Annotated in this window: 197 protein-coding genes, 2 tRNA genes, 1 other RNA gene, 1 pseudogene and 2 riboswitches (2 of these 203 running past the window's edge); of the genes and pseudogenes, 76 read left to right on the top strand and 125 right to left on the bottom strand. The window is 61.3% G+C overall.

Going from position 1 to position 230,686, the window contains the following annotated elements; all coding sequences use genetic code 11:
• From LNV09_RS17590 to LNV09_RS17570, 5 genes are all read right to left on the bottom strand, one after another.
• Positions 1-25: the 5' portion of an Hcp family type VI secretion system effector gene (locus LNV09_RS17590; RefSeq protein WP_263558367.1), read on the bottom strand. 470 nt of this gene lie to the left of the window's left edge; 25 of the gene's 495 nt are visible here — the first part of the coding sequence; it begins with the start codon at positions 23-25; its stop codon lies off the left edge, out of view.
• Between the two features lie 115 nt (positions 26-140).
• Complete coding sequence (gene tssC, locus LNV09_RS17585) at positions 141-1,637, bottom strand: type VI secretion system contractile sheath large subunit (protein ID WP_263558366.1); 1,497 nt, start codon at positions 1,635-1,637, stop codon at positions 141-143.
• Between the two features lie 56 nt (positions 1,638-1,693).
• Positions 1,694-2,191, bottom strand: coding sequence for a type VI secretion system contractile sheath small subunit (gene tssB, locus LNV09_RS17580; RefSeq protein WP_263558365.1), 498 nt, complete (start codon positions 2,189-2,191; stop codon positions 1,694-1,696).
• A 73-nt stretch (positions 2,192-2,264) separates the two neighbouring features.
• Positions 2,265-3,326, bottom strand: a complete 1,062-nt coding sequence (gene tssA / locus LNV09_RS17575; RefSeq protein WP_263558364.1) for a type VI secretion system protein TssA — start codon at positions 3,324-3,326, stop codon at positions 2,265-2,267.
• A gap of 317 nt (positions 3,327-3,643) precedes the next feature.
• Positions 3,644-5,380, bottom strand: a complete 1,737-nt coding sequence (locus tag LNV09_RS17570; RefSeq protein ID WP_263558363.1) for a serine/threonine-protein kinase — start codon at positions 5,378-5,380, stop codon at positions 3,644-3,646.
• A 661-nt stretch (positions 5,381-6,041) separates the two neighbouring features.
• Between LNV09_RS17570 and LNV09_RS17565 the strand changes: the two genes are divergently transcribed.
• On the top strand, positions 6,042-7,271 hold the full coding sequence (locus LNV09_RS17565; RefSeq protein WP_263558362.1) for a hypothetical protein: 1,230 nt from the start codon (positions 6,042-6,044) through the stop codon (positions 7,269-7,271).
• Between the two features lie 19 nt (positions 7,272-7,290).
• On the opposite strand, the gene tagF is transcribed toward LNV09_RS17565, so the two are convergent.
• The 10 genes from tagF to LNV09_RS17515 form a co-directional block, all read right to left on the bottom strand.
• Positions 7,291-7,992, bottom strand: coding sequence for a type VI secretion system-associated protein TagF (gene tagF / locus LNV09_RS17560; protein WP_263558361.1), 702 nt, complete (start codon positions 7,990-7,992; stop codon positions 7,291-7,293).
• Between the two features lie 5 nt (positions 7,993-7,997).
• Positions 7,998-11,528, bottom strand: a complete 3,531-nt coding sequence (gene tssM / locus LNV09_RS17555; protein ID WP_263558360.1) for a type VI secretion system membrane subunit TssM — start codon at positions 11,526-11,528, stop codon at positions 7,998-8,000.
• A gap of 81 nt (positions 11,529-11,609) precedes the next feature.
• Positions 11,610-12,959 carry a DotU family type VI secretion system protein gene (locus LNV09_RS17550; RefSeq protein WP_263558359.1) on the bottom strand — a complete coding sequence of 450 codons (1,350 nt, stop codon included), beginning with the start codon at positions 12,957-12,959 and terminating at the stop codon, positions 11,610-11,612.
• A 9-nt stretch (positions 12,960-12,968) separates the two neighbouring features.
• Complete coding sequence (tssK, locus tag LNV09_RS17545; RefSeq protein ID WP_263558358.1) at positions 12,969-14,306, bottom strand: type VI secretion system baseplate subunit TssK; 1,338 nt, start codon at positions 14,304-14,306, stop codon at positions 12,969-12,971.
• A 45-nt stretch (positions 14,307-14,351) separates the two neighbouring features.
• Positions 14,352-14,738 carry a DUF4280 domain-containing protein gene (locus tag LNV09_RS17540; RefSeq protein WP_263558357.1) on the bottom strand — a complete coding sequence of 129 codons (387 nt, stop codon included), beginning with the start codon at positions 14,736-14,738 and terminating at the stop codon, positions 14,352-14,354.
• A gap of 39 nt (positions 14,739-14,777) precedes the next feature.
• Positions 14,778-15,551 carry a PP2C family protein-serine/threonine phosphatase gene (locus LNV09_RS17535; protein ID WP_263558356.1) on the bottom strand — a complete coding sequence of 258 codons (774 nt, stop codon included), beginning with the start codon at positions 15,549-15,551 and terminating at the stop codon, positions 14,778-14,780.
• Positions 15,548-17,248 (bottom strand): type VI secretion system-associated FHA domain protein TagH, encoded by a 1,701-nt coding sequence (tagH, locus tag LNV09_RS17530; RefSeq protein ID WP_263558355.1) that lies wholly within the window; start codon positions 17,246-17,248, stop codon positions 15,548-15,550. Before tagH ends, LNV09_RS17535 begins: the two co-directional genes overlap by 4 nt.
• A 72-nt stretch (positions 17,249-17,320) precedes the next feature.
• Positions 17,321-18,142, bottom strand: coding sequence for a hypothetical protein (locus LNV09_RS17525; protein WP_263558354.1), 822 nt, complete (start codon positions 18,140-18,142; stop codon positions 17,321-17,323).
• Positions 18,142-19,911 (bottom strand): hypothetical protein, encoded by a 1,770-nt coding sequence (locus LNV09_RS17520; protein ID WP_263558353.1) that lies wholly within the window; start codon positions 19,909-19,911, stop codon positions 18,142-18,144. The genes LNV09_RS17525 and LNV09_RS17520 overlap by 1 nt, the downstream gene beginning before the upstream one ends.
• Before the next feature lie 7 nt (positions 19,912-19,918).
• On the bottom strand, positions 19,919-21,973 hold the full coding sequence (locus LNV09_RS17515; protein ID WP_263558352.1) for a type VI secretion system Vgr family protein: 2,055 nt from the start codon (positions 21,971-21,973) through the stop codon (positions 19,919-19,921).
• 229 nt (positions 21,974-22,202) lie between these two features.
• On the opposite strand from LNV09_RS17515, the gene LNV09_RS17510 reads away from it, so the two are divergent.
• The 4 genes from LNV09_RS17510 to LNV09_RS17495 all read left to right on the top strand — a co-directional run bounded on the left by LNV09_RS17510 (position 22,203) and on the right by LNV09_RS17495 (position 26,746).
• Positions 22,203-23,639, top strand: coding sequence for a type VI secretion system contractile sheath domain-containing protein (locus tag LNV09_RS17510; RefSeq protein WP_263558351.1), 1,437 nt, complete (start codon positions 22,203-22,205; stop codon positions 23,637-23,639).
• Positions 23,633-23,965 (top strand): hypothetical protein, encoded by a 333-nt coding sequence (locus LNV09_RS17505; RefSeq protein WP_263558350.1) that lies wholly within the window; start codon positions 23,633-23,635, stop codon positions 23,963-23,965. Before LNV09_RS17510 ends, LNV09_RS17505 begins: the two co-directional genes overlap by 7 nt.
• Before the next feature lie 4 nt (positions 23,966-23,969).
• Positions 23,970-25,784 (top strand): hypothetical protein, encoded by a 1,815-nt coding sequence (locus LNV09_RS17500; protein WP_263558349.1) that lies wholly within the window; start codon positions 23,970-23,972, stop codon positions 25,782-25,784.
• Positions 25,785-25,933: 149 nt separating this feature from the next.
• Complete coding sequence (locus tag LNV09_RS17495) at positions 25,934-26,746, top strand: hypothetical protein (protein WP_263558348.1); 813 nt, start codon at positions 25,934-25,936, stop codon at positions 26,744-26,746.
• 7 nt (positions 26,747-26,753) lie between these two features.
• Here LNV09_RS17495 and LNV09_RS17490 read toward each other — a convergent pair whose 3' ends face one another.
• The 7 genes from LNV09_RS17490 to LNV09_RS17460 all read right to left on the bottom strand — a co-directional run bounded on the left by LNV09_RS17490 (position 26,754) and on the right by LNV09_RS17460 (position 34,659).
• Positions 26,754-27,323, bottom strand: a complete 570-nt coding sequence (locus tag LNV09_RS17490) for a DUF4123 domain-containing protein (RefSeq protein ID WP_263558347.1) — start codon at positions 27,321-27,323, stop codon at positions 26,754-26,756.
• Positions 27,320-27,832 (bottom strand): hypothetical protein, encoded by a 513-nt coding sequence (locus LNV09_RS17485; protein ID WP_263558346.1) that lies wholly within the window; start codon positions 27,830-27,832, stop codon positions 27,320-27,322. The genes LNV09_RS17490 and LNV09_RS17485 overlap by 4 nt, the downstream gene beginning before the upstream one ends.
• 135 nt (positions 27,833-27,967) lie before the next feature.
• Positions 27,968-28,918 (bottom strand): adenylate/guanylate cyclase domain-containing protein, encoded by a 951-nt coding sequence (locus LNV09_RS17480; RefSeq protein WP_263558345.1) that lies wholly within the window; start codon positions 28,916-28,918, stop codon positions 27,968-27,970.
• A 197-nt stretch (positions 28,919-29,115) separates the two neighbouring features.
• Positions 29,116-30,630, bottom strand: a complete 1,515-nt coding sequence (locus LNV09_RS17475; protein WP_263558344.1) for a serine/threonine-protein kinase — start codon at positions 30,628-30,630, stop codon at positions 29,116-29,118.
• A 10-nt stretch (positions 30,631-30,640) separates the two neighbouring features.
• Entirely contained in the window at positions 30,641-31,510 is an 870-nt protein-coding gene (locus tag LNV09_RS17470) for a Tll0287-like domain-containing protein (RefSeq protein WP_263558343.1), read from the bottom strand.
• Positions 31,511-31,523: 13 nt separating this feature from the next.
• Entirely contained in the window at positions 31,524-32,465 is a 942-nt protein-coding gene (locus LNV09_RS17465; protein WP_263558342.1) for a FecR family protein, read from the bottom strand.
• Positions 32,466-32,562: 97 nt separating this feature from the next.
• Entirely contained in the window at positions 32,563-34,659 is a 2,097-nt protein-coding gene (locus LNV09_RS17460; RefSeq protein ID WP_263558341.1) for a glycosyltransferase family protein, read from the bottom strand.
• 204 nt (positions 34,660-34,863) lie between these two features.
• Positions 34,864-34,967: riboswitch (glycine riboswitch) on the top strand.
• Between the two features lie 16 nt (positions 34,968-34,983).
• A riboswitch (glycine riboswitch) is annotated at positions 34,984-35,093 on the top strand.
• A gap of 55 nt (positions 35,094-35,148) precedes the next feature.
• On the opposite strand from LNV09_RS17460, the gene gcvT reads away from it, so the two are divergent.
• The 4 genes from gcvT (at position 35,149) to LNV09_RS17440 (ending at position 41,174) form a co-directional block, all read left to right on the top strand.
• A complete protein-coding gene (gene gcvT / locus LNV09_RS17455) occupies positions 35,149-36,282 on the top strand; it encodes a glycine cleavage system aminomethyltransferase GcvT (RefSeq protein ID WP_263558340.1) in 1,134 nt (377 codons plus the stop codon).
• A 33-nt stretch (positions 36,283-36,315) separates the two neighbouring features.
• Positions 36,316-36,693, top strand: a complete 378-nt coding sequence (gcvH, locus tag LNV09_RS17450; protein WP_263558339.1) for a glycine cleavage system protein GcvH — start codon at positions 36,316-36,318, stop codon at positions 36,691-36,693.
• A 108-nt stretch (positions 36,694-36,801) separates the two neighbouring features.
• Entirely contained in the window at positions 36,802-39,699 is a 2,898-nt protein-coding gene (gene gcvP, locus LNV09_RS17445) for an aminomethyl-transferring glycine dehydrogenase (protein WP_263558338.1), read from the top strand.
• 86 nt (positions 39,700-39,785) lie between these two features.
• Complete coding sequence (locus LNV09_RS17440; RefSeq protein ID WP_263558337.1) at positions 39,786-41,174, top strand: L-serine ammonia-lyase; 1,389 nt, start codon at positions 39,786-39,788, stop codon at positions 41,172-41,174.
• A gap of 17 nt (positions 41,175-41,191) precedes the next feature.
• On the opposite strand, the gene LNV09_RS17435 is transcribed toward LNV09_RS17440, so the two are convergent.
• From LNV09_RS17435 to LNV09_RS17410, 6 genes are all read right to left on the bottom strand, one after another.
• Entirely contained in the window at positions 41,192-41,938 is a 747-nt protein-coding gene (locus tag LNV09_RS17435) for a substrate-binding periplasmic protein (protein ID WP_263558336.1), read from the bottom strand.
• 125 nt (positions 41,939-42,063) lie between these two features.
• Positions 42,064-45,294 (bottom strand): efflux RND transporter permease subunit, encoded by a 3,231-nt coding sequence (locus LNV09_RS17430; protein ID WP_263558335.1) that lies wholly within the window; start codon positions 45,292-45,294, stop codon positions 42,064-42,066.
• A gap of 10 nt (positions 45,295-45,304) precedes the next feature.
• Complete coding sequence (locus LNV09_RS17425; protein WP_263558334.1) at positions 45,305-46,474, bottom strand: efflux RND transporter periplasmic adaptor subunit; 1,170 nt, start codon at positions 46,472-46,474, stop codon at positions 45,305-45,307.
• 131 nt (positions 46,475-46,605) lie between these two features.
• Positions 46,606-47,802 (bottom strand): MFS transporter, encoded by a 1,197-nt coding sequence (locus LNV09_RS17420; RefSeq protein ID WP_263558333.1) that lies wholly within the window; start codon positions 47,800-47,802, stop codon positions 46,606-46,608.
• A gap of 12 nt (positions 47,803-47,814) precedes the next feature.
• Positions 47,815-48,921, bottom strand: coding sequence for a chorismate synthase (gene aroC / locus LNV09_RS17415; protein WP_263558332.1), 1,107 nt, complete (start codon positions 48,919-48,921; stop codon positions 47,815-47,817).
• A gap of 90 nt (positions 48,922-49,011) precedes the next feature.
• Positions 49,012-49,482, bottom strand: a complete 471-nt coding sequence (locus LNV09_RS17410; protein ID WP_263558331.1) for a CBS domain-containing protein — start codon at positions 49,480-49,482, stop codon at positions 49,012-49,014.
• Positions 49,483-49,587: 105 nt separating this feature from the next.
• Here LNV09_RS17410 and LNV09_RS17405 point away from each other — a divergent pair, with 105 nt between their 5' ends.
• Together LNV09_RS17405 and LNV09_RS17400 are read left to right on the top strand one after the other, a co-directional pair.
• Positions 49,588-50,895, top strand: a complete 1,308-nt coding sequence (locus LNV09_RS17405; RefSeq protein ID WP_263558330.1) for an O-acetylhomoserine aminocarboxypropyltransferase — start codon at positions 49,588-49,590, stop codon at positions 50,893-50,895.
• A gap of 12 nt (positions 50,896-50,907) precedes the next feature.
• On the top strand, positions 50,908-51,762 hold the full coding sequence (locus LNV09_RS17400; protein ID WP_263558329.1) for an alpha/beta fold hydrolase: 855 nt from the start codon (positions 50,908-50,910) through the stop codon (positions 51,760-51,762).
• Here LNV09_RS17400 and LNV09_RS17395 read toward each other — a convergent pair.
• Together LNV09_RS17395 and kbl are read right to left on the bottom strand one after the other, a co-directional pair.
• Entirely contained in the window at positions 51,728-52,681 is a 954-nt protein-coding gene (locus LNV09_RS17395) for an NAD-dependent epimerase/dehydratase family protein (protein WP_263558328.1), read from the bottom strand. The two genes, LNV09_RS17400 and LNV09_RS17395, sit on opposite strands and share 35 nt — an antisense overlap.
• Positions 52,682-52,694: 13 nt before the next feature.
• A complete protein-coding gene (gene kbl, locus LNV09_RS17390; RefSeq protein WP_263558327.1) occupies positions 52,695-53,903 on the bottom strand; it encodes a glycine C-acetyltransferase in 1,209 nt (402 codons plus the stop codon).
• 94 nt (positions 53,904-53,997) lie between these two features.
• Between kbl and LNV09_RS17385 the strand changes: the two genes are divergently transcribed.
• On the top strand, positions 53,998-54,579 hold the full coding sequence (locus LNV09_RS17385) for a helix-turn-helix domain-containing protein (protein ID WP_263535130.1): 582 nt from the start codon (positions 53,998-54,000) through the stop codon (positions 54,577-54,579).
• On the opposite strand, the gene LNV09_RS17380 is transcribed toward LNV09_RS17385, so the two are convergent.
• Positions 54,568-55,803, bottom strand: coding sequence for a YihY family inner membrane protein (locus LNV09_RS17380; RefSeq protein ID WP_263535131.1), 1,236 nt, complete (start codon positions 55,801-55,803; stop codon positions 54,568-54,570). The genes LNV09_RS17385 and LNV09_RS17380 overlap by 12 nt on opposite strands.
• 18 nt (positions 55,804-55,821) lie before the next feature.
• Between LNV09_RS17380 and LNV09_RS17375 the strand changes: the two genes are divergently transcribed.
• Complete coding sequence (locus LNV09_RS17375; RefSeq protein WP_263558326.1) at positions 55,822-56,259, top strand: DUF2069 domain-containing protein; 438 nt, start codon at positions 55,822-55,824, stop codon at positions 56,257-56,259.
• On the top strand, positions 56,243-57,655 hold the full coding sequence (locus LNV09_RS17370) for an FAD-binding oxidoreductase (protein WP_263558325.1): 1,413 nt from the start codon (positions 56,243-56,245) through the stop codon (positions 57,653-57,655). Before LNV09_RS17375 ends, LNV09_RS17370 begins: the two co-directional genes overlap by 17 nt.
• A 75-nt stretch (positions 57,656-57,730) precedes the next feature.
• Here the strand turns inward: LNV09_RS17370 and LNV09_RS17365 are convergent, their stop codons facing one another.
• The 25 genes from LNV09_RS17365 to rpsO all read right to left on the bottom strand — a co-directional run bounded on the left by LNV09_RS17365 (position 57,731) and on the right by rpsO (position 83,669).
• On the bottom strand, positions 57,731-60,952 hold the full coding sequence (locus tag LNV09_RS17365; protein ID WP_263558324.1) for an efflux RND transporter permease subunit: 3,222 nt from the start codon (positions 60,950-60,952) through the stop codon (positions 57,731-57,733).
• Positions 60,953-60,955: 3 nt separating this feature from the next.
• Positions 60,956-62,143 carry an efflux RND transporter periplasmic adaptor subunit gene (locus tag LNV09_RS17360; RefSeq protein WP_263558323.1) on the bottom strand — a complete coding sequence of 396 codons (1,188 nt, stop codon included), beginning with the start codon at positions 62,141-62,143 and terminating at the stop codon, positions 60,956-60,958.
• Between the two features lie 120 nt (positions 62,144-62,263).
• Positions 62,264-62,725 (bottom strand): DUF1178 family protein, encoded by a 462-nt coding sequence (locus LNV09_RS17355; RefSeq protein ID WP_263558322.1) that lies wholly within the window; start codon positions 62,723-62,725, stop codon positions 62,264-62,266.
• 6 nt (positions 62,726-62,731) lie between these two features.
• Positions 62,732-63,337: an NUDIX domain-containing protein gene (locus LNV09_RS17350; protein ID WP_263558321.1), complete on the bottom strand. Its 606-nt coding sequence runs from the start codon at positions 63,335-63,337 to the stop codon at positions 62,732-62,734.
• A complete protein-coding gene (locus LNV09_RS17345) occupies positions 63,327-63,635 on the bottom strand; it encodes a DUF2818 family protein (protein WP_263558320.1) in 309 nt (102 codons plus the stop codon). Before LNV09_RS17345 ends, LNV09_RS17350 begins: the two co-directional genes overlap by 11 nt.
• Positions 63,636-63,655: 20 nt before the next feature.
• The gene (nuoN, locus tag LNV09_RS17340) at positions 63,656-65,137 is read right to left on the bottom strand and encodes an NADH-quinone oxidoreductase subunit NuoN (protein ID WP_263558319.1); all 1,482 of its coding nucleotides are present in this window, start codon (positions 65,135-65,137) and stop codon (positions 63,656-63,658) included.
• A gap of 19 nt (positions 65,138-65,156) precedes the next feature.
• Entirely contained in the window at positions 65,157-66,635 is a 1,479-nt protein-coding gene (locus tag LNV09_RS17335; protein ID WP_263558318.1) for an NADH-quinone oxidoreductase subunit M, read from the bottom strand.
• A 17-nt stretch (positions 66,636-66,652) separates the two neighbouring features.
• Positions 66,653-68,704, bottom strand: a complete 2,052-nt coding sequence (gene nuoL / locus LNV09_RS17330; RefSeq protein WP_263558317.1) for an NADH-quinone oxidoreductase subunit L — start codon at positions 68,702-68,704, stop codon at positions 66,653-66,655.
• Positions 68,705-68,711: 7 nt separating this feature from the next.
• Positions 68,712-69,020 (bottom strand): NADH-quinone oxidoreductase subunit NuoK, encoded by a 309-nt coding sequence (nuoK, locus tag LNV09_RS17325; RefSeq protein ID WP_263558385.1) that lies wholly within the window; start codon positions 69,018-69,020, stop codon positions 68,712-68,714.
• Entirely contained in the window at positions 69,020-69,667 is a 648-nt protein-coding gene (locus LNV09_RS17320; RefSeq protein ID WP_263558316.1) for an NADH-quinone oxidoreductase subunit J, read from the bottom strand. Before LNV09_RS17320 ends, nuoK begins: the two co-directional genes overlap by 1 nt.
• A gap of 60 nt (positions 69,668-69,727) precedes the next feature.
• Complete coding sequence (gene nuoI / locus LNV09_RS17315) at positions 69,728-70,213, bottom strand: NADH-quinone oxidoreductase subunit NuoI (protein ID WP_263535144.1); 486 nt, start codon at positions 70,211-70,213, stop codon at positions 69,728-69,730.
• 12 nt (positions 70,214-70,225) lie between these two features.
• Entirely contained in the window at positions 70,226-71,296 is a 1,071-nt protein-coding gene (nuoH, locus tag LNV09_RS17310; protein ID WP_263558315.1) for an NADH-quinone oxidoreductase subunit NuoH, read from the bottom strand.
• A gap of 13 nt (positions 71,297-71,309) precedes the next feature.
• Positions 71,310-73,634 (bottom strand): NADH-quinone oxidoreductase subunit NuoG, encoded by a 2,325-nt coding sequence (gene nuoG, locus LNV09_RS17305; RefSeq protein WP_263558314.1) that lies wholly within the window; start codon positions 73,632-73,634, stop codon positions 71,310-71,312.
• Between the two features lie 18 nt (positions 73,635-73,652).
• On the bottom strand, positions 73,653-75,005 hold the full coding sequence (gene nuoF, locus LNV09_RS17300) for an NADH-quinone oxidoreductase subunit NuoF (RefSeq protein WP_263558313.1): 1,353 nt from the start codon (positions 75,003-75,005) through the stop codon (positions 73,653-73,655).
• A 16-nt stretch (positions 75,006-75,021) separates the two neighbouring features.
• The gene (locus LNV09_RS17295; protein ID WP_263558312.1) at positions 75,022-75,546 is read right to left on the bottom strand and encodes an NADH-quinone oxidoreductase subunit NuoE family protein; all 525 of its coding nucleotides are present in this window, start codon (positions 75,544-75,546) and stop codon (positions 75,022-75,024) included.
• An 8-nt stretch (positions 75,547-75,554) separates the two neighbouring features.
• Positions 75,555-76,808: an NADH-quinone oxidoreductase subunit D gene (locus LNV09_RS17290; RefSeq protein ID WP_263558311.1), complete on the bottom strand. Its 1,254-nt coding sequence runs from the start codon at positions 76,806-76,808 to the stop codon at positions 75,555-75,557.
• Between the two features lie 2 nt (positions 76,809-76,810).
• Positions 76,811-77,404: an NADH-quinone oxidoreductase subunit C gene (locus LNV09_RS17285; RefSeq protein WP_263558310.1), complete on the bottom strand. Its 594-nt coding sequence runs from the start codon at positions 77,402-77,404 to the stop codon at positions 76,811-76,813.
• A gap of 17 nt (positions 77,405-77,421) precedes the next feature.
• On the bottom strand, positions 77,422-77,898 hold the full coding sequence (locus LNV09_RS17280; RefSeq protein WP_046113908.1) for a NuoB/complex I 20 kDa subunit family protein: 477 nt from the start codon (positions 77,896-77,898) through the stop codon (positions 77,422-77,424).
• A gap of 70 nt (positions 77,899-77,968) precedes the next feature.
• Positions 77,969-78,328 carry an NADH-quinone oxidoreductase subunit A gene (locus tag LNV09_RS17275; RefSeq protein ID WP_263535151.1) on the bottom strand — a complete coding sequence of 120 codons (360 nt, stop codon included), beginning with the start codon at positions 78,326-78,328 and terminating at the stop codon, positions 77,969-77,971.
• Positions 78,329-78,551: 223 nt separating this feature from the next.
• Positions 78,552-78,636: transfer RNA gene (locus tag LNV09_RS17270), tRNA-Leu, on the bottom strand.
• A 136-nt stretch (positions 78,637-78,772) separates the two neighbouring features.
• Positions 78,773-79,147, bottom strand: coding sequence for a preprotein translocase subunit SecG (gene secG / locus LNV09_RS17265; RefSeq protein WP_263558309.1), 375 nt, complete (start codon positions 79,145-79,147; stop codon positions 78,773-78,775).
• 62 nt (positions 79,148-79,209) lie between these two features.
• Positions 79,210-79,950 carry a triose-phosphate isomerase gene (gene tpiA / locus LNV09_RS17260; protein ID WP_263558308.1) on the bottom strand — a complete coding sequence of 247 codons (741 nt, stop codon included), beginning with the start codon at positions 79,948-79,950 and terminating at the stop codon, positions 79,210-79,212.
• Between the two features lie 14 nt (positions 79,951-79,964).
• Positions 79,965-80,954, bottom strand: a complete 990-nt coding sequence (locus LNV09_RS17255) for an NAD(P)H-quinone oxidoreductase (protein ID WP_263558307.1) — start codon at positions 80,952-80,954, stop codon at positions 79,965-79,967.
• A gap of 28 nt (positions 80,955-80,982) precedes the next feature.
• Positions 80,983-83,112, bottom strand: coding sequence for a polyribonucleotide nucleotidyltransferase (gene pnp / locus LNV09_RS17250; RefSeq protein WP_263558306.1), 2,130 nt, complete (start codon positions 83,110-83,112; stop codon positions 80,983-80,985).
• Between the two features lie 287 nt (positions 83,113-83,399).
• Positions 83,400-83,669, bottom strand: coding sequence for a 30S ribosomal protein S15 (rpsO, locus tag LNV09_RS17245; RefSeq protein WP_263558305.1), 270 nt, complete (start codon positions 83,667-83,669; stop codon positions 83,400-83,402).
• Positions 83,670-84,069: 400 nt separating this feature from the next.
• On the opposite strand from rpsO, the gene LNV09_RS17240 reads away from it, so the two are divergent.
• Positions 84,070-84,498 carry an Hsp20/alpha crystallin family protein gene (locus tag LNV09_RS17240; protein WP_263558304.1) on the top strand — a complete coding sequence of 143 codons (429 nt, stop codon included), beginning with the start codon at positions 84,070-84,072 and terminating at the stop codon, positions 84,496-84,498.
• A 17-nt stretch (positions 84,499-84,515) separates the two neighbouring features.
• Here the strand turns inward: LNV09_RS17240 and tsaD are convergent, their stop codons facing one another.
• From tsaD to uvrB, 9 genes are all read right to left on the bottom strand, one after another.
• Positions 84,516-85,556, bottom strand: coding sequence for a tRNA (adenosine(37)-N6)-threonylcarbamoyltransferase complex transferase subunit TsaD (tsaD, locus tag LNV09_RS17235; protein ID WP_263558303.1), 1,041 nt, complete (start codon positions 85,554-85,556; stop codon positions 84,516-84,518).
• Between the two features lie 5 nt (positions 85,557-85,561).
• Entirely contained in the window at positions 85,562-85,900 is a 339-nt protein-coding gene (gene fdx, locus LNV09_RS17230; protein WP_263558302.1) for an ISC system 2Fe-2S type ferredoxin, read from the bottom strand.
• 21 nt (positions 85,901-85,921) lie between these two features.
• Entirely contained in the window at positions 85,922-87,778 is a 1,857-nt protein-coding gene (gene hscA / locus LNV09_RS17225) for a Fe-S protein assembly chaperone HscA (protein ID WP_263558301.1), read from the bottom strand.
• A gap of 2 nt (positions 87,779-87,780) precedes the next feature.
• Positions 87,781-88,299 (bottom strand): Fe-S protein assembly co-chaperone HscB, encoded by a 519-nt coding sequence (hscB, locus tag LNV09_RS17220; RefSeq protein WP_263558300.1) that lies wholly within the window; start codon positions 88,297-88,299, stop codon positions 87,781-87,783.
• A 96-nt stretch (positions 88,300-88,395) separates the two neighbouring features.
• On the bottom strand, positions 88,396-88,719 hold the full coding sequence (iscA, locus tag LNV09_RS17215; protein WP_263535162.1) for an iron-sulfur cluster assembly protein IscA: 324 nt from the start codon (positions 88,717-88,719) through the stop codon (positions 88,396-88,398).
• 15 nt (positions 88,720-88,734) lie between these two features.
• Positions 88,735-89,142, bottom strand: a complete 408-nt coding sequence (gene iscU / locus LNV09_RS17210) for a Fe-S cluster assembly scaffold IscU (protein ID WP_263558299.1) — start codon at positions 89,140-89,142, stop codon at positions 88,735-88,737.
• 52 nt (positions 89,143-89,194) lie between these two features.
• Positions 89,195-90,415 (bottom strand): IscS subfamily cysteine desulfurase, encoded by a 1,221-nt coding sequence (locus LNV09_RS17205; protein ID WP_263558298.1) that lies wholly within the window; start codon positions 90,413-90,415, stop codon positions 89,195-89,197.
• 26 nt (positions 90,416-90,441) lie between these two features.
• Positions 90,442-90,975: a Fe-S cluster assembly transcription factor gene (locus tag LNV09_RS17200; protein ID WP_263535165.1), complete on the bottom strand. Its 534-nt coding sequence runs from the start codon at positions 90,973-90,975 to the stop codon at positions 90,442-90,444.
• A 160-nt stretch (positions 90,976-91,135) separates the two neighbouring features.
• Positions 91,136-93,238 (bottom strand): excinuclease ABC subunit UvrB, encoded by a 2,103-nt coding sequence (uvrB, locus tag LNV09_RS17195; protein ID WP_263558297.1) that lies wholly within the window; start codon positions 93,236-93,238, stop codon positions 91,136-91,138.
• Positions 93,239-93,586: 348 nt separating this feature from the next.
• Here uvrB and LNV09_RS17190 point away from each other — a divergent pair, with 348 nt between their 5' ends.
• Together LNV09_RS17190 and rsxB are read left to right on the top strand one after the other, a co-directional pair.
• Positions 93,587-95,017, top strand: a complete 1,431-nt coding sequence (locus tag LNV09_RS17190) for a polyhydroxyalkanoate depolymerase (RefSeq protein ID WP_263558296.1) — start codon at positions 93,587-93,589, stop codon at positions 95,015-95,017.
• A gap of 26 nt (positions 95,018-95,043) precedes the next feature.
• Entirely contained in the window at positions 95,044-95,697 is a 654-nt protein-coding gene (rsxB, locus tag LNV09_RS17185) for an electron transport complex subunit RsxB (protein ID WP_411969311.1), read from the top strand.
• A gap of 10 nt (positions 95,698-95,707) precedes the next feature.
• On the opposite strand, the gene LNV09_RS17180 is transcribed toward rsxB, so the two are convergent.
• The 7 genes from LNV09_RS17180 to mltG all read right to left on the bottom strand — a co-directional run bounded on the left by LNV09_RS17180 (position 95,708) and on the right by mltG (position 100,660).
• Entirely contained in the window at positions 95,708-95,941 is a 234-nt protein-coding gene (locus LNV09_RS17180; RefSeq protein ID WP_263558294.1) for a hypothetical protein, read from the bottom strand.
• A 141-nt stretch (positions 95,942-96,082) separates the two neighbouring features.
• Complete coding sequence (locus tag LNV09_RS17175) at positions 96,083-96,730, bottom strand: ankyrin repeat domain-containing protein (RefSeq protein ID WP_263558293.1); 648 nt, start codon at positions 96,728-96,730, stop codon at positions 96,083-96,085.
• Between the two features lie 12 nt (positions 96,731-96,742).
• Positions 96,743-97,522, bottom strand: a complete 780-nt coding sequence (locus LNV09_RS17170; RefSeq protein ID WP_263558292.1) for a TatD family hydrolase — start codon at positions 97,520-97,522, stop codon at positions 96,743-96,745.
• 6 nt (positions 97,523-97,528) lie between these two features.
• A complete protein-coding gene (locus LNV09_RS17165; RefSeq protein WP_263558384.1) occupies positions 97,529-97,891 on the bottom strand; it encodes a PilZ domain-containing protein in 363 nt (120 codons plus the stop codon).
• Between the two features lie 112 nt (positions 97,892-98,003).
• Positions 98,004-99,047, bottom strand: coding sequence for a DNA polymerase III delta subunit-related protein (locus LNV09_RS17160; protein ID WP_263558291.1), 1,044 nt, complete (start codon positions 99,045-99,047; stop codon positions 98,004-98,006).
• Positions 99,041-99,652, bottom strand: coding sequence for a dTMP kinase (tmk, locus tag LNV09_RS17155; protein ID WP_263558290.1), 612 nt, complete (start codon positions 99,650-99,652; stop codon positions 99,041-99,043). Before tmk ends, LNV09_RS17160 begins: the two co-directional genes overlap by 7 nt.
• Before the next feature lie 15 nt (positions 99,653-99,667).
• A complete protein-coding gene (mltG, locus tag LNV09_RS17150; protein WP_263558289.1) occupies positions 99,668-100,660 on the bottom strand; it encodes an endolytic transglycosylase MltG in 993 nt (330 codons plus the stop codon).
• Between the two features lie 53 nt (positions 100,661-100,713).
• Here mltG and ygfZ point away from each other — a divergent pair, with 53 nt between their 5' ends.
• Positions 100,714-101,655 carry a CAF17-like 4Fe-4S cluster assembly/insertion protein YgfZ gene (gene ygfZ, locus LNV09_RS17145; protein WP_263558288.1) on the top strand — a complete coding sequence of 314 codons (942 nt, stop codon included), beginning with the start codon at positions 100,714-100,716 and terminating at the stop codon, positions 101,653-101,655.
• Complete coding sequence (locus tag LNV09_RS17140) at positions 101,652-101,927, top strand: DUF4936 family protein (RefSeq protein WP_263558287.1); 276 nt, start codon at positions 101,652-101,654, stop codon at positions 101,925-101,927. Before ygfZ ends, LNV09_RS17140 begins: the two co-directional genes overlap by 4 nt.
• A gap of 23 nt (positions 101,928-101,950) precedes the next feature.
• Here LNV09_RS17140 and LNV09_RS17135 read toward each other — a convergent pair whose 3' ends face one another.
• Positions 101,951-102,439, bottom strand: a complete 489-nt coding sequence (locus LNV09_RS17135; RefSeq protein ID WP_318023303.1) for a GNAT family N-acetyltransferase — start codon at positions 102,437-102,439, stop codon at positions 101,951-101,953.
• Positions 102,436-103,344, bottom strand: a complete 909-nt coding sequence (locus LNV09_RS17130; RefSeq protein WP_263558383.1) for an alpha/beta hydrolase — start codon at positions 103,342-103,344, stop codon at positions 102,436-102,438. Before LNV09_RS17130 ends, LNV09_RS17135 begins: the two co-directional genes overlap by 4 nt.
• 98 nt (positions 103,345-103,442) lie before the next feature.
• Between LNV09_RS17130 and gbd the strand changes: the two genes are divergently transcribed.
• The gene (gene gbd, locus LNV09_RS17125) at positions 103,443-104,591 is read left to right on the top strand and encodes a 4-hydroxybutyrate dehydrogenase (protein ID WP_263558286.1); all 1,149 of its coding nucleotides are present in this window, start codon (positions 103,443-103,445) and stop codon (positions 104,589-104,591) included.
• 170 nt (positions 104,592-104,761) lie between these two features.
• Entirely contained in the window at positions 104,762-105,319 is a 558-nt protein-coding gene (locus LNV09_RS17120) for an FxDxF family PEP-CTERM protein (RefSeq protein WP_263558285.1), read from the top strand.
• Positions 105,320-105,389: 70 nt separating this feature from the next.
• Here LNV09_RS17120 and aceA read toward each other — a convergent pair whose 3' ends face one another.
• Together aceA and LNV09_RS17110 are read right to left on the bottom strand one after the other, a co-directional pair.
• The gene (aceA, locus tag LNV09_RS17115) at positions 105,390-106,688 is read right to left on the bottom strand and encodes an isocitrate lyase (protein WP_411969308.1); all 1,299 of its coding nucleotides are present in this window, start codon (positions 106,686-106,688) and stop codon (positions 105,390-105,392) included.
• Positions 106,689-106,954: 266 nt separating this feature from the next.
• Positions 106,955-107,557, bottom strand: a complete 603-nt coding sequence (locus LNV09_RS17110; RefSeq protein ID WP_263558284.1) for a MarC family protein — start codon at positions 107,555-107,557, stop codon at positions 106,955-106,957.
• Between the two features lie 85 nt (positions 107,558-107,642).
• Between LNV09_RS17110 and LNV09_RS17105 the strand changes: the two genes are divergently transcribed.
• Positions 107,643-108,131, top strand: a complete 489-nt coding sequence (locus LNV09_RS17105) for an Lrp/AsnC family transcriptional regulator (RefSeq protein WP_263558283.1) — start codon at positions 107,643-107,645, stop codon at positions 108,129-108,131.
• Here the strand turns inward: LNV09_RS17105 and xerD are convergent.
• The 3 genes from xerD to queG form a co-directional block, all read right to left on the bottom strand.
• Entirely contained in the window at positions 108,128-109,057 is a 930-nt protein-coding gene (xerD, locus tag LNV09_RS17100; RefSeq protein WP_263558282.1) for a site-specific tyrosine recombinase XerD, read from the bottom strand. The genes LNV09_RS17105 and xerD overlap by 4 nt on opposite strands.
• Positions 109,057-110,034 (bottom strand): tripartite tricarboxylate transporter substrate binding protein BugE, encoded by a 978-nt coding sequence (locus LNV09_RS17095; protein WP_263558281.1) that lies wholly within the window; start codon positions 110,032-110,034, stop codon positions 109,057-109,059. Before LNV09_RS17095 ends, xerD begins: the two co-directional genes overlap by 1 nt.
• Before the next feature lie 70 nt (positions 110,035-110,104).
• Complete coding sequence (gene queG / locus LNV09_RS17090; RefSeq protein WP_263558280.1) at positions 110,105-111,175, bottom strand: tRNA epoxyqueuosine(34) reductase QueG; 1,071 nt, start codon at positions 111,173-111,175, stop codon at positions 110,105-110,107.
• Between the two features lie 57 nt (positions 111,176-111,232).
• Between queG and tsaE the strand changes: the two genes are divergently transcribed.
• Together tsaE and LNV09_RS17080 are read left to right on the top strand one after the other, a co-directional pair.
• On the top strand, positions 111,233-111,718 hold the full coding sequence (gene tsaE / locus LNV09_RS17085) for a tRNA (adenosine(37)-N6)-threonylcarbamoyltransferase complex ATPase subunit type 1 TsaE (RefSeq protein ID WP_263558279.1): 486 nt from the start codon (positions 111,233-111,235) through the stop codon (positions 111,716-111,718).
• Between the two features lie 26 nt (positions 111,719-111,744).
• Positions 111,745-113,103 carry an N-acetylmuramoyl-L-alanine amidase gene (locus LNV09_RS17080; RefSeq protein ID WP_263558381.1) on the top strand — a complete coding sequence of 453 codons (1,359 nt, stop codon included), beginning with the start codon at positions 111,745-111,747 and terminating at the stop codon, positions 113,101-113,103.
• A 12-nt stretch (positions 113,104-113,115) separates the two neighbouring features.
• Here the strand turns inward: LNV09_RS17080 and LNV09_RS17075 are convergent, their stop codons facing one another.
• The gene (locus LNV09_RS17075; RefSeq protein ID WP_263558278.1) at positions 113,116-113,760 is read right to left on the bottom strand and encodes a DedA family protein; all 645 of its coding nucleotides are present in this window, start codon (positions 113,758-113,760) and stop codon (positions 113,116-113,118) included.
• A gap of 45 nt (positions 113,761-113,805) precedes the next feature.
• On the bottom strand, positions 113,806-118,059 hold the full coding sequence (locus tag LNV09_RS17070) for a response regulator (protein WP_263558277.1): 4,254 nt from the start codon (positions 118,057-118,059) through the stop codon (positions 113,806-113,808).
• Between the two features lie 343 nt (positions 118,060-118,402).
• On the opposite strand from LNV09_RS17070, the gene mutL reads away from it, so the two are divergent.
• Genes mutL through LNV09_RS17040 form a run of 6 tightly spaced genes read left to right on the top strand, consistent with a single transcriptional unit; the run spans position 118,403 to position 127,647 of the window.
• On the top strand, positions 118,403-120,361 hold the full coding sequence (gene mutL, locus LNV09_RS17065; protein ID WP_263558276.1) for a DNA mismatch repair endonuclease MutL: 1,959 nt from the start codon (positions 118,403-118,405) through the stop codon (positions 120,359-120,361).
• Positions 120,362-120,417: 56 nt separating this feature from the next.
• Entirely contained in the window at positions 120,418-122,244 is a 1,827-nt protein-coding gene (locus tag LNV09_RS17060) for a pseudouridine synthase (RefSeq protein ID WP_263558275.1), read from the top strand.
• Positions 122,245-122,287: 43 nt separating this feature from the next.
• A complete protein-coding gene (miaA, locus tag LNV09_RS17055; protein WP_263558274.1) occupies positions 122,288-123,235 on the top strand; it encodes a tRNA (adenosine(37)-N6)-dimethylallyltransferase MiaA in 948 nt (315 codons plus the stop codon).
• Positions 123,222-123,932: an ABC transporter ATP-binding protein gene (locus LNV09_RS17050; RefSeq protein ID WP_263558273.1), complete on the top strand. Its 711-nt coding sequence runs from the start codon at positions 123,222-123,224 to the stop codon at positions 123,930-123,932. The genes miaA and LNV09_RS17050 overlap by 14 nt, the downstream gene beginning before the upstream one ends.
• Complete coding sequence (locus tag LNV09_RS17045; RefSeq protein WP_263558272.1) at positions 123,929-126,529, top strand: FtsX-like permease family protein; 2,601 nt, start codon at positions 123,929-123,931, stop codon at positions 126,527-126,529. Before LNV09_RS17050 ends, LNV09_RS17045 begins: the two co-directional genes overlap by 4 nt.
• Complete coding sequence (locus LNV09_RS17040) at positions 126,529-127,647, top strand: lipocalin-like domain-containing protein (RefSeq protein WP_263558271.1); 1,119 nt, start codon at positions 126,529-126,531, stop codon at positions 127,645-127,647. The genes LNV09_RS17045 and LNV09_RS17040 overlap by 1 nt, the downstream gene beginning before the upstream one ends.
• Before the next feature lie 8 nt (positions 127,648-127,655).
• Here LNV09_RS17040 and LNV09_RS17035 read toward each other — a convergent pair whose 3' ends face one another.
• On the bottom strand, positions 127,656-128,462 hold the full coding sequence (locus tag LNV09_RS17035) for a GGDEF domain-containing protein (protein WP_263558270.1): 807 nt from the start codon (positions 128,460-128,462) through the stop codon (positions 127,656-127,658).
• Positions 128,463-128,670: 208 nt separating this feature from the next.
• On the opposite strand from LNV09_RS17035, the gene LNV09_RS17030 reads away from it, so the two are divergent.
• Both LNV09_RS17030 and LNV09_RS17025 read left to right on the top strand, forming a co-directional pair.
• Positions 128,671-130,818: an acetyl-CoA hydrolase/transferase C-terminal domain-containing protein gene (locus LNV09_RS17030; protein WP_263558269.1), complete on the top strand. Its 2,148-nt coding sequence runs from the start codon at positions 128,671-128,673 to the stop codon at positions 130,816-130,818.
• Between the two features lie 34 nt (positions 130,819-130,852).
• Complete coding sequence (locus LNV09_RS17025; RefSeq protein ID WP_263558268.1) at positions 130,853-132,670, top strand: ABC transporter transmembrane domain-containing protein; 1,818 nt, start codon at positions 130,853-130,855, stop codon at positions 132,668-132,670.
• On the opposite strand, the gene LNV09_RS17020 is transcribed toward LNV09_RS17025, so the two are convergent.
• Complete coding sequence (locus LNV09_RS17020) at positions 132,667-133,278, bottom strand: DUF4136 domain-containing protein (protein ID WP_263558267.1); 612 nt, start codon at positions 133,276-133,278, stop codon at positions 132,667-132,669. The two genes, LNV09_RS17025 and LNV09_RS17020, sit on opposite strands and share 4 nt — an antisense overlap.
• Before the next feature lie 51 nt (positions 133,279-133,329).
• Entirely contained in the window at positions 133,330-134,208 is an 879-nt protein-coding gene (locus tag LNV09_RS17015) for a YbaY family lipoprotein (protein ID WP_263558266.1), read from the bottom strand.
• A 162-nt stretch (positions 134,209-134,370) separates the two neighbouring features.
• On the opposite strand from LNV09_RS17015, the gene LNV09_RS17010 reads away from it, so the two are divergent.
• From LNV09_RS17010 to LNV09_RS16995, 4 genes are read left to right on the top strand one after another with little or no spacing between them, the layout of a single operon-like run.
• Positions 134,371-135,615, top strand: coding sequence for an efflux RND transporter periplasmic adaptor subunit (locus tag LNV09_RS17010; protein WP_263558265.1), 1,245 nt, complete (start codon positions 134,371-134,373; stop codon positions 135,613-135,615).
• A 15-nt stretch (positions 135,616-135,630) separates the two neighbouring features.
• Positions 135,631-138,771, top strand: coding sequence for a multidrug efflux RND transporter permease subunit (locus LNV09_RS17005; protein ID WP_263558264.1), 3,141 nt, complete (start codon positions 135,631-135,633; stop codon positions 138,769-138,771).
• On the top strand, positions 138,768-140,177 hold the full coding sequence (locus LNV09_RS17000; RefSeq protein ID WP_263558263.1) for an efflux transporter outer membrane subunit: 1,410 nt from the start codon (positions 138,768-138,770) through the stop codon (positions 140,175-140,177). The genes LNV09_RS17005 and LNV09_RS17000 overlap by 4 nt, the downstream gene beginning before the upstream one ends.
• 45 nt (positions 140,178-140,222) lie before the next feature.
• Entirely contained in the window at positions 140,223-142,274 is a 2,052-nt protein-coding gene (locus LNV09_RS16995) for an AsmA family protein (protein WP_263558262.1), read from the top strand.
• Between the two features lie 5 nt (positions 142,275-142,279).
• On the opposite strand, the gene LNV09_RS16990 is transcribed toward LNV09_RS16995, so the two are convergent.
• Positions 142,280-142,570: an RT0821/Lpp0805 family surface protein gene (locus tag LNV09_RS16990; RefSeq protein ID WP_263558261.1), complete on the bottom strand. Its 291-nt coding sequence runs from the start codon at positions 142,568-142,570 to the stop codon at positions 142,280-142,282.
• 143 nt (positions 142,571-142,713) lie between these two features.
• Between LNV09_RS16990 and LNV09_RS16985 the strand changes: the two genes are divergently transcribed.
• The 7 genes from LNV09_RS16985 to LNV09_RS16955 all read left to right on the top strand — a co-directional run bounded on the left by LNV09_RS16985 (position 142,714) and on the right by LNV09_RS16955 (position 152,504).
• Positions 142,714-143,547 (top strand): thymidylate synthase, encoded by an 834-nt coding sequence (locus LNV09_RS16985; protein ID WP_263558260.1) that lies wholly within the window; start codon positions 142,714-142,716, stop codon positions 143,545-143,547.
• Positions 143,544-144,044 (top strand): dihydrofolate reductase, encoded by a 501-nt coding sequence (locus LNV09_RS16980; RefSeq protein ID WP_263558259.1) that lies wholly within the window; start codon positions 143,544-143,546, stop codon positions 144,042-144,044. The genes LNV09_RS16985 and LNV09_RS16980 overlap by 4 nt, the downstream gene beginning before the upstream one ends.
• A gap of 25 nt (positions 144,045-144,069) precedes the next feature.
• The gene (locus LNV09_RS16975; protein ID WP_263558258.1) at positions 144,070-144,645 is read left to right on the top strand and encodes a DUF4337 domain-containing protein; all 576 of its coding nucleotides are present in this window, start codon (positions 144,070-144,072) and stop codon (positions 144,643-144,645) included.
• Positions 144,646-144,800: 155 nt separating this feature from the next.
• Positions 144,801-148,076 (top strand): CheR family methyltransferase, encoded by a 3,276-nt coding sequence (locus tag LNV09_RS16970; protein ID WP_263558257.1) that lies wholly within the window; start codon positions 144,801-144,803, stop codon positions 148,074-148,076.
• 16 nt (positions 148,077-148,092) lie between these two features.
• Positions 148,093-150,453, top strand: a complete 2,361-nt coding sequence (locus LNV09_RS16965; protein ID WP_263558256.1) for a putative bifunctional diguanylate cyclase/phosphodiesterase — start codon at positions 148,093-148,095, stop codon at positions 150,451-150,453.
• On the top strand, positions 150,450-152,105 hold the full coding sequence (locus tag LNV09_RS16960; RefSeq protein ID WP_263558255.1) for a sensor histidine kinase: 1,656 nt from the start codon (positions 150,450-150,452) through the stop codon (positions 152,103-152,105). The genes LNV09_RS16965 and LNV09_RS16960 overlap by 4 nt, the downstream gene beginning before the upstream one ends.
• Positions 152,106-152,123: 18 nt before the next feature.
• A complete protein-coding gene (locus tag LNV09_RS16955) occupies positions 152,124-152,504 on the top strand; it encodes a response regulator (RefSeq protein WP_263558254.1) in 381 nt (126 codons plus the stop codon).
• On the opposite strand, the gene LNV09_RS16950 is transcribed toward LNV09_RS16955, so the two are convergent.
• The 8 genes from LNV09_RS16950 to LNV09_RS16915 all read right to left on the bottom strand — a co-directional run bounded on the left by LNV09_RS16950 (position 152,501) and on the right by LNV09_RS16915 (position 164,599).
• The gene (locus LNV09_RS16950) at positions 152,501-154,624 is read right to left on the bottom strand and encodes a putative bifunctional diguanylate cyclase/phosphodiesterase (RefSeq protein ID WP_263558253.1); all 2,124 of its coding nucleotides are present in this window, start codon (positions 154,622-154,624) and stop codon (positions 152,501-152,503) included. The two genes, LNV09_RS16955 and LNV09_RS16950, sit on opposite strands and share 4 nt — an antisense overlap.
• An 18-nt stretch (positions 154,625-154,642) precedes the next feature.
• On the bottom strand, positions 154,643-155,017 hold the full coding sequence (locus LNV09_RS16945) for a response regulator (protein WP_263558252.1): 375 nt from the start codon (positions 155,015-155,017) through the stop codon (positions 154,643-154,645).
• 145 nt (positions 155,018-155,162) lie between these two features.
• Entirely contained in the window at positions 155,163-155,813 is a 651-nt protein-coding gene (locus tag LNV09_RS16940; protein ID WP_263558251.1) for a response regulator, read from the bottom strand.
• Positions 155,810-156,886, bottom strand: coding sequence for a response regulator (locus LNV09_RS16935; protein ID WP_263558250.1), 1,077 nt, complete (start codon positions 156,884-156,886; stop codon positions 155,810-155,812). The genes LNV09_RS16940 and LNV09_RS16935 overlap by 4 nt, the downstream gene beginning before the upstream one ends.
• Before the next feature lie 67 nt (positions 156,887-156,953).
• Positions 156,954-160,076, bottom strand: coding sequence for a response regulator (locus LNV09_RS16930; protein ID WP_263558249.1), 3,123 nt, complete (start codon positions 160,074-160,076; stop codon positions 156,954-156,956).
• A gap of 223 nt (positions 160,077-160,299) precedes the next feature.
• Complete coding sequence (locus LNV09_RS16925) at positions 160,300-162,474, bottom strand: sensor histidine kinase (protein ID WP_263558248.1); 2,175 nt, start codon at positions 162,472-162,474, stop codon at positions 160,300-160,302.
• A gap of 170 nt (positions 162,475-162,644) precedes the next feature.
• Positions 162,645-163,694: a cache domain-containing protein gene (locus LNV09_RS16920; RefSeq protein WP_263558247.1), complete on the bottom strand. Its 1,050-nt coding sequence runs from the start codon at positions 163,692-163,694 to the stop codon at positions 162,645-162,647.
• Between the two features lie 194 nt (positions 163,695-163,888).
• Positions 163,889-164,599 carry a GAP family protein gene (locus tag LNV09_RS16915; protein WP_263558246.1) on the bottom strand — a complete coding sequence of 237 codons (711 nt, stop codon included), beginning with the start codon at positions 164,597-164,599 and terminating at the stop codon, positions 163,889-163,891.
• 253 nt (positions 164,600-164,852) lie between these two features.
• On the opposite strand from LNV09_RS16915, the gene LNV09_RS16910 reads away from it, so the two are divergent.
• Positions 164,853-165,635, top strand: a complete 783-nt coding sequence (locus tag LNV09_RS16910; protein ID WP_263558245.1) for a 3-hydroxybutyrate dehydrogenase — start codon at positions 164,853-164,855, stop codon at positions 165,633-165,635.
• Between the two features lie 21 nt (positions 165,636-165,656).
• Here LNV09_RS16910 and LNV09_RS16905 read toward each other — a convergent pair whose 3' ends face one another.
• Positions 165,657-166,178: a cupredoxin domain-containing protein gene (locus LNV09_RS16905; RefSeq protein WP_263558244.1), complete on the bottom strand. Its 522-nt coding sequence runs from the start codon at positions 166,176-166,178 to the stop codon at positions 165,657-165,659.
• A gap of 133 nt (positions 166,179-166,311) precedes the next feature.
• On the opposite strand from LNV09_RS16905, the gene xth reads away from it, so the two are divergent.
• On the top strand, positions 166,312-167,076 hold the full coding sequence (xth, locus tag LNV09_RS16900; protein ID WP_263558243.1) for an exodeoxyribonuclease III: 765 nt from the start codon (positions 166,312-166,314) through the stop codon (positions 167,074-167,076).
• Positions 167,077-167,079: 3 nt separating this feature from the next.
• Here the strand turns inward: xth and sorU are convergent, their stop codons facing one another.
• On the bottom strand, positions 167,080-167,457 hold the full coding sequence (gene sorU / locus LNV09_RS16895; protein ID WP_263558242.1) for a SorU family sulfite dehydrogenase c-type cytochrome subunit: 378 nt from the start codon (positions 167,455-167,457) through the stop codon (positions 167,080-167,082).
• Positions 167,457-168,713 carry a SorT family sulfite dehydrogenase catalytic subunit gene (gene sorT, locus LNV09_RS16890; protein WP_263558241.1) on the bottom strand — a complete coding sequence of 419 codons (1,257 nt, stop codon included), beginning with the start codon at positions 168,711-168,713 and terminating at the stop codon, positions 167,457-167,459. Before sorT ends, sorU begins: the two co-directional genes overlap by 1 nt.
• 300 nt (positions 168,714-169,013) lie before the next feature.
• On the opposite strand from sorT, the gene LNV09_RS16880 reads away from it, so the two are divergent.
• From LNV09_RS16880 to LNV09_RS16860, 5 genes are read left to right on the top strand one after another with little or no spacing between them, the layout of a single operon-like run.
• A complete protein-coding gene (locus LNV09_RS16880) occupies positions 169,014-169,472 on the top strand; it encodes a type IV pilin protein (protein ID WP_318023302.1) in 459 nt (152 codons plus the stop codon).
• Positions 169,466-169,927: a type II secretion system protein gene (locus LNV09_RS16875; protein ID WP_263558240.1), complete on the top strand. Its 462-nt coding sequence runs from the start codon at positions 169,466-169,468 to the stop codon at positions 169,925-169,927. The genes LNV09_RS16880 and LNV09_RS16875 overlap by 7 nt, the downstream gene beginning before the upstream one ends.
• On the top strand, positions 169,911-170,339 hold the full coding sequence (locus LNV09_RS16870) for a type II secretion system protein (RefSeq protein WP_263558239.1): 429 nt from the start codon (positions 169,911-169,913) through the stop codon (positions 170,337-170,339). Before LNV09_RS16875 ends, LNV09_RS16870 begins: the two co-directional genes overlap by 17 nt.
• 2 nt (positions 170,340-170,341) lie before the next feature.
• Positions 170,342-171,064 (top strand): PilW family protein, encoded by a 723-nt coding sequence (locus tag LNV09_RS16865; protein ID WP_263558238.1) that lies wholly within the window; start codon positions 170,342-170,344, stop codon positions 171,062-171,064.
• 2 nt (positions 171,065-171,066) lie between these two features.
• The gene (locus tag LNV09_RS16860; protein ID WP_263558237.1) at positions 171,067-172,923 is read left to right on the top strand and encodes a hypothetical protein; all 1,857 of its coding nucleotides are present in this window, start codon (positions 171,067-171,069) and stop codon (positions 172,921-172,923) included.
• On the opposite strand, the gene LNV09_RS16855 is transcribed toward LNV09_RS16860, so the two are convergent.
• The 12 genes from LNV09_RS16855 to rimP form a co-directional block, all read right to left on the bottom strand.
• Positions 172,909-174,180 (bottom strand): DEAD/DEAH box helicase, encoded by a 1,272-nt coding sequence (locus LNV09_RS16855; protein ID WP_263558236.1) that lies wholly within the window; start codon positions 174,178-174,180, stop codon positions 172,909-172,911. The two genes, LNV09_RS16860 and LNV09_RS16855, sit on opposite strands and share 15 nt — an antisense overlap.
• Positions 174,181-174,256: 76 nt before the next feature.
• Positions 174,257-174,811 (bottom strand): methylated-DNA--[protein]-cysteine S-methyltransferase, encoded by a 555-nt coding sequence (locus LNV09_RS16850; RefSeq protein WP_263558235.1) that lies wholly within the window; start codon positions 174,809-174,811, stop codon positions 174,257-174,259.
• 1 nt (position 174,812) lies between these two features.
• A complete protein-coding gene (gene dusA / locus LNV09_RS16845) occupies positions 174,813-175,814 on the bottom strand; it encodes a tRNA dihydrouridine(20/20a) synthase DusA (RefSeq protein WP_411969307.1) in 1,002 nt (333 codons plus the stop codon).
• A 146-nt stretch (positions 175,815-175,960) separates the two neighbouring features.
• The gene (locus LNV09_RS16840) at positions 175,961-177,637 is read right to left on the bottom strand and encodes a formate--tetrahydrofolate ligase (RefSeq protein WP_263558233.1); all 1,677 of its coding nucleotides are present in this window, start codon (positions 177,635-177,637) and stop codon (positions 175,961-175,963) included.
• A gap of 90 nt (positions 177,638-177,727) precedes the next feature.
• Complete coding sequence (locus LNV09_RS16835) at positions 177,728-178,849, bottom strand: enoyl-CoA hydratase/isomerase family protein (RefSeq protein ID WP_263558232.1); 1,122 nt, start codon at positions 178,847-178,849, stop codon at positions 177,728-177,730.
• Positions 178,846-179,859, bottom strand: coding sequence for a DMT family transporter (locus tag LNV09_RS16830; protein ID WP_263558231.1), 1,014 nt, complete (start codon positions 179,857-179,859; stop codon positions 178,846-178,848). Before LNV09_RS16830 ends, LNV09_RS16835 begins: the two co-directional genes overlap by 4 nt.
• Positions 179,860-179,903: 44 nt before the next feature.
• The gene (gene typA / locus LNV09_RS16825) at positions 179,904-181,724 is read right to left on the bottom strand and encodes a translational GTPase TypA (RefSeq protein ID WP_263558230.1); all 1,821 of its coding nucleotides are present in this window, start codon (positions 181,722-181,724) and stop codon (positions 179,904-179,906) included.
• Positions 181,721-182,713: a tRNA pseudouridine(55) synthase TruB gene (truB, locus tag LNV09_RS16820; RefSeq protein ID WP_263558229.1), complete on the bottom strand. Its 993-nt coding sequence runs from the start codon at positions 182,711-182,713 to the stop codon at positions 181,721-181,723. The genes typA and truB overlap by 4 nt, the downstream gene beginning before the upstream one ends.
• 11 nt (positions 182,714-182,724) lie before the next feature.
• A complete protein-coding gene (gene rbfA / locus LNV09_RS16815) occupies positions 182,725-183,159 on the bottom strand; it encodes a 30S ribosome-binding factor RbfA (RefSeq protein ID WP_263558228.1) in 435 nt (144 codons plus the stop codon).
• A 107-nt stretch (positions 183,160-183,266) separates the two neighbouring features.
• Positions 183,267-186,350: a translation initiation factor IF-2 gene (gene infB / locus LNV09_RS16810; protein ID WP_263558227.1), complete on the bottom strand. Its 3,084-nt coding sequence runs from the start codon at positions 186,348-186,350 to the stop codon at positions 183,267-183,269.
• 66 nt (positions 186,351-186,416) lie between these two features.
• Positions 186,417-187,895, bottom strand: coding sequence for a transcription termination factor NusA (gene nusA / locus LNV09_RS16805; protein ID WP_263558226.1), 1,479 nt, complete (start codon positions 187,893-187,895; stop codon positions 186,417-186,419).
• On the bottom strand, positions 187,892-188,503 hold the full coding sequence (gene rimP / locus LNV09_RS16800) for a ribosome maturation factor RimP (protein ID WP_263558225.1): 612 nt from the start codon (positions 188,501-188,503) through the stop codon (positions 187,892-187,894). Before rimP ends, nusA begins: the two co-directional genes overlap by 4 nt.
• Positions 188,504-188,831: 328 nt before the next feature.
• On the opposite strand from rimP, the gene fabI reads away from it, so the two are divergent.
• Positions 188,832-189,614 carry an enoyl-ACP reductase FabI gene (gene fabI, locus LNV09_RS16795; RefSeq protein WP_263558224.1) on the top strand — a complete coding sequence of 261 codons (783 nt, stop codon included), beginning with the start codon at positions 188,832-188,834 and terminating at the stop codon, positions 189,612-189,614.
• Between the two features lie 57 nt (positions 189,615-189,671).
• Here the strand turns inward: fabI and LNV09_RS16790 are convergent, their stop codons facing one another.
• Entirely contained in the window at positions 189,672-191,936 is a 2,265-nt protein-coding gene (locus LNV09_RS16790; protein WP_263558223.1) for an arginine/lysine/ornithine decarboxylase, read from the bottom strand.
• A gap of 170 nt (positions 191,937-192,106) precedes the next feature.
• Between LNV09_RS16790 and LNV09_RS16785 the strand changes: the two genes are divergently transcribed.
• The 4 genes from LNV09_RS16785 (at position 192,107) to LNV09_RS16770 (ending at position 196,131) form a co-directional block, all read left to right on the top strand.
• Positions 192,107-192,529, top strand: a complete 423-nt coding sequence (locus LNV09_RS16785) for an NfeD family protein (RefSeq protein ID WP_263558222.1) — start codon at positions 192,107-192,109, stop codon at positions 192,527-192,529.
• 43 nt (positions 192,530-192,572) lie between these two features.
• A complete protein-coding gene (locus LNV09_RS16780) occupies positions 192,573-193,487 on the top strand; it encodes an SPFH domain-containing protein (RefSeq protein ID WP_263558221.1) in 915 nt (304 codons plus the stop codon).
• 100 nt (positions 193,488-193,587) lie between these two features.
• Positions 193,588-193,677, top strand: a tRNA-Ser gene (locus LNV09_RS16775).
• Positions 193,678-193,872: 195 nt separating this feature from the next.
• Complete coding sequence (locus LNV09_RS16770) at positions 193,873-196,131, top strand: penicillin-binding protein 1A (RefSeq protein ID WP_263558220.1); 2,259 nt, start codon at positions 193,873-193,875, stop codon at positions 196,129-196,131.
• A gap of 18 nt (positions 196,132-196,149) precedes the next feature.
• Here the strand turns inward: LNV09_RS16770 and LNV09_RS16765 are convergent, their stop codons facing one another.
• Together LNV09_RS16765 and LNV09_RS16760 are read right to left on the bottom strand one after the other, a co-directional pair.
• A complete protein-coding gene (locus LNV09_RS16765; RefSeq protein WP_263558219.1) occupies positions 196,150-197,280 on the bottom strand; it encodes a beta-ketoacyl-ACP synthase III in 1,131 nt (376 codons plus the stop codon).
• A 128-nt stretch (positions 197,281-197,408) separates the two neighbouring features.
• Entirely contained in the window at positions 197,409-197,861 is a 453-nt protein-coding gene (locus tag LNV09_RS16760; RefSeq protein WP_263558218.1) for a hypothetical protein, read from the bottom strand.
• Between the two features lie 256 nt (positions 197,862-198,117).
• Here LNV09_RS16760 and LNV09_RS16755 point away from each other — a divergent pair, with 256 nt between their 5' ends.
• The 4 genes from LNV09_RS16755 (at position 198,118) to LNV09_RS16740 (ending at position 201,448) form a co-directional block, all read left to right on the top strand.
• Positions 198,118-198,738, top strand: a complete 621-nt coding sequence (locus tag LNV09_RS16755; RefSeq protein ID WP_263558217.1) for a hypothetical protein — start codon at positions 198,118-198,120, stop codon at positions 198,736-198,738.
• A 136-nt stretch (positions 198,739-198,874) separates the two neighbouring features.
• Positions 198,875-199,618 (top strand): metallophosphoesterase family protein, encoded by a 744-nt coding sequence (locus tag LNV09_RS16750; protein WP_263558216.1) that lies wholly within the window; start codon positions 198,875-198,877, stop codon positions 199,616-199,618.
• Between the two features lie 3 nt (positions 199,619-199,621).
• A complete protein-coding gene (locus LNV09_RS16745; RefSeq protein ID WP_263558215.1) occupies positions 199,622-201,100 on the top strand; it encodes a bifunctional serine/threonine-protein kinase/universal stress protein in 1,479 nt (492 codons plus the stop codon).
• Positions 201,101-201,121: 21 nt separating this feature from the next.
• A complete protein-coding gene (locus LNV09_RS16740) occupies positions 201,122-201,448 on the top strand; it encodes a YkgJ family cysteine cluster protein (protein WP_263558214.1) in 327 nt (108 codons plus the stop codon).
• Positions 201,449-201,455: 7 nt separating this feature from the next.
• On the opposite strand, the gene LNV09_RS16735 is transcribed toward LNV09_RS16740, so the two are convergent.
• Complete coding sequence (locus LNV09_RS16735) at positions 201,456-202,634, bottom strand: tetratricopeptide repeat protein (RefSeq protein WP_263558213.1); 1,179 nt, start codon at positions 202,632-202,634, stop codon at positions 201,456-201,458.
• Positions 202,635-202,831: 197 nt separating this feature from the next.
• On the opposite strand from LNV09_RS16735, the gene LNV09_RS16730 reads away from it, so the two are divergent.
• The 4 genes from LNV09_RS16730 (at position 202,832) to LNV09_RS16715 (ending at position 207,933) form a co-directional block, all read left to right on the top strand.
• Positions 202,832-203,728, top strand: coding sequence for an ion transporter (locus tag LNV09_RS16730; protein ID WP_263558212.1), 897 nt, complete (start codon positions 202,832-202,834; stop codon positions 203,726-203,728).
• Positions 203,729-203,741: 13 nt separating this feature from the next.
• Positions 203,742-205,118 carry a TAXI family TRAP transporter solute-binding subunit gene (locus LNV09_RS16725; protein ID WP_263558211.1) on the top strand — a complete coding sequence of 459 codons (1,377 nt, stop codon included), beginning with the start codon at positions 203,742-203,744 and terminating at the stop codon, positions 205,116-205,118.
• A 174-nt stretch (positions 205,119-205,292) separates the two neighbouring features.
• On the top strand, positions 205,293-206,276 hold the full coding sequence (locus LNV09_RS16720; protein ID WP_263558210.1) for an ABC transporter substrate-binding protein: 984 nt from the start codon (positions 205,293-205,295) through the stop codon (positions 206,274-206,276).
• A 4-nt stretch (positions 206,277-206,280) separates the two neighbouring features.
• Complete coding sequence (locus tag LNV09_RS16715) at positions 206,281-207,933, top strand: diguanylate cyclase domain-containing protein (RefSeq protein WP_263558209.1); 1,653 nt, start codon at positions 206,281-206,283, stop codon at positions 207,931-207,933.
• Between the two features lie 9 nt (positions 207,934-207,942).
• Here the strand turns inward: LNV09_RS16715 and LNV09_RS16710 are convergent, their stop codons facing one another.
• A complete protein-coding gene (locus tag LNV09_RS16710; protein WP_263558208.1) occupies positions 207,943-208,200 on the bottom strand; it encodes a MerR family transcriptional regulator in 258 nt (85 codons plus the stop codon).
• Between the two features lie 83 nt (positions 208,201-208,283).
• A complete protein-coding gene (locus LNV09_RS16705) occupies positions 208,284-209,276 on the bottom strand; it encodes an RDD family protein (protein ID WP_263558207.1) in 993 nt (330 codons plus the stop codon).
• A 164-nt stretch (positions 209,277-209,440) separates the two neighbouring features.
• On the opposite strand from LNV09_RS16705, the gene LNV09_RS16700 reads away from it, so the two are divergent.
• The gene (locus tag LNV09_RS16700) at positions 209,441-210,508 is read left to right on the top strand and encodes a patatin-like phospholipase family protein (RefSeq protein ID WP_263558206.1); all 1,068 of its coding nucleotides are present in this window, start codon (positions 209,441-209,443) and stop codon (positions 210,506-210,508) included.
• Positions 210,509-210,557: 49 nt separating this feature from the next.
• Here the strand turns inward: LNV09_RS16700 and LNV09_RS16695 are convergent, their stop codons facing one another.
• Entirely contained in the window at positions 210,558-210,974 is a 417-nt protein-coding gene (locus tag LNV09_RS16695) for a PaaI family thioesterase (RefSeq protein WP_263558205.1), read from the bottom strand.
• Positions 210,975-211,204: 230 nt separating this feature from the next.
• Here LNV09_RS16695 and LNV09_RS16690 point away from each other — a divergent pair, with 230 nt between their 5' ends.
• Positions 211,205-212,005, top strand: coding sequence for a substrate-binding periplasmic protein (locus tag LNV09_RS16690; protein ID WP_263558204.1), 801 nt, complete (start codon positions 211,205-211,207; stop codon positions 212,003-212,005).
• A 6-nt stretch (positions 212,006-212,011) separates the two neighbouring features.
• On the opposite strand, the gene LNV09_RS16685 is transcribed toward LNV09_RS16690, so the two are convergent.
• From LNV09_RS16685 to scpA, 7 genes and pseudogenes are all read right to left on the bottom strand, one after another.
• A complete protein-coding gene (locus tag LNV09_RS16685) occupies positions 212,012-212,482 on the bottom strand; it encodes a VOC family protein (protein ID WP_263558203.1) in 471 nt (156 codons plus the stop codon).
• Positions 212,479-214,528 (bottom strand): annotated as a pseudogene (locus LNV09_RS16680) (acetyl-CoA carboxylase biotin carboxylase subunit). Before LNV09_RS16680 ends, LNV09_RS16685 begins: the two are co-directional and overlap by 4 nt.
• Before the next feature lie 15 nt (positions 214,529-214,543).
• On the bottom strand, positions 214,544-215,044 hold the full coding sequence (locus tag LNV09_RS16675) for a hypothetical protein (RefSeq protein ID WP_263558202.1): 501 nt from the start codon (positions 215,042-215,044) through the stop codon (positions 214,544-214,546).
• Positions 215,014-216,546 carry an acyl-CoA carboxylase subunit beta gene (locus LNV09_RS16670; RefSeq protein WP_263558201.1) on the bottom strand — a complete coding sequence of 511 codons (1,533 nt, stop codon included), beginning with the start codon at positions 216,544-216,546 and terminating at the stop codon, positions 215,014-215,016. Before LNV09_RS16670 ends, LNV09_RS16675 begins: the two co-directional genes overlap by 31 nt.
• Positions 216,539-217,528, bottom strand: coding sequence for a methylmalonyl Co-A mutase-associated GTPase MeaB (meaB, locus tag LNV09_RS16665; RefSeq protein ID WP_263558200.1), 990 nt, complete (start codon positions 217,526-217,528; stop codon positions 216,539-216,541). Before meaB ends, LNV09_RS16670 begins: the two co-directional genes overlap by 8 nt.
• Positions 217,525-217,974: a GNAT family N-acetyltransferase gene (locus LNV09_RS16660; RefSeq protein ID WP_263558199.1), complete on the bottom strand. Its 450-nt coding sequence runs from the start codon at positions 217,972-217,974 to the stop codon at positions 217,525-217,527. Before LNV09_RS16660 ends, meaB begins: the two co-directional genes overlap by 4 nt.
• Before the next feature lies 1 nt (position 217,975).
• Complete coding sequence (scpA, locus tag LNV09_RS16655) at positions 217,976-220,156, bottom strand: methylmalonyl-CoA mutase (protein WP_263558198.1); 2,181 nt, start codon at positions 220,154-220,156, stop codon at positions 217,976-217,978.
• A 98-nt stretch (positions 220,157-220,254) separates the two neighbouring features.
• On the opposite strand from scpA, the gene LNV09_RS16650 reads away from it, so the two are divergent.
• The 6 genes from LNV09_RS16650 to LNV09_RS16630 all read left to right on the top strand — a co-directional run bounded on the left by LNV09_RS16650 (position 220,255) and on the right by LNV09_RS16630 (position 222,905).
• Positions 220,255-220,917, top strand: a complete 663-nt coding sequence (locus LNV09_RS16650; RefSeq protein ID WP_263558197.1) for a GntR family transcriptional regulator — start codon at positions 220,255-220,257, stop codon at positions 220,915-220,917.
• Positions 220,918-220,972: 55 nt separating this feature from the next.
• Positions 220,973-221,617 (top strand): endonuclease III, encoded by a 645-nt coding sequence (nth, locus tag LNV09_RS16645; protein ID WP_263558196.1) that lies wholly within the window; start codon positions 220,973-220,975, stop codon positions 221,615-221,617.
• A gap of 15 nt (positions 221,618-221,632) precedes the next feature.
• Positions 221,633-221,848, top strand: a complete 216-nt coding sequence (locus LNV09_RS16640; protein WP_263558195.1) for a cell division protein ZapB — start codon at positions 221,633-221,635, stop codon at positions 221,846-221,848.
• A complete protein-coding gene (locus tag LNV09_RS16635) occupies positions 221,845-222,162 on the top strand; it encodes a cell division protein ZapA (protein ID WP_263558194.1) in 318 nt (105 codons plus the stop codon). Before LNV09_RS16640 ends, LNV09_RS16635 begins: the two co-directional genes overlap by 4 nt.
• 40 nt (positions 222,163-222,202) lie before the next feature.
• Positions 222,203-222,378, top strand: a non-coding RNA gene (gene ssrS, locus LNV09_RS24870) — 6S RNA.
• Positions 222,379-222,428: 50 nt separating this feature from the next.
• Positions 222,429-222,905 (top strand): EVE domain-containing protein, encoded by a 477-nt coding sequence (locus LNV09_RS16630; RefSeq protein WP_411969305.1) that lies wholly within the window; start codon positions 222,429-222,431, stop codon positions 222,903-222,905.
• Between the two features lie 9 nt (positions 222,906-222,914).
• On the opposite strand, the gene LNV09_RS16625 is transcribed toward LNV09_RS16630, so the two are convergent.
• On the bottom strand, positions 222,915-223,937 hold the full coding sequence (locus LNV09_RS16625; RefSeq protein WP_263558192.1) for a GGDEF domain-containing protein: 1,023 nt from the start codon (positions 223,935-223,937) through the stop codon (positions 222,915-222,917).
• Between the two features lie 354 nt (positions 223,938-224,291).
• On the opposite strand from LNV09_RS16625, the gene LNV09_RS16620 reads away from it, so the two are divergent.
• From LNV09_RS16620 to LNV09_RS16600, 5 genes are all read left to right on the top strand, one after another.
• Complete coding sequence (locus tag LNV09_RS16620) at positions 224,292-225,512, top strand: BaiN/RdsA family NAD(P)/FAD-dependent oxidoreductase (RefSeq protein WP_263558191.1); 1,221 nt, start codon at positions 224,292-224,294, stop codon at positions 225,510-225,512.
• A gap of 174 nt (positions 225,513-225,686) precedes the next feature.
• Positions 225,687-225,899 (top strand): 30S ribosomal protein S21, encoded by a 213-nt coding sequence (gene rpsU / locus LNV09_RS16615; RefSeq protein WP_105262375.1) that lies wholly within the window; start codon positions 225,687-225,689, stop codon positions 225,897-225,899.
• A 213-nt stretch (positions 225,900-226,112) separates the two neighbouring features.
• Positions 226,113-226,559 carry a GatB/YqeY domain-containing protein gene (locus tag LNV09_RS16610; protein WP_263558190.1) on the top strand — a complete coding sequence of 149 codons (447 nt, stop codon included), beginning with the start codon at positions 226,113-226,115 and terminating at the stop codon, positions 226,557-226,559.
• Between the two features lie 179 nt (positions 226,560-226,738).
• On the top strand, positions 226,739-227,332 hold the full coding sequence (locus LNV09_RS16605) for a TRAP transporter small permease subunit (protein ID WP_263558189.1): 594 nt from the start codon (positions 226,739-226,741) through the stop codon (positions 227,330-227,332).
• A gap of 12 nt (positions 227,333-227,344) precedes the next feature.
• On the top strand, positions 227,345-229,078 hold the full coding sequence (locus LNV09_RS16600) for a TRAP transporter large permease (protein ID WP_263558188.1): 1,734 nt from the start codon (positions 227,345-227,347) through the stop codon (positions 229,076-229,078).
• Positions 229,079-229,211: 133 nt separating this feature from the next.
• On the opposite strand, the gene LNV09_RS16595 is transcribed toward LNV09_RS16600, so the two are convergent.
• Positions 229,212-230,294 carry a TRAP transporter substrate-binding protein gene (locus LNV09_RS16595; protein WP_263558187.1) on the bottom strand — a complete coding sequence of 361 codons (1,083 nt, stop codon included), beginning with the start codon at positions 230,292-230,294 and terminating at the stop codon, positions 229,212-229,214.
• A gap of 156 nt (positions 230,295-230,450) precedes the next feature.
• Positions 230,451-230,686, bottom strand: the 3' portion of a protein-coding gene (gene pmbA / locus LNV09_RS16590; RefSeq protein WP_263558186.1) for a metalloprotease PmbA. Its footprint extends 1,180 nt past the window's final position; the window shows 236 of its 1,416 coding nt (coding positions 1,181-1,416); its start codon lies off the right edge, out of view; it ends in the stop codon at positions 230,451-230,453.

Raw genomic sequence — 230,686 nt, 5'->3', positions numbered from 1 at the left:
AATTGATGAACATGTCTAATGCCATGATGCTCTCCTGAAATGCTACCCAAATTGGGCGTTAGATACTGCAAGAAACGCCCTGTCGGAGAGCGCCCCCAGCCATGCAGCCGACCGGGGAAGGTTGAAATCAAGGTCGGTGTCTATCCTTTGACCGACGGCAGCTTGGAGACCAAGCGCAGCGAGACGGTCAGGCCTTCCAATTGGTAATGGGGCCGCAGGAAGAACTTCGAGCTGTAATAGCCTGGATTGGCCGGGTCCTCCTCGACCACCACTTCGGCCGCAGCGAGCGGCTTCTTCGCCTTGGTCTGCTCGGAGGAGTTGGCGGGATCGCCGTCGACGTATTGCATGACCCACTTCGTCAACCAGCGCTCGACTTCGGCACGCTCCTTGAACGAGCCAATCTTGTCGCGCACGATGCACTTCAGGTAATGCGCAAAACGGCAGGTGGCGAACAGATAAGGCAAACGGGCGGCCAAGTTGGCGTTGGCGGTCGCGTCCGGATCGTCATACTCGGCCGGCTTGTGCAGTGACTGCGCGCCAATAAAGGCAGCGAAATCGCTGTTCTTGCGGTGCACCAAGGGCATGAAACCATTCTTGGCCAGCTCCGCCTCGCGCCGGTCTTCGATCGCGATTTCGGTCGGGCATTTCATGTCCACGCCGCCGTCATCGGTCGGGAAGCTGTGGGTGGGCAAGTTCTGCACTGCGCCACCTGACTCGATACCGCGAATTCGGGTGCACCAGCCGTTTTCCTTGAAGGAGCGGTTGATATTGGTGGCCATCGCGTAGGCGGCATTCGCCCAGGTGTACTTGCCGTGGTCAGCCGAGCCGGTGTCCTCTTCGAAATTGAAGGCCTCGACCGGATTCGTCTTTGCACCGTAAGGCATGCGCGACAGGAACCTTGGCATTGCCAGGCCCACATACTTAGAGTCCTCCGACTCACGCAGCGAACGCCAAGCCGCATATTCAGGCGTCGTGAAGATCTTGGTCAGATCGCGTGGATTGGCCAGCTCTTGCCATGAGTCCATCTGCATCAAGGTCGGCGAGCCTCCGGTGATGAAGGGAGCATGGGCTGCAGCGGCAATCTTGGCCATCTCGGACAGCAACTCGACATCGGGCGCGCTTTGGTCGAAGTGATAGTCACCGACCAGGCAGCCGAAAGGCTCGCCGCCGAATTGGCTGAATTCCTCGGAGTAGATCTTCTTGAAGATCGGGCTTTGATCCCAGCTGGTGCCCTTGTAGCGCTTGAGCGTCTTGCCCAGCTCGGCCTTGGAGACGTTCATCACCCGGATCTTCAGCGACTCATCGGTCTCGGTGTTGTTCACCATGTAATGCAGACCGCGCCAAGCGCCTTCGAGCTTTTGGAAGTCTTGGTGGTGCAAGATCAAATTGATCTGCTCCGAGAGCTTCTTGTCGATCGCTGCAATCATCGCCTCGATGGAAGCGACGGTGTCGCTGCCGATCAGCGCGGTTTGGCTCAGCGCCTGCTGGGCCAAAGTTTGTACCGCTTGTTCGACCGCGCTTTTAGCTTCATCGGACTTGGGCTTGAATTCTTTTTGCAGCAGCGAAGCGAGGTCGCTGCCTTCCATCGCAACGCTGGCCAGCGCTGCCGAGGACTGAGAGGCTTGGGAGTCTGCCATCTATTTCTCCAGTATTTCTTGAGTGGGTTGTTCGGTGCGAGATCGGCAAGCCAGACTTAAGCGTCCGGCGGCTTGGCCGACGAAGCCAGCGCACCCAACAAGGCCGGGTCATTGATCAGCTTGCCGATCAACTCTTCGGCCCCACCTTTGCCGTCCATATAGGTGACCAGGTTTTGCAACTGCTGGCGCGCATCAAGCAGCTTGCTCAGCGAATCAACCTTCCGCGCCACGGCGTCGGGCGTGAAGTCATCCATGCTGTCGAAGGTGATGTCGACGCTCAGATTACCTTCGCCGGTCAGCGAGTTCGGCACTTGCATGGCCACGCGGGGCTTCATCGCCTTCATGCGGGCGTCGAAGTTATCGACATCGACTTCCAAAAACTTGCGGTCCGCCACAGGCGCCAAGGGATCGGCCGGATTGCCGGACAGATCGGCCATCACGCCCATCACAAAAGGCAGTTGAACTTTCTTCTCGGCGCCGTAGACCTCGACGTCATATTCGATCTGGACCCGAGGCGCGCGATTGCGCGCGATGAATTTTTGGCTGCTACTCATTCCAAGCTCCTGTGCGACGGTGAAGAATTACAAAAATGTAAAAAGGAAATGCCCATTCAAACAGCGCGAATCATCACTGTTCAGGGCTTTCAATGCTGTAAGGGTCGACCCCTACCAAACCAGCGACGCCGGACAGCGCATCGGGCGCCAACATCTTCATCAACTGCAAGAAATTCTGGTTGATCAACTGGCTGCCTCGGCGCAAAAACAGCTGGGCAGGATTGGCGGGTTCGGCCCGCTCAAGATATTCGCAGACCATGGCGATGGCTCGGATCGCGTCTTCACGCGAATTCACAGTGCCGGTCAGGCCTTTCTTGCTGGCCACAGCCCCGCCACCGCCTTTTGCAGATTCGCCGCCTTCGCCTGCGCTTTCGGATTCCTCGTCGCTAGCTTCAATTTCCGCCTCAGCAGGCAGACAGCCAAGCACGCCATTGGCCAAACCGTAGAGCGGCCGCAAATCCGGAGCCAACTCACTGCCCAGCGCCTCGTTGAGCAACGACATCAATTGCCGAACTTGCGTGACAGCCTCCAGACAGTCCTTGCGCAAATCGGCATCCTTGGCCAGCGCCGCTGCCAACATCTGACTGACCTGCCCCTGGCTCATCGCTTCTTCGTCGCTGCGCGCCGGCGCGAGCCCAAGTGCGACCTCGACCGCGCGCACAGTCATCATGCCTATGCTGCGATCTTCAATCAGCATCGCGGCGCGCAAATCGCCCAGCAGGCCTTCGTTCTCGCGCAACAAGGTCAAGGCGTTGACCCGCGCATAAGGATCCCCATCGTCAGGATCGGGCATCGGGTGCACATGCGCCCATTGATCGCTGATCAAACCATGCAGCAATTTCAAGCCTCGGGGCAGTGCGCCATAACCCTGCGTATGCATGCACCCGCGCAGCCACACAATAGCGACTCGAAGATCCCGTGAGCGATCCAGCAGCGCCTCGGCCATGCTGACCACATTGCGCCAGACGGGCAATTCGGCCGGACCGAATTGAGACTCGGGTTTACCTGCGGCAGCCTGCGTCAGCGCCAGGAAGTCGTTGTCGTACTCAAGGTCGGGGCCGCAGGGCGCGGACTCGTCAGCCAAAGGCTGCAGCCATTCGGCCACCTTGTTTTCAATCGCTTCGAAATCACTCATTTAAGAGGCTCTCACTAGGTTCGGTAGGCGATGCTTTGCGCTGGATCAATAAAGCTGCACGTCTTAGAGCAGTGTGCACTTTAAGGCAAGAACAAGAGGCCAGATCTGAAGTTTTTCTAAAAATATTCACACAGTCTCAAGCACTCATTCCGGGGGAGAAAGGCAAAACGCCGTGGACGTTAACAGCCGCTGGTGACAGCCCAATTAAACGCATCAAAACGACATATGCAGGCAGCTCCAATGCTGCCATCCCGGATGAATCAGACGCAACTCAGCCCGCGACTCTTGCCTGCCAAGCCAGAAGCTAGCAGCGCAACTCAGCGGACCACATCGACACTGAACTGCGCCGCCCCGAACTCGTCGCAATTGTTTGCCGTGCAGTTGTTGCCGGTGCCAAGCAAAATTGAAGTTGAGAATTGGTTCTTGGATTGCAAACTTGTGGCCAGTTCCGCAGCTTTTTCGCCAGTCGGCAGCTTGAGGAACATGAATTCACGTTCTTTGCTCAGTGCGCTGTAGTCACGCGGCTGGCTACTGACGATTACCAAAAAATGCTGCGGACCGGGTGGTTCAAAGGTTCCCATGGGCCAACTGCTCTGCGGCAAGGACATGACTTGGCCGGCCTTGATGCGATTATTGGAGGCCTTGCTATTGGGAAAGAGCAGTATCAATGAGCCGTCTTGACCCAGCACCAACACGTTCACAAAACCATCGCGCACGGATTTGACATTGAAGCCAAGAAAATCCTTGTCAATCTGAAACTGCGGTTTTGTGCTCGACGCCTCGACGGTGAATCCGCTGGTTTGACTCTGAATGATCTTGCTGAATTCTTCGCGCGCATCCCAGCTTGCCGACGCTGCGTCGGTCCGGGCAAGCACTGGAGCAACCCGGGTTGCAGGCGCTGTTACGGCGGCTACATCAACTGCGGCTTCCTTCGTGCTCGGCTGAGTGGCGCTCGGTTTGCTTGGGCTTGTCAATAAATAACCACCCCCTCCTGCCGCCACGAGCAGCAAGGTAGCCAAGCCGAACCAAACCCCCTTGCCGCCGCTCTTGCCCGCTACGGATTGAGCGGACTGAGCTGCCTGGGCGACTTCGGTTTGACCTTGCGCACGGGGAGCGGGGCTACCACTGCGGGTCGAAACCGACGCCGGCGCCACAAACATGCTTTGCGGTGGTGAACCGTCAACGCTTGCTGCACCAGCAAGCCCCAAATCAGCGCGCAAATCCGCGATCGAGGCGGTGCGGTCTTCAGGTCGGACACGCAGAGCGCGGTCGATCGCTCGCAAGAACTGTGGGCTGTAGCGGCCGGCCGCCGCCTGCTCGAGCGGCAAATAGCTGTCGCTCATCAAACGGCCCACCGAGGTCGGCGGTGTGCGCCCCATGATGGCGAAATGCACCGATGCGGCCAAGGCGTAAACGTCGGTCCAACCGCCCTGCTTCATATTCGGCGCTTCGGCGTATTGCTCCACCGGCGCATAGCCGGGTTTGAGAATAACGGTCAAAGCCTGCGTCATGTCGCCGATCACGCGGCGGGCGGCGCCAAAGTCCAGCAACAGAGGCTTTTGGTTTGCACCCAACAAAATGACATTGTCCGGCGCAATGTCGCGGTGAAAACAGCTCGCAGCGTGAATGACTGCCAGCGCCTCGGTCAGCGGCGCCAGCAAGTTCATCAGCCACTGCTCGTCGGGCGGCTCGCCCATTTCACGCAATTTGTCTTTCAGGGTGATGCCTTCGTAGAAGGGCATGACCATATAGGCAGTGCCATTGGCCTCCCAGAAGCGGTAGACCTTGACCAAGGAGGGGTGGTCAAACGAAGCCAGCAACTTGGCCTCGTTCACGAAACTCTTGAGGCCGGCCTCGAAGGTATCCCGGTGGCGAGCCGACTTGACCTGCACCTGCGTGCTGCCAACGCGAGCGGACAGCGCTGAGGGCATGTATTCCTTCAACGCGACCTTGCGCTCCAGCGAATGATCCCAGGCCAAATAGACAATGCCGAACCCGCCTTCGCCCAACACGCTGGTCAACTCGAACTCACCCACATACGTGCCAACAGGCAAGGCATTGCCACTCTCCCCCGCGCTCGAGGCTGCGCTATGGCTATTTGAAGCCGATGCAGCGGCCGCGGCGATGGAACTGGCCGAGGGCATGACGGTCGCTTGAGCAGGCGGCAGCATTGCAGCCCTCTGCGGCACTGCTATCGTTTGCTCGCTATTCGCGGGCGGTCGTATGACGGTGCGATCGTCGTCAGGAGTCTGGCTGCTCATGGCGTGCTGGGAGGTCCGTGTGTCCGTATGTGATGACGTCCGCCGATGAAAGTAGTGGCGGGTATTGAATTGCAAGTCGGCGGCTATTGTCGCGCTCAAAGCTCGCCGCCTGGCGACTCAGTTTCCTCGAATTTGCGGGAACCACTCAACTCAGACCCGGCTCGCAAATATTTTCAACCGAATCGAGACGCAGCGCTGCGTTCTCCAGTGACTCGGTTCAAAATGCGCCTCAAACTTGTCGGCCTGAGCCAACCTATAACTAACGCACTGATAGAGCGGCATCGTAGGCCTTTGAAAGCTTCAATTTTTCAAGGGTTTGCACCAGGTGAAAGCGAATATCCATACTTGCGCCAAGGAAGCAGAGGCACGGTATTGATACGCCAATCCTGTTTGCTGTTTTTTGACGCGCGGGACGTATCCTTGGCATTGCCGTTGCCGTTGCCATTCCCTACCCATGCCTACCGAACCCAACTCCCTCGGACGTAGCGCCAAGACTGAGCCTCGCGCCAAGAACCGTTCCCGGCGCCCGCTGCGCCGCCGGCGCAGCGCCGATGCCTCCGATGCAAGCGCTGTCGCAGCGGGTGGGAGCGCGAACGCGGTGTCCAGCACCCCCTCAAGGCGCCATCTGATCTGGATGTTGGTAGCAACAGCGGCCTTGCTTTTCAGCCTCTTGCTCTGGTGGGGCATGTTGCGACCCGGCACAGGCAAGCCAGCTGAGTTGGCTGCAACTCCAGCGAGCGCGCCAGTTCAAGTGCTAGCTCCGCAAACCAAAACAGCGCTATTGCAACAAGGGCCGGCGCAGGCACAGGCACAGGCTCAAGCTCAAGCTCAGGCTCAGGCCATGATCCCGGTCGCGGTGATGTCGGCCACGCCCAAAGCCGACATTGAAACCGCTTCGCTTGAGCAGTTGCTTGCAGGCAGCGACAAGCCTGGCGTCTGGCGCATTGCCCGCCTGCAGAGTAATGCAGCGGTGTTGGTGATTGAATTCCCCAACCTGCTGGAGCAAGGTCTGGCCTTCAACCGGGCCGCCGCCTACATCGAAAAAAAGAGCAGCACAAGGGACCGGGTTCTGAGCGACGATGAGTTAGCCGCCTTGGTGAAGCGGTCGGGCGATACCTCCGAAACCTTCTACTTTGGGCACGACTACACCGGTGCGCAGATGAGGCAGTTCTTTGCTCAATCCAAAGCGCAAGATATCAAATTGAACGCACAGGAGATGCGCCTGCGCGCCACCTTGCTGGATGCAAGCTTGCTGAAGGAAGGCACATCACCAACTGAGAAAGAGCCGGCCAGCTTGCAAGCGCCGGGCCAGCAGGCGGTCATCAGCTTCAGTGCGCAACAAGTCGACGATCCCGCCACCAAAGCGGACGAAGGCGTCGATGCCTTGCGGCGTGAGTCCACGCTACGACATGAGTTGAGCCATGGCGAATTTTTCACACGACCGGCCTATCAAAAACAAAGCTGGAAGTTTTGGCAAAAGAGCTTGAGCAAGACCGAGCGAGCGATGTTCCGGCGCATGTTGGCCGGCATGGACTACGACCCTGATAACGAACTCTTGATGGTCAATGAAACGCAGGCCGTCTTGATGCACACGCCTGACTCGCGGGCCTTTGATGCAAGCAATTTGGGCGTTACACCGGCGCAGTTGCAAGACTTGAGGATGCGTTTCGAGCGCAGTCGTTAAAAGTCCTATTCGGCCTTTTTCACAGAGCTTGATTAGCCTTGGCCTCGCACAGCAGGCTAGAGGACGAACGCGGCAAGCCCGAGCACAGGCGCAAATTGCCCGGTGATGGCGCGGCAGCGGCGTACCAATAAGACCTGCCGCGCGCTTGCGGGCCCCACAACTGCAAGGCTTCTGCAACGATCTGACCCGCAGCATCTAAGCCGCTGCTCGACGCGGACAGCTCGCCAGCCAGCAGCGGCAAGTCTGACTCGGCAAGCGCGCGTGCATTTTCGACAGAGCTTGGAGGCTTCAAGCTGGCAAGCTCGCTCTCCATACGCTCCGCACTCCAATCATCTTGCAAGGCATCGGCGGCCAAATCGTCCAGCTGTCCCAATTCTTGCCAAAGCGCTTGCAAACCCTGCAAAGAACCAGGCGGCTGAGCCAGCCGACGTACGATCGTGAAAGGGAAATAGCGGCCGACCTTGTCCACCGAGGGCATCAGTACACCCGCCCAGGCCTGCTCACCAAGTGCCCCGGGCAGACAAGCTGGCATCAATAGAAAACGCCAGGTCGGGCTGACCAGGTAAGCATCCAGCCAAGCAATGGGATCCCGCTCGCGCAGGGCCAGCATGCCTTCGGCTAACCAGTTATCCCAAAACTCGAGGAAATCGGGCTCGATCCGGCGCGAGGCGAAGTCACCCAGCCCGGGCAACTTGCCATACCAAGCGGGCAAGGTGCTCATCACGGTCACAAGGCCGCCGGGCAACGGAACTGCTTCACTTCCTTCAGTTGGAAGGGATTGAACACGCTAGCCGCGATGACGTCTACCCTCGCCTTCTTGCCGTCCAGGACGATGGGAATGCTGAACTTCTCCGGCACGGCCGAAGGCTCGACGCCAAAACGGTCGAACAGGCGGAACAAGGCCCAGGGTCCTTCGAAGAGGACCGGCGCGGCGGCCCCCGCCGCACCACTGCTGAGCTTGATTTGTGCAGCCACCCGCTGGCTGGGCCAAGTGACGCTGATCGATTGACCGCCGGCCACCAGCTTTTGCACCTGGCCGTCCACATCCAGCAGCAATTCCTTCAGCGCGGGGTCCATCTCGGCCACGCGCAGCTCGATCTTCAAGCCAGGCTGCTTACCGCCGCTGCGGAAAAACACTTCGCGGATGCGCGCCGCCCGCTGGAACTCGGCCAGCGATCCGGCCGCCACCGGTTTGCTGCCGTCGGCCAGCGGCTTGTAGCTCCAATTGGCGGCTGAGGTGTCGACCAGATTGACGAGCCTGCGCTGGAAGAAGTCATCCATCAAGCCGCCCCCCCCAAACAACTGACCGAAGTCTTCCGGCAGCACATCGGCGCGTGCGCCGCTGGCAAAGGGGTAGCGGCCATTGATGGCGCGCATGCAGAACTCCGAGATGGGTTTAAGTTCGCCTGCCAATCCTTGAATTTCGGCGCCCCGGCTTTGATTGGCACCGGCGTCGGCCAATTGTTCCAACATGGCGCGGATCGGCTCTGGCTGTTGACCAGCCGCCGCTTTGACCTTCTCTGCCGCACCGCCGGGCGGCGGCGGCGACTTGCTCTTTTGCGCTGCATCCACGGCGCTGAGCTGGGTGTAGAGCTCGTTGAACATTTTCAGCGTGTCGTCAATGGGCGCGGGCTGCCCCGTCACTTGTCGATGAATATTGGCGAAATGATCATCCACCATGCGTTCCAGCGGCCCACCCGCGCCGGCTGCGTCGGCTGCCGTGTTATCGGATACAGCACCGGCCAAATTGGCAGCCTCGCTCTTGGCCTGTGCCGCCAATTTATCCAAGGCACCCGCCGCACCAGCCGGAGGGACCAAACGCGTTTCTGCTGTGACACCGCGCATATAGGCCGCCAACGGTGAGTCCACTGCCGACAGGATGCGTGCCGCCGCAATGCTGCGCTCAAGTCCGGCCAACTTGACCAAGCGCACGTCGGCCAGGAATTTGTCCCAGGTCTTGATGAAGTCCTCGAAATAGAGCCTGCGTACCTTGTCAGTTAGCTGCGTGCCCACGGCCAGATCCTTCAGCCGCGCCGCATCCGGCTTCAGCCCCAGCACCCAGGGTTCTTCTTGTGCCAGCTTCAAGGTGGTTTTTTGCACCGCAGGCTTGATCAATTTTTCATAGCCCTGCTTGGTATACAGGCCCGAGACACCTTTGGTAAGCGGCTCTCCACTCGCGCGCGTGAAAACCTGCGCGGCGTTCGGGCCGCCTGCCGCAGCAGCACTGAACTCTGGGATCTCGCCCGGCCGGTACTGACGTTTGATGCGGCTGTAGACCCGGTATTCCAGCGGATAGGCGACCAGCATATCGCGCACATTCGCCACCAAGGCTTCGTCTTTGGCAATGGCGGGTCGCAAGGGACCCAAGGCCAGCAAGGCATCCAAATGCGCGTCTAGCGCCTGGCGCTGCTCGGGCGCCATGCGGGCGTAGTTTTGATCCCAGTCGACCGTGATCCAAGCGCGCAAGGTCGGCGCGTCGAAATGCTCCGGCAGATGCAGCATTTGATAGGTCTTGAGCGCCTCGTAGGCATTTTCAAGATTGTCTTTGGAGGCGGCGCGCAAGCGTTCCTCGAGCCGGCGGGCAACGCGCGGCATCAGCGTTTTTTCAAGCAGTCGGGCGTAGGCAAGCTGCGCCGCCGCGTCGAGCTTGTCGCCTTGGTAGAGCCCAAGGCCGTTCAGCATAGGCGGGTCGGCGAGCTCGAAGCTGTCACTGCGGGCCACGTTTCGGACCTGCATCAAGACATCGGGCAAGGGACTGACGTCGGCATTGTTCGCGGGCGGCAGCGCATCAAGCGAGGCCTTCAGCGCTGGCAAACGCTCGACCACTTGCGCCGCATAGTCCAAGTTGCGGGAGCGACTGATCATCCAGCCGCCCAGCAGCGCCAAAGAAGCCAAGCCAATCACGCCAAAGCCGACGGCTCGACTGAGACGGCGCCGCCGCACCGCCGCTTGCGAGACCACGCCCAGGCCGCGCTCGGCAAACACAACTTCGCGCAAAAGGCGATGCAAGAAGAAGCTCTTGCCCCGGCCACCAGCGGCCGCCGCGCGCGCATCAATGCCGAAGGAGCGCCCCAGCGCACCCATGACCCGATCAATCGGCGAGCCTTCTTGGGTACCGCTGGTGAAGTAGACACCGCGCAGCAGCGGCGCACTTTCCAGCTTGCCGCCACCCGAAACCACCAGCCGCAAAAAATCGGCCAATACGGCTTGCAAGGCGGCAAATTCTTGCGGGAATGCAAACATCGCATTGCGCCTCAGCACATCTCGTTCGCCCTCAAGTCGGTCGACCAATTGATCAACCAGGCGTTGCTGCAGCTGCTGGTAGAGCGGCGCAAAGTCGCGCAGCGGATCATCCTGCGCCGCGTTTGCATGCTCGAACGTGAAGCCCCAGACCTGGTCGCGCTCATCCTTGTTCAGTGCCTCGAAACTCTCGTTGAAGCCGCCTATCAAGTCGGCCTTGGTCACCAAGACATAGACCGGCGCGCGCACGCCGAGTTTGGTCTGCAGCTCTTGCAGCCGCGCGCGGAGCTTGGCCGCATGTTCCTGGCGCTCGGTCGGGCCTTGCTGCAGCAGGTCCTGGATATTGACGGTCAGCAAGACACCATTGATGGGTTGACGCGGGCGGGTTTTCTTCAGCAGAGCCAAGAAGCTATCCCAGGCGCTGGCGTCAACATCGCGGTCGCTTTCCTGTGTCGCATAGCGCCCTGCCGTGTCGATCAAAACGGCGTCCTGGGTGAACCACCAATCGCAGTTGCGGGTGCCGCCGACGCCCTTGACCGAAGCAAGATTTGCCCCCTTGGTCGTGTCAGCAAGCAAAAATTGCAAGCCGGCGTTCATCAAGGCGGTGGTCTTGCCAGAGCCGGGCGCGCCGACAAACATATACCAGGGCAATTCGTACAAATATTGCTCGCTGCCCCACCAGGAGCGACCGGCCGTGGCCTTCAGGCGTTGGCCGGCTTCGGCAAAACGTTGCGCCAAGACCTGCGCTTCCTTGTCGCTGGCCGAGGGGCCGCCGCCCATACCCGCCAATAGAGCGGCATTGGTCTTGCGGCGTTGCCAAGCAAGCCAAACCAAACGGCCAAGCCAAACTGACCAGATCAGCAACAGCACGATCACCCGCACCCAGATCCCACTGAGCGGCGCAGTTTGACCAAAAGAGATCATCGGACCCAGCCACCAGATCATGGCGGACAAGGCCAGCAGGGCCAGCGTGCCCAGCACGGCAGGGCTCAGCAGCCATTGGAAAAAGCGTTTCATAGATGGATTCCTTGCCTTGAACCAGCGGCTTGCGGGCAAATGGTGAAAGTCATTGGACGTGTTCGTTAGGCAATGCAGCGATCAATCCGCCGCAGCCGGCGTCAGGGCGATCTCCACCCGGCGATTGCGTGCGCGGCCTTCGGCACTGGCGTTATCGGCCACCGGCTCACTGTCAGCACGGCCCTCGGCCGTCAAACGCTCAGGCGCCACTGTGGCGGCCAAGAGGCTGCGCGCACTTTGGGCTCGCGCCATTGAGAGATGCCAATTCGATTGATAGCGCAAGGAGCGGATCGGCTGGTTGTCGGAATGTCCACTGATCAAGACCCGACCCGGCACCTGGTTGAGCGCCGCCGCTATGCGCCCGAACAAGGGCGTGGCTCGGGCCGCCACATCCGCGCTGCCGGAATCGAACATGGTGTCGCCCAGCACGGTGACGACGGATCGGTCGGCGAGGTCTTTCACCTGCACCGCCCCTGCATCAATATCGGCCTGCAGTAACTGCGCCAAACGCGGCGGCGCCGGGGCCTGCACAATCGGCGCGGGCGCCGCCGCAGCCACGGCCTTGACATCCAGCCCATGCAGCGCGCTGAAGGCCTGATCGGTCTGTGCACTCAGGCTCAAGCGCAGCGCAATGAAGACGATCAACAAGAGCAAGGCAGCCGCAACGGCCACCACCCAGGGTGCGATGCCGTCGCGCAGGCGCTTCGGCGCTTCTTGGACGCCTTGCCATTGCGTAGACAGCGTCTTCTCGGCCGGCCCGGCCAGTTGGCGCAGCATCTGCGCCAAGCGCTCGCGCACGCTGTCCAGTTGAGCGCGGCCATTGTCCAAAACCTTGTAGCGCCCCTCGAAGCCCAAAGACAGCGCCATATACACCAGCTCCAGCAAATTGCGGTGCTGAGCTGGATTTTCGGCCAAGCGCGTCAGCAACTGGAAGACCTTCTCGCCGCCCCAACTCTCATTGTGGAACTGCACCAACAAGCTCTGCGCGCCCCAGGCGCCGGCGCCGCCCCAAGGCGTGCTGGAGGCCGACTCGTCCAGCAAGGTACACAAGATATAGCGTGCGGCAACGATTTGCTCATTGGGCAGGTTCTGCGCCCGCGCCGCCGCCTCGAAACGACTGATGGCCTCGGCCAAGGAGGCCCGCAAGGCTTGCGGATTCGGGTGCCTGGCCATCGCACGCAGGCGCGGTGCGGCGGCCAACAAAGGTGCGGCGGCTTGCACCAGCGGGTTCAAGCTGGCGTGGGCCGGCAGTTCGCCAAAGCCGGCTGGCCCGGCCGGGCCGGGGTCAGAATTTAGGCCGTGCTGCGCGGGGTTTGCCGGCGCTGGTGCAGCGCCGGCTGGTGCGCGGGAGCGGTTGCCGCTGGGCTTGATGATGGTGCGATCGGATTCGAAGGCAGAAAACGGATCGGGATTGTTGTCAGCTTGACTCATCAGTTTTCCTTAGCCTCGAATGGCCCAAAACTCCAAGGCCAAGCCCGGGAATTCGCCGGCGATATGCATGGCCAAACCGCCCGAGGTTTCGAGTTGCTTCCACAACTCGTTGCCACGCGTTTCCAACTCGAAATAGGTGAAACCGGCGGTGTAGGGAATCTGCCTCGGTGCGACCGGCATAGGCCGCAGCATGACACCGGGGAGTTGCAAATTGACTAAATCGCGAATCCGTTCGGCCGGGCCGATTTTGACCTGGGTGGGGAAACGGGCACGCAAGACTTCCCCCGGCATTTGCGCGTTGACGGCCAACACAAAGCTGGCCGTGCGCTGCAACTCCACATCTGGAATCAACGCGACGCGGATACCAAATTTGCGGTCCTGCAACTCGATCGGAATGGCGGTTTGCTCCAGCACCATGGACAGCGACTGGCGCAGATCGGCCATCACCGCGCGAAAACAAGTCGCCAAATCATCATGTCGGTATTCGGGATAAGCCGCAGGTCGGCGCTGCTCTCTGAAAGTCGACAAGTCACCGGCCAACTCCAGGCACTGCTGATACAGGCGCTCCGGGTGCAAGACGGGCAAACGCTGCAAATGAGCAAACAAGGGCTGCTGGCGATTGACCGTTTGCAGCAGCAAGAAGTCGGCAATCTCGCCAACGCCGGCCCGGCCCGGTTGCACCAATCTGGCGGCCAAAGCCTCGCCGCGCTGATGCAGCATGCCGTGTACCTCGCGCAAATAACTGTCAAGCACCAGATGCGCCGGCGCGTGCAACATGGGCGGCACATAGTTGCTGTCTAGAACGACGCGGCCATCGGCGCGCCGCTCGATGATGCGGGCCACGCCCAGCGTCGCGTAGCCCTCTCCCGCATCGCGGGCCAACATCAGACGCAGATTCAGGCGCCCAATTTGCAAGGGCGCTTCACGCAAGCTGGCCGCATGGCTGTCGGCTGCCTCGATATCGATGGCCCGAAAGCGCGGCGGCATGGCGGCCTCGCTGACCTCGACATCGCTCTCGGCCACGCCGGGGCGTGCAAAAGGCAGGGCGAGCACGACGATTTGGTCGCGCGCATCGGCCGGCACCTCAAAGGCCAGCGGCGCCGGATCATCCGCGGGGACCGAAAACACCAGCCCGTCGGGCAAGACACCGCGCCCGCTATTGAGCGCGATGCGCCCCTGCAAAAGCGCCGCATCGTCCATCTGCAGCGAAGCAAAGCCCCAGGCCCAGGCGAGCAGCGCGGCCACGCGCCCATCCAATTGGCGCGAGACATAACGATCTTGCTGCTGGAAATGCTGTGGCTGGAGGAACATGCCCTCCGTCCACATAACCTTGTTATGCCATGTCATAAAAAGCTCTGTCTGCTTGAATCTTGAGTTTGTAAACCAGGCCGCTCACGGAATCATCTCGGTGGTCTGGCCCGGATTGGCGATTTTGATGACCCCGCCCCAATTACAGGCCAGGCTCGAGGTGTTGTTGAGTGCGGGCGAGCCCGCCACCAGCAATGTGGATGAGCCGGGCGCCCAGGGTGCTACCGTCATCGGCACGCAAGGCATGGGCGTCAAGACGCCGAGTGCGGCCGCAGTGGCCGCCGCCACGGTCGGATTGGACGGGCTCTGGCACATGCCGAAGGGCGGAATATTCATGATGGGCTTGTTGTCCATGATGTTGCCGGCCGGCATAAAACTGGTGATCACATTCTTGGGCGTCGCATTGAAGACCGAAGGCGCCAGGCCCATCGTGCACATCATCTGCGCGCCGGTACAGGTATGAATAGGCATAACAGTTCTCCTTTGCGTTCCGAGGCTTGGCGAGCCGGATCAAGCTGCGCTGACCCACACTGTCAAGGCGGTGAAATTATCGTGACTGGCCTTGTGCTTGGCCAATCGGCGCACTTCTGAGCCCAAGGTCTCCAGCCATGCCTGCTGCGAGGCCTGCTGTGCTGTCGCCTCGGCCAGCGTACGCTCCAGCAAGGCGTCATCCAAGTATTCCCAGATGCCGTCGGTACAAAGCAAAAACACATCCTGCGGCTGCACGGCTTGTTCCCCATCGCCACTGCTGAGTTCCAGCGCATCGGCAGGCAAGCCCATGGCGGAGCGCAACTCGCTGCGCTTGGGGTGGTTGCTCATTTGATCGGCGGTCAAAATGCCGGCGTCCACCAAGGCCTGCACCATGCTGTGGTCTCGGGTTCGCCTCAAGAGCCGCCCGGCGCTGAACCAGTAAAGCCGCGAGTCCCCGACATGGGCCCAATGCACCTGGCCACTGACAAGATCCAGCACCAAGCTGACGACGGTGCTGTGCATGTCCTGGCGATCGGTGCCGGGCTCGCGCTGCGCACGCAGCAGCTCGTTGGTCTGGCGCAGCAAGGCCGCCAGCGTGGCACCGTCATGGGAAGGCTGGCGGGCAAACAAGCCGACCAACTCCTGCACCACCAGCTTGGACGCGACATCGCCGCCGCCATGGCCGCCGGCGCCATCGGCCAGCACACAGCAGAGCTGCGTGGGCGACTGCCAATGGCCGCAGGCATCTTCGTTATAGCTGCGCCCACCGCGGTCGGTCAGCAGCGCCACCTTGTACTTCAGCAAGTCGCTCATGAAGACCTCGGCTCGGCAGCCAAGCGGTCCAACTGGTCCTCGTAAGCATCCAAAAAGGCCTGCCCAAACAGATCCTCGAATTGATCCTGCGCCTCATTCGACAGCTGCGCAAAAAGGTCTTGGAACAAATCCCATAAACGCGCTTTTCGCAAGGCCGGCAACAAGGCACTGATCGCCGAGCGCTGGGTCAGTTCGCCCTCAAGCTGTTGCGGATTGAAGCGTTGCAGCACGCCCTCCAGCGCCGACCGCATGCCGGCCATGACCGCCAATTGATGGGCGCGCAAATCATCAAACGCGTCGCGCATCGCCGGCTCGGCCGCCATAAAACCCGGCAAGGGGGGCGACAACAAATACTGCAACGCCACTTCGGCAGATGGCGAGAACTTCAGGGGATTGTTTTCGCGCGCCACAATCATCGTCATCTCGGCGCGCATCTCGCGTTTCAAAGCGGCTCGTGCCACCAAGAGCTCGACCGAGCCCCGCGTCGCCTCGCGCAAAAGGCTGCCAAGCAAGCGCATCAAATCGGGTGTCAGCGCATCGATGCGTAAACCCGGTGAGCCCAGTCCGTCCAACAAGGCGCTCAACAAGGCTGAGTCGCCGGCAGCGGCGGCCGGCGCGGCAGCGGCGGGCATCGCAACAGGCGGCTTGGCGGTAGCACTCGCAGCAAGTGGAGGAGGAGGAGGAGGTGGAGGTGGAGGGGAAGGCGAAGGCACCGGTGCCGGCGCAGCTTCGAACTGCGGCCTCGATATAAAGCTCGGCGAGGTATGGGGCACTTGCTCACTGGGCTCATCCCAAGAGAAAACCGCACCCAAGGGAATGGCAGGAGTTGCGGCCGCAGCCGCCGGCCCAGGCTCCTGCACGCGCACCTTGGGCATCGCCGCATTGAGCTCCGAGCCATGATTGGCCAGCGAGGCATTGCCGACCGCTGCGGGGCGCGCAAGCGACTGCAGCGGGTCGGCGTGCGCGGCCATATTGGCCGGCAAGGCGGCGCCCGGCAAAGCGCCAAAGGGATCGCCGGACGGCCCGCCCGGACCAAGGCCAAACATCGCGTCCAAAGAATCCGCTTTGCTCGCGCCAAACTGCAGATCACTCAGACCCGAGCTGTTCGCAGGGGAGGACGCTGGTGCAGGCGCTGGTGCAAACACGGATCCAGAAGCAGGCGCCGCAGCGCCGTGGCTGGCGAACGGGTCCCAGTCATCGGGAATTTGCCCGGCTGCGGCGCTTGGTGTAGGCGCAGGCGCCGGCCAAGCAGTTGGCGACGACTGCACTGCGGGCGCGGGCGCATAAGTTGCTGGTTGCGGTGCCGCCAATCCGCTGCCGATGTCACCAAACAGGTCCGCAAACGGATCGCTGCTGGATGGGGTCGCTGATCCTGCCCCTGCACCTGCCGAGACCGCGAGCAAATAGCCGCCAATTTGCAGCTGATCGCCCGGTTTGAGCACCTGCTCGGAGGACGAGCCCAGCGTGCGTCCATTCACGGCAATCGGATTGCTGCCACTGTCGATGACCGCGTAAGCGCCGGCGCGAAACACGATGCGCGCATGCACCCGCGAAATACTGCGCTCTGGGTCGGGCAGGACCAGCTGATTGTTGTCGGCCCGGCCAATCGTGCCGCCGAGTTCATCAAAGCTGGCCGCCAAGCCGGCCATGTCGGCCACGGGCGCGCCATTGAAGCTGAGCACGGTCAGCAAGATCATTCGAACACTCCCAAACTCTTTAAACGCACAGCATAGCGGCGTCTTGCGCCGCGTAGCCGCGCGCAAAACACTTCAGCGCAAAACATAGAACTCGCCGCCAATGGCCGAAACTCTGAGCGGCCACATGATCTGCCCGCCGCCCGCACAAGCGCTGCGCAAAAGCGGCAAACCATCCGGCGCCAGGCATTCGAGCAAGCGCCCACCGGCCACCGACCGCAGCATCAACTTGGCGCTGCTCGGCAAAGCCGGCTTGAGTGCCTGAGCTTGGTGCAGCTGCAAGATATGCGCACGCAAGCGTTCGACATCGTCACTCAGCTTGCGCTGGTAGGCCTGTGAAAGTTCTTCAAGGCGCAAGCGGGAGGCTTGAATCAAAGGTTCCGGGTTGCCCTTGGCCAAGCCCAGTGCAATTTTGAGCAAATAGTCGGCAAGCTCCTGCTTGAGCCCCTCGGTCACAGCGATCACCGGTGCGTCCAGCCAGCGCCACCGCGCAAAAGCGATCGGCAGGTCAACCGCTTGCTGCAAGCGCGTGGGCGACTTGTAGACTTCGTCGGAGGCAGGCGCCCAGTCCAAGCTTGCCAAAGTTCGGGCATTGGCCGGATGCGCAATAGCGCCCACGCGCGGCAGCAAGAGCCGCAGGCTTGCGCCGACCTCGCCATCGGACAGGCTGGGCTCAGCGGGCAATTCAGCCGCTCCGGCGCCGCGCGCTGTCAAGGCACTGACGGGCAGCGGATTGATGATCAACTCAATCTCGTTGCTGCCGGCCAATGTGAATTCGTGAACCGGCAGGCTGGCCACGGCCTGCGCCCCGCCAACGCGCAGCAATGGCACGCCGTTCAAGACCGCCTCAGCGCTGCAACCCTGTGCCTCCAAGCGTAAAACCAGCAGGCGTTCCATCAGCCCATGCTCCAGTCCAGCAGCACCATGGCCGGCAGCAAGGCCAGCTGCTGCTGCCCCTGCCCCAGCAAGGGGTCGCTCCATTGCAAAGTAGCCAGCACGGGCTCGGTACGCAAGCCTACAAACCATTCCCAACCACTGCCGCCCTTGGAGTTGGGGCGCAAACCCGCCTCACCGACCAAAGCCCCGCTGACCGGCTCGGCCAGTTGCGCCAGACAGGCCGCATCAAGCGCCAGCGACTCTAAACTCAGCTCGAAAGGGAAGCGCCAGCTAACAACGCCGTTCAGCAGCGTGTCGCTCAAGCTAGGACTCAATCCCGGGCCGGCCTGTTCATGCTGGATCTGCTGGCGCATCGAGGCCTGACCCACGCAGCGCAGGCTGATGCGCGTGTTGGCGCCGGCCAAGCCCAAGTCGCCGCCAAAAACCAGCTCAGCGACGCAGGCATCCATGTCCAGTTGCGCAACCAGGCGCATCAAGGCCGGTCCGTCCAAACCACCGGCGCCAAGACGCCAGCCCCAGGTGCCGGCCATCTTGCCGACCAACAAACCCAGGCTGGCTTCGAAGCAGGCATCGGCCAGCCCTTGGGTCTGCGCCCAAGCGGCAGCCAGCTGTTGCAGGCCATCGGCCGCAGCGCCGTCCAGACCTTGCTCGAATTGTTGCTGCAGGGGCATGCTGTCTTGCGCCTGGCCGTCACGCTCGAGCCGGCAGCGGCTCAAGCCCCGCGCCCAACTCTTCGCGCCGGGCAACAAGGTTTGCAGCTGGCCCGGTTGCGGGCGAGCGCGCTGGATTTCCAGCCACCACTGCGCCGCCGGCCAGGCGTAGACCAGCGTCTGCACAGACCCCAGCGCCTCGCCGTCATCGCGCAGGCCACAGACCGTCAGGTCCAGTTTGTAAAGTTCCGGCGACGTTTCCTCGGCGATCACGCAACCGGGGCCCGGCTTGCTGGTGGGCTGCTCGCGCGCCAGCACCGGCCAGCTGACCGCACGCGTTTCATGGCCGGCCCAGTCCCAACGCTGGATAGGCCCACTGAAGGCCAAGGCCGGGTGGACATCGCCATTGCAGACCGCATGGCTGCGCGTACGCAGTTGCAGCTTGGCCGCACGCCCCTGACCTTTTTGCGCAGACAGCACGGCGATCAAGGCCGGCATAGGACGACTCGCGTCTATGCGCAAAGCGGGCGGCGCGGCAAGCCTGGCAAGGTGCCAGCCATTGCCGTCGAGCCGGTATTCCTGCAAGCCAGCTGCATCGTCACCATCGGCTTCCAGCAGGCGCAAATCCAGCGCTTCCAAATCACAAGCATGACGCGGCAAACTCTGCGGCTCAGCCACCGGGTTCAGCATTTCACCTTGGCGCCCCAGGCTCCCAAAGGAATCCAGAAGCGTCGTGTCGGCCGCCGTCAAGGCCTGCGGCTCGACCTTGGCGCCGGGCAAGCGCTGCAACTCCAGCAGCGAGCGCTGCACCAGCTGATGCATGCTCAGCCACTCCTGCTCGCCGGCCTTGGACAAGGACTCAAGCGCCCATTCGAAGCCCGCCTTGTCTTGGAAACCTGGACCCCACACAAAGCAAAGATTGACATAACGAGCCACGCTGGCGGCTTGGCTCAAGCCCTGCTTGGCGGCCTGTTCCACCGCCAAGCTGACAAACATTGGATAGCGTTCGCCCAGCAAGCCTTCCATCGCGGGCCATAGGCCGGCCAGCTGAAGGGATAGCCGCCGCACAAAGTCAGACCAGGCGGCTTGCTCTAGGGCATCGATGTCGATCGGCTGCATCGCCGCACTATCGGTGGGTCAAGGGGTCTTCGGGCACCTCGGGCGCATCTGGTGCGTCCGGGTCGGTCGGCGCCACCGGGCTTGCGCCTGCGCCCGAGCCCGGTGATCCGCCCGAATTGATCTTGACCATGGAGCCGGTGATGGAGACCCCGTCCGGGCCCAGCACAATGGATGAGGCGCCTGCCTTGATGCTGATCTGCACGCCGGCCTCGATCACCACATTCATGCCCGCCTTGATGTGCACGTTTTGCCCGGCGTCGGCGCCGATGTTCGCTCCGATCTTCAGGTGCAGATCGGCCGTCGATTTGATAGAAACTGCCGCTCCCGATTGTGCGGTGATGTCTTTAGCCGTCTTCAGGCTGAAGATACCGCCGCCCTTCAGGAGCATGTCTTTGCCGACGTCAAGGCTGAACTTGCCGTCGACTTTTTGCTTTAGATCCTTCACCACGCTGAGGTGGTACTCGCCCTCGACTTTTTCCTTGCGGTCTGCCTTGACGGTGCGATGCTCATCCTTGCCGATCTCGCTTTTCAGCGTCTCTTCAACAAACTCGAATCTATCCTTTTGCGCGTGAAACAGCAGGTATTCACTGCCCTTCTTGTCCTCAAAGCGCAACTCATTGAAGTCGGCCGCGCCGCCCAGCTTGCTGCGGCTTTTGATGGTGCTGACGGTCGCATTGACCGGCAACTCATAGGGCGGCTTTTGCTTCGCGTTATAGACCCGACCTGTGATCAAGGGCTGATCCGGGTCGCCTTCCAAAAAGTCCACCACCACTTCTTGCCCCAGGCGCGGCAGCGAAATCATGCCGAAGCCGTTACCGGCCGAGGGGCTGGCCACCCGCACCCAGCAACTGCTGGCCGCCGTCTTGGTACCGATGCGGTCCCAATGGAATTGAATCTTCACCCGGCCGTGCTCGTCCGTGACGATGTCGCCGGGATCAGCATCGCCCACCACGACGGCCGTCTGTGGCCCAGCCACCGTGGGCTTGCGGGTGTTGCGGGCCGGCCGCAAGGTTTCATCGTAACGCTGCAAGGTGAAGCTGCAGCCAAACGAAGACTCATCGGCACCCGATTCGTAAGCCGACAAGCTCATCTCGATACGGGTGGATAAAACGATGTACTCGGCATTCTGATCATCCCGTGGATGGCCTGCCAGCTTGAAACGCGCGCCGGCCGCCAAACCCTGCGTATTGCCTTGGCCGGTGAAGCGGCCGAACCGGGCCTGCGCCTCCTCTAGCCTGATCATGGCCAGCGCGTCGCCATCGGCCTTGGCCGCATAACGCCCGGGATAGTCGTACACCTCATGCGCAGCTTCGGCGTGGCCGCGGCTGCCTGCAGCCGGCGCGCTAGTGAGGTCGGAATCGGGGGTCAAAAAATTGTAATCACGCAGCACCACCTTGCCGGTCTGGACCTCGTGCCGCATCTGCCATTCATTGATGGCCGCTTGGCTGACCTTGGCATTGCCGGCAGACAGATACTGCACGGTCTCAAAGCCCGGGCTGCTCACATGCGCGCTGGCCGCATCGGCGATCACCAACTCATGCTTGTCCTCGCTGTGGCGGAAGAAATAGAAGATGCCCTCCTCTTCCATCAAGCGGCTGACGAAGTTGAAGTCGGTCTCTCGGTACTGGACGCAAAAGGTCCGCGCCGCGTACGTGGCGCTGAGTTGCCGTGTGACCGTGCCGGGGTAGGCCGAAAAAACCTGGGTCAAGATGTCGGGAACCGACATCTCCTGGAAAACGCGCAAATTGGCCGAGCGAGTCAACAACCAAAGCGAGGGCCTCAGACACAGCCTGTATTTGTACTGACGGCCGTCCATGCCTTCGAAACCGAAGGCGCTCACCACACCATTGAACCAACGCGGGCCGGCGTCGCCGGTGGCGACCCAGGCGGCCGCTGTGCTTCCCAGCAAATCATCGGCTGCGAGCGCCGCATTGTCAGACACCGCAATGATCTGAAACTCAAACGGGCGCGAGACCTCCTCGAAGGCCGACATCGAACGCAAAGCCAAGGCCGCTCCGGCCGCGCTGACCATGCCCATTTGAAATTCCGACGATGCTGCCATAAATTCTGAATCCCAAAAATCTAGCGCCCTGACTCCGGCATGCAAGCACCTCTGCCGAGTCCGCGAACTATAACGGTCCTGCGACTGAAAAAAAGGCACCTGACATGCCAAGCCTTCGGTACTTTTTGGGATTGCGCAGACCGCCTGTTTTGGAGCACAGTATGCTACGCCTCAAGCTGCGGGTATTGCTCGTTAGCCCCTGCCCATGTCAAAAGCCTCGGAGCCCACAATGCCTCAGCGAATGGAATTTGGTTTCTCCTTCGGCCCGAGCGAGGCGGCGCCAAAAACGAAGCACGGCCCCATGCGCTTGTTGCTGCTGGGCGACTTCAGCGCCAGGCCTACGAGCGAAAAAACGGCGCTGTCAGATCGACCCAGCCATCGGGTCGATCTAGATAGCCTTGATGAAGTGATGCAGCGACTCAGGCCCCAACTCAAATTGGCTTGCGGGGAGCTTGCTTTTTCGACTCTCGACGACTTCCACCCCGAACAGCTCTATGCCCGCTTGCCACGGTTTGAGGACTTGCGTCAGGCGCGAAACCGGCCTGTCAGCTGCAGCAGAAGCAGCAGCAGCAGCAGCGTCAGCAACAGCAACAGCAACAGCAACAGCGACGCCGCGGGCCTGCTGGATCAGTTGCTGGGGAAATCAAACGGGTCGAGTCAGGCAAGACCTGGCCCCGACTCGCTTGAATCCGCTCAAACAGGCGCCCAGGGTTTGGACAATTTGATTCGCAATTTAGTCGCTCCGCACATAGTCCCCGACCAAGCCGCCGACCTGCAGACACAGCATGCAGCCGTAGACGCCGCCGTCACCGAGCAGATGCGCCGCCTGCTGCACGAGCCAGCCTTTCAAAGCCTCGAAGCGGCATGGCGTGGCGTGCATTGGTTGATCACGAACCTCGAATTGGACGACCAGCTGGAGTTACACCTGTTTGATGTATCACGCGCAGAACTGCTGGCCGATATCATCGTCTCCAAGGGCCAATTGAGCCAAACGGGCTTGCACCGCGCCTTGGCCGACCGCTGGCGCAATCTGCCCGGCGGTCAAAGTTGGTCGGCTCTGGTGGGTTTGTATCAATTTGGAGCCTCGGATCTCGATCTGGGTTTGCTGGCAGCTTTGGGGATTTTGGCCTCGCAGGCTGGTGGGCCCTTGCTGGCAGGCGGCGACCCTGGCTTGGCTGCGCTGGAGACCAAGGAGCAAGCCAATTGGCAAACCTTGCGGCATAGCGAGGCCGCGCGCTGGATTGGCTTGGCCGCTCCGCGAGTCTTGCTTCGTCTGCCTTACGGCAAGAAGAGCGACCCTATCGATGGCTTTGCTTTCGAAGAGTTCGATGCCACGCCGGTTCACGAAGAGTTTTTATGGGGCAATGGCGCTCTGGCCGTGGCCTTGGCTGTGGGCCGCTCCTTCAATGCACGCGGCTGGGACTTCGAGCCCGGCGACGAACGCGAGATTGGCGATATGCCGGCCTTCACATACCTGTTTGATGGCGAGCGCGAACTGCAAGCCTGTGCGGAACGCTACCTTGGTGAAGACACGGGTTTATCTATGCTGGCGGCGGGGTTGATGCCGGTGATCAGCCATCGGCACCGGAATGCGGTTACGGTGATGCGGATGCAGTCGGTGGCGGAGCCGGCGCAGCAACTGGCGGGGCTCGGCCACTCATGCTGACAATCCGCCGAGCGCAACTCGCCAGTTTCGAAGCTGCACTTTGGGATCAATTCACGCGCAGGCTGATCGAGCAGGCGCGCGAAGACAATGGCTTGCCCGAACCTGGCGCGTCGGATGCCGAGTTGTTTGCGCTGCTGCGGCCAGTGTTGGGCCTTGCGGCGCAATATGGCTTGATCAGCAAGGACGATGTGGCACGCTACGGGCGGCTGGTGCTGGCCCTAGGCCGTGACCCACAGGCAGCCGACGCCGCCATCGTGGCAGCGCTCAACAATCCGCTGCTGATGGGGGCAGACAAGCTCACTGCGCTTGAGCAGGCGATGGGCTGAAGTCATGGCCTTCATCGAAGCACGCTCAGGTGGGCCGCCGGACGCCCCCGTATCGGCGAGCATGCCCTGCGAGTTGGCGGTGCCGCGCGCCTACCTGACCGTCCAGGTGCGCAATCATCACGCGCCAGGCACGCCGGTGCTGGCCCATACGCCGGTGCGGCTGGACGTGGGGCCGCAGCAGCATACGCAGCCAACCGATGCCAACGGCCTGATCACTTTTGTCTACGACACCGCAGCGGACTTCGCCAATCTGGCCGTCAATGCGGAGCTGACCGACCCCAGCAGGCTGTGGGTGGGTCAAAGCAATACCGGCTTGTTGACTCAACTCACGGTGATTGTGGCGGGCCAGTTTCAGATCAGTGTCGAGGTCTACACCGAGAAGCCCGGCATCGGTCTGATGGCTTGGCCGCACGCATGGACCGTCGGGCTCAATCTCGCCCTTGCCAGCACGCCGCCGGGGGGCGCGCCGGCGAATGCCCATATTGCCTTTGCCGCCAATGGCGCTGCCCCACCGGCCGATGAAATCAACAACCATCTGCTGGATTGCGCCAGCGCCCACCAGCTGACGGTCCCCTTCATCGGCTTTTTGCCCAACTCCACGGTTGAGCTTTGGACCGAAGGCAACCCGCGCGCCGTCGGCCCTCTGGACGCCGCCGCCGACGATGCCACCTACCGCACCATTGCCGCCAATGGCATAAGGCTGCAGGTCACGCGCCGGGGCGCCACGCTGCGGGTGCGCTTCGTCTTTCGCTTCCCGCAAGTCATGATCGTCGGTGAAGGAACGCATTTCGAATACGCAACTGGGCTGGCAAGCAAGTACCGCAACGCGCTGGCCAACCCGGCCGGCTTGCGCTGGGTGGTGGCGACGCAATACGATGTAACGCCTATCCTGCACGTGTCCAACCACCTCAATATCAGGCATTGGCAAACCAACGTCTGGATCAACAATGCCAATCAACGCCAGCGCGTGCAGACGGCGCTGACCGAGAATTTGGTCAACCACGGGGTACAGTTCGACGCCACCAATGCCGGCCATTGGAACGCCGCGCTGCTCGGCTACGGTGCCTTCGATGCAGTCGTCTTCAACAACCCCCACCCGGGCTACGGTCTGCATATGTGCGAGGTCATGGGGCTTAGCGCTCAAGGTGGCGTGCGCTTCAAGAACGGCAAGGCCATCAGCGTGTACAGCTTCGGCTACGGCGTCGCACTGACGGTGCTGGCGCGCGCACCGTTTGTCAACCACGGCCAACCGACGCACTATGCCACTCAGTTCGACTTTGTTCGCGGCAACGGCGGGGGCGCGCTGAATCACCAGAACCTGCACACCGACGCAGTCAACCTGCAGTTCGCACCTGCCCACACCACGCCAATGGCGCTCACCATCGCCGGCGCATTTCGCTATGCCGACGGCCAGGCCATCGACCCGGCCTGGTACGGCATCGTGGGTGAAATGCCCGCAGACTCGGTCGATCATTACCGCTCGAACGTCAATACCGTCGGCCTGCAGGGTTATCTGATGCGCTGCTACCGCTATCACGGGCCACAAGTTCTCAAGCCGGGCGGCTGGTTGTTTGTCAACGGCTCCAACAGTTGGAACGCCATGCTGACGGCCGGCTATTCCATCCACCACGCGGGTGCCAATCATGCGGTGCCGGGCATGACCAATCTGGCCAGTTGGCCGACGCATGCAAGCTACTTCGTGCATTACCGCACCAACTTCACCAGTACCGATCACCATCCGTCCTGGTACAGCGACCCCGCCTTCAATCCCCACGAGCCCAATATCAACAATGCACGCGCCTACGGGAGGCAATATTGAACTCGCCCTTGCTCACTTCGCCGCCCTCACCCTCGCTGCCTGCCGCACCAGTCCGCACCACCGCTTTGGCCCTTTGCGCGTTCGAATGCCGTGGCTGGAGCGGGGATGAACTAGGGGGCATCAGCCGGCTCGAATGGAGCGGCCACTCGATGGGGTCGCCCCAGCCCTGGCTGACGCTGGCCTCACGCCGGGCGATTGTTCACCTGGCGGTGTCGCCGGATGCCAGCCTGCTGCTCGCCTGTGATGCCGAAGGCGCCGTCTTCGTCTGGCAAACCGAGCAGGCCGGCTTGCTGGCTGAGTTCCAATGCCCGGCCGCCGTGCGGCAAGCGGCCGTTCTGGCCGAGCATGTCTATGTGACGGTAGATGGCTGGCGGCGCGGCCTGCTGTGGCAAGCAGACGAGGGCGGGTGGATGGTCGCGGTGCCGATCGCAAGCAATGGCAGTGATGCCGTCCCGTTCGACGCCTTCGCGGTCGCAGCCGACGCACGGACCTTGACCCTGGTCAGCGCGCTGGACTGGCTGCGCTGGGAGCGCACCACGAATCGCGTCACGGCCGAGCACCGGCCTATTGAAGGTGAACGACTGGCCTACCCGGACGGCGCGTTCGGCGTCAGCGCCGACGGGTCTCGCATCTTTTTGTACTGGGACGAGTTGTTGGTTTTTGACGCCGCCACCGAGACCTTGCTGAGCGCCGGACCGCGCCATTTCGCGGCCAATGCGGCGGCGCTTGACAACGCAGCGAGCAAGCTGCTGCTGGGCACGCCAGAAGGGGAGCTGATTGCCGTGCATCCGCAAGATGCGAACGGAGCTTGTCTGTGGCGGCTTCAAGTCTCGGATCTGGGGCTGGCGCAATTGATGCTTGGCGCGGATGGCGCCGTTGTTGGCTGGATCGATGAGCAGGGTCGCTTTGGACTCGTTGACGCCAACAATGGCTTGGCAATCGGTGTGACCACAGCCCCTTGATGAGGTCCTAAGCGCTCGCATCCTCGGGCCTGGACTCAGCCCATCGGCGCTCGACCAGCTGCCCCGCCGGCGCCGGGCTGAATTGAAGCAAAGAGCTACCGCCTTCGCTCTCCGAAAAATAGCTCACTACGGGGCCGAACAGCTGGGCAAGCTCCGCCTTTGTGCAAGTCGGCAAATACACCCGCAACACCCTCGGGTCGTAATAGCGAAACAGCAAACGCCGTCCATCTTCATCCTGTACCTTCAAAAACTTACGCAAATGATGGCGCAGATTTACCGGATCGGCCGTCTTCAAAAATACCCCCCAGGCATTGCCCCAGCCTTCGTCCAATAACTGCGCGGTTAAACGGTTGCCGGGATGCAACTCAACCAACTGGGGTGCCACCATTTCCAGCTCACGCGGCAACTTGCCGCTGTACAAACAACGGAACTCAAGCCGCGAGGCCAACAAGGCCAAATAAATTTTGGGGTCGCGCGCGCAATCCAGGATCGCCCAAACGCTCATCTTCGACGAAGTAGCGCCTTTGGGCCACAAGGTCTGCATGATTTGCTCGCGCTGCGCTGGGCTCATACTCATGCCGGCGCTGCCTCGGCGACTTGCCTTTGGGCCGCAGCCCTGGCGCATTCCTCGCAAAACGGCACGCCGCTCTCAGCGGCAGCCTTCAGCACGGCGACCATCGCGGCGACATCCAGGCTCGAGCCAAAGGTCGAATCGACCGGCTCGGGCGGCGCTGCCGCAACCGCCGGGCGTGGACCGGCCGGCGCGGGTGCAGCAGGCGCCGGCGTGCTCACCGGCGCTGCCACCGGCACCAGCTGGTAGGCCAAGGGCCTGCGCAAGTCAAGATGTAGCCAGCCATCGACCAGCAACGGAGTCAATAGTTCAATCAGCTGATGCTCATCGAGCCGGGACAAATCCGTGCCCTCGGCCAAAGACCGTGCTGTGCTGCGCAGCCGACCAAGTGCCGCATCATTGCCGATCGCTTCACTCAAGCTGAGCCTGGCGCTAACGCTGTCTCCCGGCGTCAACCGAGCGGCAGAATCCTCGAACCAGGGACTGAGCGTTTGGAAGTCAGGTGGAATCGACATGGCCGGAAGGAGCTAGATCTAGGCCCCGAGCATAGCCAATTTCCCCGCAGGAAAACAGGCTTTGAACCCTGCGGAAAAGATATTCCACCCCGGTGCCAGTGCAGGCAAACAAATGCCTTGAGGGTGGGGTAAATCTCATCTTGGCCTTGCCACACTGAGCTGAGTCCTGGCATCCATCTGGCGCGGGGCCAAGAATTCCAAGGTCAAGGCATTGGCCACGCCGACGCGGCTACCCACCAAGATGGGTACGTCTTGGCCTTTGGGAGCGGGTACACCGTCCACCTCGGTCAGGCTGTCGGATATTGCACGCAGAAAAAAGCCGGCAGCACCGCGGCGCAACTCGAAGTGCCAACGGCTGATCAAGCGCACCGCAGCTGGATCTTGCGTTGCCAAAACTACATCGTTGGCCTGCATGCCTTCGTGATCACGCAAGCGGCCAAAGCTGATGATGTCCAGCAGGGGCAAGGCGATCGCTTCCACAGACTCATTGATTCGAAAGTGAGTGGGAAACTGCTCTGTCTCGCGCCAGTTCAGCGCAAATAACTCAACAGCTCGACTCACTCCCTTGAGTTCGCCGGTGGTGACAGGCTGACATTGCACGCGCCGGGCCGAGTCCATCTCCAAGAAAGTCTCGCGTGTCAAGCGAATCTCACCGGCGGCGGCCGAACTCGCCACCCGGGCACAGAAATTCACCGAATCGCCGCTGACGGACACGCCGTCCGTGAGCACCGGCCCCCAATGCAGGCCCATTCGTAGTTGCAACTGCTGCACCCTGGCCCGGGAGAGATTCTCATGGCTGACCAATTCCTGAATCTGCCTGACCGCGTCCAAGGCTGCATTGACACCCGCAAACACCATGAAAGCGCCGTCCCCGGCAGTATCCACGATGCGCCCGCCGAAGGACGCAATCGCCTGTGCCAACAGGTCGAAATGCAGCTGCTGCAACTGCCGACCGGCGGCGTCTCCAAAGCGCGCGAAATACGGGGTTGAGCCGACCACATCAGAGAACAAGAGCACCGACTGCCGCTCAAAACGCCTGGTGAGCACCTGCTGCAACTGACTCTGCATCCGAATAATTTCGGTCATGCTGAGATCTTCAAAGGGGCTGAAATCGGAAGGATGGCTTTCGTTCATCGAAGTTCAATTCTCTACACCTAAGTTGCAGGCCTTGCATGCTAACCGCCCTTCAGTTCGATCAGCATTTGTTCTTGCCTGCAAAGCCGCTGCTTTGGCGCCAGCACTGCCGCACCCGCTGCTGACAAAAAGCACCAAAACTGGCTTTTTCAGGCGATTAAATTGAGTTCACGTTCAAGGCTTGCGGCATCGGCTTCGCCGGCGGCCTCGATCAGCAGGCGAATGAAGTCCGCTTTGCCGGCGGCCTTGTCGGCACTTCGTTTGACGAAAATTTTTGCGATCGGGCCGATCTGGCGGCTCAACACGGCAGTGGCCTGCGCTTTGAAGGCTTCGGTGAGCGGCTCAGTCGCGTTTGTGCCAGATCGATCTGGCGCCGCATTTGATGTCGCCGTTGAAATTGAAGCTGCTTTGGCAATGGAAGCCGGCGCGCTCACGATCGGCGCAGCCTGCGAAGCCAGGGTCGCTTCCCGAATGAAGTCTCGCCGCTTCGAATCTTGCTCAATATGCCGACCCAATTCCACCGCCAAGCTCTGCATATCATTGCAGCGCTGTGCGGCTTGGCGCACCATCAGCTTGGACATGGGTCCGAGTTGAACCGCCAGCGCACGCTCGATTCGGCTCAGCGCAACGGGATCCCACCCGGTCGGCATCGCCGCGCTGGCCAAAGACGACGCCGAGGAAGTAGGCGAGTTTGAAAAGGTGGCAAAAGGCCGATCCTGATTGACCGTCAGTTTGGCCGCGGCACCGACCGCCTGGGCCCACTGCGCTTGCGGAATGATCAGGGTCGCTTGGTCGTCACCTTGCGGTTCAGCAAGGCCTTGCCCTGCCTCGCCCCTGTGAGCTGCCGACAAGGCTTGGCGAAATTCAGCCGCACTTTGAAACCGCTTGTTGGCGTCCTTGATCAGGGCTTTGTGCAATAGTGCGTCATAAAACTCGACCCGGCCAGCTTGCCCGTCCTTACTTAGTTGGCTGGGCGGCGTGGCTTGCTCATTCATGATCTTGTACATCACCGTTTCGACCGAACCGGTGAATGGCAGAACCCCGGTCAGCAAACGATAGAGCAGCACGCCCGCAGCGAACAAGTCGGCCCGGTGATCGATGCCCTCGCCAATGTATTGTTCGGGCGCCATATAGCCCGGGGTCCCAATCATCGAGGACACCTGCGTCAGTCCCATATTCTCGATGCGCGCAATACCAAAGTCGGTCAATTTGACCTGCCCCTGGGCCGTAAGAATCAGGTTGGCGGGTTTGACATCCCGGTGCCACACCCCATGCCGATGGGCGCAGTCCAAAGCATCAAGCAATTGCTCCATCACCCGCAGCGCCTGTGCTTCGGGCAGCAAGGGTGTCGCATGCAAGACCTGATCCAGGCTCTTGCCTTCGACAAACTCCATCGCGATATAGGCGCTCGCCTCGTCTTCTCCAAACTCGTAGATGGCCACGATATTGGGATGCTGCAGGCGCCCTACTGCCTGAGCTTCATTGCGAAAGCGCGCCGCAAACGAGGCCTGCTCAGACTCTTGCGTGAGCAGACTCTTATGCACGGTCTTGATGGCCACCGAGCGCTGGATGTGCGGATCAAAACCTTTGTAGACCGTACCCATCGCGCCCTGGCCGAGTATGGCCTCAATGGGGTACTTGCCAATTCGTTCGGGAAATTTCATGGCCGCCAATTCAGCCTTCCAGCATCTTCATGGCATGCGCCAAGCTCTTGCGCATGCGGCCAAAAGACTCGGCGAGAACAGCGATCTCGTCCTTGGAGCTGACCGTGAACTCAGGCGCTTCCTCGCCCATGCTGACCTTGTCCGCCAAGGCCGACAAGCGACTGACTGGCCGGATGACCAGCTTCCAGAGCATGAAGTTCAACGAGGCTCCGACCAACACAAACACCCCGGTCAGTACCGCCACCACCACCATCAAGGCGCGGTCAGCGCGCTGCAGTGGCACTGTCATGGGTACCGACACCACTTGCGCGCCGAGCACCTCGTCCAGCTTCCAACCAAAGCCGTTGTTCGGGCCGTAACGATCCAACAAGGTCTTGGGTGCAGCATCGGGCGTGCTGTGACAGGCCAGACAAGCAGGATTGCTGATCTTGATTGGGCGCGCAATGAAGAAAGAGCTGCCGGTCGGCGTGTCGCGTTTGCCGATGAACTCCTTCAATTCGGGGGAGCTGCGGAACTGCGAAATGATGTCTTCCTCCCAGGCGACGGCGCGGTCGCGTGGATTGGTGGGGTTCAGCATGGCGGACTTGAAACCATATTCCGGATAGGATTTTTGCAAGCCCGCAATCACCTCGGCGGAGGAGTAGGCAGGCACCGATTGCGGCAAAAACGCGTACTTCATCTGCGTTTCAAGAAGCGGCTTGATCTGGGTCGCGGTGTAGGCACTGACAACATTGGCCTTCTCCATCAGGAGCCGCGCCCGGTCGGCAATTTCTTCCTGTGCGGCACGTTGCAGCAATTCGCGCGCTATAAAGGTCGACGCAGCCAAGCCCAGCGCAAAAACAAGCAAAAAAATCAGATTGAATTTAAGTAGCAGTTTCATAGTTTGGTTTGGTTTACTTTTCGCTGACCCAATTCTTTGCCGCGCCGGCCGTGCTGGGTGAAGCTTGAGGGCCGGTGGCGGCCTGAGGCGGGAACAAGATCTGCTCCCACTCGGGATGGAGTTTGATCTCGGCCACCAAGCCCTTGCGGAATTCTGCTTGATGAGCGAGCGGCTTCCAACGGACGAGATTGGCTTTGCGCAGTGCCGGCTCAGCGTTCAACCAAGCTTGGGCATCGGCATAGCTGAGCTCGCCCAGGCGTTTGGCTGTGGTCTCTTTGCCCTGAAAGAGCGCCGCGCGGGACGGCAGCTTGTCTTGAAAAGCCCTGGGGATACTTTGCAGGAAGCCGGCCGGTGGGCGCTGCGTGAGTTCAGGTTTTGCGGCTCCGCTCAAATTGAGGAACTCACCGCTCGATAGCTTTGTGCTCGCCGCGCCATTCGGCAAGACAGGTTTGACGTTCACGCCCCCCGCCTCGGCAAACACTTGGCCGCTACTGCCTTGAGCAAAGACCACCGCATCTTGAGACAAGCCGCTCAGATCAAAGGCGCTCGCATTGAGGGCCCAGGAACCAGCCTTGGCCGCGCTCACCTTGACCCATCCTTGCAACAGGTAAATGCGAGCATCAATCTTGCCGCGGTCCGCGGCCAAATGCGGCGCGATCTGTACGCTGGTCGCCGGGCCGATGGCCAGACTGCTGCCGTCCTTGAATTCCACCAGCATGAAACGCCCTTTGGCGCCCATATCGATGATGTCGTCGCGACTCAAGCTAAGGCCTTCGGACAGCGCAAATTTGGCGTTATCGCGCAACAGCACAGCCTCGCCTTCCAACAAGGTCACAAGACCGAGCGAAGCCGCTTGGGCCGCAGACAAGCTGGCCATCAAGCTCAATAAAAACGCCGCGCAGCGGGCGGTGAGTCGACGAGAGGCATGCAGTGAGGTCGCTAAGTGAGGAGGCATAGCGGGATTATTGACGTAATCGGGTAACGGGCTGGCACTGACTGAGTGCGAAATGTGCGAGCCTTCGCCAAATGCAGTGCCAAACTCAGCGCCAAATTCAACGCCAAACGCCTTCGCGGTTTTCCTTCTGCGTGGCGTAGTAGGTGTAGAGGATCTCGTCGGTGACGTTCTCGGTTTTCAGCAATCCCTTGCTGGCCATTTTGTGCGACCAGGTTCGGTCGGCGCCGTAATGCCCGACCCAAGGCACTTGCAGCACCAGTTCGCGCCGAATTGGAGTCAGGTGTTGCGGATTGCGGTAATAGCCTTCCGGCGCATCGACCCAGATCTTGTTCTTGATACTGTAAAACACCGACTTGAAGGGCCCACCTTCGACACTGACTTGTGCCGAGAAACCGACACAGTCAACACCGGTAAGCAGCGGATAGATGGTCTCAACATAATGCTCAGAGATGACGTCATCGTCGTCAACGAAATTGACGTATTCGCCTTGGGCGATGTCTATCATGGCCTGCAGCTTGGGGCCGTATTGGCGACTGCGGTTGTCTTCCAGCACCAGCAGCTCTACATCGGGAAAGCGCGCGACTTGGGGTTCAAGGATGGCCAGCAGCCGCTTGCGCAACTCCCGCCTGGCCGGCAAGGTCGGCACGAGAATGGACCATTTGAATTGGCGGGCCTCGCTCGCCCCTGAAGCTTGACCCTGCGCCGGTTTGACCAAGCGATGGGCGACGTCGACATCATCGCTGGGCAGACGCAAGTCGGTTTGCTTGGTGCGCGCCGTCGTGCGTTCGCGCAGCGAAGTCTCGACCTTGCGCATCAGCAGGCGCGAAAAGCGCGCCTGCTCGGATTTGCAGTGCCTGCCGTCAAGATCGAGCGGCTCGTTACCGAGCAGCTCGAAGCGATGCTCAAACCAGCCCAGTGACCAAAAAAAGTCGCTGCATGCCCGGCCTATGCATTCGTGCTGCGTTAGCAGGGCAAACGACGACGAGACCGGCTCGACCCCAAAAGCACCTGGCAACTCCAGCTGAAATTCGCCGCCCACATGCAGCAGACGCAGTGCATTGCTCAACAAGGCTGGCAGTTTGCGCTCGTCCAGATCCAAACGCCCGGCCTGTATGACATCCGCGCCTGCTTCAGCCAGTTCCACCTGCCCCTGATGCAAGGTTTTGCTACTGAGCGGAAAGTTGAGCGGCACGCTCAGATCAAGCATCCAGTCAGGTTCGCTGGCGGCTTGCGCGTCGAGATTCAGCCAACCGGCCCGGTAGGCCGCACCGGCCTCCAAGTTGATGCAAGTCGGTGACCACGCGCCCGGCGTGCGGCCTTGATGGTGTGCTTGAGCCATCTTGCAGGCTGCGATCAGCACATCGGCGTAGGCCTTGGCCGGGTCACTTGCCTCAAAACGCTGCAAGGAAAGACGCGCCCGCTCGAAGAAAGCGGCAGTACCAAACTGCTGCTGAAAGAAGGTCTCAAGTTGCTCGTCTTGCAGCCAGAAAACAGTCTCATCAAATGGCGGCAGGATGTCGGTATGCGCCGCACGCTCCGAAATCACGGGCGTGCCCAATGACATGCAATGCGCCACGCGAGCCTGCTCAAAGCGGCTGCTCGCATAAAAATGCATATTGATCACGGCCTTGGCTTGCTTGATGAACTCATCACGCTCAGGGCCGTAGAGCGGGCCATCAAACACGGCCACGCTCAGGCCCAAGGCTTCGATGCGTTCCAACCAGCCGCGCCGACGCTCATTGATGCTGCCGAAAAAGAGCAGGTCGATGGGCCGCTCTTCCAAGGGCGTGGACTGCGCCGGCTTCAGGTAGGGCGCAAACCACAAGGGCAGCACCGGCACCTCGTTCGGCCTGGCCGAATAGGCACTGCGGTTGCCGGCGTGGTAGTCGACCACGCTGGAGCTGGACAGCAGTTGCAGGTACTCGGGCGTCACCGGCGCCCCACCCTCCCCCAACTGCTCCAAATTGACAAACACACAGGCGTGACTCTGCACTTGGCTGGCCTCAAAGCCCAGATGTGCGCCAAAAACGAAATTGATCGCGTCATAGCGCAAGCGGTTTTTGGACATGCTGACATTGGCGCCCAAGCGACGAAATTGGTAGCGAAAGTACCTGGCTTGGTCCAACAAACCCAGCGAATGCACATAGTTGGCGGGCTGCTGTATGCACAAATGGATATCGGGCGTCGAGCTCATGGCGGCGTCTTTCCGGGTCGAAATTTGGGCGTGTTTGGGCATTCGAGCCCAGATTCGACAAGGATAGTGAGAACGGACCTTGCACAAAGCGCAGTGGAGGCTGCCTATTCAAGGGTAATTTGCGGGCAATTTGCACAAGCCCCGGCTTTGGCGCCAGAGTCTGGTCTCAGAGCTTGGCGCGGTGCTGGCAATCCATGGCTACAATGCGCCCCGTCAGGAGAGAGTTCCCTCGCGGGAGCCGCCGAAGGCGCAGTGGCACTGGTGATCCCACGCTGCGAACGCTCAGGCAAAAGGACTGATAAAACGCCCGTTCACAAAACGTCGGGCGTCCTCACTGGAGAGAGACGGGTCTTTGAGCCCGTCCACTGAAGGGGCAAGCTGCGGGCGATACGCCGGCGGCCAATCTCTCAAGTAAAGCGGACAGCGAGGGCATCCCCCCTACTCCTTGGTTGGAGTAGGTCAGTTGACTGCCCTCGAAGGATTTCCGCCATGTCCAGTTCCGACACCAACGCCGCCCCCCTGCTGAAGACCCCGCTGCACGCGCTGCACATCGAACTCGGCGCCAAGATGGTGCCCTTCGGCGGCTACGACATGCCGGTGCAATATCCGATGGGCGTGATGGCCGAGCACAAGCACACCCGCGCCGCGGCCGGCTTGTTTGACGTCTCGCACATGGGCCAGGTGCTGCTCAAGGGCGACGGCGCCAGCGCTGCGTTGGAAACTATCGTGCCGGTCGACGTGATCGATCTGGGCCTGTTCAAGCAGCGCTACGCCCTGTTTACCAATGAGGCCGGCGGCATCCTCGATGACTTGATGATTGCGCGCCGCCCGGACGACCTGTTTGTGGTCGTCAACGCCGGCTGCAAGGTGCAAGACATCGCGCACATGCAAGCAAGGATTAGCGACAAGTGCCAGGTCTTGCCCCTGCCCGATCAAGCGCTGTTGGCATTGCAAGGCCCGCAAGCAGTGACTGCGCTGTCGCGCCTGAACCCGGATGTGGCCAAGCTGACCTTCATGACCGGCGGCTTCTTCAATCTGGACGGCATTGAGACCTTCCTGACCCGTTCCGGCTACACCGGCGAAGACGGTTTCGAAATTTCCGTCGCCGGCGACCAAGCCGAAGCATTGGCCCGCAAGCTCTTGGCCCAGCCCGAAGTCAAGCCGATCGGCTTGGGTGCACGCGACTCGCTGCGTCTTGAAGCCGGCCTGTGCCTCTATGGCCATGACATCAACACCGAAATCACCCCGGTTGAAGCCTCGCTGACCTGGGCGATCCAAAAGGTGCGCCGCGCCGGTGGTGCGCGCGCCGGCGGCTACCCCGGTGCGGCCGTGGTTGACGCCCAGCTCGCCCAAGGTGCGGCGCGCAAGCGCGTCGGCTTGGTCAGCTCGGAGCGCATGCCGGTGCGTGAAGGCGCCAAATTGGTCAATGCCGACGGGCTTGAGGTCGGTATCGTCACCAGCGGCACGCTAGGCCCAACGGTCGGCAAACCAGTCGCCTTGGCCTATCTGAGCAAAGAATATGCGGCGTTGGGCACCGAAGTGTTTGCGATCGTTCGCGACAAGCGTACGCCGATGACGGTCAGCAGCACGCCGTTCACGCCCAACGGATATTTCCGCGGTTAATTTCCCTTTTTCCATCGCTACACGGAGCACAGCATGAGCAACATCAAGTACACGCACGACCACGAATGGGTCCAGATCGAAGCCGACGGCGTTGTCACCGTGGGCATCACCGTGCACGCGCAAGACGCGCTGGGCGACGTGGTGTTCGTGGACCTGCCTTCGGTGGGTACGAGTTTCGCCGCCAAGGAAGTGGCCGGCGTGGTTGAGTCCGTGAAAGCGGCGGCCGATGTGTACATGCCTGTGGGCGGCGAAATCACCGAAGTCAACGAAGCGCTGCGCGACGACCCATCGCTGGCCAATACCGACCCGCTGAAGGCCGGCTGGTTCTTCAAGGTCAAGCTCAGCAACGCTGCCGAACTCGACGGTTTGATGGACAGCGCTGCTTACGACGAGCTGGTCAAAAACAGCTGATAGCGTTTTGCTGCGCGCCTATCAACATGAGCTTGGTGGGCGCTCGAAGAGAATAAAAGATTGAGGCTGGTCTCACCACAAGTGCGGCCCGCCTCGCAAGGATTTGCCATGTTGATGTCTGCTAACAAGCCCCTGGTCGCGTTGGAAAACGCCGCTGAGTTCCACGCCCGCCACATCGGCCCAGATGCCAGCGATGAAGCCGGCATGCTGTCGGTGATCGGCGCCGCCTCGCGCCGTGCGCTGATCGATGCGGTGGTTCCCGCCAACATCAAACGCAGCAACGCGATGCGCTTGCCGGCTGTCGCCTCGGAAGCGCAGGCGCTGGCCGAGTTGAAAGCAGTTGCCGCTCAGAACAAGATTCTGAAAAGCTATATCGGCCAGGGCTATTACGACACGCTGACCCCAGGCGTCATCCTGCGCAACATCCTTGAAAACCCCGCCTGGTACACCGCCTACACGCCTTACCAGGCCGAAATTTCGCAAGGTCGTATGGAGGCCTTGGTCAACTTCCAGACCATGGTCACCGACCTGACCGGCATGGCCATCGCCAATGCCTCGATGTTGGACGAAGCGACCGCCGCCGCCGAGGCGATGACGCTTGCCGCTCGCGTGGGCAAGAGCAAGTCGCAAGTCTTTTATGTCGCCGATGACGTGCTGCCGCAGACGCTTGAAGTGGTGCAGACCCGCGCCAAGCCGCTGGGCTTGACGGTGCAAGTTGGCCCTGCCGCAGATGCGGGCAAGAGCGAATGCTTCGCCGCGCTGCTGCAATACCCCGGCGTGAACGGTGATGTGCGCAGCCTGCAAGCTGCCGCCGACGCTGTTCACGGCCAAGGCGCATTGCTGATCGCCGCCGCCGATTTGCTGGCGCTGACCTTGATCAAAGCGCCCGCCGAGATGGGCGCCGACATCGCCGTGGGCAATACCCAGCGCTTCGGCATGCCCATGGGCAATGGGGGCCCACACGCCGCCTATATGGCCTGCAAGGACGAATACAAACGCAGCCTGCCCGGCCGCTTGGTGGGCGTCAGCATCGACGCGCATGGCGCGCCGGCCTACCGCCTGGCGCTGCAGACGCGCGAGCAGCATATCCGCCGCGAAAAAGCCACTTCGAACATCTGTACCGCCCAGGTCTTGCCGGCCGTCGTCGCCAGCATGTATGCGGTCTATCACGGCCCTGTGGGCCTGAAGCGCATCGCTCAGCGCGTCGCCAGCTTCACGGCGGTGCTGGCGCAAAGCCTGCAAGGCCTGGGCTGGACGCTGGCCAACGCAAGCGCCTTTGATACGCTGACCGTCAACACCGGCGGCAAGACCGATGGCATCCTCGCCGCTGCGGTGGCCGCCGGTATGAATCTGCGCCGCGCCTCGCCTGAGATCGTCAGCATCTCGCTGGACGAAACCACCACCCGTGCCGATTTGCAGGCGCTGCTTGAGGTATTCTCGGCCGGCAAGGCCAAGGCCGACTTCAGCGCGTTTGCGAAGGGCGTAGCCAGCCTGATCCCGGCCGAGCTGCAGCGCAGCAGCGCCTACCTGACTCACCCAGTCTTCAACCGCTACCACTCCGAGACGGAGATGCTGCGCTATTTGCGCGGCCTGTCGGACAAGGACTTGGCGCTGGACCGCTCGATGATCCCGCTGGGCTCTTGCACGATGAAGCTGAACGCGACATCCGAGATGATCCCGATCACTTGGCCAGCGTTCGCAAACATTCACCCCTTCGCGCCGCACGATCAGCTGAAGGGTTTTGCCTTGCTGAACGAGCAGCTGACAGCCTGGCTGTGCCAAGCGACCGGGTACGCCGGCATCTCCTTGCAGCCCAATGCCGGCTCGCAAGGCGAGTACGCCGGCTTGTTGGCCATCAAGGCCTTCCACGAAGCACGCGGCGAGGCTCAGCGCAAGATCTGCCTGATCCCCGAATCGGCCCATGGCACCAACCCGGCCTCGGCACAGATGGTTGGCATGACCGTCGTCGTCACCAAATGCGACAAGGACGGCAATATCGATCTGGTCGACCTGAAGGCCAAGTGCGAACAGCACAGTGCCAATCTGGCCGCCATCATGATCACCTACCCTTCCACCTACGGGGTGTTTGACACCCATGTGAAGGAGATCTGCGCGCTGGTGAAGAGCCATGGCGGGCGTGTCTATGTGGACGGCGCAAACATGAATGCGCTGGTCGGCGTGGCAGCTCCCGGCGAGTTCGGCGGTGATGTCTCGCACCTGAATCTGCACAAGACCTTCTGCATTCCTCATGGCGGCGGCGGTCCGGGCGTGGGCCCGGTTTGCGTGGTCGCCGATCTGGTGCCTTATCTGCCAACCCACCGCTCTGGCGGCTATGTCAGCGAGACCGCGATCGGTGCGGTTTCGGCCGCCCCTCTGGGCAATGCGGCGGTTCTACCTATCAGCTGGATGTACTGCCGCATGATGGGCGCCGACGGCCTGCAGGCCGCGACCGAGGTCGCGATCCTGTCAGCCAACTATGTGGCGGCGCGCTTGGCCGGAGCCTATGACATTCACTTCAGCAGCAATATCGAAGGCATCAAGGGCGGCGGCGTTGCGCACGAGTGCATCTTGGACATCCGCCCATTGAAGGACGCAACCGGCGTGGGCGCCGAAGACGTGGCCAAGCGCTTGATCGACTACGGCTTCCATGCGCCGACTCTGTCCTTCCCGGTGGCCGGCACCTTGATGGTGGAGCCGACCGAGAGCGAGTCCAAGTTCGAGCTGGATCGTTTTTGCGACGCGATGCTGGCCATCCGGGCCGAAATCGCCAAGGTGGCGGATGGCACTTGGTCGCGCGAAGACAACCCGCTGGTCAACGCGCCACACACGGCCGAGGCTTTGCTGAAGGCCGAGTGGACGCATGGCTACAGCCGCGAAGAGGCGGCCTACCCGGTCGCCACGCTGCGCCGCCAGAAGTACTGGGTGCCGGTTGGCCGCGTCGACAACGTCTGGGGCGACCGCAATCTGTCTTGCTCCTGCCCTCCGATGAGCGACTACGAGGCTTGATCAGCCACTAGCCACTCGAACCGACTGCGCGCACCACTGCCGCGCCGTCGGTTTTTTTTCGCTGACATTTTTGATGGAGGCCTGACATGGCCGTTTCAGTTTTCGACTTGTTCAAGATCGGCATTGGGCCTTCCAGCTCCCACACAGTCGGTCCCATGCGCGCCGCGCGCTTGTTTGCGCTGCGCCTGCGTCACGAAGGACTACTGGAGAAGACCAGCCGCGTGGTCTCGCAGATGTATGGCTCGCTGGGTGCTACCGGCAAGGGCCACGGCACCGACAAAGCGGTACTCTTGGGTCTGGCCGGCCATGAGCCGGATAGCGTCGATGTCGAGCAAGTAGGGCTTTACCTGGACGGCATTCGCGGCGGCAACTTGAGCCTGCTGGGCGAACATCCGATTGCCTTCAACGAGGCCAAGGATCTGGTCTTCTTCCGCCGCCAAAGCCTGCCCTTTCATGCCAACGGCATGCGCTTTGTGGCCTATGACGCGAACGAGGTCGAGATTCAGGAACGCACCTATTACTCGGTCGGCGGCGGCTTCATCGTCAGCGACGAGGTAGCCGCCGATGGCAGCAAACAAAAAGTGATTGCTCCCGATTCGCAGGTGCTGCCCTACCCTTTCCACAGCGGCGACGATTTACTGAAGATTTGCAAAGAACATGGCATCAGCATCGCCGAGATCATGCGCCGCAATGAGCGCCATTGGCGCAGCGACGAAGAGACTCGCGCCGGCCTGCTGAAGATCTGGCAGACCATGCAGGACTGCGTGGTGCGCGGCTGCAAGACCGAGGGCGTGCTGCCGGGCGGCTTCAAGGTCAAACGCCGCGCCGCACAACTGCACCGTGACCTGACGGCCAATCCGGAGGCCGCCCTGCGTGACCCGCTGCAGGTGATGGACTGGGTCAATCTGTATGCGCTGGCCGTCAATGAAGAGAACGCCGCCGGTGGCCGCGTGGTCACCGCGCCAACCAATGGCGCGGCCGGCATCGTGCCCGCCGTGCTGCATTACTACACGCGCTTCTATCACGGGGCGAATGAAGAAGGCGTCATTGATTTTCTGCTGACCGCCGCAGCCATCGGCATCCTGTACAAGGAAAACGCTTCGATATCAGGCGCCGAAGTCGGCTGCCAGGGCGAGGTCGGTGTGGCCTGCTCGATGGCGGCCGGTGCGCTCTGCCAAGTGATGGGCGGCACGCCGGAGCAAGTCGAGAACGCGGCCGAGATCGGCATGGAACACCATCTGGGCCTGACCTGCGACCCGGTCGGCGGCCTGGTGCAGATCCCCTGCATCGAGCGCAATGCGATTGCTTCCGTCAAGGCGATCAACGCCGCCCGCATGGCTTTGCGCGGCGATGGCACCCACTTCGTCAGCCTGGACAAGGTCATCAAGACCATGCGCGACACCGGTGCGGACATGATGACCAAGTACAAGGAGACCGCACGCGGCGGCTTGGCGGTCAATATTGTCGAGTGCTGAATACGGCGCCGGTGAGGCTATTTATCTAGCGGCGGGTTGTCTTTGGGCAACCAGCGCTTGTAGATACTCAGAAAGCTGCCGTCGCGCTTCATCTCGCGCAGTCTTTCGGCCCAGGCCTTGACCGTGGCATCGGGCGTATCGAGTGAAAAAGCGATATAGCCTTCGGAGCTGGCGTAGCTGTAGACGATCTCGAGCGAATCCTCCGCAATGCCGGCCTTGGCCAGGATGTCCGGCATGGACAAACGCTCGGAGGCAAAGAATGGCGCCCGCTTGGCCAACAGCATCTTGATCGCTATGACGGGGTCGCTGACACTGACCAAGTTTTGAAAGCCCAAGGTTTTCAACTCCTCGGCGGTGAACCAGTCGCGCACCACGAGCACGGCTGGTGCTCGCTTGGCGTCATCCAAGTTGCGCAGTCTCATGCCGTCCTTGGCGGGTGCATAAATCGAGCTGTAAAAGGTCACTATAGGACCTACCCACTTGAACTGCTTTTCTCGCTCCGGTGTCCGCGCCATTGAAAACAGTGCCACCTCGCCCACGCCTTTGGCCTCTCGAAAAGCTCTGGCCCAGGGTAAAAATTCAATCGCCAAATTCCCTCCTTGGCGACGCTGAATTTCCTGCACGATCTCCACGGCCATGCCGCGCGCAACCCCTTTTTCCGTAAAGCTGATGGGCGGAAACTCCTCACTCAGCAGACGCAAACCCGCATGGGTGGGCGAAATCAAACACAAAGCCAGCAATAGCGCCGCAAGGCCTTGTGACATAAATTGATGAAGCGGCGGGTGCTTAAGCATGGGCTACCAAGGATAGCAGCGTGACTTGTATACCCAAAGAAAAAGGGGCGTCGAAACGCCCCTTTTGCACATGAAAAACGCCCGCGCAAGATCAATCAGTCATCGCCGCCGGGGGCAAGCACCAAGCCGCCCCCTGCGACCGCCCCGGCCGTACTTGACTTGAGTTTGGGCTTGCGCTCCCGCACCAGATACGAGTACAGCACCGGCACCACGATCAGGGTCAGCAGCGTCGACGTGATGACACCGCCGATGATGGCGCGGCCCATCGGTGCCTGCACCTCGCCGCCTTGATTAAAGGCCAGCGCCATCGGCAACATGCCGAACACCATCGCTGCCGTGGTCATGATGATGGGCCGCATGCGCACCAGGCCGGCTTGCAGCAAGGCTTCGGGGATGGTGGCACCGCCCTTGCGGGCTTGGTTGGCAAAGTCGATCAGCAAAATCGCGTTCTTGCTGACCAAGCCCATCAGCATCACCAGGCCTATCATCGAGAACACATTCAGCGTCGATCCAGTCAACAGCAAGGCCAGCATCACGCCGATCAATGCCAAGGGCAGCGAGGCCATGATGGCAATCGGCTGCACAAAGCTGCCGAACTGGCTGGCCAGCACGATGTAGATGAAGATCACGGCCAGACCCATCGCCGCGAGCAAGCCCTTGAAAGCCTCGGCCTGCTGCTTGCCGGCGCCGTCCACATTGAAGCTCACACCGGGCGGCAACTGCATGGACTTGATCATCTTCTGCACGTCGGCATTGACGTCGCCGGACGGGCGCCCTTCGGTGCCGGCAAACACGGCCTCGCGGCGCTGCAGGTTCTGGCGACGGATCACCTCGGGGTTGAACACCGACTCGATCGTGGCCACCTGATCCAGCGAGATCGGCGAGCCGTCTTTGGCAAAGGCCACCGGCAGCTTGAGCATCTGATCTACCCGCTGGCGTTGTTCGACCGGCAGGCGCAAGAGCACCTCGACCTGGTTGCCGTCCGGCGTGGTCCAGTAGGTCGCCACATCGCCATTGACATAGGCGCGCAGCGAGGCGGCCAGTTGCGGCGCGGTCAGGCCCAACTCACGCACGGCCGAATCCTTCAGCTTGACAGCATAGGCCGGCAGGCCTTGCTTGACGGTGGTTTCCACGTCCACCGCACCGGGTACCTTCTTGATCCTGGCGACCAGATCATTGGCCACTTCGGTCAAGACGGTCGGGTCGGTGCCCAGGATGGTGATCCAGATCGAGCGGTCGCCGCCGACGCTGGCGTCCACGCCGGGCAGCTTGGCGATGTCGGCACGGAAGGCGTCTTCCAGCTGCTTCTGGCTGCGCTTGCGGTCCTTTTTATCCACCAGGGCAATGCTCAAGGTGGCCTGGTTGCGGCCCGTCGTCATGCCCTCGCCGGTGCCGCCGACGCTGGTTGAGATGGTCTTGATTTCTTTGTATTGCGACAAGATCTCTTCGATCTGCGCGACCTTGATATTGCTGCGCTCCAGGCTGGAGGCCGTCGGCATGCGCAGGTTGACCTGGATGAAGCTGTCATCGGTCTTGGGCGCGAACTCGCTGCCGACGAAGGCGCTCAAACCCAAGGCCACAACAAAGCTGGCCGCGCCTATCGACATCACCAGGCCGCGCGGCGTGATGGTGGCGAAACGCAGGCGGCGTGGCTGGTTGCGATCGCGTTGACCGTCGGCGCCAAACGGGCGCCCAAAGGCCGGCAGCGGCGGCACAAACACGCGGTAGCGCCGGCCCGAAAAAGCCCAGCGAATCGTGCGCTCATAAGCGATGTGCAAAAGGTCCATGCCGCGGTCGGTGGCGCGAATCAGGTGGCCGATCACCGGTACGCGCTTCAGGTAGGTGCTCGGTGGGTCCTTCCAGATCGAGCTGAGCATGGGGTCCAGCGTGAAGCTGACGAACAAGCTCACCAGCACCGCAACCGCGACGGTGATGCCGAAGGGGTAGAAGAACTTGCCGATGATGCCGCCCATGAAAGCGATGGGCACAAACACTGCGCAGATGGCAAACGTGGTGGCCATCACGGCCAAGCCAATTTCGTTGGTGCCGTCAAAAGCCGCTGTGCGGTGGTCTTTGCCCATGCCGACATGGCGCACGATGTTCTCTCGCACCACGATGGCGTCATCGATCAGCAAGCCAATGCACAGGCTCAGCGCCATCATGGTCATGAAGTTCAGCGTGAAGCCCAAAGCGTGCACAGCGATGAAACTGGAGATCACCGCGATCGGCAGCGTCAGGCCGGTGATGATGGTCGAGCGCCAGCTATGCAGGAACAAGAACACGATCGCCACAGTCAGCAAGGCACCTTCGACCAGCGTGTGCTTGAGCCCTTCCAACGAGTTCTTGACGTTGTCGCTGGACGCGTAGATCAGGTTCAGCTCGACGTCCTTGGGCAGGTTCTTGCGCAGCTCTTCCATCGCCTCCTTGACGCCTTCGCCGGTGGTCACGATATTGGAGTCTTGCTGCTTGAAGACATTGAAGGTGACGGCCTGCGCACCATTGATGCGAGCCAGGCTGTCGGGCTCGCGCTCACGCTCGACCAGAGTACCCAGATCGCCCAAGGTCAGCACCAGATTGCCACGCCTGGCGACGACGATATTGGCGAACTGCTTGGGATCCTTGACCCGGCCTTCGACACGCAGGATCGCGTCGGCCGTTTTGTCGGAGATCAGGCCGACCGGCTGATCGTTATTGGCCTCACGCAGCGCAGTCGAAATCTCCGCCGGCGTCACGCCATAAGCGCGCAAACGCAAAGGGTCCAGATCGATGCGCACCTCGCGCAGCACCATGCCGCTGACGTCGACTCGCGCCACGCCGTCGACCCGGCCCAGGCGCTTGGCAATGATCAACTCGCTCATCATCGACAGCTCGCGCGCCGGCCGCGTCTTGCTCATCAATGCCGCCAGCACGATGGGCTGGTTATCCTCGATCTGCGCGCGCGCCACGGTGGGCGTCTTCACATCTTTAGGGAAGGCGGCCTGCGCCGCGGCGACGCGGTCGCGCACCTCCTGCATGGCACGGCCCATATCGGTGTTGAGGCCGAACTCGACCTGCGCTTGCACACGCCCCTCAAAGCTGCGCGACATCACCTTCTCGACGCCGGCAATGGTGTTGAGCGCTTCCTCAAGTGGCTTGGCCACTTCGCGCTCGACCGCCTCAGGCGAAGCGCCGGGGTAGCGCACATCCACCGAGGCGACGGGGATGGAGATATCGGGCATGTTTTCCACGCCCAGCTTGCTGTAGGAAAAAATACCCAGCACGCACAGCGCCACCATCACCATGGTCGCGAAGACCGGGTTCTGGATCGAAACTTTGGTCATCCACATGATCTGGGCCTCAGTTCGACGCGGCGGCGGTGGACTTTGTGGCTTCGGCGACCTTGGTCTTGCTCACCACCACCGAGGCCTTGGCGCCTTCACGCAGATTATCAAAGCGGGCCGCCAGCACTTGCGAGCCAGGGCTGAGGCCTTGCAGCACCTCGACCCGGCCTTCGCGCGCATCGCTGCGACCGGTCGTGACGATGCGGCGCAGCAAAGCGCCGTTTTCGATCAACCAAACGCCGTCTTGGCCGGCATTGCTGGTAACAGCGGCCACTGGTACCGTCAAACGCTGCGCGTCGTCGGGCAGCTCCACCTTGGCCATCGCGTACTGACCGGCTCGGAATTCTTCCTTGGGGTTGGCCAATTCAAGCGTGACGCCGATCGAGCGCGTGCCCGGCTCGGCCGCCGGGGCGATACGGCTGATGCGTGCCTCGACATTGCGGTCCGAGCCTTCAACGCGGATTTGCACCGGCATGCCGGGCTTCAAACGGCTGACTTCGTGCGTGCCGACCAGGCCTGCCAGCTCCAGGCGGCTCAAGTCAACAATGCTCAGAATCTGCTGCTCGGGCGACAACTTCTCACCCGGCAGCGCATGGCGTTTGGATACGACGCCGCTGATAGGCGCCACCAAGGCCGCTTGGCGCAGCGTCACTTGCATGGTGTCGAGCTGCGCCTTGGCTGTGGCCACTTGGGCGCGCGCGGTCTCCAGACTGGCCCGCGAGGTGTCGAGCGCGGTAGAGGCGATGAACTTCTGCTCGGCCAGGCCTTGGTTGGCTTTGAACTGGCGCTCGGCCTGGTCCAGCTGCGCGCGCGCCGACTCGACACTGGCGCTGCGCTCGGCGACCCGGTAGCGGAGCTCTTCCAGATCGAGCTGACCCAAGGCTTGGCCGGCCTTGACGCGGCTGCCTTCGCTGACGCTCAGATTCAGCAGCGTGCCGGTCGACTTGGCCCGCACGATGACCGTGCCGGGTGCTACCAGGGGGCCGGAAAACTCGATCAAGGCCGGCATGCTGGTCAGGGTCGGCTTGATCACCTCGGCCGGCACGAACTCCAGCGCCACCGCCGCCTTGTCCTCACCCGGCTTGGTCGGCTTAGCAGCCGGATCGCCCTTGCTGGCAAATACCGCAACCGCCCCACCGACCAGCACTGCGGCAGCAATACCGCCGAAAAGCCATTGTTTGCGCATGGAGTCCCCAATCTGTCTGTTGTCGAAAGTGGGCGCAGTGTAGGGATGGGCTCTGACCTAAGCGATAGCCGTCGTGACGAAGTGCAGATTTTGTGGCACGACCTGCACTCGGTCGCGATCAAAAGAAAGCCTCAGGCTTGACGGACATCCAAGACCAAGCTGCGCCAGCAGCAAAATGCACTGAGCAAGGCCGCCAGTGCTGCAACGCCGAACACTGCCGCATAGCCAGTGTAGGACACCAACCACGCGCCCGCCAGACTGCCCAAAACCCCCGAGCAGCCATAGCCCAAGACGGTATACAAAGCCTGGCCACGGCCACGCAATTGGCCGGGGAAATAGCGCGTTACCAGGGCGATGCAGGCGGTGTGCTGGGCTGCGAAGGTGATCGCATGCAGACATTGGGCCAGGAACAAGACCCACAGGCTGCCGGCAAAAGCACCAGTCACGCCAAAGCGCAGGGCCGTCGCCAGCGCGGCCGCGATCAGCCAATGATGCAGACTGCCGCGCTCCATGACCCTGCCCTGCAAGGCAAACCAGGCAATCTCGACCACCACCGAAGCGGCCCACAACAAGCCGACGATTTGCTTGCCATAGCCTAGCGAATCCAGATAAAGGCTAAAGAAGGTGTAGAGCGCCGTATGCGCCAGCACCGTCAAGAACACGCCGGCAAAGAACCAGCGCACCTCTGGGCGGCGCATCACCTCTGCAATAGGCGGGCTGGGCGCATGCGCCGAATGAGGCTGCTCCGGCTGCTCAGGCAAGCGCCATGCCATCACCACCACCAGTCCCAGCAAGACCAAGGTGGTGATGGCGAAAGCCTGCATGCCGAAATGCTCGAACCACCAGCCGGCCAGCAAGACGGTGGCCAAAAACCCTACCGAACCCCAGACCCGCACCTGGCCATAACGGCGCGCATCCATGCCGCCCTCGGCCGTCATCAACTGCGCCGCGACCAAGGTTTCCATCAGCGGCACGATGGCCGCGTTGAAGGTGAACATCAAAAACGTGGCAGCGGCCAGCGTCGTCACCGAAGCCCAAGGCGGCGGCACGAGAAAGCCCAAGCCGGCCACAAAACTGGTGACTGCGGCCCAGCGGATGATTTTGGTGCGCTGGCCGCGCCGGTCGGCCAAGGCGCCCCAGGCATAGGGCGCGAACAGCCGGGTCCAACTCGCCAAGGACACCAGCAAGCCGATCGCTACCACCGGCAGGCCCAGCTCCTTGTACCAAAGAGGCGCGTAAGGGTTGAAGCCGCCGATGGCGGCAAAGTAGGCGCAGGACAGCGCGCTGCAAGCCGCCAGCGTGCGCTTGGACGCTGCGGCTTCAGGCATGGAGTTGGGGCATCAGCTTTGGACGTTAGAAGCCGCGATGGCTTCGATCGGCAACACCACATCGCCACATTGCGCACGGTGGCGCAAGACGTGATCCATCAAGACCAGGGCCAACATCGCTTCGGCGATGGGCGTGGCACGGATGCCCACGCAAGGGTCGTGGCGGCCAAAGGTTTCAACCGATGACACCTCGCCGGCCCGGTTGATGGACGCTTTAGGCGTGCGGATCGAACTGGTCGGCTTGATGGCGATGCTTGCCACGATGTCCTGGCCGGTCGAGATGCCGCCCAACATGCCGCCGGAATTGTTCGATGCAAAGCCCAGCGGCGTCAGTTCATCACCGTGCTCGCTGCCGCGCTGCGCGACGACGCCAAAACCCGCACCGATTTCGACGCCCTTGACCGCGTTGATGCCCATCAAGGCATAGGCGATGTCGGCATCAAGCTTGTCGAACAGGGGCTCGCCCAGGCCCACGGGCACGCCAGTGGCCTCAACGCGGATGCGCGCGCCGACCGAGTCGCCGGACTTGCGCAGCGCGTCCATATAGGCTTCGAGCTCTTCAATCTTGCTGGCGTTGGCAGCGAAGAAGGGATTGTTCGCCACATGCTGCCAGCCCTCAAACGGGATCTCCAGCTCGCCCAGCTGCGTCATGCAGCCGCGGAACTCGCAACCGTATTTTTCCTTCAACCATTTGCGCGCGACTGCACCTGCGCCGACCATGGGGGCTGTGAGTCGGGCCGAACTGCGGCCGCCACCGCGCGGGTCGCGTAGGCCATATTTACGCCAGTAGCTGTAGTCGGCGTGGCCAGGTCGGAAAGTGTCGAGGATATTGCCGTAGTCCTTGCTGCGCTGATCCTGGTTCTTGATCAGCAGGCAAATCGGCGTGCCGGTGGTCAGGCCTTCATAGACGCCGGACAAGATTTCGACCGCGTCGGGTTCGTTGCGCTGCGTCACGTGGCGCGAGGTGCCCGGGCGGCGGCGGTCCAGCTCGGGCTGGATATCGGCCTCGCTCAGGGGCAGGCCCGGTGGGCAACCGTCGATCACGCAGCCAATCGCGGGGCCATGGCTTTCGCCAAAATTGGTGACACGGAACAACTCGCCGAAAGTACTGCCTGACATGGGGAACCTGTTTAGCTGGGGGCGGATGGATTCTATCGGCCGCCAAACAAAAAGCGGCCCGAAGGCCGCTACTTCAAGAAACTCAACGGATCACAACTTGGATTCGCCGGCGCTCTCGGGGTTGTCTTCGAGCGGCCAATCACGAATATAGGCCTTGAGCATGCGGTTTTCAAAGTCTTGGCCATCGACCACTGCCTTGGCGACGTCGTAAAACGAGATCACGCCTTGCAAGGTTCTGCCGTTCAAGACCGGCATATAGCGAGCGTGGCGGCCGAGCATCATGCGGCGCACTTCGTCGATTTCGGTTTCGGGCGTGCAGGTCAGCGGATGGTCGTCCATCACGCCGCGCACCCGCAAGGTGCCGACCGAGCCACCGTTTTTCACCACCGCAACGATGACCTCGCGAAAGGTCAACATACCGACCAAATCGCCATGCTCCATCACCACCAAGGAGCCCATATCGCGCTCGGCCATGGTGGTCACCGCCTGTGACAGAGCTTCCTCTGGCGTCACCGTGAACAGCGTGCCACCTTTGACCCGCAAAATATCGACGACTTTCATGCGCTGACTCCTGAATGAGTGGGTCGCCGATATGGCTCGAACCCAAATTTTTTACTGGCTAGGAACATAGCACACAATGCGCCCAACCAACACCTGGGAGACACCATGTCAGGCTATGCAGACCCTGCTTTTGACACCTTGGCGCTACACGCCGGGGCCGCACCCGACCCGAGCACCGGCGCGCGCGTCACGCCGCTGCACCTGAGCACCTCGTTTGTGTTCGAGAACGCCGAGCATGCCGCCTCGCTGTTCAATATGGAGCGGGCCGGACATGTCTATTCGCGCCTGTCGAACCCGACCACCGCCGTGTTCGAGGAACGGGTCGCTGCGCTTGAGGGCGGCGTGGGCGCGATCGCCTCGGCCAGCGGCCAAGCGGCGCTGCATCTGGCCATCGCCACGCTGGCGGGCGCGGGCTCCCACATCGTTTCGTCGGGCGCGCTCTACGGCGGCTCGCACAATCTGCTGCACTACACGCTGCGCCGCTTCGGTATCGAGACGAGCTTTGTGCGGCCCGGTGATATCGACGGCTGGCGCGCGGCGATCAGGCCCAATACCAAGCTGCTGTTCGGCGAGACGCTGGGCAACCCCGGCCTCGATGTACTGGACATTCCGACGATTGCGTCCATCGCCCACGAAGCCGGCCTGCCTTTGTTGGTCGACTCGACGCTGACCACGCCCTACCTGATGCGGCCTTTCGAGCATGGCGCCGATCTGGTTTATCACTCGGCGACCAAGTTTTTGTCCGGCCACGGCACTGTGGTGGGCGGCGTCTTGGTCGACAGCGGCGCCTTTGACTGGCAGGCCGCGCATGACAAGCATGGCCTGTTCCCAGAGCTGTGTGAGCCCTATGCCGGCTTCCATGACATGGTGTTTGCCGAGGAAAGCACCGTCGGCGCCTTTTTGCTGCGCGCTCGCCGCGAGGGTCTGCGCGACTTTGGCGCTTGCATGAGCCCGCACACGGCCTGGTTGATTCTGCAAGGCATAGAAACCTTGTCTCTTCGCATGCAGCGTCATGTGCAGAACGCACAGAAAATTGCCGAGTTCCTGGATGCTAACGAGATGGTCGAGCGGGTCGGCTATCCGGGTTTGCCTAGCCACGCCAGCCACGCCTTGGCGCAGCGCCTGCTGCCGCGCGGTTGCGGCTCGGTGTTCAGCTTTGATCTGAAGGGCACGCGTGCCCAGGGCCGCGCTTTCATTGAGGCACTGCAGATTTTTTCGCATCTTGCCAATGTTGGGGACTGCCGCTCGCTGGTGATACATCCGGCGTCCACCACGCACAGCCGCATGGATGACGCAGCCTTGGCGCTGGCCGGCATTGCGCCGGGCAGCATCCGCCTCTCGATCGGCCTCGAAGATGCCGATGATCTGATCGCCGATTTGAAGCGCGCGCTGAAAATCGCAGCCAAGGCCTAGGAGCAAAACAGCATGAAATTGATCGTCAATGGCTTTGAAGCCTATGCCTATACCGGTGGCAAGCCGCTGGACCCCGCCCTACCCGCCATCGTCTTTGTTCACGGTGCGCTCAATGACCACAGCGTCTGGACCTTGCTGGCGCGCTGGTTTGCACACCATGGGCATGCGGTGCTAGCGGTCGATCTGCCCGGCCATGGGCGCAGCGCCGGGCCGGTCTTGAGCAGCATTGCCGACTTGGCCGACTGGGTCTGGACCTTGCTGGATGCAGCCGGGGTACACGGCAATACGGCCTTGGTCGGCCACAGCATGGGTTCGCTGATTGCGCTGGAGGCGGCGGCCCGCCAGCCTGCTCGAGCCAGCCATCTGGCGCTGCTGGCCACGGCCTATCCGATGAAGGTCTCGGAAGCCTTGCTGAACACGGCGGCAGCGCAGCCCGACAAAGCGATCGCCATGGTCAATCAATTCTCGTTTTCAAGCTGGGCCAGCAAGCCGTCTTACCCGGGGCCGGGCGCTTGGCTGCAAGGCGGCGAGATAGCACTCAAGCGCCGCATCCAGAGCCGGCAAACTGAGGTCAATCTGTTCGAGCATGACTTCAGGCTTTGCGATGCCTACAGCGGCGGCTTGGAAGCGGCTGCCAAAGTGAAAGCACCCAGCACCTTGATCCTGGGCGCGCGCGACCAGATGACGGCGCCCAAGCAGAGCAAGACGCTGGCCGAGGCGCTGCAGGGCGCCAAGACCGTCATGCTGCCTGCCGGCCACTCCTTGATGAGCGAAGTACCGGACGCCTTGCTGGCGGCGCTGCGCGTCGCGCTGAAGGCAAAGGCACTGGGAATTAGGCCAAGCCCAATATCGGACGCAGCTCTTTGAGCATGTCGGTCGTCATCGCGCGCAGGTCGTATTTGAGTTGCCAGCCCCAGTCGCGCTGGGCTTCACTGTCGTCGATGCGCTGCGGCCAGCTGGCGGCAATCGCTTGGCGGAAGTCCGGCGCATAGCTGATCTCGAAGCCGGGAATCTGCAGCGCAATTTCGGCCGCAATCTCGGCCGGCGTGAAGCTGACGCCGGCGAGGTTGTAGCTGCCGCGCTGCTTGATGCTCTCGGCCGGTGCCTCCATCAGCTCGATGGTGGCGCGCAGGGCGTCGGCCATATACATCATCGGCAAGCCCTGACCTTGCTCCAGGAAGCAGCCGTACTTGCCGGTCTTCAGCGCCGAATGAAAGATCTCGATCGCGTAATCGGTCGTGCCGCCGCCCGGAGGGGTCTTGTAGCTGATCAGGCCGGGGTAGCGCAGGCTGCGCACATCGACGCCGTGATTCTTGTGATACCAGGCGCACCAGCGCTCGCCCGCCAGCTTGGAGATGCCGTAGATGGTGGTGGGGTCCATCACCGTGGTCTGCGGCGTGTCCAGCGCCGGCGTCGACGGGCCGAACGCGGCGATCGAGCTGGGCCAGAAGATGCGGTCCAGCTTTTGCGTGCGCGCCAGCTCCAGCACATTCAAGAGGCCCTTCATATTCAGGTCCCAGGCCCACATGGGGTGCTTCTCGCCGGTCGCAGACAGGGCTGCGGCCAGGTGATAGATCTGCGTGATGCTGTGGCGCTTGACCACGGTGGCCAGTGCCGCCGCATCGGTCACGTCCAGCATTTCATGCGTCAGCTGAGGCACGCGGCCTTCGGGCGCCAGATCGCTGGTGATGATGTTGGCGTCGCCGTGGCGCAAGGCCAGTTCCTGGGCCAGCTCGGAGCCGATTTGGCCGTTGGCGCCGATGATCAGAATCTTGGTGGTGCTCATTGAAATTGCTTATTCAGGCGGTTTTGATCAGGCCCAGCTCTCGGCCGGCTTGGGTGAAGGCGGCGACCGCTTGCTCCAGCTGCTCGCGCGAATGCCCGGCCGACACCTGCACGCGGATGCGCGCCTGACCCTTGGGCACGACGGGGAAGAAGAAACCAACGGCGTAGATGCCTAACTCCAAGATCCGTGCACTGAGCTTTTGCGCCAGCACCGCGTCGTGCACCATGATGGGCACGATCGGATGGGTGCCCGGCTTGATCTCGAAACCGGCTGCCTGGATGGCCTCGCGGAAGTAAGCGGTGTTGGCTTCGAGCTTGTCGCGCAGCGCGGTCGAGCCTTCCAGCAGATCAAGCACGGCAATCGACGCACCGACGATGCTGGGCGCCACCGTGTTGGAGAACAAGTAGGGACGCGAACGCTGGCGCAACAACTCGATCACCTCGCGCCGGCCGGTGGTGAAGCCGCCCGAGGCGCCGCCCAAAGCCTTGCCCAAGGTACCGGTGATGATGTCTATCTTGCCGAACACATCGCGGTATTCATGCGTGCCGCGGCCGGTCTTGCCGACAAAGCCGCTGGCATGGCATTCGTCAATGCCCAAGAGCGCGCCGTAGCGGTCGGTGATCTCGCGGATCTTGTCGAGCTGGGCAATCGTGCCGTCCATCGAGAACACACCGTCGGTGAAGACCAGAGTGAAGCGCGCACCGGCCGCTTTGGCTTCGATCAGGCAACGCTCCAGGTCGGCCATATCGTTGTGCTTGTAGCGAAAGCGCTTGGCCTTGCACAGGCGGATGCCGTCGATGATGGACGCATGGTTCAGCTCGTCGCTGATGATGGCGTCTTGCTCGCCCAGCAGCGGCTCGAACAGGCCGCCATTGGCATCAAACGCGGCCGCGTAAAGAATGGTGTCCTCGGTGCCCAAGAAGCGCGCCAGGCGCTGCTCCAAGGTCTTGTGCAGGTCTTGCGTGCCGCAGATGAAGCGCACCGACGAGAGACCGTAGCCATGGGTGCGCAAAGCTTCGTGGGCGGCCTCGATGACCTGCGGGTGGGAGGACAGGCCCAGATAGTTGTTGGCACAGAGATTGATTACCTCGCGGCCATCTGCGGTGTGCACCAGTGAACCTTGCGGACCGGTGATGACACGCTCGCTCTTGTACAGGCCGGCGGCGCGAATGCCCTCCAGCTCGGTGTTCAGGTGGGCATAGAAGTCAGCGGCATTGTTCATTGAAGGTCTCCTGATGCACAATTCGTTAAATTGGACGTTGTTCGATATATCGAACCAGCGTGCAGTATCCAAGATTGCCGATCCGAGGTCAAGTATGTCCGCACCCACCATAGACAGTCTAGAGCCGCCCAAAGTCGGCGCTACTTTGCAGGCTTTACGTCAGGCGCAGGGTTTGTCGCTGGACGAGCTATCCCGCCGCGCGGGTGTCAGCAAGTCGATGCTGTCGCAGATCGAACGCAACCAGGCCAACCCGACCGTCGCCGTGGTCTGGCGGCTGGCGAATGCATTGCGGGTCGAGATGTCCGAACTTTTGGGAGGCGAAAGGCCGGCAGCTCCGGCGATCGAGCGGGTCGCCGCACATTCGATTCCGAGCATGAGCAGCCCGGACGGGCTGTGCCAGCTGCGCATCCTGGGTCCGATTGACCTGGCCGGTCAGTTCGAGTGGTATCAGCTGACGATAGAGCCGGGCGGCGCCTTGGACTCGGCCGCCCATGAGCCGGGCTCGCGTGAGCACTTGAGCGTGCTCAGCGGCAGCCTGGAGATCAGCGCCGGCGGCAGCAGCCAGAACTTGCTTGGCGGGGAAACTGCCCGTTATGCGGTGGACGGGCCACACTCGATTCGCAACAAATCAGCCACCGAAGCGGCGGTGGCCTTGTTGGTGGTGCTACACCCCTAAGAGATGGGCCAGACTGATTTTTTCCCAATCGCTGCGCTGCCATAGCGGCGCCAAGGCGGTTGAACGCTGCGCCAGGCAGGCATTCAACAAGGGCGCCGCCGGTGTCTGCTCCGGCACCACCAAAAGCACCAAGCGCTGGGCGCCGCTTTCTTCGAGCCTGGCGATCAGGTCGAGGTCGCCCAGCTGATCCAGCACCGGCTCCAACTGCAGCGGGTCAATGCGCAATCGTCGCGCCAGCCCCAAGCTGCTGGCGCCGCCCTCGCCGAGTTGCTGGCTCAGGCGCAACTCGCGCAAGACACCCAAGCTCAACTCCAGGCTCAAGCCGGGCACATCGGGGCGACGCAACATGCCGCTGCTCAAGCTGGGCGCATTGGCGGCCAGCAAGGCACCTAACAAAACAATCACCCAACCCGAATAAAGCCAGACCAGAAAAATTGGCACGGTCGCAAAAGCGCCGTAAAGCGTTGAGAAGGTCGGCACCGACTTGAAATACCAGGCCAGCACGCTCTTGGCCAAGTTAAAACCCAAGGCTACAAACACACCGCCGGCCAAGGCATGGCGCCAACGCACCACCGTGTTGGGCACGTAATGAAACAGCGCGGCCACGCCGCAAGCCATCACCAACAACTCGATGGCATTGAACATCACACCGACACTGAAGGGCAGTGTGGTGAAGTAGTCATGCCCCGTGGTCACGGCATAACTGGTGAGTGCCAAGCTCCCGCCCAGCAGCAATGGCCCCAGGGTCAAGCTGGCCCAGTAGACCAAGACGCGCTGCGCCATGGGCCTGGGCCGCTGCACGCGCCAGATCGAGTTCAAGGTGCGGTCTATGGTCAGCATCAAGGCCAGCGCAGAAAAGCCCAAAAAGACCAGGCCGACAGCGCCGAGCCGGTTCGCCTTGGACGCGAACTGGGTCAAGGCGCCCAAGACGGGCTTGGCAATATTGGCCGGAATCAAGCTCTTGACGAAGTACTGCTCCAAGGCCGCTTGAAAGGATGCGAAGATCGGAAAGGCCGTGAACAAGGCCAGCATCACCGTCAACAGCGGCACCAAGGAAATCAAGGTGGTGAAGGTCAAGCTCCCGGCGGTGAGACCCAGATGTCCCTCCCGAAAACGCAGCCGCAGGCTTTGCACGGTCTGCCGCCAAGGCCAGCGATTGAGGGTCGAAATCAGCAGTCGAAGCCAGCTCTTCAGGTCGAGCTTTTCAGTGGAGAGATTGCGCATGCTGGCTATGATGCCAGCATGTCTGCCTCTCACTCCCAGAATCCGCCCTCCCCGGCTGAGCCGCTGCGCACCCAAGCCAGCTCGCGCGAAGCGTTTTCCCGCAACCTGGCACTCGCGGCCTTGATCGCCCTTTTTCTCTTGAGCGTAGCCTGGGAGCTCTGGTTGGCGCCGACCGGCCGGGGCACCCTGGCCATCAAGGCCCTGCCTTTGCTGGTGCCCATGGCGGGTTTGTGGCGCTACCGGCTCTACACCTTCCGCTGGCTCAGCCTGATGATCTGGCTCTACTTTGCCGAAGGTGCCGTGCGCGCCGCCAGTGAAAGCGGCATTGGCATGTGGCTGGCCATTGCCGAGGTACTTTTGAGCGTGTTGATCTTTGTCGCTTGCGCGATGCAGGTCAGGCTGCGCCTGGCTGCGGCCAAAGCTCACACCGCAGCGGCCAATGCTCAGCCAGGCTGAATTTCTGCAAGCGCTGCGCGGCGTCCTTGGCGAGGCCGGTTTGCTGTGCGAGGGCGACCTCAGCAGTTACGAGCAGGACTGGCGCCGCCGCTATGAAGGTCGCGCGCTGGCGGTTGCCAGACCGGCCGACACGGCCCAAGTGGCCGCCGTCGTCAAGCTCTGCGCGGCCTACGGGGTCGGCCTGGTGCCGCAAGGCGGCAACACCGGCTTGGTAGGCGGCTCGACGCCCGATGCGTCTGGCGAGCAACTGCTGCTCAGTTTGTGCCGAATGAAGCAAGTGCGGGCGATTGATGCGGCCAATCTGACCATGACGGTCGACGCCGGCTGTGTGCTGCAAGCGGCGCAAGACGCAGCCGCAGAACAAGGCTTGCTCTTCCCCTTGAGCCTGGCTTCGGAGGGCTCCTGCACGATAGGCGGCAACCTCGCCAGCAATGCCGGGGGCACGCAGGTATTGCGTTACGGCAACGCACGTGATTTGTGCTTAGGGCTTGAAGTGGTGACAGCCGACGGGGAAATCTGGCACGGTTTGTCGGGCCTGCGCAAAGACAACACCGGCTACGACCTGCGCCACCTTTTTGTCGGCAGCGAAGGCACGCTGGGCGTGATTACCGCCGCCACATTGAAACTCTACCCCTGCCCCAAGGCGCAAACGACGGCGCTGGCGGCATGCGACTCATTGGACGCGGCCGTTCAATTGCTGGTCCTGGCGCAAAGCCGTGCCGGCGCAAGCCTGAGTGGCTTTGAAGTGATGAACGCGGTGTCGCTGGGCTTGGTGAAAAAACATTTCCCGCAATTGCAGCAAGCCTTGGCCCTCAGTCCCTGGACGGTCTTGCTGGAACTGTCAGACACCGAAAGTGAAGCCCATGCCAGCGCCATGTTTGAAAGCTTGCTGGAGGCCGCCTTGGAAGCCGGCGTGATCAGCGACGCGGCGGTGGCGGCAAGCCAGGCGCAATCACAGGCGATGTGGCATTTGCGCGAGTCGATTCCGCTGGCGCAGGCGCAAGAAGGGCTGAACGTCAAGCACGACATCGCCCTGCCCGTCTCGGCAATCCCGGGTTTTGTAGCGACCACCGATGCAGCCTTGCTACAGGCTTTCCCCGGCGTGCGGCTGGTTGACTTTGGCCATCTCGGCGACGGCAATCTGCACTACAACGTGCAAGCGCCCGAGGGCGTGCCGGCCAAGGATTTTTTGAGCCAGCATGAAGCGGCCATCAACAAAACCGTTTATGACGCAGTGGCCCTACATGGCGGCTCATTTTCGGCCGAGCATGGCATCGGCCAATTGAAGCGCGAAGAGCTGGCCTCTCGCAAAGACCCGGTCGCCTTGCACATGATGCGCGCCATCAAAAAAGCCCTGGATCCCCAGGGCTTGATGAATCCGGGCCGACTACTCTGAGTCCGGACTCAAACAGTCTTGAGGACTGTTTGAGCTTGACGAAGGGCACAGCCCTCTGGCCTGAGGCCTGAGTGCTCAATCAGCGCCCTGGGTGGCTGCAGCGGCAGGCTTGCCACCACCGCGCACCAAGCCCCACACCTTGACGAGCATGCGCCAGACGAAGCGCACAAACATCAGGGTCAGGATGGCCTCGACAAAGGTCATCACAAACGCGACCAAGCCGTTCCAGCGCGCCGATCTGCGCTGGAACTTCGCGAACATGCGGTCACGTGCAATTTCGATGCTGTCATAGAAGGTCGGAATCACCAGCAGCGTCAGCAAAGTCGAGGTGATGGTGCCGCCGATGATGGCCACCGCCATCGGCCGGTAGAACTCACTGCCCTCGCCCAAGCCAATCGCGACCGGCAACATGCCAGCGATCAATGCAAAAGTGGTCATCAGAATCGGCCGCAGGCGCTTGCGACCGGCGGTCATCAAGGCTTCCTCGCGGTCCATGCCCTCAGCCTCCAACTGCCGAGCGGCGTCCAGCAACAAAATCGCGTTCTTGGCCACCAAGCCCATCAGCATGATGACGCCGATAAAACTCATCAGGTTCAAAGTGCTCTTGCTCAGCAGCAAGGCCAAGACAACGCCGATCAGCGACAGCGGCAGCGACAACATCACCGCCAGCGGCGCGGTGAAAGAACCAAATTGCATCACCAGCACCAGATACATCAGGCCAATCCCCGATACCAAAGCGATGCCCATTTCAGTGAACACCACTTCTTGCTGGCGCGAGTCGCCTTCCAACTCCAGGCCGTAGCCGGGGGGGAAGTTGATCGCCTTGGCAATTTTGACGGCGTCGGCCGTCACCTCGCCGGGTGAGCGGCCCTGCACATTGGCGGCCACCGCGATCGTGCGCTTGCCGTCGGCATGCTGGATCTTGCTCGGGCCCTTGCCCATGGTGACCTTGGCGATCTGCTCCAGCGGCACCATCACATTGCTGCCGCTGACGGCAATCGGTAGGCGTTCGATATTGCTGGCGTCGACCCGGTCTTCAGGTGCCAAGCGCACCGCCACATCGCGGGTCTCCCCGGCCGGATCAACCCAGTCACCCACTTCCACACCGGCAAAAGCCACGCGCAAGGCTTGCGCAGCATCGGTCACCGAGATGCCCAGCGTGTTGGCCAAACCACGGTTCAACTCGATCTGCAATTCGTCTTGCGGGTCCTGCTCAGACAGCCCCACATCGACCGCGCCCTTGATGCCACGCATCTGCTCCATGAAGGCATTGGTGATGTCCAGCAATTTGCGCGAGTCGGTGCCGGTGAAACGGATTTGCACCGGCTTGCGTCCACCACCATTCAAATCATCTGACACGGCGTATTCCGCGCCGACCAGGCTTTTGACCTTCTCGCGCAAATCGTTGGCCACCTCGGTGGCCGTCCGCTTACGCTGATTGCTCTTACCGATGTCTACATAGATACGTCCACCACCGACGTTGACATTGGAGTTGGTCGCGACGGTCTCAGGCATCGTGCGCGCCAATTGGGCCGCCGCCTCCAGCTTCAGGCGTGAATACTCCAAGCTGGCGCTCGCGGGTGTGCGAACCTCAACCGCCACCATGCCGGAGTCAGTGACGGGCAAGAAACTGGAACCGCCGAATTTGACTTGCAGCGTCATCGCACCGACCAAGCTCAGCACCGCAAACACCGCCATCCAGATACGGTGATGCAAGGCCCAGGCAATGACATGGCCATAACGTTCGGTTTGGTGGTCAAACCAATCATTGAAACGGGCCAGGAATCGGCCCAAGGCATTCTTGGGTGCCAGGTGTTGATTCGGTGGATCACCCCAGTAGGCCGACATCATCGGGTCCAGCGTGAACGAGATAAACAAACTGACCATCACCGAGGCGACGACAGTCAAGGCAAAGGGTCGGAACCATTCGCCCGACACGCCCGGCATAAAGGCCACCGGGATGAACACCGCGACGATGGCGAAGGTGGTCGACGCAACGGCCAAGCCGATTTCGGCCGTGCCCTCAAGTGCGGCGGTGCGCCGGTCCGAGCCACGCTCCATATGGCGCACGATGTTCTCGCGCACCACGATGGCATCATCGATCAAGACCCCGATCGCCAGCGACAAGCCCAGCAAACTCATGAAGTTCAAGGTGAAGCCGGCCAGCCAGACGGCAATGAAAGCGGCGATAACCGAGGTCGGCAGCGCCAAGGCGGTGATCAGCGTCGAGCGCCACGAATTCAGGAACACATAGACCACGAAAATCGTCAAACCAGCGCCGAGCACCAGGGACTCGATCACATTGTTGAGGCTGTTCTGCGCGTCTTTGCCGCCGTCTTGCGTGACCTCGAGCTTGGCCCCTTCGGGCAAGGTCTTGTTGATCTCCTCGACCAGCTTGCGGACCTTGTTGGCGACGGTGACAGTGGAGGCATCCTTGGAGCGGGTCACGGCGATGCCCACATTGGGGTTGCCATTGCGCAGGCTGACGCGGCTGATTTCGGCAAACCCGTCCTCAATGCTGGCGACCTGAGAAAGCCGCACCAACTCATTGCCGCGGCGCTTGACCACGATCTGCTTGAAGTCGGCCGGTGACTCGAGCCGCCCAATCAGGCGAATGCTTTGATCCTCCAGGGTGCCGCGCACCTTGCCGACCGGTGCGGTACTGTTCTGAGCACGCAAGGCAGCCACCACCTCGGTGACGGAGACATTGTTCTCGCGCAATTTCTCGGCATGCAGCAGCACGCTGAGTTCTCGCTTTAGGCCGCCATTCACCGACACGACAGCAACGCCAGGAATGCTGCGAAACTTGTCGGCGAGTTGATCCTCGGCGATACGCGAAATCTCGGCATGGCTTTGCTTGCTGCTTGACAAAGCCAGCTGCATGATGGGCTCGGCCGCCGGGTCATTGCGCTCCACCACCGGCTCGCGGATTTCGGTCGGCAGCTTGTAGCGCACCGTGTCGATTGCGTTGCGCACCTCGTCCGACGCCTCGATCAAATTCTTGTTGAAATTGAAGATCAAGACGATCTGGGCATAACCCTCAGACGCCGTGGAGCGCACCCGGTCAACGCCGGAGATGCTCTGCATTGATTTTTCAATGCGGTTGATCACCTCGCGCTCGACCGTCTCGGGCGACGCGCCCGGATAAGCGATGCCGACCACCAAGACCGGTTCTTGCACGTCCGGGATCTGATTGACCTTCAGTTTCTTCAGTGCCAGTAAACCCAGACACATCAGCGAGATGATGATGACGATCGTGGCGATCGGCTTCTTGATGCTGAAATCGGAAAGAAACATAGCTTACTTCCCCGCTGAGGCGGCCAGCGCGGCATTGGCCGCACCGGCCGGCACGCTGGCCTGCGCCGAGGCCACCTGTTTAATTTTTTGGCCGTCTTGCAAATTGGAACCGGGCTTGCGCAGGATGCGATCACCCGCCTTCAGGCCGCTGAGCACCGCGTATTCGCCACGCCGGGCATCGCGCTCGCCGAGCTTGATCGCAGCTTTCTTCAACAGATCACCATTGATCACCCAGGCAAAAGACTCGTCGCCGGCGCGCAGCACGGCACTGTCCGGCAGCATCAAGGTGCTGACGCTGCCGGTCTCGACGCGGCCCTCGGCATACAAGCCGGCGACCTTGGGAGCGCTGCCCGGGGCGAAGTCGACCAAGACCTCCAACTGTCGGGTCGTCGCGTTGGCGGCTGCATCAATGCGGCGAATTTTGCCGCTGAAGTCTTTTTCATCCAGCCCATTGACGCTGAAGCTGACGGTTTGGCCCGGCTTGAGTTCGCTCATGCGGTCGGCCGACACTAGGCCCTCAAAACGCATGCTGCGCGGGTCCATCACCTTGAAAAGCTCCTTACCGACCAAGGCCGTGTCACCCGCCGAGACCTTGCGCTCGCTGAGGATGCCATCAAATGGCGCCCGCACCTCGGTGCGCTGCAACTGCTGACGTGCCTGCGCTGCCCTTGCCTTGGCCGCCACCTGATCGCCTTGCGCGTTATTGCGTCGCTGCTCCGCGTCCTCGGTGGCTTGCAAGGAGCTCATGCCCTGCGCTTGCAAAGTCTTGAGGCGCTGATATTGGCGTTCGGCCTGCTCGAACGACTGCGCCGAGACTCGAGCGGATTCGTCGGCCGAGGTCAGCTGCTCCCGAATCGAGCTGTCGTCCAGGCGCGCGAGTAAATCACCACGCTTGACCGCCTCGCCGTTTTCCTTCAACACCTGCAGCACCACGGCCGACACCTCAGCACGCAAATCGGCGCGCTTCTCGGGCTGAATCGAGCCGGTGATGACAGGGCCGGAGGCAAAATCAGCCAAGCTCATGGTGAGTTGGTCTTCCGGGGCGATCAGCAGCGCAATATCGGACTTTGCCGCATCGGCGGCGCTGTCCTTCTTGCCGCCATCCTTGCCGCAGCCGCTCAATCCAAGAGCTATGACAAGGGTCAGCAGGGCAGGAACGGCACGCACGGCGCTCTGAAATGGACGCGTCATCTGACGGACTCCGATTGGATATGTTGATAAAAATCAAAAAAGACAGCGCGCCAGCATAAACGACAACTTGGACGGATCCAAACGTCATGCCAAATGGGCCCGCTTTCGCCGAGCTGCAGCCTACTGAATTGGCCCCTTCAAGGCCGGCGGCAGCAACACAGGCAAGACAGAGATGCCCTCTTCGACCAATTCGGCCACCTCGGCCATGCTGGCTTGACCCCGAATGCCATGGGCCTCGGTCTCGCCGTAGTGGATGCGGCGGGCTTCCTCGGCGAAGCGCTCGCCGACATCTTCGGTATTGGCCAGCACCGTCGCGGCGGCCGCAAGTATGCGGCCGTAGGAGTCAGCATGGCGGGACTGGGACGTCGGTGTCGACGGTTTGGCCGTACTTGGCTCTACCGGCTTGCCGCGCAGATGGGAGACATTCAGATGCGGCGCACTGGGCATGCGCGAGATTCTGATATCGGCGCAAATCGGGCAGCTGATCAAATCCCGCTGCAGCTGTGACTCAAAATCCGCCGCCGAGCCGAACCAAGCTTCAAAGCCATGCTCTTGGCCGCACTTCAGGTTCAGAACCAACATCGCTGATCAATTGCCGGGCTGAGGCGAAAGCCAATCGAGCGCCCATTCGCCCCGCTGCCAACGCGTCAGCCAAAGAAGGCCAATCAAGGTCTTGGCATCGGTCATGGCGCCTGAGGCGGCGAAGGCGTCGAGCTCGGCCGTGCTGTGCGTGGCGATGTCCAAGAACTCGCCAGCATCCAGCGACTGCTGACCAGGCGTCAGTCCCTTGGCGAAGAAGATTTCAATGCCTTCGTCCGAGTAGGCGATCGCATTGTGCAAGACACCGGCATGCGCCCAATGGGTGGCGCTATAGCCGGTTTCCTCCAACAACTCGCGCTGCGCACAGCGCAGTGGCAGCTCACCCGCATCAAGTTTGCCGGCGGGAAACTCCAACATCACGCGTCCCATCGGATAGCGATATTGCCGCTCAAGCAGCAGGCGGCCATCGTCCAAGATCGGCACGATCATCACCGCGCCGGGATGGACGATGTACTCACGACTGGCTTCGCTGCCGTCGGGCAAGCGCACGATATCGCGTTTGACCTTCAAAAAGCTGCCTTGGTAGACCGATGCAGATTGCAGGCAATGCTCGCGCAGATGAGCGTCGTCGGTCTTGTCTATCTCAGGCCTCATGCCGACCTCGGCGCAAATAGCACCATACGAAACCGGGGAAACCCAGCGTGATGAAAAGGCAAAGCGCCGCGCCGTAAAACTCCCAGCCCTGTGAGTGGCGTTGACCGATCTTGGCCTCCAGGGCGAAACCGAGGGCCAAGGTCAAACAGGCCAACAAGGCCAACTCCAGCAAGCGCCAGCCGACCGGCTTGGGGCGCTTGAGCGGGCCAAGCAACAAGACACGGTGACTGAAATACGGCAGATTGGCAGCCACGGCGGCTGCGAACAACACCAGCCAGACGGCTGCTTCAGAGTCCATTGGGCACTAGCTCTACGGACTCAAGTCGCCAAGGTTTTGACGATGGCTGAGGCACAAAGCGCCATCAAACCGCCTGGCAAAATGCCGAAAATCAACACGGCGGCGCCGTTCAAAGACATCACCATGCGCACGTCGGTCGGGGCACTCAGTGGCGCGCGGTCGGTCGGCTCATCGAAGAACATCACCTTGATCACGCGCAGATAGTAGTAAGCACCGATCAAGGACACCGCCACAGCGACCACGGCCAGCGCCGTGTAGCCCATCACATGGGTGCCGATCAAGGCCTGCAAGATCGAAAACTTGGCATAAAAACCAGCGGTCGGCGGCACACCGGCGAGCGACAGCATGAAGATCGTCATCACGGTTGCGTACCAGGGGCTGCGCTTGGCCAGGCCGGCCAAATCGCTGATCTCTTCTGCCTCGTGCCCTTGGCGGGACAAAAGCAAAATCATGCCGAAGGTACCCAGCGTGGTCATCACATAAACGATCACGTAATACATCGCCGAGCTGTAGGCGTTGGCAGCCGACAAGGTGTTGTCATTGACAACACCCGAAGCCAGGCCGAGCAACATAAAGCCCATTTGAGCGATGGTCGAATAGGCCAACATGCGCTTCAAATTGGTCTGCGCAATCGCCACAAAGTTACCGACGAAGAGCGAAGTCAGGGCCAGCACGATCAGCATCTGCTGCCAGTCCACCGCCAGGCCCATCATGCCTTCGACCAGCAGGCGGACCGTGATGGCAAAGGCCGCCAACTTTGGCGCTGCGGCGATCAGCAAGGTGACGCCAGTGGGCGAACCCTGGTACACGTCAGGCACCCACATATGGAAGGGCGCCGCGCCAAGTTTGAAGCCTAAACCGGCCACCACAAAAACCGTACCGAAGATCAATACCGACTTGTTCGGCACACCGATGCTGATCACATCAAACACTTGCGGGATGGACAAGGAACCCGTCGCGCCATACATCATCGACAAACCGTAAAGCAAGAAACCGCTGGCCAAGGCGCCGAGCACAAAATACTTCATCGCCGCTTCGGTCGAGAGCAAATGGTCGCGCCGCAAAGCCACCAAGGCATAGAGCGACAAGCTCATCAGTTCCAGGCCCAGATAGATCACCAGGAAATTATTGGCCGACAGCATCACGCAAATGCCCAGCAAGGAGAACAAGGTCAGACTGAACAGCTCACCCTTGAGTAACTCTCTGGACGCCGCATAGGGCCGGGCGTAGACCAGTGTGACGATGGTTGCGACACAAGCACAGAAAGCCAGCAAATGCCCCATCGGGTCGGACACCACCATGCCCTGCATGGCATAGACGGTTTGGCCATCTTGGAAATAGACCCAGTGGACGCCAGCCACGACGGCAAGCGTCAGCTGAGTCAACCAGTAGGTCGGGCGGCGGGCCGGATCCTTTACAAACAGGTCCAGCATGGCGATGGCGCTGGCCATCAAGAGCAGTGCAACTTCGGGATAAACCGCGAGCCAGTTCATATTATTCATTTGTCAGTGGCCCTAAGAATCAACCGGGGATCAGCTTGGAAGTTGCCACATGCTTGAGCAACTCGGTCACTGATACCTGCATCACATCGGTAAATGGCTTCGGATAGAGACCCATCCACAAGACCGCAATCGCCAATACCGCCATCATCAGGAACTCACGTGCGTTGAGGTCTTGCAGGGTCTTGACGTTGTCATTGGTGACCGGGCCGAAATAAACGCGCTTGTACATCCACAGCGAGTAGGCTGCGCCAAAAATCAAGGCGGTTGCGGCAATTGCGCCGATCCAGAAGCTGTACTGCACAGCGCCCAGAATTACCATCCACTCGCCAACGAAGCCGGCCGTGGCGGGCAAACCGCAATTGGCCATGGCAAAGAAGAGCGCAAAGGCAGCGAACTTGGGCATGGTATTCACGACACCGCCATAACTGGAAATTTCGCGGGAATGCACCCGGTCGTACAGCACGCCGATCGACAAGAACATCGCGCCGGAGACGAAGCCGTGCGAGATCATCTGCACCAAGCCGCCGGCAACACCGAGTTGGTTAAAGATGAAGAAGCCCAGGGTCACAAAGCCCATGTGTGCAATCGAGGAATAGGCCACCAGCTTCTTCATGTCTTGCTGCACCAGCGCGACCAAGCCGATATAGACCACACCGATCAGCGACATTGCAATGATCAACCAAGACCATTGATGCGCCGCGTCCGGGGCGATAGGCATTGACAGACGCAGGAAACCGTAGGCACCAAGCTTGAGCATGATGGCAGCCAGCACGACCGAGCCGCCGGTGGGCGCCTCAACGTGCGCGTCAGGCAACCAAGTGTGCACCGGCCACATCGGCACCTTGACCGAGAAGGCAGCCAAGAAGGCAAAGAACAACAGTGTTTGCGCCCCGCCGGTCAGCGGCAACTTGTGCCAGGTCAGGATGTCGAACGACCCGCCCGACTGGAAGTACAAATACAGCAGCGCGATCAGCATCAACAAGGAGCCGGCCAGCGTGTACAAGAAAAACTTGAACGCCGCATAGACGCGCTTAGGGCCGCCCCAGACGCCGATGATGATGTACATCGGGATCAGCGTTGCTTCAAAGAACACATAGAACAGCAAACCGTCCAATGCCGCGAACACACCAATCATCAGACCCGACAGAATCAGGAAGGCGCCCATGTATTGATTGACGCGCGACTCGATCACTTCCCAAGCCGCAATCACGACGATGACGGTGATGAAGGCCGTCAGCGGAACAAACCACATCGAAATACCGTCAAGGCCAAGGTGATAGCGCACATTGAAGCGCTCGATCCAGGGCTGGTTCTCGACAAACTGCATCGCTGCGGTTGTGTGATCGAAACCGCTGATCAAGGGCAGCGTGATGGCAAAGCAGGCCAAGGCTGCAAGCAAGGCGAACCAACGCACCATCTTGACTTGGTCGTCACGGCCCAGGGCGAGCAAGAGCAGGCCGCTGGCGATGGGTAGGAAAATGGCAAGACTAAGCAACATAAGATCTCCGCCCTTGATCAAAGACCAGCCAGGGTCTTGAATTGGGGCCATATAAACGGCCACAGCTGCCACGTCATCAAACCGAGCACGCCCAGAATCATCACCAAGGCATACCAGTACAAATGACCGGTCTGCACCAAACGAACCACACCTGCGAGGCGACCCACCGTGCGGGCCGAGCCGTTGATCAACACACCGTCAATCAGCGCGCCGTCGCCGCCCTTCCAGAAGGCCAAGCCCAAACCGCGTGCGGCCTTGGCCAACACGTTCTCGTTGAACCAGTCGAGGTAGTACTTGTTCTCCAGCACATTGACGACCGGTGACAAAACGCGGCCAATCGTCTTCGGTATGCCGGGTGCAACCATGTAGAACACATAGGCCGTAACGACACCGCCCAGAGCCAACCAGAACGGCAAGCTACTCAGGCCGTGCATCGCCATCGCTGCCGCGCCATGGAATTCATGAGCCAACTCTTCCATCGCATGATGAATCTCGTGGTTGACGAAGATCGCATCCTTGAAGAAATCACCGAATAGCATGGGCCCAATCGCTAGGTAACCGATCACCACCGAAGGGATGGCCAACAAGACCAGCGGCGCAGTCACCACCCAAGGCGACTCATGTGGGACATGGGGCTCATGGTGACCGTGGTCGTCATGGTGATCATGTTCGCCGGGGAAAGGCTTGTGGCGGAAGTTTTCCTTGCCGTGAAAGACCAGGAAGTACATGCGGAAGGAGTAGAAGGCCGTCACGAAGACGCCGATGATGACGGCGGCATAGGCATAAGGTGCGGCAGGCAGATGGCTGGCGTGCACGGCCTCGATGATGCTGTCCTTGGAGTAGAAGCCGGCGAACAGCGGCGTGCCGATCAGCGCCAAGGAACCCAGCAAGGAAGTGATCCAGGTGATAGGCATGTACTTGCGCAGCCCACCCATATTGCGGATGTCCTGGTCATGGTGCATACCGATGATCACAGAGCCAGCGCCGAGGAATAGCAGCGCCTTGAAGAAGGCATGGGTCATCAAGTGGAAGACGGCCACCGAGTAGGCCGAGGCACCCAAAGCCACCGTCATATAGCCCAGCTGCGACAAAGTCGAGTAGGCGACCACGCGCTTGATGTCGTTCTGGATAATGCCCAAGAAACCCATGAACAAGGCGGTGATGGCACCGATCACCAGCACGAAGTTCAAGGCGGTGTCCGATAGCTCGAACAGCGGGCTCATACGCGCGACCATGAAGATACCGGCCGTCACCATCGTGGCGGCGTGGATCAGCGCGGAAATTGGTGTCGGGCCTTCCATCGAATCGGGCAGCCAGACATGCAGCGGGAACTGAGCGCTCTTGCCCATCGCGCCGATGAACAAGCAGATGCAGGCAACCGACAGCATCATCCAGTCACTGCCCCACAAAGGCGCGTTGAAGCCGATTTTGGCCAAGTCGTCCGCCTTGGCGAACACCTCGGCGTAGTTCAAAGAGCCGCTGTGCGCAACCATCAGGCCGATGCCCAGGATGAAGCCGAAGTCACCGACTCGGTTGACCAAGAAGGCTTTCATATTGGCAAAGATGGCCGTCGGCTTGGTGTACCAGAAGCCGATCAGCAAGTAACTGACCAGACCCACGGCCTCCCAGCCGAAGAACAGCTGCAGCATATTGTTGCTCATCACCAGCATCAACATGCTGAAGGTAAACAGGGAGATGTAGCTGAAGAAGCGCTGATAGCCAGGGTCTTCCGACATATAGCCGATGGTGTAGATGTGCACCATCAGCGACACAAAGGTCACTACGCACATCATCATCGCGGTCAGGCCGTCGACCAGGAAACCGACTTCCATCTTCAGGCCACCGACCACCATCCATTCGTAAATGGTCTGGTTGAAGCGCGCACCTTCATTGGCGACCGCGTTCAGTGTGATTGCCGAGAGAATGAAGGCGATCAGGACGCCAAGAATGGTGACGGTGTGCGCGCCGGCACGGCCGATTTGCTTGCCGAAGAAACCGGCCGCAACGGCGCCTACCAGCGGCGCCAAGGGCACCGCCAAAAGCATATTCTGTGAAAGTTGTGCAGACATATCGCGGTCAGCCCTTCAGCGCGTCGAGTTCTTCGACATTGATGGTGGCGCGGTTGCGGAACAGCACGACGAGAATGGCCAGGCCAATCGCCGACTCGGCTGCCGCCACGGTCAGGATGAAGAACACAAAGACCTGACCAGCGACATCACCCAGATAGTGAGAAAAAGCCACGAAATTCATATTCACAGCCAAGAGCATCAGTTCGATCGCCATCAAGAGCACGATCAGGTTTTTGCGGTTCATGAAGATGCCGACGACGGCGATCGCAAACAGCATCGCCCCCAGCGTCAAGAAATGGCCCAGCGTCAATGTCATCATGGCTTCACTACTCCTGGCTCGCCCGCGGCTTCGGCGCTGGCAATCACTTCAACCGTGGGAGCCACCTTGACGATGCGCAGTCGGTCGGCCTTTTTGACCTTGACCTGCTCCGACGGATCTTGCGTGCGCGCATCCTTGCGGCTGCGCAGCGTCAACGCGATGGCTGCGATGATGGCCACCAGCAACAAAATCGCGGCGATTTCAAGCGGGTACAGGTACTGCGTATAAATCGCGATACCCAGCACCTTGGTGTTGCCCATCTGCAATTCAGCCGCGCTCAACTCCGGCGCGCTGCTCAAACGGAAGCCCCCCATCAGGATCGCAGCCATTTCCAGCGCGATCACTGCGCCGACAAAGCCACCCAGCGGCAAGTGCTTCCAAAAGCCGTCGCGCACGCCGTCGGAATTGATGTCCAACATCATCACGACAAACAAGAACAGCACCATCACTGCGCCGATATAGACCAGCACCAAGGCTATAGCCAAGAATTCGGCCTTCAACAGCATCCAAATACAAGATGCGGTGAAAAACGCCAGGATCAAAAACAGCGCAGCATGCACGGTGCTACGCGCGGTGATGACCCGGAACGAAGCGCCCAGCAGCACGGCTGAGAAGATGTAAAACAAGGCAGTCGTAATTTCCATGCGTCTTCCTGCAAGCAGGCTTAAGGTTTGCGGTCCGACCAAGGGTCAGAACACTTCCCCTCAGCGGTACTTGGCGTCGGCCTCCTTTTGGGCAGCGATCTCGGGCTCGAAACGATCGCCAACGGCCAGGAGCATGTCCTTGGTGAAGTACAGATCGCCACGTTTCTCGCCGTGGTATTCAAAAATGCTGGTCTCGACAATCGAGTCGACCGGGCAGCTCTCTTCGCAAAAACCGCAGAAGATGCACTTGGTCAGGTCGATGTCGTAGCGGCTGGTGCGGCGCGAGCCGTCATCCCTGACCTCGGACTCGATCGTGATCGCCATCGCCGGGCAGACCGCCTCGCACAGCTTGCAGGCGATGCAGCGCTCTTCGCCGTTCTCGTAGCGGCGCAAGGCGTGCAGGCCACGAAAGCGCGGCGACAACGGCGTCTTCTCTTCGGGGAACTGCACCGTGATATTGCGGGACAGGAAATGCCGGCCGGTCAGGGCCAGGCCCTTGAACAGCTCGATGAGCATAAAGCTCTTGATGAAGCTAACTGCAGACATGGGGCGGCCTCATCACTTCCAGATGTTGTAAGGCGACTGAATCCAGAAGCCGACGACGAGCAGCCAGACCAGAGTCACGGGAATAAAGATCTTCCAGCCCAAACGCATGATCTGGTCATAGCGATAGCGCGGGAAGCTGGCGCGAATCCAAAGGAACATGGTGACGACGGCGAAGGTCTTGGCACCCAGCCAAATCCAACCAGGAATGAAGTCAAGCGCCGCGAAGGGGGACAACCAGCCGCCGAGGAAGAAGGTGACCGTCAGGATGGACACCAACCACATATTGGCGTACTCGGCCAGGAAGAACATCGCAAACGACATGCCCGAATACTCGACCATATGCCCGGCCACGATTTCGGACTCACCTTCCACCACGTCAAACGGGTGCCGATTGGTTTCTGCCAAGCCAGAGATGAAATAGACCAGAAAGATAGGCAGCAAGGGCAACCAGTTCCAGGACAGGAAGGACAGGCCCATATCGGCGAACTGGCCCTTGCCCTGACCCATCACGATATCGCTCATATTCAAGCTACCGCTGACCATCAGCACGATCACCAGGGCAAAACCCATCGGGATTTCATAACTGACCATCTGTGCCGATGCACGCAGCGCGCCGAGGAAGGCGTACTTCGAGTTCGAAGCCCAGCCGGCGATGATGACGCCGTAGACCTCCAGGGAGGTGATGGCCATCAGAAACAGCAAGCCGGCATTGATATTGGCCAGCGCCACATCGGGACCAAACGGGATCACAACCCAAGCGGCCAGGGCCGGCATGATGGTCATGATGGGGCCAAGGAAGAACAAGCCCTTGTTGGCGGCCGTCGGGACGATGATTTCCTTGAAAATCAGTTTGACCGCATCGGCAATCGGGGTCAGCAGACCGTAGGGGCCGACCCGATTCGGACCGGGGCGGATTTGCGTCCAGCCAATCGCCTTGCGCTCCCACAAGGTCAGGTAAGCCACGCAAATCATCAAGGGCGCGACCAGCGCGATGATCTTGATCAGGTTCCAGAGCACCGGCCAGATCAGCGGGGAAAGACCGCCAAACAGCTGCGATCCGGCTTGATAGAAGGTTTCAATCATTGCTGTTCTCGCCTCAGACCTTGCTGACGTTCAAGCCGCCAAAAGCCGCACCCAAGGCCGCCGTCTCGGCCAAACCGGTCGGCACGCGAATCACATTGGCCGGCAGCTTGGCATCCAATTTCGCCGGCAGCTGCACCGCGCCAGCGCCATCTTGCGTGATCCGTACCGAGGCGCCTTCGCTCAGGCCCAGCTGCGTCCACAAGGCGGCCGACAAAGTTGCGACTGGTGCCTGTTTCGCGTCATTGCTCAGTTGCAGCGATGTGGCGTGACGCACCAGGATGTCACTGGCGTAGATCGGCAGGTCGGACAAGCGCTCAATCGCACTCGGCGAACCTGCCTGAATGGCCTGCGCACCGGCGTTGCTCAACCGCGCGCTCAGGTTACCGTTGTGACCCAAAGCCTCGCCTCGCACCTGTTCGCTACTGTCTTGTGCAAAACCGTCGAGTGCCAATAGATTGCCCAGCACACGCAGAATCTTCCAGCCTGGCCGGGTCTCGCCGAGCGCCTTGACGACGCCGACAAAACTCTGCGCCCGACCTTCGGCGTTGACAAAAGTGCCCGAGGTTTCGGTGAATGGCGCGGTCGGCAGCAATACGTCGGCGTAATCGAGACCGGTCTTGAACGGGCTCATCACCACGACCATCTCGGCTGCGGCCAGCGCCTTGGCGGCAGCGGCTGCATTGGCAGCATCCAGAACCGGATCGGTATTGAGCAGCAGCAAGGCCTTCAGCCCTGCATCGTTCAACATCTGACCGGCATTCAGGCCACCCTGCTGAGGCAGCGCGTTAACCAGTTGGGCCCCGACCGTGTTGGCGGCTGCCGTCAGGTAACCGACGCTGGCGCCGGTTTGTTCGCCAATCCAGTTCGCCAGGCTCAGCAAGCTCGCGGCTTGCGGATGCTCGGCGGCGGCATTGCCGAGCAGGATCGCCTTGTGTTGACCGGACAAGAGCGCAGCGGCAATCGCCTGCGCGGCCTCGGTGGCTGTGCCGGCGGCCGGAGCTGGCACGCTGTTGGCGGAGGCTACTGCAGCCGCGACGTCGGCCAGCGCCTGCGCCCAGCTGCTGGGCGCCACCGTGATGCGGGCAGCGACGGGCATCAGCCAATCATCTTCGCTGGCGTGGATGCTCATGATCTGAGCCCCATGGCGGGCGGCCTGCCGCAGACGCAGCGCGAACAGCGGGTGGTCCTTGCGCAGGAAGGAGCCGACGACCAGCGCCCGGTCCAACTGGTTCAAGCTAGCAATCGGCAGGCCCAGCCAATGCGCTTGCCCAGCGGCGGCGCTGTTGCTGAAGTCGGCATGGCGCAGACGGTAATCAACGTTTTGACTGCCCAAACCGCGCACCAGCTTTGCCAGCAAATGCAGCTCTTCCACCGTGCTGTGAGCCGAACCCAGCGCACCGATGGCGGCTGCGCCATGCTCAGCGCGGATCAGTTTCAAACCATTCGCCACATATTCGAGCGCGGTACTCCAATCAACCGTCTTCCAGGCACCGCCCTGCTTGATCATGGGCTGCGTGAGCCGCTGATCGCTGTTCAGCGCTTCGTACGAGAAACGGTCGCGATCGGCGATCCAGCATTCGTTGACGGCTTCGTTTTCCAGCGGCACGACGCGCATCACCTGGTTGCCCTTGACCTGGATGACCAGGTTGGCGCCGGTGCTGTCATGTGGGCTGATGCTCTTGCGGCGCGACAGCTCCCAGGTGCGGGCGCTGTAGCGGAAGGGCTTGCTCGTGAGCGCGCCGACCGGGCAGATATCGATCATGTTTCCCGACAATTCGGAATCAATCGTGCGGCCGACAAAGGTCTGGATCTCGGCGTGTTCGCCGCGATGCGCCATGCCCAATTCCATCACGCCGGCAATTTCTTGGCCAAAGCGTACGCAGCGGGTGCAATGGATGCAACGGCTCATTTCCTGCATCGAAATCAGCGGGCCGACGTTCTTCTGGAACACGACGCGCTTTTCTTCGGTGTAGCGCGACTTGCCGGCGCCATAGCCGACCGCCAAGTCTTGCAACTGGCACTCGCCGCCTTGATCGCAGATCGGGCAATCCAGCGGGTGATTGATCAGCAAGAACTCCATCACGCCTTGCTGGGCCTTCAGCGCCTTGTCGCTCTTGGTGCGAACAATCATGCCCTGCGTGACCGGCGTGGCGCAGGCCGGCATGGGCTTGGGCGCCTTCTCCACATCGACCAGGCACATGCGGCAATTGGCGGCGATGGAGAGCTTCTTATGATAGCAGAAATGCGGGATATAGGTGCCGGCTTGCTCGGCCGCATGCATCACCATGCTGCCGGCCGGAACCGTCAGCTTCTGACCGTCGAGTTCAATTTCAATCATGTTCTGTCCTGTCCTGCCTCAGAAAGAGGCCGGCACCAGAGCCGTTTTGTGTTCGATCAGATGAACGAACTCGTTTTTGAAATTCTTGATCATCGCGCGCACCGGCATTGCCGCCGCGTCGCCCAAGGCGCAAATCGTGCGTCCCTGAATATTGTCGGCGACCGAGTTCAAGAGGTCGATGTCGTCAGGCTTGCCCTGCCCATTGGCGATGCGCTCGACCACGCGGTGCATCCAGCCCGTGCCTTCGCGGCAAGGCGTGCATTGACCGCAGGATTCATGGGCATAGAAGTAGGACAGGCGCAAGAGGCTACGCACCATGCAGCGTGAGTCGTCCATCACGATGACGGCGCCCGAGCCCAACATTGAGCCGGCCTTGGCGATGGAGTCATAGTCCATCGTGCATTCCATCATCACGTCGGCGGTCAACACCGGCGAGGACGATCCGCCTGGGATCACGGCTTTGAGCTTGCGACCTTTGCGCACGCCACCGGCCAGCTCCAAGAGCTTGGCGAACGGGGTACCGAGCGGAATCTCGTAATTGCCGGGCTTTTCCACATCGCCGGAGACCGAGAAAATCTTGGTGCCGCCGTTATTGGGCTTGCCAATCTCGAGGTAAGGCTGGCCACCGTTGCGGATGATCCAAGGCACCGCGGCGAAGGTCTCGGTGTTGTTGATCGTGGTCGGCCGGCCGTACAAACCAAAGCTGGCTGGGAACGGCGGCTTGAAGCGGGGCTGGCCCTTCTTGCCTTCGAGCGACTCGAGCAAAGCGGTTTCTTCGCCGCAGATATAGGCGCCAAAACCGTGGAAAGCATGCAACTGGAAGCTGAAGTCCGAACCCAGGATGTTGTCACCCAGGAAGCCGGCTGCGCGCGCTTCTTCAAGCGCGGCTTCGAAGCGCTCATAGACCTCGAAGATTTCGCCGTGGATGTAGTTGTAGCCAGTCTTGATGCCCATCGCGAAGGCGGCAATCGCCATGCCTTCGATGACGATGTGCGGGTTGAACATCAAGATGTCGCGGTCTTTGCAGGTACCGGGCTCTCCCTCGTCGGAATTGCAAACGAGGTACTTGGCGCCTGGAAACTGGCGCGGCATGAAGCTCCACTTCAGACCGGTCGGGAAGCCCGCGCCGCCGCGGCCACGCAGGCCCGAAGCCTTGACCTCGGCAATCACCTGGTCTTGCGTCAGCGGCGTGCCTTCGGGCGCGCCCTCGCCTTTGAGGATCTTGCGCAGCGCGGCATAACCGCCACGTGCAACGTAGTCCTGCAGGCTCCAATTCTTGCCATTCAGGCCGCCATAGATTTGCGCGCCCAGATGGCGATCATGGAAACAGGTCTCAGTACCCTGACTTTGAAACTTGGAGAGGTCCAGCATGCTTCTTTCCTCTTCCTCAGTTCTTTACAGCCGACTGTGCGGCGGCGTGCGCCTTGAGCACGTCGACCAGCTCGTCAAGCCGAGCGTTGCTCATGAAACTGCACATCTGGCGATCATTCACCAGCATCACCGGCGAGTCGGCGCAAGCGCCCAGGCATTCGCTTTTCTGGACCGTGAACAAGCCATCAGCGGTGGTGCCGCCCTCATCCACGCCCAGCTTTTCGCACAGGTGGTTCAGGGCTTTTTGGCCGTCGCGCAACTGGCAAGGCAAGTTGGTACAGACGTTCAACTTGAACTGACCCAACTTGCGCTGGTTGTACATGTTGTAGAAGGTCGTCACTTCGTAAACGGCGATCGGCGGCATGGCCAAATAGGCGGCGATGGCGTCCTCACTGGCGCGCGATACAAAGCCGATTTCGTCTTGCACGATGGACAGGCAGGCCATCACGGCAGAAACCTTTTGGTCCACCGGATACTTGGCCACTTCACGGGCAAAGCGGGCCGCCGTGGCGTCGCTCAAAATGTATTCTTCAGTGCTCATCGAATTACTCATCGGTCGATCTCACCAAACACGATGTCCATCGTGCCAATGATGGCCACCGCGTCGGCCAACATATGGCCCCGAGCCATTTCATCCAGCGCAGCCAGATGCGAAAAACCGGGCGCACGAATCTTCAGGCGATAGGGCTTGTTGGCGCCGTCGCTGACGATATAGATACCGAACTCACCCTTGGGGTGCTCCACCGCCGCATAGGCCTCACCCTCGGGCACTTGGAAGCCCTCGGTGAAGAGTTTGAAATGATGGATCAACTCCTCCATATTCGACTTCATGTCGACACGAGAAGGCGGTGCGATCTTGTGGTTGTCGGTGATCACCGGGCCGGGGTTGGCGCGCAGCCAAGCCACGCATTGCTGGATGATGCGATTGCTCTGGCGCATCTCTTCAACGCGTACCACATAGCGGTCGTAGGTGTCACCTTCGGTGCCGACCGGCACATCGAAGTCGACCTTGGCATAGGCATCGTAAGGTTGGGTCTTGCGCAAATCCCAGGGGATGCCGCAGCCGCGCAGCATCGGGCCGGTGAAGCCCATGTTCAGGGCACGCTCAGGCGTGACCACGCCGATGCCGACGGTGCGCTGCTTCCAGATGCGGTTGTCGGTCAACAGCGTTTCGTAGTCGTCGACATTGCCGGGGAAGCGATTGCAGAAGTCCTCGATGAAGTCCAGCAGCGTGCCGCTGCGGTTCTCATTCATCTTGGCCAGGGTCTTGGCATTCTTGATCTTGGAGACGCGGTACTGCGGCATGCTGTCCGGCAGATCACGGTAGACGCCGCCCGGGCGGAAGTAAGCCGCGTGCATGCGCGCGCCCGACACCGCCTCGTACATATCGAACAGGTCTTCACGCTCGCGGAAGGCGTAGATGAGCACATTCATCGCGCCGCAATCGAGGCCGTGCGCGCCCAGCCACATCAGGTGGTTCAAGAGCCGGGTGATCTCGGCGAACATCACGCGGATGTATTGCGCGCGCTCAGGCACGGCCACGCCCAGCATCTTTTCGATCGCCAAGCAGTAAGCCTGCTCATTGGCCATCATCGACACATAGTCGAGCCGGTCCATATAGGGCAGTGACTGGATATAGGTCTTGCTCTCGGCCAGCTTTTCGGTGGCGCGGTGCAGCAAGCCGATGTGCGGATCGGCGCGCTGGATGACTTCGCCGTCCAACTCCAGGACCAAACGCAGCACGCCGTGAGCGGCCGGATGCTGAGGCCCGAAGTTCAGGGTGTAATTTTTGATGTCGGCCATCTTCAAATTCCGCCGTAATTGTTTTCGCGGATGATGCGCGGCGTGATTTCACGCGGCTCAATCGTCACCGGCTGGTAGACCACGCGCTTTTGCTCAGCGTCATAGCGCATCTCGACATTGCCCATGGTGGGGAAGTCCTTGCGCATCGGATGACCGATAAAGCCGTAGTCGGTCAGGATGCGACGCAGGTCGTCATGGCCTTCAAAAATGATGCCGAACAGATCAAAGGCTTCGCGCTCGAACCAGTTGGCCGAATTCCAGATCGGCGTCAGGGCATCAACGCGCGGGAAATCGTCCTCGGCGCAGAACACCTTCAGGCGCAAGCGCCAGTTCTTGCTGACCGACAGCAGATGACTGGACACGGCAAAGCGCTTGCCGGTGTAGTCGCCATCTTTGTAGCTGCTGTAGTCAAGGCCGCAGAGGTCAATCAACTGCTCGAACGCCAGCTCCGGGCGATCGCGCAAGGCGGTCGCGACGCTCAGATACTCCGCTGGAGCGACCGTCAGGGTGACTTCACCAAATTCGGTCTTCAGTTGTAGGATTTTTTCGCCTAGGGCAGCCTCTAGCGCTGCTTGCAGGGTGTCAAGTTTGATCATCTGTGCAAGATTTCCGTTCAGCGCGCGATGGTGTTTTCGCGGCGAATCTTGGCCTGCAACTGCAGGATGCCGTAGAGCAGCGCCTCGGCCGTCGGCGGGCAGCCGGGCACATAGACGTCAACCGGGACAATGCGGTCACAGCCGCGCACGACCGAGTAGCTGTAATGGTAGTAACCACCGCCATTGGCGCATGACCCCATCGACAATACCCAGCGAGGCTCGGCCATCTGGTCGTAGACCTTGCGCAGGGCGGGCGCCATCTTGTTGCACAGCGTACCGGCGACGATCATCAGATCGGATTGCCGCGGGCTGGGCCGAAACAGCATCCCGAAGCGATCAATGTCATAACGGGCAGCGCCCGCATGCATCATCTCGACCGCACAACAGGCCAGCCCGAAGGTCATTGGCCACAATGAACCGGTCTTAGACCAGTTGATCAGTTTGTCCACCGAGGTGGTGACAAAGCCTTCTTTCAATACGCCTTCGATACCCATTGCAAGCTTTCTTTCGTTCAGGCCCCTGCTGGAGCCGACAAGCGTATTCCGCTGGACGAGGGGCTAACAATCATTCCCAGTCCAAAGCACCCTTGATCCATTCGTAGGCAAAGCCCACGACCAGAATGCTCAGGAAACTAATCATCGCCCAGAAACCCGTAGGTCCAATCTCCCGGAGGGCTACCGCCCAAGGAAAAAGAAAAGCAATTTCCAGGTCAAACAAAATAAACAAAATTGCCACGAGGTAATAGCGCACATCAAATTTCATGCGCGCATCTTCAAAGGCCTCGAAGCCACATTCGTAGGGGGAGTTTTTGGCCGCATCAGGCCGATTGGGGCCCAGCAGAAAGCCGAGCACTTGGGGCGCCACGCCGACGCCGGCGCCGACCAGGATGAAGAGGATGACGGGTAGGTACTGATCCAAGTTCATGGGTGACGCTCTTTAAAAACTGCCGTCCGCCTCCAGGCCCCGGCCATGTTTCAGAAGTAATTCGAAAGAAAAAACAACGGGCGCTACGCTGGCGATTCCTCACCCTCGAATACGCCCGCTTTGCACTTTCAACTCAATGTCCGTCAACCCTGGACATTGCTGGTGATGATGCTCAAGGGCAAATACCTCACGGGCTCCAACCCCGAGATACTAACCGATGATTTGGTGCCGTCGGCGAGACTCGAACTCGCACAGCTTTCGCCACTACCCCCTCAAGATAGCGTGTCTACCAATTTCACCACGACGGCTATTACTTTGATTCCTTGACTATTTGTTGACAGCAAGAGGAGTTGCCATCTAGTCAGCCTCGAATTCTATACTGAAAATTTATCGCTCCAGCCAAGCTGGTGAGAAATTATCTAATTTTGATCGAGGCCACTCCAATTACTTTGGCGCCGCTTCCGAAGCAGCTGTAGCAACTGGCGCGACCGCAGCACCAGGGATGGCAGCCGCACCCGAAGCTGCAATGACAGCCGGCGTTGCCTTGTCAAGAATGGTGTCCTTGCTGCCGCTGCCCGAACGGTGATTGGCCAAATAAGCCATCGCCAAGGTAGAGACAAAGAAGACCGTCGCGCACACCGCCGTGCTGCGCGACAGAAAATTCGAGCTGCCAGTGGCACCGAACAAACTACCCGAAGCACCACTTCCGAAGGACGCGCCCATGTCGGCGCCCTTGCCATGCTGGACCAAGACCAAGCCAATCATTGCCAAGGCGCTCAACAGTTGAAACACGAGTACCAAATTCATCCAAAATTGCATTTCTAACACTCCAAAGGTTCTTCAACATGCCTGGCCTTAGGGCCAAACTTGTGGGGAAAAAATTACATCGCGGCGCGACAAATTGCAGCAAAGTCAGCTGCCTTCAAGGCCGCGCCACCAATCAAGCCGCCATCAATATCTGGCTGAGCGAACAACTGCACGGCGTTTTCTGGCTTGACACTACCGCCATAAAGAATGCGCATGCTGGCAGACTTTTGCGTCGCCGCATTCAACTGCGTGCGCAACACCGCATGCACTGCCTGCGCCTGCTCCGGGCTGGCTGTTAGCCCAGTGCCAATCGCCCAAACCGGCTCGTAGGCCAAGACGATTTCACCGATGCAATGCGTCAAGGTGTGAATCACCGCGGCGAGCTGGCGCTTGACCACCAACTCGGTCTGCCCTGCTTCACGCTCAGCCAAAGTCTCACCGACGCAAACAATCGGCGTCACGCCATGCGCCAGTGCTGCCTTGGCCTTGTCCGCCACCAATTGATCGCCCTCATGATGGAACGCCCTGCGCTCCGAATGACCGACGATCACATAACGACAACCCAAATCAGACAACATCAACGAGGAAACCTCGCCGGTGTAAGCGCCCTGCTCGTGAGCCGAGCAGTCTTGCGCTCCTAACAAAATTGCCTGACCTGTGAGCGCCAAAGCCGTTTCCGCCAGATACGGGAAAGGCACGCAAACCGCCACATCAGCACTCCATGGGCCCGCCTCTTTGAGCGCGCTCAAAAGAGCCGCATTGGCAGCGCGACTGCCATGCATCTTCCAATTACCAACGACCAGTTTTTTGCGCATCGTCAACTCCAATTTCACCAGCTCATCACGATCTTGCCGACATGCTCGCCGGACTCCATCAAAGCATGGGCCTGAGCCGCTTGGTCCGCAGCAAAACTGCGAAAGATCACCGGCTTGATCACGCTGCGCTCAGCAAGCAAAGGCCAGACTCGCTCGCGCAAAGCCGCAGCGATACTGGACTTAAAAGCCGAAGAGCGTGGCCTCAAGGTTGAGCCGCTGATCGTCAAGCGGCGACGCAACACCGCCCCCGCATCGATCTGCGCCTCTGTCCCGCCCTGCACCGCAATAATGACCAAGCGCCCATCATTGGCCAGGCATTGAATGCCTCGCTCAATGTAAGCACCAGCCACCATGTCCAGAATCACATTGACCCCTGCACCCTCGGTCGCAACCTTGACTTCAGCAACAAAGTCTTGCGTCTTGTAATTGACGGCCAAATCAGCCCCCAACTCGAGACAAGCAGTCGCCTTGGTGGCATTGCCAACCGTCACAAAGACGCGCGAACCCATGGCTTTCGCCAACTGGATTGCAGCCACGCCAATGCCACTGCTGCCACCATGAACCAAGAGAGTTTCGCCGGACTGCATCGCAGCGCGCATGAACACATTCGACCAAACAGTGAAGAAGGTCTCGGGCAAACTGGCAGCTTCGAGCATGCTCCAGCCGGCCGGAACCGGCAGGCAATGTCCTATCGGCGCTACACACAGCTGCGCATAACCACCACCCGGTGTCAAGGCGCAAACGGCATCACCCAGCTTGAACCCAGCCGCCGCCAACTCGAGCGCATCGCCACCAACAATTCGCCCCGCCACCTCCAGCCCAGGCAAGTCGCTGGCCCCGGGCGGCGGTGGATAAGCCCCTTTGCGCTGCAAGACGTCGGGACGGTTGATGCCAAAGGCCTCCACCGCGATCAGCAACTCCCCGACCCCGGCAACGGGGTCAGGTCGTTCGACCAATTGCAGAACTTCGGATCCGCCCGGTTGGGCGATGGCGATTGCTTTCATATCAGCAGCGGGCGCTCAATCCGACGCTTTATTCGGCGTCGTTCGCGACTTGCACAGGAGCCGCGTCACGGTCGATCAAAGCCTTCATCGACAACTTGATGCGGCCCTTCTCGTCGGTTTCCATGACCTTGACCTTGACGATCTGACCTTCCTTAAGGAAGTCGGTCACCTTCTCGACGCGCTGGTGAGCGATCTGGCTGATGTGCAGCAGACCGTCCTTGCCAGGCAGCAAGTTGACGAGTGCGCCGAAGTCCAGGATCTTGGTGATCGGGCCTTCGTAGATCTTGCCGATTTCGACTTCGGCGGTGATCTCCTGAATGCGCTTCTTGGCGTACTCGGCCTTTTCGGCATCGGTCGACGCGATGGTGATCGTGCCGTCTTCGTTGATGTCGATGGTGGTGCCGGTTTCTTCGGTCAGCGCACGGATGGTCGCGCCGCCCTTGCCGATCACGTCACGGATCTTTTCCGGATTGATCTTCATCGTGTACAGACGCGGAGCGAACTGCGACACCTCGGTGTTGGCCACACCCATGGCCTCGACCATCTTGCCCAGGATGTGCAGACGCGCCTCCTTGGCTTGCGCCAATGCGACCTGCATGATTTCCTTGGTGATACCCTGAATCTTGATGTCCATCTGCAGCGCGGTGATGCCGCCTGTCGTGCCGGCCACCTTGAAGTCCATGTCACCCAGATGATCTTCGTCACCCAGGATGTCGGTCAGCACGGCGAAACGGTTGCCGTCCTTGATCAAGCCCATGGCGATACCGGCGACGTGCGCCTTCATTGGCACGCCGGCGTCCATCAAAGCCAGGCAGCCGCCGCAGACCGAAGCCATCGACGAGGAGCCGTTCGACTCGGTGATTTCAGACACCACGCGCATCGAGTAAGGGAAGTCTTCCTTGCTCGGCAGGGCGGCGATCAGCGCGCGCTTGGCGAGACGGCCGTGGCCGATTTCACGACGCTTCGGGCTACCGACGCGACCGGTTTCGCCAGTGGCGAACGGAGGCATGTTGTAGTGCATCATGAAGGTGTCTTCGAACTCACCGGCCAGCGCGTCGATGCGCTGAGCATCACGGTTAGTACCCAGCGTCGCCACCACCAGCGCCTGCGTTTCACCACGGGTGAACAGCGCCGAGCCGTGGGTGCGCGGCAGGATGGAATTGCGAATCTCGATCGGGCGCACGGTGCGGGTGTCGCGGCCGTCGATACGGGGCTCGCCAGCCAGGATCTGACCGCGCACGATGCGGGCTTCGATCTCGAACAACAGGCTTTCCACTTCGACCTTGTCGAACTCGATGCCGTCAGCCTTCAGGCCGGCCAGCACGTTGGCGGTGACCGTGCGGCAAGCTTGGGTACGCGCCTGCTTATTGCGGATTTGGTAAGCAGCAGCCAGACCCTCTTCGGCCAGGGCCCCAACCTTGGCGATCAGCGGCTCGTTCTTGGCTGGGGCAACCCAGTTCCAGCTTGGCTTGCCGGCGTCGCGCACCAGCTCGTCGATGGCGGCAACGGCGATATTGCCTTGCTCATGGCCGAAAACCACGGCGCCCAACATGATTTCTTCGCTCAGGCCATCAGCCTCGGACTCAACCATCAAGACTGCAGCTTGCGTGCCCGCAACCACCAGGTCCATCTTGCTATTGGCCAAGACGGTCTTGCCTGGATTCAGCACATATTCGCCATTGACATAGCCAACGCGAGCTGCACCGATCGGGCCATTGAACGGGATGCCGGAAATCGCCAGCGCGGCACTCGAAGCGATCAGCGCAGCGATGTCGGCTTGCACTTCGGGATTCAAAGACAGCACGTGGACGACCACTTGCACTTCGTTGTAGAAGCCTTCAGGGAACAACGGACGGATCGGGCGATCGATCAGGCGGCTGGTCAGCGTCTCCAGCTCGCTTGGGCGGCCTTCACGCTTGAAGAAGCTGCCGGGGATCTTGCCGGCGGCATAGGTCTTCTCGAGATAGTCAACGGTCAGCGGGAAGAAATCTTGACCGGCCTTGGCATCAGTCTTGGCGACGACGGTGGCCAAAACCACGGTGTCGTCGATATTGACGATCACGGCACCGCTGGACTGGCGAGCTACTTCGCCGGTTTCCATCGTGACGGTGTGCTGACCCCATTGGAAGGTCTTGGTGACTTTATTGAACAAACTCATTGTGTCTCTCCTCTAGGCCGACATTGCAGACACCACATGGGCAGCAACTTGGCTGTAATGAAGCGGCTTACGGCGCCGCAACAGGACCGAGAGTGAGTCTGGGTTTGGCGGGATGCCATTCCAGCACCTTGCCACCGTCCGCTTCAGCGGCACCACCCGGCAAGGTATTGGAATGACACAGCAGCGCCACGTCAGCTCAACTCAATACAACGCAAAACGATTTTCAAAAAGACAAAGAGCCTGTGCTGGACATAGACCCAGACAGGCTCCTTGACCTCACTCGCAAATTACTTGCGCAGACCCAACTTCTGGATCAATGCAAGGTAACGCGAAGCGTCCTTGGTCTTCAGGTAGGACAACAAGCTCTTGCGCGAGTTGACCATCTTCAGCAAACCGCGACGACCGTGGTGGTCCTTCTTGTTTGCCTTGAAGTGGGGGGTCAGCGCATTGATGCGTGCTGTCAGCAGAGCGACTTGGACTTCAGGCGAACCTGTGTCATTTGCGCTGCGTGCGTTCGCTTGAACGACTTCTGCTTTGTTAAAACTTTCGACTGCCATGATGCGTTCCTAGATGCCGGAAGCCGCTGGCAAGCCAGGTAAATTGCCCTGGCGCACAGACGGTTTCCATTGTTTCACTTGCGGTCACGGGTGAAACCGACCCGAGCCGTGCCTTTGCCTGCTGCCTCTTGCCAACGCGCCTGAAAAACAAACGCGCCGAGCCCAGGCAACAAAACTCGCTGATTATAGACCAAGATTGCCCAAGCAGCCTTGGCTATGTACCCGACCAGACTCCGAGGCCGCCCCGAAATGGAGCCGAACCGGGTCATTCCAAGTCCCCGAAAACTGTATTTTTGTAGCCTCTTGAATCCGCCTAATCAGCGCCAAACTTCGAAGTCATGGGGCTTGCGGCGCTTTGAATTCTCAAAGCGTTGGATGCAACACCCTTCAGGAGCTAGCCATGTTTGTGATTCCCGTGAGCCGTCATTCCGCTGAATTCACCCGCCAGATCGAGCGTCTTTTGGCCAAGCCCGAGCGCGACGCCGTGGCGCTGCGCACCCCGCCGCTCGATGTCAGCGAGACCGATCAAGCCTATATCTTGCAACTTGACCTGCCCGGTATCGCCAAAGACGCCGTCAAGATCACTATCGAAGGCCGCCGCATCAGCATTGACGCAGTGCAAACAGCCGCTGCCGCGCCGCAAGATGCTACCGCGCCGGTGGAGCGCCCGCTGCACCGAGAACGTTCGCTAACTCGCTTCTCCCGCAGTGTCGTGTTGCCGACCGAAGTCAGTCAGTCAGACTCCAAGGCCACGCTGGAAAGCGGCGTGTTGACGCTGACCTTGGTCAAGCGCCAGCCCGTCGGCGCCAGCCACCTGACTGTCAATTGAGCGTCAACTGAGCGGGCTCAGGCGCTGCCCAGGGTCCAGCGCGGCCTGACGGCAAAGCCGCCGTCGTTTTGCAAGTCGGCCATGCCGCGTTGCAAACGCATGGCGGCGGCCATCGCGATCATGGCGCCGTTGTCGGTGCACAGGCTGAGCTCGGGGTAATGCACGCGCACCCCGCGTTTGCCGCAGGCCGCATTCAATTGCTCGCGCAGCATCGTGTTGGCACCCACACCGCCAGCTACTACTAGGCGCTTGAGCCCAGTCTCCTTCAGCGCGAGCAGTGACTTGCGCACCAGCACCTCAACAATCGCCGCCTGAGTAGCAGCCGCCAAATCAGCGCGCTGCTGCTCTGTGGGCGCCTCACCCAGGCGCTTGACTTGCGTGAGCACCGCCGTCTTCAAACCGGCAAAGCTGAAGTCCGGCTTGCCGCTGCGCAGCATCGGGCGCGGCAGATCAAAAGCCTTGGCATCCCCATTTAGAGCCAAGCGGGCCAGATGCGGCCCACCGGGATAGGGCAAGCCCAAGAGCTTGGCGCTCTTGTCGAACGCTTCGCCGGCGGCGTCATCAATGGTTTCACCCAGCATTTCATAGCTGCCGACATCGTTGACCCGCATCAGCTGCGTGTGGCCGCCCGACACCAGCAAGGCCACGAACGGAAACTCGGGCGCATCCGCTGATAAGAACGGCGACAGCAAATGGCCTTCCAGATGATGAATGCCCAGCGTCGGCTTACCCAAAGCTGCGGCCATCGCGACCGCCACGCCGGCCCCCACCAACAAAGCGCCAGCCAGGCCCGGCCCTTGCGTATAGGCGATCACATCAACCTGCGCCAAGGGCACGGCAGCTTCGGCCAGCACCTCGCGCGTCAGCGGCAGCACCCGGCGAATATGGTCGCGCGAGGCCAACTCGGGCACCACGCCGCCGTAAGCCTGATGCATGCTGATCTGGCTGAACAAGGCCTGCGCGAGCAGGCGCGGCGCGCCCTGCGAGCGATCGCTCGGCACCTCGATCAAGGCGACGCCGGTTTCGTCACAAGAGGACTCGAAGCCTAGAACCAACATGGCGGTCAGTGATTTTCTTTGGCGTGATTGATCGAGTATTTAGGAATCTCAATCGTCACATCCTTCTGACCCAGGATGGCCTGGCAGCTCAGGCGTGAATCGGGCTCCAAGCCCCAGGCGCGGTCCAGCATATCTTCCTCGCCCTCCTCCATTTCGGACAGCGTACGCATGCCTTCGCGCACGATCACATGGCAGGTGGTGCAGGCGCAGACCATGTCGCAGGCATGTTCGATGGCGACGCAGTTCTCAAGCAAGGCCTCGCAGATCGAGGTCCCGGCGGGCGCGCTTACCGACTTGCCCTCGGGGCAATATTCGGCATGGGGAAGAATTTTGATGACTGGCATGACGATCCTTGGGCGAATTGCTTAGAGCTGTTCGATATTGCGGCCGGTCAAGGCGCGCTGAATGCCGCGATTCATGCGCGCGGCGGCAAAGGCTTCGGTGCCCTTGGCCAGGGCCTCAACGGCGGCATCGATGACATTGCCGTCCTCACCCTGGGCCGACAGTTGCAAGGCTTGCAGCAAGGCGGCAATCTCATCGCGCTCGGCCTCCTCGAGCAAGTCTGCGTCAGCCGCCAACGCCGAATGCGTCGCCAGCGTCATGCGCTCGGCCTCGACCCGCGCTTCGCGCAATTTGCGTGCGGCCATATCGGCTTCGGCGCTGGCAAAGCCGTCTTTGAGCATGCCGGCAATCTGCTCATCGCTGAGGCCATAACTCGGCTTGACGACGATGGCCGTCTCCACACCCGAGCCCAACTCCTTGGCCGAGACGCTCAGCAAGCCGTCGGCATCGACCTGGAAGGTGACACGAATCCGCGCTGCGCCCGCCACCATCGGCGGAATGCCGCGCAGCTCGAAACGCGCCAAAGAGCGGCATTCACTGACCAACTCGCGCTCGCCTTGGAGCACATGCAGCGCCATCGCGGTCTGGCCGTCCTTGAAGGTGGTGAAGTCTTGCGCTTGCGCTACCGGAATGGTCGCGTTGCGCTCGATGAGGCGCTCGACCAAGCCGCCCATGGTCTCCAGACCCAGCGACAGCGGAATCACGTCGAGCAACAAGATATCGCCGTCTGCCGCATTGCCGGCGAGTTGATTGGCTTGAATGGCCGCGCCCAGCGCGACCACTTCGTCGGGATTCAGATTCGTCAGCACCTCGCGGCAGAACAAGTCGCCAACGACTCTGCGCACGCAGGGCATGCGTGTAGAGCCGCCGACCATCACGACACCGGCGACTTCGTCCGCCTTGACCTTGGCGTCGCGCAGCACACGCCGCACCGATGCCAGGGTTCGATCAAGCAAGGCTTGGCTCAATGATTCGAACTGCGCGCGTGTTAGCAACACATTTAAATCGCCGCCATCCAGCTTGGTCTGCAAAACCACGCTGTCGGCGCCGGACAGGGCTTCTTTGGCAGCGCGCGCCGCCACCAAGATGGCGCGTTTGTCATGAGCGGTGTCGGCGCTGAGTCCGGCTTGCGCCAAGGCCCAATCGGCCAGCAAACGATCAAAATCATCGCCACCCAGCGCGGCATCGCCGCCGGTGGCGACCACCTCGAACACACCGCGACTCAGGCGCAGCAAGGAAATATCAAAGGTGCCACCGCCCAGATCGTAGACGGCATAAAGACCTTCGCTGCCGTTGTCCAGGCCATAGGCAATCGCGGCGGCCGTCGGCTCATTGATCAGACGCAGCACATTCAGGCCGGCGAGTTGCGCCGCGTCCTTGGTCGCTTGGCGCTGCGCATCATCAAAATAGGCCGGCACCGTGATCACTGCGCCAAACACATCGTCGGCAAAACTGTCTTCGGCCCGAAAGCGCAGCGTCGCCAGGATTTCTGCCGAGACCTCGACCGGCGATTTACTGCCTTCGCGCGTACGCAGCGACACCATGCCGGGCGTGTCCTCGAATTGATAGGGCAGCTGCTCCCGATTGGCGATATCTGCCAAGGCCCGGCCCATCAAGCGTTTGACGGACACAATCGTGTTGACCGGATCTTCGGCCTGCGCCGCCAGCGCCAGGGCGCCGATCTGACGCCGTCCATCTTCGAGGTAACGCACGGCCGACGGCAAGATCACTTGGCCGGCCTCATCGGGCAGGCATTCGGCCACACCGCTGCGCACGGCCGCCACCAGGGAATGCGTGGTACCCAGATCGATGCCCACCGCGATGCGGCGCTGATGCGGGTTGGGCGACTGCCCGGGTTCGGAGATTTGCAGCAATGCCATTGTTATTGTCCTAGGGCGTCCAAGCGCCGGTCGATATCGGAGCGGAATTTGGCGATGAACATCAAGGCCCTGACCTGCTCGGCGGCCGCTTCGGTGCGGCCTTGTTCGTCCAGTAAAAGCTGCACATCCGCCAGCAGTTCGTCTTCGCGCTGCGCCAGTTCCGCATCCAGCTTTTGCACATCGGCCGCGCCGGCCGCTTCATCCAAGGCCTCACGCCAGGCCATTTGCTCCATCAGGAAGGCCGTCGGCATGCGGGTGTTCTCGTTCAAGCGCAGCGGCGCGCCGCGCAACTCGCACAAATAGGCGGCGCGCTTGAGCGGGTCGCGCAGGCGTTGATGAGCCTCGTTGACCCGCACCGCCCATTGCATCGCAATGCGCTGCGCGGCCGCGCCTTCGGTTGCAAACTTGTCCGGATGGACCTTTGCCTGCAATTCCTTCCAGCGCGCATCAATCTCGGCGCGCATTTGCGCCTGCCGTGGCGGCAAACCAAACAGACTGAAGTCGTCGTCGTCGAGTTTCATCAGCAATACATTTCAGCGCTCAAGCGCTTGGTCAGGGTCCGGCGCCAAGAAAAAAGGCGCGGCAAGTGGCCGCGCCCTAGGACTTGGGCCAGCACTTTACACGCGGAAGGACTCGCCGCAACCGCAGCGGTCTTTCTCACGCGGATTGCGGAACTTGAAGCCCTCGTTCAGGCCTTCGCGCACGAAGTCCAGCTCGGTCCCTTCTAGATAGGGCAGGCTCTTGGGATCGATCAAAATCTTGATGCCATGGCCCTCAAAGACGATGTCCTCGGGAGCCACTTCGTCGGCATATTCGAGCTTGTAGGCCAAGCCCGAGCAGCCGGTCGTTTTGACGCCCAAGCGCACACCCACGCCACGGCCACGCTTGGTGATGTAGCGCGTCACATGGCGCGCGGCTGCTTCTGTCATCGTCACGGACATGCGGGCAACCCTCGCTTACTGAGCTGCCGGCGCTGCCGCCGATGCGTGCTTGGCGCGGTAGTCATCCACCGCCGCCTTGATCGCATCTTCGGCCAGGATGGAGCAGTGGATCTTCACTGGCGGCAAGGCCAGCTCTTCGGCGATCTGGGTGTTCTTGATGTCCAGAGCCTGATCGAGCGACTTGCCCTTGACCCACTCGGTCACCAGCGAGCTCGACGCGATCGCCGAGCCGCAGCCATAGGTCTTGAACTTGGCGTCTTCGATCAAGCCGGTGGCCGGGTTGACCTTGATTTGCAACTTCATCACGTCGCCGCAGGCGGGTGCGCCGACCATGCCGGTGCCGACCGAGTCATCGCCCTTTTCAAAGGCGCCGACATTGCGGGGGTTTTCGTAGTGATCAACGACCTTATCGCTATATGCCATGGTGTTCTCCTGTCTGTTTGTCGGTCCTATCTCGTCCGAGATAGGTTGGGGCTCAATGTGCTGCCCACTGAATCGTGCTGATGTCGATGCCGTCCTTATACATATCCCAAAGCGGCGACAACTCACGCAACTTGGCGACCCGGTGCCTCAGCGTCGTGATCGCATAATCAATTTCTTCGACGGTGGTGAAGCGACCAATCGTCATGCGCAGCGAGGAGTGCGCCAGCTCATCGCTGCGGCCCAAGGCGCGCAAGACATAGCTGGGCTCCAGGCTGGCCGAAGTGCAGGCCGAACCCGACGACACCGCCAAGCCCTTGACGCCCATGATCAGCGACTCACCTTCCACATAGTTAAAGGAGATGTTCAGGTTGTGCGGCACGCGGCGCTCCAGATCGCCGTTGACGAAGACCTGTTCGATATCGCTCAGACCGTCCAGCAACCGCTTGTGCAGCATGCGGATGCGCTCGCCTTCGACGGCCATCTCTTCACCCGCCAAACGGAAGGCCGTGCCCATGCCGACGATCTGGTGCGTGGCCAGCGTGCCCGAGCGCATGCCGCGTTCTTGCCCGCCGCCGTGCATCTGCGCTTCCAGCCGGATGCGCGGCTTGCGGCGCACATACAAGGCGCCGATACCCTTGGGGCCATAGGTCTTGTGCGAGGCCAAGCTCATCAGATCCACCGGCAATTCGGCCAGATTGATGGCGATCTTGCCGGTCGCTTGCGCGGCATCGACGTGGAAGATGATGCCGTGCTCACGGCACAAGGCGCCGATCGCCGGGATGTCTTGAATCACGCCGATCTCGTTGCTGACGTAGAGCACCGAGGCCAGGATGGTGTCGGGGCGAATCGCCGCCTTGAATCGTTCCAGATCGAGCAGGCCGTTGGCTTCGACCTCGAGGTAAGTCACCTCAAAGCCTTGGCGCTCCAGCTCGCGGCAGGTATCCAGCACCGCCTTGTGCTCGGTCTTGAGCGTGATGATGTGCTTGCCGCGGGTCTTGTAGAAATGCGCCGCGCCCTTGATTGCCAGATTGATCGACTCGGTGGCGCCCGAAGTCCAGACGATTTCGCGCGGATCGGCGCCAATCAGCCCGGCCACTTCTTCGCGTGACTTCTCGACGATCGCTTCTGCTTCCCAGCCCCAGGCATGGCTGCGGGATGCGGGGTTGCCGAAATGCTCGCTCAACCAAGGCACCATGGCGGCAACGACACGGGGGTCCACCGGCGTGGTGGCGCCGTAATCCATATAGATAGGGAAATGCGGGGTCATGTCCATGTTCAGGTTTGCTTGTTCAGTGATGCTTATTTGGTGAAGGAATTGCCGAGGGCAAAGACCGAATTCGGTGCGGTGATGCGGATGGGCTTGAGCACCGGCTGCGAAGAGATCGCCCGCTTCAGCGGCGACTCTTCAATCGTCACGCCCTTGGCCAACTGATCCTCAACCAGCTTGCGCAGCGAGACGGAGCTGAGGTACTCGATCATCTTGGCGTTCAGGCTCGTCCACAACTCATGCGTGATGCAGCGGCCGGTATTCTCGCCCATGCAGTTCTCATGGCCGCCACAGCCGGTCGCGTCGAGCGGCTCATCCACGGCGACGATAATGTCGGCCACGGTGATATCGCTGGACTTGCGCCCGAGCGAGTAGCCGCCGCCGGGGCCGCGCGTGCTCTCAACCAATTCATGCCGGCGCAGCTTGCCGAACAGCTGTTCCAGGTAGGACAAAGAAATCTGCTGCCGCTGGCTGATGGCGGCCAGCGCTACCGGCCCGCCGTTTTCACGCAGGGCCAAATCAATCATCGCGGTAACGGCAAAACGACCTTTGGTGGTAAGACGCATAAACCCTCCTTTTGGTCCACATGAACACAAGTCGGCAGCAGCTGAGCCGCCCGATCCCGGCTAAACCTGCAAAACGGGTTTACCCTTGATCAATTCCGACTATTTTACTCAATTATTACCAAACTTGCTGGAGCGGTAAAAAAACCAGGTCCTTGAAGGGCTATAGATGGTCGTGCACGACGGCACCGAACGCTTGTTCGCGCAGCTGAGCCAGCTGATCGCGCACCCGCGCGGCCTTCTCGAATTCGAGGTTGCGCGCATGTTCCAACATCTGCTTCTCCAGCAAGCCCATGCGCTTGCTGAGATCTTTCTCGCTCATTTGCTCCACCGCCGCCACTTGCAGCAGCTTTTGATCGTCGCGGCCGCTCTTCTCGGAGTAGACGCCGTCGATCATGTCCTTGATGCGCTTGTTGATGCTGCGCGGCGTGATGCCGTTGGCTTCATTGAAGGCCAATTGCTTGGTACGCCTGCGCTCGGTTTCGCCCATCGCTTTCTTCATTGACTCGGTGATGCGGTCGGCATACAGAATTGCCTTGCCGCGCAGATTGCGCGCCGCGCGGCCAATGGTCTGGATCAAGCTGCGCTCGGAGCGCAAGAAGCCTTCCTTGTCGGCGTCCAGAATCGCCACCAGCGAGACCTCGGGGATGTCCAGACCTTCGCGCAGCAAATTGATGCCGACCAGCACGTCAAACACGCCCAGGCGCAGGTCGCGAAGAATTTCCACCCGTTCGACCGTGTCGACGTCCGAGTGCAGGTAGCGCACCTTGCAGCCGTTGTCGCTCAAGTAATCGGTCAGCTGCTCGGCCATCCGCTTGGTCAAGGTCGTGATCAAGACCCGCTCATTGAGCTCGACCCGCTCCCGGATTTCTTGCAGCACATCATCGACCTGATGGGTGGCAGGGCGCACCTCGACCAAGGGGTCGACCAGGCCGGTAGGCCGCACCACCTGCTCAACCACCTGGCCAGAGTTCTCCTGCTCATAAGCGGCCGGTGTGGCCGACACAAACACCGCCTGGCGCATCTTGCGTTCGAACTCGGCGAACTTGAGCGGCCGGTTATCGAGCGCCGACGGCAGGCGAAAGCCATATTCGACCAAGGTCGACTTGCGCGCCCGGTCGCCGTTGTACATGCCGCCGAACTGGCCGATCAGCACATGGCTTTCGTCCAGGAACATCAAGGCATCTTTGGCCAGATAGTCGACCAAGGTCGGCGGCGCTTCGCCGGGCTGAGCGCCCGAGATATGGCGGGTGTAGTTCTCGATGCCCTTGCAATGGCCGACCTCGTTGAGCATCTCCAAGTCAAAGCGGGTGCGTTGCTCCAGGCGCTGCGCCTCGACCAATTTGCCGTCCTTGATGAACTCCCCCAGGCGCTGACGCAACTCCTCCTTGATGCCGTCCATCGCGGCCAGCACGCGCTCGCGCGGCGTCACGTAATGGCTGCTCGGGTAAACCGTGAAACGCGGAATCTTCTGGCGGATCTTGCCGGTCAGCGGGTCGAACAACTGCAGCGTCTCGACCTCATCATCGAACAGCTCGATACGCAGCGCCAACTCCGAATGCTCGGCCGGGAACACATCAATGGTGTCGCCGCGCACCCGGAAGGCACCCCGGCTGAACTCGACTTCGTTGCGCGTGTACTGCATGCGAATCAGCTGGGCGATCACGTCGCGCTGACCCATCTTGTCGCCGGTGCGCAGCGTCATCACCATCTGGTGATAGTCGACCGGGTTGCCGATACCGTAGATCGCCGACACCGAGGCTACGATCACCACATCACGCCGCTCCATCAAGCTCTTGGTCGCCGACAGACGCAACTGCTCGATATGCTCGTTGATCGCACTGTCCTTTTCGATGAACAGGTCGCGCTGCGGCACATAGGCTTCGGGCTGGTAATAGTCGTAATAGCTGACGAAATACTCGACCGCATTGTTCGGAAAGAAATCGCGGAACTCGCCGTACAACTGCGCCGCCAGCGTTTTATTGGGCGCGAAAATGATGGCCGGGCGGCCCAAGCGCGCGATCACATTGGCCATCGTGAAGGTCTTGCCCGAGCCGGTCACACCCAAAAGGGTTTGAAAACTCAAGCCATCATTGATGCCTTCGACCAACTTATCGATCGCTGCAGGCTGATCGCCAGCGGGCGGAAAAGGCTGAAACAACTGGAATGGCGAACCCTCGAAAGACACGAACTCCCCTTTCGGAGCGTCGTCCGGCGCGTCCGCTTGAGCGGCGTTTTTGTCTATGAGGCGATCTGAATCTTGCATCGGGTATTCCCTGGAATTTGGCGCCCACCCGCCTTAAGGAGGCAGCATGCGCAACCCGACAGATTAGCGCAGACGCGGCCTGCGCGTCACCCGAGAGGGCTCTTGATGCTGCCACCGTGCTGTCAGCAGGCGATCATTTAGGCCTCTTTTCGGGCGAAGTCGCTGAGGCTGTACCGCCATAATTCCGTTGCGGCAGGCGCATCAAGATGCTCAGCGACGCGTGCAGTGGTCCGACGGACTTAGGGTTTAGGCCCTAAAATGCTGCAACGCACAATTTTCTGGCAATATTGCGCCTGCACTGCTTACGTCGGCCACCGCCAACGTTCTACTCGAACCCAAGGGCACACCATGCTGTATCAGCTTTTCGAAACTCAACGCGCATTGATGAGTCCGTTCGCCGAGTTCTCCAGTGCCTCGGCCAAGCTCTATAACCACCCGCTGTCGCCGTTCTCGCATTCGCCGATGTCGCAGCGCGTTTCGGCCGGTCTGGACTTGATGCACCGCCTGGCCAAGGATTATGAAAAGCCGGAATTCGGGATTCGCGGTGTGATCGTGGACGGCGTCGAAGTCGCGGTGCAAGAGTTGGTGCCGCTGACCAAGCCCTTTTGCCGCCTGCTGCGCTTCAAGCGTTACACCGACGATCTGGCGGTCTTGTCCAAGATGAAGGATCAGCCGACGGTCTTGGTCGTGGCGCCACTTTCAGGTCATCACAGCACCTTGCTGCGCGACACCGTGCGCCAACTGCTCAAAGACCACAAGGTGTTCATCACCGATTGGACCGATGCCCGCATGGTGCCCAAGGAAGTCGGCGCCTTCCATCTGGATGACTACATTGCCTATGTGCAGGAATTCATCCGCTTGGTCGGCCCGGACTGCCACGTGATTTCGGTCTGCCAGCCCACCGTGCCGGTGCTGGCTGCCATTTCTCTGATGGCCTCCAGCGGCGAACAAACGCCGCGCAGCATGACCATGATGGGTGGCCCGATCGATGCGCGCAAGAGCCCGACGGCGGTCAACAATCTGGCCATGAACAAGCCCTACAGCTGGTTCGAAAACAATGTGATTTACCGCGTACCGACCAACTTCCCCGGCTCGGGTCGTGCGGTCTACCCGGGCTTTTTGCAGCACACCGGCTTCGTCGCGATGAACCCCAATGTGCATATGAGCTCGCACTACGACTACTTCCTCGACCTGATGCGCGGCGATGACGAAAGCGCCGATTCGCACCGCCAGTTCTATGACGAGTACAACGCCGTGCTGGACATGCCGGCCGAGTACTACCTCGACACCATCAAGACCGTGTTCCAGGACTTCGCCCTGGTCAACGGCACCTGGAATGTCAAGGGGCAATTGGTGCGGCCGCAGGACATCAAGGGCACCGCCTTGCTGACGGTTGAAGGTGAGCGCGACGACATCTCCGGTGCCGGCCAGACGCGGGCCGCACATGAGCTTTGCTCGGGCGTTTCTACCGAGCATCAATACCATTACGACGCCGTCGGCGCCGGGCATTACGGCATCTTCTCGGGCCGCCGCTGGCGCGACAACGTCTACCCGGAAGTACAGGCTTTCATCAGCAAGTACGACCGCGCCGATGCGCTGAAGCCAAGCAAGGCGGCAGTTCCTGCTCCAGCCGTTGCAACTGCATCTGCATCTGCACCTGCACCCGCACCTGCTGCTGCGGTGGCAGCTACCGCTTCCACGTCGTCCAAGGCTTCTGCGCGCGTCGCAACTGCCGCCCCCGCAACGGCTCGCAAGACCAAAAGCAAATCAAGCACTTGACCGTTCGAGTATCAGCACCGGCAAACCTGCGGCGGTTGATCGCGGAGATTGACGCCGCGCTGCCGCAAACGCAGTGCACCCGATGCGGCTACGCCGACTGCCACGCCTATGCCGTGGCGGTCGCGCAAGGTGAGGCCGGCATCAACCAGTGCCCACCCGGCGGCGCCGAGGGCATACAGCGCTTGGCGGCGATTACCGGGCGCGCAGCCCTGCCTTTGAGTGCAGAACATGGCCTGGAGGGGCCACTGAAACTGGCGCTCATTGATGAAGCCTGGTGTATTGGTTGCACCTTGTGCATCAAGGCTTGCCCGGTGGACTGCATTGTGGGCGCGCCCAAGCAAATGCATGTCGTCGTCAATGAGCAATGCACCGGTTGCGAGTTATGCGTGCCGGCCTGCCCGGTCGACTGCATTTCGCTGGTGAGCCTCCAGCCCGAGCTCAGCGGCTGGGCCGCCTGGAGCGGCAACCAAGCGGATGCCGCCCGCGAGCGCTATCGATTTCATCAGCTCCATCTTGCCCGCGCCGAGCAAGAAAACAGCGCCCGCCTTGTCGCCAAGGCCGAAGCCAAGCTGGTCGATCTGGCTGCGGCGTCCAAACTCACCGAGCCGAGCGCCTTGGACGCCAAACGCGCCGTCATCGAAGCGGCATTGGCGCGCGCCCGCGCCAAGCGTCAAGGCTGAACTGCTCGCCTCACATGACCTGTTCGAGCAGTTCCAAGTCATCGGGTGTCTCATCGATCTGGCGATCGAAGTCTGCTGCAGCGAACTTGCCCTTCGGGATCAGTGGCTTGTCCAGCGGGCGGTATACCTGGCTGTGCAGTCGATTGAGCAGCTCGGAATGTTCCATCGCTGACACCACCTCCTCCGGGTTGAGCAGCATGGCGAAGGGGCTGTACAAGGCGCTTGCAATTTGGGTGCTCAACATGGTGATGCTCCGTTAGTTCTTACGTTTCAAGATGTAAGTAACTGTAGGGAGCCAGGCCAATTCGGCATAGTCGGGGGCGCACCAATGAGCGTGTCAGGCAAACTCCTAGTCGCTTGCTGTGGCAAGGCCAAAAACCCAGCCTCAGCCGCCGGATTTAACCATTAGCTTTGAGAGCTTGGCCTTCAATTCATCGCGCCCGGCGGTGGCCGCAAAATCAGCGGCACTGAGGCCTTGGTCGTTACGCACATTGACGTCGGCGCCAGCCTTCAACAAGGTCGCGGGCAGATCAAGCGCTCCATAGCGTGCCGACATCATCAAGGGCGTACTGCCATTGGGTGAGCGCGCGTTGATTTCCGCACCCTGACTCAGCAACCAGGCCGCGACGCCGTTGTCTGGCCCGCTGCAGGCGTAATGCAGCGGCGTCCAGCCGGGGGTATTGATAGGCGCGCCCTTTTGAACCAGCTTTTGGACCCAGTCCAACTTGCCCCTGATGGCCGCCAGCATCAGTGCGGACTCACCGTTTGCATTGACGGTCAAGATATCCAATTGGGGATGGGCCAGCAAACTATCGAAAGCTTTGTCTGAGTCCTCGCGCAAGGCAATACCGAGCGCATAACGGCCACGTGCATCGGGCTTGTTAGGGTCAACACCGCGCTGCAGCAAGCGACTCAGGTTGTAGCCATCGTTCAGCTCGGCCGCCAACACCAAGTCATCAATGGGCGCGGCCACACAAGCCCCAGCCAGGGCGAGATTGAGCGCAAACAGCGCGCTTTTTAAGCCTGCGTTCATGACTCCCCTTCGTCAATTCAAACCAAACAGGCGCCGGCAATTGGCCGAGGTTTGCGCCGCCAACTCTTCAATCGACACGCCTTTGACAGCCGCCAAGGCCGCGCCGACATGGGGTACATAAGCGGGACTGTTGGTGCGCCCGCGGTAGGGCACCGGCGCCAGATAGGGACTGTCGGTTTCGATCAACAAACGCTCCAAGGGCAGCGCCGCAGCCACATCGCGCAAGTCCTGGGCGCTCTTGAAGCTCAGAATGCCGGAGAAGGACACGTAATAGCCACGCTCGACGGCCGCCAAGGCCACCTCGACGCTTTCGGCGAAGCAATGGAACACGCCGCCGGCCTGTTCACCGCCCTCTTCGTCCAGCAAGCGCAAGGTGTCGGCGGCGCTGCTGCGGGTATGAATTACCAAGGGCTTGGCGGCCAGTCTGGCGGCACGGATATGGGTGCGAAAGCGCTCGCGCTGCCACGCCATATCGCCCTCAATGCTGCGCCCGTTCAGACGGTAATAGTCGAGGCCGGTTTCACCGATCGCAACCACCTTGGGGTCGGCCGCACCCGCCACCAATTCTTCAACGCTGGGTTCATGCACATCCTCGTTGTCCGGATGAACGCCAACCGTGGCCCAGAGTTGCGGATATTGGTGCGCAAGACTTTGGACGAGCGGGAATTCTTCCATCGTGGTGCAGATGCAAATCGCCTGCTCAACTTGCGCGGTGGCCATTTCGGCCAGAATTTCCGGCAATCGCGCATGCAACTCGGGAAAGCTCAGATGGCAATGGGAATCAATGAACATAGCTGATCAAATCGTCTGGGTCGGCTTTGAAGATGAAATTTGCGTGCCCAGGATTTCTTCGATCTTGAGTTTGACCAAACGGCTTTTTTCATCGGAGGGAAACCGCACACCAATGCCTTGGGTGCGGCCACCGGAGGCGTTGGCCGGCGTCAACCAGGCAATCTTGCCTGCCACCGGATAACGCTGATTGTCATCGGGCAGGGCCAGCAGCAGGTAAACATCTTCACCCAGGCGATATTCGCGCGTCGTCGGCACAAACAAGCCGCCATCCAGGAACACCGGCATATAGGCCGCATAGAGCGCACCCTTCTCCTTGAAGGCCAACTGAATCACGCTGGGCCGGGCACCTGCCGTGGCCGGCACCGCCACACCGGGTACACCCGTATTGGCCACGGAGGCGCTGGGTTTTGAAGGCTGATCACTCATGGAGGCCAAGTGTAGCGAAAGCCCCGCATCGGCATCGGTCGAAAAACGGCCGTCCTCATCCCCGGCGCGGCGTTGCTTCCATCAGCGCTTGGCGACCCTGAGCAAACAGCGACTCCATCAGCAGGCCGGCATTCAAAGGGTGCTCGGCATGGCGTGCAGCGCGGCGCAGAACAGCCTCCCAGCCATGCAGCGGAGCCGAGAGCTTGGGCGAGGGCAGGCATTCGGCGGCGAAATAGCTGGGCGGCGCACCATGGCTGCGTCGCAGCAGGTCATGGCACAGGCGCTGCAAGGCGTCGATGGCGCGCGGCAAGGGCCAGTCGGCCAAGGCTGCCGCCTCGCCGCGCGCCAAGCGCTGGGGCAGTTGCTGCCAAGCTTGCGCGCGAAGGCCGGCCTCAAACCAATCCTTGGCTTCCTGCGGGCGACCGCCGGCAGCCATCAGCAACACTTCCGCGCCGTCAACGCCCTGCTCGCTCAACCATTGCAGCGCCGGTGCCTGGGCCGGCAGGCCCAGCGGCAAGGGTTGGCAGCGGCTGCGGATGGTCGGCAGCAAGCCCTCGGGCGAGTTGCTGGCCAAGACAAAACGCAGCAAACCGCCGGGCTCCTCCAGCGTCTTGAGCAAGGCATTGGCCGCCACATTGTTCAAGGCCTCGGCCGGATAAACCACCACCACCTTGGCGCGGCCGCGGGCTGAGGTGACCTGCGTGAAGCCGAGCATCGCCCGCACCGCATCGATCTTGATCTCGCGGCTGGGCTTGGTTTTGGAGGCTTTAGGCTCACCGTCCTTGCCGGCCTCGCTTTCTTGTGCCCAGCCCAGCGTCTCACGCAAAGCATCCGGCAGCAGCAACTGGAAGTCAGGATGCGTATGCGACTGAAATAGCAGGCAACTCGCGCAGTGTCCGCAGGCCGGGCCGGGGCGCTCGGCTGAGTCCGCCGGATGCGCCTCGCACAGCCAAGCCTGCGCCAACTGCAACGCCAAATCGAACTGACCCACACCCGCCGGCCCCTGCACCAGCAAGGCGTGCGAGCGCGCCGTCGCGAGCGCCTGACTCAAGGGCTGCAGCAACCATGGCAGCACTTGCTGTTGTTGGCCGGCTACCACCCGCGCGCCTCCATCACGGCAGAGATTTGCGCCGCCACTTCGGCCACCGAGCCGCTCGCGTCGATACGCGCAAAACGCTGGGGCGCGGCCGCGGCACGCGCGGCATAGCCGCCCCGCACGCGTTCGAAAAAGTCCAGGTCCTGCTGCTCGAAGCGATCGGCTTCGCGCGCGGCCGCACGGCGTGTTGCTGCCATCTCGGCCGGCAGATCAAACCACAGCGTCAGGTCGGGCTGGCGCCCGTTTTGCACCCATTGCTCCAGCGTCGTCAGCACGGTCAGGTCCATGCCCCGGCCGGCGCCCTGGTAGGCAAAGCTGGCGTCGGTGTAACGATCACACAAGACGGTCTGGCCTGCGGCCAAGGCCGGCTCGATCACCCGCTGCAAATGGTCACGCCGGCCCGCAAACACCAGCAAGGCCTCGGTCAAGCTGTCCATGCCGCTGTGCAAAAAGAGCCCACGCAGGGTCTCGGCCAGCTCGGTGCCACCCGGCTCTCGGGTGTTGACGACGACGGCGCCGCGCGCACTCAAGCGCTCGGTCAGCGCCGCAATATGGGTCGACTTGCCGGCCCCATCTATGCCTTCGAAGGTAATGAATCTGGCTGTCACTTGGTTTAATTTGCTCTATTTGCCGCGCTGGAATTTATTGACCGCGCGATTATGCGCGGCCAAATCCTCACTGAACTCGCTGGAGCCGTCGCCGCGGGCCACAAAGTAGAGCGCGCGGCTGCGCGCCGGATGCAGCGCGGCCAGCAGCGAGGCATTGCCCGGCATCGCAATCGGCGTAGGCGGCAGACCGCCACGGGTATAGGTGTTGAAGGGCGTGTCGGCCAGCAAATCGCGCTTGCGCAGATTGCCGTCGAAGGCCGCACCCAGGCCATAGATCACCGTCGGGTCGGTCTGCAAAGGCATGCCCAGACGCAGGCGGTTGATGAAGACGGCGGCCACCAGACTTCGGTCGGCGGCAGCGCCGGTTTCTTTTTCCACGATGGAGGCCAGGATCAGCGCTTCGTCCGGGTTCCTCAAAGGCAGGCCCTCGCTACGCCCAGCCCAGGCGGCGTCGAGGCGCCTTTGCATCGCTTTGTGGGCGCGCTTCAAGACCGTCAAGTCGCTCACCCCCCGGCTATAGGCATAGGTATCGGGGAAAAAACGCCCTTCTGCCGCCTGCTCGGGCGCGCCCAGCAAACCCATCACTTGCGCTTCGCTCAGGCCGGCCGTGCTTTGCTTGAGCGCCGGCGCCTTGGCCAGCGCAGCGCGAACCTGAGCAAAAGTCCAACCCTCGATCAGGCGCAACTGCTCCAGAACCTCGTCGCCGCGCACCATTTTGGCCAGCAGCTCGCGCGGCGTCGCACCTTGGTGAATCTCGTAGCTGCCGGCGCGAATCAAGCGTGCCTGGCCGGACCAGCGAAACCATTGGTACAGCAAGCGCGCATCGGTCTGCACGCCGGCATTGGCCCAGGCCAGCGCCACCTCACGCGGAGAGGCGCCGGCCTCGACCGACAACTCGACCGAAGGTGCCGCCAAACTCAGCGGTGCCTGTAGCCACCAAAAAATCGCTCCACCCAGCAGTGCCACAAGCAAAAACAGGGTTGCCAGCAATTTGCCTAAAAATTTCATCACCAATACCCTTTTGCCCACGCCCTGATTCGGGCGCTGATGATAATCGCGCCATGACTACATTCAGCAACAACATTGACGGCGCCGCTCGTTTGAAGCAATGGGGCGTGATCCGCGCCCAGGGCGAGGAAGCGGCCAAGTTCTTGCATAGCCAACTGACCCAGGACTTCGCCCTGCTGGGCCTGCACGAGGCGCGCCTGGCCGGCTTTTGCTCGGCCAAGGGGCGCTTGCTGGCAACCTTGATCGGCTGGAAAACCAGCGAAAGCGAAGTGCTGCTGGCCCTGCCGACGGAGCAATTGCCGGCAATTTTGAAGCGCTTGTCCATGTTCGTGATGCGCGCCAAATGCAAACTCAGCGACGCTAGCGCAGAGATTGCGCTCTGGGGCCTGAGTGGCGCGAGTGCCGAGGCGTGGCTGGGGGACGCGGCGCCGGCGCAGCGCTGGGCCAGTACCGATGTCGGCTCGGCCAAGGTGATTCGCCTGCCCGGCTTGGCAGGCCAAGCTCGCTTCCTGCTCGCGCAAGACCTTGCGGCCGCCGCGCCTGCGCTGCCCGCTTTGAGCGAATCCGACTGGCAGTGGCTTGAACTGCTCAGCGGTCAGCCCTGGGTGCTCAGCGCCACCAACGAGCAGTTCGTACCGCAGATGCTCAATCTGGAGTTGCTGGGCGGCGTTAACTTCCAAAAAGGCTGCTACCCCGGCCAGGAAGTGGTGGCGCGTATGCAGTACCGCGGCACGCTCAAGCGCCGCACCTTTTTGTTCGAGACCGAGGCGGGTTTAGGTATTGAAGTCTTGCCCGGGCAAGAGATCTTCCACAGCGAAGACCCCGGCCAGCCGGCCGGATTGGTTGCCAATGCGGCCTTCAAGGATGGACAGGCGCTACTGCTGGCCGAAACCAAGATCGCTGCACTCGCCAGTGGCAGCTTGCACCTGGGCTCAGCTGACGGTCCCCTGTTGCGCCCTATCGCCCTGCCCTACGAACTGACGGAACCGCAGTGAACGCCGAAGTCTTGCTTGAGTTGTATGTCTATTACAGCGTAGACGCGGCCCAGGCCGAGGCCGCCTTGCGGGCCTTCGATCAGGCCGGGCTTGGCCTGAGCGGCCCGCGCTTGCTGCGCCGCGAGCATGAGTCGACCGGCCAGCAAACCTGGATGGAAATTCACTGCGGCGCCCAGGCGCAAGAGAGCGAGGCAAGACTGGCGGCCGTGCTAGCGCCCTACATCAGCGGCACCCGTCATATTGAGCGCTTCTTGCCTTTGCGTCCGGCTTGAGCGCCCTCGAAAAGCGCCTGCGGTCAAAGCGTCCTGACCATCTCCACGTGGCCAATGCCGGCCTCCTCGAACACGGCGCCGCGTTGCGTGAAGCCGGCGCGCGCATAAAAGCCCGCTGCCGAGATCTGCGCGTGCAGCAGCACCTCACGATAACCTTGTGCGCGCGCTGCCCGCATCAGCGCGTCCAACACCGCGCGCCCGACGCCGCCGCCTCGCATGGCTTGCGACACCGCCATGCGGCCAATCTTGGCCACCCCCGGCACATGCGGCAGCAGTCTGCCTGTGGCCAGCGCCTCGCCCTGTTGATTGAAGGCCACAGCATGCAGGCAGCTTTCGTCGGCCGCGTCCCACTCCATCTCGGCCGGGATCTTTTGCTCTTCGACAAACACCGCTTGGCGGATCGCGCCGGCCTCAGCCCCCAGCTCCGCCCATGAGCCCACACGCACTTCGGCCAGCACCGACTTAGCCAACTGCCGTTTGGAATTCGGCTCGTTTTCGGTCTTCATTGTCATGCTTGAAAAGCCTCTTTGATCGCTTCGCCGCAGGCCGCCAACGCGGTCAAGGCTTCGGGAATAGCCCGCCCCATTTTGATGAAGTCATGCGTGACGCCACGGTACAACTCCAGCTGCACTTGGCCGCCATTGGCGCGCAACAGGTCAGCATAGGCAATACCTTCATCGACCAGCGGGTCGCATTCGGCCAGCACCACGCAGGCGGGCGCCAACTCACTGTGGTCTTCGGCCTCCAGCGGTGCGAAGCGCCAATCGCGCTTGTGATGGTGGCTGATGTAGTGGTTGAAAAACCAATCGATCGAGGCCGCATCAAGCAAAAAACCATTCGCGAACAGCTTGTGCGAGGCAGTGTCGGCATGCGCCGTCGTGCCCGGCGTGATCAGCAGTTGCAGGGCAAGCTTGAGGCCGATGTCGCGCGCATGCAGCGCACACACGGCCGCCAGCGTGCCGCCCGCACTGTCGCCGCCGACGGCGATGCGCGTGCCGTCCAGCCCGTAGCTGTCGGCCGCCTTGGCCAGCCAAGTCATCACGGCCCAGCAATCATCCACGGCGGCCGGGAAACGATGCTCGGGTGCCAAACGGTAATTGAGCGACAGCACGGCCGCGCCACTGCGCAGCGCGAGCTGGCGGCACAGGCTGTCATGCGTATCCAGGCTGCCAATCGTGAAGCCGCCGCCATGCAGATACAGCAGGACGGGTAGACGCTCATCGCTCGGTGCATAGAGGCGCGCAGCCAGCGGCCCCTCGGCACCCGGCACTTGCAAATTTTCAACCCGTGCCAGCGCTGCGCGCGGCAGGTCCAGAATTTCGGCACCCATCAAATAGCCAATCCGCGCTTGCTTGGGAGTCAGGCTGTGAAAGGCCGGCCGGTTCGCGCGGTGAATGCGGCTCAAAACGCCCGCCATCTTCGGTGTCAACAAGGTGCTACTCAAACAGAACTCCAGGGTTTAGGCTAGGCGCCTAGGCGCTAGTCGACGATTTTCCCATCTCCGAAGGATGTTCCATGGCCTTGATTCAATACTTGACCCAGATCCAGCTCGATTTCGGCGCTGTTTCGCTGTTGCCCCAGGTCTGCGAACAGGCCGGCATCCACCGACCACTGGTCATCACCGATGCCGGCGTACGGGCAGCTGGCGTCGTCGCGCACGCTTTGGCACCGTGGGGCGAACATGCGCCGCCTGTGTTTGACCAAACGCCCGCCAACCCGACCGAAGCCGCCGTGCGCTGGGCTGTTCAGTTATGCCACCGAGGGCATTGCGACGGCTTGATCGCGATTGGCGGCGGCTCCAGCATGGATTTGGCCAAGGGCGTGGCGATCGCGGCGACCCACGAAGGGCCGCTGAAGAACTTTGCCACCATCGAAGGGGGCAGCCTCAATATCACCGGCGCCGTACTGCCCTTGATCGCCGTGCCGACCACCGCCGGCACCGGCAGCGAGGTGGCGCGCGGCGCAATTCTGATCGTCGACGACGGCCGCAAGCTTGGTTTTCACAACTGGGTCTTGATGCCCAAAGCGGCCATCTGCGACCCCGAGCTGAGCTTAAGCCTGCCGCCCGGCCTGACTGCCGCCACCGGCATGGACGCGATCGCGCATTGCATGGAAACCTTTATGTCGGATGCCATCAACCCGCCGGCCGACGGCATCGCGCTGGACGGCCTGCGGCGCGGCTGGGCCCATATCGAGCGCGCCACGCGGACCGGGCAAGACCGGGAAGCCCGCTGGCAGATGATGAGTTGCAGCATGCAAGGTGCACTGGCCTTTCAAAAAGGCCTGGGTTGCGTGCATTCGCTCAGTCATGCGCTGGGCGCGGCCGACCCGCGCTTGCATCACGGTACATTGAACGCCGTCTTTTTGCCGGCGGTCATCCAGTTCAACGCCAGTGCGCCGGGGGTCCAGCGCGAGCAACGCATGCAGCGCATGGCGCAGGCCATGGGCATAGGTACGGGCATAGCCGACGGCATGGCCTTGGCACAGGCCGTGCGCGAGATGAACGCCCGCCTCGGTTTGCCTGCGGGCTTGAGCGCCATGGGCGTTGATGTACAGATTTTCGACCTGGTGATCCAGGCAGCGCTGCTTGACCATTGCAACAAGACCAACCCCCGCGAAGCCAGTGCCACCGACTATCTTGAGATGCTGCACGCGTCATTGTGACTTTTGCTTCGAAACGACACAGTTGGCCTTGCGCTCATGCAATGTGCGCGGGAAAGTCCTGCCCCTAGCTCGTGGGGGCTACTGCGTAAGTAGCAAGTTACTGGGGTAGATTGCGATTGCGGCGGCGCCATCAATATCGACTAGCGCCTCGACGCATTCTGGGAGACCCAATGAACTTTCGCGTGCAGCTTCTCAAGACCGCTACGGCGGCCGCCGCTTTTGCTTTGCTCGGCGGTGCTCAGGCAGCGACCTATAACTACAGCGGCGACACCACGGGTGCGCCAACTTATCACCGTGCGGTACAAGGTTTGAGCATTTTGTCAGCGGTAGGTACTGCCGTCGCCTACCAAACTTTTGAGTTCCAGGTTGACACCGCCGGCTCCTACGATTTTTTAAGTACGACCCCGGGCTGGGATAACTTCCTCTTTCTTTACAAGGACAGCTTCAATCCAGCCAATGCGCTAAGCAACGGCGTGATCGGCAATGATGACTTCACGCCTGGCTCTTTCGGCAAATCCGGTTTCACCAGTGCTCTGGTGACCGGCACGCATTATTTCGTCGTGACTACCGGCTTTGATCTGAGCGATTTCGGCAGCTATGCCAATTCGATCAGCGGTGCCGGCACGGTGATTCCTTCCGCCGTGCCTGAACCAGAAAGCTATGCATTGATGGCGCTTGGACTGGGACTTGTCGGCTTCATGGCCCGGCGTCGCCAGATCCAGGCCTGAAAAAATTCCCCGTGCAAGAAAAAATACCCGGCAGTGCCGGGTATTTTTTTTACTTCAAGCCGAGTGGCGATCAGCCATGCTTGGCATCGAAGAACTGTTCATCTTCGGTCGAACCCTTCAAGGCCGCAGTTGAGGCATCACGCTCGATCGTCGTGGTGACCGCATCGAAGTAGCCGGTACCGACCTCGCGCTGGTGCTTGACCGCCGTGAAGCCACGCTCGGCGGCGGCGAATTCCTTCTCCTGCAACTCGACGAAAGCGCTCATATTGTTGCGTGCATAGCCATAGGCCAACTCGAACATCGAGTGGTTCAGGCTGTGGAAGCCGGCCAGCGTGATGAACTGGAACTTGTAGCCCATCGCACCCAACTCGCGCTGGAACTTGGCGATCGTTGCGTCGTCCAGGTTCTTCTTCCAGTTGAACGAGGGCGAGCAGTTGTAGGCCAAGAGCTTGCCGGGGAACTTGGCATGGATGGCGTCGGCAAACTGCTTGGCGAATGCCAGGTCGGGCTTGCCGGTTTCGCACCAGATCATGTCGGCATAGGGTGCGTAGGCCAGACCGCGGCTGATCGCCTGCTCGATGCCGTTGTTGGTGCGGTAGAAGCCTTCGACGGTGCGCTCGCCGGTGCAGAAAGGCTTGTCGTTGTCATCGATGTCGCTGGTGACCAGGTCGCCGGCTTCGGCGTCGGTGCGGGCCAGCAACACGGTAGGCGTGCCCATCACGTCGGCGGCCAGGCGGGCTGCGACCAGCTTGGAGACGGCTTCACGTGTCGGCACCAAGACCTTGCCGCCCATATGGCCGCATTTCTTGGCCGCAGCCAATTGGTCTTCAAAGTGAACGCCGGCGGCGCCCGCTTCGATCATCGCCTTCATCAATTCGAACGCGTTCAGCACACCACCAAAACCGGCTTCGGCATCGGCCACGATGGGCGCGAAGTAGTCGATGTCGTTCTTGCCTTCGGACCACTGGATCTGGTCGGCACGGGCGAAGGTGGCATTGATCTTCTTGACGACCTTGGGCACCGAGTCGACCGAATACAGGGACTGGTCCGGGTACATCTCGCCATTGCTGTTGGCGTCACCGGCGACTTGCCAGCCGGACAGATAGATTGCCTTCAGGCCGGCCTTGACCTGTTGCATCGCCTGGTTGCCGGTCAAGGCGCCCAGCGAATTCACGAAAGGCTCGGTGTTGATCAGGCCCCAGAGCTTGTCGGCGCCGCGCTTGGCCAGCGTGTGCTCGACTTGCAAGGAACCGCGCAGACGCACGACGTCGGCGGCGCTATAGCCACGGGTGATGCCCTTCCAACGTGGGTTTTCGGCCCAGTCTTTTTCGAGAGCGGCAATTTGCTGGTCACGGGTCAAGTTCGTCATAAGTTACTCCTGCTTGGCTAAGGGAAGAAAAAAGCGTCTTGCTGGATCTAAATTTAGTCCTCTTCGGGCCGCAGCGGGAGACTTATGTCTTATATAAGACTAAAAACTTAAACCTTATAAATCAATATGTTACGAACAATATTTCTGATTGTGAAAAGACTTTTCCCATGATGAGAAAAAATGCGGCAGCGCAGCATGACTTCAATTCACGATGCGCAAGCATGATTTCACATCGCGGGATTCGTGGCGCTGCCGTGAGCGCCAACCTAGAGGCCGCCCACAAAGTAGCGCTTCAGCCCCGCCAGTACCATCTCCACCGCGATGGCGGTCAGCACCAGGCCCATCAACTTCTCGATCGCCGAGATGACAGAGTCACCAAGCAAGCGACGGATACGGTCGGCCATCAGCAAGGTCAGACCCGACACCCACATCGCCGCACACAGCGCACCGATCCAGTCCCAGATCCGATCGGGCTGGCGCGAAGCCAGCAGCAAGACGGTCGCCATCGCCGACGGCCCCGCCAGCAGCGGCACGGCGAGCGGGAAAATAAAGGGTTCCTTGCCCGGCTCCAGCCCGTAGGCCGACTCGCCAGCAGCGCCGAAAATCATCTTGATCGCGATGATCAAAAGAATCACCCCGCCAGCCACTTCCAGCGAGCGCTCCGACAAATGCATCACCTGCAGGAACACGTCGCCAAAGAACATAAAGGCCAGCAGTGCGATGGCGGCAATGCCAACCTCGCGTCCAGCCACCCTGGCACGGCGCTCTTTGGGCACCTCCCGCATGATGGAAACGAAGATGGGCAGGCTGCCGAGCGGGTCTAAAACCAGCAAGAGCAGGATGAAGGCGGAGAGAAAGCTATGGTCCATGGCTTGATTGTCGCCGCCGGCAGCTGCCCGGCCGGCTATCCTCTGGCCAAAAACCTCCAGTTCAAGAAAAACAATCACGACCGCCATGACAACAGAAAAGCTCGACGCGATCGACCGCAAGATCATTGAAGTGCTGCAACGCGACGGGCGCGCCTCCAATGTGGAGTTGGCGGCGCAAATTCATTTGTCGGCCCCGCAATGTTTTCGCCGCGTCAAGTCGCTGGAAGAGCGCGGGGTGCTGCGCGGCTACCGTGCCTTGGTGGCACCGCAGACGCTGGGCCTGGGCGTGACGGCCTATGTCAGCCTGAATATCGCCGGCGAGGCCTTTGACCGCGTGCGCGAGGTCGAGACCCTGATCCGCGACTTCCCGGAAATCCTCGAATGCCACACGGTCTCGGGCGACTGCGACTATCTGCTCAAGGTGGTCGCACAAGATCTGAAATCGCTGTCCCAGTTCCTGACCGACCGGCTGATGCAGATCAAGGGTGTCGATGATGTGCGTTCGATGATCTGCCTGGAGGAGATCAAACCGCCCTCGCCGCTGCCGGTGCGGGCTTCGAGCGAGCCGACTTAGCCGCGCGGATGGTGCTGGGCGTGAATGAGTTTGAGCCGCTCGCGCGCCACATGGGTGTAGATCTGCGTGGTCGACAAGTCGGCGTGACCCAGAAGCAATTGCACCGCGCGGAGGTCGGCGCCGTGGTTGAGCAGGTGCGTCGCGAAAGCATGACGCAGGGTGTGCGGTGACAAAGGGCTGGTGATGCCGGCCGCCAGCGCGTATTTCTTCACCAGCGTCCAGAACATCTGCCTCGTCATGCCGGCACCCCGCACGGTGATGAACAACTCGTCGCAGCGCAGGCCCTTGAGCAAATTGGCCCTGGCCTCCTGCAAGTAGCGCATCAGCCAGCCATGTGCCTCCTCGCCAAAAGGTACCAGTCGTTCCTTGGAGCCCTTGCCGGTGATGCGCAGCGCCGCTTCCTTGAAGCCGACATGCACGCTCTTGAGCGTCACCAACTCGGTCACCCGCAGGCCGCTGGCATACATCAACTCCAGCATCGCGCGGTCACGCAAACCGAGTGCGGTCGCGGTGTCTGGCGCGGCCAAGAGCATTTCGACCTGCTGCTGACTCAAAAGCTTGGGCACACGCAGTGCCTGGCGGGCGTTTTGGAGGCGCAGCGTCGGGTCGGCTTGAATTCGCTGCTCTCGCAGCGCCCAGCGAAAGTAGCGCTTGAACACGCTCAGACGCCGGTTCGAACTGGTGGCGCGACTGCCCGCATGGCGGGCGCTCGCATAGGCCAACAGGTCTGCCTCCTGGCATTGATCCAGCGTCAGCGCAGGACTATCCGGCCGGGCCAGCAACCAATCAGCCAACAAGCCCAGATCGCGCCGGTAGGCCTCCAGGGTATTGGCGGCCAGGCCGTCTTCCAGCCACAGCGCTTCAATAAAGGCATTGATCGCTTGCTGGCTGGCAGCGCCTTGGAAGGAAGCCGTGGGGGCCGGCATCACTCCAACTTGAGCTTTTGCTGGGCCACCACCGATTTATAGACCTCGAACTCGGCCTTGATCTGAGCCGCGAACTGCTCGGGCGTATTGGCCACAATGATGGAGCCCGTGTCTTCGATGCGCTTTTTCACGTCCGGCAATTCCAGCGTCTTCTTGACCGCGCCGTGCACCTTATCGACCACCTCTTTGGACAGTCCCTTGGGGCCGTAGATGCCGTAATAAGCCATGCGGTTGACGGGCTCCAGACCGATCTCCTTGAAGGTCGGCACATTGGGCAACTGACTCAGGCGCTGAGGCGCGGCCACGACAATGGCGATCAAGCGGCCGTCCTTGATGAAGGGCAAGGCCGAGGGCAGGTTATCAAAAATCATCGGCACCTGGCCGGCCACCGTGTCGTTCAGCGCCGGTCCGGCACCGCGATAAGGAATATGGGTGACGAACACCCCGGCCAAGCTCTTGTACAACTCCATTTGCAGATGGCCAATGCCGCCGGTGCCGCTGCTGGAGAAGCTGTACTTGCCCGGATTGGCCTTCAGCTCGGCCAGAAAGCCCTTGTAGTCCCGCGCCGGAAACGAGGGGTGGACGGCAATCACATTGGGTGTGGCCGCCACATTGATGATGGGCGTGAAATCGGTGATGGGGTTGTAGGCGATCTTGGGATTGATGGCCGGGTTGGCGGCCGTGGTCGACACTGTGGCCATGCCCAAGGAGTAGCCATCGGGTGCGGCCTTGACGGTTTCACCAGCACCGATCGTGCCGCCGCCACCGGCCTTGTTTTCGACCACCACGGTCTGACCCAGGGCCAGATTAAGCTTTTCCGCCACCACCCGGGCGACGATATCGGTCGTGCCGCCCGGCGCAAAAGGCACCACCAGGCGCACCGGCTTGTTGGGATAGGTCTGCGCCAAAGCTGGCTGCAGGCCAGCCAGACTCAAAACCAAGATACTTGTACCCGACACCCAATTGCGACGATTCATTCTTGACTCCAGTTGAGGTTTTCGCTGCGCTTCGCTAACGGCACGAAGCATGCCACAACATGGCCATGGCTCAAGCGGCCAAGGCCCAGTCGATATGTTCGATCACCAAGTCGCTGGCGCCGGCGCGGGCCTGCAGCAAGGCCGCACGCATCTCGCCAAGCTCTTGCGCATGCAAGGCATTGCCCATCGCCACGGCCAAATTTCGCCGCCAGCGCTCATAGCCGATGCGGCGAATGGCCGAGCCCTCGGTGCGGCGCAAAAACTCATCCTCGTCCCAGGCCCAGAGTTGCAGCAGCCCCGGCGCCTGTATGGCCGCGCGGGCATCGAAGTCCGGCAGCAAGGCTTTTTGGGCGAACTTATTCCAAGGGCAGACGAGTTGACAGTCATCGCAACCGTAGATGCGGTTGCCGATCAGGTGCCGCAACTCCAGCGGGATCGCGCCTGCGTGTTCAATCGTCAGATAGGAAATGCAGCGCCGCGCATCGACCCGGTAAGGTGCCACGATGGCCTGGGTCGGACAGACGTCGATGCAAGCCATGCATTGGCCGCAGTGGGCTGTCATGGCTTGGCTCAGCGGCAAGGGCAAATCGACATAGATCTCGCCCAGGAAAAACATCGAACCGGCCTCGCGGTGCAGTGTCAACGTGTGCTTACCGCGCCAGCCCAGACCAGAACGTGTTGCCAGCTCGACCTCCAGCACCGGCGCCGAATCGGTGAACGCGCGGTGGCCGAAGGGGCCGATCACACCGGCCAGCTTGGTTGCCAACTGCTGCAAGCGGTTGCGCAAGACCTTGTGATAGTCGCGCCCTCGGGCATAGATCGACAACTGCGCACGCTGCGGGTCGGCAAGCCCCGCCCACTCGATAGCCTGCCAATCGGGCGACGTGTTGCGCGGCAAATAGTTCATCCTTGCCGTCAGCACCCGCACCGTGCCCGGCACCAGCTCGGCAGGCCGGGCGCGCTTGAGCCCATGCGCCTGCATATAGTGCATCTGGCCATGAAAGCCGGCCTCCAGCCAAGCCAACAAACCGGGCTCGGCCGAGCTCAAATCAATATCGGCCACGCCGATCTGGGAGAATCCCAACTCAAGCGCCCAGCCGCGCAGTTGCTCCAGCAGCCCGGCCAAGGATTTTGCGTCCATACCAACATTCAACTTCTGTGGAGCTTGCGTCATTTGCGCATTCTAGAAACTCAGGCAATGCTCTGGCCCGATGAGGCCGCTTGTGAGGCTTTTGCCCGCTCATTCGCTGTGGGTTTGGCCGCCTGCGACAGCCCGGTCAATGCCAGCATTGAGTTGCATGGCCAGCTCGGCGCCGGCAAAACCAGCTTGGTGCGCCACCTGCTGCGGGCCCTGGGTGTGCAGGGTCGCATCAAAAGCCCCAGTTACGCGGTGATGGAGAGTTACGACTTGAGCAGCACAGCGCCGAGTGTCGGTGAAGTTAGTCACTTTGATTTCTATCGCTTCAACGACCCGCGCGAATGGGAGGATGCCGGTTTTCGTGACATCTTTGCCGCGCCCGGATTGAAACTCAGTGAATGGCCCGAGAAAGCTGCCGGTGTGCTGCCGCCGGCCGATCTGCAAATTTGGCTTGAGGTGCTGGTCGATGACAGCCGCAGCGTGCGCCTGCTGGCCGGCACGGCTTGGGGCGTGCAGATGCTGAAGTTTTTGAGGTCGGCACCGTGAGCGCCAGGCGTGCCGCGCTGCGGGCCATGGGTGCGCTGGTCGTGGGGCTGCGCTTGCCCGCACCGGCGCTGGCAGCGGGCAGTTTCAGCAGCATCATCGCGGTGCGTGTCTGGCCGGCCAGTGATTACAGCCGTGTCACGCTGGAGTCCGACAAGCCGCTGCAGGCCAAGCATTTTTTGGTCGAGAACCCGGACCGTTTGGTGATCGACATCGAGGGCCTGGAGCTGAACGCCGGCCTGCGCGAATTGCTGGGCAAGGTGCGCGCCGATGATCCGTTCATCGGCGGCGTGCGGGTCGGCCAGAACACACCGCGTGTGGTGCGCTTGGTGTTTGATTTGAAGCAGCCGGTCGCGCCGCAGATCTTCACCCTGGCGCCGGTAGCGGCTTATCAGCATCGCTTGGTGTTTGACCTCTACCCCAAGGAGGCCACCGATCCCTTGCTGGCCTTGATTCGCGAGAAAGAGCAGGCCGAGCAAGCGGCGGCTCAATCGGTACAAGACGCGCTGGGCGAATTGATCGGCCGCATCGACAAGCCTGCCACCACGGCACTGCCCCCGGTGCCGCCGCCACTCGTCGTGCAAACGCCGGTGCCGGCGCCGCCCTTCCCCGGCGCCTCGGCTGCCGGCGCCAAATCCGATCCTCTGCCTGGCTTCAGTCAAGCCCGCCTAGACCGCCTGATCGTGATCGCGATCGACCCCGGCCATGGCGGTGAAGATCCGGGCGCCACCGGGCCGTCGGGCCTGCGCGAAAAGGATGTGGTGCTGGCGGTCGGGCTGAAGCTGCGTGAGCGGCTCAATAGCAACCCGAATATCCGCGTGATGATGACCCGCGACGCCGACTTCTTTGTGCCGCTGCATGAGCGGGTCAACAAGGCGCGGCGGGTGCAGGCGGACTTGTTCGTGTCTTTGCACGCCGACGCCTTCTTCACGCCGCAGGCGCGCGGCGCTTCGGTGTTCGTGCTCAGCGAGGGCGCGGCCAGCAGTCAGGCCGCCAAATGGATGGCCAACAAGGAAAACGCGGCCGATCTGGTCGGCGGCGTGAATGCAGGCGCGGTCAAAGACGCCGGTGTGCTCAAGGCGATGTTGGACATGAGCACCACCGCGCAGATCAAGGACAGCCTCAAGCTAGGGTCTGAGGTGCTGGGCCAGATTGGCCGGGTCGGCAATCTGCACAAGCGCCGAGTCGAGCAGGCCGGCTTTGCCGTGCTGAAGGCGCCGGATGTGCCGTCCATCCTGGTTGAAACGGCCTTTATCTCCAATCCGGAAGAAGAAGCGAAGCTGCGCGACCCGGCCTATCAGACTGAATTGGTCGAGGCACTTGCCACCGGTATTGCGCGTTACTTCGCCAAGAACCCGCCGCTGGCCAGGCACCGGGCATTGACCTGACCAGTGATCAAATTAGGCGGGGCGTTTTTTCTTCTTGCGCATGCCACCGATGATGATGACGATGCCGGGGATGATGATCAGGGCCCAGATGATTTTTTCCAGATTGTTTTTCACCGCCGGCACATTGCCAAAGGCATAGCCGGCCAGCGTCACGCTTCCGATCCAGAGCAAGGCGCCGGTCACGTCATAGAAGGTGAACTTACGCCGCGTCATCTGCGCCACGCCGGCCACAAAAGGTGCGAATGTGCGCGCGAAAGGCATAAAGCGGGCGATGATCAAGGCGACCCCGCCGCGCCGCTCATAAAACTCATGCGCCTTGTTGAAGGCCTCACGGTTGAAAAAGCGCGACTGCTCCCATTGAAACACCTTGGGGCCGAAATATCGCCCTATCGTGTAATTGGTCTGGTTGCCGGCGATGGCCGCCGTGAGCAGCACCGCCATCGCGATGGGCAGACTCAGCAGGCCGGTGCCGCACATCGCGCCGACGACGAACAGCAACGAGTCGCCCGGCAGCAAGGGCATCACGACCAGGCCGGTTTCGACAAAAATTATCAAAAACAGCAGGCCGTAGATCCAGTTGCCATACAAACCCACAAAGGTCGCCAGATGGCGGTCAACGTGGACAATGAAATCGATCAATGTGCTTAGGAGTTCCATGGCGGCGCATTATGCGGTAGCCATTTGACGACTCACCGGCAGACCTCATCCAGGGTGGCGCTGATGCTGCAACTTCAGCAGCAGCGCCACCAATTGGTTGATGTCGAAAGGCTTGCCCATGTGTTCGCTCATGCCCCCGGCCAAGCAAGCGGCGCGGTCACTGTCCAAGGCATTGGCGGTCAAAGCAATGATGGGCAGCGCCGTCAGTCCAAGGTCGGCGCGAATATGGCGGGTGGCCGTGAAGCCGTCCATCACCGGCATTTGCAGGTCCATCAGGACGAGATCAAAAGAGTCGCGGCCCGCCGCCAACTTTTCAAGCGCTTCCTGCCCATCATTGGCGACCTGCACATGCGCGCCCTCGTCTTGCAGCAACTCCAGCGCAATCTGTTGATTGTTGAGGTTATCTTCGACCAGCAGCAGGCGCATGCCGGCCAAGCGCCGCCCGGCCGCAGCCGGCGCGGCAATGGGCGCCGCAGCAACAGCGGCAACAGCAGCGGTCACGGTAGCTGCCGCACTTGCTTGCGCCACCGGCGCGCCCGCCTTCAAGCCGTTCAGTGCCGCCGCCAAGGCCTCCAAGGCGACAGCACCTGCGGCACTTTGGGTGGCGAACTCGGTCAGCCAAGCGGCATCGGGCGCAAGGTTTTGTTTGAGCTGTGCCTCGCCAGCCGCAGCCAGCTTGGCCAGCGCATCGCCGCCCAGCGTGGCCACCAAGCCCTTGAAGCTGTGCACGGCAATGGTGGCCGCCGCATAGTCTTCAGCCTGCAGCCAGGTGAGCAGTTGCTCGGGCAACTGTCGGGCGCTGGCGGCCAGCGAGGCGGCCATGCGCTGGAACAGCCCGACCTTGCCCATCATTCGGTCCATGGCGCTTTGCACATCAAAGCCCTGGGCTGCGGCCAAGGCGCGCAATTCGGCCGGCACGGCCAAGGTCGGAAACACGCGTTCAGCCGTCGGGGCCGGTTGCGCGAGCTGGGTAGACACAATGGGCTTACTTTCCGGGCAAGGCGTGAGCGGCGCGGCGGCGCCAGCCTTGCCCTGGGCCGGCGGCTGCGGCGCAAGCACGCGGCCCGCTTGCTGGGCGCGTCTGGCCGCATCCAGCTGCAAGAGCATGGCCACGAGTTTGTCGACCTCAAAGGGCTTGGCAATGTGCTCGTTCATGCCGGCAGCCAGGCAGTCGCGCCGATCCGAGGCCAAGGCATTGGCCGTCATCGCCACAATCGGCAAATCAAGCAGGCCCAAATCGCTGCGAATGATCAAACAGGCCGTCACGCCGTCCATCACCGGCATCAACATATCCATCAGCACGGCCCGGTAGGCCTGCGGATCGGCGCGCAGCTTGTCCACCGCCTGCTGACCATCGCCGGCCAAATCGACCCGCGCACCGGCAGCTTCCAGCAATTCCTTGGCCAATTGCTGGTTGTTCAAATTGTCATCAACAACCAGCAGCCGCATGCCCGCCAAGGCTTGCTGCTCCGCCGTCACCGGGGGCCGGGTATTTTGCGAGGGCAGGCGCGGTGCCATTTGCGCCATATTCCCCATATTCGCCAGCCTGAGCTCTTGCGCCAGCAATGCACGCCGCAAGGTAGCTGCGGTCAGCGGTTTGAGCAGCACCAGGTCAATACTGGCCTGCTCGCGCTCGCTGTGCTTGGACATCAATTCCTGGTCCAGCGCCGTCACCAAGGCGGCAATCAATAAGGGCTGCTGTTGCGACTGGGCTTCTCGCAATCGCTGCAGGGCGCTCCAGCCAGCTTGCTCGCTGGCCGCCGCACCGCTGCGCCAGTCCAACAAGACCGCGCGGCAGGCGTGGCCGGCCCCCTGCAACTCGGCCAAAATCGTCAAGCCCTGCTCTAAATTTGCCGCCACGATGTGCGCCCACTGCATGCCCACCAGCATCCGCGCCAGCACCGAGCGAGCACCGACGTTCTCTTCGATGACCAAGATGGGCTGACTAGAGCGGGCTTGCTGACCTGCTGGTCCTGGTCCTGGTGCTAGTGCTGGTGCTGGTGCTGGAAATGAATCTTGCGAAGCCGGCGCCAACGGCAGCTTCAAGGTGAAGGAAAAGCAACTGCCCTGCCCCAAGCTGCTTTGCAGTCGCAACTCGCTGCCCATCAACGCAACCAAGCGCTGGCTGATGGCCACGCCCAGGCCGGTGCCGCCAAAGCGGCGAGAAGTGGAAGCTTCGGCCTGCGAAAAGCCGCTGAAGATGCGCGCGTGGTTCTCCGGCGCGATGCCAATGCCGGAATCCTTGACCGCAATATCCAACGTCACCGATTCGCTGTCGCGAGACAGCAGCGTCGCCGCCAGCACGACTTCGCCGGCGGCTGTGAACTTGATTGCATTGCCGCAGAGATTGATCAGCACCTGCTGCAAGCGCATAGCGTCGCCGAGCAATTGATCCGGCAGTTCGCTGTCGATGTCGAACAGCAACTCGACCGGCTTGTCACCCAGATTGGCGGACAAAATCACCGCCAAATCGGCCAGCAATTGCTCCAGGCTGAAGGCCTGCACATCCAGGCTCATCTTGCCGGCCTCGACCTTGGAGAAGTCCAGGATCTCATTCAGCAGCCCCAAGAGCGAACGTGCCGCACCTTCGGTCTTGGCCGCGTAATCGGCCTGCCGGGGTGTCAGCTCGGTGCGCCGCAACAGCGTCAACATGCCCAGAATGGCGTTCATCGGCGTGCGAATCTCGTGGCTCATATTGGCGACGAAATTGCTTTTGTATTGCGAGGCCTCTTGGGCGGCCTCGGTGGCTGCCACCAACTCGGTCACGTCCAGGCGCAGGCCGACGATATGGCCGTCGGCCATGCGGCGCTCCACATTGCGCACACTGCGCCCATCGGCCAGGCGCTGCACCAGGCTGCTATTGCCGGTGCGATGCAGAGCGACACGCTCGGCCACCCATTCCTCAACCCGGCCAATGGCATCCGGGAACTTGCCGCTGTTCGCCCCCACCCGCATCATGGTCTCGAAGCTCACCCCGGGCACGATCAAACCGGGCGCATAGTCAAACAGTTGCACAAAACTCTGATTGCACAGCACCATCTTGTCGTCCGGGTCGAACAGGACAAAAGAGCCATCCAAGGCTTCGATCGAGCCCCTCAGCAACTCGGTACTGCGGGTCAATTCGGCATCGATCCGGCGCCGCACGCTGATGTCTTGCAAGGTGCCGACCATGCGACAAGGCCCATGGTCATCGAATTCGACCTCGCCCACCGCGCGCACCCACGTGGCGCGCCCCTTGAAGGTGGTGAAAGGCAGCTCGAGATCGAACCCGGCACCTGTCGCCATTCCCGCTTGAAGTGCGGCCGCCATCAGCGCGCGTGACTCAGGCGAGAACGGCCGCTGGCTGTCGGCATAGCTGGGTCGGTAACCAGGCTCCACTTCGTGAATCAAACAAGTCTGATCTGACCATTGAACCTCGTGGCGGCGCATATCAAATGCCCAACCGCCCATGCCGCTGATTCTGGCCGTGCGGTCCAGAAAAGCCCGGCTGTCATGCAGCTCGGCTTCGGCCAATTTGCGGCCGGTGATGTCGATCAAGGTGCCGGCCATCCAGCGCGGCCGGCCGTCCTCGCTGCGGCTGAACAGCTTGCCACGCGACTGTGCCCAAATCCAGCTGCCATTTTTGTGGCGCATGCGCCCTTCAAACTCGTAGGCCGGTGTTTCGTCGTCGAAGTGTTTGCCCAGCAAGACGGCAGAGCGCGTGATGTCATCGGAGTGGTTGAAGCTGCTCCATGTTTCGATCGTGGTCGGCCCCAGCTCCTCCAGCGTGTAGCCCACGATGGCGGCCCAGCGCTGGTTGAACTTGGTCTCGCCGGTCTCGACATTCCACTCCCAAGTGCCAGCATGCGTGCCTTCGATGATGTTCCTCAAGGCCAGCCGCTCGCGCCCAAGCTCACGCGCAGCCATTGCGGCCGCCGTCACATCGGTGCGAATGGAAATGTATCGGTGCACCTTGCCGTCTGGCCCGATGACCGGCGAGATCAAGGTATCGACCCAGTACAGAGCGCCGTTTTTGCTGCGGTTGCAGATTTCACCGCGCCAGGCTTTGCCGGCAGATATCTGCTGCCACACCCCGGCCCAAAAACCCGGCGGCTGATGGCCGGAATTGACGATGCGATGGTCTTGACCCAGCAGTTCCTCAAGCCTGTAGCCACTGATGCGGCAAAACAGCTCGTTGGCCGAGATGATGCGGCCGGCCGCATCGGCCACAGAGACGATTGAGTGCAGGTTGATCGCCAGGAGCAGCTCATCCCGCCCTTGCTGGCTTGAATTGAAGTCATTGAAATCGGGGGAATTCATGCAACTGACTCCATGGCGACGCGCGCTCGCAGGCTCAAGCCTGGTTCAATGGACGACAGACTGAGACAGGGCATGATCGATTCAAACTGGCTGATTGATTCACTTCGACCCGATTTGTCATCGCTCGCCTTGCAGAGACTTCCATTTGCTGAACGGCGCAGACCTCAAGTCTGCGCGCATGCTGGCTTGCCTTCATGGTGCGCCAAGCCAGCTGCGCCGAAAGGTGCAACGACGGCCATCCCTGTGCTATCGGCGCGATCCCCTGCAGCTTGAGCGCGGACACCACTTGGCTGACTTTGCGGCACGGAACCAGGGAGCAAGCCTGACCAAGGTAAAATTCGGCATGGATTTGTCCCTCCCCGCCCAGCCTGTGCCCGAAGCCCTGCACACAGCGGCCGCGCCCACCCGGCGCAGCATTCGCGAACTCCCCGATGAACTGATCAGCCAAATCGCCGCCGGCGAGGTGGTGGAGCGGCCTGCGTCTGTCGTGCGCGAGTTGGTTGACAACGCGCTCGACGCCGGCGCCACGCAGATCCAGATCAAGCTGATGGCCGGCGGCGTGCGCGCCATCGTGATCGAGGATGACGGCCTGGGCATCCCGGTGGACGAGCTGCCGCTGGCGCTCAAACGCCATGCCACCAGCAAGATCCGCTCGCTCGATGATCTGGAGTCGGTCGCGACCATGGGCTTTCGCGGCGAAGCTCTGGCCGCCATTTCCTCGGTGGCCGAGATGGCGCTCTTGAGCCGCTGCGAGGGTGCCGCCCACGCGCATCGGCTCGATGCCCGCTCGGGCGAGTTGGCACCCGCAGCGCGTTCGCGCGGCACCAGCATCGAGGTGCGCGAGCTGTTTTTCAGCACCCCGGCGCGGCGAAAATTCTTGAAAACCGACGCGACCGAGTTGGCGCACTGCATGGAGGCGGTGCGCCGCCATGCGCTGGCCCGGCCCGATGTTGGCTTCACCGTCTGGCATGAGGGCAAGCTGGTCGAGCAGTGGCGAATTGCTTCGTCGGAACAGCGCTTGAGCGATGTCTTGGGGGCAGAGTTCATCACCGCCAGCCGCGCAGTTTTCTCGGAGCGCGGCCCGCTGCGCGTCTATGGCCGCGCCGGCCTGCCCGAGGCGGCGCGCAGCCGCGCCGACATGCAATATGTCTACGTCAACGGCCGCTTTGTGCGCGACAAGCTGATTGCGCATGGCATCCGCTCGGCCTATGAAGACGTGTTGCACGGCCACCGCCAGCCCAGCTATGTGCTCTTCATCGAGATTGCACCGGACCGGGTCGACGTCAATGTGCACCCGACCAAGATCGAAGTGCGCTTTCGCGACGGCCGCGAGATCCACCAGCAGGTGCGCTATGCGGTGCAGGATGCGTTAGCGCTGTCTCGTTCAGCGGCGGGTGAAACAGCCGATGCCGGCCAAGCCAGCCCGAGCGAGCAAGCGCAGCAGGCAATTGCCGCGGCGGCCAGCGTGCCCGGTTATCGCCCCTCACCCGGCAATCCGCCGGCCTGGTTTGCGCAAACGTCCTCCGCACAAGCCCAAGAGCCGGCCGCAGGCTACGCCAACCCGCCCTCAGCCAATAGCTGGCGCCCGCCGATTGGTCAGGGCGCGCAGGCTTCGCTGGGGCTGGCCGAAGTGGCCACGCTCTACGGCCAAGCTGAGTTCAAGCCGCAGGCAAGACATGACCCCGCCTCTGCTATGCAGCAAGCCTTGCCCCAGCATGACTGGCCGCTGGGCCGCGCCGTCGCGCAGATCCAGGGCGTCTACGTGCTGGCCGAGAACGCGCAAGGGCTGATCATTGTCGATATGCATGCCGCCCATGAGCGGGTGGTTTACGAGCGCCTCAAGGCCAGCCTGGGCGCTGCGGCGATCGAGTCGCAGCCGCTGCTGATCCCGATCACCTTTGCCGCGACGGCGCAAGAGATTGCGGCCGCCGAGGCGCATGCGGGGACGCTGGAGCGGCTCGGCATGGACGTGGCGCCGCTGTCGGCCAAGGTCTTGGCGGTGCGAGCGCGGCCGGCGGCGCTGGCCGGGGGCGACGTGGTGGAGCTGGTGCGCAGCGTGCTGGCCGAATTGGCGCAGTTCGATGCCAGCCACGCGATCGAGCGCGCCCAACATGAGATTCTGGCCACCATGGCCTGCCACGGCGCGGTGCGCGCCAACCGCCAGCTGACGCTGGAAGAAATGAATGGCCTCTTGCGCGATATGGAACGCACCGAACGTGCCGATCAGTGCAATCATGGCCGGCCGACATGGCGGCAATTGACCATGCGCGAACTCGATGCCTTGTTTTTGCGCGGGCGCTGATGCTCATGCTTGTTGCATGACGTATTCAGCGACTGCTTTTTGTGATGGAGCCCTTTATGGCCACTTTGAAACTGAATAACAAGAAAAAACCTGGCCCAAGTGGTTCCAGTCGACCTGACGGCGAACGTCGCCCTCCGGTGCGCGGCAAGGGCGTCTCGCGCCCACGCCAAAGCCTGGAGCGCGCGCAAGCCGAGCGGCAAGAGCGGCAAGCGCAATATGAGCAGCGCCAAGGCGGCTTCAACAAGGAGCGGCCGGCTTCTGCGGGTCAATTTGCCGGGCAGCGCGACGAGCGTGCGCGGCCTGCAGGCGGACCCCGCCACGGCGGGCCCGATCAGCGCGGCGGCCGCGGCGGCCCTGGCGCGCATCAGGGTGCACATCAAGGTGCGCGTGAAGGTGGCTACCAAGGCGGACATCAAGGCGGCCCGCGTCGAGACGCGGGCCCACGGCGTGACGAAGGCCCGCGTTACGAGGAGCGTCGCCCGCAAGCGGGCTACGGGCGTCCGCATGAATATGACTCACGCGACTCGCGTGATTCGCGCGGCCCACGCGATGAAGGGCCGCGTTATGAAGATCGGCGCCCGGTAGGCTACCAAGGCCAGCGCCCGAACGAGCGTCCCCCGATGAGGGATGCTCGCGAGCAAGCACCTCGTTTCGACGACCGGCGTCCGCAATACGACCGGCCGCGCCAGGATCAACAAGGGTTTAACGAGCAGCGCCCACGTCAGCAATTCCAGGGCGGCGGTGGCAGTGGCGGTGGCTACAACGCGCCGCGCGAGCAAGGCTCTTACCTACAAGATCCACGCGAGCAGCAGCAATACCAGCAGCGTCCGCGCTATGAAGACCGTGGCCAGGGCGGCTATCGTGGGCAAGGCGAACAAGGGGGCCAAGGCGGTTTCAATCAACAGCAGCGCGAAGAGCCGAGTCAAAGCAATTTCACCCGCCAGGATCAGCGCCGCGCCAGTGGCCCCAGGCCCACTTCGCCACGTGGCCCTGCGCAGTCTTCAAAGTATTCGCAGGCGGCCGCCAAGCAGCTGCCTGAGCATCTGCGCGCTGCGGCCGCTCAGCTGAGCCGTCAGCTCGGTGATGACGACGAAGATGAAGATTATGTGGACTCTCGCGACGAAGGCGTGCGACTGTCCAAGCATATGGGTGTGCTGGGCATGGCCTCGCGCCGTGAAGCGGACGAGTGGATCGCGGCCGGCTGGGTGCGGGTCGACGGCAAGATGGCCGTGCTGGGTCAGCGCGTGTTGCCGGGTGTGAAGATCGAGGTCGATCAACTCGCCAACAAAGAGCAGGCCAAGCGCGTCACCATCCTCTTGCACAAGCCGATTGGCTGGGTCTCGGGTCAGGCCGAAGACGGCTATGAGAACGCGTCCACGCTGATCAAGTCCGACACCCATTGGACTGAGGATACCTCCGGCATCAAGTACCACCTCGGCCACAGCCGTGGCTTGGCACCGGCCGGGCGGCTCGACATCGATTCGACCGGCTTGCTGGTGCTGACGCAAGACGGCCGCATCGCCAAGCTCTTGATCGGCGAAGACTCCAAGATCGAGAAGGAATATCTGGTGCGGGTCGAGTACCACGGCCGCGACGGCGTCAAGAGCGCCGACGGCAGCTTCCCTGCCGCCGATATGGCGCTGCTGAACCATGGCCTGGAATTGGACGGCGTTCAGCTGAAGCCGGCCAAGGTCAGCTGGGCCAATGAGGACCAGCTGCGCTTTGTCTTGCGCGAGGGTCGCAAGCGCCAGATTCGCCGCATGTGCGAGCAGGTTGGCCTGAAAGTTGTGGGCCTCAAGCGTGTGCGCATCGGCCGCATCACCCTGGGCAATTTGCCGGTCGGTCAATGGCGATTCTTGACACCTTGGGAGCGATTTGATTGATGGCGCGATCAGGCAGATGGGGAGCAGGATGGGGCCAAATCAAATGAACCTGACCCCATTTAGTGGGCCGATCTGCCTGGCCGGGCCGACGGGCACCGGCAAGACGGCGTTTGCGCTGGAGATCGCGCAGGTCTTGCCGGTGGAGATCATCAGCGTCGATTCGGCCCTGGTCTACCGCGGCATGGACATCGGCACGGCCAAACCCAGCGCGGCCGAGCAGGCGGCGGTGCCGCACCATTTGATCGACCTGATCGACCCGCTGGATGCTTATTCGGCCGGTCAATTCGTCACTGCAGCCAAGCGGATTGCTGCTGAGGTGCTGACGCGCGGGCGCCTGCCCTTGTTGGTCGGCGGCACCATGCTGTATTTCAATGCCTTGCACAGCGGGCTGAGCGCGATGCCGCTGGCCGACGCTGGCTTACGCACCGAGCTGGATGCACGCGCGGCCTTGCTCGGTTGGCCGGCCATGCATGCCGAGCTGGCAAGACTTGACCCCGTCACTGCCGCGCGCCTCGCCCCCAATGATTCGCAACGCATTCAACGCGCGCTCGAGGTCTGCCAACTGGCCGGCCGGCCTATGAGCGAGTTGCACGAACAGCGCAGCGGCGCGGTCGGTTGGCCGATGATTTCGCTCGAACCAGGCAACCGGGCCTGGCTGCATCAACGGCTGGCGCAACGCTTCGACCAGATGCTCAAACTTGGCCTGCTCGACGAGGTGCGGGCCCTGCGCGCGCGCGGCGATCTGCACGCCGAGCTGCCCTCCATGCGCTGCGTCGGCTACCGCCAGGCCTGGGAAGCGCTCGAAACGAATGACTTCAAAGACCTGGCCGAGCGTGGCACCATTGCCACCCGCCAATTGGCCAAGCGCCAGCTGACCTGGTTGCGGGCCAGCCCGCAGCGCCATGTGATCGCCTGCGATGACCCGCAAGCCAAGCTGCATTTGCTGGCTTGCCTGCAACGATTGCTCGCGAGTAATCATGTCGGTACTTGAGGCGCGCGGCCTGGCCAAAAGCTATGGCAGCACGCCGGTCTTCAGTGGCATCGATTTATGCCTGCAGGCCGGTGAATTGGTGGCACTGCTGGGTGAGTCCGGTTCGGGCAAGTCCACGCTCTTGAATTGTCTGGCCGGGCTGGACGAGCCCAGCGCCGGCTCGGTGCGCCTGGCCGGTGCCGATATGGCTGCTTTAAACGAAGGCCAGCGAGCGCTGCTGCGGCGCCAGCATCTGGGCTTCGTGTTCCAAGCCTTTCATGTGTTGCCGCATCTGACGGTGGCGGCCAATGTCGGCCTGCCTTTGCTGCTCTTGAAGCGGCCCGACCCGCAGCGCGTGCAAGAGATGCTGGTCGCGGTGGGCCTGGGCGATCTGGCTGCGCGCATGCCCAGGCAGCTCTCCGGCGGTCAGTTGCAACGCGTGGCGATTGCGCGCGCCTTGGTGCACCGCCCTGCCCTGGTCTTGGCGGATGAACCGACCGGCAATCTCGACGCACGCAATGCGTCCGCCGTTTTGGATTTGCTCTTGGAGCAGGTCCATGCCCAGGGCTCGGCCTGCTTGCTGGTCACGCATTCGGAGCGCGCGGCGGCACGCGCCGATCGCTGCGTGCAGCTGAGCGAGCAAGGCATTGCCGAACATCGAATTGCCGAGCATCCTCGCACCGGGCATCCCTTTACCGACAAACAGGTCCTCGCTTGAGCTGGTCCTGGCTGGCACAGCTGTCCTGGCCCGCCCTGCGCCATCAGGCCGGCCGTCAAATCCTGGCCCTGCTGTCCATCATGCTGGGCGTGGCGCTGGCCTTTGCGGTGCATCTGCTCAATAGCAGCGCGCTGAGTGAGTTTTCCAAGGCGGCGGCCAGTCTGAATGGGCAAGCCGATCTGGTGCTGCGCGGCGCCCAAGGCGCGCTGGCCGAGGGCGTCTACGGTGAGGTCGCCGCGCTGCCCGGCTTGGCGCAGGCGGCGCCGGTGCTGGAGGGCCAGGCACAGGCGGTCGGCGCCGACGGCAAGCGTTTTAACCTGCGCGTGATCGGGCTCGACTTCCTGCAGTCTGGCCCCATCAATCCCGAATTGATGCCCGCCGACTTGAGGTCCATCACCAACCTGCTGGACCCGGCCACCGTCTTCCTCAACCCGGCCGCGATGGCGCGTTTGGATGCCAAGATGGATGGCAAGAGCAAGCGCCTGAGCTTGCGGGCCGCGCAGGGCACAGGCCAGGCTCGCAGCTTTGACTTTGCGATCGGCCCGCCGATTGCTGCCACCGGCTCCCCGCTGGTGGTGCTGGACATCGCCGGCGCTCAAATGTTGCTCGGCCGCTTGGGCGAGCTGGACCGCATCGACCTGCGCCTGGAAACAGGCCAAAGCGCGCAAGCATGGCTGGCAAATAACGCTTTACCGCAGGGCCTCAGCGCTTCCCCGCCGCCCGACGAAGGCTCGCGCCTGAGTGCGATGACGCGGGCCTACCGGGTCAATCTGGGTGTCTTGTCGCTGATGGCCTTGTTCACCGGCAGCTTTTTGGTCTTTGCGGTGATGTCTTTGTCGGTCGCGCAGCGCCTGCCGCAACTGGCACTGCTGGGCGTGCTGGGCATGAGCGCCAAGGAGCGCGCCGCGCTGATACTGAGCGAAGGCCTGGCCCTGGGTCTGCTGGGCAGCGCGGCCGGTTTGCTGCTGGGCTATGCCTTGGCCAGCGTCGGCCAGCAGGTCTTGGGCGCGGACCTTGGATTTGCCGTCGGCAAATCGGCGGGCAAAGGTTTTGGTCTGGCGCTGAGCGCCGCCCAGCTGAGCGCGGCGGCCATCTTCAGCGCGCTGGGTGTGCTGATCAGCCTGCTGGCCAGCGCCCTGCCCGCCTGGAGTGTGCGGCGCATGCCGGTGGCCTTGGTCTTGCGCGGCCTGGGCAATGAGCTGGAGCCGGAGGCTCCGCGCTGGCTGGCGCCCGCCCTGCTCTTGATCGGCCTGGCCTTGGCTTTTGTGCCGCCGCTGCCTGCGTGGCCCGATGTGCCGCTTGCGGCATATGCGGCGATGTTTTTTTTGCTGCTGGGCGGCATCGCCTGCGTGCCGGACTTGCTGCGTTTGGCGCTTGGGCTGTTGGCTTGCCTGCCGCGCGCGATGCGTGGCTCGGCGATCATTTCGCTGGTGCGCGAGCGTGCACGCGACCAGGCCGGTGAAGCCAGCCGGGCCTTGGCCGGCGTCTTGGTGGCGCTGAGCCTGTCGGTGGCAATGCTGGTGATGGTGGGCAGTTTCCGAGACTCATTGAATCACTGGTTGGCGCAGATGCTGCCGGCCGACCTGTATGTACGCTCGAGCCTGCGCCTGCAAGCATGGCAAGGAGCGCCTTTGCCGCCCGGCTTTGCCGACGCGGTGCGCGCCAGCGGCTTGGCCGACAAGGTCACGGGCCAGCGCAGCAGCAGCGTTTGGATAGACGGCCAGGCCGAAGCGATCGACTTGATGGCGCGCGAGCTTGAAGAGAATCAGCTGCCTCTTGCTGAACCACTGGCTGAACCACTGGCTGGACCACTGGCCGAGCCCATTGCTTCATCGCAACAGGCCCTGCCCGTCTACATCAACGAGCATCTGCGCGACCAGCTGCAGCTGCGCCCCGGCCAGGCCTTGAGCCTGCGCTTGAAACCCGGCGGCGCGCCGCTGGCCGTATATGTACGCGGCATCTGGCGTGACTACGCGCGCCAGAGCGGCGCGCTGATGTTGCCCTTGAGCGACTACCGGCGCTGGAGCGGCGATACACAGCTGACCGAGCTCTATATCTGGCTCAAGCCAGGCGCCACTTCGGCGCAGGCCACCCAGACGCTCAAGGCCTTGCAGTCAGGCTCGACGGACGACTTGGAGTTCGCCGCAGTCGGTGAGTTGAAGCAGATGTCGCTGACGATTTTTGATCGCAGCTTTGCGGTCACCCATTGGTTGCAAGCGGTGGCTCTTGGTATCGGCCTGTTCGGCATCGCCGCCAGCCAATCGGCGCAAGTCTTGGCGCGTCGGCGCGAGTTCGGCCTGCTCTTGCATCTGGGCCTGAGCCGGGCCGATGTTTTGCGCCTTTTGGCTCTTGAAGCGGCCCTGCTCAGCGGCGTCGGCGCCTTGGCTGGTTTGGGCCTGGGTTTGGCCCTGAGCGCGGTGCTGGTCTGGGTTGTCAACCCGCAGAGTTTTCACTGGAGCATGGACATGAGCCTGCCTTGGCCGCGCTTGTTTTCCTTGCTGGGCGCCGTGTTTGCCGCTGGCTTGGCGGCATCGCTGCTGGCAGCTTGGCGAGCGACCGGCGCCGATGTCGTGCAAGCGGTCAAGGAGGACTGGTGATGATCAAGCAGATTCACCGGCGAGGCTTGTTGCTGAGCGCGGGGCTGGCGGCCCTACCTAGTCTGGCTTGGGCCCAGGGCAATAGCAAAGGCCTGCAATTCCCGCGCGACTTTGGCGCTCATCCGGCGCAAGCGCTGGAATGGTGGTACCTGACCGGCGTGCTGAACGACGTAGCGCAGCGACAGCAAGGCCAACCCCGCTTTGGCTATCAACTGACCTTTTTCCGCCTGCGCGGCCCAGCGCCGCAAGATCATCCAAGTCGTTTTGCCGCCCGACAGTTGTTGCTGGCTCATGCAGCCGTCACCGATCTGAAAGGGGCCCAACTGCATCACGACCAGCGCCTGGCGCGCGCCGGCTTTGGCATCGCCGAGGCCAGCGAGGCGGATTGCAATGTGCATCTGCGCGACTGGTTTTTACGCCGAGAGGCAGCGGGCTACCGGGCCGGCTTTGCAAGCAAGAGCGCAGGCTTCGCGCTCGAGCTGCGCTTGCAAAGCGCCCAAGCGCCGTTGCTACAGGGCCAGCAAGGCTTGTCCCGCAAAGGCCCGGACCCCGCACAGTTCAGCCATTACTACAGCCAGGTGCAGTTGCAGACCGAGGGCCGGCTGCAACTCGCCGGCAAAACCTTCCAGCTCAAAGGCCGCTCCTGGCTCGATCACGAGTGGAGCGACAACTTGCTCGGATCCCGGAGCGCGGCCGAACAAGCGGTCGGTTGGGACTGGGCCGGCATCAATCTGCTGGATGGCGGCGCGCTGACGGTTTTCAGGCTGCGTCGGGCCGACGGCTCGCAGCTCTGGGCCGGCGGCAGCTGGCGCAAGCCCGGTGGCGCCACCCTGGACTTTGCGCCCGCACAGATCAGCATGAGGCCACAGCGCTTATGGCGCAGCCCGGCCAGCGGTGCCAACTACCCGGTCGAATGGCAGATCGACACGCCACTGGGCCGGCTCACACTGCGCAGCTTGCTCGACGCTCAAGAAATCGATGCACGCGCCAGCACCGGCATGCGCTACTGGGAAGGCGCAGCTGAATTACTGAGCGCTGACGGCCAGCGTACCGGCCTGGGCTATCTGGAACTAACAGGCTATGCGGGCGGCATGAAACTGCTGCAATCGCCGGGATAGCATGAAGTTCAAGTCCTGAACTCAGCCGCCCTGCCCGGCATCAAGCCGTCGCCAACGCGCACGCAGTTGCGGCCGTCCTCCTTGGCCTGCTGCAGCGCGTCTTCGGCCGCATTGACGAACTGATCCAGGCAGATGTGATCGGCCTGCAAGGCTGCAACGCCCAAGCTGACACTGACCGGAATGCAGTGCCCATTCCAGCAGAAATCAAGCTGCTCGACCCGCTCGCGAATCCGTTCCGCCACGTCCAGCGCACCCAGCGGATCGGTGTGGGGCAAGAAGAGCCCAAATTCTTCACCGCCAAAACGGGCCAAGACATCGCCCTGACGCAGGGTCTCGCTACTGGCCTCGGCGATTTGCCGCAGCAACATATCACCGCAGCGATGGCCGAAATTTTCATTGATGCGCTTGAAATGATCGAGGTCAATCATCACCATCGCGCAGGTGGTTTCATAGCGCCTTGCCAAGGCCCACTCGCGCTCGATCAAATTGAGAAAAGCGCGCCGATTGACAGTCCCTGTCAACATATCGGTGCTTGAATAGCGTTTCAACTGCAGCGTCGATTGTTCCAACTGCGCCAATACGCGCAGCAAGACCGTCCCGAGCAGGCTTGTCAGCACCAGCGCGCAAGCAGCGGCACATATCGCCGCCGCCAAGCGGTCACCGTAACCGAGTAAGGAAATCAGAAGCTGCGACAGGGCCACCGACAGCAAAATGGCCGCAGTCGCGAGCAGCAGCAAGGCATAGCGCGGCCCCAAGCGTTGAATCGATAAACTTAATTCGGGTAACCACGCCGGAGGCTCCAACTCTTTAAACATGTGCGATTAGTGATGCAAGTGTGCGCACTGCATTTCAACACAGTGCCACAGCGAGGGAAAACCCTCCCCTCGGAAGAGCGAGATGCGCAACTGGCGCCAAGCGCAACAATCTTGTCACAAATCAAATGTACTGGCCCTGAGCTGCAGCAGACTAGCAACAATAGACCGAACAAGCGCGCGGCAATGACCGCGTGGCGTGGAGACAAAAATGAACGCAAGCACCAAGCAGTCCAGCCTGTGGCTGACCGACATCGCCGCCACCGTCGAACAGATCCTGCAGCGCGTGCAGGGCGACATCGTGATGGCCATACCGCTGGGCCTGGGCAAACCCAACCCCTTGGTTAACGCGCTATATCGACGCATCGCAGCCAGCCCGCAGCGCAGGCTCAAGCTGTTTACCGCCTTGTCGCTGGAAAAACCGCAGGGTAAGTCTTCGCTCGAGGCGCATTTTCTGGAGCCATTGGTGGAGCGGGTGTTTGGCGACTACCCGGATCTCGACTACGCGAAAGCCTTGCGGGCCGGGACCCTAGCGCCCAATATCGAGGTCCATGAATTCTTCATGAAGACCGGCGACTATCTCGGCAATGATGGCGCGCAGCAAGGCTTTGTCTGCACCAACTACAGCTTCGCGGTGCGCGACATGATGTCGCATGGCGTCAATGTGATTGCGCAAGCAGTTGCCAGCCGTCTGGACAGCGAGGGCAAGACCGAGTTGTCGCTGTCCTGCAACCCTGACCTCACTTTTGATTTGATCGAGCGCATGCAAGCGCAGGGCCGGCCACTGCTGGCAGTGGCGATGATCAATGCAGAGCTGCCGTTTATGCCCGGCAGTGCGGTGGCTTCCCCCGAGCTTTTTGACTTGGTCTTGGACGGCCCCGGCTGCAAGCACCAGATATTCGCGCCGCCCAACGCCGCCATCACCTGGGCCGATTACGCCATCGGCCTGCATGCCGCCAGCCTGGTGCAAGACGGCGGCACCTTGCAGATCGGCATCGGCTCGCTGGGCGACGCGATCGCCCAGGCCTTGATCGTGCGCGACCAGCAAACCGAGCATTTCGCCAGCATCCTCAATCCGCTTTGTCACGGCGGGCTGCAGGGGCGAGAGCTGGGCAAGTTTGAGCAAGGCCTGTATGGCTGCTCGGAGATGTTCGTCAACGGCTTCATGCGTTTGATCGATGCCGGCCTGATCCGGCGCCGCGTTTTCAACGATCTCGATCTGCAAGAACTCGCCTTGCAAGGCCGGCTGCCTGCCGCGCCAAGCCTGCAGGTTGTGCAAGACTTGTTGCAGCGCGGGCGCATTGACGCCGTGCTGCGTGAGGCTGATGTGGCCTATCTGTGCCAGCACGGCATCTTCAAAGCCGGCGTCAGTTGTCGCGCGGGTCAGCTGCTGCTGGGCGAGCAAGCCATTCGCAACGATTTGCAAGACGAAAGCGCCCTGACCGCCATAGCGCAACATTTGATCGGATCTCGTTGGCGCAGTGCCACCATCATGCATGGCGGCTTCTTCCTGGGGCCGCGCGACTTTTATCAGCGTCTGCGCGATCTGCCCGAGGAACAGCTGGCACTGATAGACATGACCCGCATCGGTTTCATCAACGAACTCTACGGCGATGCCCAGGGCAGCGAGGCGCTCAAGCGGGCGCAGCGCGTCAAAGCCAGGTTGATGAACACGACGATGAAGGTGACGCTGCTCGGTGCGGCCTCCTCCGATGGCCTGGAATCTGGCCAGATGGTGTCCGGCGTCGGTGGTCAGTACAACTTCGTCGCGATGGGCCATGCCTTGCCCGATGCGCGCGGCGTGTTGATGCTGCGTTCAACCCACGACAACGCAGACGGCTTGGCCAGCAATATCGTCTGGAGCTATGCCAACTGCACCATACCGCGCCATTTGCGCGACATCGTGATCACCGAATATGGCGTCGCCGACCTGCGCGGCTGTACCGACGCCGAATGCGTGAAACGCCTGCTGTCGATTGCCGACTCAAGATTCCAATCGGCCTTGCTGCATGAGGCGATTGCCCATGGCAAGCTCGAAGCAGACTACGAAATCCCGGCCTGGGCGCAGCACAACAGCCCCGAGATGCTGCGCGAACATTTGCGCCCCTGGCGCAATAACGGTGTGCTGCCCGACTTCCCCTTCGGCACCGATTTGACCGAGGACGAGTTGATCATTGTGCGAGCGCTTAAAAAGCTCAAGCATGCCGGCCGCCATCCGCTTGAACTGGTCGGCATGATTGTGCAGAGCCTGCGCTCGGACAAGCCGGTGCCGCCGGCCTATCTAGAGCGCCTGGGCTTGGCCGATGCCAAGAGTTTCAAAGATCTGTTTGTACGACGCCTGTTCGCCAGCAACCTCTAAGTGACCAAGCTATGGGCCGCATACACTGCGACCCATGTCAAAAAACCAAGCAATTCCTGCCGGCCAGACCGGCAACCCGCGCTCGCTCAGCGGGCTGCTGCCTTTTTTGCAGCCCTACCGGGGCCGCATCCTGGCCGCCTTGGCCTTTTTGGTGCTGGCCGCCATGGCCACATTGGCCTTCCCGCTGGCGCTGCGCGGCCTGGTGGACCAAGGCATGGGCTCGGCAGCCGCCAATGGTGACCGCTTGATGGCGATGCGGGAGCATTTTCTGGCCTTGTTCGCGGTCGGCACCGCACTCGGTGTGTTTTCGGCCGCGCGCTTTTACAGCGTGACCTGGTTAGGCGAGCGGGTCACGTCCGATCTGCGCAATGCCGTCTACGGCCATGTCTTGAAACAAAGCCCTGAGTTTTTTGAAACCACCCAGACCGGTGAAGTCCTGAGCCGCATCACCACCGATACCACGGTGGTGCAAACTGTCGTCGGATCGAGCTTCTCGATGGGCTTGCGCAGCCTGGTGATGGGTCTGGGCGCCATGGGCATGCTGATCGCCACCAATCCGCTGGTGATGACACAGGTGCTGGGGATCTTGATTTTTGTGCTGCTGCCGGCGATCTATTTTGGCCGCCGGGTGCGCAAGCTCAGCCGCTCAGCGCAAGACCGCGTAGCCGACACCAGCGCGATCGCGGCGGAGGTCCTGAATGCAGTCGCCGTGGTGCAAAGCTACACGCAAGAAGGTGCGGAATCAAAGCGCTTTGACTTGGCCAGCGAGAACGCTTTTGATACCGCCCGCAAACGCGCCTTGGTGCGCTCCGGCCTGGTGGCCTTCATCATCACCGCCAATTTTGCCGCGCTGTTGTGGGGCTTGTACCAGGGCACGCAGGCCGTCCTGGCGGGCAAGATCTCCGCCGGCCATCTGGGCCAGACCATTGTCTATGTGATCTTGCTGGTCAGCAGCGTGGCGGTGCTGGCCGAGGTCTACGGCGACGTGCTGCGCGCGGCCGGCGCCACCGAGCGTTTGATGGAGCTGCTGGCCAGCCGCTCGCCAGTGGCGGAGCCGGCCAGCCCGCAGGCCCTGCCGGCCATGCCGGGCGGCAGCGCGCTGCGCTTGGAACATGTGAACTTCAACTACCCTTCCCGTCCAAACCAAGCCGCCTTGCAGGACTTTTCGCTCAGCATTAGGCCCGGCGAAACCATCGCCCTGGTCGGCCCCAGCGGCGCAGGCAAGAGCACCGTTTTTCAACTGCTCCTGCGCTTTTACGACGCCCAGAGCGGCAACATTCGCTTGAACGATGTGGCGACAAATCAGCTGAGCTTGGCGACGCTGCGCGCAGGCATCGGACTGGTGCCGCAAGACAGCGTGATCTTCTCCACCAGCGCCATGGAAAACATCCGTTATGGACGCCCTGGCGCCTCTGACGCCGAGGTCATCAAAGCCGCCGAAGCTGCTTTTGCCGATGATTTCATTCGCCGCCTACCTGAGGGCTATGCGACCTTTTTGGGTGAGCGCGGCGTGCGCCTGTCGGGCGGCCAGCGCCAACGCATCAGCATTGCGCGCGCCATGCTGAAAAACCCGCCGCTCTTGTTGCTGGATGAAGCGACCAGCGCACTCGACGCCGAAAGCGAGCGCATGGTGCAGGCCGCGCTTGAAGCGGCGATGCAAGACCGCACCACCCTGGTGATTGCGCACCGCCTGGCGACGGTGCAACGCGCCGACCGCATCGTTGTGATGGAACATGGCCGCATTGTCGACATCGGCACGCATGCCGAGCTGACGGCGCGTGGCGGGCTTTACGCCCGGCTTGCCGCACTGCAGTTTGATCTGCAGCCGGCCACCGAAACTCCAGGAATTTAAGGCGCCTTGGCGGGCGCCGGCGCAGCCAGCGGGAATTTGGCAAAGGCGGCCTTGACGGCCGAATTGATGCTGGCCTGCAGCTGATCGAGGTCTTTTTGTGTGACGCTGTCTGTCACCACGCCTTCCCAAATCAGCTGCTTGCGCGCCGCATCGATCAAGTCGATGTTGAGCGTGCCTTCGGTATAGCTGCTGACGCGCGTCTGGTCGGCATACATGGGCCAAGCCGAATACATGCCGACACGGTAGCCGTAATAGCCCGAGATGGGCGGCGGCGGCACGGCGCTGCTGACGCGCATCTTCTCGTTCAACGAGGCGTTGAAATTGATCAGCAGTTGCGGCTGGGTGCTCACCAAATGCAGGCCCCGTGCCTCCATTTCAAGCTGTGTGGCCGCCTTCAGGTGCTGACTGACGATGCTTTGATAGCCGCCCCGGTCGGTGCCCAGGGGGTCGGCAAAAGCAAAGGTCTTGAACTGAGCAAAATCAACCGTCTTGTCTTGACTGACCCGCACTTCGGGGCCGCTGGCGCAGCCGCCGAGTGCCAGCATCTGCGCCAGCACCAGGGTGGCGGCTGCCAGGCTCAGCGGTCTTATGGGAGGGAAAAAACTCATTTTGTGGCTCCTTCTTTGCAGTGAAATGTAAACAGACGAGTCGATGCCGACTCAAAGCGCGTCGACCGGGTCCACTGTTGCCGTGGGCCGCAGCCAAAGATTGGCGCTCGATTTGAATGGCCTGGCTTGACGGTCCAATTGGCGCAAACTGGCTTCGATCTCGCGGTCCAGCTTGGGCGGCTGAAGCAGGAAGTAGTTTGCTTCTTGGGCTGCATTGAGCAATTTCAACTGGTAAGGGCCGGTGCCCGCAGCGGCTTGGCTGATGCTCCATTGGCCCTGTTCCACAAACGGCGCGCCGGGTTTGCCAAGATAGCTCAGCCGCAGCTGATACAGGCCATCGGGCAACAAAGTCAGCGTGTGCGCAATGCCTGCGCAATCCGCACAAGGCAAGACGCCCGTGAAGGTCTGTGGCAGGCTCAGGCCGAAGTTGCGCAGAATCTGCTGCGCATGCTGTGATGGCGTCGGCGCTGACGCTCCTGCGGAGGGCGCGGTAGATTGCGGATTGACCGCATGCAGTCTGACTGCCAGCGGCCCCGCTGTACCGTCGGTCAAAACCGGGTAATGCTGCGTGGTGGTAAAGCGCAACTGGCCCTCCAGATGGATGGTGGCGCGCAGCGCATAGCGGTGCCCAGGCTCGATCTGCACCTTGGGCACCGTCAGCTCAAAGGCCAGCGGGACTTGGTCTCGACCCACTGGTCGACTCAGTTCGGCCACCAACTTGGCGGCAGCGTCGGCGCGCGAAACATCTTCTATCCGGACCGTCAGCAGCGCCGTTGGCGGCAGCGCCATGCGCTCCAAATAGCTGGCATGGCCGCTGACAATTTGAACCTCCGGGCTGGCCAGGGCCGCTCCCGGCGCCACTTCGCTAGCCGCGCAGGCCAAGTTGCCGGCCAGGGCCAGCAGCGCAAAGCCGAAGATGCGTTGTTCCATGATGCAGTTCCTTTTGTGGCGAGCTCGCCTCATCAGTTTAGCTAACGAGCCAGACACTCAGCGCCACGCCCGTGGGCCGGTATAGTGCGATCACCCTGGAAAACTCAGCTGCGCGCGCGCCGTTCAGGATTGGCGCGGGCAGAGCAAGAAAGCGTCAGACCCATGCGAAAACATTTCGGCTTGAGCAAGTTTGTTGTGGCCCCCATGATCTTGGCCACGTTCTTGGCAGCAGGCTTGAGTGGCTGCCAAAAGAAGCCCGCAGCTGCGCCGGCCAAAGCGCCACCGGCCGAGGTGCGGGTCGTCGCCTCCAGGGCCGAAACGGTGCCGGTCGTCAACGAGTATGTGGGCCGGGTGGCCGCGTTTCGCTCAGTCGAGGTGCGTGCGCGCGTCGAGGGCATTCTGGAGCAGCGCCATTTTGTCGAAGGCAGCGAGGTCAAGAAGGGCCAGCTGCTCTACACGATTGACCCCACGCCCTACCGCATCGCGCTGAACGATGCCTTGGCCGATCAGGCCCGCTCAGCCGCCAATCTGGCCAGCGCTCGCTCCAAGGAAAAGCGCTTGGCGCCGCTGGTCAAAGAGAACGCGATCAGCCAACAAGACTATGAAGATGCGGTCACGGCGGTCAAGCAAACCGAGGCGCAGCTCGCAGTCTCCAGCGCTAACGTCGAGCGCGCTCAGACCAATCTCGGCTACACCAAGGTCATGGCGACCGAATCGGGCAAGATCGGCGCGGCGCTGGTGCCCGAAGGCCGCCTGGTCGGGCGTGGCGAGTCCACCCATTTGACGACGGTGGACCGGCTTGACCAGGTCTATGTCAACTTCAACGTCGCCGACCGCGACGCGCTGATCCTGCGCCGCGAGTTGAGCAGCGGCCGGGTCAAGACCGGCTCCGGCAGCGCCCAGGCGCGCATCTTCTTGCCCGACGGCAGCGAGTTCGAACGCAGCGGCAAGCTCGATTTTTCGGAGTCGCAGGTCAGCCCCAGCACCGGCACCATCACGCTGCGCGTGGTCATGCCCAACCCGAATCAAAAGCTCTTGCCCGGCATGTATGTGCGCGTGGTCTACACCTCGGGCGAGCGGCCCAACACCATCCTGATTCCGCAAAAAGCCGTCACCAAGACACCGACCGGCCATGTGGCCTGGGTGGTCGGGCCCGAGAACAAGGTTGAGCGCCGCGATCTGGTGGTGGGCGAATGGCTGAAAAATGACTGGATCATCGAGAAGGGCCTGGGTGCCGGCGAAACCGTCGTCGTCGAAGGCCTGCAGCGCCTGCAGCAAGGTGCCGTGGTCAGGCCCACGCCTTGGGTGCCCGGTGCTGCGCCAGGTGCGGCCCCCGCTGCCTCCTCGGCCCCCACGGCCCCCACGGCCCCCGCGGCCCCCGCGGCAGCTTCCGCCGCCGCACGCTAAACCGGGGGCCTGATCATGGGATTTTTTGTCAAGCGTCCGGTCATGGCGACCGTCATCGCCTTGCTGTTCATGCTGATCGGCATTCTGGCCAGCACCCAGCTCGCGGTGGAGCAATACCCTAACGTTGCGCCGCCGCAGGTGCAGATCACCGCCGTCTATCCCGGCGCCAGCCCCGAAACGCTGGAAACCACCGTCGCAGCGCCGCTGGAGCGCGAGATGAACGGCATCGATGGCCTGCTCTATATGCAGAGCACCAGCTCGGCCAGCGGCTCGATGCAGCTGCAAATCTTCTTCCAGCCCGGCACCGATCTGGACCTGGCGGCGGTGGAGGTGAACAACCGCGCCAAGCGGGTCGAATCGCTGCTGCCGCAAGAGGTCTTGCGCAACGGCCTGCGGGTGGACAAAACCAATCCGCAGATCCTGCAAGTGATCGTGATGCAGTCGGATGACCCGCGCTTTGACCGCACCTATATCGCCAATCTGGCCAATAGCCAGGTCATCAACGAGCTCAAACGCCTGCCCGGCGCCGGTGATGTGACGCTGTTCGCAGCGCCCTATGCGATGCGTTTGTGGCTGGACCCGGATCGGCTCTCCAAGTACCGGCTTACCTCAGCGGATGTGGGCAATGCGGTGCGCGAGCAGAACCAGAACTTCGCCGTCGGCGAGATCGGCCAGTCGCCAGCCGACAACGGCCAGACCCTGACCTTCCCGGTGCAGACCGCCGGCGGGCTGACCGATGTCGAGCAGTTCAAGAACATCGTCATCCGTGCCCAGGCCGATGGCTCGGTGGTGCGCGTGCGTGATATCGCCCGGGTGGAGCTGGGAGCGGATGACTATCTGTTCGAGTCGCGCCTGAACGGCAAACCGGCGGTCGCCATCGGCGTCTACTTGCGGCCGGGCGGCAATGCGCTGGAGCTGTCCAAGGCGCTGCGCGTCAAGATGGATCAGCTGACCGCGTCCTTCCCGCGCGAAATCAAATGGTCGATCAGCTACGACACGACGAAGTTTGTGACCGCCTCGGTCGAGTTGGTCGTGCACACCTTTATCGAGGCCTTTATCCTGGTCTTGGTGGTGGTCTATCTGTTCTTGGGCAGCATGCGCGCCACCATCATTCCGCTGCTGGCGATTCCGGTCTCCATCGTCGGCACCATGGCCGGCCTGCTGCTGGCCGGCTTCTCGATCAATATGTTGACGCTGTTCGGCCTGGTGCTGGCGATCGGCATCGTGGTGGACGACGCCATCGTCGTGGTCGAGGCGGTCGAAAAGATCATGCATGACGAGCATCTGGACGCCACCAGCGCCGCCATCAAGGCCATGCAAGGCATAGGCGGCGCCATCGTCGGCGTGACGGCGGTGATCTGCGCGGTGTTTGTGCCGATTGCGTTTTTGGGCGGCGTCACCGGCACGCTTTACAAACAGTTCGCCATCACCATCACATTCGCCACCCTGCTCTCGGCCATCACGGCGCTGACGCTCACGCCGGCGCTGTGCGCATTGATCCTCAAGCCGGGCATGACCAAGCTCAAGCCGATCCAGATGTTTGACCGCTTTTTCGAGCGCGTCACCGGCGGCTATGTGGCCGGCGTGAAGCTGCTCTTGGCCCGCAAGCTGTTGGCCTGGGGGCTTTACGGCGGCATGATCGCCGGCGTGGTGTTCTTGTTCGGCGCCATCCCCGGCGGCTTTGTGCCCGAGGAGGACAAGGGTTCCATCTATGTGGCGGTTGACCTGCCGGCCGGCGCCTCACCCGAGCGCACCCGCGAAGCCTTGATCAAGGCCGAGAAGATTCTGGCGAGCGAAGACTCGGTCAAGGACGCCACCGCCATCCTGGGTTTCTCGATTTTCTATCGCTATGCCAACCAGGCCTTTGTCTTCATCACCCTGAAGCCTTGGGCCGAACGCAACACACCCGAGACCCATGTCAACGGCCTGATCAAGCGCCTGAACATGAAGTTCTCCACCATCACCGAGGCGCGCGTGTTTGCGCTCAACGAGCCGCCGATCTCGGGCATGGGCAATGTGGCGGGCTTTGATATGCGCCTGATTTCGCTTGATGGCGACCGCGCCAAGCTGAACGCCGCCACCATGGCCCTGGTCGGCGCGGCCGCCAAAGATGAGCGCTTGATTGGCACCCGCAGTGTGGCGGCCCCCGATGTGCAGACCTTGTTCCTGGACGTGGACCGCAACAAGGCCAAGTCATTGGGCGTATCGGTGCCGGACCTGTACGCGACGGTGGGCACCCTGATGGGCTCCAACTTCATCAACCAGTTCACCGCTTTTGGCACCAATTTGAAGGTCAAGATGCAGGCCGAGCAGGCTTACCGTTCGGACCCGGCCGCGCTGGAGCGCTTTCAGCTGCGCAATACGGCCGGGGAGTTGGTGCCGCTGGCGGCACTGATGCGTACCGAGTGGCGTTCAGCTCCCATCGCGCTAACCCGTTACAACGGCTACCCCTCGATTCAAATCAACGGCGGGCCCGCACCTGGGCGCAGCTCGGGCGAAGCGCTGGACGCGATGGAAGAACTCGCCGCCGCGCATTTGCCGGACGGGGTCACTTTTGAATGGTCGGGGCAGTCCTTGCAGGAGCGCCTGGGGGGATCACAGGCCAGCGGCATCTTTGCGCTCTCGCTGATCTTTGTGTTCTTGTTCCTGGCCGCACTGTATGAGAGCTGGTCGCTGCCTGTTGCGGTGTTCTTGATTGTGCCGATTGCCATTCTTGGCGCGCTGCTGGCCTTGCTGCTGCGCGGCTCGCCCAATGATGTGTTCTTCCAGGTCAGCTTGATCACCTTGGTCGGCCTGGCGGGCAAGAACGGTATTTTGATTGTCGAGTTTGCCAAGCAGCAATATGAGGCCGGCAAGTCGGTGATGGAGGCGGCGATCGAGGCCGGCCGCCAACGCCTGCGACCCATCGTGATGACTTCGCTGGCCTTTATTCTGGGCGTGTTGCCGCTGGTCAAGGCCTCGGGCGCGGGCGCGGCGACGCAGCATTCGGTCGGCACCGGCATCTTGGGCGGCATGCTGGCCGCCACGCTGGTGGGCGTGTTCTTCACGCCGCTGTTCTATGTGGCGATGATGAGTTTGTTCAAGCCCAAAACTCACCCACTGACCCAAACGCAGACACCAACAAAAACACCGACCACCCCGGAGGTGACGCCATGAAGCGCGCTCGTTTGAATGGCCTCGCGGTGGCCACCGCCTTGCTGTGCAGCGCTTGCGCGGCGCCGACGCATGACCCGGCCAGCTCTGAGCCGAAGCCGGTACAAATGCCCGCCGCCTGGAGGGGGCCTGTCACGCCCACCGGCAGCTTGGCCGAGCGGCCTTTTGGCGCGCTGTTTCAAGACGCCGAGCTGGAAGCCTTGATCAAAGAGGCGCTGAGCAATAACCGCGATCTGCGCATTGCCGCGCAGCGCGTCGAGCTGGCGCAAGCGCAGTACGGCCTGCAAAAATCGGCACGCTTGCCAACGCTGGGCGCGGACGCCTCTGCCACCCGCCAACAAGCCCCCAGCGGCCTGAGTGCGACCGAGAACCTGACATCTAGCAGCTACCGCTTGGGGCTGGCCATGCCGGCTTGGGAAATCGATTTATGGGGCCGAATTGCCTCGCTGTCGGATGCTGCCTTGAGCAATGTGCGCGCCAGTGAAGCGCTGCAGCATTTTGTCGAGGTCGGCCTGGTGTCGCAGGTGGCCGCTGGCTGGTTGAACCTGCTGGAATACGACCAGTCGCTGCTGATTGCCGAGCGCACCCGCGTCTCGCGCGTCGAGTCGCTGCGCATCGTCACGCTGCGCTTCAATGCCGGGGTGGTGTCCAAGGTCGACGTGACCCAGGCCGAGACCTCGCTGGCGCAGGCGCAGGCCGCTTATGCCCAGTTGCAGCAAAAGCGGGGCCTGCAAGAGAACGCGCTGTCGCAACTGGCCGGGCGTAACCCCGGCCCTTTGCGTGTCAACAAGCCCTTGGAGCAGCACGAGTTGCCGCAGGCCTTGCCGGCCGGCATTCCGTCCGACTTGCTGACGCGCCGCCCCGATGTGCGCGCCGCCGAGCTGAGCCTGGCCGCGACACAGTCCAATGTGGACGCCGCGCGCAAGGCCTTTTTGCCCAGCATTTCGCTGACCGGTTTTTTGGGCTTTGTCAGCCCGCAGCTGAGTCAGTTGATCGACGGCGACCGCCAGGCCTACACCATCTCACCCGCCGTGACCTTGCCGCTGTTCACCGGCGGGCGCCTGAGCAGCAATTTGCAGGCCGCCGAAGCGCAGCAACGCATTGCGCTGGAAGATTACGCCCGCACCACCCAAGGCGCTTTGCGCGAGGTTGAAGACGCTTTGGTGCGCTTTCAGCGCCTGCGCGAACAGCAAGCCGCCATGCAAACCATCGTCAAAGCCAGCCAGGAGCGGCTGCGCCTGGTGGACCTGCGCTATGTCAACGGCATATCGAGTTACTTCGAGGTGCTGGATTCACAGCGGCAATTGTTTGACGCCGAGTTGCAGCTGACCCAACTCAGCAGCGGCGCCTATGCGGCGGTGATCGAGCTGTACCGTGCACTGGGTGGCGGCTGGACCGCACAAGGTTAAGAGCCAAGGGCTGGGGGTTCAGGATCAAGGCCAAAAGCTCAAGCCATGAACGACACCAGCCTGAACCCACCCAAACCGCGCCGCCGGCCCATCTGGCCTTGGCTTCTCGGGCTGCTCTTGCTGGCAGTTTTGGGTGGACTTCTGGCCCTCAAACAGGCCTTCCCGCCTGAGCGCATCCGGGCACTGGTGGGCGAGCAGGTCAAGATGCTCACCGGGCGCGAGTTTGCAATTCACGGCGGCTTGAGCTGGCGCGTTTTGCCCAATATTGCGGTCGTGGTCGAAGACCTGCACTTGGCCAATCTGCCCTGGGGCACGCGGGCCGATATGGTGAGCGTGCGCAAGGCGGCCCTGGAGTTGGCACTGAAGCCGCTCCTGAGCGGCAAATTCGAAGTGCAGCGCATTGCGATTGAAGGTGCCGATATCTGGCTGGAAGTCGACGATCAGGGGCGCGGCAATTGGGCCTTCAAGTCAAGCCTGCCGTCTCAGCCCAGCCAGGACAGCGCACCCGCCGCCCCTGGCAAGACTCAGTTCACCTTGGCCCATCTGCAGTTTCTGGATTCGCGCGTCAGCTTGCACAGCCCGCGCATTGCCAAAGATCAGCAGTTGCTGATCTCCGCGCTGAATCTGCGCGCCAAGGACGCCGACGTCGCGCTCGACGCCGAGCTCGACGTCGGCGTGCTGGCGCTCAAGGTCGAGGGCGTGTTTGGTGGCCTGGCCGTGCTGCAAAGTGGCAGTGAATCCTGGCCCTTCGACCTGACTGTGGCCAGCACAGGCCTGAAGCTGCTTGCGCGCGGCCAGTTGTCCCTCGGTGCCCATGCCGGTGACTTCAGCATGGATCTGAACGCCGATCTGCAGAACACCCAATCCTTGGCCAAGCTCTTGGCCAAGCCCGAGGCGCAAGCTGCGCTGAAAGCCCTGCCCTTGCCCATTCAATTGACGGCCAAGCTCAGGCGCAGCGAGGCCAAGCTTTCCCTGCAGCCGTTCAAGCTGAGCTTGGCCGGCCAGGTGCTGGACGGTGAGTTGTTCGAGGACGGCGGCACGCCGCTGCATGTGCACGCCAAGCTGACTGCGCAGGATTTGAACCTGAACAATTTGCTGCCCAAACCTGCTGCGCCGGCAAAGTCAGCCAGCCCCAAAACGGGGCATGTCTTCAGCCGCGAGCCTTGGCCGCTACCGACGCAATTGCCGCTGCAGCTGGATCTGAGCTTGGCCATCAACAAGCTGCAAGTTCCGGGTGCGCCGCCCATCCGGGGTTTGCAAGCGCATTTGCACAGCACGGCCGCCGGCTTGACGCTGGACAGCGCCCATTGGGCCATGGCCGGCGGCCAACTGAGCGCTTCGGCCCGGCTCGATCTGGCGACCCAGCAAGAGCCGCCGCGCTGGCATTTCAAGCTGGACGGCAAGGATCTGGCCGTTGACGGCCTAGGCGCCCTGCTCGCCCATGCGCCGTTCAAAGGCGGCAAGCTGCGGGTGGCGCTGGATCTGGCCGCGCAAGGCGAGGATCCGCATCAACTGGCTTCGAGCTTGGACGGGCAATTCTTGATCGATGGCCGCATGCTGACCTTGCAGGGCCGGGCTGCGGTGCTGGGTACCGATCTGCTGGCTGGCACCTTGCACGCGCTGACGCCGGGTGCGGCTCCCAACCGGGACAATCTGATTCACTGCGCGGTCGCTAGACTGCCGTTTCGCCGTGGGGTGGCCGAGATTGACCGCTCGGTGGCGCTGGAAACCGAGCAATTCAACGTCGCGGTGCTGGGCCAGCTCGATTTGGGCCAAGAGACCATCGCGCTCGCGCTGCGTCCCTTCACCCAAAAAGGCCTGGGTGTCAGTGCCGCCAACCTCGCAGGTCTGGCCAAGCTGGAAGGGCCATTGCGCCAACCCCATTTGACTTTGGACGCAGCCGGCAGCGCCGCCCAGGCCACGGCGCTGGGCATCAAGATAGCCACCGGTGGTCTGTCGATCCTGGCTCAGCGGACCCTGCTCAAAACCGAGCCGGGCGAGCAGCCTTGTCAGCGTGCGCTCAAGCCTGAGCTTGGCAAAGATAAAAACGACAGCAACAGCGGCAAGGCAGCCATCAAACGCCTGTTCGGTGGCTGAAGGCTTCAGTCCTGCACCGGCCCGACCAAGCCCCATTGCCCGCTGGGCTGCTGGCAAAAACGGAAGACGCCTTCGTCGCGCTGGTTGCCCCAGCTGTTTTGAATGCGCAGATTGCGGCAATCCATGCCTCTGAACCTGCCCCGCGCCAGCGGTGTGACGACGCCCGAGGCGCGGCTATTCTCGCTCTTCCACTCAAAGGTCTGCGCCTCAGACTCGGCCGCAATCGCTTTGTTGACCTGCTCCTGCAGCAGCGCCTGATCGGCCGCGCTGAAGCGCGAAAAGGCCGAATTATTCATCGCCCGCAGATTGCTATTGGCATGGACTTGGCCGAGTAAACCGGCCGTTAGGCTGAGGAGTAGAACGATGGCTTTGATGATGACACCTGCGCGGACTGTAGAAGTTGCCGACAGAATACCGCATCCATTTAGAATCCGCCCCCATGAACAGTCCCTCTTCCAGCTTCCAACAGCGCCCGGTCCGCAGCCAGTACGAGGACTTCATGCGCCATGTCTTCGAGCATGGCACGGCCAAGACCGACCGCACCGGCACCGGCACGCGCAGCTGGTTCGGTCAGCAGCTGCGTTTTGATCTGAATGAGGGCTTCCCGCTGGTGACGACCAAGAAGGTGCACCTGAAGTCCATCATCCTGGAGCTGCTGTGGTTTTTGCGCGGTGACTCCAACGTCAAGTGGCTGCAAGAGCGCGGCTGCACGATCTGGAATGAATGGGCGCGCGAGGATGGCGACCTCGGCCCGGTCTACGGCGTGCAATGGCGCAGCTGGCCCAAGGCGGGCGGCGGCCACATCGACCAGATCGCCGAAGTTGTCAAACAACTCAAGACCAACCCCGATTCGCGCCGCATCATCGTCAGCGCCTGGAATGTGGCCGACCTGGACCAGATGGCGCTGATGCCCTGCCATGCCTTCTTCCAGTTCTACGTCGCCGATGGCAAACTGTCCTGCCAGCTCTACCAGCGCAGCGCCGACATTTTCCTGGGCGTACCCTTCAATATCGCCAGCTATGCCTTGCTCACGCAAATGCTGGCCCAGCAATGCGATCTGGCCCTGGGTGACTTCATCTGGACCGGCGGCGACTGCCATATCTACAGCAATCACTTTGAGCAGGTGCAGACGCAGCTCGCTCGTGCGCCACGCGCCTACCCGACTATGACGATCAAGCGCCGTCCGGACTCGATCTTTGACTACGCGTTCGATGACTTTGAGCTCAGCGGCTATGACCCGCACCCGGCCATCAAGGGCGCGGTGGCGGTATGAGCCTGCCCAAGATCAGCCTGATCGCCGGCGTGGCGCAGGATGGTGCCATTGGCCGAGCTAATCAGTTACTTTGGCGCTTGCCCGCCGACCTCGCCCGCTTCAAGGCGCTGACGCTGGGCCACGCGGTCATCATGGGGCGCAAGACTTGGGACTCGCTGCCGGTCAAGTTCAGGCCGCTGCCCGGGCGGCGCAATCTGGTGCTGACGCGCAATCCCGACGCACAGCGCATAGACGCCGAGCAATTCAGCAGTTTGGAAGCGGCGCTGGCCGCCTGCGCCGACCAAGAGCGCGTATTCGTGATCGGCGGCGCCGAGATCTATGCGCTGGCCCTGCCGCTGGCCGAGCGGCTGGAGCTGACCGAGCTTGAACAAGCCTACCCGGATGCCGACAGCTTCTTCCCGGCCTGGGACCAAACGCGCTTCAGGGAAGTTGCACGCGAGCCTGGGCTGAGCCCCGAGGGCTTGCGCTATGCCTTCGTCAGCTATCAACACATCTGATTCATAGACACAGAGGGAATAAAAAATGTCCGGACACGGCTTTCACGTTCACGGCCCGCATGACCATGAGGTCGAACACGCGGCTCAGCACGAGCCTAAGGGCATGGCCGGCAAGCTGGCGGTGCTGACGGCGATTTTGGCCACCATTGGCGCCAGCTTCTCCTATATGGGCGGCGCCACCCAGGCCAATGCGGGCCTGTACAAGAACGAGGCCGCGATCAAGAAGACCGAGGCCGCCAACCAATGGGCCTTCTACCAGGCCAAGAGCAGCAAGCAAAACCTGGCCGAGTTGGCGGTGGAACTCGTCGGCGACGACAAAAAAACCCGCTATCGCGAAGAGATCGAGCGCTACAAGAGCGAGAAGGCCGAAATCAAGATCAAGGCCGAAAAGCTCGAGGCCGAATCCAGCGATTGGAACCACCAAAGCGACGAGCAAATCCATTTGCATCATCGCTGGGCACAGGCGACCACGGTGCTGCAGGTCTCGATCGCGATGGCCGCGATTGCGCTGTTGACCAAGAACCGTTGGATGACGGGTGTCACGCTGGCACTGGGCACGGTGGGGGTGGTACTCGGCGCGCTGGCCTGGCTGCATATCTAGGCAGCGCAAACTGTTGTGTGGAGGCCAAACTAGCGCCTGAATTGAGCGGCAACTTGCCGCAATCTATAGGGTTTTCCCTCGGTTTTCCGCCTAGGGCTGGCGGTGGCTTGACAGGCGTTCCATACTCTACGAGTGCAACACCCCTACAAGCCTTCATGACTCCTGAACAAGATTCCGCCAATAGCAAAGCTGAGACGATGGTCGAGGCTGCGCCTGGCGAACCTGTGCACCCGCTTGTGCCGCCGCTTGTGCCACTTGTACCACTTGTGCAAGTTGCGCCACCTGATCCCGTTTCGTCTACTGGCCCATGCGCCATCGTCGGCATCGGTGCCTCCGCCGGCGGCTTGGAAGCCTTCGAGGCTTTTTTCAAGGCTTGCCCGGCCGACACTGGCCTGGGCTTTGTGTTGATACCGCACCTGGACCCCGGTCACGAGAGTTTGCTGGTCGAGATCCTGCAGCGCAGCACCCAGATGCCGGTGGTGCAGGCTGTGGACGAAACCAAGGTTGAGGCCAATAGCGTCTACATCATTCCGCCCAACCGCGATATGGCGATCCTGGGCGGCGAATTGCAACTGACGCTGCCGGATGTGGCGCGCGGCAAGCGCATGCCGATTGATGGCTTTTTGCGCTCGCTCGCGGCCGACCAAGGCGAACGTGCCATCGGCATCATCTTGTCGGGCACCGCCAGCGACGGTACGCTGGGTCTGCGCGCCCTGCTTGACGCAGGTGGTACCAGCCTGGTGCAAGAGCCCAGCAGCGCCCGCTACGACGGCATGCCGCAAAGTGCCATCAAAGCAGGTCTCGCCAAGCATGTCCTGTTAGCCGAGCAGATGCCAGCCCTGCTGAAGGGCTTGAGCAAACAAAACGGCTACAAGCCCCCGCGGGCAGCTGTGGCGCCACTCAGAAATGCCAGCGCGCTCAACAAGATCTTGCTGCAACTGCGCGCCAGCGTAGGGCATGACTTTTCGCTCTACAAAAAGAGCACCATAGGCCGGCGCATCCAACGCCGCATGACGCTGCATCAAATTGAGGACGACGCCGTCTATGCACGCATGCTGAAAGAGAACCCGGCCGAGGCCCAGCTCTTGTTCCGCGAGTTGCTGATCAATGTGACCAGCTTTTTTCGCGACCCCGAAGCCTTTGTGATGCTCAAGCAGAGCCTGCTGCCGCCCTTGCTGGAGAGCAAGCCGGCCGGCAGTGTGTTCCGCGTCTGGGTCGCTGGCTGTTCGACCGGCGAGGAGGCCTACTCCATCGCCATGCTCTTGCACGAACTGCAGGGCGAGCTTTTGACAGGCCATGTGGCGGGGCTGACGTTTCAGATCTACGCGACCGACCTGGATGATGAGGCGATCGCGGTGGCGCGAGCCGGCCGCTACCCGGCCAGCATCGCGTTGGACATCACGCCCGAGCGCCTGCGCCGCTTCTTCAACAAGGAGGAAGGTGGCAGCTACAAGGTCAAGAAGGAGGTCCGCGACATGGTGGTGTTCGCGGTGCAAAACGTCATCAAGGACCCGCCCTTCACCCGGCTTGACCTGCTGAGCTGCCGCAACCTGATGATTTATCTTGAGCCCGAGTTGCAGCAGCGCTTGATCAGCACTTTTCATTACGCGCTGCGACCCCATGGGCTTTTGCTTCTATCCACTTCGGAGAGCATCACCAATCAGCCCGAGTTGTTTGCGCCGCTGGACCGCAAGTGGAAGTTCTACCAGGCCCGTCATGAAGGCCCACAGGGCAGTATGGTCCGTGATCGCAAGATTGACCTCTTGTCCGGTGTTTCAATGCTTGCCGTGGCCCCGCAAGTCGGTACAACAGGAGTCCATGTGAATCCCAAAAGCGCAATTGCCGCACGCACCGACAAGCTCGGCGCACAGATTGCCGAGATCAGCAACCGCCAGCTCTTGCAGGCCTTCGCCCCGGCTTCGGTGACCACCGATGTTGAGGGCAACATCCTCTACATCCACGGCGACACCGGCCGCTACCTGCGCCCTGCCCCCGGCCCGGCCAGCTTCAACGTGCTGGAGATGGCGCGCGAGGGTTTGCTGCCCAGCTTGCGCACGGCGCTGCTGCAGGCGGCCGCAGGCACCAACTCTGGCCCTGGCACTGGCTCAAGCACCGGCCCAGGCCCTGGCTCCGTGAACAGCACCGCACTTGGCTGGCCGAGCGAGCTGGTTTCTGTCAAAACCAATGGTGGCTACTCGCCGGTTAGATTCAGCGTGCGCGGCCTGCCCAGGCTGGCCAACCAGCAGCCCATGCTGCAAATCAGCTTTGAAGAGCTGCAGCAGGCCAGCGACTCGAATGCAGGCGCAAGCTCAAGCATAAACCCAAGTTCAAGCGCCGGCAGCGAGGCTGCGAGCGTCGAGCAGTTGCGCATCAAGGAGCTGGAGCGCAAGCTGAACTTTGCCAACGAGACCTTGCAAGCCACCCACGAGGAGCAGCAAGCTTTCAATGAAGAGCTGAAGTCCACCAACGAGGAACTGCAATCCACCAACGAGGAGCTGCAGTCCTCCAACGAGGAGCTGGAAACCTCCAAAGAAGAGTTGCAGTCGCTTAACGAGGAGACCATCACTGTCAATGCCGAGCTGAACAGCCGTATCGAGCAGCTGACCAGCGTGCAAAACGATATGAAGAACCTGCTCGACAGCATTGGTTCGGGCACCCTCTTCCTCGACCACCAGCTGTGCATACGCCGCTTCACGCCGGCCACGCTGAAGATCTACCGGCTGATCCCCAGCGATGTCGGCCGCCCTTTGAGCGATATCACTTGCAATCTCGATGCTGCACAGCACCAAGCCATGCAGGCCGATTTGCAAGCCGTGCTGGATAGCCTGATCCCGATCGAGCGCGAAGTCAGCACCGCCGATGGCGCCTGGCATTTGAGCCGCATCCAGCCTTACCGCACGCTGGACAATGTGATCGAAGGTGTGGTGGTGAGCTTTACCGATGTGAGCGAATTCAAGCGCGCCAGTTTGGCCGCCGCGCAGGCTGCCGCTGAGCTGAGCGCGGCCAAGCAAGTGGCCGCTCAAATGGCGGCCCAGGACGCGGCCCAGCTGAGCATGCAATTGGCGCGTGACTTGGCCGAAGGCATCGTCAACACCGTCAGCGAGCCGCTGCTGGTGCTGGACGCGGCGCTGCAGGTGGTGTCGGCCAGCCGCAGTTTTTATGCGCATTTCAAGGTCGCACCGACCGACACGGTTGGCCGCAAGATCTACGAGCTGGGCAATGGTCAATGGAACATCGCTGCGCTGCGCGAGCTGCTGGAGAACATCCTGCTCAAAAACCAGGCTATAGACGGTTATGAAGTCAGGCATGACTTCCCCGGACTGGGGCCGCAGCGCATGGTCTTGAATGCGCATCGCATCATCACTTCGGCCGGGGAAACCGAATTGATTTTGCTGGCGATGGTGGCCATTGAAGTGCAGGCGGCCGGATAGATTCAAGGAGCGCCTGATGCCAGCCACCGACCCAGCCCCTGACGCCGGCGCAGCCGCGTCTGCCGAAGCAGAAGCCGACGAAGCCCGGCTGGCGCTGGGCCGGGTCGCCGAGGCCGCTTGGGCTGCCAACTTGGCAGGTGCCACAGCGGCGCCGGCGCTCGAGCCTGAGCATCTGCTGCATGAGCTGCAGGTCCACCAGATCGAGCTGCTGATGCAAAACGAGGCCTTGCGCGAGGCGCAGCGGGCGCTGGAAGCATCGAGGAACCGCTTTGCCGAGTTGTATGAATTCGCGCCGGTCGGCTATCTCTTGCTGAGCGCCAATGGCCTGATCGAGCAGGCCAATCTGACGGCCGTCAAGCTGCTGGGGCAAGAGCGCGCTCATCTGCTGGGACGCAGCTTCATCGCCTGGGTTTCGGAGCCGCAGCAAGGGGCTTGGCAGCAGCTCTGCCTGCGCCTGAGGCAGGCAGAAGCAAGAGCAAAGGCAGGGGCAAGCACAGCGATCGCGCAGGGCGAGCGAATCGAGCAGATCGAATTGCTGCTGCAAAGACGTGACGGCAGCCATTTTCTGGCCCATGTGGAATGCGGGCTGCGCACGCAAGCGGGCATGCAGGCGAGCATGCAGGCCGAGGGCGCCACCGGGCTGCGCGTGATGCTCAGCGACGTGTCAGCGCTGCGCGCCAGCGAGGCCAGACTGCGCCTGAGTGACGCCGCGCTTGGGGCCATCACCGAGGGCGTGCACATCACCGACGCCGACGGCCACCTGTGTTTGGTCAACACCGGCTTCGAGGCGATCACCGGCTATAGCGCGGCCGAGTCCATAGGGCAACGTCCAAGCTTTCTCCAAGGCCGGGACAGCGATCCGAAAACGATAGAGACGATCCGTTTGGCGCTGCGCGAGCGGCGTCAGTTTGCAGGGGAAATTCTCAACTACCGCAAGGATGGCGGGTCCTTCTGGAACGAGCTGACGATCTCGCCGCTTTTCGACGCACAGGGCCAGCTGACGCATTTTGTCGGCATCTCACGCGACATCAGCGAGTCCAAGCGGGCCAGTGCCGAGATCCATAGGCTGGCCTTTCATGACAGCCTGACCCAGCTACCCAATCGGCGTCTGTTGCAACTGCATTTGGAGCAGGCGCTGGCCGCCAGCGTCAGCAGCGGCCAATACGGTGCCTTGTTCTTCATCGACCTGGACAACTTCAAGGAATTGAACGATTCGCGGGGCCACGACGTGGGTGACTTACTCTTGATTGCGGTGGCGCAACGCCTGCGCGAGGCGCTGCGCAGCCAGGACACGGTGTCGCGCCAGGGCGGCGATGAATTCGTGCTGTTGGTGCTGGAGCTGGGCGACACGCAGACGCAGGCGGCCAAGGCGGCGGCCGTGGTGGGCCATTCGCTGCGCGCGCTGCTGGCCCCGCCCTTCGATTTGAAGGGTTTTGACTACCATTGCAAGGCCAGCATAGGCGCGGCGCTGTTTCGCGCGCCAGACACAGTGGCCGAAATGCTCAAACATGCCGATCTGGCGCTGTATGAGGCCAAGGGCGCGGGCCGTGACCGGCTGCGCTTTTTCGACCCCACCATGCAGCTTGAGCAGGACGAGCGCGTGCAGTTGGAGGCCGAACTGCGGCTCGCCACCGAGCAGGGTCAATGGCGGCTTTATTACCAACCGCAGGTGAACATGCAGCGGCGCATGGTCGGCGTGGAGGCGCTGCTGCGCTGGCAGCATCCCCGCTTGGGCCTGCTGCAGCCCGATGCCTTCATCGGGCTGGCCGAAGACAGCGGCCTGATTCTGCCGATTGGCCAATGGGTGATGCACACCGCCTGCCAACAACTCAAGCTTTGGGAGGCCGACCCGCGCACCGCCGACCTGCAAATTGCAGTCAACGTCAGCGCCAGGCAATTCAGGCAGGCCGACTTTGTGTTGCAGATCGAGGCGATGCTGGCGGCCAGCGCTTGCCGACCAGAGCGACTCAAACTGGAGCTGACCGAGAGCCTGGTGCTCGAAGACATAGGCGCCACCATAAGCACCATGCTGGCACTCAAATGTTTGGGTCTGCATATCTCTATGGATGACTTCGGCACCGGCCATGCGTCTTTGAACTATCTGGCACAGCTGCCGCTGGATCAGCTGAAGATCGACAAGTCTTTCGTCGCCAAATTGCCCGGCTTGGCCAAGGACGAAACCATTGCACGCGCCATCATCACCCTGGGTGTGGGCCTGGCAATGAACGTGATTGCCGAGGGCGTAGAGACCGAGGCACAGCGCGGCTTTCTGGAAACCCAGGGCTGCGATGAATGCCAGGGGTTTTTGTACAGCCGCCCGCTGCCGATCGAGGCTTTACAGGCCTATCTGATGGATGAGCCAGTCGCACCCACATGAGCATCGAACAGCACGAGCCTTGCGATCCGGCGCTGCGCGCCGCCGCAGAAGTTCGGGCCCTGCGTGATGAAGCTGCCGCTGCGGCGGCAGCTGGCACTGCTTTACCTGAGCAGCAGCCCGAGCAGCAACTCGAGCAACAACAGCGCTTGCTCCATGAACTGCGCGTGTACCAGATCGAGCTCGAAATACAGAACGAGTCTTTACGCGCGTCTCAGCGCGAGTTGGAAGCCTCGCGCGACCGCTATGCCGAGCTGTATGACTTTGCGCCGGTCGGCTATTTCACGATCAACGGCGCCGCTTGCATCGAACAAGTCAATCTTTGTGTCGTCAAGCTCTTGGGGATTGAGCGCCAGCATTTGATCGGCAGCCCTTTCAACTTTTGGGTGGCCGGCCAAGACTTGCAGCGCTGGCGGGAGTTCTACCAGCACCTGCAAGAGCCTGCAAACCTTCCAGAAGGCAGGGCCAGCCTGGAGCTGAACCTGCGTCGCAGCGACGGCTCGCTGCTGCCCGTGCGCTTGCATTGCGCGAGCACGGGCGCTCAGTTGCGCGTCGCGATGACCGACATCAGCGAGCACCGCCAAGCCGAGCGGGCCTTGCATGAGAGCGAGATCCGTTTTCACCAGGTGCTGCACACCATCGCCACCGTGGCCGTACAAGGCTACCGCATGGACGGCCGCACCACCTACTGGAATCTCGCCTCCGAGCTGCTGTATGGCTACACGGCCGAGGAAGCGATCGGGCGCAATTTGCTTGACCTGATCATTCCGCCCGAGATGCACGCGACCGTGGCCGACGCGATGGCGCAGATGGCCGCCACGGGCCGGCCTATTCCGGCCGGCGAATTGACGCTGCAGCGCAAGGACGGCAGCCGGGTTTCGGTCATCTCCAGCCATGTGCTGCTGCAAACGCCCGGCCAAGCCGCAGAGATGTTCTGTGTCGATGTCGACATCAGCCAGCGCCTGTTGGCCGAGCAGGCCTTGCAAAGCTCTTTGCGCGAAAAAGAGGCGCTACTCAAAGAGGTGCATCACCGGGTCAAAAACAATTTGCAGGTGATCTCCAGCCTGCTGCGCCTGGAGGCGGGGCGCAGCGAGGTGGTCGACACCAAGGCGGTGCTGCAAAGCATGCAGGGCCGTATCCGTGCGATGGCGCAGTTGCATGAGTCGCTCTACCGCTCGGGCACGTTTGCCTCGGTGGACCTGGGTGTCTATCTGGGCCAGGTCGCCAACCAGGCCTTCAAGGCGCAGGTCTTTGACGACAAAAAAGTGGCTTTGCGGCTGAACATGGGCTCGGTCACGGTGGGCATGGATCAGGCCGCCGCGTGCGGACTATTGGTCAATGAATTGCTCTCGAACAGCCTCAAACATGGCCTCACGGAGGACGCCAACAGGCCAAGCGAAATCTGCGTCAGCTTGCAAACCCAAGAGACCAATCCGGCCCTGGGCGATTGGTGCTTGTGCGTCAGCGACCAGGGCGCGGGCTTGCCCGAAGATTTTGAAGCCCGGCGCCAGCATTCGCTGGGCCTGCAGTTGGTGGATGACTTGAGTCGCCAAATCGGCGGCACATTGAGCATTCGCTCCGCCCCGGGTCAAGGCGCGTCGTTCAGCATCAGATTCAAGGCATTGGCGCCGACGGCGCTGGTGATGCCTCTGTGAAGCCGCTGTGAAGCCACAATGACGCAGCGACCCTGGCGCATCCTGGTGGTGGAAGATGAGGCCATCATCGCGCGCGACATCGCCATGCAATTGCAGGCGCTGGGCTATACCGTTTTGGGCCCGGCCGCCAGCGGCGAACAGGCGCTTGCACTGGCCGCCGGCATGCAGCCAGACCTGGTGCTGATGGACGTGCACCTGGCCGGCGCCATGGACGGCATCAGCGCCGCCCAAGTTCTGCGCGACAACTATGGCCTGCCCAGCTTGTTCCTGAGTGCCTTTGACGGGCCCGACAGCTTGCAGCGCGCCAAGCTTTGCGAGCCGGCCGGCTTCTTGGTCAAGCCCTTCGAGAGCTATGAGCTGCGCGACGCGCTCAATAGCGCTTTGAAACCTCGGGCCTAGACAGCGTCCAAGTCAGGCTCGGGCACCGGCCGGCCGAAAAAATAACCCTGAAACGCATCGCAACCTATGGTCGCCAGAAAGTCGCGTTGTGCGGCCGACTCCACCCCTTCCGCGATCACCCGCAAGTCGAGGTTATGGGCCAGCGCCACGATGGTGCGGGCGATCACCGCATCATTGGGATCGTTCAAAATATCGTGCACAAAGCTCTTGTCGATCTTGAGTTGCTGCAGCGGCAAGCGCTTGAGGATGGACAGCGAGGAATAGCCGGTGCCGAAATCATCGAGCGAGAAGGCCACGCCGTAGGCCTTGACGGCCTTCATCTTGACGACCACGTCCTCGATGTCGTCGATCAACATGCTCTCGGTCAGCTCCAGCTTCAAGAGCGCCGGATTGGCGCCGGTCTTGTGCAGCGCTCGGCCGACGCTTTCGACAAAATCGCTTTGCGCGAACTGCAGCGCGCTGACGTTGACGGCCATGCTCCAGTGTGCGCGCAGCGGCTGCTGGCTCCAGGCCACCAACTGCGAGCAGGCGGTCTCCAACACCCACTGGCCCAGCGGCAGAATCAGGCCATTGGCTTCGGCAATCGAGATGAACTGGGCCGGCGGCACCAACTGCTGGCCACCCCGGCGCCAGCGCAGCAAGGCCTCAACCCCGGTAACGGCACCGGCGCTATTGACCTGAATCTGGTAATGCAGCTCGAACTCCTGGCGCTCCAGGCCTTCACGCAAATCAAGCTCGAAGGCGATGAAAGCATTTGCGATCGCCTGCAACGCGGGGTCAAAAAAGCGCATTGTGTTGCGCCCGGCGGATTTGGCTTGGTACATCGCCACATCGGCGCGTTTAAGTAACTCGTCACTGCTGTGGGGCGCTTGCGTGAGCACCACGATGCCGATGCTGGGCGTTCCCGAATAGCTTTTGTCACGCAGCAAATAGGGCTCGCGCAGGCTCTCCAAGACCCTGCCCGCCAACAATTCAGCCTGCTTAGCCGCCTCGTGATCAAGGCTGCTCAAGCCTTCCAGCAAGATCACAAACTCATCACCGCCCAGACGTGCAATCAGGCCCTCGGGGTGGGAGCCGGTCACCAGTGCCGCATGGCCACCCATATGCGAGGCCGCATGGATGACCCGCTGCAAGCGCTGGGTCACCTGCAAAAGCAACTCGTCGCCGACGCCATGGCCTTCGGTATCGTTGAGTTGTTTGAAGTGATCCAGATCCAAGAGCATCAAGGCACCATGGCGGCCACTGCGCGCGGAGGCCTGCATCGCGTTTTGCAGGCGCTCGGTCAGCAGGCGTCGGTTCGGTAGGCCGGTCAGGCTGTCGTAATAAGCCAGCCTATGCAACTCCTCAACATGCTGACGATCCGGCGCGATATCACGCAGCAGGCCGATAAAGCTGCGCGGCTCGGCGCCGATGATTTCGGATACCAGCAAGCTGATTGGCAGCAAATGACCGTCACGGTGACGCGCCTCGAGTTCACGCGCATTGCCAATCACGCGTTGTTCGCCGCCCTCGCGGTAATGCTGCAGATAAGCGTCATGCTGAGCCGCGTGGGGCTCGGGCATCAACAGCCGGACATTGCGCCCCAACAGCTCGTCGAGGGTATAGCCGAACAAGGTGCAAGCCGCCTTGTTGCAACTCTGAATCTGGCCTTCGGCATCGATACTGATGACGCCGTCCAGCATATTGTCAAGAATGGTCTGGCTGAGCAGCGCCGAGGCGCGCAGCCTTGCCTCGGCGCCATGTTTGTAAAGCGCCATTTCCAAGACCGTGCGCAACTCGCGCTCGGAAAAGGGCTTCAGGATGTAGCCAAACGGTTCGGTGAGTTTGGCGCGGGCCAAGGTTTCATCGGCGGCAAAGGCGGTCAAGAACACCACCGGCAAGCTAAACCGATCGCGTATCGCCTGCGCAGCGCTGATGCCGTCGAGTCCACCGCCGAGTTGAATGTCCATCAAGACCAGATCGGGCTTGGCCAGCCCGGCCAGTTCAATGGCGTCCTCGCCGCGCGTGACATGCCCGACCGACTCATAGCCGAGCTCGGCCAGTTGTTGCAAGAGGTCGCGCGCAACGATGGTTTCGTCTTCGACGACCAGAATGCGGGGTTTGGGAGCGCTGCTGAGCATGATGGCTGGGGGGCTGGCTCAGGCCTGCATATCTTGCTGCATCTCGGTGATGATGGGCAGCAGGCCCTCGACAAAATTGGCTTTGCTGACAAAGCAAGCCCCCAGTTCCTGCGCCGCCAAGTGATAGTCACTGCTGTCATGCATGGACAGGAAAACCAGGCGCGGTGCATGCGGCTGGCCGTGCAGGTCAGCGGCCATGGCCAGCCCATTCATCTCGGGCATGGCGATATCGAGCAAGACCAAGTCGGGCCGGTGTAGCGCGATCTGCGCCAGGCCTTGCTGTCCGTTGGCCGCATGCGCGACGACCACGACCTCGGGCAGACGCGCCAGGAACGCGCTGACGGCCGCCACAAAGGTCGGGTTGTCGTCCACCAGCAAAATCCTGATCGCCATCGCTCGCCCGCCCGCCCATGCAACTGCTACTGCTACTAGAAGACCTTGCCAAACTCTTGCAGCCCACTGTAGCCCCGGCGCCAGGGGCGACCTATCGGCAAGACACCTGACAAGGTGGCGGGAATTGCCCGAGAGGGCCGGGTCCTCAGCTGTCAGCCGAAATCAGACCGCAGCGCAAGGCGTAACGAACCAGGCCGGTGACTTCGTGAATATCCAGCTGGCGCATCAGCTGGCTGCGATGGGTGTCTATGGTCTTGACCGACAACTCAAGCCGGCGCGCAATCTCCTTGCTGCTGTGACCTTCAGCAATCAGCTGCAATACCTCGCGCTGGCGCGGCGTCAGCTGCGATCCACTGGGCTCATCAAAGCGCAAGCGCTTGACGTAGTCACTCATCACGCCCTTGGAAACCGCCGCACTCAGATAGGTCTCGCCGCGCAGAACGGCGCGCAGACCGGCTTCCAATTCGGTGGGTGCGGCATCTTTGAGCAAATAGGCGGCGGCCCCCTGGCGCAGCGCTTGGCGCACATAGTCCTCGTTTTGATGCATGGACAAAATCAAGACCTTGATTTCGGGCCGCGCCAGCCGCAGCCGGGCGGTCGCGTCCAGCCCGTTGAGCCCCGGCATGGCCACGTCCATCACCACCACATCCGGGCGCAGTTGCTCGGCCAGGCTGAGTACTTCCATGCCGTCGCACGCCTCCCCCAGCACCTCCACATCGGGCAAGGACTCCAACAACTTGCGCAGACCCGCCCGCACCAAGGTGTGGTCATCCGCCAGCAAAACCCGGCAGCTCATGCTTGTCCCCCGCGTGCCGGCAAAGGGCAGCTCAGCAGCAGCATGCAACCGTGACCTGGACTCGCCTCTACGATCAAGCTGGCGCCGATCAGCATCGCGCGTTCCTGCATCCCAAGCAGACCCAAACTCGCGCCGGCGACGGCCAAACCGCGCGAGGCCTGCGGATCGAATCCGCGGCCGTTGTCATTGATGCTCATCACCAGATCCTCATCACTTTGCTGCAATACCACTTCAAGTTGGCTCGCCTGTGCATGCCGGGCCACATTGGTCAGCGCCTCTTGGGCGATCCGAAAAAAGGTGGTTTCGATCTCGGGCGCCAGACGCAGGGCCGGCATCAGCGCTTGAAACTGCAGCTCGTAGCCGCTGCGCATGGCGGCCTGCTCAGCCAGCCAACGCAAAGCCGGCGCCAGCCCGAGGTCATCCAGCATCGACGGACGCAAGGCCATGGCCAAACGGCGCACCTGCTGCAGCGCATCGTCGACGATGCGGATGTTCTCCAAGCCCAAAGCCTCGGGCGAGATGCTGCGAAAGCGCGCCTGCGACTGCAAATTGATCTTGATCGCGGTCAGCGACTGACCCAGCTCGTCATGCAACTCCAGCGCAAGCCGGCGGCGCTCGGTTTCTTGCACCTCCAGCACGCGCCGGGACAGCGCACGCAATTGTGCGGCGCCTTCGGCCAAGCCCCGCTCGGCCTGGTGCTTGTAAAGCGCCATCTCCAAGACCGTGCGCAGTTCGCGCTCGGTAAAGGGCTTGAGGATGTAGCCAAAAGGTTCGGTCAACTTAGCCCGCGCCAACACCTCGTCGGCGGCGAAGGCGGTCAAAAAAACCACCGGCAAGGCCAAAGTGGCGCGAATCTGCTGCGCCGCTTCGATGCCGTCATGAGTGCCACTCAACTGAATGTCCATCAGCACCAGATCCGGTCGCAACTCGGTGGCCATGGCCAGCCCTTGCTCGCCACAGACGGCATGACCGACCGTGGCATAGCCGAGCTCTTCCAGTTGCTGCTGCAGGTCACGCGCGACGATGTGCTCATCTTCAACGATCAGGATTCTGGGCGGCGATGGAGGGGTCATGGGCGGCAGCTATAAAGGGATAAAGCGGTCGAGACTGGTAACCCGCATGGACAGCTGAAATAAACAATTAGGACGGCTGATTGTCAGCGATTGAACTCAGCAAGGCCTGCGCTTGCGCGAATTCGAACTGATTGACCAGACTTTCCAAGCCGTCAAACAAGCGCCCCAGGGATGCGCGCAGCAATTCGGCGTGATCCTCCAGCAGGACGATGGCGGAAATATCGCCGTCGGCTAGCAAGGCAGCGAGTTGGCGCAAGACCACATCCTTGCTCGGGTCTGAGTTGGCCGGTGCGCCCATGACGCCGTCCTCGAGCGCCTCCGCCAGGGCTTGCAGCTCCAAAGCCATGGCCTCAATCTCGGGTGCCAGGACGGCCCCAAGATGTGCCGCCTGCGCGTGACTTGCGTCCGCCGCTGTACCACCCGCGCTGCTGCGCAAACCATCTTCGACCCTGCCGGCCAAGTCGGCCAAACGCAGCGCCCCCAATGCCCCCGCCGTACCTTTGAGGGTATGTGCGATCTGCCGACCTGCGGCGAGCTGGCCAGCCGAGATCTGGCTCCGCAAGGCAGTAGGACTGTGAACATTGGACTGCAACAGACGGCCCAGCAGATTCAGGTATTTGTCGCTATTGCCGCGCAGCGCGGCCAAGCCCTTGGCGAGATGCAAGCCCGGCAGCAAGGCCAGACGGGCCAAGCGTGCTTGATTGAGCGGCGACGACCCGCGCGCCAAGGGGGCCACTGCTGCGGTCGATTTGAAGGACTCGGGCAAGGCGCCGGCCAATGCCGCTTCAGGATTGCCGCGCTGCTGCGTGGCCGGCAGCCACTTCAGCAGCGCCCGATAAAGCTGCACAGGCTCGATCGGCTTGGCGATGAAGTCATTCATACCTGCCGCTTCGCAGGCGCGGTGATCCTCGTCAAAAACATTGGCCGTCAGCGCCAGCACTGGCACAGCGCCGCCCAAGTCCAAGCTGCGAATCAGGCGGCAAGCTTGCAGGCCGTCCATCACCGGCATCTGCATATCCATCAGGATCAAGTCAAAGGGATGGTGCTGCGCGGCCATCTGCTCCACCTTCGCCACGGCAACAGTGCCGTCGGTGGCAGTGGCCACTTGCAGGCCCAAGCGGTTCAGCATGTCCAGCGCCACCTCCAGATTGACCTCATTGTCTTCCACCAACAAGACACTCGCGCCGCCATGCAGGCGCCGCAATTCCATCTCCAGGCCGCGCACATCAATGGCCTCCTCAAAACCCGCCAGCAAAGCAAAGTCCGGCTGGTTGGCCTGGCCCGCGCGCAGCGCTGCGGTGAACCAGAAGCAACTGCCTTCGCCCAGCCGGCTGTTGACTCCGACCTCGCCGCCCATCAGCCCGGCCAAGCGTTTGGTGATGGCCAAGCCCAGCCCGGTGCCACCATGCTTGCGGGTGGTCGAGGCGTCGGCCTGCTCGAAGATTTGAAACAGGCGCCCGACCGCCTCATCGCTCAGGCCGGCACCGCTGTCCTGAACTTCGAAGCGCAGCAGCATTTCGCCTTCGGCCAATGTCGGCGGGCGCGGCAGCAGGCTAACGCGCAGTTTGACACCGCCGGCTTCGGTGAACTTGATCGCGTTGCCGGCATAGTTGAGCAAGGCTTGGCGCAGCCGCGTGGGGTCACCGTTGAGCCAGTCCGGCGCGTCGGACTTGATGACCTCGAAAGTCAGCCCCTTGCTCTGCGCTGAGCCTGCCATCATCGACTCAACCTGCCCAAGCAACTCGCCGAGATGAAAGTCGATCCGCTCCAATTGCACGCGACCGGCCTCGATTTTCGACAGGTCAAGAATGTCATTGATCAGGCTCAACAAATGCTGGCCGGCGTTCGCGATCTTGTCCAGCCGGGGCACTTGCTCCGGCGCGGGGTCATCGCGGCGCAGCAAGTAATTGAGCCCCAAAATGGCGTTCATCGGCGTGCGAATCTCATGGCTCATATTGGCCAGGAAGGCACTCTTGGCCAAATTGGCCGCCTCGGCCTGTTCGCGCGCCACGGCCAACTCCTGGGTGCGCCGACCGACCAATTCCTCCAAGTGAAAGCGGTGGCTGTCCAACTCTCTGCCCATGCGGGTGCGCTCGGTGACATCCTCGAACAGTGCCACATAGTGGCTGATTTGGCCATCGGCCTGACGCAAGGGGCTGATGATGGCAAAGTCGCTGCGCTCGCCAAGATTTGCTTGAATCAGGCCGCGCCAGGTCTCGCCTCTGCGCAAGGCGGCACGTATCGCCAACATGGGCGCGCCGCTGGATGAAAACATGGCCGGCGTGGTGCCCAGCAGTTGCTCACGCGGTAGACCACAAGCCAATACATAGGCCGCATTCACGTACTCGATGCGCTCGCTCACATCGGTAATAAAAATCGCCTCACTGCTTTGCTCCACGGCCAGGGACAGCTTGCGCAACTGCGCCTGCGCTTGCTTGCTCTGGGTCACATCGTGGAGCACCACATGTACGGCCAATTCACCATCGAAAGTGATCGTGGTGCCCAGGACCTCCACATCGATTTCCCGGCCATCGAGCCGAATCAAGCGCTGTTCGGACATCGCCGATCTTGCCCCCTGTACGCTCACCGCAGCCAAGCTTGCGCGCGCCATCGCATGTTGCTCGGGGTGCACCAAGTCCAGGGCTCGTCGGCCCAACAGGTCCTGCAGCGAACGGGCCCCCAGCAATTCAACCGCCGCCGGGTTGGCGTAGATGAGCCGGCCATGCCGGTGCACGACCAGCGCCTCGGGGGACCATTCAACCAAGGCGCGAAAACGCGCCTCGCTGTCGCGCAATTGCGCTTGGCTCTTGGATTTGTACAGCGCCATTTCCAACACGGTCAGCAGTTCCCGCTCTGAAAAGGGCTTCAAGATGTAGCCAAAGGGCTCGGTCAATTTGGCCCGCGCCAGCACATCGTCGGCCGCAAAGGCGGTCAAAAACACCACCGGCAGCCCACACTCGGCACGAATGGCCTGGGCTGCGGCAATGCCGTCGACCGGGCCGTTCAGTTGAATATCCATCAGCACCAGGTCGGGGCGCAGTTCCGCTGCCAGACGGATCGCTTCGTCTCCTCGCCCGGTATGGCCTACCGGCTGATAGCCAAGTTGGCGCAGTTGAAGCTCGATATCTCGCGCGACCAGTGCCTCGTCTTCGACGACCAAAATGCGCTGACCGGACGGGGAATTGAGCATAGGGGCTTGAGTTCAAAGGGCTCGGGCGGGTCGCCACTTCGAGGCTAGGGGTCATCCTACACAAACGCCAAGAGAAAGCTCACCTAAGTTGCGGGTCCAAGGCCGATGTGGCGTGTTGAAGACGTGGCGGCCCAAACATCGGCCGCCCATCGCAACGCTCGCTGATGCTCGATGAGGCTTCAGCTCTGCAACAAAAGGACGCGCCAACTGCTCGGTGGCCGGCTCACTCTGCGTCTTTGGGAAGCTCCAGCTGCGGCACAAAAAGCAAGTCGAAGATGGCCAGTGGCAGCGGACCGACGGTCAGGACAGCGCCCAGCTGGCGGGCCAGGTCGCGCACCAGCTGCAGGCCCAAGGAGCTCGTGCTTTCGAGCTCGAAATCAGCCGGCAGACCGATGCCGTCGTCCTCCACTCGAAGGCGCCACTGCGTGGCCGGCTGCGCGCCATCGCTTGGCTCGGCGGCGGCCACCGGCAGCAAACTGACCCGCAGCAAGCCTGCTTGAACGCCAGCAAAGCCGTGCTTGTAGGCATTCGAGATCAGCTCGTTGAGCAGCAGACCGCAGGGTGTGGCCTGATCCATGCTGACTTGCAAAGAAGCGACGTCTACCTGAAGCCGAACTGCCGGGCTACCCTGGCTGCGGCAGGCCTGCACGGCCACATCCTTCAGATAGGCGCCCAGATTCACGCTGGCAAACAGGCCGCTGCGGTAGAGCGATTCGTGCAGCAAGCCCATCGCGCGCAGGCGACCTTGCATGTCGTTCAAGACCTCTTGAGTGCGAGCCTCGGCGCCGTGGCCCGCCTCCAATCGCATCAAGCTGCTGACCACTTGCAGATTGTTCTTGACCCGGTGATGAACTTCATTCAGCAGCACAGTCTTCTCCCGCAGTGCCGCTTGCAGCGCGAGCCGGCTCTGCTTGCGCTCGGTGACGTCATGCACCAAGGCCAAAATGGCCGGCGCGCCGTCAAACTCGATCGGGGCGCCCTGCACTTCGACATCGATGACGCTGCCGTCCAGCTTCAAATAACGCTCTTCCAAAGCCACCAGACGCAAACCGCCCTCAGCCACCTGCGCCATCCTCGCCAGCGCACGGGCATGCTCGTCGGGGTGGATGAATCTCAGCAGCGGCTGGCCGACCAAATCCTGGGCCGATTGGGCGCCCATCAATTTGACCAGGGCCGGGTTGGCAAACAGCAATAGGCCCGCACGGTGCACGGCGATGGGTTCGGGTGACTGCTCAATCATGGCCCGGTAGCGCGCCTCGCTGTCGGCAAGCGCAAGCTCGCGTTCCCCAAGTTCGGCCAAGAGCAGATTGAAGCCTGCGATCAGCAGGCCGATCTCGTCGGGCCGCTTGATCGGCAAGGGCTGCAGGGGCAGGCCGGTCGAAGATGTGGCCGCAGCGACAGCCAAATGCTTGGCAGCTTGTACCAGCGGTGAGAGTTGGTATTGCAGCAACCAAGCCATCAAACCCGCCGCCAACAGGCTCAGCGCCAAGGCGGCCAAAAACATGCGCCGCTGCAAGGCCTGCAGTGGCGCAAAGGCTTCTTCGGTCGGCAAGGAGGCAGCCACCACCCAAGCCGCCAGCGGCACGGACTTCTGCGACACCAGCGCTTCACGGCCGGTCGGGTCGGTGTACAGCAAGCTGCCTTGATGGCCCGCGATCAGGCGGTCCAGGGCGGGATCTGCGCCCGCGGCGGGCATGTCTTGCATGATGCGACTCGGGTCGCTCGAGGTGATGGTCAGCCTGTGCTTGGGCGAGAGCAAATGGAAATGTCCGGTCTGACCAAAACCATGCGCCGTGATGCGGTCCAAAAAGCTCGGCTTGGCCATATTGATCAGACCAACCAAGACGCCCTGCACCTTGCCGCCTGTATCCCGGACGGCCACGATCAAACCAAACACCGGCGTCTTCAAAATTCGCCCCATCACCGCGCGCCCGACCCGTGAGCGGCCATCGCGCAGACAGTCAGCGACGTCGGTATTGCGCAAGTAGTTGCTGCCAACCCGACCAGGCAATGGCGGCGCATCGGCAATCGCTTGACCATTCTTGGCAATGAACACAACCCCGCCGTTGAACAAGGACAGCAGCACCGGCCGGTGATCCAAAAGGCTTTGTGCCTCGGCCGCATCTGTGCCGGCCGCATTGGTCTCGACTGCACCGCGGGCATCGTTGGCGACCGCCTCCAGCGCCGCGAGTCGCGTACTCAACTGATCATTGATCTCGGCCGCCAGCAGGCTGACGCTGGCCAGCTGATGCTCGCTCAACAATGCCTGCACATCCTTGTGCACGATGCGGCCGACGTAGATAGCCAAGGTCCAAATGCTCAACACGACCAGCGCCAAGGTGAACAGAGTCAGCCGGGCATTGAGCGTGCGCATGCGCAGGAAACTGGACCTTGGCAAAAGACTCTCCTGCACCGAAAAATTAGGAGCTACGCTGGATGAGACGGCTGACGCCAGTGTAGGGTTCCACGCAGCAAGGAACTAAAAAACGCAGGATTGGGTCCTGCGGCTAAGCTTGCCGATCGCGGACCGCTGCGGGACCGGCTGTTGCGCGAGGACACCATTGCAGGTCAATCCTGCCACGCCGCTGAGCGTGATCGGCGCATTGCGGGCCCCATCAGCCCGATACCGATGCGCCAACTCAGCCAGGTGAGCAGCAGCACAAACGCCAGCCCCTGAGCCAGCGTGCGCAGCAGCAGGGCCTCATAGTCAGCAAACAGCTCGGCCTGCGGCAGACCAGCGAGCAAACGCCAATCGGTGCCAGAAATGGTCACAAAGTAATTCAATCGCGGCTGCTCACCCGCCACCCATGGGGCACTGAACTCCCCTTCATGCAAGCCGCGCAGCGTGCCGTCCAAAGCGTTCACGTGGCCGATAAAGGCGGCGGCATCGACCGAGCGCGCCACAATCGTGTGTTGCCGGCTCAGCACCTCCACCACGGCATTGCTGGGCAGCAGCTCGCGCAGGCGCTCGCTGATTTGCAAAAGGTCCAATTGCAGATTCAAGGAGCCCAAGCGATTGCCCTGATCGTCAAACAGCGGCTGCGTCAGCCAAGTCAGCCAGCGGCCTTGCGGCCCTTCAATAGGCTGCCTGGTAGGGCGAAAATTTGCTCGGGCGGAGAGAGCTTTTTGCATCGATGCGGTCGGGCTGCCAAGCTCACAAACCAGCTCGCCGCGCAAATCCCTAACGACCAAATTGACCAGCACCGAACCCAGCCTGGAAACATCGGCGCCAAAGCGCAGGCACCGAGCCGGGCTTGCTGCCTGAGCAGAGACATTCAGCGCCAAGGCCTTGAGCGTCGGCAGGTCGCGGCCGATCTGCTGCTGCAAGCCTGCAGCCGCGACCGTGGCCAAGGTTTTTACCCGCGCATGCGCTTGATCGCGTGCCTCTTGCAGTTGCTGCAGGCAAGACCAAATCCAGGCAAAGGCAATCAGCAAAGTGATGGGAAGTGCCACCCAGTAGGCCAGCAGCAAGCCTCGCTGCATGGCGGGCCGCCGCTGCAACTGCATGCTGGTGCGATGTCCCAAACCTTGCGACCGGGAGTGCGAACGCTGCGCCGCAGCGAGGCCTTGAAGCTCCAGATCCTCGCTGTCCGGCGACGGTGCCTGAATGATCACCAAATCATTCCCCCCTGCTGTTCTGCGCTGTAGCCGAGCGCTCTTTTTTTAGCCGGTTGAACTTCTCAAGCGCCCGGCCAATCGATGACCTTCGGACTCAATGAACCCAAATTCACTCCACTGTAAACAGCCCAGCACGCCCGCGCCATCGGCTAGATACCTGAAGGTCGGCGGGAATATTCCCTAGGCTCAGGCCTTCAAGCAATCAGGCCTCTCAAACCTTTGGAAATCAACAAAGAACCAAAAATGAGCAACATCACGGCCATCACCAGTGCGTTGTGTTTGATCAAAGCGATTTGCCAAATCTTCAACACCGATTTCGCCGCTTTGCCGCCGATCAAGAAATAGAGCAAGGGTATCAGCACGCCCAAACTGGCGCCCACAACAAACAGAAGAATCAACAGCGCAGAATCCACCGCCGACAAACCAGCATGCGAAATTGAAATGCCGGCAGCGACAATAAGTACGGTATTTTTAGGATTAGTAATTCCGGACAACAGCAAACCGGCTGCCCAAGCCTTGAGCGGCGAAAAAGACTCGATCGCTGCCATCCACTTGGGCGTGCTTGGCGCTTGCTGCCGCTTTTTCCATTGCTGCCAAGCAGCCAACAGCAAGACCGCCCCCAACAAGGATCGCCCGACTGATTCCAGCAACGATGGGCTCACGCCATAGGCTTCCTCGCCGGCCTCAATCAGAACCACGGCCGCCGCACAAATCAGACCCAACCCAAGCACCCATCCGACTAAAAAGGCCGGCCCATTTTGCCGCGCTCGGACAGAAAAAAGATTCAAAATGATGGCAATCAACGATATCGGACTCACCGCAATCAGCAATGCGTAAGGCAGAATTTCCGTCAAAGCCGATACAAAATTTATATTCATATAGCGACGCACGTCGGCGGCAAGCAAACAAGCAATGAGATATAAAATTCAACAACCAAATCGAAGCATATTTTCGAATTGACTCAATAACCAAACCCTGCCATTCTTACCCAGATCCATAGAATCACAGACCATATAAGAATGGAAATTATTAATAGGTCTGATCAATCAGATTCAACCATGCTAGACTGATTCACAGCGACGGAGGCCGATTTTTGGCGCAAAACGCTTGCTGCTGGATTATCTTCACCTATTTACTTTTACACAGGGAGTTAGCCACATGTTGAAGAATAAAGTTGCCGTCGTCACCGGATCGACCAGTGGCATTGGCCTGGGTCTGGCGCGCCAACTGGCTGCAGCCGGTGCCGATTTGATGATCAACGGTTTCGGCGAAGCTGCGGAGATTGAGGCCCTGCGCAAAGAGCTTGCCAGCAGCTATGGGGTGCGGGTGGCCTATAACGGTGCCGACCTGTCCGTGGCGGCCCAGGCCACCGGTCTCATTGAGAGCACCCTGCGTGAACTCGGCAGCGTCGACATCTTGGTCAACAACGCCGGTATCCAATATGTTTCACCCGTGCAAGATTTCCCGCTGGAGCGCTGGGATGCCGTGATTGCGATCAATTTGACCGCCGTTTTCCTGACGACGCGCGCTGCCTTGCCCAGTATGCGCGAGCGCGGCTGGGGTCGCATCATCAATATCGCTTCGGTGCATGGCCTGGTGGCCTCGGCCGACAAGGCAGCCTATGTGGCATCCAAGCACGGCGTGGTCGGACTGACCAAGACGGTGGCGCTGGAGACAGCCACGACAGGCATCACCTGCAACGCAATTTGCCCGGGCTGGGTGCTGACGCCCCTGGTGCAAAAGCAGATTGACGCCTTGGCCTTGAAAGAGAATCTGAGCACAGAACAAGCCAAGACCAAGCTGCTGAGCGAGAAGCAGCCCTCGCTGCAATTTGCGTCGCCGGAACAACTGGGCGGTCTGGCGGTCTTTTTGTGCTCCGACGCTGCCGCACAAATGACCGGCGTGGCCCTGCCTATGGATGGCGGTTGGGTGGCACGCTGAGCGACTGCCCGCTGTACTTGATCATGACTTGCCTGGCGCTCGCACCTTGATTCGTCCGACCATGCCGGCTTGGTAGTGGCCGGCGATCAGGCAGGCAAAGTCAAATTCGCCGGCTCGGTTGAAGGTCCAGACGATCTCGCCCGTCTTGCCGGGCTGGACATGGGCCATATAGGGCTCATCGTGCTCCATATTCGGAAACTTCAGCATCATTGCCGCATGCTCGGCCAATGAGTCCTTGCTGCCGATCACGAATTCATGCAAGACCTGACCCTCATTTTTGAAAACAAACTTGATGGTCTCACCTTGTTTGACCTCGATCAGCTCAGGCGTGAAGCGCATGGCATCCGACATGCTGATCTGGATGCTGCGTGTGACGGCTTTGGCTTCACCTGCGACACCAAAAATCTGCTGCACTTTGTTGGCGGAACCAGGCTTGCTCGCATGTGCCTGATCGCCATGTGCAGCGGCCGGCATATTGACGGCCAGGGCCAAGAAGCCGCCCAGTAGGGCGAGCGCAATCTCTTTGTAGGGGACGGTTTTCATATGGAGCAATGGGAGCGTGTGGGGTTTTTGGGCTTCTGGGCTTTGCTTGATCGAGTGCTGCCATCATAGGATGGCGCCGACTGCAGCTCATGCACAATGCCGACTGCCCTAGATACCCAAAAGAAACAAGCTCATGAAACTCGCCACCTGGAACGTCAACTCCCTCAATGTGCGGCTGCCGCAAATGTTGGACTGGCTGACGGCCAACCCGGTCGACGTTTTGGTGTTGCAAGAGACCAAGCTGACCGACGACAAGTTCCCGGCCGCAGAGATCGAAGCGGCCGGCTATCAGGTGCATTGGTTCGGACAGAAGACCTATAACGGCGTGGCTCTGCTGAGTCGCAGCGCGGCGTCCGACGTCATCAAGAATTTGCCCGGCTTTGACGACCCGCAAGCCCGAGTGATTGCCGGCACGGTGGACGGCGTGCGCTGCATAGGCGCTTACTTCCCCAATGGGCAGGCGCCGGACAGCGACAAATTTGTTTACAAAATGGCGTGGCTGGAGGCGCTGCAGCGCTTTGTAGCGGCCGAATTGCAGACCCACGAAAAGCTGGTGTTGATGGGTGACTTCAATATCGCGCCGACCGATGCCGATGTCTACGACCCCATCGCTTGGGCCGGCCAGATCCACTGCACGCCGCAAGAGCGTGCGCATTTTCAGGCGCTGCAAGCGCAAGGGCTTTGCGACGCCTTCCGGCTGTTCGAGCAAGCCCCCAAGAGCTGGAGTTGGTGGGATTACCGTAATCTCGCATTCAGAAAAAACCAAGGCCTGCGCATCGACCATATCTTGGTCAGCCAGGCCCTGAAGAACGAAGTAAGGGCCTGCGTGATTGACAAGCTGCCGCGCAAGAACGAGCGGCCCAGCGACCACGCGCCGGTGATAATTGAACTCGCCTGAGACTCATTTGCCGGACAGGCCTGCCCCGCCCGAGGCCTGAGACACATAGCGCGCCAGGGCATTGATCTCGGCTTCACTGAGGGTCTTGAAGGCCGGCATATTGCCAAGGCCATTGCGCAAAGCCTTGCTCACCCTTTCGGCGTCGGGCTTGATTTCATCCAGCACCGGGCCCACAGCACCTTCCGATCCCGCGTCCCTCAGCGTATGGCACAGCGCGCAAGCCGGCGCAGCTGTTTTGGTGAACAGGCGCTTGCCCAACTCGAATTCGGCCTCCTGAGCTTGCTTGGCAGTGATGCCGTCGGTGCCGGCGTTCACGGAGCCAAGCGCAAGCAAGCCCAAGATCAAGCCGAAGAACAAGGCGAACAGGCGCTGTTGACCCATCACGCCAGCGTCACCGTCACCGCGTGGTCCAGCACACTGTTGTTGTTATAGCCGCCGACGTTCTCGAGGCGCTGCTCGGGCTGCACATTGCCGGCCGTGTCGATGGCGCGGCTCATCAAGGTGTGCGTGCCGGCGGGCAGCTTGGCCGCCAACACAAACTGTCGCCACGCGTATTTGCCCAGATCCGGGCCCACCAACCGCGCCTCTTTCCAGGTCTTGCCGGCGTCGACCGACACCTCCACCCGTTTGACCGCCCGCTGCCCACCAAAGGCCAGCCCTTGAATTTGTACCTGGCCAGCGGCCGCCGCACGCTCGGGCAAAGGCGAAGTGATCCAACTCTTGACATTCATCTCCAGCACCGAGGGCTGACTTGGGTCGGCCTTGGCGCCGGGTGGAGAGATGCGGTAGCCATGGGCCATGATCTTGGCGTCGGATTCTTGCGCCGTGAAGGCCAGCCGCTTGATGTACTTGATCTGATTGACACCTTGGTAGCCCGGCACGATCAAGCGCAATGGGCCACCATGAGCCAGCGGAATTGGCACGCCGTTCATCTCCCAGGCCAAGAGCGCATCCGCCATGGCCTTGGCCGGCACCGAACGCTCGACCATGATGGACTTAGGATCCAGCCCCTCCGGCAGAACCTCGCCGCCGGTGCCGGTCATGAAGTCCATGCCGGCCAAGGTGCCGCCCAGGCTCTCCACCAGTTGCCGCACCGACAGCCCCGTCCATACCACGCAGCCGGCTGCGCCCACCGTCCAGGGCGTGCCGCTGGGCTTGTTGGGGAAGAAGCCGCGGCCATTGCCCGAACATTGCAAGACCATGGGGGTGGTTTCCAAACCCATGGTCTTGAGTTCCCGCAGGCTCAAGACGCGTGGTTGCTTGACGCCTTCGATGCTGATTTCCCAGGCATCGCGGTTTTCCAGAATGCTGGCGCTGGGTGCCGGCAGGTTGTTGCGCACATAAAACTGTTCGGCCGGTGTGATCAAACCATTGCCAAAGGCCTGGCGCTTGGTTTCTATGGTGCTGCTGGAATGAATGATGACGGCGCCTGCGTCCTTCCAGGCCGCATAGGCAGGTAACGGCGGTTTAGCCGGCGCGACCGCAAGCGCCGGTGCGGAGGCAGCGGACTGCGCTTGTGCATGTGCTTGCCCACTGGCGGCACCCAAACCCATGGTCGCCAGCGCACCGGCGCTTCCGGCCAGCCATTGACGCCGACCCAGGCCTGTCGCTGCGTCCCGTTTCGATTTGCTGCTCATGAAAACTCCTCTGCTGCTCATTTCACCCACGCCGATCGTAGGGCTTGCCCCCTCGATTCTCTTAGGGATTTACAGCAGGCCGGATTGAGGGGGCTTGATGCATGCAAACAATATCGCGACCGACACCAAAATTGAGACAAGGCTATTGACTGTCACGACCCTGTCAACACAAGATAGTTCAGTCCAGCGTGAATTTAGACACTGCGCAGAGTGGAAGCAGCTCATTACAATTGGTATCAAAGTGGATCTATCGTAAAGTAACCATCCCCGACCGAGCAAACCAGCCCTCAAGGAGTGATCTTGCAGAACACACCGTGCGTCAGCGCCCACGCAGCTAAGCCCCGCGCTAATTCCCGCGCCAAGCACCAGAGCGGCTTTACCTTGATTGAGTTGCTGGTCGCCGTTGTGGTGGTGGCGATTCTGGCCGCGGTCGCCCTGCCCTCGTACACCGGATACATCAACAAGAGCCGAGCCAAAAGCGCCAGCGCCGACTTGGCTGCGCTGGCCTTGAACATGGAAAACCGCTACCAGTTACAGCTGACTTATCCGGTGTACGCGGCCAACACGGCGGCCACCACGACGATTTTCAGCGCCTGGTCACCCACGCAGGCCAGCTACTTCAACTACACCATGGTCAGCACGGCCAGCAGCTACACACTGACCGCCACAGGTAAGGGCAGCTCAGCCGGTTGCACCATCACCCTGGACAACCTCAATGCCCGAACCGCCAGCAGCAGTTGCGGCTTCACTTCATGGTGAAGTCCCAAGCCGGGGTATCGATGATTGAGCTGATGGTGACGATTGCCATCATGATGCTGCTGGCCATGGCTGTAGCGCCCTTCTCTGTGGCCTGGGGCAACCAGGCGGCGGTGCGGCAAACGCAGAGTCTGTTGAATCAAGCGATGAGTCAGCTCGAAGCTACGGCCTTGCGCAACCCGACAGCGGCCAGCAGCACTGCGGCGGCTGTGTTGGTCAGCGTCCCCGGCAAGCTCTGCGTCCGAGCGGGTCTGCCGGCCGCCCTGGACTGCAGCAGCTTCAACTGGTCTGCCGTGCCGCCGGCGGCGATCCAATTGAACGGCGCGGCCAGCCAATGCATTGCACTGGACAGTGCCGGCATGAGCTTGGGCGCGGCAGTGGGCGGCGTTGCCTGCGGCACGCTGATGAGCTTCAACATCGCCAAAGGTTCGGAGAGTAGCAATGGCACGCTCAACTGAGCCGCAGTCCAAGCGCAAACCAAGGCAGCAACGTGGTGATGCCTTGATCGAAGCCATGGTGGCGATGGTTTTGCTGGGCGTCATTGGTCTTGGATTGGTATACGCCGTTGGCCGGGCCATGGTGGCGCAAAAGTTTCAAAAAGGCCAAAGCCTCGCGATTCAAGCGATACGCGCTGATCTGCAGGGCAATGGCGTCGCCAATAGCTGCCCCGCCAGCGGCATCGCCACTGTCACCAGCACCCTGACCTTGGGGACAAATTTGACCCTGCCCGACTTGCAAAAGACCTGCACCGTCACCGCTGTGACGGTAACGATCAACGGTGTTGCCAAAAGCACCAGCCTACCCGTCGTGCGTTTTGCGGTTGATGCCAACACTTTGCTGGGGCCGGGCACTTTGACGGTCACCAATTGAAGATGCGGCAAGCGCAAATCCGCCTATGCGCTCAATCAGGCTTGAGCCTGGTGAGCCTGATGGTGGGCATGGCCATCTCGATGTTTGCCGTGCTGGGGGCGCTGGCGCTCTACCGCAGCACCACCCAGACCGTGTTTGGCACGGACGGCCTGGTGCGCAGCTCGCTGCAGGACGGCCAACTCGCCTCGGGTCTGCTGAGCGCGCAAATTGCACTGCAAGGGGCCGGCTACGGCATCACGACACCGGCCACCGGCACACATTTGCTGCTGCTGTCTAACGCCTCGCTGAACCCCAACACGCTGGTGCTCAGTGGCACCGTGGTGGCGATCGGCGCAGCGGTCAAGACGGGCAACGCGCTCGTTTGGATCGCCAATCCGGGCTTGTCGGCCAGTAGCGCCGACTATCGCTGCCTCGGCCTGGTTTCAGACCCGAGCACCAGGGCGCTCTACATGATTCAGTCCAGCGGCGCCTGCGATCCTTTGGCGACGCAATGGAGCAAGATCACCTGGCTGCGTCGCACCTTGGTGGACGCCGATGTGCAGGCGCAGGCCGTCACTTTGAGCGTTCAAAATGCCAGCAATTGCTGGCCCTATGGCGCGGTGCCCAAGACCATCAGCAGCTTCGACCCTCCTGCTGCCTCGGTGATGGTCAAACTCGCCTATAGCGGCAGCGTGCAGGGCGCTAGCAATACCTACACCAGCTGTCTGGCCAACCTGAGTTCCTGAACATGGCTGCCTTTCAACCCAACTCAGGTGCTAGACGCCGCCAACGCGGCATCTCCTCGGTGCTGTTCATGCTGCTCAGCGGCTTGTCGCTGGGCGCCATGGTGTTCGGCGCCATCTATTACGTGCGCGGTCTGCAATCACAGTCGGTGACCGTGCATGCCTTGACGCAAGCGCAGCTGAAGGCCTGGAGCGGCGCCGAGGCGGTACGCCAGCATTTGTATCAACTGGGCGCGGCTGAGGCTGCCAAGTTGACCGTAAACCAGGCGGTCACGTTCTCCGCCCTGAGCGGTATCACGGCCACCGTGGTGGATGTCTTGGCTGCTGACGCCGTCAACTGCGGCGGCGGCACCCGCGTCGGATTCAACATCACCGGCACAAGTGGCGGTGCCAATGCTTTGCTGGCGGCGACCTTTTGTGCCAAGGGCAATGGTGGCACACCCGGCGCCACCGGCAAGATTCCAGCAGTCAATATCAAAGGCAATCTGCAACTCGGCGGAGATTTGAAGGTGCTGGGCGATGCCCAGACCAAGGTTGTGGTCGACGGCACTGTCAATGGTTCGGGCAGCTTGACCGGTATCTCCAATCTTTATGCCACCGGCGATATCACCTTGGGCGGCTCGGTTGGCTTTGATATCTTGTTTTCCGAAGGCAATATCAATCTATCGGGCAGCGCGCTCTATAGCAGCGTGCAATCGATGAAAAACGTCAGCCTCAGCGGCGGCGTTAGCGTTGCCAACTTGACGGCCAACGGCGCAGTGACGCTATCCAGCAATTCGGTGACCGCATTGAACGCGATCGGCAATGTCACGACGGGCAGCGCCACCATCGGCACTTTGAAGACCAAGGGCAACGTCGTCGGCAGCAGTTTGACCGTCAGCGGCGATGCGCAGGTGGCGGGCAATTACACCGAATCCTCCAGCGGCACGGTGGGCAGCGGCAACTACGGCGGCAGCCTCTCGACCCCGAACTGGAATAGCGGGGTCAAGATGACACGGCAGGCCGGCTTGGCCGTCAACATCACGCCGCTGACCAGCAGCACCGTGACGACGCCGTCGTTTGACGCCTACCCCTACAAGGCCTTGGCCAACTACGTGTTCCAGTGGGTCGGCAGCGACATCAAAGTTACCGTCAACAACGTCAATTCCATCACCAATGGAACTTACTTCCTCAAAGGAGCAGGCAGCACAAACGACTATCTGTGCACGACCAACACCTATAACGCTGCCACTTGCGTGGCCAAGATATGTCAGGGCTACTCCGACAGCAATACTTGCTTCGCCTATGACAACGCGGCCAAAAAATGGTCGATTGCCGGCACCACAATGGCGCCGGGCGTGGCTTGGTTCGAAGGCAATGTCCTGGTCGCCTCCGGCACCTACTACAACACCTTCATCGCCAGCGGCGACATCAGCACCGGCGGCGCCAACACCACCTACGCAGTCAATTACGCCGGCTACGCCAACACTTGCAGCAACACCGCTTTCCCCACGCTGGCGCCGACGAATTTCTGCAAGGCCAGTGACACCAGCAAGCTTCAGCCGGTTTCGGCCGGCAATATAGCTTTTGGCGCGGGCGGCTTTGTAGGCAAGGTCTACAGCGGCGGCAAGATCAACCTGTCAGCGTCCAACGACGTCTACGGCTCGGTCTTGGCCGGCGATGACCTCACCACGTCGGGCAGCACGGTCGTGCATGGCTATGTGTCTGCGGCCAACTTGGCCTCCACACCGACCGGCAGCAACTTGGGCGCCAGCACGTCCATCGATCTGCGCAACCTGCCCAGCGGCTTCGACCCGAGCGACACTGCAGCGACCGCCAGCGCGCCGATGACGGCCACGCTGCTTTGGTCACGCTACCGCTGAACCAGCGGCAGTTGCAGCAGCTGCTGCAGCAGCAGCTTCACGCAATTTGTCCTTCTTGCTCTTGCGCAAACCCTTGACGCCGCCCGTCGGGGATGGTGCCGAATCAAGATCGGTCGGCTCAAAACCGGCAATTTGCTCCCGCGGCACCCTGCGTGCTTGGCGCTTTTCGATCAAGCGGAAATGCGCCTCGCCGTTGCTGCTGTGACCGCTGACAAAGCTGATCGCCACGCCACTCTCCCCGGCTCGGCCGGTGCGGCCGATGCGGTGGGTGTAGTCAGACGCGGAGCGTGGCAGGTCGTAATTCAAGACCACCGGCAAGTCCGGAATATCCAGGCCGCGCGCTGCCACATCGGTGGCCACCAGGACTTGAATGTCGGAGTTCTTCAGCGCCGCCAATACCTTGGTCCGCCCACCCTGGCTCAGCTCGCCGTGCAAGGCCGCAGCCTTGATGCCTTGCTTCCAGAGCTTGTCGGAGACATGCTCGGTCGCATATTTGGTGGCGACAAAAACCAGCACCCGCGTCCAGCCTTCGGTCTCCAGCAGATGGCGCAGCAAGGGCGTGCGCCGGTTCTCGTCAACCTGGATGGAGCGCTGGTGAATCGCGGCGGCACGTTCGGGCTCGCTGGCAATTTCAATCCGCTCGGGCTCATGCAGCAGGCCATCCGCCAATGCCTGCACGTTTGGCGCGAAGGTGGCCGAGAAGAACAGGTTTTGCCGCCCCTTCGGGCATAAGGCCAAGACACGCTGCAACTCATCGGCAAAGCCCATGTCGAGCAAGCGATCGGCTTCGTCCAACACCAAGGTCGTGACGGCCGACAAGCGCAAAGCATTGTTATCAAGCAGGTCCAGCAGACGACCCGGCGTGGCCACCACGATGTCGGCGCCACCGCGCAAGGCCATCATCTGTGGATTGATCGAAACCCCGCCATAGACGATGGCGACCTTGATCGGCGTCGGCAAATCCTGCGCCAGCGCTTGCAGCACTTCGCCGACCTGCGCCGCCAACTCGCGTGTCGGCACCAGCACCAGGGCGCGGGTCTGCCGCACGCCGGCGCCGCGCTGCTGTAGCAGGTTTTGCAGCAGGGGCAAGGCAAAGGCGGCGGTCTTGCCGGAGCCGGTCTGCGCCAGGCCCAGCACATCTTGGCCACGCAGAATGACGGGGATGGCGGCAGCCTGAATTGCGGTGGGGGCATGGTAGCCCTGCTCGCGCACGGCGCGGATGAGGGCGGGCGACAGGCCCAGCGTAGCAAAAGACATGAAGTGGGCCTTGGGCGAAAACAAGGCAGGATTTTACGGCCCAGCGCCCTTGGTTTCAGGCCCGCGCAGGCCCGATCTAAAACAAAGCCTGTTGTTCGGCCGCCATTTGACCTGCTGCCTTCGCCTCTATGGCCAATAACTTCAGCTTCGTTTGCGCGCCACCATAGGCCGAGAAGCCGCCGCTTTGGCCATTTGAGCCCAAGACGCGGTGGCAGGGAACGATGGGCGCAAAGGGGTTGTCACCTTCGGCGCGGCCGACTGCTCGCGCGGCCCCGGCTTGACCCAACAGCCGCGCAATCTCGCCGTAAGTGAGCGTCTGACCAATGGGTATTTGCCGCGTGATCGTGTGCACGCGTTGATTGAACTCGGCCACCTCGCTCTGATCCAGCGCAAGGGCCAGCAAGTCTGCATGCGCAGTCGGATCACCGGCCAACAAGCGCTGGATCGCATCGATGGCCCGCAAGGCCAGAGCGTTAGGCGCCGCCTCACTGGCAGCACGAAAACGCACCCGCATGCGCTCACGCGTCAGGCCAGCATTTTCCTCGGGCAATTGCGAGCCCTTGATGCCCTGCTCGCTCCAGGCGATGCCGCAGCAGCCCAAGGCGGTGTCGAAGCAAGCAAAGTACAGCATTTCAGACGGATGCGGCCGCCTGCCGCAAGGCCTCGGTCTGCGCCTGGTGCTCGGCCACATGCGCAGCGATGCCGGTGCGCGACTGCGTCGCCAGCGTAGCCACCGCCGCCGCGTCCATCGCCTTGTACTGATGATCGGACCAGATTTGCCGCCAACGCCGAGCTCCCGCTTGCCCGTTCCACAGGCCCAGGGCGTGACGCATCGCCTGCGACCAGGGTCGGCCGCTCGCCACTTGCGCTTCAAGGTACTTCAGCCATTCGACCTCGACCTGCTCGCGGCTCTGCGCTGGGCCATTCCTGTCGAAAAAGTGCTGATCCCAAGCGGCCATCTGCCAGGGCTCGTGATAAGCCTGGCGGCCGACCATCACGCCATCCACATGCTGCAGTTGAACGGCGATCTCCTCGTCGGTCTTGACCCCGCCATTGAGCACGATGGTCAGCTCGGGAAAGTCGCGCTTCAAGCGATGCACCAGCTCATAGCGCAGCGGCGGCAACTCGCGGTTCTCTTTCGGCGAAATGCCTTGCAGCCAGGCATTGCGCGCGTGCACGATGAAGACCTCGCAGCCCACCGCCGCTATCGCACCAACAAAGTCGCGCACGAACTCGTAGCTTTCCAGCCGGTCAATGCCGATGCGGTGCTTGATCGTGACCGGGATGCTGACCGCGTCCAGCATCGCCTTGATGCCATCCGCGACCAAGGCTGGTTCGGCCATCAAGCAGGCGCCAAAAGCACCGCGCTGCACCCGCTCGCTCGGGCAGCCGCAATTTAGATTGACCTCGTCGTAGCCCCACTGCTCGGCCAATTTAGCGCAGGCAGCCAGATCGGCCGGCTCGGAGCCGCCGAGTTGCAAGGCGACCGGATGCTCTTCGACATTGAAGTCCAGATGGCGCGGCTGATCGCCGTGCAGCAGCGCGCCCGTGGTCACCATTTCGGTGTACAGCCGGGTTTTGTGGGTTAGCAGGCGATGGAAGAACCGACAGTGTTTATCGGTCCAATCGAGCATGGGGGCGACCGAGAGGCGCCAGGGATTGTTAGGTTTGTCTTGCACCCACTGATTATCCCAGGCTCAGAAGGGAACACCGGGCCGACCCAAATTTCCTTGTTCCCCTGCGGGGGCGGGTGCCGCGTAGCGGCGGCCTCCGGGGGCGCTCAGAACAAGCCTGAGATGCGCCCAGCATCGTCCACATCAATCCGCTCGGCCGACGGCACTTTGGGCAAACCGGGCATGGTCATGATGTCGCCGCAGATCGCCACCACAAACTCGGCGCCGGCATTCAGACGCAGTTCGCGCACGCGCAGCACATGGCCAATCGGAGCGCCGCGCAGCATCGGGTCGGTGCTGAACGAATACTGAGTCTTGGCGATGCAGACCGGGAAATGGCCGTAGCCGCCGGCCTGCCATTCCAGCATTTGCGCCAGCGCCTTGGGTTCGAACACCACTTCGGCGGCCCTGTAGACCTTCTCCGCTATCGCGCGGATCTTGTCGGCCAAGGGCTCGGCATCGGCATACAGCTCGGCAGGCTTGGCGGCACCCTGCTCGCAGGCTCTGACCACGGCATGGGCCAAATCAGCTGCGCCGGCGCCACCGTCTGCCCATTGAGTGGCCAGCACGCAGGGCACGCCCAAGCTGCTGCAGAAAGCTTCGATCATGGCGATCTCAGCGGCTTGATCGCTGTCGAAACGGTTGATCGAGACGATCACCGGCAGGCCGTAAAGGGTCTGAATGTTTTCGACATGGCGCTGCAGATTCGCCAGGCCAGTTTCGAGCGCCTGCAAGCTGTCGCTGCCGGGCTTTTGGGGATCGGCGCCGCCGTGGTATTTCAAGGCCCGCACCGTTGCCACCAGGACCGCGCAAGCCGGCTGCAGCCCACCCTTGCGGCATTTGATGTCGATGAACTTCTCGGCGCCCAGATCGGCACCAAAACCAGCCTCGGTGACCACATAGTCGGCCAGTTTGAGCGCCGTCTGCGTGGCAATCAAGGAGTTGCAACCATGGGCAATATTGGCAAAGGGCCCGCCGTGCACAAAAGCCAGATTGCCCTCCAGCGTCTGCACCAGATTCGGCGCCAGCGCGTCCTTCAGCAAGGCCGCCATCGCACCATCGGCCTTCAAGTCGCGCGCTGTGACCGGTCGCTTCTGGCTGGTGTAGCCGACCACGATATTGCCCAGGCGTCGCTTCAGATCAGCCAATGAGGTGGCTAGGCAAACAATCGCCATCACCTCAGAGGCGACCACGATGTCAAAGCCATCTTCGCGCGGGTAGCCATTGCCCGGGCCGCCCAAGCCCACATTGATCTCGCGCAGCGCGCGGTCGTTCATGTCGATGACGCGGCGCCAAGTGATGCGGCGCACGTCCAGGTGCAAGGCATTGCCGTGGTGGATATGGTTGTCGATCAGGGCGGCTAACAAGTTATTCGCCAGACCAATAGCATGAAAGTCGCCGGTGAAGTGCAGGTTGATGTCTTCCATCGGCACGACCTGCGCGCGTCCGCCACCAGCCGCGCCGCCCTTCATGCCAAAGCATGGGCCCAAGGAGGGCTCGCGCAGGCAAATCATCGCGTGCTTGCCGATATGGTTGAGCGCGTCGCCCAGACCGACCGTGGTGGTCGTCTTGCCTTCACCCGGGGGTGTCGGAGAAATCGCCGTCACCAAGACCAGGTGACCGTCCTTGCGTGCACTCAAGCGCTGGACCTCATCCAAGCTCAGCTTGGCTTTGTAATGGCCGAAGGGGCTGAGTGAATCTTCCGGTAAGTCCAAACGGCGGCTGGCCAGCGGGAGAATCTTCTGCAATATGGCGGCTTGGGCAATTTCGATGTCGGTAGGCATCAAGGCATCCTTGGGGTCGGGGTAGGTCCAGAACGAAAAAGCGGCAAGGTCCGGTAAGACCTTGCCGCGATTATGAAGCTGGATTCAAGCTCAAATCAGCGCGCGCAATGGGTGTTGCTCGGGCGCCCAAGGGCTGTCAAAAAACGCCAGCACCTGCTCGCGGCTGACATCCTCGATACGTGCCGGCAACCAGCAAGGCTGATGGTCTTTATCGACCGCCAATGCGCGAATACCTTCGACGGTCTCACTGCGCGCGCCAGGCCTGAGGTGGAAGCAGTGATGCACGATGTCGCGCTCCATGCGCAGATCTTCGGCCAAGCTCATGCTGCGGGCACGGCGCAATTGCTCCAGCGTCACGGCGAGCATCAAGGGCGAGTGCTTGCGCAAAGTGGCCAAAGTCCGGAGCGCCCAGTCGTCACCGGCCGCCTCCAGCGAGGCCATGATGGCGGCGACATCAGCGAGCGAGAAATGCTGCTCGATGCGGCTGCGCAAGGTCTTGGGGTCGGCCGCAGGCGCCAGGTCCACATGTTCCATCACCGTCGCCACCACATGCTCGGCACTGCTTTGCTCGCCATGCCGGAAAGCTTCGATCAGGGCCGGCATCGCCGCGCTTTGCACAAAGACGTCGCCCAGGCCCAACTCGATCGCGTCGCCAGCGCCAAGCGTGTGGCCAGTGAGGGCCAGCCATTCGCCCACAGCGCCCGGGCATTGGCCCAAAAAGTAGCCGCCGCCCACATCCGGGAACAAGCCGATATGGGTTTCGGGCATGGCGAGCTTGGAGCCCTCGGTCAGCACGCGTAACTTGGCACCTTGACTGATGCCCATGCCGCCGCCCATCACCACACCGTCCATCAAGGCGATATAGGGCTTGGCGAAGTTGTGAATCAGATGATTGAGCGCATATTCCTCGGTGAAGAAATCATCCAAAGCACTATCCCCGGCCAAGGCGGCGCGGTGGAAGAAGCGGATATCGCCGCCGGCGCAGAATGCAGCTGGCTTGCCCGGACGCGCAGCACCCAAGATCACAACCGCCTCTACGGCGGGATCTTGAGCCCAGGTTTTCAACAAGCGGGTCAAGTCACGGATCATGGCCAGCGTCAAGGCATTCAGCGCCTGCGGGCGATTCAACGTGATCAGGCCCAGGCAGCCATTGACCTCGGCCAGGACTTCGCCATCGGATTGAAGAAGGGGTAATTGCAAGGGCGTCGTCATGCCTCTCTCCGGGAATGTAGGGGTTTCGTTTCGTTTGCCAGTTGCAGGCCGGCGTTCGCGGCGAGCGTCTTGCGCCAGGCCAATAATTCATTGGCCAGCAAAGCCAGCAGCACCATAGCACCACCGAGCAGGGTCGCGGCAGTTGGGTCTTCCCCCGCCCACATCCAGGCCCACAACACGCCCAGCACCAACTCCAATTGGCCCAGCAGCGCCAACTCCGGCCCACTCAAGACACGGCTCAGGCGCACCACCAGCAAGCAGGGGATGGCGAGCTGGAAAATACCGAGCCCGGCCAAGAGGCTCAGGTCATGCGGGCTGGCCTGCGTGGGCCAGGCCAAGGGCAGCATCGCCAGCATGGAGATCAGCGCTCCCAGCAAGACGGCCAGCGGCATATCGCCTGCCGCGTCCGCGCCTTCGTTCGCTCCTTCGTCGGCTGCTTCAGGCTTGGCTTTGCCATGCCCGACATGCTGCAGCACGGACCAATTCACCGCTGCCGCCAGCGGTACGCCCAGCGCGACCAGCATGCCCAATACACCCTGCCCGCCCTGCCCGCCAGCTTTCACTGCGGAATCGGCGCCCTGCCCCAACTCATGGCCGAACATCCACGCGATGCCGGCACCGGCCACGGCAATGGCCCACCAAGTCCTGGCCGGCAATTGCCGCTTCAAGACCAGGCGCGACAACAGCGCCGTCAACAGCGGCCCCAGAGACATGGTGACCAAAACATTGCTGACACTGGTCAGGCTCAAAGCCACCATGAACGCGGTAAACATCACCGCCCAGCACAGACCCGAGAGCCAGACCAAACGGGGCGCGGCACGCAGCTGAGCCCACAAGGCCGGGCCGCGCAGCCAGCGCAGGCCAATCATCAGCGCGATGGCATTGAAGCCGCTGCGCCAAAACGTCAGCTCAAAGCCGCGCGCCGCCTCCAGATGCCGCGTGACCACCCCGGCTGTGCTCCACAGCAGGGTGACCAACAACATCAGGTAGACGGCGCGACGGTGACTCATAGCGCAGCGCCTGGGAGGACATTCATCCCAGTGCTGTCTTTCTATCAACGCGAGTTGCGCTTGCGCTCGTTCTCGGTCAAGTAGCGCTTGCGCAGACGCACACTCTTCGGTGTGATTTCGACCAGCTCGTCATCCTCGACGAACTCGACACCGTACTCCAGCGTCAGGTCGATTGGAGGCGTGATCTTGATCGCGTCTTCCTTGCCGCTGACGCGGAAATTGGTCAGCTGCTTGGTACGCGTGGCGTTGACGACCAGGTCGTTTTCGCGGCTGTGGATGCCGACGATCATGCCTTCATAGACGGGATCATTCGGCTTCACGAACATGCGGCCGCGATCGTCCAGCTTGCCCAGGGCGTAGGTGAAGATTTCACCCGCGTCCATCGAGATCAGCACGCCGTTCTTGCGGCCGGCGATCTCGCCCTTGTGAGCTTCGTAGCCGTCAAAGATATTGCTGATCAAGCCCGAACCACGGGTCAAGTTCATGAACTCATTGGCGAAACCAATCAGGCCACGCGCTGGAATGCGGTACTCCAAGCGCACGCGGCCACGGCCGTCCGGCTCCATATTGACCAGCTCGCCCTTGCGCTCGCCCAAGGCTTGCATGACGCCGCCCTGATGCGCTTCTTCTACGTCGGCGGTCACCAGCTCGATAGGCTCATGCTTGACGCCGGCCACATCATGGAACACCACGCGCGGCTTGCTGACGGCCAGCTCATAGCCTTCACGGCGCATGTTTTCCAACAGAATGGTCAGGTGCAATTCACCGCGGCCCATCACTTCAAAGATGCCGTCTTCGTCGGTTTCAGAAACGCGCAGCGCCACATTGCTTTGCAGTTCTTTTTGCAGACGGTCCCAGATCTGACGGCTGGTGACGAACTTGCCTTCACGACCGGCCAAGGGGCTGGTGTTGACGCAGAAATTCATCGTCAGCGTCGGCTCGTCGACCTTCAACATCGGCAGCGGAGCCGGGTTGGTCACGCTGGTCACCGTAACGCCTATACCGATCTCGTCCAGACCGTTGATCAAGACGATGTCGCCAGGGCCGGCTTCGGTCACTTGCACGCGGTCCAGACCTTGGAAAGTCAACACATTGTTGACGCGGCCCTTGCTGGCCTTCCCGTCCGGGCCTTCCATGACCATCACGTCCATGCCGGGCTTGAGCGTGCCCTGACCGATACGGCCAACGCCGATGCGGCCGACAAAGGTCGAGTAGTCCAGCGCCGAGATTTGCAGCTGCAGCGGCGCTTCCGGGTCACCTTGCTGAGGTGGCACGTGACGCAAGACGGTATTGAACAGGGCCGACATATCGGGGCCCCACTGCTCGCCCGGTGTGCCTTCTTCCAAGGAAGTCCAGCCGTTGATGCCCGAGGCATAGACCACGGGGAAGTCCAACTGCTCGTCGGTCGCGCCGAGCTTGTCGAACAAATCGAATGCGGCGTTGATGACGGCGTCAGGCTTGGCGCCTGGCTTGTCGACCTTGTTGACCACCACAATAGGCTTCAGACCCAAGGCCAAGGCCTTCTTGGTCACGAAACGGGTTTGCGGCATCGGGCCTTCTTGCGCGTCGATCAGCAGCACCACACCGTCCACCATCGACAGGGCTCGCTCGACTTCACCGCCGAAGTCCGCGTGACCGGGGGTGTCAACGATGTTGATGTGGGTACCTTCCCAGCTCACGGCACAGTTCTTGGCCAGAATCGTGATGCCGCGCTCGCGCTCGATGGCGTTGTTGTCCATCACCGTGTCGACGACTTTTTCGTGCTCGGCAAAGGTGCCGCTTTGACGCAGCAATTGGTCAACCATGGTGGTTTTGCCATGGTCAACGTGGGCGATGATGGCGATATTTCGGATTTGCTTACTCATACGACACTTTCTAAAAATCTGCTACTGGTACTCGTCAGGAGGCTTTCAACCTCTTGCGGACTCAACAATCGGTCGGCGATCAATTCACCGGCTGTGATGTGGGCGCTGCCTAGAAAGGCTTGCGGCTCGGGTCCGTAGACCCTCACATGCGCCACATCTTCAGCGCCTTGGTCCGCAGCCAAACGGCGCCGCAAACCGGTCAAGAAACGGGCCGCCTCCGCGCTGTCTAAACGCAGCTCGGGCCAGTCCGCCAATAAAGAGTCCGGCGGGCGCAACAAAGCCTCCCGCTCGATCTCGGTCAAAGCCGCCAACGCATCCAGGCTGATCGCCTGAGCCACATTGAGCGGGCCAGATCCGGTCCTGCGCAGCGCGCTCAGCGAGGCGCCGCAACCCAACACCCGGCCGATATCTTCGGCCAAGGTGCGGATATAGGTACCCTTGCTGCAGCGCACTGCCAGCGTCAACCGCTCAGCTTGCCAGTCAACAATGTCAATCGAATGAATCGTGACGCGCCGCGACGGCCGCTCGATCACAATGCCGGCCCGCGCGTACTCGTACAGCGGCCGGCCTTCATGCTTGAGCGCCGAGTACATCGGCGGCACCTGGTCGATCGCGCCGGTGAACTGCGCGCAAGCCGCTTCGATTTGTTCACGCGTCACCGCGCGTGCGGCCGCCTCACTGCGGTCCAGCACTTCACCTTCGGCGTCGCCGGTGGTCGTCGTCAAACCCAGAAAAAGCGTCGCCTCGTAAGCCTTGTCGGCATCCAGGCTGACCTGACTGAATTTTGTACCAGCACCGAAGCACAGCGGCAGCAAACCGGTGGCCAAGGGGTCCAGCGTGCCTGTATGGCCGGCCTTTTCCGCCCGCAGCAGCCATTTGGCTTTTTGCAGCGCGTCGTTGCTGGACAGACCCAGCGGCTTGTCCAAGAGCAACACACCGTGCACGGCACGGCGCGGTGTCTTGACTCGCTGGGGTGGGCTATTCGTCATCAAAAGACTTCTTATTCGCCCGACTCGGTCTTGGCCGGTGGCACATCTGTGGCGGCATCGGCAGCGTCGGCGGGCACAGCCTCGTCATCCAAGGCGCGCGTCGCATTGGCCTTGTTGATCAAGGCGCTCAGCTCGGCCGCGCGCTCGATGGTGCGGTCGTAATGAAAATGCAAGCTCGGCACGGTGTGAATTTGCAGACGCTTGAACAAGCCGTTACGCAAAAAACCCGCCGCTTCATTGAGCGCCTCACCGGTCTCGACCGGGTCACCGACCAGCACCGAAAAGAACACCTTGGCATGCGCATAGTCGGGCGTCACCTCGACGGCGTTGACCGTGGCCATGCCGATGCGCGGGTCTTTCAACTCACGAATCAACTCTGCCAGATCGCGCTGAATCTGGTCCGCCACGCGGAAGGACCGATTCGGTATTACTCGTTTATGTCGCATGCTCAACTCCTTGCCTGCTGCTCCTTGGACTTATTGCACCACCCATCAAAAACAAACCCCGCCACTCTTTGGAGGGCGGGGTTTGCGCTGGTGAGGGCAAATCCGCCTTAGAGCGTTCGGGCCACTTCCTTGACCTCGAAGAACTCCAGCTGATCGCCCTCGGCGATGTCGCTGTAGTTCTTCAGCTTGATACCGCACTCGAAGCCTTCGCGGACTTCGCGCACATCGTCCTTCATGCGCTTCAGAGTGTCGATTTCGCCGGTATAGATCACCACGTTCTCGCGCAGCAAGCGGAAACGAGCCGAGCGGTTGACGACACCCGAGGTGACCATACAACCGGCAATGGTGCCGATCTTGGTCGCCACAAAGACGGTGCGAATCTCGGCCAGGCCGATCACTTCTTCGCGCTGCTCTGGTGCCAACATGCCGGTCATCGCGGCCTTCACTTCATCGACGGCGTCGTAAATGATGTTGTAGTAGCGCAGATCAACCGCATTGCCTTCGGCCAGCTTGCGTGCGCCGGCATCGGCGCGCACATTGAAGCCAATGATGACGGCCTTGGAGGCGATCGCCAAATTGACGTCCGACTCGCTGATACCGCCCACCGCGGCGTGCACGATCTGCACCTTGACTTCGGGTGTGGACAGCTTGAGCAGCGACGAAGCCAGCGCTTCTTGCGAACCCTGCACATCGCTCTTGATGATGATGCCCAAGGTCTGCACATCGCCGGCGCCCATGTTCTCGAACATGTTTTCCAGCTTGGAAGCCTGCTGACGCGACAACTTCACATCACGGTACTTGCCCGAACGGAAGGTGGCGATTTCACGTGCCCGACGCTCGTCGCTCAGAACCATGAACTCATCACCGGCGCGCGGCACTTCGGTCAGACCCTGAATCTCGACCGGGATCGATGGGCCGGCTTCGGCACAAGCCTTGCCGTCTTCGTCCAACATGGCGCGCACGCGGCCATAGGTCGAACCCGCCAACACAACGTCGCCGCGCTTCAAGGTACCGGACTGAACCAGGATGGTGGCAACCGGACCACGACCCTTGTCCAGACGCGCTTCGATCACCAGGCCCTTGGCCATCGATGCGACAGGCGCCTTCAATTCCAGCACTTCGGCCTGCAGCAAGACTTGCTCCAGCAGGCTGTCGATGCCTTCACCGGTCTTGGCCGAGACGCCCACAAACGGGGTGTCGCCGCCAAACTCTTCCGGCACGACGCCCTCGGCCACCAACTCGCCCTTCAGGCGTTCCAGGTTGGCACCTTGCTTGTCGATCTTGTTCATCGCCACCACCAGCGGCACACCGGCCGCCTTGGCATGGTGAATCGCTTCCTTGGTCTGCGGCATCACGCCGTCGTCCGCCGCCACCACCAGGATGACGATGTCGGTCGCTGTGGCGCCACGTGCACGCATGGCGGTAAACGCCGCGTGACCCGGGGTATCCAGGAAAGTGATCATGCCGCGCGGCGTTTCGACGTGATAAGCGCCGATGTGCTGGGTAATGCCACCCGCTTCGCCAGCAGCAACGCGGGCACGGCGGATGTAGTCCAGCAGCGAGGTCTTGCCGTGGTCAACGTGACCCATGACGGTGACGACCGGCGCGCGAGCCGTTGACTCATGCGCTTGCTCGGAAGTCGTGCCCTCTTCTTCCAGGAAGGCATCTGGATCGTCCAGCTTGGCGGCAAACGCCTTGTGGCCCATTTCTTCGACCAAAATCATGGCCGTTTCTTGGTCCAGCTGCTGGTTGATCGTGCACATCTGGCCGAGCTTCATCAAGTGCTTGATGACTTCAGAAGCCTTGATGGACATCTTGTGCGCCAGATCGGCCACCGAGATGGTCTCAGGGATGTGCACCTCTTGCACTTGCATTTCAGCAGGCGCAACAAACGAGGACGGGCCGCCACGGCGATCCGCATTGCGATCAGGTGCGCCACGACGGCCACCCGCACCACCACGGCTAGGAGCTCGCCATGCACCGGCGGCCGGACGCGCGCCACCCGGCGCGGCTGGGCCGGCAGGCTTGACGCCGCCGCGCTTCTTGTCGTCCGACCAGGTCGAAGACAATTTCTCCGACTTGACCGACTTTTTGTCACCCGGCTTGGCTGCACCCGCTGCACCAGCGGCTGCCGGCGCGCCAGGCACGCCCGGCTTCTTGTGGATCGTGCCCTTGATAGCATCCTTGGGCGGCTCGACCGGTTTAGGCTCTTCCTTCTTGGCGATCATGACCTTTTTAGGGGCATTCATCATCGCGCGGATGGCTGCGGCCTCCGACTCGGCGGCTTGACGGCGACGTGCCAAATCAAGCTGCTTTTGCTTCTCTTCGACCACCACGTCCACGGCCTTGACCACGCGCAATGCGGGCTTGGCGGCTTCTGCTGCAACGGCTGGTGCCGCTGCCGTGCCGGCTGCAGCAGGTGCTGCGGCTTTAACAGGAGCAGCAGTTGCGGCCGGGATAGCCGCCTCAGCGATGACGGTCGGCGCCACCACAGCGGCAGGCGCTGGCGTTGCCACAGCTGGAGCAGCCGGCGCAGCGCGCGCAGCTGCTGCGGCCTTGTTGATTGCTGCAGCTTCCTTGGCGACAGACTCAGCAGTCGGCCGCGGTGCTTTCGGCGCTTTGGCAGCGGCCTTCGCGGCGGCGGCTTCGGCAGCAGCGAGAGCAGCCGCTTCTTCAGCGGCACGCGCCTCGGCAGCGGCCTTCTCCTGGCGGCGCAGCTCATCAGCTTCACGCGCAAGGCGGTCCGCTATTTCACGTTCACGCACGCGCGCTGCCAACTCTTCTTCCTGCTTACGCAAGGATGCGGCTTGCGCCTGCGCCTCTTCTTCGCGGCGATGCAATTCTGCTTCCTCTGCCGCAGCCACGCCCGCGTCTTCAACGCCGGCAGTGCCGTCGAGCTTGACGAAGGTGCGCTTCTTGCGAGTTTCCACAGGAATGACGCGCGACTTGCCGCTGGCATCAGCCTGTTTGATCTCGCTGTTCGTCTTGCGAGTCAGCGTGATCTTCTTGCGATCGCCTCCGCCGGTACCGTGCGAGGTACGCAGGTGGTCAAGCAGACGTTCTTTGTCGGCTTCATTCAAAACGTCTTCGGTAGACGCCAACTTGACGCCCGCAGCGTGGAGCTGCTCAAGCAGTGTGTCTGCAGGCTTTTGAAGCTCTACAGCAAACTGGGCGACGGTAGTCACAGCCATTGTTAAATCCTTAACTTATGCGTTCGGTGCTGGGCGAGTAATGGGTCGAGCTGAAGCCACCAGGGCTCAAGCCGTGAACCAATGCTCGCGGGCCTTCATGATCATGGTGCGGGCCAAGCCCTCATCCATGCCAGCGAGTTCAACGAGTTCGTCGACGGCCAAATCGGCCAGATCGTCGCGGGTATGAATGTCGCCAGCGGAGAGTTTTGCAACCAGCTCAGGCGTCATGCCTTCCAGGTCACGCAGGTCTTGGGACACGTCCTCGACCTTCTCTTCACGGGCAATCTCCATGGTCAACAAGGCATCCTTGGCTCGGGTGCGCAATTCGTTGACCGTGTCCTCGTCGAAGGCCTCGACTTCCAGCATTTCCTGCATAGGCACATAGGCCACTTCTTCCAGGCTGGTAAAACCTTCGGCGATCAAGATATCGGCAACTTCGGCATCCACATCGAGTTTCTCGATGAAGAGCTTGCGCACCGACTCTGATTCCTGCTCATGCTTCACGGCCGATTCCTCGGCCGACATGATGTTGATACGCCAGCCCGTCAACTCCGAGGCCAAGCGTACATTCTGGCCGCCACGGCCGATGGCGATGGCGAGGTTTTCCTCGTCCACCACCACATCCATGGCGTGCCGTTCTTCGTCCACAACGATCGATTGCACATTGGCAGGTGCCAAGGCTCCGATGACAAACTGGGCCGGATCTTCCGACCACAGCACGATGTCAACTCGCTCGCCGGCCAACTCGTTCGTCACGCCATTGACGCGCGAACCGCGCACGCCGACGCAAGTGCCAATCGGGTCAACCCGCTTGTCATGCGACAACACGGCCAATTTGGCACGCGAACCGGCATCACGAGCACAGCTCTTGATCTCCAGCAGGCCTTGCTCGATCTCAGGCACTTCCTGAGAGAACAGTTCCGTCATGAAGGATGGTGCATTGCGCGACAGCATGATCTGCGGGCCGCGCTGGGTGGGGTCGATGCCCAGAATCACCGCACGAACCCGGTCACCGGTGCGCAGATTTTCTTTGGGGATCATCTCGCTGCGCTTGAGGCGCCCTTCGATGCGGCCGGACTCGGCAATGATGTCGCCCTTGTCCAGACGCTTGACGGTGCCGACAAAGATCTGCTCGCCACGGGCCAGGAAATCGTTCAACAGTTGCTCGCGCTCGGCATCACGAATCTTCTGCAGAATCACTTGCTTGGCAGCTTGCGCGCCAATGCGACCGATAGGCACCGAGTCAATCGGCTCTTCGATGTGATCTTCCACCTCGATGTCGGCAATCTGCTCTTGCGCTTCAAACAGCAAGATTTCCGCATCCGGATTTTGCAGACCCGCCTCATTGGGCACAACATGCCAGCGACGGAAAGTCTCGTAAGCACCCGACTCACGGTCTACCGACACGCGAATATCAGCCTCGCCGCCACACAGCTTCTTGGTGGCCGAAGCGAGCGCCGCCTCGACAGCACCGAACACCACGTCGAGTTCGACGCTTTTCTCGCGAGAAATCGCGTCCACCAACATCAACAGTTCGCGGTTCATTGATCAGGACCTCCGTCTACTTTGTCATCTTTGCGCTCGGCCTTGGCCCGCTTCGGCTTCTTGGCCGGCTCGGGCTTCACACCGCGACCCTTGAAACTCACCACCGGCACCAAGCGGGCCTCGCGAAGTTCTTCAAGAGCAAAATCCAAGGCCTGATCGGCCTTGCCATCATTAAAAACTATGCGCCAAGTCTCAGCGGCGACCGGCTCAGCGGCAAGCCCCTCTACTTCAAGCTTGGCGGCTTCAGCGGCTGGCACTGCGCTCAGCAAGCCCTGATACTTTTTACGCCCCTGGAACGGCATGCGCAGCGTGATCTCGATTTCCTCACCTACGAAGCGCGCGTAATCCGCCGACTTCTTCAAAGGCCGATCCAGACCCGGCGAAGACACCTCAAGGCGCTCGTAAGGGCAAGCCTCAACTTCCAGCAGATACTGCAACTGGCGCGTCACGCGCTCGCAATCATCAACATCAATCAAACCACCGGCCAAGGCCACCTCAGGCAACTTGTCGATGTACACGCGCACCAAACCCGCTGGAGTGCGTTCGCAGTCCACCAAGTCGTAACCCAATCCGGTTACCGTTTTTTCAACAGCCTCTTGCCAATTCATGCGCGGTATGTTTTCTTGTTTCTAATAAGCAATGCGTGACGATTCAAATTTTAATCAACAGAACGTTCAAGCAAAAAAAATGGGCTGGATGAATCCGCCCAACTTCCCTACTCGAGATTCCATTCGGTCTTCAGGCCCTGCTCACAGAGATTTGACCCAAGGTCAACTCCAGCGCAGCAACAGACTTGAATCTTGTCGCTAACCCAGCCCAAGCCGACTCAGCGAAGCCGGGATTGTACTATGCAAGCGAAGCACCGACAAGCTCGCGGCTTGCTAATGCGCACAAGCATGCGAAAATCATCGATTGTTTCAAATCAAAGGAGTCAATATGGGATTTCTGGCAGGCAAGCGATTGCTGATCACGGGCCTTTTGTCCAACCGTTCCATCGCCTATGGCATTGCAAAGGCTTGCCACCGTGAAGGTGCCGAGTTGGCGTTCAGCTACCAAGGCGCACGCTTCAAGGACCGCATCACCGAATTTGCCGCCGAGTTTGACTCCAAGCTTATTTTTGACTGCGACGTGTCCGACGACGCGCAGATGGAAGCGCTGTTCACCGATTTGGGCGCGGCTTGGCCCGAATTTGATGGCTTCGTCCACTCGATTGGCTTCGCACCAAGAGACGCGATTGCCGGCGACTTTCTGGACGGCCTGACACGCGAGAACTTCCGCATCGCCCACGACATTTCAGCCTACAGCTTCCCCGCGATGGCCAAATTGGCGGCACCGCGCCTGCGCACCGGCGCCGCGCTGCTGACCTTGTCCTATCTGGGCGCTGCACGTTATGTGCCGAACTACAACACCATGGGCCTGGCTAAGGCCTCGCTGGAGGCCAGCGTGCGCTACCTGGCGCAGTCGATGGGCAAACGCGGGATACGGGTCAACGGCTTGTCAGCCGGCCCGATCAAAACCCTGGCGGCCTCGGGCATCAAAGATTTCGGCAAGCTCTTGACGCAATTCGCGGCCAACACACCGATTCGCCGCAACATCACGATCGAGGATGTCGGCAACGTCGCTGCATTCTTGTTGTCCGACCTGGCGGCCGGCGTCAGCGCCGAAATCACCTATGTTGACGGCGGCTACAGCCAAGTTGCCCTGACGGACGAAGAATAAAGTCTTCTCCAGCATGCAAAACGGGACCCGAGGGTCCCGTTTTTTACGTCAAGACATTTACTCGTCGGCTTGCACGCAATCGACAAAATAGGTCGAGCGCCCATCCTCGCCCTTCTCCTCGACCAGACCATGCACATCGGTCGAGAAGCCCGGGAATTTCGCATTGAAATCTCGCGTGAATCTCAAATACTCAACTATCTTCTTGTTAAAACGCTCACCCGGAATCAACAAGGGAATGCCAGGCGGATATGGCGTCAGCAAGACCGTCGTGACGCGCCCTTCCAACTCATCGATGGGCACGCGCTCAGTGCGGCGGTGAGCGATGTATGAGTAGGCATCGCTGGGCTTCATGGCCGGCTGCAGGTCGGACAAATACACCTCGGTAGTCAAGCGCGCAATATCGCCCTTGGCGTACATCTCATGGATGTTCTGACACAAGTCACGCAGACCCAAGCGCTCATAGCGCGGATGCGCCGCCGCGAACTCCGGCAGGATGCGCCAGATCGGCGCGTTCCTGTCGTAGTCGTCCTTGAATTGTTGCAGCGCTGTCAACAAGGTGTTCCAGCGTCCCTTGGTGATGCCGATGGTGAACAGGATAAAGAAGGAATAGAGACCCGTCTTTTCAACCACCACGCCATGTTCAGCCAAGAATTTCGTCACGATGGAGGCCGGGATACCGGTCTCGGCGAACTTGCCGCTCATATCCATGCCGGGCGTGATGATGGTGGACTTGATCGGGTCCAGCATGTTGAAGCCTGCGGCAATCTTGCCGAAGCCGTGCCACTTCTCATTGGCCTTGAGCATCCAGTCGGCCGGCTTGCCAAAGCCCTCTTCGGTCAACTTATCCGGCCCCCAAACCTTGAACCACCAGTCTTTGCCGTACTCGGCATCGACCTTGCGCATCGCACGGCGGAAGTCCAGCGCCTCGGAAATACTCTCTTCGACCAAGGCTGTGCCGCCCGGTGGCTCCATCATCGCCGCAGCCACATCGCAACTCGCAATAATCGAATATTGCGGGCTGGTTGAGGTGTGCATCAAGTAAGCCTCATTGAACAAATGCTTGTCCAATTTGACGTTTTGCGAATCCTGCACCAGGACTTGCGACGCCTGGCTCAAGCCAGCCAGCAACTTGTGGGTCGACTGCGTGGCATAAACCATGGCCGTCTTCGGGCGCGGGCGGTTTTTACCCATCGCATGATAAGAACCATAGAAGCTGTGGAAGGCCGCATGCGGCAACCAGGCCTCATCAAAGTGCAGTGTGTCGATCCAGCCGTCCAGCTTCTTCTTGATCGTCTCGGTGTTGTAAAGCACGCCGTCATAGGTTGACTGCGTCAGCGTCATGATGCGCGGCTTGACCGTCTTGACGTCAACCCCCTTGAGCAGCGGGTTTTTTGCGATTTTCTTGCGAATGGCTTCGGGCGAGAATTCGCTCTCCGGGATCGGGCCGATGATGCCGTAGTGATTGCGCGTTGGCGTCATGAAGACCGGCACCGCGCCGGTCATGATGATGGCGTGCAAGATGCTCTTATGGCAGTTGCGATCGACCACCACCACATCGCCCGGCGCCACCGTGTGGTGCCAGACCATCTTGTTCGAGGTCGAAGTGCCGTTGGTCACGAAGAAGCAGTGATCGGCATTGAAGATGCGCGCGGCATTCTTTTCCGAAGCCGCGACCGGCCCCGTGTGGTCCAGCAATTGCCCCAATTCCTCGACCGCATTGCAGACATCGGCGCGCAGCATGTTTTCACCAAAAAACTGGTGGAACATCTGCCCGACCGGGCTCTTCAAAAATGCCACGCCGCCGCCATGACCCGGGCAATGCCAGGAGTAAGACCCGTCTTGCGCATAGTCCATCAGCGCCTTGAAGAACGGCGGCGCCAGTCCATCGAGGTAACTCTTGGCCTCACGGATGATGTGGCGAGCGACGAATTCGGGCGTGTCCTCGAACATATGAATGAAGCCGTGCAGTTCACGCAGAATGTCGTTGGGCAGATGCTGAGAGGTGCGTGTCTCGCCGTAGATATAGATCGGGATGTCAGCATTCTTGAAGCGGATTTCTTCAATGAACTTGCGCAGCGACAGCACCGCCGGATCCAACTCCGGCCCGGGCGTGAATTCCTCGTCGTCAATCGACAAGATAAAGGCACTGGCGCGGCTTTGCTGCTGCGCGAACTGACTCAGATCCCCGTAACTGGTCGCCCCCAGCACTTCAAAACCTTCTTTCTGGATCGCATCGGCCAAGGCGCGAATACCCAAACCCGAAGTGTTCTCGGAGCGATAGTCCTCGTCGATGATGACGATGGGGAAACGAAAACGAAGCATCGTGAGCCTCCAGGGGCTGGGCAGTTAAAAAAAGAAAGGCGCGAAGTGTAGACCCTCAGAACTTCCACTTGGCACCTCCTTGAAATTAATCCTCAAAATCACTGAAGGCGCCCAAAAAACGAGGGCGATACACTCGTTCAAGATCTTGAGCCGAAAGGAGTGACATGGCGATGACGATGACCAATGCTTGGTGGATCGCTTGCGGTATTTTGATCGCCGTTGAGTTGTGCACCGGTACTTTCTATTTATTGATGCTGGCCCTGGGATGTGCGGCCGGTGCGGGCGCCGCGCATTTGGGGCTCGGAGGCGAGCAACAAGTGCTGACAGCTGCGGTGGTCGGCGGCGCAGCTGTCGCGGCATGCTACTTTGCCAGACGCAATGGCCATCAAACCTTGCCGGCCGGCGCGAATGCCGATGTCAATATGGACATCGGCCAGAGCGTCGACGTTGAAAGCTGGCATAGCGATGGATCCGCACGGGTCAAGTACCGTGGCGCAGCCTGGCAAGCCCGCTGCCTCAGCAGCAGCACACCAGCGCCAGGGCGCTATGTCATACGGGCCGTCGAAGGCAGCTGCCTGCTGCTCGACCACTGAAGATTCACGCATACAAAAACCAAGCAAGCAAGAGGGAGTCCCTATGGAATTCGCAGTCGTTCTTTTGGTCGTTGCCGTCGTTTTCATCGTCCAGTCAATCAAAGTTGTGCCGCAACAAAACGCCTGGGTCGTGGAGCGACTGGGCAAATACCACGGCACCTTGACCCCGGGCCTGAACTTCCTGTGGCCTTTTGTTGACCGCCTTGCCTACCGACACTCATTGAAAGAAATCCCGCTCGACGTCCCCAGTCAGGTCTGCATTACCAAAGACAACACACAGTTGACGGTCGACGGCATCCTCTATTTTCAAGTGACCGACGCGATGCGAGCCAGCTACGGCTCCAGCAATTTCATCGTTGCCATCACCCAACTGGCCCAAACCACCCTTCGCTCGGTGATTGGCCGCATGGAGCTGGACCGCACCTTTGAGGAACGTGACGTCATCAACAGCTCGGTCGTGCAGGCGCTGGATGAAGCTGCGCTGAACTGGGGCGTTAAGGTCTTGCGCTACGAAATCAAAGACCTGACGCCGCCGGCCGTCATCCTCCATGCAATGCAAGCGCAAATCACCGCCGAGCGCGAAAAGCGCGCCTTGATTGCCGCTTCAGAAGGCCGGCGTCAGGAACAAATCAATATTGCAACAGGTGCTCGGGAAGCGGCCATCGCCCGCTCGGAGGGCGACAAGCAAGCCGAGATCAACAAGGCCGTCGGCGAAGCGGCCGCCATCACAGCGGTGGCAGACGCCACCGCCGACGCGATTCGCAAAATTGCGGCGGCCATTCAATCACCGGGTGGCGAGCAAGCCGTGCAGTTGAAAGTGGCGGAAAAAGCAGTAGATGCTTACGCGCTATTGGCCAAGACCAATAACACCATGATCGTGCCGGGCAATATGAGCGAAGTGTCCGGCTTGATTGGCACGGCGATGGCCTTGATGAAGGGCGGCAACGCCAAGGTATGACAAAAATGGCTGGTGCGCTGCGGGAAAAACAGGCGATTCGCAAGTACAAGCAGATGAGCCAAGATGAATAGCTAAAAAGTACGCTATGATGGCGGGCTTCGGAGAGGTGGATGAGCGGTTTAAGTCGCACGCCTGGAAAGCGTGTGTGGGTTTATCCCCACCGCGGGTTCGAATCCCGCCCTCTCCGCCAGTGGATTAGAAGCCCTGAAATACCAGTCAAAAAGTTGACTTGGCGTTTCAGGGCTTTTTCTATTCGGCGACGACCTTGCCCAACGAAGCAAAACCCCAGGCCCGCCTTGCGCAATAACGGCAGTCAGCAATAGCCTCAGCGCCCGCCATAATCAACGCTTCTTGTTAGCCGACGCCTGAACCGCGCGCACAGTCCTTGAAGAAACTGTTGATCTACGGGGCTGCGGCCTTGAGCTTGGTGTTGATGCTGCTGCTCGTGGCCGCCGTCTTGGTCTATCCCACCCTGCCCGATATCGCCGAACTGACGGACTATCAGCCCAAGCAGCCGCTGCGCGTCTTCACCGCCGACGGCATACAGATTGGCGAATTCGGGGCCGAGCGGCGCGACTTTCAAACCCTCGATCAAATCCCCAGACTGATGCAGGATGCACTGCTGGCGGTTGAAGATCACAAGTTTTATGAGCATGGCGGCCTCTACTACACCGGCATCGCGCGCGCGGTGTTGGCAAATATTTTCCAGCCACGCAGCCAAGGTGGCTCCACCATCACGCAGCAATTGGCACGTACTTTTTACCTGACCAAGAAAAAGATCTACTCGCGCAAGTTCGTGGAAGTCCTGTTGGCGCTGAAGATGGAGAGCCAACTCAGCAAGCGCCAGATTCTTGAGATCTATATGAACCAGATCTATCTGGGTCAGCGGGCCTATGGCTTCGAGGCCGCATCGGCCGCTTACTTCGGCAAGCCCTTGAAGGCGCTGTCAATTGCAGAAACTGCGATGCTGGCGGGTTTGCCACCCAACCCGGCTTACGCCAATCCAGTCGTCAATTTTGAGCGCGCCCGGAAACGCCAATATGTGGTCTTGACGCGCATGCAGGAACTTGGCGTCATTAGCCAAGCGCAGGCGCAAGCCGCCAAAGATGAAGCCCTGCACATTCGCAGCGCCCAAGACCCGCGCTTGCATGCCGAAGCTGCCGCTGAAATGGCCCGTCAGTCCGTGCACGCCCAATATGGTGAAGAGGCCTACACCTTGGGGCTGAAGGTCTACACCACCTTGGTATCCGGTGAACAGGCTGCCGCTTACCGGGCGCTGCGCCGTAGCCTGATGGACCTGGAACGTCGCAAGCCCTACCGGGGGCCGGAAGGATTTGTGCTGCTGCCCAAGGAAGCGGCTCAACAAGATGCAGCGATCACCCAGGCGCTGGCCGAGCATCCGGACAACGACGAATTGCGCGCTGCCGTGGTCACCGCGGTCAGCCCGGGCCGCGTCTCGGCCAGCCTGCAAAGCGGTGAAGACTTGATTGTTGGCGCTGACGGGTTGAAAGGCCTGCAAGCGGCGCTGTCGGACAAGGCCAAAGAAGGCTTGAGGATTCGCCCCGGCGCCATCATCCGGGTGTTGCGCGGCGCGCCGACCAAGGCCGAGCCCAAGGGCAATTGGTCGATTGTTCAAACGCCCGAGGCCGAGGGTGCGTTTGTGTCCCTGGAGCCGGCAACCGGCCGGGTGCACGCGCTGGTCGGCGGCTTCGACTTTGCCAAGAATCAGTTCAACCATGCAACGCAAGCATGGCGCCAACCCGGCTCGAGCTTCAAGCCATTTGTCTACTCGGCCGCACTCGAGCAAGGCGTGACGCCGGCCACCATCGTCAACGACTCGCCGCTCGTCTTTGGCGACTGGGAACCGAAGAATTACGACGGCACTTTTGATGGGCCAATGACGGTGCGCCAGGCCTTGGCCCGCTCCAAGAATATGGTCACCATCCGCTTGATGGAGTTGATAGGACCGGCCAAGGCACGTGACTGGGCGGCACGCTTCGGCTTGGACATTGAACGTCAACCCGACAATCTGACTTTGGCACTCGGCTCGGGCAGCGTGACTCCAATGCAGATGGCGAGCGGCTATGCGGTGTTTGCCAACGGTGGCCACAAATTGGCGCCGGTGTTGATCAGCAAAATCACCGACAGCAAAGGCGGTGTGCTGTTTCAGGCCTCAGAAGTGTTGCTATCGGAAGAGAACCGCGCGATCCCTGAACGCAACGCTTTTTTGACCAGCAATCTTTTGCAAGAAGTGGCACGCAGCGGCACCGCCGCGCGAGCGCAAGCGCAGTTGCGCCGACCCGATCTGTACGGCAAGACCGGCACCACCAATGATGCGGTGGATGCCTGGTTCGCCGGCTTCCAGCCCGGCTTGGCGGCGGTGGTGTGGATTGGCTATGACCAGCCGCGCGGCCTGGGCGACCGCGAAACCGGCGGTGGCCTGGCATTGCCAGTCTGGATCGACTACATGGCCGTGGCTTTGAAGAATCAACCGGTGCGCGAGATCGCACCGGTTGATGGGCTCGTCTACCGCAATGGTGACTGGAGCTTTGAGGAGTTTGCCGGCGAGGCCGGCATCAAATCCTTGGGGCTGGAGCCCAATCCAACGCCCAGCACGCCGGCATCAACCCCGCTCAGCCCTTGATCGAAGCTGGCTCGAAACTCAGCGCTTGCGCACCACCACGCTACCGACCGAATAGCCGGCGCCAAAGGAGCAAATCACGCCCAGGTCACCGGACTTCAAGTCGGCCCGGTGTTCGTGAAAGGCGATGATGGAGCCGGCCGACGCCGTGTTGGCATAGGTATCCAGAATCAGCGGCGCGACATCTGAACCCGCCGTGGCGCCTGTTTCTCCAATCAGCTTCTTGATCACCAACTGGTTCATGCCCAGATTGGCCTGATGCAACCAGTAACGCCGCACATCGGCGGGCACTGCGGCCGCGCTCGCCAAGTGAGCCTCGATGTGGGCGGCGGCTATCGGCACCACTTCCTTGAAAACCTTGCGGCCTTCTTGGCGGAAGGTCTTGTCACGCGCCAGCGGATCGCTGTCTTCGGCGCGGTTCATAAAACCGAAGTTGTTGCGGATATTGTTGGAGAACTGCGTCGCCAGCTTGGTGCTGACGATCTCCCATTGGTCCGCCGAGGTAGCCAATTCGGCCCGCTCGACCACGATCGCCGTGCAGACATCGCCGAAGATGAAGTGGCAATCGCGGTCACGCCATTCCAAATGCGCGGAGGTGATCTCGGGGTTGACAACCAGCACGCATTTGCTGGCACCCGAGCGCACCGCGTTGAGTGCCTGCTCCAGCGCAAAGGTGGCCGAGGAACAGGCTACATTCATATCAAAGCCGTAGCCGCCGGCGCCCAAGGCGGCCTGAATCTCGACCGCCATGGCCGGATAAGCGCGCTGCATATTGGCGCTGGCACAAAAGATCGCATCAACATCGCTGGCCTGTTTTCCGGCGGCTGCCAAGGCCTTCTTGCATGCGTCCACGCCAATCTCGGCCATCAGCGACAACTCGTCGTCGGGCCGTTCGGTGAAGCGTGGGTACATGCGAGTGGGGTCCAGCACGCCGGCCTTCTCGATCACATAACGCTGCTTGATGCCGGACGCTTTTTCGATGAACTCGACGCTGGAATGCGTCAAGGCCACCCGCTCACCGGCAGCAATCGCATCGGCATGTTCTGCGTTTTGCAAATCGGCATAGGCATTGAAGGCCTCAACCAACTCGGCATTGCTGATGATATGCGGGGGCTGATAAAGACCTGTCGCACTGATAACGGCTGAATACATAAAAGAGTTTCCTCGCGCTGGCTAAGGTGCCAACTGACGCATGGATGGGGAGCTAGGACGCGAAGCTCTGCGACCCAGTTTGAGAGCGAATTCTACGGTTGTAGCGGCAAACAGCAGGCATCACGCCCTCAAGAGCAGGTCGAGCGCAACTGGCGCAAGGCCACATTGTCGGCCGGCAAATTTACCGAATTCTCATCCGGGAAGTAGCGTTCACCATGCCGCATCTCATTGCTGCCGGCCGCCGGCCAGCCTCTAACGGCCACCACCCCCGGCACCAACTCGCTCAGCTTGATCCGGCCCTGCTCGACATCGCGCTGACAGACCAGCAGCATGCCGTTGGCCGCCACGACTCGCTGACGCAAATTGCTCAGACTGGCATTGGCCGCCAAGCCCAATGCGGCCGTCTCCGGCGGCAAAGACAACAGAAAGAAACGTCGCCCGCCCGGATTCTGTGACATCGCCCGCTTGGCAGCCGTTTTGAAGCTGAAGCCGGCACCGGCGATGTAAAGACCGCCTTCGGCCGGCGCGGCCACTGCAAGAGGCCCGGCGCCAAATCCAACAATTGCGCCCGCACTCAGCATCAACGCAGCCCAGAGCCGCTTTCGCGACTGCCGTACTCGTGTTAAACCAGCCATATACGATCTCCTGAACAGGATTACGGAACTACATTCAATGCTAATTCATCATCGACATTGACAAGCCTGAGCCTGAGCAAGGAAAACCCGCTGTGCAAGCCCATCGTGCCTCGTATACTCAGCGCCGATCGCAGCCGCCCCGACATTACGTTTGCGCTGAGTCGAGGCTAATCGTTACTAACCAAACCGATGGAGTTCACCGATGACACGAATCGCTCAAGCCTCGACCGCAGCCCTGATGCTCGCCCTTGCCTTCAGCCACGCAACTGTGGAAGCGCAGTCCCGCGTCCAGTACGGCCGCATCACCAACGTGACGGCGACCACCGTCAATGACTCATCTGCGCAGACCGTCGGCACCTTGGTCGGTGGCGGTGTGGGCTTGGCCAGCGGCAGCGGCCAATCCGGCAGCAACCGCGCGCTGCGCACACTCGGCGGCGCTGCGGCCGGTCGAGGCATAGGCAATATGGCCGGGCGCTCGCAAGCCTTCGAGTACACCGTCTTGGTCGGTGGCACCAGCACCGTGCGCATCATTTCCGACCAAGTCGGCAAACGCGTCGGTGACTGCGTCGCCGTGGAGCAAGGCCAGTTCAGCAATATCCGTTTGGTGGACGATGCCCGCTGCAATCCACCTGCAGCACGCCCTGCCGCGCCGGCACCACAGCCAGCGCGCACTCCCGCTCCAGCGGCCGTGGTCGCCGCCGCGCCGGCCGCGACCGAAGCAGCCAGTGCTTGCGATCAGGCCAAGGCGCTGGTGCTGGCGGCCGAGACCGATGAAGCTTTCACGCTCGCCGAGCGCCGCATGCGCTTGCTGTGTGGCGAATAAGGCCCTTCAAATCTGAAAGCCTGGATCCTGATAGCAAGACCGACCGGAGCGGTGATTGATTCGCCGCTCCAAGTCAAAGCTGTTTACTGAGCGCTGTACCGTAGCCGTCAGCTAGCCATGGCATGCTGCAATCGCCATGAAAATTGCTCTCATCACCGATATACACGCCAACGCCCAAGCCTTCTCTGCCGTGCTGGAGCATGCGCAGACGCAGGGCGTTACTGATTACGCCCTGCTGGGCGACTTTGTAGGCTACGGCGGCGACCCCGGCTGGGTGCTCGACAAGGTACGGGAACTGGTCTCGCAGGGTGCGGTGGCGGTTCTAGGCAACCATGATGCAGCGGTTGCCAAGGGCGAAGCGCCGACGATGCGCGACGAAGCGCAAGCCGCCGTAATTTGGACGCATGCCCGCCTGACCGCCGAGCAACTGGTTTTTCTTGCTCAGTTGCCGCTGAGCGTGACGGTGGAAGATCGGCTCTTCGTCCACGCCAATGCCTTTGATCCGGGCGGCTGGGCCTATGTGCAGGGGCGTTTAGAGGCGATGCGCAGCTTGCACGCCACGAGCAGCCGATTTACGTTTTGCGGCCATATGCATGAGCCTATGCTCTATCACCTCTCGGGCACAGGCAAGGCAGGGGAATTCACGCCGACCGCAGGTGTCACCATTCCACTGTTGCCGAACCGCCAATGGCTGGTCATCCCCGGCTCTTGTGGCCAACCACGGGATGGCAACCCGGCCGCTTGTTACGCGATTTTTGACAGCCTCAGCGGTGATTTGAACTTTCAGCGCGTCCCCTACGATGTCGAAGGAGCCGCCGCCAGCATCCGCGCTGCCGGTCTGCCGGAGCGTTTGGCCGAACGCTTGCTCACGGGTCAATAGCACATGGCCAATACTGCCAAAGAATCCAGCTTCGGCGCCGCCAATTCACAATTCGCGCCGGTCGGTGTGCTGGAGCCCGGCTTGGTGCTGGATGGTTTTCACCTCAACGAGCGCCTGCATCAAGGCGGCATGGCCAATTTGTGGAGCGTCACAAGACTCACACCACAGGCCGGTGAAGACTTCCCGCTGATCATGAAGGTGCCGCGCATCAAGGGCGGCGAAGACCCCGCAACAATAGTCGGCTTCGAGACCGAGCAAATGCTGATGCCGGCCCTGAAAGGCCCGCATGTGCCCAAATTTGTTGCCCGGGGCGACTGGACCCGGCAAGCCTATATCGTGATGGAGCGCATTGACGGCGCTTCATTGCGTCCGCGCTTTGACGAAGCGCCGCTGCCTTTGAGCGAAGTGGTCGAGATCGGCATCAAGGTGGCGCTGGCACTGCAGGACTTGCACCTGCAGCATGTCGTGCATCTCGACATCAAGCCCAGCAACATCATGTTCAGGCCCGATGGCGCGGCCGTGCTGGTGGACTTTGGCCTGTCGCGCCACGACCATCTGCCCGATTTGCTGGAGGAGGAGTTCTCCCTGCCCATGGGCACCGGGCCCTATATGTCGCCCGAGCAGGTACAGTTTGTGCGCAACGACCCGCGCAGCGACTTGTTTGCGCTCGGCGTGATGCTCTATCACTTGGCCACCGGCGAGCGACCGTTCGGCCAACCCTCTTCGGTGCGCGGTCTGCGCCGGCGTTTGTATGTCGAACCGGTGCCGCCGCGCGCGATCGACCCTGACTTGCCGCCTTGGTTTCAAGAGATCGTGCTGCATTGTTTAGAGGTCAAGGCCGAGCGCCGCTATCAAAGCGCGGCGCAACTGGCACTCGACTTGCAGCATCCCGAAGGCGTGCCGCTGACCAAACGCAGCGAGAAGCTCAGCGGCAGCGGCATCTTGAAACGGCTCAAACGCTGGTTTTTTGCACTCGGCGCCGAGCCGGCGGCCCAGGTCAGCGTGGCCGCGCATCTGGCCCGCAGCCCCATCATCATGGCCGCCGTCGATATTCAGCATGCCACACCGGCCTTGCTGGAGAAGTTGTGCGAGACCGTGCGCCGTATCGTGCAGGCCGAACCTGGCGCCCGGCTGGCCTGCGTCAGCGTGATGAAGACTCAGCGCATCGGCATGGACGAATTGACCGACAAAGAAGGCAAGAGCGTGCATGTCAAGCAGCTGATCGGGCTCAAGCATTGGGCCCGGCCGATCAGCCGGGCGCTGGAACTGGGCGACGGTCGGTTGACCTTTCATGTGCTGGAAGCGCCCGATGCCGCCGCCGCCATCCTCGAATTTGCGGCCAAGAGCGGATGCGACCACATCGTCATGGGGGCGCGGCGCGCTTCGGCGCTGCGGCGCTACTTGGGCAGCGTCTCGGCCCAGGTGGTGACGCAGGCGCCGTGCAGCGTCACCGTGGTGCGTGAAGCCGCGCGCTCCACATGAAGCCAGGAGATGAGCGCTGACATGAGCAGCAATCCTTGCCTCAGCTGCGGTGCGTGCTGCGCCAGCTTCAGGGTCGACTTTGCCGTGGAAGAATTGCAAAGCGAGGGCGGCTGCGTGCCCGACGGTCTAACGGTCGAATTGAACGCACGCCTGTGCCGGATGCGCGGCACCGACCATGCTGCGCCGCGCTGTGCGGCTCTGGTCGGCACGGTCGGCGTGCAGGCCGGCTGCGGCATCTATGAGTGGCGCCCTGCCCCTTGCCGCGAATTCGGTTTGCGCGCACCACTGGGGATTGGCGATGAGGCCTGCGCAAGCGCACGGGCCCGCCATGGGCTGGCGCCGCTCTAGCCTTGCTTCAGCGTACCTGAGCGAGCGGCGGGCGGCGCTGCTTCAATAAATCCAGCTTGCTGGTGTAGAGCTGGCGGTCATGCGCTGTGGTGCTGTTTTCCACCGCCAGCCCGAGTTCCTGCCGCGCGGCGGTCAGGTCACCCAAACCGTAGTTGGCCAAGGCCATCCAGAAGTGAAACTCATGGAAATAGGCCGAGCGCTCAATCTCTTTGCCGAACAGGTCTTTGGCCTTTTTGAAGTCTCCCGCCCGCATCGCCTCCATGCCGAGGTCAAAGTACTTGTAGGGTGGATAGGGTTGCAACTGCGCCAGCGTTTGGGCCACTTGCGCCGCTTCATCCTGGCGCCCGAGGTCATTGAGCAGCAAAGCCAGATTCGACATCGCCTGCGTGTTGGCGGGTTCTTGCGCCAACACATGGCGCAGCGGCGCTTCGGCCAAAGTCAAATCGCCATGGCGCCGATAGACCACACCCAGGGTGTTGTAGGCCGCCAAAAATTTGGGGTCGGCGTTGAGAGCCGCCCGCGCCCACCAATAGGCGGCGTCAAGCTGGCCGGCCTGCAAATTCTCGGCGGCGCGGTTATTCATGAACATGGCCACGACCGTGTGTTCTTCGATCACCTGATTGCGTTGCCTGCTGCCGGGCGGGTGGCGGACGAAATCCACCGTCAGCATATTCCCATCGTCGACCATTTCACGGCTCTCCGACAGGCTGCGACCCAGGCTTAAATTGACATGGCCGCTGAGGAAGTACAAGTCCCCACTGCGACTCCAAATCTCATCCACATAAACGCTTTGATAGCGCACCGGCAGGCCCAGTTGCTTGGCAAATGCCGCCGTCATGATGACCAGCGACAAGCAATTTCCCCGCCTGTCGGCGAAAGCTTGAGCGGCGTCGCGGGTAACGCCCGAGTCGTACTCGAGCTGCAAAGAGCTCTTCATATAAAGCGCGTCCAGCAAGCCTTGACGATGGCCCTTGCTGCGCAGTTGTGAGCGCATGTCATTGTCTAAATAGGACTGCATCGCCGGGCTGAAGGCGAACACTCGCTCGGCGCTGATGTCTTGCACCGTGGGTTTGAACAAGGCATCGTGAAATAGCGGGGTCGGCGCCGGGGCCGAAGGCGGCGTGGCGCAGCCCCATAGCGTAAGGCTCAGCATCAAAACGAGAAGAGCGCGGCGACTGGACTTCATGGCGGCTCCTAGATACTTGGCCGGACAACAAAAAAGCGAGTCAATGGCGACCCGCCTTGATCCTACTGCTGGCGCTGCGCCGACGCCACGGCCTTGATCCCTGCAAAACTACCGTTGATCCCAGAGCGCCACTTTTTAGCGCAGCAGCGGCCAGCGCCAGCACAAAAGCTAGCCTTGGCTCGGTTACGCTTCGCCCCATGATTTCTCCGACGACGAAGCAAGCGTTCGACAACGCACCGGCGCCCTCCACGGAATTCGGCCGCCCCTTGAAAGGCTGGCGTCTGAAGGCCTACACGATCATCTTTGAGGCCGACACCAAAGCTGGCCGTTTGTTTGACCTGGGACTGATGGTGGCCGTGCTGCTGAGCCTGGTGCTGGTGATGCTGGAAAGCGTCGCCAGCTTCAGACTCGCCCATGCTGCTTGGCTGAGCTGGGCCGAGTACGCTTTTACCGCGCTGTTCACGCTCGAGTATGTGCTGCGCCTGGTCTGCGTGCGCCGCCCGCTGAGCTATGCGAGCAGCTTTTTTGGCATCGTCGACTTGCTCGCCGTGCTGCCCATCTATTTGGCCTTCTTCTTCCCTGAGTTGTACGCCCTGGTCGATGTGCGGGTGTTGCGCCTGCTGCGGGTGTTCCGCATTTTGAAACTCAATGCCTATGTGGCCGCCTATTTGTCGCTGGGTCGCGCGCTGCGGGCCAGCTCAAAAAAGATCTTGGTGTTCTTATCGGCCGTGCTGATGATCGTGTTGATCATGGGTACGGTGATGTATGTCGTTGAGGGGCCCGAAAACGGCTTCAGCAGCATCCCGGTCAGCGTCTATTGGGCAATCTCCACCGTCACCACCGTGGGCTTTGGCGACATCACGCCCAAGACCGACCTGGGCCGCTTCATCGCCTCGCTGATGATGCTTTTAGGCTGGGGCGTGCTGGCCGTGCCCACCGGCATCATGACGGCTGAAATGGCGGCCCAACGCATGGGGGAGGCCCCTGCCCCGACCACGCGCACCTGCCACGCCTGTTTGCGCGAAGGCCTGCAGGCCGACTCGCATTTCTGCCGCCACTGCGGCGCGCCACTGCCCGAATACCAGCGCGATTGATAGACCAGCCCTCATGCAAAGACTTCACACACCACGCAGCCAACAATATGGCTGGATACTTTTTTGGCTCGCGCTCAGCGTGGCCGCCTTCAGCGCTGTATGGTGGCTGGCCAAGAAGATGAGTCCGACTCCGCCCAGATCCATCGTGATGGCCACCGGCAGCGAAGACGGCGCCTATCACCAGTTTGGCCTCAAATACCAGGCTCTATTGAAGCAGCAAGGCATCAACTTGGCGCTGCGGACCTCGAGCGGCTCGGTGGAGAACCTGGCAAACCTGACTGAAGGCAAAGTCGATGTCGGTTTTGTGCAAGGTGGCTTGGGGCCCATGGCCAGCGCCGCGCACACAAGAGCCGCCAATTTCGATGCCCAAGATGATGATGCGGCGCAAGCCACACCTTTGCGTTCCTTGGCCACCATCGCACATGAGCCGGTTTGGATTTTCTCGCGCGAGCTCAAACTGTCGGCCGGTTTGGGCGCTTTGAAAGGTCGGCGCGTGGCTGTCGGTGTAGCGGGCAGCGGCAATCAAGTCATTGCCCTGGAATTGCTGGGCAACTACGGTTTATTGGGCACACATCTTGAGCCGCTTGAAGGCACCGAACTGCTCACCCATGGGGGCTTGCCCGCCGCCAAAATGCTGATCGACAAGGAGATCGATGCCTTCATCCTGGTCGCCTCGGTGCAAGCGCCGGCGGTACAAAAGCTGCTGAACGCAGACGGCGTGCGCCTGGCCTCGCTGGTGCAAGCCGAGGGTCTGGCGCGGCGCTTGCCCTATTTTCAGACCGTCACGCTCAAGCGCGGCTCGGTCGACCCCTTGCTGGATCGCCCGGCCGAGGACATCAGCTTGCTGTCCACCACCACCAATTTGGTCGTCCAAGAGGATTTGCACCCCGCGCTGGCCTATCTGCTGCTGGAGGCGGCGCGCCAGGTCCACCGCACCCCGACCTTGCTGGCCAGGCCGGGTGAATTCCCAAGCCCGATCGGCACCGACTTCCCGCTGGCCGATGAGTCCACGCGCTACTTCAAGAACGGTCGGCCATTTTTACAGACCTATCTGCCCTTTTGGTTAGCCAATTTGGTCCAGCGCATGGCCTTGCTGATCTTGCCGCTGCTGGCCTTGATGCTGCCCCTGCTGCGCCTGCTGCCTTGGCTTCGTACCTGGCGCCAGAGCCGGCGTCTGTATCGGCATTACGGCGAGCTGAAATTCCTGGAGCAAGAGTTGCTGACCCGGCAATTGACCCTCGCTGAGAGCGCCCAGGCCAGGGAGCGGCTGGGTCGCATTGAGCAAGACATCCGCAACACCCGTTTCCCGCTCGATTTCAGCGACCGTGTCTACACCCTGCGCCAGCATGTGGAGCTGGTTCGCGGCAAGCTGGCAACAAGCGTCCCCTAAGTTGACGCCTACGCATCGATTCCCGCATCAAGCCAAATGACCCGTGCCAGAATGGGTCAAGGACAGCCCTGTGAGGTGAGAGTTATGACGCGCATGGATGCCGATCTCAGTCACTGCACAAGGATCCGGTCTCACAGCGTTGGCTGCCGGGCCGGCTTGCGCTTGGCGAGGCTCATGCTTGTTGGACTGGGGCTGGCACTGAATCTTGGTCTAGGCCTGAGCGCGATCGGCGCGACCGAGCCTTTGCGGCTGGCGGTGTCGATGACGCCGCTGTCGCTGCCGATCTTTGTGGCCGAGCAGCAGGGCTATTTCGCCGAGGCCGGGCTGCAGCTGCGCGTGCAGGAAGTGGTCGGAGGGCACCGTGCGATGCAGTTGCTGCTGGAGGGCAAGGCCGATCTGGCCACCGCCTCGGACGTGGTGATGATGTTCAGCAGCTTCAAAAATCCTTCCTTGGCGCCTTTCGCTCTGCTCGCCAGCTTCGTCAGCAGCAGCAGTGACAGCAAGCTGGTGCTGCGCCCCCAGTCGGGCGTCAGCCAAGTTCGTGACCTGCGTGGCAAACGCGTGGGCACCGTCATGGGCACGGCCAGCCACTACATGTTGGACACCACTTTGCTGGCCAGCGGCGTGGATCCCAAAAGCGTGCACATCATCCCTTTGCAACCAGAGGCGATCGCCGACTTGCTCAAGAGCAGCCAACTTGATGCGGTGGCGATTTGGGAGCCTCTGCCCTTCAAGCTTTTGCAGTCGGTGCCCGGCAGCGAAATCTTGCCCACGCCCGGCAGCTACCGGCTGAGTTTCAATCTTGTGGGCGCCAAAACCTTGCTGGGCCCGCGTGACGATGAATTGAAAAAGTTATTGGTCGCGCTCGATCGCGCGCAGCGCCATATCGAGCGCAAGCCGGATATGGCACAGGCCTTGTTGCGCGAGCGACTCAAACTAGACCAAGCCTTTATCGACTGGATCTGGCCCACCAATCACTACCGGCTGGCACTTGATCAGTCGCTGCTGTCCAGCTTGGAGGCCGAAGCTCGTTGGGCCCGCCAGGGCGGCCATCTCAAGGACATCAAGCCCGGTGAAGGCGCGCCCAACTTTTTGGACCTGATTTACGCCAAGCCGCTGCGCCAGGTGCTCCCGGCCAGCGTGACCTTGATCGACTAAAGCGATGCGCATCCGCAGCCTGCTTTTTGTATTCATGGGCGGCGCCTTGGCTTTGACCCTGGCTCTGGGTCTTGCCATGGGGCGACTGGCCAGCGAGAGCGCCGAGCTGGCGCGCACCGAGCAGCAAGCCCGAAAGACGGCCCAGCAAGTTTCCACCTTGCTGGTCCTGGCGCAAGAGTACGCGCTGCACGGTGAGGCCAGATCGGCCCAGCAGTGGCGCAGCTTGCATACCCAAGTCATCAAAGGACTGCAGGCGGGGCAGCCATCCCAAGATTCACTCGCCGGCGCCGAACTCTTGGGCTCGATCTTCGCTCAACTGCTGGACGCCAGTGAGCCACCCGCCGGAGACCCGCAGGACGACACAAGGCGAGAACTGCAGCAGCGACGCAGCAGCCTGCTGATGGCCCAATTGCTGCTGAACTCCCAGGTCTTTACCGAGTCCTTGCAGCGCCAGGGCCTTGAGGCCGACCAAAAACGGCGCCAGCTCGAACAAATTACGCGCCACTTGGCGATAGCGATGCCGCTGGTAATGTTGTTGATTTGGGCCGGTCTGGCACTGCTGCTGCAGCGGCGGATTCTCCAACCCCTGAAACAGATCGGGCAAGTCGTCGGCGCCATCTCGCAGGGCGATCTGACGCAGCGAAGCGCCACTCGCACGCCGGATGAATTCGGCGAGTTGTCGGCCCATTTCGATGCGATGGCGTTCGACCTGGTGGGCGAGTTGCGGCGCGAGGTAGCCGTGCGCAAGCAGGCCGAAGCTCAGCTCCAGCTTGCCGCCAGTGTCTTCTTCCATGCGCTCGAAGGCATCATGATCACCACCCCGGACGGCACCATCATTGACGTCAACGCAACCTTCAGCCTGATCACCGGCTATAGCCGAGCCGAGGTGCTGGGCCAAAACCCGCGGCTGCTGGGCTCGGGGCGCCACGACCGGGAGTTCTTCGCCGAGTTCTGGCGCACCCTGCTGAGCCAAGGCATGTGGAGCGGCGAGCTCTGGAACCGCCGCAAGAACGGGGAACTCTATGCCCAGATGCAGACCATCAACGCCGTGCAGGACGAGCAGGGTCAGGTCAAGCAATACCTGACCCTGTTCTCCGACATCACCGCGATCAAAGAGCATGAATCGCAATTGGAGAACATCGCTTACCACGATGCCTTGACGGGCTTGCCCAACCGGCTCTTGCTCAATGACAGGCTGCAACACGCGATGCTGCAAAGCCGGCGGCGCAAGGACATGTTGGCCCTCGTCTACCTGGATCTGGATGGCTTCAAAGCGGTCAATGACCGCTTTGGTCACGCCGTGGGCGACGCCTTGTTGATCGGGATCGCAAAAAATATCAAGCAAGTCTTGCGCGAGGGTGACACCCTCGCCCGCCTTGGCGGCGACGAGTTCATCGTCTTGCTGGTTGATCTGGCGTCCAGCCATGACTGTCAAGCCTTGCTGGCTCGCCTGGTGACAGCGGCAGCCTTGCCGGTCGACTGCCCGGGCGCGGGCAAGAGACTGCAAATTTCGGCCAGCCTGGGTGTCGCCTACTACCCGCAAGCAACCGAGCTTGATGCTGCGCAACTGCTGCAACAAGCCGATGAAGCCATGTATGAAGCCAAACACGGCGGCAAAAACCGCTTTCGCATCAGCGGGCTAGGCGACTTGGATTGAGCCCGGTCTTCAAGCCGCCGCCGCCAGCTTGGCGGCTTGCTCCAACCACTTTGCACGCTGCGCCTGCGAGCTTTGCAGGACCGGCCCGAGCTCGCAGATGCGCATTGGCTTGATGCCGAAAAACACGCCCAGCTCCAGCCTGGCCTGCGACCGCAGATCCATCAGCCTGAAACCCAAACTCTGCGCCTGACGGATCAACATCACCGCATCCCCATGCTCCTGCTTATACATGCGGTAGGCGCCGCTGCGGCGCGGCCTCGGCAGCAAGCCCAATGTCTCCTACAAGCGCAAAGGCTTCGGCAAAGCCCTGGTCAAGCGAGCAAGCGCGCCTATGTGCAAGCCACGGCCACTCACGACTGACCTTGCGCCAGCAACTCGCTCAAGCGTGCCGAGCTGCGTGCATTGATGACGACCGTGTGCGCGGTCTTGTCTTGAATCGCCTGCCGATTGCTGTCCCAAATCAGCTGCACAAAGCCGGTGCCGCCGGTGGCCAGGCCCGCCGCATAGCCGCCAAAGCGCTTGAAAAGAATCAAGGGCGTGAGACGCTTGCCCGTCAGCTCAATCACCTGCAAACCCATGACCCGCTTGCCCGGCGTCTGACCCGGCCAGACAATCGGCAACAAGGTGAAATAGACCGCTGCCCAAAAATAGCTCAGCCCGATCTTGTCAACCCAGTAATTGAACTCGTCGCGCAGCGCATAGAAGGCCGGCGCCCTTGCGCGCTCAAGCTGGGCCTCCAGGCGCTCGATGCGGCGGGCCAGTACGCGGTCATGCGCCTCTGACTTGGCAAGGCTTTTGTCTTTTGGCTTTGGCTCGGCACCACTCGCCGCAGCATTTGCCAAATTTGCAGCACCAACTGCGGCAGCTTCCGCGCCATCGTCTGCGTCAACTTCTGCGGCAGCGCTGCGCAAGCTGCCAGAAGCAGCCGGCTCGGCCGCCGCCACGGCGGCGCTCTCGTCCGTTTGACTTTGCCCCTGCCAAGCCTGCATCAAGCCCGCCGCAAAAAAAACTGCCACCAGCCCCCAGGCCCAAGGACGAGGCCGCTGCGCCGATCTGCGGCCAAACCAGCGAGATTGACCGAACACCTCCGGCCTGTGCTGACGCAGCCACAGCCAGAGCGCCAAGCCAGCGGCCAGGAGCAGCCAGAAATTCCCCAGCTGATTGGCCACGGCCAGCAAGGCCAAGTCGGCGGCCATGGCGAACAGGCGCTGACGCGGCGTCGCCAAAGGCAGGCCCAGCAAGCCAGGCGCCACGTTCAGATCATCCGGTGTGACCCAGGCACGCGGGTCAAATTTCGCGGCCGGGGCGGCAAGTTCAGGCACTTCTTTTGGTCTGTCAGTCATGAGTTTGGGGCAGGTAGACAAGCCTATCTTAGCGATCAACGGCGCTAATTCAGACCCGCTCAAGCACGGACGTAACGCTACAGTTCAATGACATCGCCCAAGTAAGCGCACTGGAGGCATACTCGCCGTACTGGGCCTGGCCGCAGGCCCCTGGAGCGTCATCCATGGCCACAGTTCGCAAGTCTGTCCCCGGCAGCAATTCCATCAAAGCCATCAACCTGGCGCTGCAAGGTGGCGGCTCGCACGGCGCCTTCACCTGGGGCGTGCTGGATGCCTTGCTGGAAGATGGACGCTTGCAGACTGAGGCCATCAGCGCCACCAGTGCCGGCAGCCTCAATGCGGTGGCGCTGGCGGATGGCTTGCGCAAGGGCGGCAAGAATCCCGTGGACGGTGCCCGCCAGGCTTTGACCGATTTATGGCGCGCGGTTGCCGATGCCGGCCGACTTCACCCCTTGCAGCCGCCTTGGCTGGATGCGTTTATGCATGGCGTTCAGCAGTCGGCACAAACCACCTGGTCACCGCCGCATGCCTGGGCTGCGGCGATGTTGCAGATGTTTTCGCCCTACCAACTCAACCCGCTCAATCTGAATCCGCTGCGCCAGATTGTGCAAAGCCAGATTGACTTTGAAGCCCTGAGGCGGGACTCTCCCGTCAAGCTATTCCTGAGCGCCACCAATGTCGAGACCGGCAAGATCCGCGTCTTCAGCGGGCCGGAGATCGGCGTCGATGCGGTGCTGGCCAGCGCTTGTTTGCCGACGCTGTTTCAGGCCGTTGAAATTGGCGGCGAGCATTTCTGGGACGGCGGCTATATGGGCAACCCGGCAATCTTCCCGCTGATTTACGAGAGCGTGGCGGCCGATGTCTTGATCGTCCACGTCAACCCCATCCTGCGCCGGGGCGTGCCGCGCAGCTCGGCCGAAATTGCCAACCGGGTGAACGAGATCAGCTTCAACTCTTCACTGATGCGCGAGATGCGCGCGATCGCCTTCGTCACCGGCCTGATCGACCGCGGCAAGCTGCAGCCCGAGGATGCCCGCCGCATGCGCATTCATTCGATCCGCTGCGACGAGTTGATGGCCGCTCAAGCGGTGGAAAGCAAGATAGCCACTGCCTGGCCCTATCTGACCGAATTGCGCGACGCCGGGCGACAGCAGGCTTGCGCTTGGCTGGACGAACATTTCGCCAAGGTCGGGGTCGAGTCCTCGGTCGATATCAGGCAAGAGTTTTTGTAAAAATCGGCCGTTTAAGGGGCACTTCAAAGCGGCGCTGCAAACCCACAGCTCAGCGCTGCGGAATTGCATAGGTGCCCACCGCATGCGCGACCGGCTCGGCCTCGCCTTCGGAGAACAAGTCCACCTCACCGACCGCCAGCGTGCGGCCAACCTTCTTCATCCGGCAGACCCCAATGATGTCTTTGTCAGCGGCCGGTTTGCGCAGGAAATTGATATTGAGGCTGGTCGTGACGGCCAGCGGCTTGAGACCGATCTGGCCCAGCAAAGCCACGTACAGGGCCACATCTGCCACTGTCATCAGCACCGGCCCCGATACCGTACCGCCGGGGCGTAACTCGGCATGAGTCACCGGGTGCCTGACAGTAGCCGTGCCGGCGGATGACACGGCTTCGACTGTGCATTTAGTCTGCGGAAAGTTTGCGGCCAGGAAGGCGGCCATATCGGCTTGGCTGGGTGTTGCGGTCAAGATTTTTTACTCACTCAGTCCTAGGCTTGCTTTTGATGGGCGGCGTCCGGGTCCGACTCTATCAGCGTGACGCACCACCATTCGCGCTGTCTAACAAAGCCTGATCAATGGCCAAAAGGCGGCGCAGCAAAGACACTCAGCAGCCTTGCTGAGGACTATGCTGGTCGACCAAGGCCTCCCGCAAAAGGCCGCCAGACCACCTGACAAACCTGCAAAAAAGGCACGACACCATGCGCAAGAGTTCTTTCTCATCCCCTTGGCTGCTCAGCGGTCTCCTGATGATCTTCAACGGCGGCAGCGCCCTGGCCCAGGCCAACCCCGAGTCCATCCATATCTGCCATGAGAATGAAGACGCCTTCCCCTGGCTGCTCAAGGACAAGCCTGGCTACAGCCAGATCATGATGGCCCAGCTTGAAAAGCAGCTGGGCATTCCCGTCAAACTGATGCCCATGCCCTGGAAGCAATGCCTGGCCGAGCTCAAGGCCGGCAAGGTCGACGGCGCGATGAATGCCAGCTTCAGTGCCGAACGGGCCGAGTTTGCGCAATACCCGCTCAAGCTCGACGGCGAGGCCGACGCCACCAAACGCATGTACCGCGCCACCTATGCGCTTTACAAGACCAAGGGCGCCGCCGTGGGCTGGGATGGCAAGGCGCTGACGGCCAACGGAACGGTTGGCGCACAAACTGGCTTTTCCATCGTCGCCCTGCTCAAGCAGTTGGGCGCCAAGGTCGAGGACAGCTCACCCACCGCCGATGAATTGCTGGGCCGGGTCGCGTCCGGTCGCTATATCGCGGCGGCCCTGCAGACCACCGAGGCCGACAACTCGCTGGCCGCAGTGCCCAGCCTACAAGCCAAGGTCGAGCGCGTCGCGCCGCCGCTGGTGGAGAAGGCCTACTACACGATCTTCTCCAAGCCCTTCTTCGCAAAACATGGCCAAACGGCCCGCGAAGTCTGGCGCCTGCAAGGCAAGCTGCGGGAGTCGCCGGAGTTCAAGGCGCAGGTGTCGCACCTGATGAAATCGGTGGACTAATGCGTCCTAGGCAAGTGCTGCGATCACCTCGGCCGGCGCTTGCACCAACTCGATCAGCACGCCCTCTCCGGCGATCGGGAACTCGGCGTTGCTCTTGGGGTGGATGAAGCAAATGTCGAAACCGGCCGCGCCCTTGCGGATGCCGCCGGGTGCGAAGCGCACCCCGTTCGCTGTCATCCATTCGACGGCCTTGATGAGGTCATCGACCCACAGGCCCACATGATTGAGAGGCGTGGTGTGCACGGCGGGCTTTTTGTCCGGGTCCAGCGGCTGCATCAGATCGACCTCGATCTTGTGCGGCCCGCTGCCGATCGCGCAGATGTCCTCATCGACGTTCTCGCGTTCAGACACAAAGTTGCCGGTGACGGTCAGGCCCAGCACATCGACCCAAAGCTTGCGCAAGGCCTGTTTATCGGGCCCGCCGATGGCGATCTGCTGGATACCGAGGATGCGGTAGGGCTTCAGCGCAGTCATCATTCAAACCTCAGAATCAGCTGATCCACCGCCAGGCTTTCACCTACTTTGGCCAGCACTTCGACGATCTTGATCGTCTTGCGTGGCCAAGAGAATGTTCTCCATCTTCATGGCCTCGATCACGGCCAAGCGCTCGCCGGCTTGCACGACTTGTCCCGGCTCAGCCGCGATTTGCACCAGCAAACCCGGCATCGGCGAGAGCAGGAACTTGCTGGTATCGGGTGGCGCCTTGAACGGCATCAAGGCCTGCAGCTCTGCCGCGCGCGGCGACAAGACATTGACCACGATGGCATAACCGTTGTGCTGCAGCCGATAGGCCAAGGGCTGCCTGGGCGCTCCGCGCTCGGCCTGAGCCACAAAGGGCTCACCGTTGACCGTGCCAGTGAGCCGAATATCGTTCAAGCGCGAGTTGCAGACGATGCGGAAGCTCTGCTCGCCGACTCGCACCAGTGCTTCGCCCAGATGGCCGACAAACTCAGAGATATGCAGCTCGTGGCGAGTTTGCTCGCCGGCCGCGCCTTCCGAAACCAGGGCCACATAGTCGTGCTCGATCTTCACCTCATGGCCGGGCAGCTGGCCGGTGATGCCGGCCTCGCGCTCGCGCGCCTTGCGGCGAATGAAACCGGCCAGCGCGACCAAGAATAGCGGGTCCTCATGTGGCACGTCCTCAGCCCGGAAGCCGGCCGCGTAATGCTGGGCGATGAAGCCGGTGTTGAAGTTACCGCTCTGGAAGTCCGCATGCGCCAGCAGCGCCGATTGAAAAGGGATGTTGCTGGAGATGCCGCGGATCACAAAGCCATTCAGCGCCTCACGCATTTTGGCGATGGCCTCCGCGCGGTCGCGGCCATGGACGATCAGCTTGGCGATCATCGAGTCGTAGAACATCGGGATCTCGCCGCCCTCGACCACGCCGGTGTCCACGCGCACACCATAACGCGCCGGATCGGCGGATTCCATCGTCGCAACCGGCGGCTGGTATTTGACCAGCCGGCCAGTCGACGGCAGGAAGTTGCGGAACGGATCCTCGGCATTGATGCGGCATTCAATCGCCCAGCCGTCGCGCTTCAGATCGGCCTGCGTGAAGGCCAAGGACTCACCGGCGGCAACGCGGATCATCTGCTCGACCAGATCCAGCCCGGTGATGCATTCGGTCACAGGGTGTTCGACCTGCAGCCGGGTGTTCATCTCCAAAAAGTAAAAACTCTGGTCCTTGCCGACCACGAACTCGACCGTGCCGGCGCTTTGGTATTTGACTGCTTTCGCCAAGGCGACCGCCTGCTCACCCATGGCCTTGCGCGTCGCATCGCTGATGAAGGGCGACGGCGCTTCTTCGATCACCTTCTGGTGGCGGCGCTGGATCGAGCATTCGCGCTCCCACAGATAGAGCACGTTGCCCTGGCTGTCGCCGAGGACCTGAATCTCAATATGGCGCGGCTCCTCGACGAATTTCTCCATGAAGACGCGGTCGTCGCCGAAGCTGTTGCGCGCCTCATTGCGGCAGCTGGTGAATCCCTCGAAACATTCCTTGTCATTGAAGGCAACGCGCAGGCCCTTGCCGCCGCCACCGGCGCTGGCCTTGATCATGACCGGATAGCCGATGCCGGCCGCGATGGTCACCGCTTCTTCGGCAGACAGAATCGGCTCGTTGTGGCCGGGAATGGTGTTGACCTGCGCCGCATTGGCCAGCTTTTTGGAAGCGATCTTGTCGCCCATCGCCGCGATCGAGTGCGCCTTGGGGCCGATGAAAGCGATGCCGGCCTCTTCAACCCGGCGGGCGAAGTCTTCGTTCTCGCTTAAGAAACCGTAGCCGGGGTGAATCGCTTGCGCGCCGGTCTGCAGCGCGGCGGCAATGATCTTGTCCGCCACCAGATAGGACTCGCGACTGGGCGCTGGGCCCAAGAGCACGGCCTCATCGGCCAGCTCGACATGCAGTGCGTCCTTGTCGGCCTCCGAGTAGACCGCAACCGTCTTGATGCCCATCTTGCGGGCCGTCTTGATGACTCGGCAGGCAATCTCGCCCCGATTCGCAATCAAAATTTTGTCAAACATGCTTGAACTCCCGCTTCAATTCTGAGAAAACCGCAGCCGCCCCGACAGGCAGCGATCGGTCCATTCACTGACACGCTCGGCCATCCAGTGAGGCCCCTGGTCCTTGGCCGGTCCGCGACCCTGATAGGCAAACTCCAACATCGCTCTCGCCCGGCCGTCTTCATGCGCGTCTTCACGCTTCAAATCAGCAAGTGCCGCCACACGTGACTGCCCATCCACTCGGAATAGCAAAATCACCGGCAGGCTGAACAAATCGGCTTCACAGGCTTCGATGCGCGGCTCGCTACTAGGCCCGTAGTGCCGCAATGCACAGCGCTCGAACGCGGCCATGGCTTCTTGCTTGCCCCGAGCGTCAGCGGCATCCGAGTCGGGTGCGCCGGCCCTGCCCTGCTCGCCAGCCGACTCATGCTCGGCCACGCATTCAGCGGCCTTTTTCTGAGCCCAAGCAGGTGCGGCGATCACAGCCAAAGCCAGCAACCAAGCTCTCACAGCGGGATATTGCCGTGCTTGCGCCACGGGTTCTCCAGCTTCTTGTCCTTGAGCATCACCAGGCTGCGGCAAATGCGCTTGCGGGTTTCATGCGGCTGAATCACGTCGTCGATAAAACCACGCGCTCCTGCGACAAAGGGGTTGGCAAAGCGGGCCTTGTACTCGGCTTCTTTGGCGGCCAACTTCTCCGGGTCGCCCTTGTCTTCACGGAAGATGATCTCGACCGCGCCCTTGGCCCCCATCACTGCGATTTCGGCGTTAGGCCAGGCGAAGTTGACGTCGCCGCGCAGATGCTTGGAGCTCATCACGTCGTAGGCGCCGCCGTAAGCCTTGCGGGTGATCACCGTCACCTTGGGCACCGTGCACTCGGCATAGGCGTACAGCAGCTTGGCGCCATGCTTGATGATGCCGCCGTACTCTTGGCTGGTGCCGGGCATAAAGCCGGGCACATCGACAAAGGTGATCACCGGAATATTGAAGGCATCGCAAAAGCGCACAAAGCGCGCCGCCTTGATGGAACTCTTGATATCCAGGCAGCCGGCCAGGACCAGCGGCTGGTTGGCGACGATGCCGACCGTCTGACCCTCCATGCGGCCAAAGCCGGTCAGGATGTTCTTTGCATACTCGGGCTGCAGCTCGAAGAAGTCGCCGTCGTCGACCACCTTCTGGATCAGCTCCTTCATGTCGTAGGGCTTGTTGGCGTTGTCAGGCACCAAGGTGTCGAGCGAATGATCAAGCCGGTTGCCGGGGTCACCGCTGGGCCGCGTCGGCGCCTTTTCGCGGTTGTTCAGCGGCAAGTAATTGAAGAAGCGGCGCAGCATCAGGATCGCCTCGACGTCGTTCTCGAAGCTCAAATCGGCCACGCCACTTTTTGATGTGTGCGTGGCGGCACCGCCCAGCTGCTCGGCCGTCACTTCCTCGTGCGTGACCGTCTTCACCACCTCGGGGCCGGTGACGAACATATAGCTGGAATCCTTCACCATGAAGATGAAGTCCGTCATCGCCGGCGAGTAGACCGCGCCACCCGCGCAAGGCCCCATGATCATGCTGATCTGCGGGATCACGCCACTGGCCAGCACATTTTTCTGGAACACATCGGCATAGCCGCCAAGAGACGCCACGCCCTCCTGAATGCGCGCGCCGCCCGAGTCGTTGAGGCCAATCACCGGGGCGCCGACCTTCATCGCCTGATCCATCACCTTGCAGATCTTCTCGGCATGCGACTCGCTCAAGGCGCCGCCAAACACGGTGAAATCCTGACTGAAGCTGAAGGCCAGGCGGCCGTTGATCATGCCGTAACCGGTGACCACCCCGTCACCAGGGATCTTGTTGTCCTGCATGCCGAAGTCCACGCAGCGATGCTCGACAAACATATCCCATTCCTCGAAAGTGCCGTCGTCAAACAGCAGCTCCAGGCGCTCGCGGGCGGTCAGCTTGCCCTTGGCGTGCTGCGCTGCGATGCGCTTCTCGCCGCCGCCGAGGCGAGCCTGGGCACGTTTTTCTTCCAGGCGTTGTTGGATGTCATGCATGTTTAAACGTCTCCAAAAATCGGTTCAATAATTGCCTCGCAGCGGTCGAAGCGGCCAACTGTCCTTGCACAACTTGTGCGGTAATCTCGGGCAGCAACTCTCGCACGGCAGGCGCGTCAGCGAACTGTTGGCGCAAGCCGCTGTGGATGCGTTCCCACATCCAATCCTGCGCTTGGGCTCTGCGCTTGGCTCCAAGCCCGCCGCTCCTAGCCTGCTCCTGGCGATACAGATCCACCGCCGCCCAAAACTCAGCCAGCCCCGTGGCCTTCAAAGCACTAACTTGTAACACGTGCGGATGGCTGGCCTGCCGCCCAGAATGTCCGTAATTGCGCAGGCTGGAGCCAATTTGCGCCTGCGCGCGGGTCGCGGCGGCCCAGTCCAGGTCGGCCTTGTTGATGACGACCAGATCGGCCAGCTCCATCACGCCTTTCTTGATCGCCTGCAAATCGTCGCCGGCATTGGGCAGTTGCAGGAGCACATACATATCCGTCATGCCGGCCACGGCCGTCTCGCTTTGGCCAACGCCAACAGTCTCGACGATGACGATATCGAAGCCGGCCGCCTCGCAGACCAGCATAGCCTCGCGGGTCTTGTCTGCCACCCCGCCCAGCGTGCCGCTGCTGGGGCTGGGCCGGATGTACGCCCGATCAAGCATGGACAGGCGCTCCATGCGGGTCTTGTCGCCAAGGATGGCGCCGCCGGAGAGGCTGCTTGAAGGATCGACCGCGAGCACCGCGACGCGGTGGCCGCGCTCAATCAGAAACAGGCCCAAGGCTTCGATGAAGGTACTCTTGCCCACGCCGGGCACGCCGGAGATGCCGAGTCGAAACGATTTGCCGGTGTGAGGCAGCAGCTCGGTCAGCAAGGCGTCGGCTTGCCGGCGGTGGTCGGGCCGCGTGGACTCCAAGAGCGTGATTGCCTTGGCGATCGCGCGGCGCTGAGCGGCGCTCGGCTCAGCCAAAAGAGCGGCGGCCAGACTCATGCAACAACCTCGCGAGTCCAACGGTAATCGATATCAAACTCGCTCTCGGCGATTTGCTTGAAGCCATGGCGCAGATAGAAACGGTTGGCGTCGCTGAGCTTCAAGGCCGACAGGGTCACGTCTTGCCTCGCCGCCCGAGCCCGATCCTTGACCCAGCTGATCACCCAGGCCCCGACGCGCTGGCCTTGCTGTTCGGGCTTCACGTAGAGCTGCTCCAGATGCAAGCTTGTGCCGGCAGGCTTCAGCGTGACGAAACCGATGCGCTCCGCACCGCAGCAGATATGCCGCATGAACTCGGGCGCAAATGCAGCCTGAAAGCGCTCGCGCCCGCGCTGCAAGTCAAAGCGCCCCAGGCGCTCCAGACTCTCGCGCAAGGCGTCCATGCGCAAACTCAGCATGGCCTCGAAGTCCTCGACTTGCACCGGCTGCAAGCTGTAGTCGCTCATATCAGACCGGCTGGCTGGCCAAACTCAGGCGGATCTGCTCCAGCACATCCTTGGCGCTGGCCGGGATCGGCGTGCCGGGACCATAAATACCCTTGACGCCGGCCTCATAGAGCATGTCGTAGTCCTGCGCCGGGATCACACCGCCGACAAACACGATGATGTCGTCGGCGCCCTGCGCCTTCAGCGACGCGATGATGGCCGGTACCAGGGTCTTGTGGCCGGCGGCGAGCGTCGAGATGCCGACCGCATGCACATCGTTTTCGATTGCTTGACGGGCGCATTCCTCGGGGGTCTGAAACAGCGGGCCGATATCGACGTCGAAGCCCAGATCGGCGTAGGCGGTGGCCACAACCTTGGCGCCGCGGTCATGGCCGTCCTGGCCCAGCTTGGCGACCATCACGCGCGGCCGGCGGCCCTGTTCGACGGCAAAGGCGGCAATCTCTTCCTGCAGCTTGGCCCAACCCTCGGCCGAGTCATAGGCGGCCGCGTAAACACCGGAGACTTTTTGTGTGTCGGCCCGGTGGCGGCCATATACAAGCTCCAGCGCGTCGCTGATCTCGCCAACAGTGGCGCGCAAACGCATCGCCTTGATGCTGAGATCGAGCAGATTGCCCTGGCCCGAGCGAGCGGCATCCGTCAGCGCGTTCAAAGCGGCCTGCACGGCCGCTGAGTCGCGGCTGGCCTTGATGGCCTTGAGCCGCTCAATTTGGCCGTCACGCACCCGCACATTGTCGACATCCAAAATTTCAATCGGATCTTCCTTGGCCAGCTTGTATTTGTTGACGCCGACGATCACATCGCGGCCGGAATCGATGGCCGCTTGCTTCTGGGCCGCGCTGGCTTCGATTTTGAGCTTGGCCCAGCCCGAATCCACCGCCTTGACCATGCCGCCCATCGCTTCGACTTCTTCGATGATGGACCAGGCCTTGTCAGCCATGTCCTGCGTCAGCGACTCCATCATGTAGCTGCCGGCCCAGGGGTCGATCACGCTGGTGATATGGGTTTCTTCCTGGATGATCAGCTGCGTATTGCGAGCGATGCGTGAGGAAAATTCGGTCGGCAAGGCAATCGCCTCGTCCAGCGAGTTGGTGTGCAGCGACTGCGTGCCGCCAAACACCGCCGCCATCGCCTCTATCGTGGTTCTAACGACATTGTTGTACGGGTCTTGCTCGGTCAGGCTCCAGCCCGAGGTCTGGCTGTGGGTGCGCAGCATCAAGCTCTTGGGGTTCTTCGCGTCAAAGCCCTTCATGATTCGGCACCAGAGCAGGCGTGCGGCCCGCATCTTGGCGATCTCCAGATAGAAGTTCATGCCTACCGCCCAGAAGAAGCTCAGGCGCGGCGCGAACTCATCGACGCTCAGGCCCTTGGCCAAGGCCGTCTTCACGTATTCTTTGCCGTCTGCCAGGGTGAAGGCCAGCTCCAGTGCCTGATTCGCGCCGGCTTCTTGCATGTGATAGCCGCTGATGCTGATCGAGTTGAACTTGGGGCAGTTCTGCGCCGTGTATTCGATGATGTCGCCGATGATGCGCATCGACGGCTCGGGCGGGTAGATATAGGTGTTGCGAACCATGAACTCCTTGAGGATGTCGTTCTGTATGGTTCCACTTAATTTGTCTTGGCTGACACCCTGCTCTTCGGCCGCCACCACATAACCGGCCAACACCGGCAACACCGCGCCATTCATCGTCATCGAGACCGAAACCTTGTCGAGCGGGATCTGGTTGAAGAGGATCTTCATGTCCTCGACCGAGTCGATCGCCACGCCGGCCTTGCCGACATCGCCGGTCACGCGCGAATGGTCGCTGTCATAGCCCCGGTGGGTGGCCAGGTCGAACGCCACCGACACGCCTTGCCCGCCGGCGGCCAGCGCCTTGCGATAAAAGGCATTGCTTTCTTCGGCGGTCGAAAAACCCGCATATTGGCGAATCGTCCAGGGCCGCACCGCATACATGGTCGCCTGCGGGCCGCGCAAATAGGGCTCAAAGCCGGGCAAAGTATCGGCGTGCTTGAGGCCCAACGTGTCGGCGGCTGTGTAGAGCGGCTTGACCGTCAACCCCTCGGGCGTATGCCAATTCAATGCAGCCAGATCGCCACCGGGGGCAGATTTGGCGGCCGCCTTGGCCCAATCGGCCAGACTGGCTTGTGGAAACTCGCTCGACATATTTTCTGGGGCATCAGACATCTAGGACTCCTGCGGACGCTGCATGATAGCGCGCCAATCATTCATAATTATAAATTCAGAATTGACGCTACACTGACAAGTCTGCCTTCAACAAGCCTATGACCGCACCACTGAAGCTCGCCCCGCGCGCCCTCTATCAAGAGGTGGCGGAGCGCTTGCGTCAACAGATCTTCGGCCGCGAATTGGAACCGGGCGCCTGGATAGACGAGCTCAAACTCTGTGCCGAGTTGGGCATCAGCCGAACGCCCTTGCGCGAAGCCTTGAAGGTCTTGGCCGCCGAAGGTCTGGTCACCATGAAGGTGCGGCGCGGCGCCTATGTCACCGAGATGAGCGAGCGCGATGTGCGCGAGGCCTATCAGCTGCTGGCCCTGCTGGAAAGCGATGCCGCGGCCAGAGTCGCCGCTGCCGCGACGGACGCAGAGCTGGGCGAATTGCAACTGCTGCACGATCAATTGGAGCGCCAAGCCAAGGAGCGCGACGCCTTCTTTGCTGCCAATGAGCAGTTCCATCTGCGCTTGCTGGAGATCGAAGGCAACCGCTGGCGCTCACAAATCGTCACCGATCTGCGCCGGGTGATGAAACTCAACCGCCACCACTCACTGTTCAAACAAGGGCGGCTGGATAAGTCGCTGCAGGAGCACAGGGCTTTGATTGAAGCACTGGTGCAGCGCCGAGCCGACGACGCGGCCCATTTGATGCGCGAGCATTTTGACAATGGTCTGGCTGCGGCGGGCAGCAGTTCGCCGATAGCATCGGCTTAGGGGCGCCCATTCAGGACATCAGCTTGATGCGCGAGCGAGCGAGGACAATCCCCTCATGAACGCTCAGCAAATCCAGATATTTTTTCAAACCCTGCAAGCGGCCAACCCCTCGCCGCAGACCGAGTTGGCCTATGCCAGCGTGTTCGAGTTATTGGCGGCGGTTTTGCTATCGGCACAAGCCACCGACGTCGGCGTCAACAAGGCTACCGCGCGCTTGTTCCCGGTCGCGAACACGCCGCAAAAGATACTTGCCCTCGGTGAAGAAGGACTGTGCGGATACATACGCACGATAGGCCTCTTCCGCAGCAAGGCCAAGCACTTGATCGCGACCTGCCGCATCCTGATCGACCAGCATCAAGGCAGGGTTCCCGATACCCGCGAAGCGCTGGAAGCCTTGCCCGGCGTAGGCCGCAAGACGGCCAATGTGGTGCTGAATGTGGCCTTCGGGCAGCCGACGATGGCGGTCGACACGCACCTCTTCCGCGTCAGCAACCGCACCGGTCTGGCCCCCGGCAAAACACCACTGGCTGTTGAGTTAGGTCTGCTCAAGCGAATTCCGGCGGAGTTCATGGTCGACGCCCACCATTGGCTGATCTTGCATGGCCGCTATGTCTGCAAGGCCAGACAGCCACTCTGTGGAAGTTGCTCGGTAGCTTTGCAGTGCGACCACGGTCGCCGCCTACAATCCCACCCTGCCTAGCCGCCGCCGGACGCCATGCCAAGCCTCAATGACCTGATCGATCGTGTCGAACGAATCTTGATTCGACACGCTGAACTGAAACGAACCAACGCCTTGCTTCAAGAGCAACTGCAGACTCTCGGCCAAGAGCGCGACAGCCTGCGTTCGCGCTTGAACGCTGCCCGAGCACGTATCGATGTCTTGCTCGAGCGTTTACCGGTTGACAATGAATCCGGAAAGAATTCCCAATGAAGCAAATGGAAGTAACCATCATGGGCCAGAGCTATCTGCTCGGCTGCCCTGAGGGTGGTGAGGCGGCCTTGACCAAAGCGGTGGCGCAGGTCGACCGCGAGATGAGCGCAATTCGAGACTCGGGTCGCGTCAAGGCGCGCGAGCGCATTGCCGTGCTGGCCGCCTTGAACCTGGCATATCAATTGGCCGAGGGCGGATCGACCCACCCTGCTCAATCAAAATCCAAACCTATCGCAGCGGACAATCTGCCCGATCTGGAAAGCCTGATGCGGCGGCTTGACGAAGCCCTTGAGCAGGACGGGAAATTACTCTGACTTCCCGAGACTGTCATCTTGCAGGCCGTAGAATCTGCATCGTCCACCGCATTCGCGTGAGCTTTATATTTCCTTGAACCAATGCTCTATGAGCAAGGGCTTGGAACATCGCCCAGCAAGCGTGATCGTCTCGCGTCAGATGAACCCAATGCTTGGCTGACCTCGCCCACCTGAACCCCTGGTTCAGGAATGCGGCTCACGGTTCGCGGTGGACACCTTTTATCCTTCACCCTGGCGACGCCCAGCCCAACTCCCTCGCGCTGACCTTGAACTACTGGTTGATGAAATCAGAGCCCGGCGAGTGCTCCATCGATGATCTGGCCGCCGCGCCCGGACAAACGCTGCCCTGGACGGGCGTGCGCAACTATCAAGCGCGCAACTTCATGCGCGACCAGATGCAAATCGGTGATGGCGTGCTGTTTTATCACTCATCCTGTCCGTCGCCCGAATTGATAGGCATAGCCGGCTTGGCTCGTGTGGCCAGCGAGGCCTACACCGATGCCAGCCAGTTTGACCCGAATGGACCTTACTTCGACGCCAAATCCAGACCTGAAGCGCCGCGCTGGGTGCATGTGGATGTCGCGTTTGTGGGCAAGACCAAGCTGCTCAGCCGCAGCGCTTTGCGCGCCGATCCGGGCCTGCAAACCATGCTGGTACTGCAGCCTGGCAGCCGCTTGTCCATCACACCGGTCACGGCGATTGAGTGGGCGCGCTTACAGGAAATTCTGCAGGACGCGGCCTGATGTTCCGCGCTAGCTGGCGAAGGGGATAGCAGCCAGCACCACCTGATTGCCGCCGCGGCGCTGCGCCTCTTGGACGGCCGCTTCGCTGGCCGCCAGCAATTCTTCTTGCTTGGACGCCGTATGCGGAAAGCTGCACACGCCCATCGAGATCGACAAACCCATGTCCACCCCATTGAGCACGACGATTTGCGCCGTGCACTGCCGGCGCAACTGCTCCATCCGCGCATGCGCCGTGGCCAGGCCCACACCCGACAGCAGCACCGCAAAACGATCTTCAGCGATGCGGCAGGCGGCATCCATCGAGCGGGTATTGGTGCGCAACATGCGCCCCATACCTTCCAGCAAGCGCTGATTGGCCTCGTCCCCCATGGACCGAGCCGCTTCTGGCACGGGATCCAAAGCGATGATGACCAAGGCGAACTCCCGATGTTCACGGGTCGAAAGGTCGATTTCACGCAGCAGCTGATCGTCAAACTGCGCGCGCAGGTAGAGCCCTGACAAATCGTCGCGCCCACTGCCTTGCTGCAGTTCACGGCGGATCTGCTCGATGGTCTTTTGCTGCAACTCGATCTGTTGCAAGGCTCGCTGCAAATGGGTCTCACGGTGGCGCTCTTCGGTGCGCTCCCGCCATACCGACAAAAGATGCTCGGCACCCAGGGGAGCCCGGGTCACAGTGAACTCTCGCCTGCGCCCCGCCAACTCCAAGCGGTGCTCACTGACGACCATGGTGCGCTGAGCCATCACCGACTGCTCGACCCGACGCATGCCGACGACTTCATCCGAGCGCATCAATTCATGATCGGTGCAGCCAGTAACAGCCCCTTTACCAAATACATGATTCAAACCTTGACTGGCGAAAACATAACGCCCATTCGTCAGTGACTTGACCGCCACAAAGGAATCAAGCGGCTCGATCAAGCTCAGCAGAACCCCCCCCAGCTCCGGCAACAAGGCCGCCTGGCCGCTCAGCCAATGCGCAAAACTGCCCGTTTTGGGCAGTGCATCGTCACCAGGATCGGAAGAAGTGTCCATGAACTCTCAGTCAAACTAAAACCAGTGGCAACCAATATTCTTGAGTCGACCAACCGTTTGGAAATGTAGGGGGCAGAGATACGCATCGACAAGGGGGTGGTCAGAAAAATCCTGCCCGTCCCCCTAGGTTGGCTGCCGAGTCGATACTAACCAAAACTGTTCAATAACTGTGCAATCTATGCCGTACAGAGTTGCGATTATCTATTCCAAATGCGCAGACTTCAGCCATCAGCATCATGTTTAGCTTGTGCACGGCCCGCTGAATAGCCCAGCCGGGATGCATCAAGCCCAGCTCCTGCAGGACAATCGCGCCCATGGCGCCATTTGTGCGCCTCAGATTGAGCCTCAGTGAATATGCAAAGTTTTGACTTGGTCGTGATCGGCGCCGGTGCCGCTGGACTTTTTTGCGCCGGCATGGCCGGTCAGCGCGGCCAGCGCGTGCTTGTGATTGACCATTCCGAGCGCCTGGCGGAGAAGATTCGCATCTCAGGCGGGGGACGCTGCAACTTCACCAACCGGGATGTCGGCCCGAGCAATTTCCTCTCGGAGAACCCCGCTTTTTGCCGCTCCGCTCTGGCCCGCTACAGCAGCCAGGACTTCATCGCGCTGGTCCAAAAACATGGCATCGGCTTTCACGAAAAGCACAAAGGGCAGCTGTTTTGCGATCACTCCAGCGAGCAAATCATTCAGATGCTGGTGGCCGAATGCGAGGTCGGCGGCGTGCAACGCTGGCAACCCTGCACGGTCATCGACGTGCAAACGCCGGGCGAGGGCACTGGCTTCATGCTCGAAACATCAAGCGGCCAGGTCGCAGCGAAGGCCGTCGTCGTGGCGACGGGCGGGCTTTCCATTCCCAAGATTGGCGCCTCCGATTGGGGCTTGCGATTGGCCAAGCGCCTGGGCCACAACATCATCGAACCACGCGCTGCCTTGGTACCTTTGACCTTTGACGCCGACACTTGGGGGCCTTTTTCTACGCTCTCGGGCCTATCACTGCCGGTCGTGGTCAGCACCGGCAAAGGCAAGGCGCGCGGCCGCTTCCTCGAGGACCTGCTGTTCACGCACCGAGGTTTGAGCGGTCCGGCGATTTTGCAGATCTCAAGTTTCTGGACCGAAGGCGAAAGCCTGCAGATCGACCTGGCACCGGATGCGGATCTGGCGAACAAACTGCAGGCGGCCAAGAGCGATTCGCGCCGCCAACTCGGCAATGAGTTGGCGAGCTTGTTCCCGCAACGATTGGCGCAGGCCTGGCTGGAGCGCCTAGGCCTGAGCGGCAGCCGCACCATGCCGGAGTGCAAGGACCGCGACTTGCAAAACCTCGCCGGCCAGTTGCAAGCTTGGCAACTGACGCCCAATGGCAGCGAAGGCTGGCGAAAGGCCGAGGTGATGCGGGGAGGCGTCGACACCCGCGAGCTGAGTTCGCAAAATATGCAGAGCAAACGCATTCCAGGCCTGTATTTCATCGGCGAAGTTGTTGACGTGACAGGCTGGCTGGGTGGCTACAACTTTCAATGGGCCTGGGCCAGCGGAGCGGCTTGCGCAAGATCATTGGGCGAGAATATTTCCACGGATTGAAAATCAGGCTACAATCGCTGTCTTTGCTGGCAAACCCTGCGCGTCGATTCGCAACTTATTTGAAGCGGATTCCGGATAAGCCGTTTCAGGCACTGATTTCAACACTGCGAACAAACGCAGTTTGAATGAAGTGAGTGACGAATACCGAGCGCATATTGAAGGAACTACCTTTTCATGACCACGATTCGCGTGAAAGAGAACGAGCCATTTGACGTGGCTCTGCGCCGTTTTAAGCGCACTATTGAAAAACTCGGCTTGCTGACTGACCTCCGCGCCCGCGAGTTTTACGAGAAGCCAACGGCTGAGCGTAAGCGCAAGAAGGCTGCGGCCGTCAAGCGCAACTACAAGCGCATTCGCAGCATGCAGCTGCCCAAGAAGCTGTTCTGATCGTCTTTTAGAGACCAGATGCTTCGCGCGGGCTTCAATGCCCCGTAACAGTTAAACCAAAATTTGGCTGCTACGAAAAAAGCGCACAGGAAAAAGCCCGTACAGGACGCTGTAGCGGGCTTTTTCTTTTGACGGACTGATTTTCGTTTCGCGCAACAATCAGCCCCGACCTTTCTCTTTGAAACTCTCGCCCCGCCAAAGCAAGGACTTGCCATGAGCCTGAAAGACCGCATTACCGAAGACATGAAGGCCGCGATGCGCGCCAAAGAAGCCGACAAGCTGACCACCATCCGAGGCTTGCTGGCGGCCATCAAACAAAAGGAAGTCGATGAACGCATCGTCGTTGATGATGTTGCCACGATCGCCATCGTCGACAAGCTCATCAAACAGCGCAAGGACTCGATCACGCAGTTCACCGCCGGCGGACGGCAAGATTTGGCCGACAAAGAAGCCATTGAGCTGAAGGTGCTGGAAGTCTATTTGCCACAACGCATGGACGCTGCAGAAGTCAAGGCAGCGGTTGAGGCCATCGTTGCTGAGCTCGGCGCCAAGACTGCCGCCGACATGGGCCGCGTGATGGCCGCAGTCAAGGCCCAGTTGAGTGGCAAGGCTGACATGGCCTTGGTCTCGATGGCCGTCAAACAAGCCTTGTCCACCTGAGTTCAGCGAACTGCTGTCTGATTTTGGGCAGCACGCCCCCCCCCGGGATAACTCTCCTAGGACTTGCCCTAGGAGAGATGATTGTTCAGCAGCAATTCAAGCCTGTTCTCATACATTGCGTCAGGCGCCGGCCTACGCTGGCGCAGCGTCGTATTTGTCATAGATAACAGGAGACCCAGGTGCACGCCCTTCTTAAAATTTCCGGGCTAATTGACGGCATCAGCCGCTTCATCGGTCGCTGGGTCATTTGGTTGATTCTCGGCTCGACCTTGATCAGTGCGGTCAACGCCATCGTCCGCAAGGCCTTCAACTACAGCTCCAACGCTTTTTTGGAAATGCAGTGGTACTTGTTCGCAGCCTCCTTCTTGCTGGCGGCCGGCTACACCTTGCTGAACAACGAACATGTGCGCATCGACGTGGTGGTCGGGCGCTTCTCCAAGCGCGTGCAGACTTGGATAGACGTGTTTGGTTTCGTCGCATTCTTGATGCCGGTGTGCGTGACCATCCTCTATCTTGGCACCCCTTTCTTCTTGCAAGCTTTGCGCTCCGGAGAAGTCTCCTCAAACGCAGGCGGCCTGATACTTTGGCCCGTTTATGCCCTGATCCCACTTGGTTTTGGCTTATTGCTGCTGCAAGGTTTCAGCGAATTGATCAAGCGGCTGGCATTTCTACAGGGCCTGATCGACGACCCGACCAAAAAGCCAGTGGCCAAGACGGCCGAAGAAGAGTTGGCCGAAGCGATTCGCTTGGCTGCAGAACAAAAGAAGATCTAAGGGAGCCCGGGAATGGAATTTTTTGCCCAAAATTTGGCCCCCTTGATGTTCGCAGGGCTGATCATCTTCTTGCTGATGGGTTTTCCGGTCGCGTTCAGCCTGGGCGCTTGCGGCCTGTTCTTCGGCTTTATCGGCATTGAGCTCAATGTCTTGCCGGCCTCGCTGATGCAGGCCTTGCCGCTGCGTATCTTCGGCATCATGAAGAATGACACGCTGCTGGCCATCCCCTTCTTCACCTTGATGGGTTTGATACTTGAGCGCTCCGGCATGGCCGAGGATTTGCTCGACACCATCGGGCAGCTGTTCGGCCCGATCCGCGGTGGCCTGGCTTTTGCAGTGATTTTTGTCGGCGCCTTGCTGGCCGCCACCACCGGCGTGGTCGCGGCCTCAGTGATCTCGATGGGTCTGATCTCGCTGCCCATCATGCTGCGCTATGGCTATGACAGGCGCATTGCCTCGGGCGTGATCGCAGCCTCGGGCACCCTGGCGCAAATCATTCCGCCGTCCCTGGTGCTGATCATCTTGGCCGACCAGTTGGGCAAGAGTGTCGGCGATATGTACAAGGGCGCCTTCTTGCCGGGCTTCATCCTGACGGGCCTGTACACCGCCTTCATCATCGGTGTGGCGATTTTCCGTCCCAAGTGGGTGCCGGCCTTGCCGCTCGAAGCGCGCGCCATCCGCGAAAGCAATGGCAAGTCGGGCCTGCGCTCGCTCGGCCTGCTGACTTTTGTTTCGGTCGCCATCGCCGTCTATTTCGGCCAGCACTACGCCGACATCACCAGTTACTTCAAGGGCGAAGTCGTCGCCAGCATGCCGACCGATGAGACCATCGTCGTGGCGATGTCGGTCGGCGTCGGCGTGGCCTTCCTGGCCTCGGTGGTGAACAAGCTGCTGGGCCTGAAGCTGCTGTCCAAGATGGCCGAGCGCGTGACCTTTGTGTTGATCCCGCCGCTGGGCCTGATTTTCCTGGTCCTGGGCACGATCTTCTTAGGGATCGCCACCCCGACCGAAGGCGGGGCAATGGGCGCCTTGGGTGCTTTCTTGATGGCCGCCGCGCGCGGGCGCATCACCTACAAGTTGATGACTCAGGCGCTGACCTCGACCACCAAACTGTCCTGCTTTGTGGTCTTCATCCTGGTCGGCTCGACCATCTTCAGCCTGTCCTTCCAAGGTGTGGACGGGCCGAAATGGGTGGAGCATTTGCTGACCGCGCTGCCCGGCGGGCAGATCGGCTTCCTGATTTTCGTCAATCTGTTGATCTTCGTGCTGGCCTTCTTCCTCGACTTCTTCGAGTTGTCCTTCATCGTCGTGCCCTTGCTGGCACCGGTGGCCGAGAAGCTGGGCATCAATCTGATCTGGTTCGGTGTGCTCTTGGGCGTCAATATGCAAACCTCCTTCATGCATCCACCGTTTGGCTTCGCGCTGTTCTATCTGCGCAGCGTGGCACCGTTGACGGAGTACATCGACAAGCTCACCGGCAAGAAGATCGCCCCCGTCACGACCGGGCAAATCTACTGGGGTGCTGTGCCCTTTGTGCTGATCCAGATCGTCATGGTGGCTCTGATCATTGCCTTCCCGAATCTGGTCTCAGGCGGCCTGGGCAAAGTGGCCGAAGTAGACTCCAGCAATGTCGTGATCGAAGCGCAACCGCAGTCGGACAAGGCCGATACCACGGAAATGGACGGCAACGCCGTCTTTGGCCCGGCCGACCCGCCGGCCTCGGCGGCAGATAGCAGCAACAAATAAAGCACGCTTCTGACGGCTTCAAACAAAGGCCACCGCGATCGCGGTGGCCTTTTTTCTTGCCCGACCGCAATCTTCACGGGTGTAAAAAAACCCACCGGCAAAACCGACGGGGTCGCATGCGGGACGCGCTAACTCAGAGCTTTTGCGCTTGCATAAAGTCATCAAAACCGGCTTCCGCAAAACGGAACCATCGGTTTTGATCGGCACGGAAGGCCGAGTAGTCTTCGTAGACCTTCTTCCAGTGCGGATTCTTGGCCGACAGCTCGCTGTAGATCGCCATGGACTCCTTGAAGGCGGCGTCCATCACGTCCTTAGGGAAGCGGAACAGTTTAGTGCCGCCCTGCACCAGTTGACGCAGTGCCGGTGGGTTGCGCGCATCGTACTTGGCCTGCATATCGTTGTGCGCGACGGCTGCGGCGGACTCGACAATCGCTTTGTACTCGGGCGTCAGCGCCTCGAAAGACTTGGTGTTGATGAAGAAGTCCAGCTGTGGGCCGCCCTCCCACCAGCCTGGGTAGTAGTAGTTGGGCGCTACTTTATTGAAACCCAGCTTCTGATCGTCATATGGGCCGACCCATTCGGCCGCATCAATGGTGCCTTTTTCCAGCGCTTGGTAAATCTCGCCGCCCGGAATGTTCTGCGGCACGCCGCCCATGCGCTCCAGGACGCGGCCGGCGAAACCGCCGATACGCATCTTCAGGCCCTTGATGTCGGCCACGCTCTTGACCTCCTTGCGATACCAGCCGCCCATTTGCGCGCCGGTATTGCCGCCGAGGAAGTTGATGATGTTGTACTGCTTGTAGAACTCACGCATCAGCTTCAAGCCGTTGCCTTCGAGCATCCAGGCGGTCATCTGCCGGCTGTTGAGGCCAAATGGAATTGCGCAGCCAATCGCGAAGGTTTCGTCCTTGCCGTGGAAGTAGTAAGGCGCCGTGTGGGCCATTTCCACCGTGCCTTCTTTGACGGCATCCACCACGCCGAACGCCGGCATCAACTCGCCACCAGCGTGGGTAGAGATTTGGAACTTGCCGCCGGTCATTTCGCCGACCTTCTTGGCGAAGACTTCGGCCGCACCAAAGATGGTGTCCAAGGACTTCGGAAAACTCGAAGCCAGGCGCCAGCGGATATTGGCCTGGGCATGCACGACAGCCGGCGCGACGCCGGCGGCAAACACACCGGCCAGACCCGCTTGCCGAACAAAGTTTCTACGCTCCATCTTTTCACTCCTGGTATTTAGGACTGCATAAATTGCAGCCCGATTCTAGGAGAGCACAAAAGCGGCGCTGCCGGGGGCAAACCCGTGCACAAGACGCCTCGTTTTGGACCGCAGGAATTGAGTCAACCGAAGCAGAGCCGCCGCTTAAACCAAGCCTTAGCTGCCCGCCAATTTCATCTTTGAAATCAACACCGAGCCAATCGTCTTGCCGCCCATGGTGTAGCGGTCGCAACCGATGCCGATGATGTTCTGGAACATCTCGGTCAGATTGCCGGCGATGGTGACCTCATGCACGGGATAGGCGATTTCGCCGTCCTCGACCCAATAGCCACTGGCGCCGCGCGAGTAATCGCCGTTGACGTAGTTGACGCCCTGCCCCATCAGCTCGGTCA

The organism is Paucibacter sp. B2R-40, assembly GCF_025717555.1.
Taxonomy (GTDB): domain Bacteria; phylum Pseudomonadota; class Gammaproteobacteria; order Burkholderiales; family Burkholderiaceae_C; genus Paucibacter_A.
The sequence above is the reverse complement of the archived record's forward strand: the minus strand, read 5'-3'. Positions and strand labels throughout refer to the sequence as shown.

What these genes read in the sequence shown, in the direction of transcription:
- tssC (WP_263558366.1), bottom strand. Translation starts at nt 1,637, where the DNA reads ATGGCAGACTCCCAAGCCTCTCAGTCCTCGGCAGCGCTGGCCAGCGTT.
- tssB (WP_263558365.1), bottom strand. Translation starts at nt 2,191, where the DNA reads ATGAGTAGCAGCCAAAAATTCATCGCGCGCAATCGCGCGCCTCGGGTC.
- tssA (WP_263558364.1), bottom strand. Translation starts at nt 3,326, where the DNA reads ATGAGTGATTTCGAAGCGATTGAAAACAAGGTGGCCGAATGGCTGCAG.
- LNV09_RS17565 (WP_263558362.1), top strand. Translation starts at nt 6,042, where the DNA reads ATGCCTACCGAACCCAACTCCCTCGGACGTAGCGCCAAGACTGAGCCT.
- tagF (WP_263558361.1), bottom strand. Translation starts at nt 7,992, where the DNA reads ATGAGCACCTTGCCCGCTTGGTATGGCAAGTTGCCCGGGCTGGGTGAC.
- tssM (WP_263558360.1), bottom strand. Translation starts at nt 11,528, where the DNA reads ATGAAACGCTTTTTCCAATGGCTGCTGAGCCCTGCCGTGCTGGGCACG.
- LNV09_RS17550 (WP_263558359.1), bottom strand. Translation starts at nt 12,959, where the DNA reads ATGAGTCAAGCTGACAACAATCCCGATCCGTTTTCTGCCTTCGAATCC.
- tssK (WP_263558358.1), bottom strand. Translation starts at nt 14,306, where the DNA reads ATGACATGGCATAACAAGGTTATGTGGACGGAGGGCATGTTCCTCCAG.
- LNV09_RS17540 (WP_263558357.1), bottom strand. Translation starts at nt 14,738, where the DNA reads ATGCCTATTCATACCTGTACCGGCGCGCAGATGATGTGCACGATGGGC.
- LNV09_RS17535 (WP_263558356.1), bottom strand. Translation starts at nt 15,551, where the DNA reads ATGAGCGACTTGCTGAAGTACAAGGTGGCGCTGCTGACCGACCGCGGT.
- tagH (WP_263558355.1), bottom strand. Translation starts at nt 17,248, where the DNA reads ATGATCTTGCTGACCGTGCTCAGCTTCAATGGCGCGCCCGTGGCCGAC.
- LNV09_RS17525 (WP_263558354.1), bottom strand. Translation starts at nt 18,142, where the DNA reads ATGGAACGCCTGCTGGTTTTACGCTTGGAGGCACAGGGTTGCAGCGCT.
- LNV09_RS17520 (WP_263558353.1), bottom strand. Translation starts at nt 19,911, where the DNA reads ATGCAGCCGATCGACATCGATGCCCTAGAGCAAGCCGCCTGGTCTGAC.
- LNV09_RS17515 (WP_263558352.1), bottom strand. Translation starts at nt 21,973, where the DNA reads ATGGCAGCATCGTCGGAATTTCAAATGGGCATGGTCAGCGCGGCCGGA.
- LNV09_RS17510 (WP_263558351.1), top strand. Translation starts at nt 22,203, where the DNA reads ATGCCTCAGCGAATGGAATTTGGTTTCTCCTTCGGCCCGAGCGAGGCG.
- LNV09_RS17505 (WP_263558350.1), top strand. Translation starts at nt 23,633, where the DNA reads ATGCTGACAATCCGCCGAGCGCAACTCGCCAGTTTCGAAGCTGCACTT.
- LNV09_RS17500 (WP_263558349.1), top strand. Translation starts at nt 23,970, where the DNA reads ATGGCCTTCATCGAAGCACGCTCAGGTGGGCCGCCGGACGCCCCCGTA.
- LNV09_RS17495 (WP_263558348.1), top strand. Translation starts at nt 25,934, where the DNA reads ATGGGGTCGCCCCAGCCCTGGCTGACGCTGGCCTCACGCCGGGCGATT.
- LNV09_RS17490 (WP_263558347.1), bottom strand. Translation starts at nt 27,323, where the DNA reads ATGAGTATGAGCCCAGCGCAGCGCGAGCAAATCATGCAGACCTTGTGG.
- LNV09_RS17485 (WP_263558346.1), bottom strand. Translation starts at nt 27,832, where the DNA reads ATGTCGATTCCACCTGACTTCCAAACGCTCAGTCCCTGGTTCGAGGAT.
- LNV09_RS17480 (WP_263558345.1), bottom strand. Translation starts at nt 28,918, where the DNA reads ATGACCGAAATTATTCGGATGCAGAGTCAGTTGCAGCAGGTGCTCACC.
- LNV09_RS17475 (WP_263558344.1), bottom strand. Translation starts at nt 30,630, where the DNA reads ATGAAATTTCCCGAACGAATTGGCAAGTACCCCATTGAGGCCATACTC.
- LNV09_RS17470 (WP_263558343.1), bottom strand. Translation starts at nt 31,510, where the DNA reads ATGAAACTGCTACTTAAATTCAATCTGATTTTTTTGCTTGTTTTTGCG.
- LNV09_RS17465 (WP_263558342.1), bottom strand. Translation starts at nt 32,465, where the DNA reads ATGCCTCCTCACTTAGCGACCTCACTGCATGCCTCTCGTCGACTCACC.
- LNV09_RS17460 (WP_263558341.1), bottom strand. Translation starts at nt 34,659, where the DNA reads ATGAGCTCGACGCCCGATATCCATTTGTGCATACAGCAGCCCGCCAAC.
- gcvT (WP_263558340.1), top strand. Translation starts at nt 35,149, where the DNA reads ATGTCCAGTTCCGACACCAACGCCGCCCCCCTGCTGAAGACCCCGCTG.
- gcvH (WP_263558339.1), top strand. Translation starts at nt 36,316, where the DNA reads ATGAGCAACATCAAGTACACGCACGACCACGAATGGGTCCAGATCGAA.
- gcvP (WP_263558338.1), top strand. Translation starts at nt 36,802, where the DNA reads ATGTTGATGTCTGCTAACAAGCCCCTGGTCGCGTTGGAAAACGCCGCT.
- LNV09_RS17440 (WP_263558337.1), top strand. Translation starts at nt 39,786, where the DNA reads ATGGCCGTTTCAGTTTTCGACTTGTTCAAGATCGGCATTGGGCCTTCC.
- LNV09_RS17435 (WP_263558336.1), bottom strand. Translation starts at nt 41,938, where the DNA reads ATGTCACAAGGCCTTGCGGCGCTATTGCTGGCTTTGTGTTTGATTTCG.
- LNV09_RS17430 (WP_263558335.1), bottom strand. Translation starts at nt 45,294, where the DNA reads ATGTGGATGACCAAAGTTTCGATCCAGAACCCGGTCTTCGCGACCATG.
- LNV09_RS17425 (WP_263558334.1), bottom strand. Translation starts at nt 46,474, where the DNA reads ATGCGCAAACAATGGCTTTTCGGCGGTATTGCTGCCGCAGTGCTGGTC.
- LNV09_RS17420 (WP_263558333.1), bottom strand. Translation starts at nt 47,802, where the DNA reads ATGCCTGAAGCCGCAGCGTCCAAGCGCACGCTGGCGGCTTGCAGCGCG.
- aroC (WP_263558332.1), bottom strand. Translation starts at nt 48,921, where the DNA reads ATGTCAGGCAGTACTTTCGGCGAGTTGTTCCGTGTCACCAATTTTGGC.
- LNV09_RS17410 (WP_263558331.1), bottom strand. Translation starts at nt 49,482, where the DNA reads ATGAAAGTCGTCGATATTTTGCGGGTCAAAGGTGGCACGCTGTTCACG.
- LNV09_RS17405 (WP_263558330.1), top strand. Translation starts at nt 49,588, where the DNA reads ATGTCAGGCTATGCAGACCCTGCTTTTGACACCTTGGCGCTACACGCC.
- LNV09_RS17400 (WP_263558329.1), top strand. Translation starts at nt 50,908, where the DNA reads ATGAAATTGATCGTCAATGGCTTTGAAGCCTATGCCTATACCGGTGGC.
- LNV09_RS17395 (WP_263558328.1), bottom strand. Translation starts at nt 52,681, where the DNA reads ATGAGCACCACCAAGATTCTGATCATCGGCGCCAACGGCCAAATCGGC.
- kbl (WP_263558327.1), bottom strand. Translation starts at nt 53,903, where the DNA reads ATGAACAATGCCGCTGACTTCTATGCCCACCTGAACACCGAGCTGGAG.
- LNV09_RS17385 (WP_263535130.1), top strand. Translation starts at nt 53,998, where the DNA reads ATGTCCGCACCCACCATAGACAGTCTAGAGCCGCCCAAAGTCGGCGCT.
- LNV09_RS17380 (WP_263535131.1), bottom strand. Translation starts at nt 55,803, where the DNA reads ATGCGCAATCTCTCCACTGAAAAGCTCGACCTGAAGAGCTGGCTTCGA.
- LNV09_RS17375 (WP_263558326.1), top strand. Translation starts at nt 55,822, where the DNA reads ATGTCTGCCTCTCACTCCCAGAATCCGCCCTCCCCGGCTGAGCCGCTG.
- LNV09_RS17370 (WP_263558325.1), top strand. Translation starts at nt 56,243, where the DNA reads ATGCTCAGCCAGGCTGAATTTCTGCAAGCGCTGCGCGGCGTCCTTGGC.
- LNV09_RS17365 (WP_263558324.1), bottom strand. Translation starts at nt 60,952, where the DNA reads ATGTTTCTTTCCGATTTCAGCATCAAGAAGCCGATCGCCACGATCGTC.
- LNV09_RS17360 (WP_263558323.1), bottom strand. Translation starts at nt 62,143, where the DNA reads ATGACGCGTCCATTTCAGAGCGCCGTGCGTGCCGTTCCTGCCCTGCTG.
- LNV09_RS17355 (WP_263558322.1), bottom strand. Translation starts at nt 62,725, where the DNA reads ATGTTGGTTCTGAACCTGAAGTGCGGCCAAGAGCATGGCTTTGAAGCT.
- LNV09_RS17350 (WP_263558321.1), bottom strand. Translation starts at nt 63,337, where the DNA reads ATGAGGCCTGAGATAGACAAGACCGACGACGCTCATCTGCGCGAGCAT.
- LNV09_RS17345 (WP_263558320.1), bottom strand. Translation starts at nt 63,635, where the DNA reads ATGGACTCTGAAGCAGCCGTCTGGCTGGTGTTGTTCGCAGCCGCCGTG.
- nuoN (WP_263558319.1), bottom strand. Translation starts at nt 65,137, where the DNA reads ATGAATAATATGAACTGGCTCGCGGTTTATCCCGAAGTTGCACTGCTC.
- LNV09_RS17335 (WP_263558318.1), bottom strand. Translation starts at nt 66,635, where the DNA reads ATGTTGCTTAGTCTTGCCATTTTCCTACCCATCGCCAGCGGCCTGCTC.
- nuoL (WP_263558317.1), bottom strand. Translation starts at nt 68,704, where the DNA reads ATGTCTGCACAACTTTCACAGAATATGCTTTTGGCGGTGCCCTTGGCG.
- nuoK (WP_263558385.1), bottom strand. Translation starts at nt 69,020, where the DNA reads ATGACATTGACGCTGGGCCATTTCTTGACGCTGGGGGCGATGCTGTTT.
- LNV09_RS17320 (WP_263558316.1), bottom strand. Translation starts at nt 69,667, where the DNA reads ATGGAAATTACGACTGCCTTGTTTTACATCTTCTCAGCCGTGCTGCTG.
- nuoI (WP_263535144.1), bottom strand. Translation starts at nt 70,213, where the DNA reads ATGTCTGCAGTTAGCTTCATCAAGAGCTTTATGCTCATCGAGCTGTTC.
- nuoH (WP_263558315.1), bottom strand. Translation starts at nt 71,296, where the DNA reads ATGATTGAAACCTTCTATCAAGCCGGATCGCAGCTGTTTGGCGGTCTT.
- nuoG (WP_263558314.1), bottom strand. Translation starts at nt 73,634, where the DNA reads ATGATTGAAATTGAACTCGACGGTCAGAAGCTGACGGTTCCGGCCGGC.
- nuoF (WP_263558313.1), bottom strand. Translation starts at nt 75,005, where the DNA reads ATGCTGGACCTCTCCAAGTTTCAAAGTCAGGGTACTGAGACCTGTTTC.
- LNV09_RS17295 (WP_263558312.1), bottom strand. Translation starts at nt 75,546, where the DNA reads ATGAGCACTGAAGAATACATTTTGAGCGACGCCACGGCGGCCCGCTTT.
- LNV09_RS17290 (WP_263558311.1), bottom strand. Translation starts at nt 76,808, where the DNA reads ATGGCCGACATCAAAAATTACACCCTGAACTTCGGGCCTCAGCATCCG.
- LNV09_RS17285 (WP_263558310.1), bottom strand. Translation starts at nt 77,404, where the DNA reads ATGATCAAACTTGACACCCTGCAAGCAGCGCTAGAGGCTGCCCTAGGC.
- LNV09_RS17280 (WP_046113908.1), bottom strand. Translation starts at nt 77,898, where the DNA reads ATGGGTATCGAAGGCGTATTGAAAGAAGGCTTTGTCACCACCTCGGTG.
- LNV09_RS17275 (WP_263535151.1), bottom strand. Translation starts at nt 78,328, where the DNA reads ATGAACTTGGATCAGTACCTACCCGTCATCCTCTTCATCCTGGTCGGC.
- secG (WP_263558309.1), bottom strand. Translation starts at nt 79,147, where the DNA reads ATGCAATTTTGGATGAATTTGGTACTCGTGTTTCAACTGTTGAGCGCC.
- tpiA (WP_263558308.1), bottom strand. Translation starts at nt 79,950, where the DNA reads ATGCGCAAAAAACTGGTCGTTGGTAATTGGAAGATGCATGGCAGTCGC.
- LNV09_RS17255 (WP_263558307.1), bottom strand. Translation starts at nt 80,954, where the DNA reads ATGAAAGCAATCGCCATCGCCCAACCGGGCGGATCCGAAGTTCTGCAA.
- pnp (WP_263558306.1), bottom strand. Translation starts at nt 83,112, where the DNA reads ATGAGTTTGTTCAATAAAGTCACCAAGACCTTCCAATGGGGTCAGCAC.
- rpsO (WP_263558305.1), bottom strand. Translation starts at nt 83,669, where the DNA reads ATGGCAGTCGAAAGTTTTAACAAAGCAGAAGTCGTTCAAGCGAACGCA.
- LNV09_RS17240 (WP_263558304.1), top strand. Translation starts at nt 84,070, where the DNA reads ATGTTTGTGATTCCCGTGAGCCGTCATTCCGCTGAATTCACCCGCCAG.
- tsaD (WP_263558303.1), bottom strand. Translation starts at nt 85,556, where the DNA reads ATGTTGGTTCTAGGCTTCGAGTCCTCTTGTGACGAAACCGGCGTCGCC.
- fdx (WP_263558302.1), bottom strand. Translation starts at nt 85,900, where the DNA reads ATGCCAGTCATCAAAATTCTTCCCCATGCCGAATATTGCCCCGAGGGC.
- hscA (WP_263558301.1), bottom strand. Translation starts at nt 87,778, where the DNA reads ATGGCATTGCTGCAAATCTCCGAACCCGGGCAGTCGCCCAACCCGCAT.
- hscB (WP_263558300.1), bottom strand. Translation starts at nt 88,299, where the DNA reads ATGAAACTCGACGACGACGACTTCAGTCTGTTTGGTTTGCCGCCACGG.
- iscA (WP_263535162.1), bottom strand. Translation starts at nt 88,719, where the DNA reads ATGTCCGTGACGATGACAGAAGCAGCCGCGCGCCATGTGACGCGCTAC.
- iscU (WP_263558299.1), bottom strand. Translation starts at nt 89,142, where the DNA reads ATGGCATATAGCGATAAGGTCGTTGATCACTACGAAAACCCCCGCAAT.
- LNV09_RS17205 (WP_263558298.1), bottom strand. Translation starts at nt 90,415, where the DNA reads ATGGACATGACCCCGCATTTCCCTATCTATATGGATTACGGCGCCACC.
- LNV09_RS17200 (WP_263535165.1), bottom strand. Translation starts at nt 90,975, where the DNA reads ATGCGTCTTACCACCAAAGGTCGTTTTGCCGTTACCGCGATGATTGAT.
- uvrB (WP_263558297.1), bottom strand. Translation starts at nt 93,238, where the DNA reads ATGCAAGATTCAGATCGCCTCATAGACAAAAACGCCGCTCAAGCGGAC.
- LNV09_RS17190 (WP_263558296.1), top strand. Translation starts at nt 93,587, where the DNA reads ATGCTGTATCAGCTTTTCGAAACTCAACGCGCATTGATGAGTCCGTTC.
- LNV09_RS17180 (WP_263558294.1), bottom strand. Translation starts at nt 95,941, where the DNA reads ATGTTGAGCACCCAAATTGCAAGCGCCTTGTACAGCCCCTTCGCCATG.
- LNV09_RS17175 (WP_263558293.1), bottom strand. Translation starts at nt 96,730, where the DNA reads ATGAACGCAGGCTTAAAAAGCGCGCTGTTTGCGCTCAATCTCGCCCTG.
- LNV09_RS17170 (WP_263558292.1), bottom strand. Translation starts at nt 97,522, where the DNA reads ATGTTCATTGATTCCCATTGCCATCTGAGCTTTCCCGAGTTGCATGCG.
- mltG (WP_263558289.1), bottom strand. Translation starts at nt 100,660, where the DNA reads ATGAAATTTTTAGGCAAATTGCTGGCAACCCTGTTTTTGCTTGTGGCA.
- ygfZ (WP_263558288.1), top strand. Translation starts at nt 100,714, where the DNA reads ATGACTACATTCAGCAACAACATTGACGGCGCCGCTCGTTTGAAGCAA.
- LNV09_RS17135 (WP_318023303.1), bottom strand. Translation starts at nt 102,439, where the DNA reads ATGACAATGAAGACCGAAAACGAGCCGAATTCCAAACGGCAGTTGGCT.
- LNV09_RS17130 (WP_263558383.1), bottom strand. Translation starts at nt 103,344, where the DNA reads ATGGCGGGCGTTTTGAGCCGCATTCACCGCGCGAACCGGCCGGCCTTT.
- gbd (WP_263558286.1), top strand. Translation starts at nt 103,443, where the DNA reads ATGGCCTTGATTCAATACTTGACCCAGATCCAGCTCGATTTCGGCGCT.
- LNV09_RS17120 (WP_263558285.1), top strand. Translation starts at nt 104,762, where the DNA reads ATGAACTTTCGCGTGCAGCTTCTCAAGACCGCTACGGCGGCCGCCGCT.
- aceA (WP_411969308.1), bottom strand. Translation starts at nt 106,688, where the DNA reads ATGACGAACTTGACCCGTGACCAGCAAATTGCCGCTCTCGAAAAAGAC.
- LNV09_RS17110 (WP_263558284.1), bottom strand. Translation starts at nt 107,557, where the DNA reads ATGGACCATAGCTTTCTCTCCGCCTTCATCCTGCTCTTGCTGGTTTTA.
- LNV09_RS17105 (WP_263558283.1), top strand. Translation starts at nt 107,643, where the DNA reads ATGACAACAGAAAAGCTCGACGCGATCGACCGCAAGATCATTGAAGTG.
- xerD (WP_263558282.1), bottom strand. Translation starts at nt 109,057, where the DNA reads ATGCCGGCCCCCACGGCTTCCTTCCAAGGCGCTGCCAGCCAGCAAGCG.
- LNV09_RS17095 (WP_263558281.1), bottom strand. Translation starts at nt 110,034, where the DNA reads ATGAATCGTCGCAATTGGGTGTCGGGTACAAGTATCTTGGTTTTGAGT.
- queG (WP_263558280.1), bottom strand. Translation starts at nt 111,175, where the DNA reads ATGGACGCAAAATCCTTGGCCGGGCTGCTGGAGCAACTGCGCGGCTGG.
- tsaE (WP_263558279.1), top strand. Translation starts at nt 111,233, where the DNA reads ATGCTCTGGCCCGATGAGGCCGCTTGTGAGGCTTTTGCCCGCTCATTC.
- LNV09_RS17080 (WP_263558381.1), top strand. Translation starts at nt 111,745, where the DNA reads ATGGGTGCGCTGGTCGTGGGGCTGCGCTTGCCCGCACCGGCGCTGGCA.
- LNV09_RS17075 (WP_263558278.1), bottom strand. Translation starts at nt 113,760, where the DNA reads ATGGAACTCCTAAGCACATTGATCGATTTCATTGTCCACGTTGACCGC.
- LNV09_RS17070 (WP_263558277.1), bottom strand. Translation starts at nt 118,059, where the DNA reads ATGAATTCCCCCGATTTCAATGACTTCAATTCAAGCCAGCAAGGGCGG.
- mutL (WP_263558276.1), top strand. Translation starts at nt 118,403, where the DNA reads ATGGATTTGTCCCTCCCCGCCCAGCCTGTGCCCGAAGCCCTGCACACA.
- LNV09_RS17060 (WP_263558275.1), top strand. Translation starts at nt 120,418, where the DNA reads ATGGCCACTTTGAAACTGAATAACAAGAAAAAACCTGGCCCAAGTGGT.
- miaA (WP_263558274.1), top strand. Translation starts at nt 122,288, where the DNA reads ATGAACCTGACCCCATTTAGTGGGCCGATCTGCCTGGCCGGGCCGACG.
- LNV09_RS17050 (WP_263558273.1), top strand. Translation starts at nt 123,222, where the DNA reads ATGTCGGTACTTGAGGCGCGCGGCCTGGCCAAAAGCTATGGCAGCACG.
- LNV09_RS17040 (WP_263558271.1), top strand. Translation starts at nt 126,529, where the DNA reads ATGATCAAGCAGATTCACCGGCGAGGCTTGTTGCTGAGCGCGGGGCTG.
- LNV09_RS17035 (WP_263558270.1), bottom strand. Translation starts at nt 128,462, where the DNA reads ATGTTTAAAGAGTTGGAGCCTCCGGCGTGGTTACCCGAATTAAGTTTA.
- LNV09_RS17030 (WP_263558269.1), top strand. Translation starts at nt 128,671, where the DNA reads ATGAACGCAAGCACCAAGCAGTCCAGCCTGTGGCTGACCGACATCGCC.
- LNV09_RS17025 (WP_263558268.1), top strand. Translation starts at nt 130,853, where the DNA reads ATGTCAAAAAACCAAGCAATTCCTGCCGGCCAGACCGGCAACCCGCGC.
- LNV09_RS17020 (WP_263558267.1), bottom strand. Translation starts at nt 133,278, where the DNA reads ATGAGTTTTTTCCCTCCCATAAGACCGCTGAGCCTGGCAGCCGCCACC.
- LNV09_RS17015 (WP_263558266.1), bottom strand. Translation starts at nt 134,208, where the DNA reads ATGGAACAACGCATCTTCGGCTTTGCGCTGCTGGCCCTGGCCGGCAAC.
- LNV09_RS17010 (WP_263558265.1), top strand. Translation starts at nt 134,371, where the DNA reads ATGCGAAAACATTTCGGCTTGAGCAAGTTTGTTGTGGCCCCCATGATC.
- LNV09_RS17005 (WP_263558264.1), top strand. Translation starts at nt 135,631, where the DNA reads ATGGGATTTTTTGTCAAGCGTCCGGTCATGGCGACCGTCATCGCCTTG.
- LNV09_RS17000 (WP_263558263.1), top strand. Translation starts at nt 138,768, where the DNA reads ATGAAGCGCGCTCGTTTGAATGGCCTCGCGGTGGCCACCGCCTTGCTG.
- LNV09_RS16995 (WP_263558262.1), top strand. Translation starts at nt 140,223, where the DNA reads ATGAACGACACCAGCCTGAACCCACCCAAACCGCGCCGCCGGCCCATC.
- LNV09_RS16990 (WP_263558261.1), bottom strand. Translation starts at nt 142,570, where the DNA reads ATGAATAATTCGGCCTTTTCGCGCTTCAGCGCGGCCGATCAGGCGCTG.
- LNV09_RS16985 (WP_263558260.1), top strand. Translation starts at nt 142,714, where the DNA reads ATGAACAGTCCCTCTTCCAGCTTCCAACAGCGCCCGGTCCGCAGCCAG.
- LNV09_RS16980 (WP_263558259.1), top strand. Translation starts at nt 143,544, where the DNA reads ATGAGCCTGCCCAAGATCAGCCTGATCGCCGGCGTGGCGCAGGATGGT.
- LNV09_RS16975 (WP_263558258.1), top strand. Translation starts at nt 144,070, where the DNA reads ATGTCCGGACACGGCTTTCACGTTCACGGCCCGCATGACCATGAGGTC.
- LNV09_RS16970 (WP_263558257.1), top strand. Translation starts at nt 144,801, where the DNA reads ATGACTCCTGAACAAGATTCCGCCAATAGCAAAGCTGAGACGATGGTC.
- LNV09_RS16965 (WP_263558256.1), top strand. Translation starts at nt 148,093, where the DNA reads ATGCCAGCCACCGACCCAGCCCCTGACGCCGGCGCAGCCGCGTCTGCC.
- LNV09_RS16960 (WP_263558255.1), top strand. Translation starts at nt 150,450, where the DNA reads ATGAGCATCGAACAGCACGAGCCTTGCGATCCGGCGCTGCGCGCCGCC.
- LNV09_RS16955 (WP_263558254.1), top strand. Translation starts at nt 152,124, where the DNA reads ATGACGCAGCGACCCTGGCGCATCCTGGTGGTGGAAGATGAGGCCATC.
- LNV09_RS16950 (WP_263558253.1), bottom strand. Translation starts at nt 154,624, where the DNA reads ATGCTCAGCAGCGCTCCCAAACCCCGCATTCTGGTCGTCGAAGACGAA.
- LNV09_RS16945 (WP_263558252.1), bottom strand. Translation starts at nt 155,017, where the DNA reads ATGGCGATCAGGATTTTGCTGGTGGACGACAACCCGACCTTTGTGGCG.
- LNV09_RS16940 (WP_263558251.1), bottom strand. Translation starts at nt 155,813, where the DNA reads ATGAGCTGCCGGGTTTTGCTGGCGGATGACCACACCTTGGTGCGGGCG.
- LNV09_RS16935 (WP_263558250.1), bottom strand. Translation starts at nt 156,886, where the DNA reads ATGACCCCTCCATCGCCGCCCAGAATCCTGATCGTTGAAGATGAGCAC.
- LNV09_RS16930 (WP_263558249.1), bottom strand. Translation starts at nt 160,076, where the DNA reads ATGCTCAATTCCCCGTCCGGTCAGCGCATTTTGGTCGTCGAAGACGAG.
- LNV09_RS16910 (WP_263558245.1), top strand. Translation starts at nt 164,853, where the DNA reads ATGTTGAAGAATAAAGTTGCCGTCGTCACCGGATCGACCAGTGGCATT.
- LNV09_RS16905 (WP_263558244.1), bottom strand. Translation starts at nt 166,178, where the DNA reads ATGAAAACCGTCCCCTACAAAGAGATTGCGCTCGCCCTACTGGGCGGC.
- xth (WP_263558243.1), top strand. Translation starts at nt 166,312, where the DNA reads ATGAAACTCGCCACCTGGAACGTCAACTCCCTCAATGTGCGGCTGCCG.
- sorU (WP_263558242.1), bottom strand. Translation starts at nt 167,457, where the DNA reads ATGGGTCAACAGCGCCTGTTCGCCTTGTTCTTCGGCTTGATCTTGGGC.
- sorT (WP_263558241.1), bottom strand. Translation starts at nt 168,713, where the DNA reads ATGAGCAGCAAATCGAAACGGGACGCAGCGACAGGCCTGGGTCGGCGT.
- LNV09_RS16875 (WP_263558240.1), top strand. Translation starts at nt 169,466, where the DNA reads ATGGTGAAGTCCCAAGCCGGGGTATCGATGATTGAGCTGATGGTGACG.
- LNV09_RS16870 (WP_263558239.1), top strand. Translation starts at nt 169,911, where the DNA reads ATGGCACGCTCAACTGAGCCGCAGTCCAAGCGCAAACCAAGGCAGCAA.
- LNV09_RS16865 (WP_263558238.1), top strand. Translation starts at nt 170,342, where the DNA reads ATGCGGCAAGCGCAAATCCGCCTATGCGCTCAATCAGGCTTGAGCCTG.
- LNV09_RS16860 (WP_263558237.1), top strand. Translation starts at nt 171,067, where the DNA reads ATGGCTGCCTTTCAACCCAACTCAGGTGCTAGACGCCGCCAACGCGGC.
- LNV09_RS16855 (WP_263558236.1), bottom strand. Translation starts at nt 174,180, where the DNA reads ATGTCTTTTGCTACGCTGGGCCTGTCGCCCGCCCTCATCCGCGCCGTG.
- LNV09_RS16850 (WP_263558235.1), bottom strand. Translation starts at nt 174,811, where the DNA reads ATGCTGTACTTTGCTTGCTTCGACACCGCCTTGGGCTGCTGCGGCATC.
- dusA (WP_411969307.1), bottom strand. Translation starts at nt 175,814, where the DNA reads ATGCTCGATTGGACCGATAAACACTGTCGGTTCTTCCATCGCCTGCTA.
- LNV09_RS16840 (WP_263558233.1), bottom strand. Translation starts at nt 177,637, where the DNA reads ATGCCTACCGACATCGAAATTGCCCAAGCCGCCATATTGCAGAAGATT.
- LNV09_RS16835 (WP_263558232.1), bottom strand. Translation starts at nt 178,849, where the DNA reads ATGACGACGCCCTTGCAATTACCCCTTCTTCAATCCGATGGCGAAGTC.
- LNV09_RS16830 (WP_263558231.1), bottom strand. Translation starts at nt 179,859, where the DNA reads ATGAGTCACCGTCGCGCCGTCTACCTGATGTTGTTGGTCACCCTGCTG.
- typA (WP_263558230.1), bottom strand. Translation starts at nt 181,724, where the DNA reads ATGAGTAAGCAAATCCGAAATATCGCCATCATCGCCCACGTTGACCAT.
- truB (WP_263558229.1), bottom strand. Translation starts at nt 182,713, where the DNA reads ATGACGAATAGCCCACCCCAGCGAGTCAAGACACCGCGCCGTGCCGTG.
- rbfA (WP_263558228.1), bottom strand. Translation starts at nt 183,159, where the DNA reads ATGCGACATAAACGAGTAATACCGAATCGGTCCTTCCGCGTGGCGGAC.
- infB (WP_263558227.1), bottom strand. Translation starts at nt 186,350, where the DNA reads ATGGCTGTGACTACCGTCGCCCAGTTTGCTGTAGAGCTTCAAAAGCCT.
- nusA (WP_263558226.1), bottom strand. Translation starts at nt 187,895, where the DNA reads ATGAACCGCGAACTGTTGATGTTGGTGGACGCGATTTCTCGCGAGAAA.
- rimP (WP_263558225.1), bottom strand. Translation starts at nt 188,503, where the DNA reads ATGAATTGGCAAGAGGCTGTTGAAAAAACGGTAACCGGATTGGGTTAC.
- fabI (WP_263558224.1), top strand. Translation starts at nt 188,832, where the DNA reads ATGGGATTTCTGGCAGGCAAGCGATTGCTGATCACGGGCCTTTTGTCC.
- LNV09_RS16790 (WP_263558223.1), bottom strand. Translation starts at nt 191,936, where the DNA reads ATGCTTCGTTTTCGTTTCCCCATCGTCATCATCGACGAGGACTATCGC.
- LNV09_RS16785 (WP_263558222.1), top strand. Translation starts at nt 192,107, where the DNA reads ATGACGATGACCAATGCTTGGTGGATCGCTTGCGGTATTTTGATCGCC.
- LNV09_RS16780 (WP_263558221.1), top strand. Translation starts at nt 192,573, where the DNA reads ATGGAATTCGCAGTCGTTCTTTTGGTCGTTGCCGTCGTTTTCATCGTC.
- LNV09_RS16765 (WP_263558219.1), bottom strand. Translation starts at nt 197,280, where the DNA reads ATGTATTCAGCCGTTATCAGTGCGACAGGTCTTTATCAGCCCCCGCAT.
- LNV09_RS16760 (WP_263558218.1), bottom strand. Translation starts at nt 197,861, where the DNA reads ATGCTGAGTGCGGGCGCAATTGTTGGATTTGGCGCCGGGCCTCTTGCA.
- LNV09_RS16755 (WP_263558217.1), top strand. Translation starts at nt 198,118, where the DNA reads ATGACACGAATCGCTCAAGCCTCGACCGCAGCCCTGATGCTCGCCCTT.
- LNV09_RS16750 (WP_263558216.1), top strand. Translation starts at nt 198,875, where the DNA reads ATGAAAATTGCTCTCATCACCGATATACACGCCAACGCCCAAGCCTTC.
- LNV09_RS16745 (WP_263558215.1), top strand. Translation starts at nt 199,622, where the DNA reads ATGGCCAATACTGCCAAAGAATCCAGCTTCGGCGCCGCCAATTCACAA.
- LNV09_RS16740 (WP_263558214.1), top strand. Translation starts at nt 201,122, where the DNA reads ATGAGCAGCAATCCTTGCCTCAGCTGCGGTGCGTGCTGCGCCAGCTTC.
- LNV09_RS16735 (WP_263558213.1), bottom strand. Translation starts at nt 202,634, where the DNA reads ATGAAGTCCAGTCGCCGCGCTCTTCTCGTTTTGATGCTGAGCCTTACG.
- LNV09_RS16730 (WP_263558212.1), top strand. Translation starts at nt 202,832, where the DNA reads ATGATTTCTCCGACGACGAAGCAAGCGTTCGACAACGCACCGGCGCCC.
- LNV09_RS16725 (WP_263558211.1), top strand. Translation starts at nt 203,742, where the DNA reads ATGCAAAGACTTCACACACCACGCAGCCAACAATATGGCTGGATACTT.
- LNV09_RS16720 (WP_263558210.1), top strand. Translation starts at nt 205,293, where the DNA reads ATGCTTGTTGGACTGGGGCTGGCACTGAATCTTGGTCTAGGCCTGAGC.
- LNV09_RS16715 (WP_263558209.1), top strand. Translation starts at nt 206,281, where the DNA reads ATGCGCATCCGCAGCCTGCTTTTTGTATTCATGGGCGGCGCCTTGGCT.
- LNV09_RS16705 (WP_263558207.1), bottom strand. Translation starts at nt 209,276, where the DNA reads ATGACTGACAGACCAAAAGAAGTGCCTGAACTTGCCGCCCCGGCCGCG.
- LNV09_RS16700 (WP_263558206.1), top strand. Translation starts at nt 209,441, where the DNA reads ATGGCCACAGTTCGCAAGTCTGTCCCCGGCAGCAATTCCATCAAAGCC.
- LNV09_RS16690 (WP_263558204.1), top strand. Translation starts at nt 211,205, where the DNA reads ATGCGCAAGAGTTCTTTCTCATCCCCTTGGCTGCTCAGCGGTCTCCTG.
- LNV09_RS16685 (WP_263558203.1), bottom strand. Translation starts at nt 212,482, where the DNA reads ATGATGACTGCGCTGAAGCCCTACCGCATCCTCGGTATCCAGCAGATC.
- LNV09_RS16670 (WP_263558201.1), bottom strand. Translation starts at nt 216,546, where the DNA reads ATGCATGACATCCAACAACGCCTGGAAGAAAAACGTGCCCAGGCTCGC.
- meaB (WP_263558200.1), bottom strand. Translation starts at nt 217,528, where the DNA reads ATGAGTCTGGCCGCCGCTCTTTTGGCTGAGCCGAGCGCCGCTCAGCGC.
- LNV09_RS16660 (WP_263558199.1), bottom strand. Translation starts at nt 217,974, where the DNA reads ATGAGCGACTACAGCTTGCAGCCGGTGCAAGTCGAGGACTTCGAGGCC.
- scpA (WP_263558198.1), bottom strand. Translation starts at nt 220,156, where the DNA reads ATGTCTGATGCCCCAGAAAATATGTCGAGCGAGTTTCCACAAGCCAGT.
- LNV09_RS16650 (WP_263558197.1), top strand. Translation starts at nt 220,255, where the DNA reads ATGACCGCACCACTGAAGCTCGCCCCGCGCGCCCTCTATCAAGAGGTG.
- nth (WP_263558196.1), top strand. Translation starts at nt 220,973, where the DNA reads ATGAACGCTCAGCAAATCCAGATATTTTTTCAAACCCTGCAAGCGGCC.
- LNV09_RS16640 (WP_263558195.1), top strand. Translation starts at nt 221,633, where the DNA reads ATGCCAAGCCTCAATGACCTGATCGATCGTGTCGAACGAATCTTGATT.
- LNV09_RS16635 (WP_263558194.1), top strand. Translation starts at nt 221,845, where the DNA reads ATGAAGCAAATGGAAGTAACCATCATGGGCCAGAGCTATCTGCTCGGC.
- LNV09_RS16625 (WP_263558192.1), bottom strand. Translation starts at nt 223,937, where the DNA reads ATGGACACTTCTTCCGATCCTGGTGACGATGCACTGCCCAAAACGGGC.
- LNV09_RS16620 (WP_263558191.1), top strand. Translation starts at nt 224,292, where the DNA reads ATGCAAAGTTTTGACTTGGTCGTGATCGGCGCCGGTGCCGCTGGACTT.
- rpsU (WP_105262375.1), top strand. Translation starts at nt 225,687, where the DNA reads ATGACCACGATTCGCGTGAAAGAGAACGAGCCATTTGACGTGGCTCTG.
- LNV09_RS16610 (WP_263558190.1), top strand. Translation starts at nt 226,113, where the DNA reads ATGAGCCTGAAAGACCGCATTACCGAAGACATGAAGGCCGCGATGCGC.
- LNV09_RS16600 (WP_263558188.1), top strand. Translation starts at nt 227,345, where the DNA reads ATGGAATTTTTTGCCCAAAATTTGGCCCCCTTGATGTTCGCAGGGCTG.
- LNV09_RS16595 (WP_263558187.1), bottom strand. Translation starts at nt 230,294, where the DNA reads ATGGAGCGTAGAAACTTTGTTCGGCAAGCGGGTCTGGCCGGTGTGTTT.